Source organism: Georgenia sp. Z1344, from assembly GCF_057652375.1.
Window position 1 is genome coordinate 3,080,150 of sequence record NZ_CM172728.1, and the last position, 229,543, is coordinate 3,309,692.

Sequence of the window (229,543 nt, forward strand, 5' to 3'; positions counted from 1 at the left end):
CAGCGACGTGCCCTCGCCGGAGGGTCGCACGCCGTCGGCGACCGTCTTCTCCGGGTCGCGGAAGTAGATGCTGAGCAGGCCGGCCGAGAAGCCGGCGAGCGCGAGCCCGGCGAGCCGGTTGGGGACGAACGGAGCGAGCAGCGCGCCACCGACGCCGATCTCCCCGTAGCTGAGGAGCTTGCCGAACTGCTCGGGCTCCATCGACCCCAGCGGCGGGATCCCCTTCGCCGCCTCGGCCTGCACGTACCCGGCGGTCTGCTCGTCCATCCCGAGCTTCCCGATCCCCGAGTTGAGGATGAAGGCGCCGGGGATTGCGCGCAGGGCGATGTTCGCGAGTGCGTTGAATGCCATGGGTCTGCCGATCTCCCGTTCAGTGGATGTGCGGTCGCTTCACACTAACCGTCGCTCCCGCGTTCGTCGGCGCCGCTCAGTCCGGCGGCTCGAGCGGTGACAGCGTGGGCGAGTAGTTGAACAGCCGCAGCCGCGCGGTGCCGCAGCAGCTGGGTGAGCCCGCAGCGGGATCCAGGTCGATCGTCGTCAGGCTCGCCGGGAGGCTGTGCACCGTCCGGTCGGGGTCGAGCCCGACGGCGGCCCGCAGGTAGGCACGCATCGGCCCGCCGTGCGTGACGACGAGGACCGAGGTCGCGCCGCGCGCATGGGCTGCGCGTACGGCGTCGTCGACGCCGGCTACCACCCGCCCGGTGAGCGCCTCGAAGGCCTCGGCCCCCGGAGGCCGGTAGCTGCCCGCACGCCACCCGGCGTACCGGTCGGGGTCCGCCTCGCGGACGTCGGCCGACCGGCAGCCCTCCCACTCGCCCAGGTGCGCCTCGTTGAGGCGTTCGTCGACGGCGTCCGGCGTCGTCCCCAGCAGCTCGGCGGTCTCGCGCGCCCGCAGGAGCGCGGCCGAGACGACGTGCTCCGGTGCCATCCGCCGCACGGCGCCCGCGAGCGCGCGGGCCTGCTCGCGACCGGTGGGGGAGAGCCCGATGTCGCGCTGTCCCTGGAGGCGCCGCTCGAGGTTCCAGGCCGTCTCGCCGTGCCGGACGAGGAGCAGCCGCATCAGGCGTTCCCGGTCGTCGCGGGTGCGCCGACGACCACGCCGTCGGGGCTGAACACGGCGTCCGGCGAGTCGGGGAGGACGAGGCGCACGTCGTCGCCGGGGAGCATCGGTGCGGGCGCCGCGCGGACGACGCTCATCCGGCCAGCGCCCGGCACGTCGACACCCACGACCCACCGGTCGGCCAGCGGCGCCTGGTCGGCGAGGACGCCGGACAGGGAGAGCGACCGGGCGTGGGCGTCGTCGTCGGGCTCCGGGGTCTCCAGCGCCACCGAGGTCGCGCGGTACATCGCGTGAACGCGCTCGCCGTCGGCCGGCCCCGCCGGCGCCGGGCCGAGGTCGATGCCGCTCGCGCCGTGGACGATCCGCCCGGCGGAGACGCTGCAGGCGACGACGTTGGCCGGGGGAGTGCCGATGAAGGTCGAGGTGAAGGCGGTGCGCGGGGTGCGGAGCAGCTCGAGCGGCGTGCCGAACTGCTCGATCCGGCCGTCCTTCATGAGCACCACGTGGGTGGCCATCGTCATCGCCTCGACCTGGTCGTGGGTGACGTACACGCTCGTGGCGCCGGTCGCGCGGTGGATCCGCATGAGCTCGCTACGGGTGTCGACGCGCAGCCTGGCGTCGAGGTTGGACAGCGGCTCGTCGAAGAGGAGGATCTCCGGCTCGGGGGCGATCATCCGCGCGATCGCCACGCGCTGCTGCTGGCCGCCGCTGATCTCGCCGGGGTACCGGTCGGCGAGCTCGGTGATGCCGAGCAGGGCGAGGACCTCGGCGACCCGGGCGCGGCGCCGGTCGGCTCCCCACTTCGCCACCTTGAGCGGCCAGTCGACGTTGCCGCGGACCGTGCGGTGCGGCCACAGCGCGTAGGACTGGAAGACGAGCCCGGCCCCGCGGCGCGAGGCCGGGACGTCGACGGTCCCGTCGCCGCGGGCGACCACCCGTCCGCCGAACGCGATCTCGCCGCCGGTGGGGTCCTCGAGCCCGGCGAGCATCCGCAGGGTCGTCGTCTTGCCGCACCCGGACGGGCCGAGCAGCACGAGGAAGGAGCCGGCCGGCACCTCGAACGAGATGCCGTCGACGGCGGCGGTGGGCCCGAAGTCCTTGCGCAGCCCGGTGACGCTGAGCGTCCCCGAGCCGGGTGTCCCCGCGGCGCCCTCGCGGGAAGAGGTGCCGGTGGTCGGCGTCGTGCCCGTCGGCGCCCCCTCGGTGGAGGCTGCCTCGTCGGTGGCGGGTGAGTGGTCGGTGGCGGTGTCCGGCACGCGGGGTCCTTCGGTCGGTCGGGGGAGCGGTCGGCCCGGGGCGGGCGGCGGTGTCATGAGTCCGTGGTCCGGGCGGACCAGGGCTGGGTAGTTCCCTCGAGCCGGCGGGCGAGGAGGGTGGCCCCGACGGAGAGGGCGGCGATCACCACGGTCACGGCGTTCGCGAGCTGGGTGAAGTTCTCCGACGAGTACTGGTAGGTGAGCACGGCCAGCACCGGCAGTGCGGGGGTGGCGAGGAGCACGACGAGCGAGAGGTCGCGGACCATCTGGACGAACACCAGCACGCCGCCGGTGAACAGGCCGCGCGCCGTGAGCGGGGCGATGACGGAGCCGAGCCGACGGAACAGGCCGGCTCCCGCCATCGTCGCGGACTCCTCGATGTCGGTGGAGACCTGGCTCATCGCCGCGGTGCCCGAGCGGACGGCGAACGGGATCGTCGCCGCGATGCCCGCGAGCACGAGGAGCGCGAACGTGCCGTACAGGCTCGGCAGCGGCCCGATCGGCGCGCCGAACTGGGCGATGAACGCGGCCCCGAGGGCGATGCCGGGGATGAGGAACGGGAGGAAGGAGACGACGTCGAGGGAGCCGACGAGCCATCTCGGCCGGCTCGAGCGCGTGACGACGTAGCTGATCAGCAGGCCGAGGACGCCCGCGCCGATCGCCACGCACACCCCGAGCGCCACGGTGTTGCCCGTCGCGTCGATGATCTGGGGGTTGTTGAGGATCCCCGGCTGGCCCTGCGCCATCGACGGGTCCGACCCACCGACCCAGTAGTGCAGCGTGAAGCCGGACGTGAAGTCGTTGGTCCGCCGGGTCAGGGAGCTGAGCACGAGGACGAGTCCCGGAAGCACGGTCGTGCAGGCGACGACGAGCCAGGCGAGAGCGCCCACCGGGCCGGCGAACCGGCCGAGCACGACGCCCCGGCGCCGGGCGCCCTTGCCCGTGATGGTCGCGAAGCTGCGGCGGCGGGTCACCTGCGAGGAGGCGTACATGATCATCGCCGCGACGACGATGAGGACGAGCGCGAGCACGTAGCCGCGCGCGGTCTCGCCGGTCGTGATCGACCCGTACAGCCGGGTCGACAGCGTGTGGAAGCGGACGGGCAGCCCGAGCAGGGCGGGGGTGACGAAGTTCGAGACCCCCTCGGCGAACGCGAGCAGCGCGCCCGAGACCATGGCCGGGGCGACGGCGGGCAGGGCGATGTCCTTCGCGACCCGCAGAGTGGAGGCACCGGTCATCTCGGCGGCCTCGACGAGGTCCCCGCCCACGGACGCGAGGGCGGCGGCGATGAGCATGAAGGACAGCGAGAAGTAGTGGCCGGTCAGCGTGAGGGCGACGGGGACCGGGCCCCAGGCGAGCCAGTCGGGCACGGCGATCCCGAGGTTCCACAGCAGGCCCGTCGAGCCGCCGACGAGGTCGTTGCGGAACACCGACTCCCAGGCCAGGGCGAGCGCGAAGCTCGGGAGCGCGAACGGGATCGTGGCGAGCACTCCGAGGATCGAGCGCCCCGGCAGGCGCGTCATGACGACCACCCAGGCCAGGAACCCGCCGACGACGGTCGAGAGCACCGCCGTGGCGGCCCCCATGAGCAGCGAGTGCCCCAGGGGCCGCCACAGCAGATTCTCCGAGAGCGGGGAGGCGAGGACGTCGGTCCACGCCTCCCGGTTGCCGGGCATGAGCGTCGTGTTGACGAGCCCGACGAGCGGGGCCACCACGAGGACGACGAGGACGAGCAGCGTGCCCAGGCCGAGCACCACGGTGGGGCGGCGCAGCGCGAGCCGGAGCCGGGCGGTGGCCCGGCGGCCTCGGCCGTCCTGCGTCGTCCGCGGGTCGGTCCGGTCCGGGACGGGGTTCGCCGTCGTCATGGTGGTCCCCTCGAGGTCGATCGTCAGCCGAGGGTGATGAGGAAGTCGGCGACGTCGGAACGGATCTCGGCGGTGGCCTCCGGGTCGATGTCCCAGGCGGCGAGCTCCTCCATCGAGACCGCGCCCTCGGGTGCGTCCATGTCCTCGCGGACCGGGTAGTCGCCGGCCACGTAGAACGGCTCGTAGCCGGGGCCGCCGGTCGCGGAGTCGTCGCCCATGAGGAAGTCGATCGCGAGCCGCGCCGCCGCGGGGTTCTCCGCTTCCTCGACGACGCCGAGGTAGGCGGGGAACGTGATGCCGGTGGCGGGCTCGGTGCCGGTGGAGACCTGGAGCGCCCAGCCCTCCTCCTCGTTGTCGCGGCGGTCCGAGTAGGAGGTGAAACCGACGGGCGGGTCCTCCTGGCCGGTCGCCCCGACGGCGGCGTTGACGTTGTCCGTGTCGTCGACGAGGACGAGACCGTTGCCGTAGAGGTCGGAGATGAACTGCTGGCCGGCGTTCTCGATCCCGTCGTCGAGGGTGAGGGCCTCGCCGGTGTGGGCCTCGTAGGCCTCGGCCATCGCGTCGGACTGCGCGACGATCTCCGTCATGAGGTCGAGGTAGTCGCCGCGCACGGCCGGGTCGACCATGACGACGCGCCCGTTCCACTCCGGCTCGGTCAGCTGCCACAGGTTGGTGATCGGGCTGCCGTCCGGGAAGGCCTCCTCGTTGTACATGAGCACCTTCGTGGACAGCCGGTTGGCGAGCAGCGGGGCGGCGTACTCCTCGGGGACCGAGTCCGCCACGCGCTCGGGGACGTAGTTCGTGAGGATGCCGTCCTCGAGGAGCTCCGTGAGGACGACGGGCGCGTCGGAGATGTAGGCGACGTCGGCCGAGGGGGAGCCCGCCTGAGCCTCGGCCTGGAGGCGGGTGATCTGCTCGGTCGAGGAGATGTCGTGACCGACGAAGTCGATCTCGGGGTACTCGGCCTCGAACGCCTCCTCGACCTGGGCGATGCGGGACGTGAACGAGTAGACGGTGACCTCACCCTCCTCGATCGCCTGCTCGACGAGCTCGTCGTGGCTGAGCGAGTCGAGCTCGTCGGCGGCGGAGGTGTCGGCCTCGCCGGAGTCCTCGGCGGCCTCGGTGGTGCCCCCGCCGCAGGCGGCCAGGGTGAGCAGGACGGGCAGGGACAGGGCGATCGGGACCAGCTTCTTCGTGCGCATGAGGAGTCCTTCGGGGAGTTTTCGGGCAGGGCGGGGCAGGGACGGGTGCGGTGGGAGGTGCGTGGAGCCGGGCTTTGCCGGCGTCGAGGGCGTCGGCGCGGGCGTCGCCGGGGACGGGACGACGGCGGGGTGAGGCTCAGTCGAAGTCGGACATGAGCCCGTCGAGGGCGTCGAGGGTCGGGAGCAGGGCGGCGTCGTGGCGTCGGGCGATCGTGAGGACGAGCGCGTTGGCGATGGCCATCGGCACGCTGAGGGAGGCGAAGCCCTCCTGGTGGCCGCGGGGCGCGGACAGGACGGTCGATGGGGCCGGTGTCAGGGTGTGCAGGGTGTCGGTGACCAGCGCGGTGGTGGCACCGACCCGCTCGGCGTGGGCGAGGAGCTCGACCAGGTGCCGGGGCGGGCGACGGAAGGCGAAGGTCAGGACGGTGTCGTCGGCGCCCATGGTGAGGACCCGCTCGGCGACGTCGCGGCCGGTGCCCTCGACGACGACGGTGCGGATGCCGAACCGGCGCAGGCGCCGTTCCATGAGCTCGGCGAGGACGGAGGCGTTGCCGCGGGCGAAGAGGTAGGTGGTGCGCGAGCCGACGATCCGGTCGGCGAGCGCGTCCAGCTGGGGCTGCCGCACGTGCCGGCACAGCTGGGCCAACGTCTCCAGCTCCGTGGTGAGCAGCTGCTCGAGGACCGACTGCTCGCCGGTCTCCTGCAGCTCGATCCGGAAGCGGTCTCCCGCCCCGGCGTTCGCGGACGCGTGCGACTGCCGGAGGTCGTCCCGCAGCCGGAGGTAGCCGTCGTACCCGAGGCGCTGGGCGAGGCGGGTGGCGGCGGCGGGGTGGACGCCGGCCCGGCGGGCCAGCTCCTCGCCGCTCCACAGGGGTGCCTCGACCGGGTACGAGAGCAGCTCGTCGACGAGGATGCGGTCCGACGGGGTGAGGTCGTCCCGATGCGCGTCGACGTGGTCCTGGAAGCTCACGGATCCACCGTATCCGCAAGAAACATTGCTGAGAAGCGAATCTGTGCAAGTTCTCTTGCTGTTCGCCGGATGGTCATCCGGCGTTCCGTCCGGGACCGCATGCGTGAAGACTGGGGGTATGAGTACGCCTGCCAATCTTGTCATCGTCACGCTCGGAGTCGGCGACCTCGCGCGGAGCATCGACTTCTACCGCGCGCTCGGGTGGGAGCAGCGCGGAGATGCCGACGCGGGGATCACGTGGTTCCGCACGTCCGGGACGTGGGTCGGACTGTTCGGCCATGCGGACCTCGCCGCTGACGTCGGCCTGGTGCCGGACCCGCCGCCGGTGTTCCGGGGCGTCACGCTGGCGCTCAACGTGAACTCGCGCGAGGAGGTCGATTCCGCGCTCGCCCACGCCGTCGGGGTCGGTGCCCGCCTCGTCAAGGAGCCCGAGGTGATGGAGTGGGGCGGCTACTCGGGCTACTTCGCGGACCCGGACGGCCACCTGTGGGAGGTCGCGCACAACCCGTTCTTCCCCGTCGCCGAGGACGGGACGATCGACATCCCGGCGTGAGCGCTCGCGGGTGCGACGCGCGAGAGGTTCCGACTTGTGGTGGGTGCGGTCTGGGGCGGCCGTCTTCGATGGACGTTCAACGTCGTTGATTCGGATGCCGCCGCACGTCATTGACATGCACATGTGATGCGTTCATCGTATGTGCATGTCACTTATCCAGGTGCGCAATGTTCCCGAGGAGCTGCACCGCCGTCTCAAGGAACGTGCGGCGCGGGAGGGGGTCACCTTGTCCGACCTCGCTCTCGCCGAGCTGGCCCGTTCGGTGGAGCGTCCGACGCGACGGGAGCTCATCGAGCGACTGGAAACTGCCGCTCCCAGTGACTACCGGGGGGAGAGTGCCGCAGAGTCCGTGCGTGCGGAGCGGGACGCACGGTGATCGTGCTCGATGCCTCCGCGGCGGTGGAGCTGCTGCTCAACCTTCCGCTCGGGGCCGAGGTGCGGCGCCGACTCGACGATCCGGGCGTCCAGCTGCACGCGCCGCACCTCCTCGTCGTGGAGGTGCTGCAGGTCCTGCGGCGACGTGAGGCGGCCGGTACGTCGACGCACGAGGAAGTCGCCGACGCCGTCGATTTCCTCGAGATGCTGGACGTGACCTATCACGATCACCTGCTGTGTGCGCGCCGGGTGTGGGAGCTTCGTTCCAATCTCACTGCGTACGACGCGACGTACGTCGCCCTGGCTGAGCTGCTCGACGTTGCGCTTCTGACGTCCGACGCCCGACTCGCGCGCGCCCCGGGCCACCACGCGAGGATCGACCTCCTTCCGACGTGACCGGGCGCCCTCTCGTCACACGTGGTCGTCGGCGCCGAACGTCCTCGTGACGAGGTCGGTGTCCATGTACTCGCGGACCGTGCGGATCGCGCCTGCGCCGTCCAGGTCGAGGACCCAGCAGTAGTTGTTGTCGTACGCGCGACCGTCGGGCGTCCGGCTCGTTCCGGTGTGCTCGACGACGACATGGTCGCCGTCCGCCATGATCCGGTGCACGGTCGTGGCGGAGTCGACGTCAAGGGTCTCGTCGACCGCGCCGAAGAGCTCACCGACGACGGCGTCCTTCCCGACGAACTCGTGCGACCACCGCTCGACGCCCATCCATCGCCAGGTGACGTCGTCGCGCATCGCGTCGATCAACGGGCGGCGATCGCCTCGGGCGAGGGCGGCCATGATGTCGGCGACCTGCTCCCGGGTCCCCATGTCGCGTCCGTCCCTCGTCAGACGGGCCGAGCCGCGAAGACGCGGAACCGGTTGCCGTCCGGGTCGCGCATCTCGATCCAGCGGACGCCGTCCTCCTCGCGCTCGGCGACCCGCTCGGCACCGAGCTCCTCGGCGCGGTCGGCCACCTCGTGCCAGGCGGCGTCGTCCTCATTCCCGATGTCGAGCGCTACTGGCGCGGGGCCGGTGGCGACGTCGTCGGACCGTTCGATGATCCACGTGATCGGGCTGACCTCGTGGTCGAGGTCGAGCATGACGAGGTCGTCCGTGGCGCCGTCAGCGATGGGGAGCCCCATGAGCTCGGACCAGAAGGTGCCGAGCCGGCGTGGGTCGGGCGACAGCATCGACATCATGCCGATGACCGGAGTGGTGCGTGCGGCGTTCATGCGGACTCCGTCGGGGTCGGGCGGTGCGGCGGTGAGTGGTCGCGGGTGTAGGACGCGATGACGACGCCGCTCGCCGTGGTCGTCGTCGCTGCGAGGCGGAAGTGAGCGAGCGTGCTGCGGTCGCCGAACATGCGTCGGCCGGCCCCGAGAAGGACCGGGAAGACGAGGAGGTGATACTCGTCGACCAGGTCGAGCTCCGCGAGCGCCCGGACGAGCTGCCCGGACCCGAGCACCAGGAGGTGGCCCTCCGTCCGCGCTTTCGCCGCCTCGACGGCAGCCCCGAGCTCGCCGTCGATCAGCTCGGTGCCGGCCCATCGGAGCTCCGTACGGGCGGCGGTGCGCGAGACGACGTGCTTCGGCATGGCGTTCATCGCCGCCACTGCGGGAACGCTCTCGTCGGCGCCGGACCAGGCGGCGTGCAGGATCTCGTATGTTCGCCTGCCCAGCAACAGTCCGCCCGCCTCGGTCGTCGCGGCGCTCATGAACGCGTCGACGGTGTCGTCGCTGGACGGTGGCACCCAACCGCCGTGCACGAACCCGCCCGAGGGGTCCTCGTCGGCCGAGAGCGGCGACTGGATGACGCCGTCGATGCTGACGAAGTTGACGACCCTGAGGGTGCCTGTCACGACGCCGGCCGGTAGCGGGTGAGGACGACACCGGAGCGGAAGGACCGGGTCTCCAGCAGCTCGAGCCGGGGGACGACGTAGCCCTCGGGGAACAGGCGCCGCCCGCCGCCCTGCACCGCGGGGTAGGTGAACAGCCGGTACTCGTCGACCAGGCCCGCGGGGACGAGCGCGTGCACGAGGCTGATGCTGCCGGTGCAGACGATGTCCTGCCCCTCGGTCTCCTTGAGCGCGCGCACCTCCTCGACGGGGTCCCCGGCCAGCACGACCGACCGGTCCCAGCCGGGGTCGGTCATCGTCGAGCTGACGACGTACTTCGTCACCCGGTCGAGCGTCTCGGTCACCCCGGTGCGGTCGTCGGTCTGCTGCGGCCAGTAGCCGCGCATGTCCTCGAAGGTCTGCCGACCGAACACCACGGCGTCGCTCGTGGCGTCCTGCCGGGCCATCTCCTCGATGAGGTCGTTCTCGTCCTGCTCGGCCTCCGGCGAGAACCAGGGCCCGAGCATCTCGATCGAGCCGTCCAGCGTGACGTTCTGCGTGACGATGAACCTGCGCACGTGTCCTCCGATCGTCGCGGGCGGCGTCGTCGCCCCGGAGGCACGAGCCTGGTGCATGTCTGCTTGGATGACCAGGAGTGTTCGGGCAGGAGCGAACACGTCGGTAACGGGACGGTCGAGCGCGGCAAGGGGGCGAGCGCGATGCTGCGACTCCGGCTGCGCCCCGGGGAGCTCGCTCAGATGGAGGTCGGTGCCGCTCCGGCTGTCCTGCCCGAGCTCGCCGACGCGGTCCGTGCGCCGCGGCGTCGCGACCCGGGTCGCGACGCTGGTCCCGTACGACCGGAGGACGCCGCGCTGCTGACCGCGCTTCTCGCCGATCCGTGCACACCAGCATTCCTCCAGCCGACCGCCACGGACCCCGCGGAGGCGGTCGACGAGATCTGCTCCGTCCCGCGCGAGCAGGTCGCCCGCGACCTCGCCGACAACGTCGCGGCGGGCTTCCCGCCGCCGCCGTGGCTCGCGGAGCTGGGCGGGCGTGGCCCCGCGGGCACGCGCATGCGTCGTCGACTGGGGCACTTCCTCACGCGGGTCCTTCGGACGTTCGACGAGCACCTCGCCGCGGCCGCGGCGTCGCGCGCACCTCGGTGGGCCGCGGGGCTGGGGGCGGTGATCGACGAGGAGGGCCCGGCGTCCGCCGTCGAGCGCCTCGGGCCGTGGGTGAGGCTCCGGGACGGGGTGCTCGAGGTCGACCTCGTCTCCGGCTCGGAGGTCGACGCCGACTCCACGGGAGGCGGGATCCTCGTCATGCCCACGCTCGCCTCCTCGGCAAGCGTGACCGTCAGCAGCACCGGGGCGCGGACCGTGCTGTTCGTCCCGCTCCCGGAGTCGCCCGGACTGCCGGCGTCGGGTGGCTCGTCGGACGCCCTGGCCCGGCTGCTCGGGGAGACCCGAGCGGTCGTCCTCGCCGAGGTGGCCAACGGCCCGATCCGGGGTGTGCGCGCCCTCGCACGGGCGCTCGACCTCGCGCCGGCCACGGCCAGCACCCATCTGCGTGTGCTGCGCGACGCAGGGCTCGTCACGGTCCGAGCCGGCGCCCTCGGCGCGTCCGGCCACGTCGTCACTCCCCTCGGGCACCGCCTCCTGCGTGGCGGGTGAGTGACGGGCCGCCGGCCGGCCCGGTCGCCACGCGCAGCGCCTGCCGGATGAGCACGGCCTGCAGGGGGAGCCGTCCGTAGGCGATCGCGCGCGCGGGGGCCGACCGGTGCCGCCAGTCCCATGCCATCTGCAGGTTCGCGGGGAACACCGCGACGAACAGTGCCGCGGCGGCGGTGCCACCGAGCTGCCGCGTGCGCGGCGCGGCAAGAAGGGCGGCGACCGCGAGCTCGGCGACGCCGGAGGTGTAGGTGTACGCCCGGGCAGAGCCCGGTAGCTGCCTCGGCACGATCTGGTCGAACGGGCCGGGCGCGACCAGGTGCGTGGTGCCCGCTGCGGCGAGAAGTGCCGCGAGCAGGTGCGCGGAATGGGGGCCGCTCACCGGTACACGCCGGCGAGCCAGCTCTCCCACCGCGCCGACTCTGCCGCGGCGTCGACGTCGGCGAACAGGTAGTGGCCGAATGCGACCGGCATGCCCATCACCGTGTTGTTGTGGAAGCGGTAGAGCCCGTCATTCGCCCGCACCCCGACGAAGTCGTCGGTCGGGACCACCCAGTCCACGACGCCCTCGATCGGGTCGAAGCCCGCGGGGGTCAGCGTCACGCGGTCCCCGACGGCGAGCGGACCCGTCACGCCGAGCGCGGCGGCGACGGGCGCCCAGGACTCGGCCGACGTCTCCGACTGTGGGCCCTGCCCCGTGACGAACACGCCCTGCCGGTCGGCGAAGTGCGTGAGGTACTGGGTGAGGTTGACCATGTAGAGGTCCCAGCCGTAGCCGGTCATCGTCTCGAAGTCGTACTCGCCGCCCCAGTCCTCGCCGAGGAAGCCGCTGTGGACGAACGTCAGCACCGTCGTCGAGTCGTCGCGACCCTCGACCAGGTACTCGAAGGCGTGGAAGGCGCCGTCGGGACCCTCCGGGGTCCGGACGTACAGGCGCTCGCCCTCCTGCCGCTCGACCTGGGTCCCCGGTGCCTCCACGGCATCGGGGTCGGGCGACCATGCCCGCTGGCCCTCGCGGGTGGCCACGGCGTGCCACACCTGCTCCGGGGTCGCCGGCAGCACGACCTCCTTGCGGATCTCGAAACGGTCGGACATGGCGTGCTCCTCAGGTGGTGGGGACGTGGGGATGGACGGCGACGACGAGGCGGTGGGTGCGCGCCCCGTCGGCGTCGGGGGAGTGGTAGCGCCGCACCAGGTCGGTGACGGCACCCTCGAGCTCGCGGGCGAACGCCGCCCGGTCGGCTGCGGACGCGAACCGGACCTCGCCGTCGACGGCCCAGGTCGCCACCTGCGTCCCGGTCCGGCGGGCACCGGTGACGAGCGCCCCGACGTCGCGCACGAGACGGGCGGCGAGGGCGATCAGCCAGGCGGCCGAGACGCGGTCGGGGGAGCGGGTCGGGTCGGGCTCGACGGCGGCGAGGGCGGCCGGCGAGATGACGAAGGACGCGGACCGCGCGCGCAGCACCCGCTCGGTGAAGTTGCCCCGCCGGCGCTCCTCGACGAGCTCGACGAGCCCGTGCTGCTCGAGCACCTTGAGGTGGTAGTTGACCTTCTGTCGCGGGAGACCGAGCCGGGTGGCCAGGGTCGTCGCCGAGCCCGGCTCCGCGAGCGCGGCGAGGAGCCGGGTGCGGACAGGGTCGAGCGAGACCGCGGCTGCTGCCGGGTCATCGATGATCTCGACGTCGTGCATGGACCCAGGGTCGCCTTGACAGGAAAATCTGTCAAGACCTAGATCGGGTCCTCGACGTAGCTTCCGCCGGCCGACTCCACCAGGTCCGCGAGCGTGTCGAGCTCGGTGCGCAGCTGTCCCTCGGGCTCGTCGAACCACCGGCACGTCACCGCCGGCGTGCCCGCCGGTGATGCGTCGAACCGGCACCCCGAGCCCACCTCCGCCCCGGCGTCGACGAGGGCCGCCTCGACCGCGTGGGTCTGGTCGACGACCTCGGCCCAGGCCGGGTCGTCCATCGCCCCGTCGAGCGTCGTCGGCACAAGGACGGCGATCTCGTCGGGGTAGCGGACGAGGACGTTGCCGCCCGCGTCCTCCCCTTCGGGGTCGACCTCGGCGTCGAGCGCGGCCGTCGGCGGAAGGACCTCGAGGAGATCGCCGTGCCAGTCGGCGCCGGGTTCGACGCGCAGCTGCGTGGCCACCGAACCGCGATCCTCGACGATGTCGGCGACGACCCCGTCGGCGGCGCCGGCGAGCTCGACGAGCCGCTCCACGGTCGCGCGCCCGAGCGGCTCGGGAAACCCGCTGACGTACACCTGGGCGGCCGGGTCATCGCTGGTGAGCACGAGGATGGACCCCTCGCCGACGTCGTCGTGCGCGTGCCAGGTCTCGAGCGAGGCAAGGACCGGGTCGACGCCGAAGCCCGACATCGCGACGATCATCTGCGTCGAGTCCGGGCCCGCGGAGGAGTCCGGCGCCACCGCGGCGATGCCCGGGATGTCGCACAGCGCCTCGGCCGCGACGACCGCCGGGCGGGCGCCTTCGTCGGACCCGCTCTCCGACCCGCTCTCCGACGCCGACCCGGAGGAGCTCTCGCCCGTCGCGACTCGGCACGGCGCCTCTCCCTCCGCCGCGCCATCGGCAGTCGCGCCGTCGTCGGAGTCGTCCGAGCCGCACGCGGCCGCCGTGGCCGCGAGGAGGATCCCCGCGCAGGCGGTGGCGAGGGATCGGCGGGGCGTGCGCGACATGCGGGCTCCAGGACGGTCGGGAGGACGGAGCGCCCAGGGTGCCGCACCCAGGGGCCGGCGGGGGCGCGTGGGGGCGGGATGTGCTCCCCATGGTGGGCGGTGCGAATGTGGGGGTTTCGCCGTGAACGGCCGGGCGGGCGTCGGGACCTGGCCTCCTACACTGGCGGCTCGCCCACCCCGAGGAGTTGTCATGGTCGCGCCCGATCTCCTGCGCACCGTCCGAGCGGTCAGCCTCGACGTCGACGGCACCATCTCCGGCGACGACCACCAGGTCGCCCCCCGCACGATCGAGGCCGTCGGACGGATCGTCGAGCTCGGCGTGCCGGTCTTCCTGCTCACCGATCGGGCACGAGCGAACACGCTCGGCCTCGCCCGCGACCTCGGCCTGACCAACATCGTCACGAGCGACAACGGCGCGGTCCTCCTCGACCCGGTGACCGGCGAGGACGTCGCGGTGCGGCCGATGGATCCCGCCCACGTGCGCGCGCTCGTCGAGCTCGCCGCGGAGCTGGCCCTCGACATCACGTGGTGGACGACCGCGGCGATCTACGTCGAGCGCGAGGGGGCCGCCGCGGACCTGCTCCGGCAGCTCAACGGCGATCTCGTGCAGGTCGGCGACACGGCCGACCTCCCCGACGCGGTCACCAAGGTGATGTTCTTCGGGACCCGCGAGCAGCTCGACGCCGTGGACGGGGCCGTCCGCTCCCGGTTCCCCGACACCACGCGGTCGATGGACACGTTCTTCGAGTTCGTCGACTCGGCCGCGACCAAGTGGAACGCGCTGACGGAGATGCTCGCCCGGCACGAGATGGGAGCCGAGCACTGCCTCGGAATGGGCGACGGCGGGAACGACGTCGAGTGGCTGGGCCGCATCGGTGTTCCGATCGCCATGGGCAACGCGCGCGCCGAGGTCAAGGAGGTGGCGATCGACGTGACCGCCACGAACGCCGAGCACGGCGTCGCCCTCGTCCTCGAGGCGCTGGCCGACGAGCTGACGAACGCGCCCACGGCCGTCTCCGACGACTGAGCTGACCCGGGGCAGCCGGGTCGACCCGACGAACGGGTCGACCCCGGCCGACCGGCCGTCTCAGGCGGCGACCGGCTCCGGCGCCTCGACCGGCAGCTCGCCCGCCAGCCCGAGCCGCGCGAGTGCGTCCGGGCGGAATCCCTTGACCACGAGCCACACCCCGAGCGAGCCCTCCCACGCCGCGATCGGCAGCGCGGCTGCCGCGGCGAGCCAGGAGATCTGGTCGGAGAGCCCGAAGATCGTGGCGGTCGCCGACGCGAGCAGCAGCGGTGCGCCGATGAGGCCCATCGCCGGGATGATCCGCGGCACGAGCCCGGTGGCGTAGAGGATCGACCCCAGGCAGAGTCCGCTGATCGCGGGGATGATCCCGGGGCCCACGAGGAAGGTCCAGTCGTGCACGGCCACGAGCGCGGCGTGGACGGAGGTCAGCGCGTCGTCGTCGAGCCCGGAGACGTCACGCAGCGTGATGATCGAGAGGATCGTGAGGACGCCCACCGCGATGAGGGCGGCCTCCATCGTGCGGGCAGCGACGAACCCGAGCGCGAGGCCTTCGTTGCGCCGCCGGACCACCGGGTAGAGCGCGACGGCGGTGCCGATGCAGGCGGCGGCGAGCAGGATCTCGCTCAGCGCGCCCCACACCGGCAGGGGGCTCGACGCGTCGCCGAGGACGAATGCCGCGTCGAGGGCCGGCGCCTTGAGTGCGACGGCCGGGATCGAGGTGACGAAGGTGAGCAGGTAGAGCGCGCCGGCGACGATCGCGGTGCGACGGTGCGTGGGCATGGGGGCCTCCGGGGGCGGACGGTGGTGTACGGCGTACACCGCTCATGCGAAATCTAGGGTGTACGGTGTAGACCCGTCAAGCAGGAGGTGGCCGTGCGGACAGCACTGACCAGGGAGAGGGTGCTCGCGCGAGCCGTCGAGCGGGCCGACGCGGAGGGCGTCGACGCACTGAGCATGCGCACGCTCGCCGCCGAGCTCGGCGTCACCCCGATGGCCCTCTACAAGCACGTCGCGAACAAGGACGACCTCCTGGACGCGATGATCGACGACGTCGTCGCCACCTTCGCGGCCGCGCCGCACCCGGGACCGGCCGACGACGACTGGCGCGCCCGCGTGCGCGCCCGCGTGCTCGCCGCCCGAGCCGCGCTGCTCGACCACCCCTGGGCTCCGCAGGTCATCGAGTCGCGCACGACCGCCTCGCCGGTGGTGCTCGACCACATGAACGCGCTCATGGGCGACCTGCTCGGGGGCGGGCTCACCGCCGACCTCACCCACCACGCGATGCACGTGCTCGGCAGCCGCATGTGGGGCTTCACGCAGGAGGTGTTCCCGACCCCTCGGGTACCCGACGACCCCGGCGAGCGCGACGCGTTCCTTGCCGCGGCGGGCGAGCGGTACCCGCACATCATGACGATCTCGGCGGCCGCGTCCCACGACTCCGTCACCGCGATCGGTTGCGACGACCAGGCCGAGTTCGAGCTCGCCCTCGACCTCCTGGTCGACGGGATCGAGCGCCTGCACGCGTCCGGCTGGAGCTCGACCGCCGCCTAGGTGTCGTGCCGAGGTGCGGCCGACGGATCCCCGCCGGAGCGCGCGAGGAGCGCCGCGATCCCCGTCGTCACCGGGATCGCGAGGACGAGCCCGATCGAGGAGACGAGCGTGCGGACGACCTCCTCGGCGATCTCCCCGGCCATGAGGGTGTCGACCACGGGGCGCTCGACCAGTGACGCGAGCATGATGAGCGGAAGCGCGGTTCCGACGTAGGCGAACGCGAGCGTGTAGACGGTCGAGGCGATGTGGTCACGGCCGATGCGCATGCCCTGGACGAAGAGTCGCCGCCTCGGCGCACCGGGGCTCGCCGCGGCCAGCTCCCACACCGCGGAGGCCTGGGTGATCGTCACGTCGTTGAGCGCGCCGAGGCCGGCCACGACGATGCCGCACAGCAGGAGATCGCTGAGCGTGAGGCCCGCGAACTGCTGGTGGAGCATGATCGCGTCCTCGCTCGATCCGGTGAGGTTCGCGGCCCCCGTCGCCCACACGGCGAGGACCACAGTGATGGCGAGGCCCACGTAGGTGCCGAGCAGCGCCGTCGTCGTGCGGATCGATATCCCGTGGGCGAGGTAGACGGCGATGAACATCATCGCCGAGGAGCCCACGAGCGCCACGAGGATCGGCGAGGAGCCGGCCATGAGCGCCGGCAGCATGAACACCGCGACGACGCCGAGCGAGGCGAGCAGCCCGAGCACCGCGGCGAGGCCCCGCCAGCGGGCCACGGCGAGTACGGCCGCGAGGTAGAGGACGGCGAGCCAGCCGACCGGCGCCTCGCGGTCGAAGTCCCAGAACGAGTACAGGGTCCCGGTCCCGATGTTCTGTGGCATGTACAGCAGCAGGACGTCGTCCCCGGCGTCGATCTCCTCGGCGACCGACGGGTGCGGGGAGGCGACGGTCGCCTCGTAGCCGTCGTGGCCGCCGCCCGTGACCTCGACGCGGAACTCGGCGGCCTCCGGGCTCGCGGGCGGCGCGAGCACGGTGCCCGTGACGACCTCGGTGCCGTCCCCGGTCAGCGGGATCGAGCCCATCGGCGAGTCGCCGCTCGGCCACAGGGCGACGAGCCCGACGACCGTCGCCACGAGCAGGGGCAGGACGAGGGCGGAGAGCAGCGTCCGGACCCGCCGGACGCGACCCGCGGGCAGCTCCGGCGGGTCGGTGGAGTGGGAGTGCGACACGGGGACATGGTCGCCCGTGCCGGGTCGGACGGGAAATCTCGTGGAGGCGGCGACGGCCCGGCCATACGGTTCCCGCATGCCACTGCACGCGACGACGGCGTCGCCCGAACGGTTCGCCCGCCTCGACCGGGACCCCGACGAGGATCTTGCGCGCGTCCGGCGGGTGATCGCGGCGGGACGGGTCGCTCCGGACGACCTGGTCGTGGTCGCGGACGACTCCGGCGACGTGGGCCGGGCGTTCCTCATGACGCTCGAGGACGGCACGCGTGTCGCGCAGGCGTTCCGCCTCGTCGACACCCACCCCGAATCCATCGAGGTCGTCCGACTCCTCCTCGACGCGGTCGCCGCGCGGGCCGCAGCGGGCGGCGCCGACCGTGTGCACGCCGTCGTCACCGACGACGAGCCCGCACCGGCAGCGCGGCGGGCGGCGCTGGCGGCCGCCGGCTGGCTGCCCGACGGCGACCGGCTCGAGCTCTCCGCCCTGCCGGCACCGGGCGACCTGCCGCCCGGCGTGGTCGAGGTCGACCCGACGGACAATGCCGTGCTCGACGTGCTCGCCGCCGCGATGGCGGACAGCCTCGACGACTACGACCGCGACCAGGTCGCCGAGCTCGGCCCGGCCGCGGCGGCCCGCGCCTACCGCGACATGCTCGTCTCGTCCGGCAACGGCACGGCGCCGTGGCTCGGCCACGTCGCCGGGTCCGACCTGAAGGGCGTGGCCGCGCTCGAGGGCTTCGACACCGACTGGTGCCTCGGGTACCTCGGCGTCGTCCCGCCCGCCCGCCGCCGCGGCGTCGGGGCCGCGCTGACCGCGGCGATGCTCTCCCAGACGGCACGCGCCGAGGTCCCGCTGGCGACCGCGAGCGTCGCTGTCGGCAACACCCCCGTCCGAGCCACGCTCGAGCGACGTGGCTTCACCGTGCGCACACGTCGGACGGACTTCGTGCGGCACCTCGGCCCGTCGGCGCCGGGTGCCGCCCCGACCGCTCCGGTGACCGAGCGGTCCTAGGCTCACGGACATGCGCACGAACGGGTACGGCCGCCTCCAGGTCGTCGCCGGCCCGATGTTCTCCGGCAAGTCCGAGGAGCTGCTCCGCCGGGTCCGGCGCGCGCGGCTCGCCGGCCTGGAGGTCGTCCTCGTCAACCACGCGTGGGACGAGCGGTACGGCACGGGCGAGGTCAGCTCGCACACGGGGCTCTCGCTCGGATCGACGTCGGCCACCGACGTGCCCGGCCTGCTCGCGGCCGTCGGGGACCGCGCCCCCGACCTGCTCGCCGTCGACGAGGCCCAGTTCTTCGGCCCCGACGTCGTCCCCGCCCTCGAGGCGGTGCTGCGGCGCGGGACCACCGTCGTCGTCGCCGGGCTGTCCGTGACGTTCGACGGTCGCCCGTTCGAGCCGCTGCCCACCCTCATGGCGATCGCCGAGGACGTCACCCGGCTGACCGCGGTGTGCGGGGTATGCGGCGCCGACGCGGTGTTCCACCAGCGGATCCGGGCCGGCTCGGGCGGGGACCCGCTCGACGGCACCGCGGCGCACGTCGGCGGGACCGAGACCTACGCGGCGCGCTGCCGGCGCCACCACGAGCCCTGAGACCGCGGCCCGGTCCGACCGGCCGTCCCGAGTACCCTCGGCCCATGCCCACCCCGCTCGCCGACGTCGTCGACGCCGTCCACCGGCACTACCCGCCGGGTACCGCGGAGGAGTGGGACGCCGTCGGGCTCGTCGTCGGCGACACGGCCGCCCCGGTGACGCGCGTCCACCTCGCCGTCGACCCCACCGAGGAGGTCGTCGAGGAGGCGCTCGGGCTCCGCGCGGACCTCCTGTGGGTGCACCACCCGCTCTTCCTCAAGGGCACGACGACGGTCGCCACCTCGAGCGACAAGGGTCGCCTCGTCCACCGGCTCGTCTCGGGCGGGTGCGCGCTGCTCACCTCGCACACGAACGCGGACGTCGCGGTCGACGGCGTGTCCCACGCGCTCGCCGACCTGCTCGGCCTCACCGGCCAGCGCCCGCTCGTCCCGTCCGGCGGGGCGCCCGCGACCCTCGTGGTCCACGTCCCGCGTACGCACACGAGCGAGCTGCTCGACGCGCTCGCCGGCGCCGGGGCGGGCCGGCAGGGCAACTACGAGCGCGCGGCCTTCACCTCGCCCGGCACCGGCACGTTCCGCCCGCTCGACGGCGCGACGCCCGCGATCGGCGCCGTCGGCGAGACCGAGGTGGTCGAGGAGGACCGGCTCGAGATCCTCGTCCCCGCCGGTGCCGAGGGAGCTGTCCTCGCCGCGCTGCGCGCCGCCCACCCCTACGAGGAGCCCTCCTTCGCCCTCCTGCGACACGCGGGCGGTCCGGTCGGGGCGACGACCGGCCACGGCCGCGTCGGTGAGCTTCCCGCGCCGACGAGCCTCGACGCGTTCGCCGCGCTCGCCGCCGACCGCCTGCCGGCCACGCCCGCGGGGCTCACCGTGGGCGGCGACCTCGACGCCGAGGTCCGCACGGTCGCCGTCTCCGGCGGGTCCGGGGACGCGTTCCTCGCGGACGCACGCCGCGCGGGAGCCGACGTCTACCTCACCGCCGACCTGCGCCACCACCCGTCCTCCGAGCACCTCGCGGGCGGCCGGCCCTACCTCGTCTCCGCCACGCACTGGGCCACGGAACGCCCCTGGCTCGACGTGGCCGCCGGACTCCTGCGCGCGGAGGGCCTCGAGGTCACCGTCTCCGACCTCGTCACCGACCCGTGGACCGCGCGCCACCCCGCCCCCAGCCCCGAAGGGAACTGACGTGCCCACCGCACCGCTCGTCGACCAGCTCAAGCTGCTCGACCTCCAGGACATCGACACCGCGATCGCCAAGCTCGGCCACGAGCGCCGCTCGCTGCCCGTGCTCGAGCACATCACCCAGCTCACCGGCCGCGCCGGCGACCTGCACGACGAGCTCGTCCTCGCCACCTCCGCCGCCGGCGACGCGCGCCGGGCGCTGACCAAGGCCGAGGCCGACGTCGAGCAGGTCCGCAGCAGGGCCGCGCGCAACCAGACCCGCCTCGACTCCGGCGAGGGCCTGTCCCGCGAGCTCGTCGCCCTCCAGGAGGAGATCGCGCACCTCGCCGGGCGCCAGGCCGTCCTGGAGGAGGCCGAGCTCGAGGCGATGGAGACCTCCGAGGCGGCCGACGCCCGGGTCGCGGCTCTCCAGGAGCAGTCTGCCTCCGTGGCCACCGACCTCGAGTCCCTCGGCGCCGAGCGGGACGCCGCCTTCGCCCGGATCGACGCCGACGTCACCGCCCGCCAGGCCGAGCGCGACGCCGTCGCCGCCTCCCTGCCGACGGTGCTGATGGACGAGTACGAGGCCGCGCGCCGCCAGACCGGTGGGCTCGGTGCGGTCGCCGTCCGCGGGCACCGGGCCGAAGGCGTCAACGTCGACTTCACCCTCGCCGAGCAGTCGCTCATCGACGCCGCCGCCGAGGACGAGATCCTGATCAGCGAGGACCACGGGTTCCTCCTCGTGCGCGTGGGGGACCGGCGATGACCCGCAGGCTCCTCATCCACACCGACGGCGGCGCGCGCGGCAACCCCGGTCCCGCCGGCTACGGCTCGGTCGTGACGGACGCGGAGTCCGGTGAGCTCCTCGCCACGCGCAGCGGCTGGCTCGGCGAGACGACGAACAACGTGGCCGAGTACACCGCGCTCGTCGAGGGGCTGCGGGCCGCGGCCCGGATCGACGCCGACGCCGAGGTCGAGGTGCGCGCCGACTCCAAGCTCGTGGTCGAGCAGATGTCCGGCCGGTGGAAGATCAAGCACGAGGACATGCGCCGGCTCGCCCTCGAGGCCCGCGACGCGTTCCCCGCCCACCGCGTGCGCTACACGTGGATCCCGCGGGCGCAGAACTCCGCGGCCGACGCCCTGGCGAACAAGGCGATGGACGACCGCGCCGACGCCTCGACCGACGAGTGGCTGACGAGCCTCGCCCCGACGGCGGAGCTCGGCTCCGAGTCCGACGACGCCTGGCCGGGAACGCCCGACGCGGACGAGTCGACAACCGACGACGGCCACATGCCCGACGACGAACCACAGGCACTGTTCGACGTCGGGCTCACGGACCCCGGGGCCGACGGCGCGAGCCGGGCAACCGCCTCGGCCGCAGCAGTCGCCCCGGCGTCGGCGCCGACCGGCGGGGCGACGCGCGTGTACCTCATCCGGCACGGCGTCACCGAATGGACCGTGGCGGGGCGGCAGAGCGGCTCCGACACGCCCGGCCCGGACCTCACGGACCTCGGCCGCGAGCAGGCCCGCAACGCCGGCGCCCTGCTCGCGCGGCTCGCCGCGAACGACGGCGTCGACCTGTCCACCGCCGAGGTGCGGGTCTCGCCGATCGTGCGGACCCGGCAGACCGCAGAGGAGGTCGTCCGCGCCGCCGGGCTCCCGGAGCCGACGGTCGACGACCGCCTGCGCGAGGTGGCCTTCGGTGAATGGCACGGCCTGACGGAGTCGGAGATCGACGAACGGTGGCCCGGCGAGCTCGCCCGCTGGCGCTCCGACGCCGACGCGACCCCGCCGGGCGGGGAGTCCCACCGCCAGGTCGGCGCTCGGGCGGCCCGCGTCCTGTCGGAGGTCGCGGGCACCGGCTCGCGGGCCGTCGTCGTCGTCACCCACTCGGTCGTCACGCGCGCGTCGGTCGCTCTCGTCGCGAGCATCGCGAACGACGGCTGGGGCCGCGTCCGCGTCCGGCCGGGCTCGGTCACGCTCCTCGAGGTCGACGGCCTCGACGCGAACGGCCGCCTGACCGGTCAGGTCACCTACGTAGGCGCGCCCTCGGAGTCCGTCGCCTGAGCCTCACGGCCGCTGGGTGAGCACGAGCGTGAGCTCGGCGGCGCCCCCATTGCGGGCGGGCGGCTCGAGCTCGACGTCGGTGAGCGTCCAGGTGGTGCGTTCGACTCCCTTGCGCGGCGCGGCCGCCGCCTCGCGGACGGTCCCGACGAGCTCGCGGGCGGCGCCGGCCAGCTCCTCCGCGCTCGCCGGCTCGGGGGCCTCCCGCCGCAGGAGGTGCCCGACCAGCAGGCCCCGGAACCACTTGGCGTCGTGGGAGACCACGGAGCGCCGGCCGTCGCGCACGGTGACGGCGCCGACCTCGACGTCGTCGGCGGCGGGCGGCACCTTCCACATCGCCCGGTAGCCGCCGGAGCGGCAGTCGACGACGAGCTCGCCCTCGGCGCGGGCGTCGAGCTCCGCCGCCATCGGCCCGCGCCAGAACGCCCCGAGGCCGTCGAGGCCGGGCAGCGTCGCGGTCATCCCGAGGCGGTAGGCGGGGATCGGGTCGGCGGGGGAGAGCGCACCGAACGCGCCGGACATCACCAGCACGTCGCGGTCCGCCCGCGCGCGGGCCTCGCCAGTCAGGTCCGCGATGCCCGCGCGGTCGAACAGGACGCCGGTGAAGACCCGGTCGGCGCGCGCAGTCGGGAGCTCCGACAGCCGCTGCTGGGCCGCGACCTCGTCCCGGGCGCCTGCGGGCGCGCGCAGCACCTCGAGGGCGTCGGGGCGGCCGCTGACCTGCGCGAGGGTGGTGAGCACCTCCGTGCGCGCACCGGTGAGTCCCGGGAGCGAGAGGGCGGCGAGATCGAGCGGAGGTCCGTCGTCGGGGGCGGTCTTGCCCTCGGAGGGCGGAAGGAGCACGAGCACCACGGGAGCGTACTCGGGCACATCGCCGCGTCACCGCGCGGTCCGACGGGTAGACTCCCGCGTTGCGGAGGAGTCGGCCGGGCGGCCGCGTTGCCCCAGGGCACCGAGGAACGTCCGGGCTCCGAAGGGCAGGGTGGTGGGTAACGCCCACCCGGGGTGACCCGCGGGACAGTGCCACAGAAAGCAGACCGCCCCGCAAGGGGTAAGGGTGAAACGGTGGGGTAAGAGCCCACCAGCGCCACGGGCGACCGTGGCGGCTCGGCAAACCCCACCCGGAGCAAGACCAGACAGCAGGCGTTCGAGGGCGGCCCGTCCGATGCCTGCGGGTAGGTCGCTGGAGGCGCGCGGCAACGCGCGTCGTAGATGGATGGTCGCCACCGGCGGGTTCGCCCGCCGGGACAGAACCCGGCGTACAGGCCGACTCCTCCGCCCCTCAGGGCTCGAGCACGTACCCGTTGGACGAGTGGTTGACCGCGATCACCCAGTTGCCCTCCTCGACGAGGTGCTCGGGCAGGCACAGGACGAGGTTTCCTTCGACCTCCCCGCCGTCGGCGATGGGCTCGGCGTAGAAGAGGTCGTCCGGCGCGACCGCCGACGTGGCCCCGTAGACCTCGCCGGTCCGGCGAACCCAGTACACGAGCAGCGAGGCGAACGGCGTGAAAGCACTGCTGGTCTCCGCCGTCACGCGTACGCGCTGGGTGACGTAGACGTGCCCCTCAGGTGGCGGCGGGTTCCCGGCGTCGTGCGCGAGCACGTCCTCGGTGGCGTCCCAGTCCGTGGGGCCCACGAGCTGCGCGGTGATCTGCTCCTGGGTGAGGTCGATCGTCCACGACAGGACCGAGATCCGGCCGAACGGGTCGACGTTCGCCAGCGCGAGGTCGTCGAGCATCGCGATCGGCTCGGTGTTCGTCGGGATGCCGTCGGGCCCGGTGTGGGCGGCCTCGTCCTGGCCGGGCGGGAACGTGTCGGCGGGAATCAGCCCGGCCAGGCCGTCGTCGTCCTCGGGTGCGTCCGTCCCGGTCTCGTCGGGGACGTCGGACGGGTCGGGCGTCTCGTTCTCCTGCTCCGCGCCCGCCTGGCCACCGCCCTCGGGGTCCCCGCCGGGGACGGACGGCGGCTCGACGTCGAACTTTCCCGGTGCCTCCTCCTCGCGGGCCGCGGGCTCACGGAGCACGAACGCCCAGATCGCCACCGCGACGAGCGCGACGCAGGTCGAGGCCGCCACCGCGGCGGGGCCGGCGCGCGTGTACCAGGGGGACGACGGCACGGGCTCCGGCGGGGGTGCCGGTGCCGGGGGAGAGGAGGCCGCGGTGGGTGGCGACCCGGCGGCCGAGGTGCTCGATCCCGCCGAGCCGGCCGACGGCCCGTACTGCGCGCCCACGGCTCCGTGGGATGAGGGCGTGAACCGGGGTGTGCTCGGGAGCGGGGCCGGCTGCCGGTGGTCCTGAGCGGCCGCGAGTCCGTACGCCGCCGATGTCGCCGCGCCCGTGAGGACCGGTGCGCCGGGCCCGCCGCCGTGGCTCCGCGTCCGGTCCCGCTCGGGCGACCACGCCTGCGTCTGGAGGAGGCTGTCCTCCGTGTCTCCCACGGACGCCCTGACGGACCGCAGACGGGTCGCCTCGGGATCGCCGCCCGGTCCGCCGTCGGGCGGGTCCATCGTGCCCGAGCGACCCACGGGGTCGACGATCCACATCTGCCAGCCGTGCGGGGCGGGAGGCCAGCGCGGGTCCGGGCGCCAGCCGACGGGCGGCATGAAGTCCGGCGGCACGTGCCAGCCAGGGGGCGGGTTGAACCGCGGCACGTCGCCTCCTCGGCCTTGCGCTGGGTCGGACCGGCCGGGCGCGTGCCCGACCGATCACGAGGTTACGCGGGCAGGCCGCCGTCGTGGCCGATCCGGTCGGGGAGGGGTCCCCGACCCCGCGGGTGGGTCAGCGCGCGAGCTCGACCGCGCGATAGGCGGCGCCGACGATGCCCGCGTTGTTGCGGAGCTCGGCGGGCACCATCGGGGCGCGCGTCTCGATGAGCGGGAGGAACTTCTCGTGCTTCCGGCTCACGCCGCCGCCCACGACGATGAGGTCGGGGGAGAACAGCTTCTCGACCACCTCGTAGTAGCGCTGGAGTCGCTTTGCCCACTTCGGGTAGGACAGGCCCTCTCGCTCACGGACGGCGGAGGAGGCGTGGGACTCGGCGTCGCGCCCGTCGATCTCGAGGTGCCCGAGCTCGGTGTTGGGCACGAGGATGCCGTCGACCAGCAGCGCCGACCCGATTCCCGTGCCGAGCGTCGTCAGCAGGACGACTCCGTCGACGCCCTTGGCGGCGCCGTAGTGGGCCTCGGCGACCCCGGCGGCGTCGGCGTCGTTCATCGCGACGATCTCGCGGCCGAGCTCCCTGCGGACCTCGTCCTCGATGTTCATGCCGACCCAGCTCTGGTCGAGGTTCGCCACGAACGGGAACCCGCCGTGCAGCACGGGGGCGGGGAACGTGAGGCCGACCGGGACGTCGTCGTCCTCCTCGAACTCGGCCAGCAGGCGGCCGAGGACCTCGATGACGGCCGCCGGGGTCGAGGGCTGGGGGGTCGGGATCTTCACGCGGTCGGTCGTCAGCTGCCCCGTGGAGAGGTCGACCGGGGCGCCCTTGATCCCGGAGCCGCCGATGTCGATGCCGAACGCGAGCTGGTTCGTGGCCATATGGGTTCCTTCACCGTCGAAAAGAAGGGGGTCGTGCAGGACTCTAGGCGAGAGTAAGGATCTCCGGGCCGTCGCCCGTGATGAGGATGGTGTGCTCCCACTGCGCGGACCGCGAGCGGTCCTTCGTCACGACGGTCCAGCCGTCGTCCCACTGCTCGCCGTCCGGCTCGCCGAGGGTGAGCATGGGCTCGACGGTGAAGACCATCCCCTCGACGATCACGTCGTCGAACTGGGGCGCCGAGTCGTAGTGCGGGATGATGAGGCCCGAGTGGAACGCCTCGCCCACCCCGTGGCCCGTGAAGTCGCGGACCACGCCGTAGTCGAACCGCCTGGCGTAGGACTCGATGACGCGGCCGATGACGTTGACCTCCCGGCCGGCGCGCGCCGCCCTGATGCCGCGGTGCATGGCCTCCTTCGTCCGCTCGACGAGCAGGCGAGACTCCTCGTCGACGTCGCCGACCAGAGCCATGACCGACGCGTCCCCGTGGACGCCGCCGACGAAGGCCGTGATGTCGATGTTGACGATGTCCCCGTCCTCGAGGACCGTCGAGTCGGGGATGCCGTGGCAGATCGTCTCGTTGATCGACGTGCACAGCGACTTCGGGAAGCCCTGGTAGTGCAGCGAGGACGGGTAGGCGCCCTGTGCGAGAAGGAACTCGTGACCGATCCGGTCGATCTCGTCCGTGGTGATCCCCGGGCGCACGGCCTCGGCGGTCAGCTCGAGCGCCTGCGCGGCGATCCGGGACGCCGTGCGGATGCGCTCGATCGTCGCCGGGCTCTTGACCTCGCCGGCGGTCACCCGCTCGGGACCGGTGCGGCCGACGTACTCCGGGCGCTCGATCGAGGAGGGGACCTCGCGGACGGGGGAGACGGTTCCCTTGGTGAGGGTGCCCCGCGGGGCGCGATCGGCGAGCATGGTTCCCGAGTCTACGGACCGTGGACGAGCGAGCGAGACCGAGGAGTCGACATGAGCACCGGCGAGTACTGGTTCAACCTGCGCACGCACGCGGTCGAGGAGGGGCCGGAGTCGCCGGCGGCCGACCGGATGGGCCCCTACGCGACCCCGGAGGCGGCCGCCGCAGCCCTGCAGAGCGCGGCCGAGCGCAACGAGGAGGTCGACGCCGAGGAGGAGGAGTGGAACGCCTGGGACGACGACGCCGAGGAGGAGAACGAGGAGCGGCGCTGACCGGGCGACACCGGACAGCTCCGGGTCAGACGGCGGCGCCGACCGGCGTCGTCGTCGCGACCGGGAGCCACCGCCACGCCAGCCACCCGATGACGAGCACCCAGGCGATGCCGACGACGATGAGCAGGTTGTCGTACGCCCCGGGGTAGGGCAGGCCCAGCACGTTGAACAGCGCGAGACCCACGGCGACGACGACCGTCACCCACCTCAGCGGCCCGGCCGGGACGAGCAGCGAGACCATGACCATGACGATCGGCACGAGCATGATGAGCGCCGCGCCCACCCACGCACCGCCGCTCACGGTCTGGCCGCCCATCTGCCCGGGCTCGGCGTCCCCGGCGAAGATCCGCAGGACGTCGCCGAGCAGGTAGACGAGCATGAGGCAGACCCACGCGGCGGCGAGGACGACCCGCTCGCCCTCGACGATCACGATGCGGCCCCGTCCTCGGTCGCCGCAGGGCCGTGCGGCGTGACGACGAGGTTGCCGACCTTGTGGCCGGAGTCGATCCGCCGGTACGCCTCGACGACCGCCTCGAGCCCGCCCATGACCTCGACGACCGGGTCGAGCTCGCCGCGCGCGAGGAGGTCGAGGGTGTCGGTGACGATCCGGGCGTTCTCCGGCGTCGTGCCGCCGTGGACCTGCTTGGCGGGCAGGAGGGCGGCCAGGCTCCCGACGACGACGAGCAGGCGCCCGTCGCCGGTGAGCAGCCGCCGTCCCGCGCTGCGGGAGAGGTTGCCGACGGCGTCGAGGACGACGTCGAACCGCTCCGTCAGCTCGGTGACCGGCGTGGTCCGGTAGTCGACGACCGCCGCCGCCCCGAGACGTCGCACGAGGTCGGCGTTGCCGGCGCTGGTGACGGCCGTGACGCGGGCGCCCAGGTGGCGGGCGACCTGGACGGCGCTCGTGCCGACCGCGCCCGAGGCCCCGTTGACGAGGACGCTCTCGCCGGCCTGAACCTGGCCGAGGTCGCGCAGGAAGTGCAGGGCGGTCGTGCCGCCGAAGAGGACCGCCGCGGCGTCGACGTCGCTGACGCCCTCGGGCACGTGGGCGACGGCCTTTGTGCGTACCCGAACGTGCTCGGCGTGGGTGCCCATGCGGAAGCCGGACATCCCGGCGACCCGGTCGCCGGGCGAGAACCCGTCGACGTCGGCCCCGGTCTTCTCGACGACGCCGGCGAACGAGTTGCCGAGCACCTGGATGCGGGGGCCGCGGATCCCCATCGCCAGCCGTGCCGGCACGGTGAAGCCGGGTGGGAACGTGCCCGAGCGGAGGCGGGCGTCCCCGGCGGTGACCGCAGCGGCCTCGACGCGCACGAGGATCTCGTCCGCGCGCGGCTCGGGGAACGGGCGCCGGGTGACGACGGCGTGCGTGGGTGGTCCGTACCTGTCGACGACGACGGCTCTCATGGGAACCCCTTACGTGTGTAAGCCTGTGGTGGAAGAGTAGCCTTACGGGTGTAAGTGGACAAGAGGTGCCGCGTGGAGACTTCGACGCGGGGCCGGGAGGGGGAGGACCACCGATGCGGGAGCCGTTGAGCGTGGCCCGGATCGTCGGGGCGGCCGTCGAGGTGGCCGATCGCGACGGGCTCGCGGCGGTGAGCATGCGCAGCGTCGCGCGCGAGCTGGGGGTGGAGGCGATGTCGCTCTACCACCACGTCGCGGGCAAGGACTCGCTGCTCGACGCCCTCGCCGACCGCGTGTACGAGCAGGTCGAGCTGCCTGAGGCGGCATCCGGCTGGCGCGAGGGGACGGAGGCGCGGGCGCACTCGCTGCGCTCCGTCCTCGCAGCGCATCCGTGGGCGCTCGGCATGGTCGACACGCGCACGACCCCCGGGCCGGCGGTGCTGCGCTACTACGACGCGACCGTCGGGCACCTGCGGGGTGCCGGCCTGTCCGCCGTCCTCGCGAGCCGTGCCTTCTCGGCGGTCGACTCCTACGTGTTCGGGTTCGTGCTCACCGAGCAGAACCTGCCGTTCGACGCGGCCTCGGGCGCGGGGGAGTTCGCCGTCGGGATGGAGCCGGCACTGGCCGAGTACCCGCACCTCGGCGCTCTCGTGCGAGACCTCATCGCCGGTGGGTACCAGTTCTCGGACGAGTTCGAGCACGGCCTCGCGCTCGTGCTCGACTCGGTGGCCGCCCGGGTGGCGGCGGGGGAGTAGGGCGCGCGGTGGGGCGCACGCCGGCCCCCGGCGCGTGGCCGGCCGGCACGACGCGGCTCCCGTCCGGGCGACGTCGGCCGGGGACGGCACGCGCACCCGGTCACGAGTCGAACGTGTGCTCCGGCCCGGGGAAGCTGCGGTCCTTGACGGCGGCGACGTACTCGCCGGTGGCGCGGCCGAGGGCCTCGCCGAGCTCGGCGAAGCGGCGGGCGAAGCTCGGCGACCAGTCGGACATGCCGGCCATGTCGATCCACACGAGGACCTGCCCGTCCGTCCCGGCACCTGCGCCGATGCCGATCGTCGGCACGCCGACCGCCTGCGTCACCTGCTCCGCCACCGGGCCGGGCACCATCTCGAGCACGACGGCGACGGCGCCGGCCTCCTCGAGCGCGCGGACGTCCGCCACGAGGCGCTCGGCCGCGCCCTCGCCGCGGCCCTGGATCCGCTTGCCGCCGAGCAGGTGCTCGGACTGGGGCGTGAAGCCGACGTGTCCCACCACGGGGATCCCCGCCTCGGTGAGCAGCCGCACGTGCCCCGCCCGGTGCGCGCCGCCCTCGAGCTTGACCGCGTGCGCCTCGCCCTCCTTCATCAGCCGGACGCCGGTGGCGAGCGCCTGCTCGGGGTTGGCCTCGTAGCTGCCGAACGGCATGTCGGCCACGACGAGCACCCGGCTGACCGACCGCGCGACGGCGCGCGTCGCGACGATCATCTCGTCGACCGTCACGGGCAGCGTGGTCGGGTGCCCGAGCATGTTGTCGCCGATCGAGTCGCCCACCAGCAGCAGGTCGACCCCGGCGGCGTCGAGGACGCGAGCGGTCATCGCGTCGTAGGCGGTGAGCATCGTGATCGGCTCGCCGCGCTCCTTCATCTGGGCGAGGTGGTGGACGCGGACCCGCTTGGGGCGGCTCGGGGTGTCGGTCATCGCTCGTCTCCTTGTCGCTCGTCCTGCTCGTGCCACCGGGAGGTCACGGGGAGGCGCCGGTCGCGGCCGAACGCCAGCGCCGTCACCTTCGGCCCCAGCGGGTACTGCCGCCGCTTCCACTCGGCCCGGTCGACGAGCCCGAGGACCCGGTCGACGACCTCGGGCGCGTGGCCGGCGGCCAGGAGGTCGGCCCGGCCGAGGTTGCGCTCGACGTAGTCCTCGATGACGGGGTCGAGCTGGTCGTAGGGCGGCAGCGAGTCCGAGTCCTGCTGGCCCGGCCGCAGCTCCGCCGAGGGCGGCTTCTCGATCGAGCTCCAGGGGATCGGCACGGACTCGCCCCGGGCGGTCGCCAGCTCGTTCCGCCACCGCGCGAGCTCCCAGACCTTCGTCTTGGGTACGTCCTTGATCGGGGCGAAGCCGCCGACGGCGTCGCCGTAGATCGTCGAGTAGCCCACCGCCAGCTCGGACTTGTTCCCGGTGGCGAGCACGAGGTGGCCCTCCATGTTGGACAGCCCCATGAGGATGACCCCGCGCACGCGCGCCTGGAGGTTCTCCTCGGCGACCCCGGTCAGCTCGACGTTCGCGAGGAACGCCTCGACCATCGGCGCGATCGGCCGGACCCGGTAGTCGAGGCCGATCGCCTCGGCCGAGGCGGCGGCGTCGTCCTTCGAGTGCGCCGAGGAATAGCTCGACGGCATCGAGACGCCGACGACGTTGCCGCCGCCGAGCGCGTCCGCCGCCATCGCTGCCACGAGCGCGGAGTCGATCCCGCCCGACAGGCCGAGCACCACGGAGCCGAACCGGTTCTTCCGGGCGTAGTCACGCAGGCCGACGACGCAGGCGGTGTACATCTGCTCGACGTCGGAAGGCGCGTCCGGGACAGCGTCCTGCTCGGGGACGACGACGCCGGGCGCGTGCCTCGCCGCGTCGCCAGGTGCGTCCGTGCCCGTCGCCGCTGCCGCGTCCCCGGCCGGGTCGACCGGGTCGGCGAGGACGAGCGGGAGCACCGCACGACCGAACGCCCCGGCGCGCGCGACGACCGATCCCGCGGAGTCGACGACGAACGACTGCCCGTCGAAGACGAGGTCGTCCTGCGCGCCGGCGAGGTTGGCGTACACGAGCGGGCAACCGAGCCGGCCGGCCACGTCTCCCGCGAGCCGTTCCCGGACCGCGCCCTTGCCGAACTCGTACGGCGACCCGTTGAGCACGAGGAGGGCATCGAGGCCGGCCCCGGCGTACGCGGCCGACGCTCCGCCCTCGACCCAGATGTCCTCGCAGATCGCGATCCCCAGCCGGCGCCCGTCGACCTCGATCGTCAGCGCCTCGGCGCCGGGCTCGAAGATGCGGATCTCGTCGAACACGCCGTAGGTCGGCAGATGCCGCTTGACGTAAGTGTCCGTGACTGCGCCCCCGGTGACGACCGCCGCGCAGTTGGTCGGCCGGCCGTGCGCGGACGTGCCGAGGGTCCCGAGCACGACGACGACGTCGCCGAGCCCGTCGGACGCGAGATCGGCCGCGAGCGTCTCGAGCGTCTCCGCGGTCGCGGCCCGGAACGAGGACCGCAGCGCGAGGTCCTCGACCGGGTAGCCGGGCAGCACCATCTCGGGCAGCAGCACGACCCGGGCGCCCCCGCGTGCGGCCTCCGCCACCGCGTCGCGGATCATCGTCGAGTTCTCGAGCAGGTCTCCGGCGCAGGGATTCACCTGGGCGATCGCGATCGACAGCGGCATACCTGTCAGGGTAGTCGCGCTCCGTAGGTGACAATGTGGGGGCACTGATCCGAGCGGGAGGAGGCGGGATGGACCGCCAGCAGGAGTTCGTGCTGCGCACGGTCGAGGAACGCGACATCCGGTTCATCCGGCTGTGGTTCACCGACGTCCTCGGGACGCTGAAGTCCGTCGCCATCGCCCCCGCCGAGCTCGAGAGCGCCTTCGAGGAAGGCATCGGGTTCGACGGCTCCGCGATCGAGGGGCTGACCCGCGTGTTCGAGTCGGACATGCTCGTGCGCCCCGACCCCACGACCTTCCAGGTCCTGCCGTGGCGCAGCGAGCACCACGGCGTGGCGCGGATGTTCTGCGACGTGCTGACCCCGGGCGGCGAGCCCGCCCGCTCAGACCCGCGCAACGTCCTGGCCCGTGCCGTCGAGCACGCCGCGCAGGCCGGCTTCACGCCGTACGTGCACCCCGAGATCGAGTTCTACCTCTTCCACGAGATCAGCGACCCGAGGCAGCCGCTCGTCCCGGCGGACCGCGCCGGCTACTTCGACCACGTGGCCCGCGGCTCGAGCCACGACTTCCGGCGCGAGGCCATCACCACGCTCGAGGAGATGGGCATCCCGGTCGAGTTCTCCCACCACGAGGGCGGACCCGGCCAGAACGAGATCGACCTCCGGTTCGCGGACGCCCTGTCGATGGCCGACAACGTCATGACCTTCCGGACCGTCGTCAAGGAGGTCGCCATGCGGCAGGGCCTGACCGCGACCTTCATGCCCAAGCCGATGCCCGGGCACCCCGGGTCCGGGATGCACACCCACTTCTCCCTGTTCGAGGGCGACTCCAACGCGTTCCACGACCCGTCCGGCGAGTACCAGCTCTCCACGACGGGCCGGCGCTTCATCGCCGGGGTCCTCACGCACGCCCGGGAGTTCGCGGCGATCACCAACCAGTACGTCAACTCCTACAAGCGCCTGTGGGGCGGCGGCGAGGCCCCGAGCTACGTCAGCTGGGGTCACAACAACCGCTCCGCGCTCGTGCGCATCCCGGGCTACAAGCCGGGCAAGTCGCAGTCGAGCCGGGTGGAATTCCGGGCGCTCGACGCCGCGGCCAACCCCTACCTGGCCTTCGCGATCATCCTGCGCGCCGGCCTCAAGGGCATCGAGGAGGGCTACGACCTGCCCGACCCCGCGGACACCGACGTCTCGACGCTCACCCGCGGCGAGCGGCGCGCCCTCGGCATCGTCTCGCTCCCGGCCTCGCTGGCCGACGCGATCGACGCCATGGAGAGCTCCGAGCTGGTGGCGGAGACCCTGGGCGAGGAGACCTTCGACTTCGTCGTGCGCAACAAGCACGAGGAGTGGGAGGCCTACCGCGACCAGGTCACCGACTTCGAGCTCGCCCAGTTCATCCCCTCGCACTGACGATGTCCCGCGGGCGGGTCGTCTCCCGGACCAGCCGGCTCCGGCGCGCCGGGGTCCACGAGCCCAGGCGCGCCGAGCAGTTCCTCGACGACCCGGCGCTCGCCCCGTACCTGGTCTCCGACGAGGTGATGGACCGGCTGCTCGGCCACCTCGCGCGCGCCGGGAATCCCGACCACGCCCTGCTCACCCTCGTCCGCCTCGCCGAGAGCGCGCGAGAGGGCGGGGACGACGACGCCCTGCGCACCGCGTTCGAGCGCGATGACGTGGCGCTGCGGCGCTTGGTCGCCGTCGTCGGGGCCTCCCGTCCCCTCGGCGACTCCCTCGTCGCCCGCCCCGGCGACGTCGCCCACCTCCTCGACCGCCACGGCGAGGTCCCGGTGCTCCACCTCGCGCCGGCCGACGAGCGCGCGAAGGCCCTCGAGGCGGTCGGCGCCGACCCCGCCGACGCGAACCCCGTGGCCACGGTGACCGGTGAGGACGGCGTCGCCGCGCTGCGCCGGACCTACCGCCGCCGCCTGCTCGAGATCGTCGCCGCCGACCTCACGTGCGACCGGGACGGCATGGACTCCCTCGAGGTTTTCCCGCTGGTCGCCGCCTCGATCGCCGACATCGTCGCCGGCGCGCTCGATGCGGCCCTCGCCGTGGCCCGCGCGGACCTGCCCGACCACGGCGCCGGCGTGCGCATCGCGGTCCTCGGCATGGGCAAGACGGGCGGCCGGGAGATCAACTACATCTCCGACGTCGACGTGGTCTACGTGGCCGAGCCGGAGGTCGACGCCGACGGTGCGCCGGTGCGCGACGAGGACGACACGATCGCGGTGGCGACCCGCCTCGCGGGAACCCTCGCGGACGCGGTCGGCGGCGTCGGGCCCGAACCCGCCCTCTGGCCGCTCGACGCCAACCTGCGGCCCGAGGGCCAGGACGGCCCGCTCGTGCGCACGCTCGCGAGCCACGTCAGCTACTACGAGAGCTGGGCCAAGGGCTGGGAGTTCCAGGCCCTGCTCAAGGCCCGCCCCGTCGCCGGGGACCTCGCGCTCGGCGAGGAGTACTGCACGGCCCTCGCCCCCTTCGTCTGGAGCGCCGCCTCGCGCGAGAACTTCGTCGAGGAGACCCAGAAGATGCGCCGCCGGGTCGAGGCGCACGTCCCCGCGAAGCACGCCGACCGGCAGCTCAAGCTCGGCAAGGGCGGGCTGCGCGACGTCGAGTTCACCGTCCAGCTCCTCCAGCTCGTGCACGGTCGGACCGACGAGACGCTGCGTTCGCGCACCACCCTCGAGGCACTCGCCGCCCTCGCCGAGGGCGGGTACGTCGCGCGGACCGACGCCGCCGCGCTCGACCACCACTACCGGTTCCTCCGCGTGCTCGAGCACCGGATGCAGCTGTGGCGCCTCCACCGCATCCAGGTGGTGCCGAGCTCGGACGGCGACCTCGAGATCCTCGGCCGCGCGTTCGGCGCCGAGGAGATCACGAGCGGCGGTGCCCTGGAGAAGGCCTGGCGCACGGTCCGGCGCGACGTGCGCCGGCTGCACGAGGAGATCTACTACCGCCCCCTGCTCCCCGCGACCGCGCGGCTCTCGCCCGCCGAGGCCTCCCTCGCGCCCGAGGCCGCCGAGGCACGGATGGAGATCATCGGGTTCGCCGACCCCAAGGGGTCGCTCCGGCACATCGCCGCGCTGACGGAGGGCGTCTCGCGCCGTGCGACGATCCAGCGCCAGCTGCTGCCGGTGATGATCGGGTGGTTCGCCCACGCGCCCATGCCGGACGTCGGGCTGCTCGCCTTCCGCCGGCTCTCGGAGGAGATCGGCACGACCCACTGGTACCTCGCGCTCCTGCGCGACTCCTCCGCGGCGGCGGAGGCGCTGGCGACGGTGCTCGCCACGTCCCGCTACGTCGGCGACCTCCTCCTCCAGCTGCCCGAGGCGGTCAAGTGGCTGGACGGCGACGGGGGCCTGGCGCCGCGCCGGCGCGAGGACCTCGAGCGGGAGGTCGACGCGATGCTCAGCCGCCGCGACGACCCGGCCGACGCCGTCGGGCAGGCCCGCTACCTGCGCCGCCGCGAGACCACCCGCGCGGCGATGGCCCACGTCCTCGAGCGGGCGCCCCGCTCCCGTCGCAAGGAGCTCGCCGACGTCGCGGACCTCGCGCTCGAGGCGGCGGTGCGCGTCGCCTCCCGGGCGGCGACCGAGCGGGCGGGGCTCGCCGAACCGCCCGGCGAGATGCTCGTCGTCGCCATGGGCCGGCTCGGCGGACGCGAGGTCGGCTACTCCTCGGACGCCGACGTCCTGTTCGTCCACGAACCGGCGGACGGCGCTGCCGAGAAGATCGCCGCCGACTGGGCGCTCGACGTCGCGACCTCGGTCCAGGAGATGCTCGGCGCCACGAGCGACGAGCCGGCGCTGCCGGTCGACGCCGACCTGCGCCCCGAGGGTCGTTCCGGCCCGCTCGTCCGCACCCTCGCCTCCTACGCGGAGTACTACGAGCGGTGGATCGACGTCTGGGAACGGCAGGCGCTCCTGCGGGCACGCCCGGCCGCCGGCTCACGGGAGCTGGGTGAGCGGTTCACGGCCCTCGTCGACCCGGTGCGCTACGTGCCCGGCGGCATCGGCGCCGCCGCAGAGCGGGAGATCCGCCGGGTCAAGGGTCGGGTCGAGCAGGAGCGGATGCCGCGCGGGGTCCCGCCCAACCGTCATCTCAAGCTGGGGCCGGGCGCGCTCGCGGACGTCGAGTGGACCGTCCAGCTGTGGCAGCTCCGGCACGCCGGGGACGTCCCCTCGCTGCGGGTGACCTCCACCGAGGAGGCGCTCGCCGCGCTGGAGGACGAGGGGCTGATCGACGCGGCCGACGCGAGCACGCTCCTGCACGCCTGGACGCTGTCGGGGCAGATCCGGGACGCCGTCGTCCAGGTCGGGGGGCGGACGAGCGGGCCGAAGATCGACGTCCTCCCGCACGGGGTGGAGCGACTCGAGACGGTGGCCCGCATGCTGGGGTACGCCGCCGGGCACCGCCAGGACCTCGAGGAGGACTACCTGCGTGCCGCGCGCCGCTCGCGCGCCGTCGTCGAGCGGCTCTTCTGGGAGGAGGACCGGCGCCGGGGCCGCTGATCAGGAGTCGCTGATCAGGAGTCGAACGCCAGGTCGACGAGCCACACGACGACCGCGACGGCGATCGCGGCGAGGACGAGCGTGGCGACGAACCGCCAGCGGCTCGGCGGCCGGTCGCCCGTCCGTCGGCCCTGCGGGGTGTCGTGGTCGGTCATGGCGTGACGCTAGCAGCGCGCCCGCCGGGTGACTGGGACAATGGACGGCATGCGGCTCATTCTCGTCCGGCACGGCCAGACCGATTCCAACGTCATCCACGCCCTCGACACGGAGGCTCCGGGTGCGGACCTCACCGAGCTCGGGCGCCGGCAGGCCGAGGCGCTCGTCGCGGAGCTCGGCGAGGAGGACATCGAGTCGATGTGGGTCTCGAACCTCGTGCGCACGCACCAGACGGCGGCGCCGCTCGCCGGTGCGCTCGGGCTCACGCCGATCGAGCGCGAGGGGCTGCGGGAGATCCGGGCCGGCGACCTCGAGATGGCCAACGGCGACGCCGAGGTGCGCACCTACCTCGAGGGGATCATGGCCTGGACCGTCGACCCCGACTCCCGGATGCCCGGCGCCGAGACCGGGCGCGAGGTCAAGGAGCGCTACGACGCCGTCGTCGCGGAGATCGTCGCGACCGGGCAGGAGACGGCGATGATCGTCTCCCACGGGGCGGTCATCGTCTCCTGGGCGGCGAGCACGGTCGAGGTCCCGCGCGAGTTCCTCGGGCGCTCGATCTCGAACACCGGCGTCGTCATCATCGAGGGCGACCCCACGGACGGGTGGCAGCTCGTGCGGTGGGAGTCCCGCGCCCTGGGCGGGCCATCAGTCTCCGACGTCGAGCACGACGGCCCCGCCGGCTACCCGGACGAGCGCCACCCCGACTCGCTCGGGGTGGCCGGCCGGGCGGCCGAGGACTGAGCGGGACCTACCAGCGGTCGCTCGTGCCGCTCGGACCGGGGCAGTCCGACTCCCTGCTCCGGGCAGCGCGACGACGGCGGGACCCGGATGGGCCCCGCCGTCGTCGGGCATGGTGCGCGGGGACGGCCTACGGGACGAGGATGCCCCGCCCGACCAGCCGGCCGCCGTCGAGGTCGTCGATCGCCGTGGCGAAGTCGGCGAGGTCGTAGACCGAGGTGTGCAGCGAGATCCTGCCCTGCGCCGTGAGCACCATCAGCTGGTCGAGGTCCTCGTAGGTGCCGACGAGGTTGCCGATGATGTTGATCTCGCGGGAGATGATGCTGATCGTGTCGAGCTGGACGGTGCCGCCGTAGCCGATGACGTAGTAGTCGCCCTGGTTGCGGATGAGGTTCGGGCCGAGCAGCTCCATCCCCTGCTCCGCGACGAAGTCGAGGACGACGTGCGCGCCGCCCCCGGTGATGTCGTGGACCTGGCGGACCACGGCGTCCGTGTCGCCGGTGGAGACCACGGTGTGGTGGGCCCCGAGGCCCTTCGCGAGCTCGAGCGCCTGCTCGGAGCGGTCGACGACCGTGATCTCGGCCGGCGTGAGCGCGAGGAGGGACTGGATGCCGATGTGGCCGAGCCCGCCCGAGCCCACGACGACGACGTGCGTCCCGGGGTGCAGGCGCGGCGCCGCCTTCCGCGCGGCGTGGTAGGCGGTGAGGCCGGCGTCCGCCAGCGCCGCGATGTCCCTCGGCTGGAGCGAGGGGTCGAGCTTCACGACCGCCCGGGCGTTGGTCAGCATGTACTCGGCCATGCCGCCCTCGGCGTTGAGGCCGGGGAAGGAGGCGTTCTGGCAGTGGCTGTCGTTGCCGATGCGGCACTCGGGGCACAGCCCGCAGGTGACGAGGGGGTGCATGATGACGGTGTCACCGACGGCGACGTTGGTGACCGCCGAGCCGACGGCGTGGACCCAGCCCGAGTTCTCGTGGCCGAGGATGTAGGGCAGCGTGGGGTTCTGGATCGGGTCCCACTGGCCCTCGATGATGTGCAGGTCGGTACGGCAGAGGCCGGCGGCCCCCACCTTGACGACGACGTCCCAGGGCCCGGTGATCTCGGGCTCCGGGACGTCGTCGAGCGTAGGCATCTGGTTGTAGGCGTGGATCCGGACGGCCTTCATGGGTCGCGCACCTTTCGTCGACGGTGACGGGGAAGCGGGTCCGCTCACCGTAGGCCGACGTGACGAGGTGCACAAGCAGGCCGGCGCCGCCCGAGCGGCCTACAGGTCGTAGTACATCTCGAACTCGTGGGGGTGCGGGCGCAGGCGGATCGGGTCGATCTCGTGGGTGCGCTTGTAGTCGATCCACGTCTCGATGAGGCCGGGCGTGAAGACGTCGCCCTCGGTGAGGTAGTCGTTGTCGGCCTCCAGCGCGCGCAGGGCCTCGGACAGCGACTCCGGGACCTGCTCGATCTGCTCGTGCTCCTCGGGCGGGAGCTCGTAGAGGTCCTTGTCGATCGGCTCGGGCGGTTCGATCCGGTTCTTCACGCCGTCGATGCCGGCCATGAGCATGGCCGAGAACGCGAGGTAGGGGTTCGAGCTGGGGTCCGGGACGCGGAACTCGACGCGCTTGGCCTTGGCGGACGACCCGGTGACCGGGATGCGGATGCACGCCGACCGGTTGCGGGCCGAGTAGACGAGGTTGACGGGCGCCTCGTAGCCGGGGACGAGCCGGTGGTAGGAGTTGAGCGTCGGGTTCGTGAACGCGAGCAGCGACGGCGCGTGGTGGAGCAGGCCGCCGATGTACCAGCGGGCCATGTCGGAGAGGCCGCCGTAGCCCTGCTCGTCGTAGAACAGCGGCTCGCCGTCCTTCCACAGGGACTGGTGGCAGTGCATGCCCGAGCCGTTGTCGCCGAACAGCGGCTTCGGCATGAACGTGGCCGAGCGTCCGTGCTCCCAGGCCACGTTCTTGACGATGTACTTGAACTTCATGACGTCGTCGGCGGCGGCGCGCAGCGAGTCGAACCGGTAGTTGATCTCCTGCTGGCCGGCGGTGCCGACCTCGTGGTGGGAGCGCTCGACCTTGAGGCCCACCTCGGCCATCACGCGCACCATCTCGTCGCGCAGGTCGGCGAAGTGGTCGTTGGGGGAGACCGGGAAGTAGCCGCCCTTGAAGCGGGTCTTGTAGCCGAGGTTGCCGCCCTCCTCCACGCGCCCGGTGTTCCAGGCGGCCTCCTCGGAGTCGATGTGGTAGAAGCTCGACTGCGCCGACGTCCCGAACCGGACGTCGTCGAACAGGTAGAACTCGGCCTCGGCACCGAAGAAGACCGTGTCGGCGATACCGGTCGAGCGCAGGTAGGCCTCCGCCTTGGAGGCGACGGTGCGCGGGTCGCGGTCGTAGGCCTGCGAGGTGAACGGGTCGACGATCGAGAAGTTGACGACGAGCGTCTTCTGCGCGCGGAACGGGTCGATGTACGCGGACCCGACGTCCGGGACCAGCTTCATGTCGGACTCGTGGATCGCGGTGAAGCCACGGATCGAGGAACCGTCGAACATGAGGCCGTCCGTGAAGGCGTCCTCGTCGAACGTCTCGACGGGGATGTTGAAGTGCTGCATCACCCCTGGCAGGTCGCAGAACCGGACGTCGACGAACTTCACGTCCTCGTTGCGCGTGTAGGCGATCGCCTCTTCGGGGGTTGAGAACATCCGTGGCTCCTCGTTCGCGTGCACCGGCTGTGCCGGCTGGACGGGTTCGACGCTAGACCCGGGTCGTTTCCCAGCCGTCTCCCGAGCGTGTCGGCCATGTTACGGGGCCCACCGGCCCGTCCTCGCCCGCCCCGCCTAGACTGGACCGGTGCCCGACGCCGATCCCTCCTCCGCGAATGCCTCGCCCGCGCGCGGGGTCACCGCGAGAGGCGGCGCGGCGCGCGAGGGCGCGGCGGCCGCCGCGCCCGCCGGCTCGGGCCCGGTCCGGCCCGAGGAGCTCGCTCCGTTCGGCCGGCGCGTCGCCGCGCTGGTCATCGACTGGGCGATCGCCATGGCGATCGCCTACGGGTTCGCCGGCGGCGACGCGATGGCGATCCTCGGCATCTTCGCCGCGCAGCGGGTGCTGGTCGGTGGTCTGACGGGATCCTCCATCGGTCACCGGCTGCTCGGCCTGCGGATCGTCCACGCGACCCGGGGCCGCGTGCCGTTCCTCTCCGTCCTCGTGCGCACCGTGCTGCTGTGCCTCGTGCTGCCGCCGCTGTGGCGGACCGTCGAGGGCGTGCCGCTGCACGACGACCTGGCGCGCAGCCGGCTCGTGCGGGGGTAGGGCCTCGTCGAGGTCGGGCCCGGACGGAGCCGACTGCCCTCGAGGTCAGGTGCGGTCGCCGTCCGGGCTGAGCGTCCGTGCCGCCATCAGGTGCTCGCCGTTCGCCGGCAGGCCGTCGACAGGCTCCGCTGCGTCCCCGAGCGAGATCCCGGCGAACGCCATGGGGACGCCGGCCGCGGTCCACAGGGAGCGCCGGTCCATCAGCTGCGCGTGGACGTGGGGCTCGGAGCTGTTCCCGGAGTTGCCGCACCGGCCGATGACGTCGCCCGCGGACACGACGTCCCCTCGCCGGACGGTGGCCGACCCGCGCTGCAGGTGGGCGACGAGGGCGAAGGTCCCGTCGGCGGTCCGGATCGTCACGTGGTTCCCGACGATCCAGCCCGGCCCGCCGAGCTCGCGCACCATCCCCTCGATCGTCAGGTAGGCGAGCCCCCACCCGTTCGAGCGCGCCCGATGGTCCCGGCGCCAGCTGGATGAGTCGACGACGACGCCGCTCACCATCGCGTGCACCGGTTCGCCGAACGCGGGATAGTCCTCGTTCCGGCGGAACGCCCCGGCGGTGCCGAACGCCGGACGCTCGGCGTCGTCGGGCTCCGCCACGAGGTCGATCGCGTGGCTCTGGCCATACGCGCGCGTCCCGTGGCTCGGCACCGTCGACGCCGGGCTGTTGAGCGCCAGCCAACGCCCGACGACGGGGGAGCGGACGGTCCTTTCCTCGTGCTGCGGATGCCGTCCCCTGGTCGCCAGGACGACGACGAGCCACAACGCGATCGCGACGAGCCCCGCGCGTGCGAGCCACAGGAGAGGCACGTCCTGCGGGCCGTCGGGAAGGATCCGGCGCAGGAGGGTGGCCCCGCCGGCCAGGAGGGCACCGCCGAGGAAGAGTGGGAGTCGGAGCCGGTACACGGTCTCGCGGAGCGCGCTCATCGCTCGGCCCCCAGGAGAACGGCGAGCAGCGGGACGACCCGGGCGGCCGGGACCTCGTAGCGCCCGCGGCCGGACTGCCGCAACCAGCCGGCGGCGAGGAGCTGGCGCAGGTGGTGGTGGAGCTGGCCGGTCGTGCCCAGGCCGTCGGCCTCGGCGAGCTCGGCCGTGGAACCGGTGCCGCCGAGCACGAGACGGAGCAGCTCGAGGCGCACCGGGTGCCCGAGCGCGCCGAGCGTGGCGGCGCGGTCCGACCAGTCGGACTCGAGGATCCCGGCGGTCGCGCCGGCCTGCTGCCACTCCACCGGCCGGTCGCCGGGGAGCGTGAGGGAACCGACGAGCATGACGGCGCCGTCGGCGGTGGTCGGATCGTCGTCGAGCCGGTCGCGCAGTCCAGTCAGGGCCCAGAACGCATCGCCATCGGCCCCGCTCCCGCCGGTGCCCCGGCGGTCGGGTGGCGGCCCGGCCTCCTCGAGCGCGGCGACGCGATCCTCGAGTGCGGAGACGGCGGCGCGCAGGTCGTCGGTGTCGGTCATGCCGACGAGAGTACGGACAAACGTAGAAACGTACAACCTGATCTCGTAGCGCCGCCGGGGGTGCGTGCGCGCGGGTGCGGGAGGGGTGCCGGATGAGAAGCGGTCGTGGGCGAGGGAGCCCTCGCGTGCGAGACGGGCCTCTGCGTGCGTGACGGTCCTCCGGGTGCGGGACAGGGTCCCAACATGGCGATGGCCCCGTCGTGTCGACGGGGCCATCGGTCGTGCGTTCGTGGGTGGTCGGGGCTCAGCGGCCGCGCATCCCCTTGCGGTCGGGGCGCGCCTTGTTCGGGTCGATGCCCTTGGGCACGGACTGGCGGATGCCGCCGAGCGCCTTGAGCCGCTTGGTCACCGCGGCGATCTCGGCCGAGGTCAGCTTCGCGCCCCCCAGCTTCTTGATCGTCGGGACCAGGTTCGGCAGCGGGACCTGCCCCTCGTCGCGACCGGCCTGGACGAGGTGGACCTGGGCGCCGGGGGCGACCCGGGCGACCTTCTTGCGCTCGTCCTCGAGCATGCGCGTCACGCGGTGGGCCGGCCCCTCGGAGACGAGCACGATGCCCGACTTCCCGATCGCGCGGAACACGAGGTCCTGGTGCTTGGGGTTGAACGCCACCGGCTCGTCCTCGACGTACCAGCCGCGTCCGAGCTGCCCGAGCGCCGCGGAGGCGGCGCCCAGCTGTCCCTCGACGCGCGCGTAGGCGGCGACACGGGTGAGGCGGCCGAGCACGATGAGGACGGCGATGATCCCGAGCAGGACGCCGATGATCCCGAGGTAGACGGGGTGGTTGATCGCGAACCCGATGCCGATCGCGATGCCGAGCACGGCGACGAACACGCCGGCCAGGATCAGCGGGGTCGCCGGGCGGTGCTCGGCGGTGATCTTGTAGGCCTCGGCGAAGCTGTGGTACCACCGCTTCTTCTTGGGCTTCGGGGTCTTCTCTGCGCCGTCGTCGGCGGTCTTCGGGGTGCGGGCCATGATGCGGCCAGGGTACCGGGCCCGGCGTCAGTCCTGATCGTCCCGTTCCGTGGCGGAGACCATCTTGAGCAGGAGCGTGCGCAGCGCCGCGGTCTCGCCGGCGTCGAGCGCCCGCTCCCCGGCGGTCGCCTCGCGCAACCGGGGCACGACGTCGGTCATGGTCGCGCGGCCGTGCTCCGTCAGCTCGACCAGTCGGCGCCGCCCGTCCGTGGCGTCCGTGCTGCGTCGGACGTGCCCCTGTCTCTCGAGCGCGACGATGTGCCGCGAGAGCGTCTGCTCGGTGATGCCGATGAGGGCCGCGATCTGCCGCTGGCTGCGCGGCCACGGCAGGAGTGTCGCGAGGATCGGCATCGTCGCGTGCGAGAGACCGTGGCCGACGAGACGCGCATCGAGCTCGCGCTCGGCGCGCCGGGCGACGGCGGACACGAGGCGGCCTGTCGGCCAGCGGCTCGGGTCCTCGCCCACCCCGGGTCCCTGGCCGCTGCTCCCCAGCAGGTCGCCCGGATCGTCGTCGATGTGCACCGCTCGATGGTGCCAGAACCTGCCGGTCCGGATTGCGCGGCGGCCCGTCCGGGTGCATGCTTGCGGCATTGCTCAGCATACGAAGTATGTGCCGGTGGTCCGGCGGACGGGAGACGACATGGCAGGCCGCGGCAGCACCCGCGCACGCACGGGTCCGTGGCGGGGGCTCGTCGTCCTGGCCCTCGTCGTCGCGTGGGTGGCGATCGGTGGGATCGGCGGCCAGTACATGGGGCGGCTCAGCGAGGTCCAGGAGAACGACTCGGCGATGTTCCTCCCGACCTCGGCGGAGTCCGTGCGGGCGGCGGAGGCCGTCGAGGACTTCACCGACACGTCCACCCTCCCGGTGCTCCTCGTCGTCCGGTCGGCGGACGGCGGCCCGATGGACGAGGAGGACCTCGCCGCCGCCGACGAGCTCGCCGCGTCGGCCGGCGCCGCCACCCTCAGCGACGGCCGCGCCGTCGAGGAGGTCCTCACGGCACCGCCCGTCGTCGTCCCGTCCGAGGACGGCGAGGCGGCCATGGTGGTCCTCGGCATCGACACGGCCCTCACGGCCGAGCCCCTGCCCGACGGCGAGAACCTCGTCGGCTCCGTCGTCACCGAGGTGCGCGGCGCCGTCGCGGACGGCCTCGAGACCGCCGGGCTCGAGGGCTGGGTGACCGGCCCGGGCGGGTTCGCCGCCGACCTGTCCTCGGCGTTCGGGTCCGTCGACGCCGTCCTGCTGCTCACCGCCCTCGTCGTCGTGCTCGTCATCCTCCTCCTCGTCTACCGCTCGCCGATCCTGCCGTTCGCCGTGCTGCTCACGGCGGTGTTCGCCCTCGCGCTGGCCGGCCTGGTCGTCTACCACCTGGCGGACGCGGGCGTGGTCCAGCTCAACGGACAGACGCAGGGCATCATGTCGATCCTCGTCATCGGCGCGGCGACCGACTACTGCCTCCTGCTCGTCGCCCGGCACCGCGAGGAGCTTGTCCGGCACGAGGACCCGTTCGCCGCGATGCGCGTCGCCTGGCGGGCGTCGCTGCCACCGATCGCGGCATCGGCGGGCACCGTCGCGCTCGGGCTGCTGTGCCTGTTGCTCTCGGACCTCGGGTCGAACGCCTCGCTCGGTCCCGTCGCCGCCGTCGGCATCGCCGCCGCCTTCGTCGCGGCGCTCACCCTGCTCCCGACCCTGCTCCTCGTCGGCGGCCGGCGCTCCCGTGTCGTGTTCTGGCCGCGCATGCCGCGGGCCGCTACCGCGGGGGACGGTCGCGCGGACGGGGCAGACCGCGCCGGGGGAGGGGCCCACGCCCTCACCTCGACGGCCCCGGAGGACTCCCGTGGAGGCTGGGGCAGGATCGCCCGGCTCGTCGGCCGGCGCGACCGGCGCACGTGGATCGTCACGTCCCTCGCGCTGCTGGTGGCCGCCGCGTTCGTCGTCACCCTCGACGCCGACGGCACGAGCGACTCCGAGGTCTTCCTCGCGCAGTCCGACGCCGTCGACGGCGAGGAGGTGCTCGCCGAGCACTTCCCGGCCGGCGCCGTCCAGCCCCTCGACGTCGTCGCCGACGCCGACGTGGCCGACGAGATCGTCGCGGCCGCCGAGGGCACGGACGGGGTCGCCAGCGCGTCGGTCGTGACGGAGGGCGCGGCCCAGGGAGGCGGACCTGCCGGCGGTGGGCCTCCCGGCGGTGCGCCCGCCGAGGGCGGGGAGCCGCTCGAGGTCGACGGGCGCGTGCACGTCCAGGTCACCACCGAGGCGCCGGCCGACTCCGAGGAGGCGGTGTCGACCGTCGGCGCGCTGCGCACCGCCGTCCACGACGTCGACCCGGACGCCCTCGTCGGGGGCGCCGCGGCCGGGACCCTCGACACCCGGACGACGGCCGAGCGCGACCTGCGGGTGATCATCCCCGCGGTGCTGCTCGTCATCCTGCTCACGCTGGTCGTGCTGCTGCGGTCCGTCCTCGCGCCGGTCCTGCTGCTCGCCGCCAACGTGCTGAGCTTCGCGGCGGCGATGGGGATCGTGGCGGTGATCTTCAACCACGTCCTCGACCTGCCCGGGGCGGACCCGACCGTGCCGCTGTTCGGGTTCGTCTTCCTCGTCGCGCTGGGGATCGACTACACGATCTTCCTCATGACGCGCGCCCGCGAGGAGTCGCTGAACCTGGGCACCCGGCGGGGCGTGCGCCGCGCCCTGTCCGTCACGGGCGGCGTCATCACCTCCGCCGGCGTCGTCCTCGCCGCCACGTTCGCCGCGCTCGGGGTGGTCCCGCTGCTGTTCCTCCTCCAGCTCGCGATCATCGTGGCGCTCGGCGTGCTCATCGACACGCTCGTCGTCCGCACCCTGCTCGTCCCGGCACTCGTGCACGACATCGGACGGGGCGTCTGGTGGCCCCGGCAGGCGCGCTTCCCGCACGACGACGAGGACCGAGGTGAGGCCCCGCCCGCCCTCGATGCCGCACCTGTGGAGAACTCCACGGCGGGGTGAGCGCACCTGGTTCGCTCGGTGCATGGGGCAGGGACCGGGTGAGGCGAGGCGACGGACGGCCGCGCGGGAGCTGTCGGGAGACGTGGGTCGGGTGCCCGGGTACCGCATCTCCCGTTCGCTGGGGGGGCGGGTCTGGGCGGGTGTTCAGCGCGACGTCGGACGAGCGCGGGTCGCCCGTCATCGTCTCGGTCGTCGACCTGCCCGACGGGCGGGCCGGCGACGCGCTGCGCCGGCGTCTGACGGGTCTGCGGACACGGCCGCACCCGCACCTGCCGCGGGTGGTCGACGTCGTCGTCATGCCGGAGGGACGCGCGGCGCTCGTGACAGAGGTGGTGCCCGGGGCGTCGCTCGCGTCCGTGCGCGTGGCGCGCGGGTCGCTGTCGGTCCCCGAGGTCGCGGGCGTGCTGACGGACATCGGGTCGGCCCTCGCCCACCTCGCGGCCGAGGGGATCGTGCACGGTGACGTCTCGCCGGCGAACGTCGTCGTCGACACGGCCGGCGCGGTCGTCCTCGTCGACCTCGTGGGGGACGTGCGGCTCGAGGAGGGCACGCCCGGGCACGTCGCGCCCGAGCGGCTGGCCGGGGGACCGGCGTCGACGGCGGCGGACGTGTACGCGCTCGGCATGCTCGTCCGCGGGCTCGCCCCGGGGGACGCCGAGGTCGAGGCACTGACTGCTCAGGCGTGCGACGACGACCCCGACCGTCGGCCCACGGCCAGGGCGCTCGCGGCACGGGCCGCCGAGCTCGGCGGCCGCAGCGGGGTGCGGCTGCCTGCCGGAGCGGATCTCGCGGGCGCCCTGCTGCGGGAGGGCGCGTTGCGTGAGGCGACGGCGCACGCGCTGACGGGCAGGACGCGGGCCAGGGGCCGGCGCGCACGGCGACCTGACGGACCGGCGGGGGAGCGGCGGGGTGCGGCGCGGGGCCCAGGGAGGTCGGCCGGGTCGTCCCGCGACCGCGTCGCGGTGGCCGGACGGCGCGGTGACACGGGAGGAGTCGATCGGAGGGGTGTGCGATCGGTCGTCGCTCGCGTCGGTGTGCTCGCCGCCGCGGCCGTCGTCCTCGCCGTGGGCGGGTACGTGACGACCGAGGCGCTCCTCGCTCCGGACGGGAACGGGGGCGCGGTCGTGGAGGCTGATGCCGTCGCGGAGGCGAGTGCGGTGGGGGAGTCGGACGCGTCTGGGGAGTCGCAGTCCGTCGCGGGGGCGGACGTGGCGCCGGCGGCCCCGCTCGCAGGGGCCGGCCCCACCGAGCCGGCCCCGGACGCCGCCGAGAGCGACGACTCGAGCCAGGGGATCACGGATGCCACCGGCGTCGTGACCGCCGTCGTCGAGACCCGGGAGGCGGCGCTCCTCGCCGGCGACCCCGCAGCGCTGGCCGGTGCCACCGTGGAGGCGTCGCCCGCCCGGGCGGCCGACGCCGACCTGTCCGGTGCCCTCGCGACCACGACGATCGATGACCTGTCGACGTCCGTGACCTCGGTCGAGGTGCTCGAGGGCTCCGTCGCCGACGGGCGGTTCGTCGCCCGGGTGAACCTGCACCAGGAGGAGTGGCGGGCGCGGGACGGCACGGGGGAGAGCGTCTACCCCGCCACCGAGGCGTGCGGGGTCCTCGAGCTCGAACGGGTCGGGGACGGGTGGGCCGTCGCCGACTCCGCAGCGTGCGAGAGTGCTGCCGACCAGGGCGGATAGCCTGCACGGGTGACCCGCCGAGGACTGACGCCACCCAGGCCCGGCAGCGTCGTCGCCGTCCTCGAGCTCGCCGGGATGACGGCCTCGTTCATGCAGACCCTCCTCATCCCGATCCAGTCCGAGCTGCCCGAGCTCCTTGACGCCTCGCGGGACACGACGGCGTGGGCGGTGACGATCACGCTGCTCGTCTCCGCGGTCTGCACGCCGATCTCGGGGCGTCTCGGCGACATGTACGGCAAGCGCCGCGTCGCCCTCGTCCTCATGGGGGTGCTCGCCGCCGGGTCCGTGGTGGCCGCGATCTCGACCGCGGCGGGCCCGCTCATCGTCGGGCGCGGGCTGCAGGGCGTCGGGATGGGCGTCATCCCGCTCGGGATCTCCGTCCTGCGCGACGTCATGCACCCGGACCGCATGGGCGGCGCCATCGCCCTGGTCAGCGCCACCCTGGGGGTCGGCGGTGCGCTCGGCCTGCCGGTCAGCGCCTTCGTCACCGAGAGGGCCGACTGGCACGTCCTGTTCTGGGTGGCGGCGGCGCTCGCGCTCGTCGTCCTCGTCCTCATGGCCCGGTACGTCCCGCCCAGCACGCTGCGCAGCGGTGGGCGGATCGACCTCGTCGGCGTGATCGGGCTCGCCGCCGGCCTCACCGGCGTGCTCCTCGCGATCTCCCGCGGCGGCGACTGGGGCTGGACCTCGTCGAGCACCCTCGGGCTCGGGCTCGGCGGCGTCGTCGTCCTGCTGGCGTGGGGGGCGTTCGAGCTGCGCGTGCGCGACCCGCTCGTCGACCTGCGCGTGACCGCCCGCGGCCCGGTGCTCATGACCAACCTCGCGTCGGTGGCGATGGGCTTCGCCCTGTTCGCCGCCAACATCGTCTTCCCGCAGCTGCTCGAGCTGCCGGCCGAGGCGGGCGGCCTCGGCATGGGCCTCGTCCCCGCGAGCCTCGTCGTCATGCCCTCTGGCCTCGCGATGCTCGCCATGTCCCCAGTGGCGGGCCGCCTCCTCGGGCAGTGGGGCCCGAAGCCCCTGCTCGTCACGGGCGCCCTCGTCATCGCCGCGGGCTACGCGGTGGCGGTGATCGTGCCGCTCGAGGCCTGGGTCGTCCTCATCATCAACATCCTCGTGGGGCTCGGCATCGGGCTCGGCTTCGCCGCCATGCCCACCCTCGTCATGCGCGCCGTCCCGGCCTCGGAGACCGGTGCCGCCAACGGCTTCAACACCCTCATGCGGGGGCTCGGGACCACGTCGGCGGCCGCGGCGGTCGCGGCCGTGCTCTCGCTGTCCACGGTCGACGTCGGCGGCGTCCAGCTCCCCACCGCGGACGGATTCCGCACCGCGCTCCTGCTCGGGCTCGGGGCCGCGGTCGTCGCCGCCGTCCTCGCGTCGCTCATCCCGCCGGCTCGCGCGCACCCGGGGGAGCACACCTCGTTGCCGGCGGACGACCGGCCGGGCAACCGCTGATCGCCGAGGCGGTGACCTGTCGTCGGTGCGTCGTCTCGCGACGGCGTGGCCGTCGACCGGTGCACGGGCAGGCGGCGACCGAGGGGACCCAGGTGGTGAAGGACAGCAGGAGCGGCGCCCGGCTCAGCGACCCACGAGCGCCCGCGCTGCCGAGGCCACGTCCGGGTGCGCGAACTCGAACCCGTCACCGATCAGGGCGGCCGGACGCATCCGCTGCGAGGCGAGGACGTCGCCGGCGAACTCACCGAGGACCGCGCGCAGGGCGAGACCCGGCGCCGGGACGACGGACAGTCGGTGCAGCTCGCCCGCGAGGGCGGCGACGACCTCGCGCTGACGCGCCTCGCCCGGTGCGGCGAGGTTGACGGGGCCGGTCAGGTCGGAGTCGGCGAGGTGGAGCTGCGCGCCCACGTGGTCGGTCACGGTGATCCAGGACCACCACTGGCGTCCGCTGCCGAGGGGGCCGCCGAGACCGGCGCGCAGGAGCGGCATCATCCGGCCGAGCGCCCCTCCGCCGGTGGCGAGGACGATCCCGGTGCGCAGGTAGACGGTCGAGATCCCGGCGTCGAGCGCCGGACGCGTGGCGGCCTCCCACGAGGCTGCCAGGTCGCTCGTGAAGCCGGCCCCGCGGGAGGAGGACTCGGTGAGGACCTCCTCGCCGCGGTCGCCGTAGTAGCCCACGGCGCTGCCCTGGAGGTACCGGACGCCGGGGGAGACGCGGCCCTCGCGCACGCCGCGGGCGAGCGCGGTGGCCAGCAGCGCGGTCGAGGACGTGCGCGAGAGCAGCACCGTGGCCTTGTACGCATCGGTCCAGCGCCGGTCGCCGAGCCCGGCACCGGCGAGGTTGACCACGAGGTCCGCGCCGTCGAGCGCGGACGCATCGAGCACGCCGCCCGAGGGGTCCCACACGGCGTCGTCGGCGCCGGGCGCCCCGGACCCGTGGCGGAGCAGCCGGCGCACCCGCCACCTCCGGGCGTGGAGCGCCTCGACGAGGGCGCTCCCGATGAGCCCGGAAGAGCCCGCGACGACGGCGAGCCGTCCGTCGCCGTCGTACTCGCCCGTCGGCCGCGTGGTCATCTCAGCCCAACCGGGCCAGCAGCGAGGACGCCTCCTGGCGGGAGCTGCCCTCCTCGGTGAGGTGACGGAGCTGCTCGGGGATCTCCTCGCCGCGGCTCGTCATCGCCTGCGCCCACAGTCGCCCGGCGCGGTAGCTCGAGCGGACGAGCGGCCCGGCCATGACGCCGAGGTAGCCGAGCTCGGTCGCGATGTCGGAGAGCTCGACGAACTCCTGCGGCTTGACCCAGCGGTCGACCGGGTGGTGGCGCAACGAGGGCCGCATGTACTGGTTGATCGTGATGAGGTCGGTGCCGGCCTCGCGGATGAGGCCGAGGGCCTCGACGACCTCGTCGAACGTCTCGCCCATGCCGAGCATGATGTTCGACTTCGTGACGAAGCCGTCGTCGCGGGCGGCGCGCAGGACCGAGAGCGAACGGTCGTAGCGGAACCCGGGCCGGATGCGCCGGAAGATCCGGGGCACGGTCTCGACGTTGTGCGCGAGCACCTCGGGACGCGAGGAGAACACCTCGGCGAGCTGGTCCGGGTCCGCGTCGAAGTCGGGGATGAGCAGCTCGACGCCGGTGCCCGGGTTGAGCCGGTGGATCTGCCGGACGGTCTCGGCGTAGAGCCAGGCGCCGCCGTCGTCGAGGTCGTCCCGGGCCACGCCGGTGATCGTCGAGTACTTCAGCCCCATGCGCCGCACCGAGCTCGCCACCTTGAGCGGCTCCGCACGGTCGAACAGGGCGGGCTTTCCGGTGTCGATCTGACAGAAGTCGCAGCGCCGCGTGCACTGGGCCCCGCCGATGAGGAACGTGGCCTCGCGGTCCTCCCAGCACTCGTAGATGTTGGGGCAGCCGGCCTCCTCGCACACGGTGTTGAGGCCCTGGCCGTGGACGAGGTCCTTGAGCTCGTTGTACTCCGGGCCCATCGTCGCGCGGGTCTTGATCCACTCCGGCTTCTGGCCGATCGGGGTCTCGGCGTTGCGCTTCTCGACCCGCAGCATCTTGCGCTCGCCCGGCGCGGGCCGCCGCGCGGGGGTCGGCTGCGACTCCGTTGCGTCGACCTTCGCGTCGCCGTGCCCGCCGCAGCCGCACGACCCGCCGCCCCCGCACCCGCATGAGCCGCCGGTGGCGCCGAGGGAGGTGAGCCCGAGGTCGACCGAGACGTACGGGTCGGCCGACCGCGTGGGACCTGTCGCCGGCGCGGCCGTGACGGCGTCGGCCGCGACGTCCGGCAGGGCGTGGGCGGCCGTCATCGGGAGCAGGTGACGCACGAGGGCGCGCTCGACCACGTCGGCGACCTCGCCGAGGGTGAACGGGCGGCCGAGCGACCGCTCGAGGGAGGTGACGTCGGCGTCGGGGATCCCGCAGGGAACGATCCGGTCGTACGCGCCGAGGTCGGGGGAGACGTTGAGGGCGATGCCGTGCATCGTCGTCGCGCGCGCGACGCGGACGCCGATCGCACAGATCTTCGCGTCGGGCGCCCCACCGGTACCCGGGACCCAGACGCCGGTGCGCCCGGGGACCCGCACGGTCGTCAGCCCGAGCTCGGAGCACGCGTCGATCACCGCGTCCTCGAGGGCACGCACGTAGGCGACGACGTCGACCGGCTCGGCCAGCCGCACGATCGGGTACACGACGAGCTGGCCCGGACCGTGCCAGGTGATGCGCCCGCCGCGGTCGACGTCGACCACCGGGGTGCCGTCCGTCGGCCGGTCGGAGCGCGCGGTGCGCCGGCCGGCCGTGTAGACGGGGTCGTGCTCGAGGAGGAGGAGCGTGTCGCTCCGCGTGCCGTCGGCGACCTCCGTGTGGACCTCCCGCTGCAGGTCCCAGGCCTGCCGGTAGTCCGTACGGGCGGTGCCGAGATCGAGCCTGCGCAGATCCATGCCCTCGACTCTAACCGCGCGGCGGTCGGTCGGTGCCACGGGGCCGACAGGTGGCCCCGCCGGGTGCGCGTGCGGGCGCCGGGCCCTGTCGGGGTACGACTCGACGGGCTGTCGAGCCCGACGGGTGCGCGGTCGAGGTTCGACGCGGACGGGCCCCGCGGTCACCCTCGGTGACTGCGGGGCCCGTCCGTGGTCCCTGAGGTCGGGTCAGAGGCCGAGGTCGCCCTCGAAGGAGCCCTCCTCGAGCCGCGCCTTCATCGTCTGGAGGAACCGCGCGGCGTCCGCACCGTCGATGAGCTGGTGGTCGTAGCTGATCGCCAGGTACATCATCGAGCGGATGGCGATCGCCTCGTTGCCGTCGGCGTCCTTGACCACGACCGGGCGGCGCGTGATCGTCCCGGTGCCGAGGATCGCAACGCCGGGCTGGTTGACGATCGGCGTGTCGAACAGCGCGCCGCCGGAGCCGGTGTTGGTGACCGTGAAGGTCGCACCGCTCACGTCGTCCGGGGTGACCTTGCCGGTGCGGGCCCGCTCGGCCTGCTCGGCGATCCGCTTGGCGATGCCGCCGAGCGTGAGGTCGCCGGCGTCCTTGACGACCGTGACCATGAGGCCCTTCTCGGTGTCGACCGCGATGCCGATGTTCTCGGCGTCGTGGTAGACGATGTTCTCGCCGTCGATCTCGGCGTTGAGCTTCGGGTGCGCCTTGAGCGCCTCCGTGGCCGACTTGACGAGGAACGGCAGGTACGTGAGCTTGACGCCCTCGTTGGCCTGGAAGGTCGACTTCGCGCGGGCCCGCAGGTCGGCGATGCGGGTGAGGTCCACCTCGACGACCGTGGTCAGCTGCGCGGTCGTCTGCATCGACTGCATCATCCGCTTGGCGATGACCTTGCGGGTGCGGGACATCTTCTCGGTCGTGCCGCGCAGGGTGGAGGCCGCCGGGACGGTCGTCGGCGCCTTGGCGGCCGGAGCGCCGGCCGCCGGAGCGGCCGCGGGGGCCGCCGACGCCTGGGCAGCGGCCTCGGCCGCGGCCTCGACGTCCTGCTTGCGGATCCGACCGCCGACGCCGGAGCCCGTCACCGTGGACAGGTCCACCCCGCGGTCGCGGGCGAGCTTGCGCACGAGGGGCGTGACGTAGGACGCGGCGCCCTCGGCGTCCGCGGGCGGGGCAGCCTGGGCCTGCGCCGGAGCAGCAGGTGCCTGCGCCGGGGGCGCCGGAGCAGCAGGCTTCTCGGCGGCCGGAGCGGACGGAGCCGCCGGAGCGGGCGCCTCGGCCGGGGGAGCGGCCGGTGCGGGCTTCTCCTCGGCCTTCGGCTCCTCGGCCTTCGGCTCCTGGGTCTTCGGCTCCTCGGCCTGCGCCGGGGCCGGTGCGGCCTCCTCGGCGGGGGCCGCGGCCGACCCGCCGGCGTCGCCGCCGATGACGGCGAGCACGGCGCCGACGTCGACGGTCTCGTCCTCGTTCACCCGGATCTCGGTGAGCGTGCCCGCGAACGGGGAGGGCACCTCGGTATCGACCTTGTCGGTCGAGACCTCGAGGAGGGGCTCGTCCACGGCGACCTCGTCGCCGACGGCCTTGAGCCACTGCGTGACCGTGCCCTCGGTGACAGACTCGCCGAGCGCCGGCATGGTGACCTCCTGGCCGCCGCCACCACCGGTGGACGCGGTCGCCGGCGCCGCCTCCTGGGCGGGCTCCTCGGCCTGGGCGGGCTCCTCGGCCTGCGCCGGAGCCACGTCCGCCGGCTCCTCGGCGGGAGCCTCCTCTGCGGGGGCCGCGTCCGCCGGCTCCTCGGACGGCTCCTCGGCGGGAGCCTCCTCCTGCGCGGGAGCGTCGTCGGCGCCACCGCCGCCGGAGCCGTCGCCGATGACCACGAGGTCGGTACCGACCTCGACGGTCTCGTCCTCCTCGACGAGGATCTTCTCGATCGTTCCGGCGACCGGCGACGGGACCTCGGTGTCGACCTTGTCGGTGGAGACCTCGAGCAGGGGCTCGTCGACCTCGATGGTGTCGCCGACGGCCTTGAGCCACTGGGTGACGGTGCCCTCGGTGACGGACTCGCCCAGCGCGGGCATCTTCACGGATTCAGACATGGTGGGTGCTTTCTCCTAGGCGCGGGCTCAGTTGTGGGAGTGCAGGGGCTTGCCGGCGAGCGCGAGTGCCGCCTCTCCGACGGCCTCGTTCTGGGTCGGGTGCGCGTGGACGAGGGCGGCGACGTCCTCGGGGTAGGCCTCCCAGTTGACGATGAGCTGGCCCTCGCCGATCTGCTCACCGATGCGGGCGCCGACGCCGTGGAAGCCGACGATCGGCCCGTCCTTCTCACGGACGAGCTTGATGAAGCCGGTGGTGCCGAGGATGCCCGACTTCCCGTTGCCGGCAAGGTTGAAGTCGACGGTCTCGACGTTGTCCTTGCCGAACCGCTCCTCGGCCTGGGGCTGGGTGAGGCCCACGGAGGCGATCTCCGGGTCGCAGTAGGTGACGCGCGGGATGTTCGCCTCCTCGATGACGACCGGGTTGAGGCCGGCGATCTCCTCGGCCACGAAGATGCCCTGCTGGAAGCCCCGGTGCGCGAGCTGCAGGCCCGGCACGATGTCGCCGACCGCGTACACGCCCGGCACGCTGGTCGCCAGGCGCTCGTTCGTCAGGACGAACCCGCGGTCCATCGCGACACCCTGCTCCTCGTACCCGAGGTTCGCGGTGGCCGGGCCACGGCCGACGGCGACGAGCAGGTAGTCGGCGTCGATCGACTTGCCGTCCTCGGTGGTGACCGTGACGCCGGAGTCGCTCTGCGTGACGCCGGAGAAGCGGGCCTTGGTGTGGAAGGTGATCTTCCGCTTGCGGAAGGCCCGCTCGAGCGCCTTGGAGACGGCCGGGTCCTCGTTGGGGACGAGGTTGGGCAGGCCCTCGATGATCGTCACGTCCGCGCCGAACGACTTCCAGACCGACGCGAACTCGACGCCGATGACGCCGCCGCCGAGGACGACGACCGAGCTCGGCACGTGGTCGAGCTCGAGCGCCTGCTCGGAGGTGATGACCCGGCCGCCGATCTCGAGGCCGGGGATCGACTTCGAGTAGGACCCGGAAGCGAGGATCACGTTGCGACCGACGAGACGGCGACCGCCGACCTCGACGGTGTTGGGCGCCACGAGGGTGCCCCAGCCGGTGACGTACTCGATCGAGGCGGAGGACACGAGGCCCTGCAGCCCCTTGTACAGCTTGCCGACGACGCCGTCGCGGTAGCCGTTGACGGTGGGCATGTCGATGCCGTCGAGGGAGGCCTTGACCCCGAACGTCTCCGAGTGCGCGATCTCGTCGGCCACCTCGGCGGCGTGGAGGAGCGCCTTGGTGGGGATGCAGCCGCGGTGCAGGCAGGTCCCCCCGAGCTTGTCCGCCTCGACGAGCGCCACGCTCAGCCCGAGCTGCGCCCCACGCAGGGCCGCGGCGTAACCGCCGCTCCCCGCTCCGAGGATGACGATGTCGTACTCCTGGTCTGCCACGTGCCTCTCCTTGCCGCAGGCTCGGCGGTCCACCTCACGGGGCCGCCATGTCAACAGGTCCAACCGTAGCCGCCCGGGATGGCCCGTCCCGCCGATGGGCCGAGCGCCAGGGCGCTTCACGGTCGATCGTGTCACGGCGGGGGCTCCCGGCGCGCGCCGGGAGCCCCCGCCGCCCGGTCACGAGGCGGCGCGCGCCTCGAGGTAGCCGAGCATCGTGCGCACGCCGTACCCGGTGCCGCCGACCGGGGTGTAGCCGAACGGCTTCGCCGAGTTGTAGCTGGGCCCGGCGATGTCGATGTGCGCCCACGGGGCGTCCCCGACGAACTGCTGGAGGAAGACGCCCGCCGTCAGCATGCCGCCGGCGCGCTCGCCGGAGTTCTTGAGGTCGGCGACGGGGGACCTCAGCCCGTCGAGCAGCTCCGGCGGGAGCGGCATCGGCCAGGCGGCCTCCCCGGCGGCGTCCGCGGCGGCGACGACGTCGGCGCGCGCGTCGTCGGTGCCCATGATCCCGGCGGTGCGGTCGCCGAGGGCGACGACCTGGGCGCCGGTGAGCGTGGCGATGTCGAGCACCGCGTCCGGCTTCGCGGCGACGGCGTCGACGAGCGCGTCCGCGAGGACGAGCCGCCCCTCGGCGTCGGTGTTCGTCACCTCGACCGTCGTGCCGTCGCGCTGGGTGAGGACGTCGGACGGACGCTGCGCCGTGCCGCTGGGGAGGTTCTCCGCCAGCGGGAGGTAGCCGGTCACGGCGACGGGGAGACCCAGCTCGGCGGCGGCCAGCACGGTGTGCAGGACGGCGGCGGCACCGGCCATGTCGGACTTCATCGTCTCCATCGACTTCGGCGGCTTGAGCGAGAGGCCGCCCGAGTCGAAGGTGATGCCCTTGCCCACGAGCGCGTACCGCTTCTTCGCGCGCTTCGGCGCGTAGCTGACGGTGACGAGGCGCGGCCCGCGCGTCGACCCCTTCCCGACGCCGACGAGGCCGCCGTAGCCGCCCGCCTCGAGCGCGGCGACGTCGAGGACGTCGACGGTCACCTTGGTCTTCCGCGCCAGCTCCTTCGCCCGGTCGGCGAACGACTCGGGGTAGAGCTCGCCGGGGGAGGCGTTGACGAGGTCGCGGGTGGCGTTGACGTGGCCGGCGACGATCCGTGCGCGGTCGGCGGCGGCGTCGATCTCCTTGCCCTTGACGGTCGCGAGGGTGAGGCGCTCGACGGGCGTCTCGGGCTCGGAACGGTAGGTGCCGGCGGAGAACGCGCCGAGCAGGGCGCCCTCGGCGACGGCCCCGGCGTCCGCGGCGTCCCGCGCCGGCAGGGCGAGGACGGCGTGCCCGACGCCGGACAGCGAGCGCGTGGCGGCGCCGGCCGCGCGGCGCAGCGCCTCGGCGTCGACCTCCTCGACCGGTCCGACCCCGGTGAGGACGACGGCGGGTGCCTTCCAGGACTCCGGGGCGGCGACGCGCACGACCTGATCGGGCTTCCCCGTCACGCCGAGGGCCGCGAGGCGGTCGGTGAGCGCCCCGTGGTGCCTGCCGAGCGCGTCGCTCCCGACGAGCGCGGGCCCGTGGCCGGTGGTGCCGACCCCGACGACGACGACGTCGGCCGTGATCGTGGTCGCTGACTTCGTGCTGGTCTCAAGTGTGGTCACCGCTCCAGGGTAGGACGACCGTGCGACGCCCCGGGCGGCCCGCCTAGGCTGCGCCCGTGCCCCTGCCCGACCCGTACCCCGCGATCTACCGCCGCCTGCTCACGCGCGTCGACCCCGAGGAGGCCCACGTCGCCGCGCTGCGGGCCATCGCCGCGGCCGGCAGGGTCGAGCCCGTGCGGCGCCTGCTCAAGGCGACGGTCGGGCGGGCCCCCGCGGTCCCTCTCGCGCCCGCGCCCCACGGCCCGTTCGCCCGTCAGGTGCCGTCCGTCGTCGGTCTGGCCGCCGGGATGGACAAGGACGGGCGCGCGATCCTCGGTCTCGACGCCCTCGGCTTCGGGTTCGTCGAGGTCGGGACCGTCACCGCGCACCCCCAGCCCGGCAACCCTCGCCCGCGGATGTGGCGCCACCCCGAGCTCCACGGCCTGCGCAACGCGATGGGCTTCAACAACGCCGGCGCCGACGTGCTCGCGCAGCGGCTGCGCGAGATGCGCTCGACCCGGCAGGGTCGCGGCGTCGTCGTCGGGGTCAACATCGGCAAGTCCCGGGTCACCCCGGTCGAGGACTCCGTGGCCGACCATGAGCACTCGGCCCGCGTGCTCGCGCGGTGGGCGGACTACCTGGTCGTCAACGTCTCCTCGCCCAACACGCCGGGCCTGCGGGAGCTCCAGCACGTCGACGCGCTGCGCCCCATCCTCACCGCGGTCCAGCGGGCCGCCGACGACGCCGCGGACCGTCGCGTGCCGCTGCTGGTGAAGATCGCGCCCGACCTCGCGCCAGCCGACGTCGACGCGGTCGCCGACCTCGCGCTCGACCTCGACCTGGCGGGCGTCTCGGCGACGAACACGACCATCGACCACGACCTCGGCGCCGGAGGACTGTCCGGCTCCCCGCTCACCCTGCGCTCCCGGGAGATCGTCGCGCGGCTGCGCGGGCGGCTCGGGCCGGACCGGGTGATCATCGGTGTCGGCGGCATCGGCTCCGTCGACGACGCCCGGGCGATGCTGGGTGCCGGCGCCGACCTCGTGCAGATCTACTCGTCGTTCGTCGAGCAGGGCCCGTTCCTGCCGGGCAGGCTCGCGCGCCAGGCATGACCGGCGTCCTCGACGCCTTCGGAACGATCGGCGTCCTCATCGGCGCGGGCGCGCTGCTCGCCCACCTGGGGATCGTCGACCTCGGGGTGCAGCGCGCGCTGAGCACCGTGGTGTTCTGGGTCGCGGTCCCGGCCCTGCTCGTCGGGGTCGTCGGCGCGGCCGACCTGGGCGACATCGTCTCCGGCGCCGCCCTCGCCCAGCTCCTGGCGGTCGTCGTCGCCTCCCTCCTGGTCGCCGTTCCGGCGCGCCTGATCCTCCGGCGCGACCTGGTGAGCACGACGGTCGCCGCGTCGCTCGTCGGGTTCGTCAACGCCATCAACCTCGGGCTGCCGCTCGCGATCTTCGCGCTCGACGACCCCACCGTCGTGGTCCCGATGGTGCTGATCCAGCTCGTCCTCGTCCAGCCGCTGATGATCACGGTGCTCGAGGTCTCGCGGGCCCGGCGCGGCGGGGCGGGGGAGTCCCGCGAGCAGGGGCGGGGCGCGGACGCTGCGAAGGCTCGGGGCGCCGGGCCCGTCCGCGCCGCCCTGCAGACGCTGGCCAACCCGATGCTGCTCGGCACCGCCGTCGGTATCGTGCTCTCGGCGACGGGCTGGGAGCTGCCGACGACGATCGACACCCCGCTGTCGATGCTCGGGGACATGACGATCCCCGCGATCCTCGTCGCGTTCGGCATCTCGCTCCGGCTCGGCCCGCGGATCGGCGAGGGCGGCTGGGCCGAGGTCGCCTGGATCACCGTCGTCAAGCTCGTCCTCATGCCGGCCGTCGGGGTCGGGGTCGCCCTCGCGCTCGGGCTCGACCGGACAGCCACGCTCGGGGTCGCGGTCGTCTGCGCCCTCCCGGCCGCCCAGAACATCTTCGTCATCGCCGGCGAGTACGGCCGCGGCGAGCAGCTGGCCCGCGACGGCATCGTCGTCACCACGGTGCTCTCGTTCCCGGCGATCCTCGGTATCGCGGCGGTCCTGGGCTAGGGGCGCGAGGCCCCGCGGACCGCTACTGCTTCGGCCGCACCGGCTCCCCGCCGATGCGCACCTGCGGCTTGGGCTGGCGGAGGAAGCGGGGGTACATCGAGCGGATGAACGCGTACCAGACGGTGCCCTTCTGGTAGCGCGCGCCGTGCTCGGCGACCAGGCGGCGCTTCATGAGGAACACGGCAATGACCGACGTGACGATCGACAGGACGAGGAGCACGTACATCGACATGACGATGACGCCCTCGTAGCCCGGGAAGAACTGCCCGACGATCAGCATGCCGAGCATGATGACGAACGCCCCGGGCAGGAAGATCTGCGAGGGCAGGAACTTGGCGTCGATCCAGTCGCGCGCCGCACGCCGCGCGGGCCCGCGGTCGCGGGCGGGCAGGTAGCGTTCGTCGCCCGTCCGCATCGCCTCCTGCTGGAGGGCGAACGCCTTGTTGCGCTCCGCCTTCGCCCGCTGGCGCGCCGCCTTGCGGTCGTTGACGACCAGCGGCTGGCGGTTGCGGGCGGCGGCCTCGGCCTTCGTCGGCGTGGGGCGGCCCTTGCGCGGCGTGGTGCCGGCGGCCGGCCGCTCGTCCACGACCTCCGGGGCGGCGCCGTCGTCCTCGGGCGCTGCGGGGGACGCGTCTGTGCGGCGAATTCTCACCTCAGCAGGGTAGTCGACCCGTCCGGCGGCCCGGGAGGGTGGCGGCGTGGCTCCGGGCACACGGACCGCGCCGGTCGCGGGTGGCCGGTCGGGCGGGACGCGAGGACCGGAGGGACCGGCTCCCGAGGTCGTGGGGTGGGGCTGGGGGCGTCGGCGGGTGGACGCCGTGGGGAGCGGCCCGCGCCGCGTCGCCTAGCCTCGTGGCGTGACCATCGACGACCTCATCGCCCGTGCCGAGCAGGACTACCCCCGGGTCCTCGCCGAGCTCTCCGAGCTCGTGACCATCCCGTCCGTGTCGAACCCCGCGTTCGACCAGGCGGCCGTCCGCGTGAGCGCGGAGGCCGTCGCCGGGCTGCTGCGGGGCGCCGGGATGCAGGACGTCCGGATCGCGGAGGCCACCACCGACGACGGCGCCGTCTCCCGACCCGCTGTCCTCGGCCACAAGGCGGGCCCTCCCGGGGCGCCCACGGTGCTGCTCTACGCGCACCACGACGTCCAGCCCCCGGGCGAGTCCGCCGGCTGGTCCACGGACGACCCGTTCGTCCCCGAGCTGCGCGGCGACCGGCTCTACGGCCGGGGCGCGGCGGACGACAAGGCGGGGATCCTCGCGCACGTCGGCGCGCTGCGGATCCTCGGCGACGACCTGCCGGTCAACGTCACCGTGTTCGTCGAGGGCGAGGAGGAGATCGGGTCGCCGACGTTCCGCTCGTTCCTCACCCAGCACCGCGACGCGCTCGCCGCGGACGTCATCGTGGTCGCCGACTCCTCGAACTGGGACGTGGGCACGCCGGCGCTGACCACCTCCCTGCGGGGCGTCGTCCAGGTCGAGGTGGAGGTCCGGGTCGCCCACCACGCCGTCCACTCCGGCCTCTTCGGCGGCCCCTCGCTCGACGCCGTCACCTCCCTCGCCCGGCTCATCTCGACCTTGCACGACGAGGACGGGGAGGTCGCCGTCGACGGGCTGCACGTCTCCGACGCCGAGCTCGTCGACTACCCCGAGGAGAGTTTCCGGACGTCATCGGGGATGCTCGACGAGGTCCGGCTCGCCGGCTCCGGGCCGCTCGCGGCGCGCCTGTGGAACAAGCCCGCGATCGCCGTGATCGGCCTCGACGCCACGCCCGTCGCGACGTCGTCGAACACCCTCATCCCCGCGGCGCGTGCCGCGATCTCGCTCCGCGTGGCGCCCGGGCAGGACCCGGCGGAGGCCGCCCGCGCCCTCACCGACCACCTCGAGTCCCGCGCGTCGCTCGGCGCGCAGGTGACGACGACCGTCGTCGAGTCCGGCCCGGGCTTCGACGGCAGCGGTGGCGGCCCGGCCACCGAGGCGGCCGAGTGGGCCCTCGCCCACGCGTGGGGCCGGCGCCCCGTCCACCAGGGCATGGGCGGCTCGATCCCGTTCATCGCCGACCTCAAGGAGACGTTCCCGCACGCGCAGATCCTCGTCACCGGCGTCGAGGACCCGGACTCGCGGGCGCACTCCGAGGACGAGTCCCTGCACGTGGGCGAGCACGCCCGCGCGGTCCTCGCCGAGGCCCTGCTGCTCGCCCGGCTCGGCGGGACCCTGTAACCGTGCGGGTCCTGCTGGCCACCGACCGGGTCGGTGCTCTCCCGGCCCGCGAGGTCGCCGCCGCCCTCGCGCAGGGCTGGGGCGTCGAGCGGCCCGACGACGACGTCCGCGAGCTCCCGCTGTCCGACGGCTCGGCGGGCCTGCTCGACGTCCTGCCGACCGCCGGGCGCGAGGTCGTCGTGGTCCCCGGACCGCTCGGTGACGACATCCCCGCCGGGCTCGCCCGGACGGGTAGCACCTGGTGGATCGACGCCGACGACGTCCTCGGCGCCCGGCTCGTCGGCGGGCGCGTGGCGGAGTCGCTCGAGCGCGGCAGCAGCGCCGGGCTCGGGGTGCTGCTCCGGCACGCCGCCGCCGCGGGCGCGGGCCGGGTGGTCGTCGGCCTGGGACCGGCGGGCGTGCACGACGCCGGGTCCGGCCTCGTCCACGAGCTCGGCGTCCCCGGCCCCGACGAGGACGGCCACTGCACGATCGGCGGGCGCGGGCTCGACGCGGACGGGGCCGCGGGCGCGGGACCTGACTCGCCGACCGGTCCGGTGCCCGGCGACGCGTCGGCCATCGACGATCTCGCCGAACGGGTGCGCCGGGCGGCCGACCGGCTGGCGGGCCTCGACGTCGTGCTCGCTCTCGGCGTGGACGAGCCGCTCACGGGCCTGCACGGCACGGGGGCCCAGCTCGCCGAGCGGCACGGCCTGGACCCCGTGGCCGCCCAGGACCTCGACGGACGGACCGGCCGGGCCGCGGAGCAGATCCTGCGCGCGGCCGCCGACCTGCCGCGCCGGACCTCCCTCCCGCTCGCCGGACCGCCGGACGCCTCGGGTGCGGCGGCAGCGCACGCGGGCCACGCGCACGCCGCGCCCGCAGCCGACGCTCGCCTGACGACCCGCACCGACGGTGGCGGCGCCGGGGGAGGGGCGGGACTCGCCCTGCTGGCGCTCGGCGCCCGGGCGTTCGAGGGGGCGGACGTCGTCGCCGACGAGCTCGGTCTGGCCGACGCGCTCGACGAGCTGGAGGGCGTGGGACTGGTCGTCACGTCCGCCTCGGAGGTGGGCCCCGACGAGGCGCGCCGCTCGGTGCTCGCGACCGTCGGCCGGGCCGCGGCGGCCCGTGCGCTCCCCGTCGTCGCCGTGGGGCGCACCGTCTCGTCCTCGCGCCGAGAGCTCGCCCCGACGGGCGTCTCCGCCACCGCCGCGCTCGTGCCCGGCCGGCACCCGGACGAGGCGCCGGCGGCGGACGACCCGGTGGCCCTGCGCCGCGCGCTCGTCGACCGGGGCGCCCGGCTCGCCAGGACATGGTCCAGGCCCTGATTCTCTGACGTCGTCGGGTCGGCGTTGACGTGACGCATCCGCCTCTCCCGTTCCGGTGCACCGGAGACGTACCCTGTGAGCGCGGGAACAACGCGCGCCGAGCGGGCGTTGCACCCGGGACCGGCCCGGGCCGGAGACGAACTGCGAGGAAGGACGTCCCATGACGGACACGACGATCGACCAGGCGCACGGTGTCAACCTGAGCGACGGCGCCGCTGCCAAGGTCAAGAGCCTGCTCGACCAGGAGGGGCGCGACGACCTGCGCCTGCGCGTGGCGGTCCAGCCCGGCGGCTGCTCGGGCCTCATCTACCAGCTGCACTTCGACGAGCGCATGCTCGACGGCGACCTCGTGCGCGACTTCGACGGCGTCGAGGTGATCGTCGACCGCATGTCGGCCCCGTACCTCGACGGCGCGTCGATCGACTTCGCCGACAGCATCGAGCGCCAGGGCTTCACCATCGACAACCCGAACGCCGGCGGCTCCTGCGCCTGCGGCGACTCGTTCCACTGACCGGCCCCACGGCGCGCCGACGCACCCGTCGGCGCGCCGTTGTGCTGCCCGGACACCCCCAGACCCCGACCCAGACGGAGATCTTGTGCGCCGACCCATCCGACTCGTGACCGCCGCCCTGCTCGGCGCCTCCCTCGCCCTCGCCGGCTGCACCGGCTCGGACGAGGAGGAGAGCACCGACGGCTCCGAGCAGCCCAGCGACGGCGAGGCCGCCACGCCGGCCGGCGAGGACCTGCCGACCGTCAGCACCGAGGTCGGCGAGACCCCGGTCGTCGAGTTCCCCGGCAGCGGCGCGCCCGAGACCCTGCAGACCGAGGTCGTGGTCGAGGGCGACGGCGCCGAGGTCGGCGCGGACGACGTGGTTGTGGCCAACTACTCGGGTCAGATCTGGGACGGCGAGGTCTTCGACTCCTCGTTCGACCGCGGAGCGCCCACCGCCTTCTCCCTCAACCAGGTCATCCCGGGCTGGAAGGAGGGACTGACGGGCACCCACGTGGGCGACCGCGTGGTCATCTCCATCCCGCCGGAGGACGGCTACGGCGAGACCGGCCAGCCCGCGGCCGGGATCGGTCCGGAGGACACGCTGCTCTTCGTCGTCGACGTGGTCGACACGTTCGCGCCCGACGCGCAGGCGGAGGCCGACGCGACCCCGGTCGAGCCGGCCCCCGACCTGCCCGTCACCATCGAGGGGGACCTCGGCAGCGCCGCGACCATCGCGGTCGAGGAGGGCGCCGAGGAGCCCACCGAGATGACCACCCACGTCATCGCCGAGGGCTCGGGCGACCCGGTCCCGGAGACGCCGGGCAGCACGGTGGTCCTCCAGTACGCCGCCGCCTCGTGGGACGGCTCGACGACCGAGTCGACCTGGGAGCTCGGGTCGGTCATGGCTCAGCCCGTGGGCATGGGCAGCGTCGCCGACGCGCTGACGGGGGTCCCCGTCGGGTCCCGGGTCGTCGTCCTCGCCCCGGCGCTGGCCGAGCAGGGCGTCCCGTCGTCGGCCTTCGTCTTCGACGTCGTCGGCGCCGTCGAGGGCCCACCGGTCGAGGGCGGCGAGTCCCCGTCCGAGTCGGGCTCGGAGTCCGGCTCCGGCGCCGAGAGCCCGTCGGAGAGCGCCTCCTGACCCCATCCTCGGACCGACACCTCGGACGGCCCCCGGCAGCGCGCAGGACGCGCCGCCGGGGGCCGTCCCGTCGATACCCGGCCGACGCCGGGACGCCGCCCCACCGGGTGCAACACGCGGGATCCGATCGGGCGGGCGATGGCGACGCTGCGTCGTGACGGCGGGGTAAGGTGGCCCGGACGGGCCTACGTCCCGCTCCACCACGGCTGTGCGGCCGCTGCCCGGGGCGGACGGCCGGCCCAGCTGATCAAGACGTCGGGAAAGGTCCACCGTGCGGAGTACTCAGTCCCACAAGCGGCGAACGCCGCTCCTCGCCGCGGCCGTGACGGCGAGCCTGCTGCTCGCCGGCTGCGCGGGAGAGAACGGTCCCTCGGAGGAGGGGATGGGCCTCGACGTCGGCTTCCTGCCGTCGACGCGGGACATGACGGACAAGACCGACCAGCTCATCAGCTTCTGGAACGGGACCTGGCTCGCCGCCCTGGCGGTCGGCGCCGCCGTCTGGATCATGACGCTCGTGTGCATCGTCGTGTACCGCAAGCGGAAGAACGACGACCGCCTCCCGGTGCAGACCCGCTACCACGTGCCGCTCGAGATGATGTTCACGGTCGTCCCCGTGCTCCTCGTCGGCACGCTCTTCTACTTCTCGCAGTCCTCGACCGCGACGATGCAGGACACCTCCGCGGAGGAGGACCTGGTCATCGACATCTACGGCAAGCAGTGGAGCTGGGACTTCGTCTACACCACCGACGGCGTGTACTACTCCGGCGGCCGCATGGACCTCACCGGCGAGGAGGGCGTCGAGGAGACCCTCCCGACCCTGTACCTCCCGGTCGACCAGACGGTCGAGATCGTCGTGCACTCCCGCGACGTCAACCACGCGATCTGGATCCCGGCCTTCCTCTACAAGGTCGACATGATCCCGGGCCGGACGAACTCCTTCGAGCTCACTCCCACCCGCGAGGGCGTATACTCGGGCAAGTGCGCCGAGCTCTGCGGCGAGTTCCACAGCGAGATGCTGTTCAACGTCGCGGTCGTCCCGCAGGAGGAGTACGACGCGATGATGGAGGAGTACCGGGCGAACGGTTGGGTGGGCGATCTGCCCGCGGAGCTGGGGCGTGACTACGACCTGCCCCGCTACCCGGTCGAGAGCGCGAGCGAGGGCAACTGATGGCGACCACGATCGAGGAGTCGGCACACACGTCCGACGGCGGTGAGCTCGTCCCCGGGCTGCGACCGCGGAAGCAGTCGATGGGCAAGATCATCGTCGACTGGATCACCTCGACCGACCACAAGACGATCGGGTACATGTACCTGATCACCGCGTTCGTGTTCTTCGCGATCGGTGGTCTGCTCGCCCTGGTCATCCGGCTCGAGCTCTTCTCGCCCGGCCTCATGCTCCAGTCGGCGGAGCAGTACAACCAGTTCTTCACGATGCACGGCACGATCATGCTGTTCCTGTTCGCGACGCCGCTGTTCACGGCGTTCGGCAACATCATGGTCCCGTTGCAGATCGGCGCGGCGGACGTCGCGTTCCCCAAGCTCAACATGTTCGCCTACTGGCTCTACCTGTTCGGCGGCATCGTCGTCGTGGCCGGGTTCCTCACCCCGCAGGGCGCGGCGAGCTTCGGCTGGACCGCCTACACCCCGCTGTCGACCGAGGCGTTCTCGCCCGGACTGGGTGGTGACCTGTGGGTCGTCGGCCTCGCGATGACCGGTTTCGGCACGATCTTCGGGTCGGTCAACTTCATCGCCACGATCATCTGCTACCGCGCCCCGGGCATGACGATGATGCGCGTCCCGGTCTTCACGTGGACCACGCTCGTCACCTCGCTGCTCGTGCTCATGGCGTTCCCCGTGCTGGCGTCCGCGCTGTTCGGGCTCGGGTTCGACCGCGTGCTCGGCGGGCAGATCTTCAATCCGGAGGCCGGCGGGGCGCTGCTGTGGCAGCACCTGTTCTGGTTCTTCGGCCACCCCGAGGTCTACGTCATCGCGCTGCCGTTCTTCGGCATCATCTCCGAGGTCATCCCGGTCTTCTCCCGCAAGCCCGTGTTCGGCTACCAGACGCTCATCTACGCGACGATCGCCATCGCCGCCCTGTCGATGACCGTGTGGGCGCACCACATGTACACGACCGGCGGGGTGATGCTCGACTTCTTCTCGCTGATGACGATGCTCATCGCGGTCCCGACGGGCGTGAAGTTCGTCAACTGGATCGGCACGATGTGGCGCGGGAAGCTGACCTTCGAGACGCCGATGCTGTGGGCGCTCGGGTTCATGACCACCTTCGTCTTCGGCGGCGTCACCGGCGTCATCCTCGCGGCGCCCGCGCTGGACTTCATCCTTCACGACACGTACTTCGTGGTCGCGCACTTCCACTACACGGTGTTCGGCACGGTCGTGTTCTCGATGTACGCGGGCATCCACTTCTGGTTCCCCAAGTGGACCGGCAAGATGCTCAACGAGACGCTCGGCAAGATCACGTTCTGGCTGACGTTCATCGGCTTCCACACGACGTTCCTCGTCCAGCACTGGCTCGGTGCCCAGGGCATGCCGCGCCGCTACGCGGACTACATGGTCGAGGACGGGTACCAGCTCTACAACCAGATCTCGACGGTCGGCGCGTTCATCCTCGCCAGCTCGACGATCTTCTTCTTCATCAACGTCTACGTCACGATGCGCGGCCCGCGTACCGTGTTCGTCGACGACCCGTGGGGCTTCGGCAACTCGCTCGAGTGGGCCACGGCCTCCCCGGTCCCGCGGCACAACTTCACGTCGCTGCCCCGGATCCGTTCGGAGCGGCCGGCGTTCGACCTCCACCACCCGGAGGTCACCGCCATGGAGCACACGGCGCCCGACGAGTCGGTGCTCGCCGCGGCCGGCCACGGGCGACGATCGTCGACGAACGACCAGGAGGTCCAGCGATGACGGCGCAGCAGCCCGACGGGAGCAGCACGGACCCCATCGGTATCGAGGAGCAGCAGCGCGAGATCCGCCCCATGCGGGTCGAGATCGTCATGTTCACGGCGCTCACCGTCTTCTTCACGCTGTGCGGCGTCGCGTACGCGATCGTCGCGGACTTCGAGTCCGTCGGCACGGTCGGCTTCCTCCTGCTCGGCGGGATGAACGGCTTCGTCGCCGTCTACCTGTGGCTCACCGCGCGCACGACCGACGCGGCGACCCGCTGGGAGGACGACCCGTACGGCGAGATCGCCGACCGCGCCGGCGACATCGGCGACTTCGCCCCGCGGTCGTGGTGGCCGCTCGTGCTCGGCGTCGCAGCGACCTTCGGGTTCGTCGGCATCGCGGCCGGTTGGTGGCTCACCGGTATCGGTTTCGTCATCGCGATCGTCGGCGTCGCCGGCCAGATGTACGAGGCCAACCGCGGCATCCACGCGCACTGATCCATGGGCGCCACGGCGCCGCAGACGACAAACGCGCCCGGCCCTCCACGCAAGGAGGGGCCGGGCCCGTTCGTCGTACGGAAGGAGCGTCAGGCGACGACGAGGCCGCCGGCCGAGGCCTGGACCTTGGCGAGGCGCTCGGCCACGTTCTGCCAGTTCGCGATGTTCCAGAACGCCTTGACGTAGTCCGCCTTGACGTTGAGGTAGTCGAGGTAGAACGCGTGCTCCCACATGTCGAGCATGAGCAGCGGGAGCGTGCCGACGGGCACGTTGTTCTGCTGGTCGAAGAGCTGGAAGACGACGAGCTTGTTCGACACCGAGTCGAAGGCGAGCACGGCCCAGCCGGAGCCCTGGATCGACGTGGCGGCGGCGGTGAAGTGCGCCTGGAACTTGTCGAAGCTGCCGAACGAGTCCTTGATCGCCTCGGCGAGCTCGCCCTCGGGCTGGCCGCCGCCCTCCGGGGAGAGGTTCTTCCAGAAGATCGAGTGGTTGATGTGGCCGCCGAGGTTGAACGCGAGGTCCTTCTCGAGCTTCGGGGCCGCGGCCAGGTCACCGGACTCGCGGGCCTCGGCGAGCTTCTCGAGGGCGGTGTTGGCACCCGTCACGTAGGTGTTGTGGTGCTTGGAGTGGTGGAGCTCCATGATCTTGCCGCTGATGTGGGGCTCGAGCGCCGCGTAGTCGTAGGGGAGCTCGGGAAGCGTGTACGTCATGCATGTCCTCCATCGTCTCGCCGGCCGGGGCCGGGTGTGTCGTGCTCACGGGCTGCGGGCCCGCTCACCAGTTGCAACAGCACGTGCTCCCCATTGTTCCCGGTTCCGTGAGCCCGCGCACCTTCGGACCGGCGGGAGCGGGGAAGGCCCGCCCGGTCCGCGCTCCCGCCGCGAGATCGCGTCCGGGGCGAGGGCCCGCGTGCGTGGTTCGGCGCGCGAACGGCCGGACGACGACGAACGGCGCCACCCGCGTGGGGTGACGCCGTTCGTCGTCGTGCCGGTGGTCGAGGTGCCGGTCAGTCCCGGATGAGACGCGCGCTCGAGAGCGAGGCGGGCGGCTCCTCGTGGTGCTCCTCGGCGGGGTCCGTGCCCTCGACGAGGCCGTGGCGGTGCGTCTCGGCCTCGGCGAGCTCGGCGGGCGTCACCGGCTCGACGCGGTCCTCGTAGAACCACCTCGAGAAGGCCCGGCGCAGCTTGCCGGGGCCGCGCTGGCCCGCAGGCCGGTCGACACCGTTCTCGTCGACCTCGGGCTCCTCGAGCACCGGGCGACCGGCCTCGTAGCCGACGAGCGTCCAGCGCTCGTGCTCGTCGAGGGGGCGGTGCCAGCTGTGCATCGAGCCGTCGGGCAGCTGGACGAGCCGGCCGGTGTTGTGGCCCTCGAGGACCAGCTCGCGGTCCCGGCGCTGCAGCGCGAGGCAGATGCGCTTGACGAGCGGGAAGAGGATGAACGGGAGCGCGAAGAAGGCGACCCGGAACGCCCACGTGATCTGGTTGATCGACAGGTCGAAGTGGGTGGCGATGATGTCGTTCGAGCCGGCCGCGAACAGCAGCCCGAACTCGGCGATGATGATGACGCCGACGGCGGTGCGCACGGGCACGTTGCGCGGGCGGTCGAGGACGTGGTGCTCGCGGCGGTCGCCGGTCACCCACTGCTCGATGAACGGCCACATGGCCAGGAGCCCGAAGAGGATGCCGGGGATGACGACGCCGGGCACGAGCACGTTGAACGGGATCGTGAACCCGCCGATGACGACCTCGGTCTGCCCCGGCATGAGCCGGAGCGCGCCCTCGAGGAAGAGCATGTACCAGTCGGGCTGGGCGCCGGCGCCCACGGGGGAGGGGTCGTAGGGCCCGTAGTTCCACACGTTGTTGATCGACATCGTCGCGCCCATGAGCGCGAGGACACCGAACACGACGAAGAAGAAGCCGCCCGCCTTGGCCATGTAGACCGGGAACAGCGGGAACCCGACGACGTTCTTCTCGGTCCGGCCGGGGCCGGGGTACTGCGTGTGCTTGTAGACCACGACGAGCATGAGGTGGACGGCGACGAGCGCGAGGATGAGCCCCGGGATGATGAGGATGTGCACCGTGAACAGCCGCGGGATGATGTCGGTGCCCGGGAACTCCCCGCCGAACAGCCCGTAGCTGGCGTAGCTGCCGATGATCGGGATGCTCTTCGCCACGCCGTCGGCGATGCGCAGGCCGTTGCCCGAGAGGACGTCGTCCGGCAGCGAGTAGCCGGAGAAGCCGGCGAGCAGGCCGAGGATCATCAGGCCGAAGCCGACGAGCCAGTTGATCTCGCGCGGCTTGCGGAACGCACCGGTGAAGAAGATGCGGAACATGTGCGTGACGATCGACGCCATGAACAGCAGGGCGGCCCAGTGGTGGATCTGCCGCATGAGCAGACCGCCCTTGACCTCGAAGGACATGTAGACGGTCGAGCGGAACGCCTCGGACATCTCGACGCCCTGCATCGTCACCGGGAGGGCGTCCTCCGGGTAGACGGTGTGGCCCATCGAGGGGACGAAGAACATCGTGAGGAAGATGCCCGTGATGATGAGCGTGATGAAGCTGTAGAGCGCGATCTCGCCCAGCAGGAACGACCAGTGGTCGGGGAACAGCTTGCGGGCGAACTCCTTGACGAGCTTCGCTCCGCCGACACGCTCGTCGAGCATGACGCCGGCCTTGCCGGCCGCGGTCCGCGGCGCGGAGGCGGGCAGCGCGTTGGGGGTGGCGGTCGTGGTCACTTGAGACGCTCCCAGTAGCTCGCCCCGATGGGCTCGTCGAAGTCGGCGGTCGCGATGAGGTAGCCCTCGGTGTCGACGGCGATCGGCAGCTGCGGCAGCGGGCGCTTGGCCGGGCCGAAGACGACCTTCGCGCCGTCGGTCATGTCGAACGTCGACTGGTGGCACGGGCACAGCAGCTCGTGCGTCGTCTGCTCGTAGAGCGCGACGGGGCAACCCACGTGCGTGCAGATCTTCGAGTACGCGACGATGCCGTCGTAGCTCCAGTCCTGCCGCTCGGGTGCCTCGGTGATGATGCCGGGGTCCATCCGGACGAGGATGACGACGGCCTTGGCCTTCTCCTCGTAGTAGTGCTCCTCGGCGTCCATGCCCTGCGGGACGATGTGGAAGACCGAGCCGCGCGTGACCGCGGAGGCCTGCACCGGGTCGCCCGTCGGGTCGATCGCGAGGCGGCGGCCCACGCGGCCGTCGGCCGTCTCGCCGAAGAAGCTCGGGTCGGCGTCCTCGGGCGTGTCGCCCCAGATCGTGTGGCGGAACTTGTCGACGTCCCAGTCCCGGCCGAGGTTGCCGACCAGGGGCACGACGAAGGGGAGCGGGGCGAGGGCGAGGGCGCCGGCGAGCGCGCCCTTGAGCAGCGGTCGGCGGGCGATGTTCGAGTCGTCCGCGCCGCGCTGGAGGATCTGCTGCGCCTCGGCCCGCTCGGCGGCGCCGGACGCGACGGAGTGGCGCTCCTCGATCTGCTCCTCGTCGTTCATCAGCGACTTCGCCCAGTGGACGGCCGCGATCCCGATGCCCAGCGCGCCGATCCCGAGGCCCAGGCCGAGGGAGAGGTTGGAGAGCCGGACGCTCATCATCTCGGCGTTGAGCGGCAGGACGACGTAGAGGACGATGCCGGCGACCGACGCGACGATCGAGATCGTCAGCAGGGCCACGACGATGGCCTCGGACCGCTTGGCGGCGGCCGGGTCCGAGTCGCCCAGGCGGTGCTTGTGCGGGGCCAGGCCGGGGTTCTCGAACCGCTCCTGGACCGCGACCGCGGAGTCGCTCTCGCGGCCGGTCGCCACCTCGCGGTGGTGGTCGTTGTGGGGGGTGGTGCTCACGAGGACTTCGCTCCGATCCAGACCGAGGCGGCGACGAGGACGCCCATGCCGACGATCCACACCCACACGCCCTCGTTGACGGGGCCGACGGAGCCGAGCGAGAGCCCGCCCACGGACACGTCACGCTGCGCGACGAGGTAGGCGATGACGTCCCGCTTGCCCTCGGGGGTGATGTTGGCGTCGTTGAACACCGGCATCGACTGCGGGCCGGTGAGCATGGCCTCGTAGATCTCGGTCGGGGTGGAGCCGTCGAGGGCGGGCGCGTACCGGCCCTCCGAGAGGGCGCCGCCGGCGCCGACCGCGTTGTGGCACATCGCGCAGTTGGTGCGGAAGAGCTCCATGCCGTTGGCGGCGTCACCCATCTCCGGGTCGACCTGCTCGGCGGTGGGAACCGACGGGCCGGGGCCGAGGGCCGCGACGAACGCGGCGACCTGGTTGATCTCCTCGGGCGTGAAGCTCGGGTTGCCGGCGGGGGCCTGCGGGCCGTTCATGCGCATCGGCATCCGGCCGGTGGCCATCTGGAAGTCGACGCTCGCCGCGCCGACGCCGACGAGCGACGGGCCGATGTCCGTGCCCGTGGCGTCGAGGCCGTGGCAGGTGGCGCAGTTGGCCTGGAACAGCCGCTCGCCGGCCTCGGCGTCCTCCGAGGAGCTCTCGGCGGACGTCGCGTCCGCGGTGCCCGCGTCGACGAGGGCGAGGACCCCGCCCGTCATCAGCAGTGCGAGCAGGAGCAGGATGACCGGTGCGTACCGGCTCCTCCTGCGGGCGGCGAGTGCCTTCACGATTCTCGACCTCTCGGTGGTGAGTGCGGTGGTGGGGGTCGTGGGATGTCGGGGCTGGTCCGGACCTTTCCGTGCCGCGCCCCGGCGACGCTATCTGATGACGTAGATGATGATGAACAGGCCGATCCAGACGACGTCGACGAAGTGCCAGTAGTACGACACGACGACGGCGGAGCCGGCCTCGAGGTGGCCGAAGACCTTGGCCTGGTACGAGCGGCCGAGGACGTAGAGGAACGCGATGAGCCCGCCGATGACGTGCAGCGCGTGGAAGCCGGTCGTGATGTAGAAGACCGACGAGTACGAGCTCGCCTGGATCGTCACGCCGTGGTGCATGAGCTCGATGTACTCGGTCGTCTGACCGGCGACGAAGATCGCGCCGAGGACGAAGGAGAGCACGTACCACTCGTTCATGCCCCAGCGGCGGATGTCGAGCATCGAGCCGGTGCGGGACTGCTGGAACCGCTCGGCGGCCCACACGCCCATCTGGCAGGTGAAGGAGCTGGCGACGAGGATAATCGTGATGCTCAGCGCCCACGGGAAGTTGAGGACGGACGCCTCGTCCGACCACGCCTCCGGTCCGGCGACGGACCGGTGCGTGAAGTACATCGCGAACAGTCCCGCGAAGAACATCAGCTCCGAGCTGAGCCAGACGATGACGCCGACCGACAGCGGGTTCGGCCGGTTCACCGTTCCCGGGACGTGGGCGGGTGCAGAGGTAGACGACACCCGGTCATTATGACCCACCCGAGGAGGTGCGCGGACCTCTCCCGTCGGCGCGCCGACAGGTCGGGACGGCCGCGCGACGTGGTACCCGCGGGGGAGGCGGCCGGTCCCGGCGGTCTGTGGGTCGCGCCACGGCCGGGTGGCGCGGCGCGGCGGGCCTACGATGTGCGGGGCAGCCCGGCCGTGCCGGGCCGCCGGGCACCGGACTTGTGAGGAGCAGGACATGACCGTGACCAGGGCCGACCATGGGGCCGAGCCGGCGAAGGACGTCGACGAGGGACGCCTGAGAGTCCTCGTGTTCTCGGACGACTCCGCCACCCGCCGCGAGATCGTCTCCTCGGTCGGGCGGCGCCCCGCGCGCGACGTCCCCCTGGTCGACCTGGTCGAGACCGCCACGGCCGAGGCGGTCGTCGAGGCCGTCGAGGCCGGCGGGATCGCCGCTCTCGTCCTCGACGCGGAGGCGGCCAAGGAGGGCGGGATGTCGCTCACCCGCCGCCTGAAGACGAGCGTCTACAACTGCCCGCCCGTGCTGCTGATGATCGCCCGTCCCCAGGACCGGTGGCTCGCCACCTGGTCGGAGGCCGACGCCGTCGCCACCTACCCGGTCGACCCGCGGGAGCTCCAGGAGGCCCTGTCCGGCCTGCTCCGCGAGCGCCTGTCGTGAGGTCGGGGCGCGCCGCACGCTGGCCCGACCTCCTCGCCCGCGTGGTCGCGGGGGAGGACCTCTCCGCCCGGGACACCGCGTGGGCGATGAACGAGGTGATGACCGGCGCGACGGACGACGTGGTGCTCGGCGGCTTCCTCACCGCGCTCAGCACCAAGGGCGAGTCCGTCGAGGAGCTGCGCGGGCTCGCCGACGAGATGCTCGCGCACGCCCTGCCGGTCGACGTGCCCTCCGACGTGGTCGACATCGTCGGGACGGGGGGCGACCGCCTGCGGACCGTCAACATCTCGACGATGGCCTCGCTCGTCATCGCCGGGACCGGCGTGCGCGTGGTCAAGCACGGCAACCGGGCGTCGTCCTCCGCGTCCGGCTCGGCCGACGTCCTCGAGCGGCTCGGGGTGGATCTCGACCTCGACGTGCCCACGGTCGAGCGGGTGTTCCACGAGAACGGCCTGACGTTCTGCTTCGCCAACATGTTCCACCCGTCGATGCGGTACGCCGCCCCCACCCGGCGCGCGCTGGGGATCGGGACGGCGTTCAACCTGCTCGGGCCCCTGACGAACCCGGCCCGCCCCCGCGCGGGCGCCATCGGCGTCTCCCCGGTCCGCAGCGCCCCGCTGGTCGCCGGCGTGCTCGCGGCCCGCGGCACCTCTGCGCTCGTGTTCCGCGGACGCGACAACGGGCTCGACGAGCTGTCGTCGACCACCGTCAACCAGGTGTGGGAGGTCACGGACGGCGAGGTGCACGCCCGCGAGATCGACGCCGTCGCCCAGCTCGGCCTGGCCCCGACCACGGTCGAGGACCTGCGGGGCCAGGACGCCGGCTACAACGCCGGTGTGGCGGAGCGGCTCCTGGCCGGCGAGACCGGTCCCGTGCGCGAGGCGGTGCTGCTCAACGCGGCCGCCGCCCTCGTCGCCGACGGCACCCTGCCCGGGCTGGACCGTGCGGAGCAGCCGGACCTCGTCGCGCGGCTGCGGACGGGCATCGACCACGCCCGGGAGTCCGTCGACACCGGCGCCGCGCGCGCCCGGCTCGACCGCTGGATCGAGCTCACCGACAGCTGAGGGCCGGACCTCGCCCAGAATATCAAGCGGGAGAACTGGATTGTTCGATATCCAGTCCTCCCGCTTGATTCATTGGGCAGTCAGTCGAGGCCGATGTGGAACGCCTGCTCGAGGTCGTTGCGGGAGTAGGCCTGGAACGCGAGGTACGTCGTCGTCCCCGTGACGCCCTCGATCTTGCCGAGCCGGTCGGACACGACGACCGCGAGGTCCTCGTGCTGCGCCACCCGGGCGATCGCGACGAGGTCGAAGTCCCCCGTGACGGAGTAGACCTCGGCGATGCCGTCGAGGTCGGCCACGCCCTGGGCGACCTCGGGGATCCTGGCCACGTCGGCCTCGATCATGACGATGGCGGTGAGCATGTCTCCTCCTGGAGGTCGGTCGGTCGCCGGGCGGTGCCGGGGCTGGGACGGCGTCAGCGGCGCCGGCCCCCATCATCCCCGATGAGCGAGTCGGGTCCGGGCGGCAGGGGCAGGGAGGCGGCACCGCCGGTCGGCGAGCCGAGCGGCGCGTCGCCGGAGTGCTCGACGATCCGGGTGCCGCCCCGCCACAGCCAGTCGGCGAGGATCTCGGTCTCCTCCGCCGACGCCGCGCCCCACTCGCTGCTCGGCGGTTGCACGTGCTCGGCGGTCGCGACGAGGTCGGCCACGGTGTCCATCGGGTCGACGCCCCGCGGGGACACGGCGGTCCCGGCCAGCCGGCCGTGCCGCACCACGACGATCTCCCACCCGCCGGCGGCCAGGGCGCGGGCGGCGACGATCTGCGCGGTCGCGACCAGCGGACGCAGCAGCTCGGTGCGCCGGGCCGCGACGAGCAGCGCCCGCAGCCGGTCGCGCTCCGTCCCGGCCTCCTCGTACCGCTGCCGTGCGGCCAGCTCCCGGATCCGGGCACGCAGCCGGGCGTTCACCTCCGAGACGTCGCCCGCCAGCACCCGGCGCACCGCCGCGACCGCGTCCTCGTGCGGGAGCGGCTCCGACGTGCCGGCGGCACGCGTGCGGGGGCGGATCTCGAGCAGTGCGGGGGAGCCGACGCACGGCGCCGAGCACTGGCCGAGCTCGGCGAGCGCGCAGGCGCGGGCGTCGGCGCGCGGGGTGGCGGGCAGTCGCGTGGTGCAGCGACGCACGGGCACGGCGGCCTGGATCGCCTCGACCGCGCGCTGGGCCGCCCTGTGGGACGTGAACGGCCCGATCGCGGAGTCCAGGCCCCCGGCCGGCAGGGATCGGACGATCGTCACCCGCGGGTGCGCCTCGTCGGTCAGCCGGACCCAGGGCATCCGCGCCGGCCGCTTCGAGCGCCGGTTGTAGGGCGGGTCGAGCTCGGCGATGAGGCGCAGCTCGCGGACCTGGGCCTCGAGCACGGTGGCGCACGGGATCTCCTCGACCGACACGGCCAGGTCGACCATCTCGCCGATCCGCGCCCGGCGCTCGGCGCTCGTGAAGTAGGAGCGCACCCGCTGGCGCAGGTTCGTCGCCCGGCCGACGTACAGCACCTGCTGATCGGGGCCGACGAACCGGTAGACGCCCGGGCCGCGCGAGAGCCCGTCGGCGAGGGTCGACTTGCGTCGGCGGTGGGCGGGCACCTGCTCGGCCAGCGTCGGCAGGTCCTCGCGGTGCGTGATGCCGAGCGGGGTGAGTCGGCCGATGAGGGCGTGCAGGACGTCGACGGTCGCGCGCGCGTCGGACAGGGCCCGGTGGTCCGGCGTCGTCGTCGCCCCGAAGTACGCGGCGAGCGTGCCGAGCTTGCGGTTGGGCACCTCGTCGTTGGTGACGACGCGGCGGGCGAGCTGGACGGTGTCGACGATCATCGGCCGGGGCCACTCCCGCCCGGCGCGGCGGAACGCCTCCTTGAGGAAGCCGACGTCGAACCGCGCGTTGTGCGCGACCAGAACGGAGCCCGTCTCCAGGCCGGCCATCTCGAGGAAGGTGGGGAGCACCTCCTCGATCGGCGGCGCGGGCGTGACCATCGCCGTCGTGATGCCGGTGAGGACCGTGATCTGCGGCGGGATGGGGACGCCCGGGTTGACCAGCGTGCCGAGCTCGGCGAGCACCTCGCCGCCGCGGACCTTGACGGCACCGATCTCGGTGATCCGGTCCGACCTGGCCGCCCCGCCGGTGGTCTCCAGGTCGACGACGACGAACGTCACCTCGCTCAGCGGCGTCCCGAGCTCGTCGAGCCCGACCTGGTAGGGCCGGCCGCCCGGCCCGCCGTCCTCGGTCGCGAGGCGGCGACCGGGCGGCGGGGCGAGCATCGAGGTCATCCCGTGAGGCTACGGACGCGCGCCGACAACGCGCGCGAGCGGGACGGGTCCGGCGCGTCGGAGCGGCGTGGCCCCACGCGCCGTGGTCCGCGCCCGACGGCGTTCCCGTCGGCCGCGTGACATGGCTCCGCGGTCACGACGAGGTGCCGGCCCCGCCGTTGTCGCGTCGGGTCCGGGCGTCGGAGTAGAGCGAGTCGACGACGTCGGCGTGATCGGCGAGCACCGCGGACCGCTTCACCTTGAGCGACGGCGTGAGGTAGCCGTTGTCGACCGTGAGGTCCTCGGGGAGGATGACGAACTCCTTGATCTGCTCGGCGCGCGAGAACTTCGTGTTGACCCGGTCGATGCCCTGCTGGAGCCGCTCGCGGACGAACGGGTCGGTGCGCGCCTGCTCGGGCGTGAGCGGGTCCCGGCCGTGGTTCGCGAGCCAGCCGGGCAGCATCTCCTCGTCGAGCGTGAGCAGGGCCGCGATGAACGGCTGCTTGTCGCCCACCACCACGCACTGGGAGACGAGCGGGTGTCCGCGCAGCGGGTCCTCGAGCAGGGCGGGGACCACGTTCTTGCCGCCGGCCGTCACGATGATCTCCTTCTTGCGGCCGGTGATCCGCAGGTGCCCGTCGTCGAGCGAGCCGAGGTCGCCCGTGCGGAAGAAGCCGTCCTCGGTGAAGGCGTCCGCGCCGACCCCGCCGCGGTAGCCGCGGAACACGGGCAGGCCCCGCACCTCGATCTCGGAGTCCTCGGCGATGCGGATCTCGGTGCCGGGCATCGGCAGGCCCACCGTGCCGATGCGCAGGGAGTCGGGCCGGCAGACGGCGATCGGCGCCGTCGTCTCGGTGAGGCCGTAGCCCTCGAGGACGACCAGGCCGACGCCGCGGTAGAAGTGCCCGAGCCGCTCGCCGAGCGGCGCACCGCCCGAGACCGCGTACTTCAGGCGGCCGCCCATGACGTCCCTCAGCTTGCCGAGGACGAGGCGGTCGAGGACCCGGTAGCGGGCCTTGAGCAGGGCGGAGGGGCCCGAGGGGGTGTCGAGCGCCCGCGAGTACTGCTCGGCGGCCTGCGCCGCAGCGCGGAACAGCTTGAGCTTGATGCCGCTGCCCGCCTTCTGCTCGGCCGAGTTGTAGACCTTCTCCCAGATCCGGGGGACCGAGAGGAGGAGGGTGGGCCGGAAGACGGCGAGGTCCGCGACCGCCTCCTTCGGGTCGGGGGCGTGCCCGAGCGGGACGCCGGCGGCGAGGATGAGGACCTCGACGAAGCGGGCGAAGACGTGGGCCAGCGGGATGAACAGCAGCGTGCAGGAGCCGGGCTGCGCGACGACCTCGTGGAGGTCGTGCACCGACTCGACGGCGAGCACGGCGAAGTTCTCGTGGGTGAGCTCGGCGCCCTTGGGGCGGCCGGTCGTGCCCGAGGTGTAGATGATCGTCGCGAGGTCGGCGAGCCGGACGGCCCGCTGGCGCTCCCGGACCTGCTCGTCGGTCACGTCGGCGCCGCGGGTGGTCAGCTCCTCCAGGGCGCCGTCGTCGATGACGAGGACCTCGCGCAGCGTCGGGGTGCCACCCTCGAGCGTGCCCGCCTCGCGCAGGACCTCCGCGTTGGCCCCGGTCTCCGCGAACGCGACCGTGACCGCGGCGTCGTTGACGATCCACTGGGCCTGGTCGGACGCGGAGGACTCGTAGATCGGTACCGGCACCGCTCCGACGTACCAGGCGGCGAGGTCGAGGAGCGTCCACTCCAGCCGGGTGCGGCACATGATCGCGACCGAGTCGCCGGCTCCGACCCCGGAGGCGACGAGGCCCTTCGCGAGCGCCTCGACGCGGGCGAGGCTCCAGGCGGCGTCCCGGTCGACCCACTCGCCGTCGACCTTCTCCCGGAACAGCACGCGGCCCGGTGTCTCCCGGGCGTGGTCGACCAGCAGAGTGGTGATCGAGGAGTCGTCGGGCACGTCGATCACGCGGGGGAGCGAGGCGATCGGGCGGGGGGCGTGCTCGCTGGACATGGGGGCCTCCGTCGGCTCGTGGTCCTGCCGGGCGAACGCGGCCGCCCTGACGTCGTTGGTGGGGCAAGAGTAGGCGGCGGCGGGCGGTCCTGCGCGCGGCGCGACGACGCGGTCCGGCCGTGTCGGTGTCTGCGCCCGTCGCCGGTGCAGCCGTTCCCGGCGCGTCGCCGCGCACGGCCCGGCGCGCGGCGCGACCGGCCGCGGGGCGTCCCGGTCAGACGACGGCGCCGTCCGAGCCGTGGCCGCGCTCGCCGGGGAGACGACGGACGAGCAGGGTGATGCCCCCGATCGTGACGGCGAGCCCGAGCAGCATGATCAGCACCGACGGGGGACGACCGACCAGGCCGAGGACGATGCCGGCGACGATCGGGCCGATCGCGAGGAGCCACCCGACGACAGCGCCGGGGTCGGACAGGTCCGGTCCGGGCGGGTCGGGCTCGACGAAGCCGTCGATGCCCCACGCCGGGTCCTCCGGGTGCTCCTCGAGCAGCTCGTCGCGCGGCCCGAGCGGACGGGGCGTGCGCGCCGGCCGGTCGTCGGTGGCCGGGGGAGCCGGGGAACGGACGGGCGCGGCACCGAGCTGGTCGAGGATCGACGCGAACCGGCGGTCGACCTCTGCGTCGTCGAGCTCGCCCGCGCCGGAGGTGTTCGCGCCGTCGGGCCGCCCCGCGCCGGAGGGGGACCGGTCGTCGGAGGGGTTCTCGTCGTCGGGATCCTCGGGAGAGGTGCCGGGACCGGGCTCGCGCCCGTGGTCGTTCCCCGCGGACGGCGGGCCGACCGACGTCCGCTCGTCGTCGCCCGGCTCCTCGGGGTACGTGGTCACCCGGCCACGGTATCGCCGCGGGCGCCCGCGCGGGCCGCGGGGGCGGCGGCCCCGCTCCTAGGATGGAGGGGTCCACGATGACCTCGCCGTCGAAAGGCCACCCATGACTGTCCGCCGCGTCGCCCTGCTCACCGCGGGCGGGTTCGCCCCGTGCCTGTCCTCCGCCGTCGGCGGCCTGATCGAGCGCTACACCGAGATCGACCCCGAGGTCGAGATCATCGCCTACCAGCACGGCTACCACGGGCTGCTCACCGGCACCTCGATCGAGATCACCCCCGAGGCGCGCGCGCAGGCACCGATCCTCCACCGGTTCGGGGGCAGCCCGATCGGCAACTCGCGCGTCAAGCTGACGAACGTCAAGAACCTCTTCGAGCGCGGGCTCGTGGCGGAGGGGCAGAACCCGCTCCAGGTGGCCGCCGACCAGCTCGTGGCCGACCGGATCGACGTCCTGCACACCATCGGCGGCGACGACACCAACACCACGGCCGCCGACCTCGCGCAGTTCCTCGAGGAGAACGGCCACCACATGACGGTGGTCGGCCTCCCGAAGACGATCGACAACGACATCGTGCCCGTCCGGCAGTCGCTGGGGGCCTGGACCGCCGCCGGCGAGGCCGCCGAGTTCGCCGCCAACATCGTCGGCGAGCACCGGTCCAACCCCCGCATGCTCATCGTCCACGAGGTGATGGGGCGGCACTGCGGGTACCTCACGGCGGCCGCCGCCCGGCGCTACCGGACGTGGCTCGACGCCCAGGAGTGGGCGCCGGCGCTGGGTCTGACCCGCGAGCGGTGGGACGTGCACGCGGTCTTCCTGCCCGAGCTGCACCTCGACATCGACGCCGAGGCCGAGCGCCTGCGCGCGATCATGGACGCCCAGGGCAACGTCAACGTCTTCCTCTCCGAGGGCGCGGGCGTCCCCGAGATCGTCGCCGAGCTCGAGGCGAGCGGCGAGGAGGTCGAGCGCGACCCGTTCGGCCACGTCAAGCTCGACACGATCAACCCGGGCGCCTGGTTCGCCGAGCAGTTCGCCGAGAAGCTCGGCGCCGAGAAGGTCATGGTGCAGAAGTCGGGTTACTTCTCCCGCTCCGCGGCCGCGGACCCGGACGACCTGCGGCTCATCAAGTCGATGACCGACCTCGCCGTCCAGGTGGCGCTCGAGGGCGGCTCCGGCCTCATCGGGCACGACGAGGAGCGCGGCGGGCTCCTGCGCGCGATCGAGCACGAGCGGGTCGCCGGGGGCAAGGCGTTCGACATCTCCCAGGAGTGGTTCACCGACCTCATGGCCGCGACCGGCCAGGACGTGCGGGCCGCGGAGCAGACCGCGCACTGACGCGTCGCGGGCGCGGTGGCGGCGACGTCACCGCGCCCGCGCGTCGTAGGTCACGTCCGACGACCGGGCGGGACGTCCCCGGCCCGCGGCGCCCTGCCTACGATGGCGCGGTGAACGTCGAGCCCACCGCGGAGACCCTGGCCGGACTGCAGCAGTGGCGGAGCATGACCGCCGCCCAGCAGCCGACCTATCCCGACCCGGAGGCGCTGTCGGCCGTCGTCTCCGAGCTCGAGTCGAGCCCCCCGCTCATCTTCGCCGGCGAGGCGGACCGGCTCACCGGTCTCATGGCCGCCGCCGGACGCGGGGAGGCCTTCCTCCTCCAGGGCGGCGACTGCGCGGAGACCTTCGCCGAGTCGACCGCCGACCGCATCCGGAACAAGATCCGCACGATCCTGCAGATGGCGGTCGTCCTCACCTACGGCGCGAGCCTCCCGATCGTCAAGATGGGGCGGATGGCCGGCCAGTACGCCAAGCCGCGCTCGAGCGACCTCGAGACCCGGGACGGCGTCACGCTGCCCTCCTACCGCGGGGACGCCGTCAACGCGCACGGCTTCACCGAGGAGGACCGGGTGCCGGACCCCCAGCGGCTGCTCGGGATGTACCACCGCTCGGCGACGACGCTCAACCTCATCCGCGCCTTCACGGGCGGCGGTTTCGCCGACCTGCGCCTCGTCCACGAGTGGAACCGCGGGTTCATCGAGAACCCCGCCCACGGCCGCTACGAGTCGCTCGCCGGCGAGATCGGCCGCGCGCTGCGGTTCATGGCCGCCGCCGGGGTCGACTTCGACGCGCTGCGCACGGTCGACATGTACTCCTCGCACGAGGCGCTGCTGCTGGACTACGAGGCCGCGCTCACGCGGATCGACCACCGCACCGGGCAGCCCTACGGCACGTCGGCCCACTTCCTGTGGATCGGCGAGCGCACCCGTCAGCTCGACGGCGCCCACGTCGACCTCCTCTCGCGCGTGCGCAACCCGATCGGCGTCAAGCTCGGCCCGAAGGTCACGCCCGACGAGGTCCGCAGCCTCATCGACCGACTCAACCCCGACGGCCTCGCCGGCCGGCTCACCTTCATCTCGCGCATGGGCGCGGGCATGGTCCGCGACGCGCTGCCGGGCATCGTCGAGTCGGTCGTCGCGGACGGCCGGCCCGTGACCTGGGTGTGCGACCCGATGCACGGGAACACGATCACCTCCCCGTCCGGCTACAAGACGCGGGAGATGGACACGATCCTCGACGAGGTCCGCGGGTTCTTCGAGGTGCACCAGCAGATGGGCACCGTGCCCGGCGGCCTGCACGTCGAGCTGACCGGGGACGACGTCACCGAGATCATGGGCGGCGCCGACCCGATCGACGACGCGGGGCTCGCCCGCCGGTACGAGACGCTGGTGGACCCGCGTCTCAACCACCAGCAGTCGCTCCAGATGGCGTTCGAGGTCGCGGAGATGCTGCGCAGCTGAGGCCGCGCGGACCGCGGCGGGGAGCGGCGAGGTCCGGGCCGCCCCGCGCCCGGTCCCGGCCTGGACCCGGACGGTTCGCAATGGCCGGATGTGGCCCGGCTGGTTCTCGCCGACCGGGCGTCAGACCACGCGGAGCGTGACGACCGTGCCGGGCTCGACCATGGCCCCCGCCGCGGGCGTCTGCTCCCGCACCGTCCCGTAGAACGCGCCGAGCACGTCCTCTCGCTCCGGCTCGAGCCCGAGCTCCTCGAGGCGGGCGATCGCGTCGTCGACGTTCTCGTTGAGGAGGTCGGGGACCTCGACGAGCTCGGGGCCGAGCGAGATGACGATCTCGACCTGGTCGCCGACGTAGGCGTCGCCGTCCGCGGGGTCCTGCGAGATGACCAGGCCCTCGTCGACGGTGTCGGAGTGCTCCTCGACGACGTCGGGCTCGAGCCCCGCCTCCCGGAGGGCGTCGGCCGCGTCCGCGCGGGTCTCGCCCGTCACGTCCGGCACCTCGGCGGGCTCGCGCCCGTCGGACACGACGACGTCGACGGGGCGGTCGTGCGGGACGACCTCGCCCGCCGCCGGGTCGGTGGAGACGATCTCGCCCTCGGGGACGGTGTCGTCGTAGGCGGTCGTCACCTCGCCCAGGGTGAGCCGGGCCGTGGCCAGCACGGACTCCGCGTCCTCCAGGGGCGTGCCGACGACGTCGGGGACCGCGAGCGTCTCGACGCCGAGGGAGACGATGACGGTGACGGAGCCGTCGCGCGTGCGTTCGCCCGCCGCCGGCGTGGTGGCGACCACGTTGCCCTCGGAGACGTCGTCGGAGTAGGCCTGCTCGAGCTCGGTGCTCAGCCCGGCGTCCTCGAGGGCGGCGACCGCGGCGTCGCTCGTCCGGCCCGTGACGTCGGGGACCGTCGTGCCCGCGAGCGGGCCCGCCGTCAGCAGCCACCAGCCGCCCGCGAGGAGCGCCGCGAGGACGACGAGCAGGAGCGAGACGACGCCGGTGCGTCGCCGCCGGACGACCCGCGCACGGGTGGACGACGTGCGTGCGGCCCGGCCCCGGTGCGAGGGGCCGGAGCCGGTCGGTGACCCCGGGTGGTCGGACGACCGCCCGTCGTCGCCGGCGCCGCGCAGGGCGATCGGACGGGTGTCGTGGGAGTCGGCGGGGGTGGCCCTGACCGGTCGGGTGACCGGGTGGACCGGGGTGTCGTGGCGGGACGGTGCGTCGTGGTGGGACGCGGAGCCGGACGCGTCCCGCTCGCGCGGCGCCGGGGCGGTCGTCGGCGCGTCCGGCGATCCCGCGGCGGCCCGGGCGGGCGACCCGGTACGGGCCGCCGCGCCGTTCGCAGCGCGGGTGTGTGCCGTCCCGTCGGCGGTCTCCCGCGCGCCGGTGTCCACGTCCGACGTCGCGAGGCGCGCGCCCGATCCGGCCGGACCGCCCGATCCGGCCGGACCGGCGGATCCGAGCGGTCGCGAGCCGGCGGGCACGGGGCGCGTGGCGGAGGCGGCCGGGCGCGAGCCGGCGGGCGCGGGTCGTGACCCGGTGGCGGAGGCCTTCGCCCTGCGGGGTGCGGGTCGCCCGTCCGGACGGATCGAGCCGATCGGGATCGCGACCGACCGCGAGGCGGTGTCGACCGCGCCGGTGTCGGCCGAGGTGCCGGTCGGCTCGTCGTCGAACACGGCCGGCGGGCGGGGCTCGACGTCGGAGCGCATGTCGAGGACGTCGTCGGGCAGGACGGCGCGGGTGCGGCGCACGAGAGCGAGCGCCTCGCCGGCGTCGGCCGGCCGGTCGTCCGGGTCCTGGGCCGTGAGCGCGGCGACGAGGTCGTCGACCTCGCGCGGGATCCACGGCAGCTCCGACCCCGGGCCGGGCACGGCGCTGTTGACGTGCTGGAAGGCCACCTGCGCCGGGGTCGTCCCGGTGAAGGGCTGCCCGCCCGTGAGCAGCTCGTAGGCGACGATGCCGGCGCCGTAGACGTCGGCGGGCGGGTCGGCGACGCCCTCGAGGACGGTCTCGGGCGCGATGTAGGCGACGGTCCCGAGCACGGTCCCGGACGTGGCCGCCGTCGTCTCGCTGATCGCGCGGGCGAGGCCGAAGTCCGCGACCTTCACCCGGCCGTCCGCGGTGACGAGGATGTTCTCCGGCTTGATGTCCCGGTGGACGAGGCCCGCGCGGTGCGCGGCGGCGAGGGCGTCGAGCACCTGCTCGAGGACGTCGAGGGTCTGCCCGAGGGTGAGCGAGCCGCGGGCCCGCAGCTCGTCGCGGAGGTTGGGGCCGTCGACGAGCTCCATCGCGAGGTAGGAGGACTCGCCGGTCACGCCCTGGTCGTGGACGGCGACGACGCCGGGGTGGGACAGGCGGGCGGCGGCCCTCGCCTCGCGCCGGAACCGGCGCACGAAGTCCGGGGACTCGGCGAGGTGGGGGTGCATGATCTTCACCGCGACCACGCGCTCGAGCCGCAGGTCCTGCGCACGGTAGACGCTGGCCATGCCGCCTCGGGCGATGCGCTCGATGATCCGGTAGCGCTCGTCGACGAGGTGGCCGGCCAGCGGGTCGGCGCGGGTGTCCACGGGCGGATGCTATCCGGGCGCGGACGGCCTCAGGTGGACCCGCGCCGGGCCGGACACCCCTGGTGGCAGGGGCGGCCCGGTCCCGGCGCGGTCGTGACGTCCCTGGTCAGAACCGGTTCATCGCCGCACGGACGGTGTCGACGTAGTTCTCGGTGTCGGGGTACATGCCGTGGGCGCGGACGCCGCCGAGTCCCTGGTAGTAGGCGGCGATGCCCTGGTCGGAGTCGTCCGCCGAGCGCTGGAGCGCGCGGATGATGGCGACGCCGGCGACGACGTTGTCCTGCGGGTTCATGATGTTGAGCGGGCGGCCCACGAGGTCCGAGGCCCACTCGCCCGACGACGGGATGACCTGCATCGTGCCGATCGCGTTGGCGGGGGAGACCGCGGCGTGGTTGAAGCCGGACTCGACGAACGCGTGCGCGAGGGCGAGCCGGGGGTCGACGCCCATCGACACGGCCGTGCTGCGCACGAGCTCCTGCATCGAGGCCCGCGAGGGGACCCCGGACGCGACGAGCGCCGTGCGGTTGGCGTTCGCCGCGCCGACGACGGCCTCGGGGTACGTGCGTCCCGCGAAGGTCGAGCCGACCCCGCCGGAGGTGTTCCCGGGGTCGGAGGTGGCGGGGCCGGCGGCCGCGGCGCCGGGCATCGTCAGGGTCTGGCCCACGTAGATCCGGCCGTCGGAGCCGATCGAGTTGGCCTCGGCGATCTCCGCCACCGAGGTGCCCTGGGCGCGGGCGATCCCGGTGAGGGTGTCTCCCGCGCGCACCGTGTAGCTGCCGCCCGTGGACGAGGCCGACGACGACGGAGCCGCGGCGTCCGTGGCCTCCGCGCCGCCCGCGCCCGGGATCGTCAGGGTCTGCCCGGTGCGGATGACCGTCCCGGTGAGGGAGTTCGCCTGCTGGATCTCGCGCACCGACGTGCCGTGGGCACGGGCGATGCCGATGAGCGTGTCACCGGCGGAGACGAGGTAGCTGCCGCCGGTCGACGAGGTCTGCTCGGCGTTCGCGGGCGCGCTCGCGCCCGGGACGGTGAGGGTCTGGCCGGCCAGGATGAGCGAGCCCGACAGGGAGTTGGCCCGCTGGATCTCGCGCACCGTGGTGCCCAGCTCGCGGGCGATCCCGGTAAGCGTGTCCCCGCGGCGGACGGTGTAGCTCGTCTCCTCCGGCGAGAGGCGCACGGGTGTGGCGGGGGAGGTGCGGACCACGGCGACGGGTGCCGAGGTGACGGCCGGTGCGGGTGCGTGCGTGGTGACGGGCGCCTGGAGCGCCGCGTCCTGCACGGCGGGAGTCTGGGTGGCCGGCGCCGGGACGTCCGACGCGACGGCCGGGACGGCGAGGAGCGTCGGCGCACCGATCGCCGTGGTGGCGATCGCGGCGAGGGTGATCGGTCGGTGGGTGGTACGGCGATGCGCGCGTGCGACGGCGGGCATGTGTCCTCCGGGAAGTGGTACGCGACCCACCCCTGCGAGCATGCCCCCAGGCTGCGGGTGTGAACAGATTGACAGGTGTTACTGGTGTAACGATTGGGACACTAGTGGTTGTTGGGGCAGGAGTCGAACGTGTGGCGCGTCCTGGACGGCCGGGCGGGTCGGGAGCCGCCGGCGCGGCGGTCGGCGGGTGCGGGGTCGTGGACGGAGCGGGGAGGGACCGGGGTGTCGGCGTCGGACCCCGGCGTGACCGAGGGGCTTCCGCGACTACGCTGGCCGTCATGCCTGGACCGACCTGGATCTCCGTGCCCGAGGCCGCCGACCTGCTCGGCATCCGCGACCGCGACGTCCGTCAGCTCGTCCGGGACGGTCGCCTCGTGACGGTGCGGTCGTCGACCGGGGCGGCGGGGATCGCTCGCGAGATGCTCGACCTGGCCGCCGAGCCCCCGGCGGCCCTCGACGGCCTCGCCGGCACCCTCACGCTGCTGGGCGACGGTGGGATGTCACCCGAGACGGTCGTCGACTGGCTGTGGGAGCGGGACGACGAGCTTGAGGAGACGCCGATCGAGGCGCTCCGGTCCGGTCGGGTTCACGCGGTACGCCGCGTGGCGCTCGCGCAGGCGTTCTGAGGGCCGGGCCGCTCTCCTAGGCCGAGCGGGTGACGAGCGCGGCCGCGAGGGCCTCGAGCACCTGACGGGGTGCGTCGTCGAGCGCAAGGTCCGTCAGGGCCCGGCCGGCGGCCTGCTCGCGCTCGTCGATGAGGCGCTCGTGCGCCGCCCGGGCGCCGGTCGAGGTGATGACCTCCCGCAGCCTGTCCACCCCGGCGGCGTCGAGCGCGGGGTCGCCGACGAGCGCCTCGATCTCGTCCCGCTCGTCCGGGCCCGCGGCGCTCCACGTGAGCGCGAGCAGGGCGGTCCGCTTACCCTCCCGCAGGTCGTCGCCCGCGGGCTTCCCGGTGACCTCGGGATCTCCGAACACGCCGAGCTCGTCGTCGCGGAGCTGGAACGCCTCGCCGAGCGGCTCGCCGACCGCCCGGAGCCCGGTGACGAGCTCCGGCGCGCCGCCCGCGAGCGCCGCTCCGAGCGCGAGGGGGTGCTCGACCGAGTACCGCGCGGACTTGTGCCGCAGCACCGTGAGCGAGCGGGTGAGCGCGCCGTCCGGGTCGGTGCGCAGCGGGGTGGCCGCCGCCCGGACGTCGAGGTACTGCCCGGCGGCGACCTCCGCGCACATGTGGTCGTAGATCGCCCGGGCGGTCGCGCCCGGTCCCGCGTCGACGGCGGCGCGGGCGGCATCCATCGAGGCCGACGAGGCGGCCAGGAGGAGATCCCCGAGCAGGATCGCCCCGGCCACGCCGAACGACACCGCATCGCCGTCGAGCCGCTGCTCGCGGTGCGTCCCGGAGATGGCGACGTGCGCCGCCGGGAGCCCGCGGCGCACGTCGGCGCCGTCCATCACGTCGTCGTGGACGAGCGCCGCCAGCTGGAAGAGCTCGAGCGCCGCCCCGGCGCGCACGACCGGGTCCGGCGCGTCGACCTCCTGCGGGCCTCCGGCGGCGAGGTGCCCCGCGTAGGCGAGGAGGGCGCGCGACCGCTTCCCGCGGGCGAGCAGGGCGCGACCCGGGTCGACGAGGGCGTCGAGCCGGCCGGTCAGCCCCTCGAGCCGCGCGAGCGTGGCCTCGAGCTCGGTGCGCGTCGCCGCGTCGACCGCCGAGCGGACGGCGGGCAGGGGGGCGGGCAACGCGTCGGGGGCCATGGGGTCAGGGTACGGGCGCGGGTCGGCCACGAGGTCCCCGGGCGAGTCCACAGGTCGCCGTGCGGCGGTGCTGTGCACAGGGCCGCTCCGGGCGGTGGGAGCCGGCTGCCAGCGTGCTCGCATGACGCCAACGACGCTCCGACTGTCCTGCGACGCCGACCTGGTCGGCGCCGTCCCGCACCTCTTCGGGTTCGTGCCCGAGGAGTCCCTCTCGCTGCTCACGGTGCCGATGCCGCCGGGGCCTCCCGGGGTCGGACCGGCCGCGCGGCTCGAGCTGACCGAGGCGGGCGGCCCCGGCGGGCAGCCCTACGTCGCCGGTGTGATCTCCCGGTTCGCCCGCGACAGGTTCGGCATCTACGCCGCGGTCGTGCACACCGACCTCCCGCTGAGGGACGCGTGCGAGTCGCCGGTCGTGCTCACCGCGGTCCGGAGGGTCCGCGAGCTCGACGACCCTCGCGTCGGCGCGTGGGTCGTGGCGCGCGACGGGTGGCAGCGCCTCCCGGGGCACGCGCCGTTCGAGGACCGGTCGGGTCCGCGCCCGCTCGACGAGCTGGGGCACGCACGGGCCGTGACCGAGCTCGTGCTCACGGGCTCGGCGCCAGTCGCGGGTCGGGCTGACCTGGGGATCGCGCGCGAGCCGGACTCCGCGACCGGGAGCCTCCTGCTCGACGCGCTCGCGGACCGGATGCAGCGGCGTCTGCCGGGGGTGGTGCTGACCGTGCGCGCGTACGACGAGCTCGTGACCCGCAGGCTCCGTCCCGACCAGGGGCTGAGCGGGCGGGACCGGGAGCTGCTCGCCCGGCTCCTCCTCGGCCTCGAGCGGCCGGGCGTCCGTGACGCCGTGCTCACGCGCGTGCTCGTCGGGACGGGCATGCCGGTCGAGCTGCTGACGGAGCCCGAGCTCGTCGGGCAGCTGTGGACGGGTGGTCCCATCGAGGCCGCCGACCGTCGCCGACCGCTCGAGGTGCTGGCCAGGTTCGCCCCCTCGGGGGTCGTGGCGCCGACGTCGGCGCTCCTCGCCCTGCTGGCGTGGCGCCGCGGGGAGGGGGCGCGCGCGGCCGTGCTCGCCGAGCTCGCGCTCGAGGATCGGCCGGAGTACAGCCTCGCCCGCCTCGTGCTCGAGGTGCAGGCATCCGGGGCGATCCCGCCGGCAGCCCGGCAGGACGCGCTCGAGGATGACGCGGACGACTGGTTCGGTCCGTCGCCGTTCCTCGACGAGCCCGGCGGGCACCCCGACCTCGACGATCTCTCGGACATCGAGGAGGACGGCCCCGACGGGTCGTGGTGGCTCGGTGGTCCGCCGACCGACGACCGGTGCCTGCAGATGTACACGGAGGAGCTGATCGACGAGATCGAGCGGGGCGACGGGCGCTCGGGGACCACGTGAGGACGGCGCGGGCCGCGCCGAGCGCGCTGCGGTGGCAGGCGTCGCCCGGGACGTCCGGGTAGCGTCGTCCTGGCGCGCACCGCACGGGTGGCCGCGCGGAGGAGGACCCGATGCACGTCGTCGTCGCGTACCTGGCCACGCCCGAGGGCGAGGCCGCGCTCTCGGAGGCGATCGCCGCCGCCACGGAGCGGGACGAGCGGGTCGTCGTCGTCCTCACCCGTGCGCGGACCGAGGTGGACACGCAGACGGTCGTCGAGGTCGATGCGGACGCCGCCCGCGCCCGCCTCGACGAGGCGGACCTCGCCTACGAGATCCGGTACGTCGGGCTGGGGCGGGACGCCGGGCACGAGATCGTGCAGGCGGCCGTGGACACGCAGGCCCGGCTCGTCGTCCTCGGCCTGACGCGCCGCGCACCGACGGGCACCCTGAGCCTCGGCTCCGGCGCCCAGCACGTCCTGCTCGAGTCGCCGTGCCCCGTGCTGGTCGTCCATCCCTGATCCCGCCCGGCCGCGTCCCCGGCGCCGTACGCTGGAGGGCGCAGCCCACCCGCCGCACCGTCGCACCGGAGGACCGCCGTGACCGAGCAGGACGTCCAGCACACCCCCTTGCACGTCGCCCACCTGGACGCCGGCGCCTCGATGACCGACTTCGCCGGCTGGGACATGCCGTTGCGCTACAGCTCCGAGCTCGAGGAGCACCGGGCGGTCCGCACCGCGGCGGGCCTCTTCGACCTCTCCCACATGGGCCAGGTCGTCGTGGAGGGCCCGGGTGCCGGGGAGGCGCTCGACCGGGCGCTCGTCACCCGCCCCTCGACCGCCGAGGTCGGGCGGGCGAGGTACTCGGTCATGCTCGACCCCGACGGGGGCATCGTCGACGACCTCGTCGTGTACCGCCTCGGCGAGCACGAGTTCCTCGTCGTGGCGAACGCCGCCAACCGGCTCGTCGTCGTCGACGAGCTGACCCGTCGGGCCGAGGGCGTCGCCGACGTCTCGGTGGAGGACCGCACCACCGCCCGCGCCCTGATCGCGGTCCAGGGTCCGCAGGCGCCGGCGATCCTCGCGTCCGTCACGGACGACGATCTCGACACGCTGCGGTACTACCGGGCGCGGCGCGCGACGGTGGCCGGCGTCGACCTCCTCGTCGCGCGCACCGGCTACACCGGGGAGGTCGGCTACGAGCTCATGCTCGGTGCCGCCCACGCCCGCTCGGTGTGGGACGCCCTGCTCGTGGCCGGCGCCGAGGAGGGCCTCGTCCCGGCCGGGCTGGCCTCCCGCGACACGCTGCGCCTCGAGGCCGGCATGCCGCTCTACGGCAACGAGCTCTCCCGGTCGACGGGCCCGGACGAGGTCGGCCTCACCCGGCTCGTCGACCTGACCGAGGAGCACGCGTTCGTCGGCCGCGCGGCGGTGGAGGCCGCGCGTGAGCGCCCGACCGGACGGGCGCTCGTCGCGCTGTCCGGCGAGGGCCGTCGCGCCGCGCGCGCGGGGTCCGCAGTGCTCGTGGGGGACGTGGAGGTCGGGACGGTGACCTCCGGGGCGCTCTCCCCGACCCTCGGCCACCCGATCGCGCTCGCCCTCGTCGATCGCCCCCTCGAGCCCGGCACGGCCGCCGAGGCCGACGTGCGCGGGCGTCGGCAGGCGATGACCGTCGTCGAGACCCCGTTCTACAAGCGCCCGTCCTGACGTCGACCGGTCGCGCCGCACCCGCGACGTCCCCTCCTCACCCGCCTCCTCCCGTTCGCCCCACCTGTCCCCGTCAGACTCGTCCCGATCCGCCACGCACCCGAAGGAGACCGCTGTGAGCAGCTACCCCGAGGACCGGAAGTACACCGCAGAGCACGAGTGGATCGCCGTCGACGGCGCGACCGCCAGGGTCGGGCTGACCAGGTTCGCCGCGGAGTCGCTCGGCGAGGCCGTGTACGTCGACCTGCCCGAGGTCGGCGACACCGTGACGGCCGGCGAGGCCTGCGGAGAGGTCGAGTCGACGAAGTCGGTCTCCGACCTCGTCGCCCCCGCCACCGGCGAGGTCACCGCGGTCAACGACGCCGCGGACGCCGACCCGGCGCTCATCACGAACGACCCCCACGGCGAGGGGTGGCTCTACGAGATCACGGTCGGCGAGCTGCCGTCCGACCTGCTCGACGCCGCCGGGTACGCCGCGCTCGCCGACGAGGCCGCCAAGTGAGGCCCTTCGTCGACCGCCACCTCGGCGCGGGCGCCGCCGCGCGCGAGACGATGCTCGCCGCGGTGGGCGCCTCGTCGTCGGCCGACCTCATGGCGCGCGCCCTGCCCCCGAGCATCCGGGACGACGCCGAGACCCTCGCCGCCGAGCTGCCGATCCCGGCGGCGGCGAGCGAGGCCGAGGTCGCCGCCGAGCTCCGTGCGATGGCGGCGACCAACACCGTGCGGCGGTCGATGATCGGCCAGGGCTACTACGGCACCCACACCCCGGCGGTGATCCGGCGGAACGTGCTGGAGAACCCCTCCTGGTACACGGCCTACACGCCCTACCAGCCCGAGATCTCCCAGGGCAGGCTCGAGGCGCTGCTCAACTTCCAGACCCTCGTCTCGGACCTCACGGGCCTCACGGTCTCCGGCGCGTCGATGCTCGACGAGGCCACGGCCGTGGCCGAGGGGATGCTGCTCGCGCGCCGCGCCGTCAAGGGCGCCGGCCCGCGCATCGTCGTCGACACCGACCTGTTCGCGCAGACCGCGGCCGTGCTGGCCACCCGGGCCGAGCCCGTCGGCATCGAGCTGGTCCCCGCCGACCTCTCGGCCGGGGAGCTCCCGGACCTCGAGGGCGTCGCCGGGGTCGTCGTCCAGGTCCCCGGGGCCTCGGGACGCATCCCCGACGCCGAGGTGCTGCGCGGTGTCGTCGAGGCCACCCACGCCGCCGGGGCACTCGCGATCGCCGCCACCGACCTGCTCGCGTGCACGCTGATGACGGCGCCCGGCGACCTGGGGTTCGACGTCGCCGTCGGCTCCTCCCAGCGACTCGGCGTGCCGATGGGCTTCGGCGGTCCCCACGCGGGCTTCATGTCGGTGCGCGAGGGCCTCGAGCGACAGCTGCCGGGCAGGCTCGTCGGCGTCTCCGTCGACGCCGACGGACGGCCCGCCCACCGGCTCGCGCTCCAGACCCGCGAGCAGCACATCCGCCGCCAGAAGGCCACGAGCAACATCTGCACCGCTCAGGTGCTGCTCGCGGTCATGGCCTCGTCGTTCGCGGTCTACCACGGCCCCGAGGGACTCACCGAGATCGCCGCGCACGCCGCCCGGTCGGCGAACGAGCTCGCCTCCTGCCTCCGGGCGGGCGGCGCCGACGTCGCGGTCGGCGGCCGGTTCGACACCGTCGAGGTCCGCGTCCCCGGGCGGGCCGCCGAGCTCGCCGCCGCCGCGTCGGCGGACGGGGTGTGGCTGTGGGTCGAGGACGCCGACACCCTGCGCATCTCCACCGACGAGACGACGACGGCCGGCGACCTCGACACGGTGGTGCGCGTCGTCGTCGGGCAGGACCGGACGCCGGGGGAGGGCGCCGGCCGGGCCGCGCCTGCGGGTGGGTCCGAGCCCGCCGGCGGGGCCGGGCCGACCGCGCCGGGCGACCCGACCGACGGCACGGGCGTCCCCGCGTCGATGCGCCGGACGACCGAGTTCCTGACGCACCCGGTGTTCTCCGCGCACCGCTCCGAGACCGCGATGCTCCGCTACCTCACGCGGCTCGCGGCGAAGGACTACGCGCTCGACCGCGGCATGATCCCGCTGGGCTCGTGCACGATGAAGCTCAACGCCGCGATCGAGATGGAGTCGATCAGCTGGCCGGGCTTCGCCGCGGTCCACCCGTTCGCGCCCGCGGAGGACGTGACCGGCTACCTGCGCCTCGTCGAGGACCTCGAGGGCTGGCTCGCCGCCCTCACGGGGTACGAGGCGGTGTCGCTCCAGCCCAACGCCGGCTCCCAGGGCGAGCTCGCCGGGCTCCTTGCCATCCGCGGCTACCACCGCTCCCGCGGGGACGAGCGACGCACCGTCTGCCTCGTCCCGGCGTCCGCGCACGGGACGAACGCGGCCTCGGCGGTGCTCGCCGGGCTGTCGGTCGTGGTCGTCCCCTCCGCGTCGGACGGCTCGATCGACATCGACGCGCTCACCGAGCTCGCCGCGTCCCACGCCGACGACCTCGCGGCCATCATGCTCACCTACCCGTCCACGCACGGCGTCTACGAGGAGCACGTGCGGCAGGTGTGCGACGTCGTGCACGAGCACGGGGGCCAGGTCTACCTCGACGGCGCCAACCTCAATGCGCTGCTGGGCCATGCCAGGCCCGGCGAGTTCGGCGGCGACGTCAGCCACCTCAACCTGCACAAGACCTTCTGCATCCCGCACGGGGGCGGCGGACCCGGCGTGGGGCCGGTGGCCGCCAAGTCCCACCTGGCGCCGTTCCTGCCGGGGCACCCGCTCGCGCAGGGCGACCTGCGCGCGGACGGGGCGGTGTCGGCGGCTCCCTACGGCTCCCCGTCGATCCTGCCGATCACGTGGGCGTACATCCGGCTCATGGGTGCGGACGGGCTGCGGCGCGCCACCGAGGACGCCGTGCTCGCGGCGAACTACGTGGCGGCGCGGCTCGGCGACACGTTCCCGGTGCTCTACCGCGGCCCGGGGGACGCCGTCGCGCACGAGTGCATCCTCGACCTGCGCCCGCTCAAGTCCGCGACCGGCATCACGGTCGACGACGTCGCCAAGCGCCTCATCGACTTCGGCTTCCACGCGCCGACGATGAGCTTCCCGGTGCCCGGCACCCTCATGGTCGAGCCCACCGAGTCCGAGGACCTGCCGGAGATCGACCGGTTCGTCGACGCGATGCTCGCCATCGAGGCCGAGGCGCGGGCGGTGGCCGAGGGGCGGTGGCCGGCGGTCGACAACCCGCTCGTCAACGCCCCCCACCCCGCCGCACGTCTGGCAGGGGAGTGGACGCACCCCTACACGCGCGCCGAGGCCGCGTTCCCGGCCGGCGAGGAGGACAAGTACTGGCCGCCGGTGGCGCGCGTCGACGGCGCGTTCGGCGACCGGAACCTCGTCTGCTCGTGCCCGCCCCCGGAGGCGTTCGCCCAGGTCTGAGGGGCGCATCAGGGGACCGACGGACGCCCCGTCGGCGTCGGCGCGCAGCCGGACGTGCGCCGACGCCGACAAGGGTGTAATGTCTGTGTCGGCTATAATTGTAGGGACGGCGCGCGCCGCCCCGGGCTCGTTCTGCGGGTCGGCATGGAACATGCGGCGCGACGGGCGTGTTGAGACCACGACGCCCCCACCCCCGGCGAAAGGCCCCCTACCGATGAGTACCGACGTTACTGAGCCTGCGACGGGCACGAGCACGACCACCCCCGCGGCGAAGACACCTGCCAAGAAGACCACCGCGAAGAAGCCCGCGGCGAGGAAGACGACCTCGTCCACGACCGCCGCGAAGTCGACCGCGGCGAAGAAGACGTCCAGCGCGAAGTCGTCGACCACCGCCGCGAGGTCGGGCAGCACGGCGAAGTCGTCGACCGCCGCGAAGAAGACCACCACCGCGGCCGCTCCGAAGCGCGGCGCGAAGGCGGCGAAGCCGGCGGACGAGGTCGAGGAGACCGAGGAGACGACGACCACCCCCGAGGACGTCGACGAGTCGGAGCTCGTGGACGAGACCGGCACGGCGGACACCGACAGCGCCGACGAGGCCGACGACTCGGACGACGAGACCGACGGCGCCGACACGGACGATGCCTCTGACGAGGACCACGCCGAGGAGCCGGCCCCGGCGCAGTCCGCAACCCGTGGTTCGCGCCGCGGCAAGCTCGCCGTCGTCCCGGACGCGTCCTCCACGAAGGACGGGAAGTCCGGCAAGGAGGAGACGACCGCGAGCGGGTTCGTGGTCTCGGACTCCGACGACGACGACCAGCCCGTCCAGCAGGTCGTCACCGCCGGCGCGACCGCGGACCCGGTCAAGGACTACCTCAAGCAGATCGGCAAGGTGGCCCTCCTCAACGCCGAGCAGGAGGTCGAGCTCGCCAAGCGCATCGAGGCCGGCCTGTTCGCCGAGGAGCGCCTGGCTCAGGAGCCCGAGATGGAGCGCAAGCTCTCCCGGGAGCTGCAGTGGATCGCGAACGACGGCCGCCTCGCGAAGAACCACCTCCTCGAGGCGAACCTGCGACTCGTCGTGTCCCTGGCCAAGCGGTACACGGGTCGCGGGATGCTGTTCCTCGACCTCATCCAGGAGGGCAACCTCGGCCTCATCCGCGCGGTCGAGAAGTTCGACTACACCAAGGGCTACAAGTTCTCCACGTACGCGACCTGGTGGATCCGTCAGGCCATCACCCGCGCCATGGCCGACCAGGCCCGCACCATCCGCATCCCCGTGCACATGGTCGAGGTCATCAACAAGCTCGCCCGCGTCCAGCGGCAGATGCTCCAGGACCTGGGCCGCGAGCCCACGCCCGAGGAGCTCGCCAAAGAGCTCGACATGACCCCGGAGAAGGTCGTCGAGGTCCAGAAGTACGGCCGCGAGCCCATCTCCCTGCACACCCCGCTCGGCGAGGACGGCGACTCCGAGTTCGGTGACCTCATCGAGGACTCCGAGGCCGTCGTGCCCGCCGAGGCCGTGAGCTTCACGCTCCTGCAGGAGCAGCTCAACGCCGTGCTCGACACGCTCTCAGAGCGGGAGGCCGGCGTGGTCTCCATGCGGTTCGGCCTCCAGGACGGCCAGCCCAAGACCCTCGACGAGATCGGCAAGGTCTACGGGGTCACCCGCGAGCGCATCAGGCAGATAGAGAGCAAGACGATGTCGAAGCTCCGTCACCCGAGCCGCTCCCAGGTCCTGCGCGACTACCTGGACTGACCCCGACCGAACGACCGACCCGACGGGCCCGTGTCGCACCTCATCGTGCGGCCCGGGCCCGTCGGCGTCCCCGGCCGGTACAGATATCGGGCGTTCCGGCACGGACGCCGCGCGCCACGGAGGCCGACGACGGGCGGTCGAGCTCCGGCGCCGCCTAGAAGAGCGTCATCACGCCCCAGATGACGAGCAGGACGCCGAAGGCGATCGTCACGCCCCACAGCCCCTTGATGAGGAAGCTGGTCGTCCGCCGGGACTGCGGGTCGTCGTCGTACCGTCCGAAGGGGAGGCCCGCCATCGTCGGCCCGGGTTCCCGGCCCTCGTGGGCCGCGACGGCCCGCTCGGCATCGGAGATCCGCGAGGGCGGCGGCTCGGCGCCGTCGGCGCCGAACGCGTCGCCGTAGCCGCCTGACCCGTCGCCAGGGGCGCCGGAGGCGTCCGGCCCGTTCATGCCGTACGGGTCGGAGGCGGGCCGCTCGCCGGCCGGGGTGGGCGCGGCGGAGGCGCCGTACTGCTCGGGGCCCGCAGCCGGGTACTCGTCGGGGCCGGCCGTCCCGGGCTCCCGGACGTCGGCGGTCCATCGTGTGCCGTCCCATCGACGCTCGAGGCCCTCCTGCCACGGGTCCGGGTGCCAGCCTGGTTCGCGCTGCTCCATCTCGGGACTCCTCGTCTCGCTCGGTCGGGCGTAGTCCAGCGTGGCACAGCGGCGCGTGCGGCGCCGGTCAGGCACAGGGGTCAGGTACCTGGCGGTCGGGGTCGGTCGGGTCGCGCGCCGGGCCACGGCGGACCCCAGGGCCGCGCGGTGGTCGCGAACGCGACGACGAGCCGGCGTGCGGCCCCGGTGAGCACGAGCCCGAGCATGACGCGAAGCAGGGAGCCGTCGGCGAGGACGAGCTCGACCCGACCGGCCTGCAGCAGCCGGCCTCGGCGTCGGGCACCGCGGACCACGTCGCGCGGCAGGTCCCACAGGATCTCGGGTGCGCTCTCGAGGGGATTCGTCGTGAGGACCACCCGGTGGGACGTGACGAGGAGGTACGGGAACGTCTCGCAGCGGTCGATCGCGTCGCGCACCTCGGTGGCGAGACAGTCCGGCCAACCTATGAGGGACACGCCCGTGACCACCGAGTCCGCGAGATCGGCGGTGTAGTCGGTCGGCAGGCCGAGCAGCATGTCCAGCGGCGACCCGAGGTCGAACCTCGGCCGCGGACCGAAGCGCTCGGCGCCCGCCATGTAGGCCACACCCTCCCAGGCGTGCGGGCGCTCGTCGGGCGTGCGTAGCACGCGCGGCAGCGCGTCCCCGGCATGGCGGAGCATGTCCATGGCGTCATGCTGCCGTACCGCTGACCCGCCGCGACGCGCGCGAGCGAGGGGGATCAGGGGTAGGGCCACCCGTTGGGGACGCACCCCTGCATGCCGAGCGTCTGCTGCTGCATGACGGGAGCCGGCCGTCCCGGCGCGGGACAGCGCACGTGTCCGTGGCCCAGGAAGTGGCCCATCTCGTGGTTGACGACGTAGTCGCGGTAGCTCGTCAACGAGCCACCCGCGTTCGTGAACGGCGCGGCGCCGTACGCCCAGCGGTTCGCGTTGATGACCACCGACGTCCCCACGCGGCACGAGGTGTACCCGTTCGTGTTGAGCGGGTAGCACAGGCGGTCCACCGTGGCGGGCGAGGTCAGGCGGAGGACGACGTCGGCGGGCCCGTCCGTCCGGGCGAACGAGACCGCGCCGTGGCGCCCCCACCCGCGCGAGGCGTTGAGGGTGGTCATGACGAGGTCGGCGAACTCGGGGCGCACCACGGAGATGCCGCGCTCGGTCTCGATCCGCACGCGGACCGTCCGCGCGGAGTCGTTCGGGGCGGGCACGGAGCCCGGGACGACCGCGAAGGTGCCCGACCCGGACCACGGCGGTGCACCGACGAGCCCCCCGTTGGTGGGCGGCGTCGGAGGCGGTGGCGGGGGAGTCGGGGCGGCCGCGGGGCGCCGCAGGCCGAAGGTGTCGGCGCCGTTCCCGTCCCAGTCGCCGGCGAAGGCCGTGTCGTCCGTGCGGCCGAAGGAGATCGTGCGGTCCGCGTTCCCGCCGGCCAGCGTGGTGCTCACGTGCAGCTCGGTGCCGCGGCGCACGGCGAGCGTGTCCGTCCCGTCCCCGTCCCAGTCGCCGACGAGGACGGTGTCCCCGGCGCGACCGTAGTCGAGCTCGATCTCGGCGTTGCCGGAGGTGAGGGTGTTGGAGAGGAAGTACCGGTTCCCGCGCCGCACGGCGAGGGTGTCGGTGCCGTCCCCGTCCCAGTCGCCGACGAGGACGGTGTCCCCGGCGCGGCCGTAGTCGAGCTCGATCTCGGCGTTGCCGGAGGTGAGGGTGTTGGAGAGGAAGTACCGGTTCCCGCGCCGCACGGCGAGGGTGTCGGTGCCGTCCCCGTCCCAGTCGCCGACGTGGACGACGTCGGCCGCCCGGCCGTAGGCGATCTGCCGGTCGGCCGGCCCCGAGGTCAGCGTGTTGCGCAGGTGGTACACCTGGCCGCGGCGCACCGCGAGCGTGTCGGTGCCGTTCCCGTCCCAGTCGCCGGTCAGGACGTCGTCGTCGGCGCGGCCGTAGACGAGGTGCCGGTCGGTGACGCCGTCGAGGTCGTCGTCGAGGAAGAACTCGGTCCCTGATCCGCCGACCTCCCCGGTGGCCGCCGTGGGCGAGGCGGGGGCCGTGAGCGCTGCGAGGGTGGCGAGGGCGGACACGGCGGCGAGAGCGCCAAGCCGGCGCGGGGTCCTGGTGGGGAGCACGGCCCCCAGGCTAGGGGCTCGGGCGGCACCCGGACAGCGTTTCGGCAGGTCGGTCCGGCCCGCCCCCTCCGGTCGGGCCCGTCAGGACCTGTCGGTCCGGCTCAGTCCTTGACGACGTGCCGCGCGGCGAGCACGTGGAACACGCCGAAGAGCATGAGGCCCACCGCGATCGCGCCGACGAGCACCGGGCCCGCGGGCCAGCCGAGGATGGTGACGAGCGCGGTGTCGGTGCCACCGGCCTGGTCCGGGTCCGATCGCAGCGCCGCGAGCGCCACGAGGACGCCGAGGACGGTGAAGGCGAACCCGCGTGCCGCGTGCCCGACGCGGCCGGCGAGCAGCACCTTCCGGTCGACGCGCGGGTCGAGCTTCTTGGCGAACCGCTCCGTGGCGCCGGTCCAGATCCACCACAGCCCGACCGCCACGACGGCGCCGCCGACGCACGCGAGCAGGATCTGCCCGCCCGGCTGGGACAGGAGGGTCTGCGCACCCTGCTCCTCGGTGTTCCCCGACCCGGAGCTGCCGCGCATGAGGACGACGACGCCGGTCACCGCCAGCGCAGCGGCGACGACCCCCTTGGCGGCCGAACCGATCCGCCGCGCCAGGTCCGAGGACCCGTGCTCGTCCGGGTGCCCGACGACCGCGAGGACGAGCTGCCAGACGACGTAGCAGAGCAGGCCGAGCACCATGACGACGAGCAGGGCGGCGCCGAGCGGCGTGCTGCCGATCTCCTCGATCGCTCCCGAGGTGGTCGAGTCCTCGGAGGAGCCGGATCCGATCGCGAGGCCCATGGCGATCCAGCCGACGACGAACCACACGATGCCCTGGGCGGCGAAGCCGACCTGGCCGAGCCGGTGGAGCCACCCTCCACGCGCGGAGTCCTGAGCGTCCTGGGCCACCTCGTCGGCCTGGTCCTTGACCTGGTCGACCTGGTCCTTCATCGAGTCGCTGTCCACCGGGGCATCGAATCATCTGTGGCGGGCCGCTGCACCCGGGACGACGAACGGCTGCCGCCCCGCGCGGGGCGGCAGCCGTTCGGGGCGTGCCGGGTCAGGCGTCCGCGCTGAGCAGACGGTCGCTCTCGTCGTGGATCTCCGTGGCCACCTCGTCGAGCTTGTCGGCGTGGCGGCGGGCGTGGTGCGCGCAGAACAGGAGCGAGCCGGAGCGCAGGGTCACGCGGACGTAGGCCTGTGCGCCGCAGGCGTCGCAGCGGTCGGCGGCGGTGAGCTGGGGTTCGGTCGCTGTCGTGGTCACACCGGCATGTAATCATCCCGGACCCCGTTCTGTGCCGAGGTGGCGGGGGAGTTCGCCCCCGGCGTAGCCGCGTGTCGCCCCGGTCACCGGCCGTCGACCGCGCCTCCGCGCCCGTCGACCGCGCCTCCGCGCCCGTCGGCCACGCCTCCGCGCCCGTCGGGCGGCCCCGCCGTACGATCCTTCGGTGAATCCCACCTCCGCCGCCGAGTACTCGGCACGGCACCTGTCGGTCCTCGAGGGACTGGCCGCCGTGCGCAAGCGACCGGGCATGTACATCGGCTCGACCGACGGTCGGGGCCTCATGCACTGCCTGTGGGAGATCGTCGACAACTCTGTCGACGAGGGCCTCGGCGGGCACGCGACCCGCATCGAGATCGTCCTGCACCCGGACTCCTCGGTCGAGGTCCGCGACGACGGACGAGGCATCCCGGTCGACGAGGTCCCCGGCGTCGGGCTGTCCGGTGTCGAGGTCGTCTACACCAAGCTCCACGCGGGTGGGAAGTTCGACTCGGGGTCGTACGCGACCTCGGGCGGACTGCACGGCGTCGGAGCGTCGGTGGTCAACGCGCTCTCGGCGCGCCTCGACGTCGAGGTGGACCGCGGGGGCAGGACCCACCGGATGACGTTCCGCCGCGGTGAGCCCGGCACGTTCGACGACCCGGCCGCGGGCCCCTCGGCGGACGCCGACTTCCAGCCGTTCGAGAAGGCGTCGAGCCTGGAGGTCACCGGCAAGGTGCGCCGTGGCGTCACCGGGACGCGCGTGCGGTACTGGGCGGACCCACAGATCTTCCCGGCCACGGCCGAGTTCAGCCTCGAGGAGGTGCTCGGTCGCGCCCGGCAGACCTCCTTCCTCGTCCCGGGCCTGACGATCGTGGTCTCCGACCGCCGCGCGTCGGACCCCGAGGAGCACACGACCGAGGAGTTCCGGCACGACGGCGGTACGGCGGACTTCGTCGAGTACCTGTCTCCGGACACCGCGGTGACCGAGGTGTGGCGCCTGACCGGTCAGGGCGCGTTCACCGAGACGATCCAGCAGCTCGACGGCAAGGGCCACCTGCGGCCCGTCGAGGTCGAGCGGGTCTGCGAGGTCGACGTCGCGCTGCGCTGGGGCACGGGGTTCGAGACGACCGCCCGCAGCTTCGTCAACATCATCGCCACCCCCAAGGGCGGCACGCACGTGGCCGGCTTCGAGCAGGCCGTCCTCAAGGTGGCCCGCAAGCAGATCGAGGCGTCCGCGCGTCGGCTCAAGGTCACCGCCAAGGACCCCCGGATCGAGAAGGACGACGTCCTCGCCGGCCTCACCACCGTGGTCTCGGTCCGCGTGCCCGAGCCGCAGTTCGAGGGGCAGACCAAGGAGGTCCTCGGGACCGCGCAGGTCCGGCAGGTCGTGGCGAAGGTGGTGGAGGCTGAGCTCACGGACCTGCTCACCTCGACGAGGGCCGCGCAGCGGTCGCAGTCGAACGCCCTGCTGGAGAAGATCGTCGGCGAGATGCGTGCGCGGGTCGCCGCCCGCACGCAGAAGGACATCTCGCGCCGGAAGAACGCCCTCGAGAGCTCGTCGCTGCCGACCAAGCTCGTCGACTGCCGCTCCAAGGAGGTCGAGCGCTCCGAGCTGTTCATCGTCGAGGGGGACTCCGCGCTCGGCACCGCGCGCCGGGCGCGGAGCTCGGAGTTCCAGGCGCTGCTGCCGATCCGCGGAAAGATCCTCAACGTCCAGAAGGCCTCCGCCGCGGACATCCTCAACAACGTCGAGGTCGCGACGATCTTCCAGGTCATCGGGGCCGGGTCGGGGCGCACGTTCGACCTCGACCTCGCCCGCTACGGGAAGATCGTCCTCATGACGGACGCCGACGTCGACGGCGCCCACATCCGCACCCTTCTGCTCACCCTCTTCTTCCGGTACTGCCGGCCGCTGGTCGAGGCGGGTCGCGTCTTCGCCGCGGTCCCGCCGCTGCACCGGGTCGAGGTCGCCGGCTCCGGCGGGCGCAAGGGCGAGGTCCACTACACCTACTCCGACGCCGAGCTCGCCCGCCTGCTCGCCAAGCTGGACAAGGCCGGGAAGAACCTGCGGTCGACCCCGCAGCGGTACAAGGGCCTCGGTGAGATGGACGCCGACCAGCTGGCCGAGACCACGATGGACCCCGCGCGCCGCACGCTGCGACGCATCACGGGGGCCGACGAGGAGGCGGTGGCCCGCGCCGAGTCCGTCTTCGAGCTGCTCATGGGCAGCGAGGTCGCGCCGCGCAAGGACTTCATCGTGGCCGGTGCGGCCGCGGTCGACCGTGAGCGGATCGACGCCTGAGGCGGGGGAGTCCTCGGGCCCGGCGACACGGCGACGTAGACTTCCGGGCATGATCGTGTCCTCGGCCGGGTCCGCCGCGCAGCTCGCGCGCCGGTTCGACCCGCCGGCCTCCGCCGCGGTCCCGGGTCCCCACCTGGGCCTGCGCTGGCGCACCCTCGCCGCCGACGACGGGGCGGACGTCGCGGCGCTGTGGGACCGTTCCGACGCCGTCGACTCCCGCGGGACGCGCACGACCCGGGCCGACGTCGACCGGCTGCTCTCGGCCGCGGCCGACGCCGGCGACACCCTCGGCGGGTTCGACGCCGACGGGATCCTGCGCGCGGCGGCGGCGCTCGTCCTCACGCTCCAGGGCGACGGCGCGGAGGTCCGCCTGCGCGCGACGATCGACCCGGGCAGGCGCGGGCTGGGCATAGGCAAGGCCCTGCTCGGCTGGCAGGACGACCGAGCGCGTCAGCTCCTCGCCGACGCCGCACCCGCCGGGCCGGCTCGCATCGTCATCGAGGTCGACCCGCACCAGAGCGACCGCCGTCGCCTCTGTGCGGCTGCCGGCTTCGCCCCCGAACCCGGCGCGCCGGGTCGGACGTTCGCGGTGGTGCTGTGAGCCAGCCTCCCGGGCGCGGGCTGCGCGCCGCACTGACGGGCCTGCGCACCTCGACCCGGCGTCCCTCCGGCGAGACCGTGGCCATGCACGTCCTCGCCGAGCCCGACCCCTCGACCGGGTCGACCGACCGGCTCCTGCCGCGGGCGGTCGACGGGCTCACGTGGTCGGTGCTCGACGCGCCGCGCGCAGCCGAGCTCGCCGCCCTCGTCTCCCGCATCGAGTCGGCCGACGGCACCCCGCTGCGCACCTCTGCCGAGGAGGTCGAGAGCTACTTCGCCGCCCGCGAGGGCTACCGGGCGGTCGCCGGGGACGACGCCGAGGGCGTGATGCGGGCGTTCGGCCTGGTGCGACCCAAGGGCGAGGTCGTCGACGGCATGCCCTCGTTCACCTGCTCCGGCGGGGTCGACGACGCGCTGCGGCTCAAGGGCGCGGGCGCCGCGCTCGTCGGCTGGCAGGTGGCGACCTCGCAGGCGCTGCTCGCCGAGTCGGGGGCCGAGCGTGGCGCCGTCGTCGTCCACGTCGACGAGAGCGAGTCGGATCTCAGCGCGCTGCTCGAGGAGCACGGGTTCCGGCCCCGGCGCTGGTACGTCCAGATGCGCCGGAGCCTGTCGCTCGACATCCCGACGATCCCGCTGCCCCCGTACGTGTCGGTCGAGCCCTGGACGCCCGAGCTCGCCGACCAGGTGCGGCGTGCCCACGGCCGGGCGTTCGCCGACCAGCCGGAGGGCGCGATGGAGCGCGGCGCCGAGCTGTGGGGCCCGGAGGCGACGGCCTTCGAGCCGGGCTGGAGCTTCGTCGCCCTCGACCGGTCCTCGGACCGCGCGAAGGTCGCCGGCTACGTCGTGTCCAGCAGGTACGAGCAGGACTGGGAGGCGCTGGGCTGGACCGAGGGGTACACCGAGGTCCTCGGCGTGCTCTCGGAGTGGCGCGGCAAGCACGTGGGCAGCGCCCTGCTGAGCGCCGTCATGCGCGCGTACGCGGCCGACGGCATGGAGTACGCGGGGCTCGACGTCGACGTCGACTTCTCGCTCGACGTCGACCATCCGGAGCCGCACTCGATGATGGCGCTGTACACGAGCCTCGACTACGTCCCGACCAGCCGGTCCGCCCTGTACGTCCTCGAGCTCTGACGCGGATCCGTCGCCCTGGACGAGCACGCCGGACGACGACGCAGCGCGCGGCTGCACCGCCGTCGAGCGATGCTCAGCGGTGCAGGTGGGGCTCGACGAGCTCGGCGTAGCGCGCGGCCACCGTGGCCAGCGTGGAGTCGCCGGGTGCGTCCCAGATCTCCTGGTTGAAGATCTCGACCTCGACGTCGCCCGTGTACCCGGCGTCGGCGACCCAGCCCGTGATGGTGGCGAAGTCGACGAACCCGTCCCCGGGGAAACCGCGGGAGAGCAGCGGGTCGGCGGCGATCGGGAGGTTCCAGTCGCACACCTGGTAGGACGCGAGGCGTCCCTCGGCGCCGGCGCGGGCGACCTGCTCGCGCAGGTCCGGGTCCCACCACACGTGGTAGGTGTCGACGACGACGCCGACGGTCTCGGGTGCGAAGGGGGCCGCGAGGTCGAGGCACTGGCGCAGGGTGGAGAGCACCGCGCGGTCGGCCGCGAAGATCGGGTGCAAGGGCTCGAGCACGAGGCGTACGTCGCTCGCGGCCGCGTGCTCCGAGAGCTCGGCGATCCGGTCGGCCACCCGCGCGCGGGCGGCCACGAGGTCGCGGTCCCCGCCGGCCGACGGCGGGCCGTTGGGGCCGGTGGCCGCGGGCAGCCCGCCGACGACGAGGACGAGCTCGCGGGTGCCGAGGGCGGCCGCCTCGTCGATCGCGGCGCGGTTGTCGGCCAGGGCGGCGCGCCTCCCGTCGTCGTCGGCCGCGGTGAGGAACCCACCGCGGCACAGCGAGGAGACGCGCAGGCCCGCCTCGCGCACGATCCGGGCCGCGCGCTCGAGCCCGGCCTCGGCGACCCGGTCGCGCCACAGCCCGAGGGCGGGGATCCCCGCGGCCACCGCGCCCTCGACGGCCTCCTCGAGGGTCCAGCGCTTCGTCGTGGCGGTGTTGAGGGAGAGCCGGGACAGGTCCGGGGCGCTCATCGTCCGGCCCCGATCCCGGCGACGTCGAGGAAGCGGGTCATCCGTGTGGCGGCGAGGTCGGGGTCGGTGAGCAGCCCGGCGGCGTCGGCCAGGCGGACGAGCTCGACCAGGTGCGGGACCGACCGGCCCGACTGGAGGCCGCCGACCATCTGGAAGCCGGGCTGGTGGCCGTTGAGCCACGCGAGGAAGGCCACGCCCGTCTTGTAGTAGAAGGTCGGGGCGGCGAACACGTGTCGTCCGAGCGCCTGCGTCGAGGCCAGCGTGGCGTGCGCACCCGCGGTGTCCCCGGCGTCGAGGGCGCTCAGGGCGTGGGACGCCGCCGGCGCGATGGCGGCGAAGATCCCGAGGAGGGCGTCGGAGTGCCCGCGCTCGTCGCCGACCACGAGGTCGGGGTAGTTGTAGTCGTCGCCCGTGTACATCCGCACGCCCTCGGGCAGGCGCTCCCGGACCCAGATCTCCAGGTCCGCGTCGAGCAGCGAGATCTTCATGCCGTCGACCGCGCCCCGGTGCTCGCGCACGAGGTCGAGGAGGACCTCGGCGGCCGCGTAGGGGTCGTCGTGCCCCCAGTAGCCGGCGAGCTGCGGGTCGAACGCCTCGCCGAGCCAGTGGAGGATGACCGGCGCCGTCGAGCGGGACAGGAGGTCGGAGTAGACCGAGCGGTAGTCGTCGGCGTCGCGGGCGGCGGCGGCGAGCGCGCGGGACGCCATGAGGATCGGCCGGGCGCCGGCCTCGCCGACCACGTCGAGCTGGCCGCGGTAGGCGTCGGTCACCGTGCGCAGCGCGCCGGCCGGGTCCGCGCCGGCGACCTGGGCCGGCAGCACCTCGTCCGTGCCGGCGCCGCAGGCGATCGTGCCGCCCACGGAGGCGGCCTCGGCCGACGAGCGGCGGATGAGCTCGGCCGCGGCCGGCCAGTCCAGCCCCATGCCGCGCTGCGCCGTGTCCATGGCCTCGGCGACCCCGAGTCCGAGCGACCACAGGTGGTGCCGGAAACCCAGCGTCGAGTCCCAGTCGAGGACCGCGGGCGCGCCCGGGGCGGTCTCTGCGGTGACGACGGGAACGACGTGGGCGGCCGCGTAGGCCACCCGCGAGTTGAACGGGGCCGACGGGCGGTCCCAGCCCCGGGCCGGCGCGAGCCGGTGGTCCTCCAGGGTGCCGTCGGCGCCGGGCAGCGTGACTCTCGGCCCGGTGCCGGTGCCGGTGCCGGTGCCGGTCATCGGGCCGCGTCCGCGGGCGCGGCCGGCGCGGGGGCGGACCCGTGCGCCGTGTCGAACGAGACGACCGGGACGTCGAGGCGTCGGCCCTCGGCCGAGGAGCGCAGGCCGAGCTCGGCGAGCTGCACGCCGCGCGCGGCGGACAGCAGGTCGTAGCGGTGCGGACGACCGGCCACGACGTCGGCGAGGAACTCCTCCCACTGGGCCTTGAAGCCGTTGTCGAGCGGGGCGTTCGCGGGGACGTCGAGCCACTGGTCGCGGTAGGACTCGGTGACGGGCAGGTCCGGGTTCCACACGGCGGCGGGCGTGTGGGCGCGCTGCTGGGCCACGCACGAGTGCAGGCCCGCGACTGCCGAGCCGTGGGTGCCGTCGACCTGGAACTCGACGAGCTCGTCGCGGTGGACGCGGGTCGCCCACGAGGAGTTGATCTGGACCACCACGGGGTCGCCGCCGGGGGTGGTGACGTCGAAGATCCCGTAGGCGGCGTCGTCGGCGGTGGCGGTGTAGGTCGCCCCCTGCTCGTCCACGCGGGAGGGGATGTGGGTGACGGTCCGCGCCGTCACGGTGTCGACCGTGCCGACGATGCCCTCGAGGACATAGTTCCAGTGGCAGAACATGTCCGTGGTGATACCCCCGCCGTCCTCGCTGCGGTAGTTCCACGACGGCCGCTGACCGGGCTGGACGTCGCCCTCGAACACCCAGTAGCCGAACTCGCCGCGCATCGAGAGGATCCGGCCGAAGAAGCCCTCGTCGACCAGGCGGCGGAGCTTGACCAGGCCCGGGAGGTAGAGCTTGTCGTGGACCACGCCGATGGTCACGCCCGCCTCGTCGCCCCGGCGCGCGAGCTCGACCGCCTCGTCGAGGGTCTCCGCCGTCGGCTTCTCGGTGAAGACGTGCTTGCCCCGGCCGAGGGCGGCCGTGATCGCCTCGACCCGGCGGGAGGTGACCTGCGCGTCGAAGTACACGTCGATCGACGGGTCGTCGAGGACCGACTCGAGATCCGTCGTCCAGTGCTCGACCCCGTGCCGGCGCGCCAGCTCCGCGACCTTGTCGGCGTTCCGGCCCACGAGCACGGGCTCGACCTGGACGAGCGTCCCGTCGCTCAGCCGGACGCCCCCGGCGTCCCGGATCGGGAGGATCGAGCGGACGAGGTGCTGGCGGTAGCCCATACGTCCCGTGATGCCGTTCATGGCGATACGGAGGGTGCGAGTGGTCATGGTCTCTCCATCGAGTGCGGGGCGGAATGCGCTTTCCACATTATGGGGCGGCGCCGCGGGTGTCAACGAGGTCCACCCCGGCGCGGTGTCGAGAGTGCGGCTGAGGGTGCTTCGTGAGGTGTCGAGAGTGCGCGTGAGCGCGCCCCGCGTGTCGAGAGTGCGGCTGAGGGTGCCCCGCGTGTCGAGGGTGCGGGTGAGCGCGCCCTCGGGCTCCTCAGTCGATCCGCGGCGTGGACTCGCGCAGGACGACGGACGCGCCGACGGGCACCTCGCGGGGACCGTCGGCGGGGTCGAGCGCCAGGGGGACGGCGAGCCGCCCCATCTCGACCATGGGCAGGGCCACCGTCGTCAGGCCGGGCGCGACGTCCCGCAGGGTGGTGATGTCGTCGAAGCCCGCCACGGCGACGTCGCCGGGCACGTCGAGGCCCGCCTCGCGGACGGCGGACATCGCGCCGACCGCCATGACGTCGTTGACGGCGAAGACGAGGCGCGGTGTGCCCTCGCCGCGCAGCAGGGTGGTCATTGCGGCGTGCCCACCGTCGCGGGTGAAGTCACCGGGGACGACCCGGTCGGCCGGGACCTCGACGCCGAGCTCGGCCAGCGCGTCGCGGAAGGCGGCCTGCCGGTCGCGCGCCGTCGTGTGCCAGTCGGGGCCGGCCAGGATGCCGACGTCGCGGTAGCCCAGGCCGTGCAGCGCCCGGGCGAGATCGGCGCTGCCGTGCGCGTTGTCCGGGACCACGGTGCTGAGGCCGGGCAGGGGCTGACCGACCAGGGCCACGCGGCCACCGCGGTCCTGGTAGGTCGCGAGGACGTCCCGCAGGCGTTCGTTGACGGCGGCGTCCTCCACGCGGCCACCGGCGATGATGATCGCGCGCGCCCGCTGGTTCTGAAGGGTGGCGATGAACTCGAGCTCGCGCACCGGGTCGCGGTGCGTCGTCGCGAGGGTGACGACGCAGCCTGCCTCGTCGGCCGCGTTGATGACGCCGGCGGCGATCGCGGAGAAGTACGGGTCGGCGATGTCCTGGACGATGAGGCCGACGGTGTCGGTCCGGCCGCGGGCCATGGCCTGGGCGTTGGCGTCGGGGGAGTAGTCGAGCCGCTGCGCCGCGTCGAGCACGCGTTCCCGGAGGTCCTCCCGGACCCGGCGTTCGGAGCTGCCGTTGATGGCGCGCGAGGCGGTCGCGAGGGACACGCCCGCCTCCTGGGCCACCTGGGACAGGGTGACGCGGCCCCGTCCGCCCGCGCGTGGTGCCGCGGGTCGTCCAGCCCCCTGCTCGGCCATCGCCCCTCCTCGTGCTCTCGCGCGGACCCTCGCCGCGACCGGATCGCCGCGACGCTAACCCAGACCTCCCGTGAACGCCCGCCGGGACCGCACCGTGGGGCCGGTCCCGGCGGGCGGCGGAGCACCCGCGCCGGCAGGCGGAGAACCCACCTCGGCAGGCGGAGAACCCACCTCGCCGGGCGGACCTGCGGGGCCCCGTCCCGGCCTGCGGGGCCCGCGCATCAGGCGGCCGGCCGGCCGCCGAGGTAGAGGTCGCTGAGCTTGGGGTCGGCGAGCAGCTCGCGCGCGGGCCCCGTGGCGAACACGGTGCCCAGGTCGAGGACGCAGCCGATGTCCGCCATCTCGAGCGCGCGCCGTGCGTTCTGCTCGACGAGGAGCACGGCCACACCCGCGTCTCGCATCCGCGCGACCTCCTCGAACACGACGGTCGTGCGCTTGGGGTCCAGGCCCATCGACGGCTCGTCGAGCAGGACGACGTCGGGCCGCACCATGAGCGCACGGGCGAACTCGACCTGCTTCTGCTGACCGCCCGAGAGCACCCCGGCGACGGTCGACCACTTCTCGGCCACCACAGGGAAGATCTCGCGCACGAAGTCCGCGCGCTCGCTCAGGGAGCCCTGGTCCTTGACCGAGTACCCGCCGAGCATGACGTTCTCCTCGACCGTCATCTCCTTGAACACCGAGTGCCCCTGGAGCACATGGCTGAGCCCCTTGCGCAGCAGCGGCTGCGGACCCTTGCCGGTGACGTCCTCGCCGTTGAGGCGGATCGTGCCCGAGCGGGGCGTGAGCAGGCCGCTGGCCACCTTGAGCACGGTCGACTTGCCCGCGCCGTTCGGTCCGACCAGGCAGACCACCGTCCCGCGCGGGACCTGGATCGACAGGCCGCGCAGGACGAGCGCGGCCTTCCCGTAGCCGGCCTCGATGTGGTCGAGGTCGAGGATGATGTCGGACTCAGACGCCAAGGTAGGCCTCCAGGACTCGAGGGTCGGTCTTGACGACCGACGGAGGGCCGTCGGCGATCGGGGCACCCCGGTCGAACACGACGATGTGGTCGCACAGGCTCATGATGAGGTCCATGTTGTGCTCGACGATGAGGAAGGTCGTCCCCTCGTCGTTCAGCTCGCGCACGAGGGTGGCGATCCGCTCGATGAGCGAGGGGTTCACGCCGCCGGCCGGCTCGTCGAGCATGACGAACGGCGGGTCGGCCATGAGGGTGGAGCCCAGCTCGAGGAGCTTCTGCTGCCCGTAGGAGATGTCCCGCGCCTCCGAGCGCTCGAGGTGGTCGATACCCACGCGGGCGAGCATCGCGCGCGCCCGCTCGACCACGGCGGGCGAGGTGCTGCCGCCGAGGTACTGGCCGAGCGTGCGCGGTTGGACGGCGACGAGCATGTTCTCCAGCACGGTCATCCGGGGGAAGACCCGGCACAGCTGGAAGCTGCGGCCGAGCCCCGCCCGGGCGATGCGGTGGGGGGCCCACCGGGTGATCTCCTTCTCGTGCAGGAGCACCCGGCCGGAGTCCGGCTTGATCATGCCCGTCACGCAGTTGAAGAAGGTCGTCTTCCCGGACCCGTTGGGCCCGATGAGGCCGTTGATCTTCCCGTCGAGGAACGTCACGGACGCGTCGGCCACTGCGTGGACGCCGCCGAACGACTTCGACAGGCTCTCGGTGCGAAGGACCGCCGTTCCCTCGGCGGTGCGTGCCTGAGGCTCAGCCACGGTCATGGTTCCCTCCCTCGTCGTCCGCCGGGTCGGCGTCCGTTCGTTCGTCGTCGGCCACCACGCGGCCGTCAGCAGTGACGGTGTCGGGACCGACAGCCGGAGCTGCCGAACCGGCCGCAGGTGCCGAGCGGGACGAGCCGGAGGGCCCGGCCGAGGCCGTCTGGGTCGCGCGCAGCTCCTCGGCGCTCATCTCGCGGATCGAGGTCTCGCCCTGGTGCCGGAACCGCCGCCACAGGCTCTGCGCGCCGGTGAGGACGCCGTCGGGCAGGAAGAGCACGACGACGGCGAGCAGGATGCCGGTGGCGACGAGGTGGAACTGGCTCTGCCCGAACTCGAGGACGAAGTACTCGAGCGCGGAGCCGACGATGATCGCGCCGAGCAGCGGCCCGAACAGGAAGCGCGAGCCGCCGAGGAGGGCCATGAGGACCACCTGCGAGCTGAGGACCACGTCGAACTGGAAGATCGGGTCGAGGTCGCCGAACCACAGGCCGTACAGGCCCCCGGCGAGGCCGACGACGACCGCGGAGATCGCGAACGCCACGAGCTTGAGCCCCGCGGTGGGGATGCCGAGCGACTCGGCCTTGTCCTCGTCCTCCCGGACCCCCTTGAGCCCCGACCCGAACTGGGACAGGTCGATCATCGCCCAGACGAGCAGGGCCACGGCCAGCAGCCCCAGGAAGAGGAAGTAGAAGGTCTGGTGCATCTCCGGACGCAGCATGTCGAAGGGCCGCGGGACCACGAGCCCCTCGGAGCCGCCCGTGAACGAGCGCCAGGACTGGAAGACGAGCTGGAGCACGAGGACGAGCGCGATCGTCACGATGACGAACGACGCCCCGCGCACCCGCAGCGCCGCGTACCCGACCGGGATCGCGACGACGAGCACGATGAGGGCGGCGATGCCGAGCGCGACGAAGCTGTTCATGCCGGTGTCGCGGACGATCAGACCGGTCCCGTAGGCGCCGAGCCCGAAGAAGGCGATGTGCCCGAGCGAGATGTAGCCCGTGAACCCGCCCATGATGTTCCACCCGGTGGCAAGCACCGCGTAGTTGAGCACGATGACGCCGGCCGAGAGCATGTAGGCGTTCGGGGCCAGCAGGGGCCACAGGGCGAGCAGGGCCACGACGACGACGATCGCGCCGATGCTGCGGACGCGTCGTTGTCCGGAGGAGCGCTCGCTGGCGTGCGGGGCGCGCGTGACGCGGGCGGGTGCGGTGACGGTGTCAGAATCTTTGCGCAAGGCGGCCTCCGAACAGTCCCTGCGGTCGGAACATCAGCGTGAGGAACAGGGCGAGGTAGAAGATCGTCTGCGCCCAGGTCGAGCCGACGGGCAGCTCGAGGAGCAGACGCATGACGCCGAGGACGAGGGCGGCGATCGCCGCCCCGGGCACCGAGCCGAGACCGCCGACGACGATGATCGCCATGAGCGGCCCGACCCAGTGCCAGTGCAACGACGGGTAGATCGTCGCCTGGAGGGACAGCGCGGCACCTCCGACGGCAGCCGTGGCCAGCCCGAGCCCGAAACCGAACCCGGCGATCTTGTTCGTGTCGATGCCGACGAGCTGGGCCGCCTGCGGGTGCTGGATCGTGGCGCGCAGCGCACGCCCCAGCCGGGTCCGCTGGAGGACGAGCCACAGCGCCACGAGGGCGACGACGGCGAGCGCGAACGAGATGATCTGGACGACCGGGATCTGCGCGCCGAGCAGCTCGACGCTGTCCGAGCCGTAGCTGAGGTTGATCCTCCGCTGCGTGCCCGAGTACGCCATGCCGAGCCCGCCCTCGATCGCCAGGGCGATCGCGAAGGTGAGGAGCACCGACATCATCGTCATCGTCGCCGGCTTGAGCCGGCTGAGCAGGTAGCGCTGGATGACGAACCCGATGACGAAGAACAGCGGGACCGTGACGATCAGCGACAGGAGCGGGTCCCAGCCGGTGACCCCGTGCCAGCGCCAGGCGATGTAGGCCGAGAGCACGATGAACGCGGCGTGCGCGAGCATGACCACGCGCATGATGCCGAAGTACATCGTGAGGCCGGCCGCGAGGAGCGCGTAGAGGCCACCGAGCAGGATCCCCAGGATGAGGGTCTGGAAGAGCAGGGGTCCGGAGACCATCCGGTCACCACTCCGGCTTCGGGTAGACGAGCTCGGTCGTGGCGGTCTCCTCGGGCAGGACGATGGCGATCTCGCCGTCGACGTACTGCTGGATCAGGTGCGCGCCGTCGGGCCGGCCGGCCTCGTCCCAGGACAGGGTGCCGACGATCGTGTCGACCGAGTTCTCGTGCAGCCAGTCGATGAGCTCCTGCTGGCAGTCGCCCTGCTCGGCGCAGCCCACGGCCTCGACGGCGGCGGCGACGACCTGGCCGGTCGTGTACGCGTTGGCCTCGTCCTCGCCGGGCGCGTGGCCGTGGATCTCGGTGTAGGCCTCGACGAACTCCGCGTTGGAGGGGTACTCGGACTCGGGCGTGTAGCCGGTCGGGGCGATGATGCCCTCGACGTTGCCGCCGATGGCCTCGACGAACTCGGGGTTCGTGGGCGCGGTGGAGAAGGCGGCCAGGCGCGGCTGGTAGTCGAGCTGCTGCAGCGCGAGGATGAGGTTGACCGCGTCCTGGTACTGCGTGCCGCCGATGACGACGTCGGGGTCGGCGGACGCGATCTGGGCGGCGATGCCGGAGAAGTCGGTCGCGTTGGGCGGGTAGACCTCGTCGACGACGATCTCCAGCCCCATCTCCTCGAGCCCGTCCCGCAGGCCGTAGGCGGTCCCCTGCGCGAACGGGTCGTCCATGGCGGCGACGGCGACGGTCTGCGGGCGCTCCTCCTCCGGCATGGCCTCGATGGCCTCGAGGAGGTGGTTGTAGTGGTCGGGAGCGATCGCGGGGGCCGCGTAGAAGATGTTCTCGAAGCCCTGCTCGAAGACCTCGGCGGCCGCGGCCGCCGGCTCGACGAAGAGCATCCCGTACTCCGACGCCACGCGGGAGGCGGGCACGACGAGGCGGGTGGAGAACGGGCCGAAGACGAGGTCCACCTCCTCCTGGGCGATGAGCGACTCGTAGTCGGCGACCACGCGGGCGGCGTCCGAGGCGTCGTCGAGGATCTGCAGCTCGACCTGCCGGCCGAGCAGTCCGCCGTTGTCGTTGATGATCTCGGCCCATGCCTCGTAGCCCCGCTGCACGCCGAGCCCGGGCTCGGCGAAGTCGCCCGTCAGCGGCAGCGAGACGCCGATGACGATGGGGTCGTCGGTGTCCTCACCGCCGCCCGAGTCGTCCGAGCCGCCGCACGCGGCGAGGACGAGAGCGGCGCCTGCCGCGATCGTGGTGAGCCTGACGATCTTCGTCGACATCCGAGCCTCCTTGTTCGGAACGAGCATGCGCGAAAGCGCTTTCCGCAGAGTAGGGCCGTGGGGTTCGGGACACAACCCCCGGCGTGTCGACGGTGTCCTCGGGCCGGCCGGCGACCCTTCGGGACGACGAGTGAGCGGACTTCTGCTTCACGAGTGAGCGCGGTCCTGCCGGCCGAACGAGCGCACGGAGCACGGGTGCGGACGACGCGAGGCGGCCCCGCTCCCTGATCGGGAACGGGGACGCGGGCCAGGAGCGGCGAGACGTCGGTGCGGTGCGGGAGCTCTGCCCCGTCGGCGTCAGCCGATCGCCGCGACCGGGACGGGCAGCGCCTTGCCGGAGCCGTCGCGCCGCTCGTCGACCTCGGGCAGCTCGACGGCCTGGCCGCCGGCGCCCACCGCGCGGACCGGGGTCGGGCCGACCCAGGCGAGCTGGAGCTCGTCCTCGCCGCGGAGGAACCGCTGCGCGCGCACACCCCCGGTGGCGCGCCCCTTGGCGGGGTAGCGGTCGAGCGGGGTGACCTTGGCGCTGCCGGGCGTGGTGCCGGGCAGCGCGTTCGCGGGCCCGGCGATCGTCACGACACCGTACGAGCCGAGGTCCTCGGTGGGCGCGACGCCCATGTGGACGAGCCGGGCGCCGCCGGTGAGCTTGATCCCGGCCACGCCCTTGCCTGCGCGGCCGGTGGGCCGGACGAGCGAGGCGTCGAAGCGGAGCAGCTGGGCGTCGGACGAGACGAGCACGAGCTGGTCGTCGTCGCCGGCGTGCCGGGCGGAGACGAGGGTGTCGCCGTCGGCGAGGGTGATGACGTCCCACGACTCGCGGTTGCCGGGACGGTCGGCGGGGGAGACCCGCTTGACCACGCCGTTCGCGGTCGCGAGCGCGACCGGCGCCGCGTCGTCCCCGAGGGCGACGAGCCCGACGACGGACTCCTCCCGCTCGAGCGCCACGAGCTCCTCGACGGCGGTGCCGCCGGAGAGCCCGGGGGCCGTCGAGGTGCCGGGCAGCGCCGGGGCGTGGAGCGCCTCGAGGCGGACGACCCGGCCGGCCGAGGTGACGAGGCCGACGTCGGCGCGGGCGGTCGTCGCGACGGCGTGGGTGACGGCGTCGTGGGCCACGCGGCCGCCGGTCCGCGGCGGTGCCTCCTCGCCGGGCGTGCGGGCGATCCGGCCGGTGCCGCCGAGCAGGACCCAGCACGGGTCGTCGGGCTCGACGAGCGGCGCGGCCGGTGCGCCCTTGCGTCCGCGCGCAGGCGCCGCCTCCGCCTCGGCGCCGGACCTCGGGGCCCCGCCCGCGGACTCGAGCAGCACGGTCCGCCTCGGGGTGCCGTGGGCCTGGGCCACCTCCGCGAGCTCGGACGAGACGAGGGAACGGAGCGCCTGGTCGGACCCGAGGATCTCCTCGAGCTCGGCGGCGCGGCGCAGCAGCTCCTCGTGCTCGCCCTCGATCTCGAGGACGGAGTAGCGGGTGAGTCGGCGCAGCTGGAGGTCGAGGATGTAGGTGGCCTGCTCGGCGCTGAGGTCGAAGACCGTCATCAGCTGGGTGCGGGCGGCCTCGGCGCTCTCGGCGGACCGGATGAGCTGGACGACCTCGTCGATGTTGAGGACCGCGGTGAGCAGGCCCTCCAGCAGGTGCGCGCGCTCGCGCGCCTTGCGCAGGCGGTGCTCGGAGCGGCGCCGGGTGACGGTGAGCCGGTGGTCGACGTAGACCTCGAGCATCTCCTTGAGCCCGAGCGTGCGGGGCTGCCCGTCGACGAGGGCGACGTTGTTGATGCTGAACGACTCCTCGAGCGGGGTGTAGCGGTAGAGCTGCTCGAGCACGGCGTCCGGGTTGTAGCCGGTCTTCAGCTCGATGACGAGCCGCAGGCCCTGGTGCCGGTCGGTGAGGTCGACGACGTTGGAGATGCCCTCGATCCGGCGGGCGTCGACGCCCTCCTTGATCTTCCCGATCACCCGTTCGGTGCCGACCATGTAGGGCAGCTCGGTGACGACGATGCCCTTCTTGCGGGCCGTGACCTGCTCGACCCGCACGGTGGCCCGGGTGCGGAACGCGCCGCGCCCCCCGGCCTGGGCCTCGCGCACGCCCTCGAGCCCGACGATCCGCCCGCCGCCGGGCAGGTCGGGCCCGGGGACGAACCGCTGGAGCGCCTCGAGGCTCGCGTCCGGGTGGGCGACGAGGTGACGGGCGGCGGCGACGACCTCGACGAGGTTGTGCGGCGCCATGTTCGTGGCCATGCCGACGGCGATGCCCGAGGCCCCGTTGACGAGCAGGTTGGGGAGCGCGGAGGGCAGCACCTCGGGCTGCGTCGTGGACCCGTCGTAGTTCGGGACCATGTCGACGACGTCCTCGCCGAGGTCGGCGACCATCGCGAGCGCGGCCTTCGCCTGGCGGACCTCGGTGTATCGGGGCGCCGCGGGACCGTCGTCGAGCGAGCCGAAGTTCCCGTGCCCGTCGACCACGGGCAGCCGCATGGCGAAGTCCTGGGCGAGCCGGACCATCGCGTCGTAGATGGCGGTGTCGCCGTGCGGGTGGAGCTTGCCCATCACGTCGCCGACGACGCGGGAGGACTTGACGTGGGCCCTGTCGGGGCGCAGGCCCATCTCGTTCATCTGGAACAGGATCCGCCGCTGCACGGGCTTGAGACCGTCGCGCGCGTCCGGCAGGGCTCGCGCGTAGATCACCGAGTAGGCGTACTCGAGGAACGAGCCCTCCATCTCGGCGGCGACGTCGATGTCGACGATGTTCTCCTCGACGACGGGCGGCGGTGCTTTCGGCATGCCGACGATCGTCGCACCGCCCGAGGCCGACGGCCGGGCGCGGCACGCCGCCACTCCCGCGCCGCCGCGGGCCCGGGCGTGGGCCGCGTCACGTCCCGGACTAGATTGGGTCCATGGGAACGCCTGCGGCCGCCGAGGACGACGCGACCTCGCGGGACGAGCTCGCTCCGGACGCGGCGCCCGCGCAGTGGGAGGCGGACGTGGTCCTGCGCGACGGGGCGACCATGCACATCCGTCCGATCTCGCCCGACGACGCCGAGGCCCTCGCCGACTTCCACGCCGCCCAGTCCGAGCGGTCCCAGTACCTGCGGTTCTTCGCCCCGATGCCGCGGCTCTCGCCGTCGGACGTCCACCGGTTCACGAACGTCGACCACGACCGCCGGGTCGCCCTCGTGCTGACCGAGGGGCCGTCGATCCGCGGGGTGGGTCGGTACGACGTCGTCGAGGACGGGACGGCCGAGGTCGCGTTCGCGGTCGCGGACTCCGAGCAGGGCCGCGGGCTCGGGTCGATCCTCCTCGAGCACGTGGTGGCGGCGGCCCGGGAGCGCGGCGTCCACACGTTCGTCGCCGACGTCCTCCCGGACAACACGCAGATGATCCGGGTCTTCTCCGACGCCGGGTACGAGGTCCGGTCCCGGTACGACGACGGGGTCGTCGCCATCGAGATCCCGCTGCGGAGCACGGGCCGGTCCTGGGAGGTGCTCGCCGAGCGGGAGCGGCGCGCCGAGTCGCTCTCGATGCACACGCTCACCGCGGCCCGCGGCGCGGTCGTCGTGGCGCTCGACGAGTCGGGGCGGGCGATGGCGTCCCGCGTGCTCGCCCGGGCCCGCGCCGCCGCGGGGGAGGGCGGCACGATCCCGCTCGTGGCGGTCGGCGACCTCGATCCCGCGGGCGTCCCGCACGTCGCCGACGTCACCGCGATGGAGGAGGCGGTCCCCGACCTGGTCGAGGGCGCCGACCTCGACCTCGCGGTCGTCGCCGGGGAGCCGGCACGGGTCGTCGGCGTCGTCCCCCGGCTGCGCTCCCTCGGCGTCCGCTCGCTCGTCGTCCTCACCGGTGGTTTCGCGATCGGGCCGGGCCGCGAGCTGCAGCTCGACCTGCTCCGCGCCACCCGGCTCGCCGGGCTGCGCGTCCTCGGTCCCGCCTCGTACGGCGTGCTCGGGCGCGGTCCGGCCGGTTCCTACGACCTCACGCTCGCCGACCCTGCGCTCGGGGTCGACGGCGGCGCGCCGGCGCGCGAGGTCGGTGGCCGCGGGGTGGGCGTGTTCGCCCAGACCCGGGAGGCCGCCCTCGCGCTGCGCCGGGGCGCCGCGAACCGGCGGCTGCCGGAGGTCGCGGTCGTCGCCGCCGGGAACCGGATCGACGTCTCGGGCAACGACACGATGCAGGGCTGGTCCGCGGACGACCGCATCGGGGTCGGCATCGTCCACCTGCAGACGCTCGGCAACGCGCGGAAGTTCACGCGGGTGGCCCGGCGGCTCTCCGTCGACCGCGCGCTCGTGGTCCTCACCTCGGCGACGACCGCGGTCGCCACTCTGCCGGGCCACGCCGTCGCCACCTCGCCCCTGCCGCCCAGCGTCATCGACTCGGTGCTCGCCCAGGCCGGCGCCCTGCCGGCGCGGTCGGTCGCGGAGGCGCTCGACCTGGCGGCCGTCGCGCTCACGCAGCCGACCCCGGACGGGGTGCGGGTCGCGCTCGTCGCGACCTCCCACTCCCTCGCCGCGACCCTCTCGGCGACCGCCCGCGCGAGCGGTCTGACCCCGGTCGGTCCCGTCGTCGTGCTCGACTCGGGCCCGGTCGACGCCCGCGAACGGCTCCAGGGCGTCGTGCTCGACGAGGACGTGGACGCCGTGGTGGTCGCCGCCGCGGACGTGCTGGGCGGCGTCGACGCCGAGCTGGTCGAGGCGGTCGCCGCGGCCGCCGCCGCCGACGCGGACCGGCCCTGGGTCGCGTGGGTGTCGGGCGTGCACGGCCTCGACGACCGGCTGCGCCGGGGCGAGCACGTGCTGCCCGCGGTGGGCTCGCTCGACGTCGCGGCGCGGTCCGTCGCCCTGCGTGCCGCGGCCGCCGCGCGCCGGGACGACGACGTCGGCGCGCTGCTCGAGCCCGACGGCACCGACCCGCTCGCGGCACGCGCCACCCTCGCCGACGTGGCGCCCACGGCGACGAGCGGGGACAGCGTCGACCTCGACCCGGCGCGCGCGGCGGACCTCCTGGGCACCTACGGGATCGAGGTCCTCCTCCCACGGGCCGTCGACGTCCCCGTCGAGAGCTCCGACGACGACGTCGCCGAGGCGGCGGTCGCGCTCGCCCGGCAGGTCGGCCACCCCGTCGCGCTCAAGGCGGCCGACGACGTGCTGCGCCATCGCGCGGACCTCGGGGGCGTCCGGCTCGACCTGAGGGACGACGACGACGTGGCGGCGGCCGTCCACCAGGTCCGGGAGCGCTCCCGCGAGGTGCTCGGGCGCCAGTGCGCCCTCGAGGTGCAGGCGATGGCCGAGCCCGGCGTCGCCGTGGTCGTCCACGGCGGGGAGGACCCGGTCTACGGGCCGGTCGTCTCCCTCGGGGTCGGCGGCGACGCCTCGGAGATCCTCGGCGACCGCACCTACCGGGTCGCGCCCGTGACCGCCCGTGACGTCGCGACGATGATCACCGACCTGCGGGCCGCCGCGCGCCTGACCGGCGACCGGGGACTCACCCCGGTCGACACCGCGGCGCTGGCCGACCTGCTGGCCCGCGTGGCCGCGCTCGTCGACGACCTGCCGCAGATCGCCGCGCTCGAGCTCAACCCCGTCATCGTCGCGCGCGAGGGCCTCGCGGTGGCGGGCGCCCGCGTCACGCTGCGGGCGCCGAGCCGGCTCGACGCCGGGCGCCGCACCCTGCCGCGGCCCGGCGCGGAGGGCGCCGCGGGCGCTCCGTGACGGCGGACTCGCCCCCGCGCTCCGGGCAGGTGGACGGGAGTGGCAGGATGGCACGGTGCCTCGGACCAGCTCTCTGCGCCAAGACCTCGACGACGCGGGCTTCTACCCCCAGCTCGTCGCGGACGTGCTCGACGTCGCGCTGGCGGGCGAGGCCGTGACCGCCCACCTCGTGCACCCGGAGACCACCTTCGACCACGAGCTGCGGCGCCACCTCACCGTCCTCGCGCTGACCCCGAGCCGGTTCGTCGTCGTGCACGTCGACGACGTCGCCGACGAGGAGGCGGGCCCGGGCGCGCTGGCCACCTCGGAGACCGTCGCCCTGCACGAGATCCGCACCGTGGCGCTCACGCACGGCGTCCTGGACCCGGCGGGGACCGGCAGCACCTCCGAGCTCACGCTCTCGGTGGGCTGGGGCGCGATCCACCGGGTCGACCTCGAGCGGCAGACCTGCGGCGACCCGGACTGCGAGGCCGACCACGGGATGACCGGGACGCTCTCCCCGGAGGACGTCGTCATCCGCGTGGCGGCCCAGGCCGACGGACAGGACGCCCTCGACCGCGCCCTCGGGTTCGCCCGCGACCTCTCGCGCGCGACCGCCTCCACCACCTGAGGCGCGAGGAGATGCGGGCCCGCACCCCGGGAGCACCTGACCTCTCGCGGCACCTGCGTGCCGTCCTGCCGGCGGCGTTCGACGCCGTGGGCGTGCCCACCCGGTCCGCCGGGCGGGCGTCCGCGGAGGACCGCGGCGGCCTCGGCCTGCCGGACGCGCGCCGGGTCTGCGTGGTTCTCGTCGACGGGCTCGGGCTGGCCCAGCTCACCGAGCGAGGCGGGCACGCCCCGTTCCTCCGCTCGCTGCTGCCGGACGCGATCGCGCTCGACACGTGCCTGCCCTCGACCACGGCCTCGGCGCTGACGACCTTCGGCACCGGCGAGCTGCCCGGCGCGACCGGGATGCTCGGCTACACCGTCCGGCACCCGCCGACCGGTGACCTCGTCAACCTCGTGACCTGGGCCGAGGCGCCGATGACTGCCGAACGCTGGCAGCGTGTCCCCACGCTGTTCGAGCGGGCCGCGGAGGCGACCGGCGAGCCGCGCGGCGCCGTGACGATCGGGCCGGCGCGGTTCGTGGGCTCCGGCCTCACGCGCTCGGCCCTGCGCGGCGGCCGGGGCCTGACCGGTGAGTCGCTGGCCGCGCGGGTCGACGCCGCGGTCGGTGCCCTCAGGGCGGATGCGCGCCTCGCCTACCTCTACTGGGGCGACGTCGATCACGTGGGGCACGTGCACGGCTGGGGCTCGTGGGAGTGGGGCGAGGAGCTGATGGCCGCCGACGCCGAGCTGCGCCGGCTCGCCCGGGAGGTACCCCGCGACACCCTGGTGCTCGTCACGGCTGACCACGGCATGGTCGACGTCGCCGGGCGGATCGACCTCGCGTCGCACCCGGAGCTGCGCGAGGGGGTCGCCCTCGTCGCCGGCGAGCCTCGTGCGTGCCACCTCTTCCTCGACGACGACGCCGAACCGGCACGGGTCGCCGCGCGCTGGCGCGAGGTCCTCGGTCCGGAGTCCGCCGTGGTGACCCGCGAGGAGCTCGTGTCGTCGGGGGCCCTCGGCGCCGAGGTGCCCGACGACCGCGCGGCCGCCGTCGGCGAGGTCGTCGCGTTCCTCGGCGGTACGACGGTCGTGCTCGAGGAGGGCTCGGAGGCGATCGGCTCGACCAGGCTGGTCGGCGTCCACGGCTCGTCGACGCCGGCCGAGCAGGAGGTCCCCCTCCTCGTGGCGGCCGGCTGATGGGTCAGCTCGTCTTCTTCTCCGGGACGATGGACTCGGGGAAGTCCACGCTCGCGCTGCAGGTCGACCACAACCACGCGGCCCGGGGGCGCGACGGCCTGCGCTTCAGCCGGAGCGACCGCGCGGGTACGGGGGTCCTGTCGTCCCGGCTCGGCCTGCGCGCCGACGCCGTCGAGGTCTCCGACGCCACCGACTTCTGGGCCGAGGTCGTGCGCCGCCGGACGGCCGGCGGGCGCGTGGACTACCTCGTGTGCGACGAGGCCCAGTTCTACAGCCCCGAGCAGGTCGAGCAGCTGGCCCGGGTGGCGGACGAGATGGACGTCGACGTCTTCGCCTTCGGCATCACCACCGACTTCCGGACCCGGCTGTTCCCTGGGGCCGCGCGGCTCGTCGAGCTCGCCGACCGGGTCGAGCGGCTCCAGGTCGAGGCCCTGTGCTGGTGCGGGGCGCGTGCCACCCACAACGCCCGGACCGTCGGCGGGGTGATGGTGACCGAGGGTGAGCAGGTGGTCGTCGGGGACACGGCCGACGGAGGAGTCAGGGCCGACGTCGCGTACGAGGTGCTGTGCCGGCGCCACCACATGCGCGGGCTCACCGCCGCGCGCGCGGGCGCCGGGGAGCTGAGCCCGCCGACGCTCGACCTCGCGGGCGACTGACGCACGCCTCCCGGGTCAGTCCGAGTCGGAGCGGGACCCGAAGACGATCTCGTCCCACGACGGGACCGAGCGGCGCTGCTTGCGGCCCGAGGACCGGGCAGGGCGCGGCGCGGGAGCAGGGGAGTCCGCGTCGTCCGTCTCGGCGTCGGACCGGTCGGCCGCGTCGGCCTGCGTCGCGCCCGTCTCGGACGGGTCGGACGTGCCGCTCCCGTCGCCGGAGGGCGTGGCGTCGTCGTCGACGGTGGTCGTACCGGACCCGGTCGCGGGGCCGGCGGACGATCCCGTCGCGGCAGTCTCGTCGTCGGGCGCAGACTCCGACGCCGAGCTCGTCGTCTCCGTCGAGCCGGTCCCCGAAGGCTCGGCGTCGCGGTCCGGTCCGGAGCCGGATCCTGCCTCGGGACCGGAGCCCGAACCGGCGGCCTCGGCGGCGGTCCGTCCCGCACCGGGCTCACCGGCACCCTGCGGCCGGGCGTCCGTGGGGCCCGCGCCGGTCGGCGCCGTGCGGCCGCGCCCCGAGGGGTGCGTCCCGCGGGGGTCGAGCGCCGGCGCGTCCGGGTCCGGTCCGGCACCCGGGAGCGGGCGCGAGCGCCGGTGGGCGTCGAGCGAGAGGACCTGGGCGTCGCGCGCCTGGTCGGGACGGGACGCGGGCGGGTGTGCCGCAGGCACGTCGTCGACCGGGGTCGTGTCTGGCGCCGTGTCGTCGTCGAGGGAGTCGAGGTCGAGCTCGTCCTGGAGGTCGTCGAGATCGAGCCGCGTGCCCCGGTGCGCGGCGAGGTCGTCGAGGAGCGCCTCGGTCGTGTCCGACTCGGGCAGGTCGGCCGGGGACGTCACCTCGTCCTCGGCGTCGTCCGTTCCCTGCGGTGCTCCGACCTCGACGGCGGTCTCGCCGTCGGTGCCGGACCGGGCGCGGGAGGTCTCGTCGCGCGCCCACGGCGGCTCGGCACCGCCGCGCGGCCGGGTGGCACCCAGCGGGCCGTCGGCACGACCCGGGCGCCGCGTGGAACCGACCTCGGTCTCCGAGAGCCACCGCGCCTCGTCGTCGACCGCGACGAGGGTGCGCGACTGCAGGTCGACCGTCCACACCGCGCTGCGCTCCTTGCGGGCGGCGACGAACGTGACGCCGACCTGCCAGGACTCGCCGGCGCGCCGTCGGGCGTCCCACGCGAGGTCCTCGACCTCGACGCCCCGGGCCGCGAGGCGGTCCACCACGAGGTCGCCGAGGGTGGGGGAGTCGGAGTCGTGCCCCACGCGCTGCCGACGGGCCTGCTCGACCACGAAGTTCCGCTCGGCGGTGACCGGCGGCTCGAACGGGGCGACCCGCTCACGCGGGAGGCCGTGCTCGTCCGCGATCTCGTCGACGTCGTACCCGGAGCGCAGCAGGGCCTGGATCTCCCGGGGCGAGAGGTGCGTGGGCTCGGTCGACCGACGGGTGCTGGCCGCCGCCCTCCGCAGGGCGGCGCGCAGGTCCTCGTCGATCCGCAGGTGGTACTCGGCGCCGTCCGGTCCGGCGACGAGCAGGTGCTCGCCGGACTCGGACGTTCCGGTGACGGTCAGCTCGACCATGCGGTCCTCCATCGGCGACTGCCCGTGGTCCCGGGCGCACTCAGGATAGGTGGACGAGGTCCGGGGGAGCGGGAGGCCACGGCCCCGACGGCGACGCCCGTGCCCCGTACGGCAGTGGATCGCCTCACAGTTCGAGCGTCGTGCGACCCCGTCGGCGCGGGCCGTCCGCGCCCCGGTGGCGCGGTCTGTCGCGGCACAGGTGCAGGACCGTGGATATGGGTGGCCGCCGGACGATTTGTGGTGCACAATCCGTCCGACCAAGGTCGGGAACAATTTTCGCAGGCGTGCGTTGAACGCGATCCAGGGGCGCTTCCCACCCCATGAACCACGAGTAGAACCCGGAGCGTGACGCCAGCATGGCGACTGACTACGACGCACCCCGCAAGAGCGAAGAGGAGCTGGGCGAGGACTCGATCGAGGAGCTGAAGGCGCGCCGCGCCGAGCAGTCCTCGAGCTCGGTGGACGAGGACGAGACCGAGGCGGCCGAGGGCTTCGAGCTCCCCGGCGCCGACCTGTCCGGCGAGGAGCTGAGCGTGCGGGTCCTCCCGCGCCAGGCCGACGAGTTCACCTGTTCGCGCTGCTTCCTCGTCCACCACCGCAGCCAGCTGGCCTACGAGGAGAACGGCTCTCTCGTCTGCACCGAGTGCGCCGCCTGACCTGATCTCAGCGCGGCGGCCAGCTCGTCCGGCCGCCGCGTCGAGATCACCCACATCGGGGTCGGGTCCCGGTCGTCGTCGACGACGACCACGACCCCGTGCCCCACCCAGGAGCGGTGGACCACGAAGCTCCGGGCATCGGCGCGCGGACCGAGGATCGCCCGCATCCCCACCGGGTCGAGGACGTGCGCGTCCCCCAGGTGGTGCAGACCGATGACGGCCCCGCCCGCCCGCAGGCACGGCCCCTCCTCGCCCTCGTCCCCCTGCGCCCCCGGCCCGTCGGCCGTGACCTCGACGACGGGTGCGGACAGCCAGAGCGCGACCGCGACGAGGACGGCCGAGACCACCCCGACCGGTACGGCCACCGCCGCGCCGAACGGCAGCGTGGCCAGCGCGAGCGAGAGGCCCAGCCCGGCGGCGAGGACGAGCTGGATCGGGCCGGGCGTGAGTCGTTCGCGGAAGGCGGCGGGGGAGGAGGTCACCGCCACAGCCTGCCACCGCCTGCGGGCGGACGGCGGCTTCGCCCGGGGAGAAGCGGGCCCCGACCCGGTGACCGAGGCCCGGGGGCCGCGGGTAGGCTCGCACGCGGTGCCCGCCGGGCGCGCTGCGGCCGCGGCGACGGCGGGCAGGAGAGGAACGCATGGGACTGTTTTCACGCGGCCGGCACAAGGCGGACCAGACGCCGGAGCCGGACCAGGACGACACCTCGACGACCGAGCACGACGACGGCGCCACCGGGCCCTTCGACGTGGCCGACCGGCCCGACCTCGACGGGCGGCTCGACCTCGGCGCGCTGCGCATCCCGCGCGCGTCGGGGATGAAGGTGCGGCTCGAGCTCGAGAAGAAACGGCGCACCGTCATCGGGACGTCGGTGGCGCTCGAGGGCTCCGCCCTGCAGCTGCAGCTGTTCGCCGCGCCCCGCTCGGCCGGCCTGTGGGACGACGTGCGCACGGAGCTCGCCGCGTCCGTCGAGAAGCAGAAGGGGATGGTCGAGGAGGCGACCGGGCGCTGGGGCGACGAGCTCGTCGTCCACCTCCCGGTCACCCGGTCCGACGGCACGAGCGCGATGAACGTGCTGCGCTTCGTCGGGATCGACGGTCCGCGCTGGTTCCTGCGCGGCATGTTCTCCGGCCTGGCGGCGAAGGAGGAGGCCGCGGCCGAGCCGCTGCGGGACGTCCTCGCGGACGTCGTCGTCGTGCGCGGTCCCGAGGCGCGGGCACCGCGCGAGGTCGTGGCACTGACCGCGCCGGGGACCGGGGAGACCACCGACGAGGTCGACACGGGCGGTGCCCCCGCCCGCCGGACGCTCACGCTCAAGGACCTGCAGCGCGGACCCGAGATCCAGGAGACCCGGTGACCGTTCGGCGTCGCCTGCTCTCGACGGTGGCGGAGCTCGACGCCCTCGACGAGCGCGAGTCCTCCCGGGTCGAGGGCTGCCGTCCCATCGGCTCGGTCGCGCCCCGGGAGCGGGTGCGCGTGGCCGGGATCCTGCGGTCGGTGACGTACCCGCCCGTCGACGACGCGCCGGACCTGCGCGCCCACCTCTACGACGGGACCGGCGAGCTCGCGATCGTCCTGCGCGGACGGCGCGAGGTCCCCGGCATCGTCCCGGGACGGCGCCTCGTGGCCGAGGGGGTCGTCCTCGACGACGACGGACCCACCCTGGTGGACCCCGCGTACGAGCTGCGGCCCTCGCTGGCCGAGCTCGAGGAGATCGACCAGGTCGCCGGGCGGCACCGGTGAGCGCGCCCGACGATCGCGGTCCCGCCCACCACGACGAGCCCGCGACGCGCCCGGCGGTCGAGCCGGACACGGCGCTCGAGCCGGACGAGGTCATCGACCCCGGTACCGACGGCCGCTCCGACGACCCGGGCGGCCCCGGCGCGAACCCGCTGGGCGGGGCCGCGGGCGCCGCCGGGCGCCGGTCCGGCCTCGGCCAGGTCGTCGCCGAGGACTTCTCCCTGGCGGAGTCGATCGGTGGCGTCCGCGGCGTCGTCGAGGCGGTCGCGCCCGGCGCCGTCTTCGTCACCGCCTTCGTCATCACCCGCGAGCTGACGATCCCGCTCGTGGCCTCGCTCGCCGTCGCCGTCCTGCTCTGCGCGGTCCGGCTCGTCCAGCGCACCCCGCTCACCCAGGCGCTGTCGGGCCTTCTCGGGGTGGGCATCGGGGTGGTGTGGGCCTGGCGCTCCGGGCAGGCCGAGGACTTCTTCGCCTGGGGCCTGTACGTCAACGGCGCCTACGCTCTCGGCCTGCTGATCGCGATCCTCGTCCGGTGGGCGCCCATCGGCGTGCTCGTCGAGCTGCTCAAGGGGCGCGGCATGCAGTGGCGCACCGATCCCGAGCTGGCGCCGCTGCGCCGCCGGTACGTCGCCGCGTCGTGGCTGTGGGTCGGCGTGTTCGCCGCCCGGCTGGCCGTGCAGGTGCCGCTCTACCTCTCCGGCGAGGTCGCGGCCCTCGGCGTGGCCCGGCTCGTCATGGGGATCCCGCTGTTCGCGCTCGCCGCCTGGTTGACGTGGGCGCTCGTGCGGGAACGCCCGGCCGCGACCGCCGGCTGACCGGCCCCCGTCCGGCGTCGTCGGTCCCCGGGGTGACCCGGTCCCCGGGGCGCCCCTCGGCGAGGGCGACCTCCTGGTGAGGAGCCGCGCGCGGTCAGTGCGGCGCGAGCGCGTCCTGGAGCGCGCCGAGGTCGTCCTGGCCCTGCGCGGACAGGACGAGGAGCAGCTCGTCGCCGGCCTCGAGCGTGAGGTCCGGCTCGGCACCGTAGGCCGTCCCCGACCGGATGACGGCCGCGAGCACGGCGTGCGGCCCGAGGTCGACGCTGCCGACGCGCCGCCCGACCACGGGGGAGTCGTCCGGGAGCGTGAGCTCGTGGATCGACGCCCCGGAGCGGTGGAAGCGGAACAGCGGCACGAGGTCGCCGACGGAGACGGCCTCCTCGACGAGGCTCGTCATGATCCGCGGGGTCGACACGGGCACGTCCACGCCCCAGGTCTCGGTGAACATCCACTCGTTCTTCGGGTTGTTGATCCGCGCCACCACACGGGGCACGGCGAACTCCGACTTCGCGAGCAGGGAGATGACCAGGTTGGCCTTGTCGTCCCCGGTCGCGGCCACGACCACGTCGCTGCTCGCGGCCCCCGCGTCGGTCAGCGCGCTCGGCGAGCAGGCGTCGGCGAGGAGCCAATCTGCGCGGGCGACCGACGCGACGCGCATGGCCGAGGGCTCGTGGTCCACCAGCGTGACCTCGTGGCCGTGCCCCAGCAGCTCGAGCGCGATCGACCGGCCGACCGAGCCGGCTCCCGCGATGAGGACCTTCATCGCGCCTCCCGCGGCCGGTCCGCGAGCGTGCGGCGGACCGCACCGACCCGGTCGGTCGCCACCGCCATGTGGACGAGGTCCCCCTCCTGGAGGACCGAGGTCGAGTGTGGGACCGTGCCCTCGCCGCGGCGCGTGAGGAAGGCGACGCGCCCGCCGGTCGCCTCCTGGACGTCGACGACGGTGCGCCCCACCCAGGTCACGTGCGGCTCGAGCCGTACGAGCGAGACGAGCCCGGAGGCGTCGACGTGCTCGGCGGGGCTCGACGCGGGCAGGACGTGCGCGAGCACCTGCTCGGCGGTCCACCGCACGGTGGCCACCGTGGGGATGCCGAGCCGCTGGTAGACCTCCGCGCGCACCGGGTCGTAGATGCGGGCGACGACCCGCTCGACCCGGAACGTCTCCCGCGCCACGCGCGCCGCGATGATGTTCGAGTTGTCGCCGGAGGAGACGGCGGCGAACGCGTAGGCGTCCTCGATGCCCGCCTGCCGCAGGGTCTCGCGGTCGAACCCCACGCCCTTGACCTGGCGGCCCGAGAAGTCCTCGGACAGCCGACGGAACGCGTCAGGGTCCTGGTCGACGATCGCGACCGAGTGCCCGGTGGCGTCGAGCCGCTCCGCGAGCGAGGCCCCGACGCGGCCGCATCCCATGATCACCACGTGCACGCCGCGACGGTACCCCGGTCTAGCATCGACCGCGTGCCCGACCTCGTCTCGGCGCTCAAGCGGCTGGTCGTGGGTCGCCCGGTGCGCACCGAACGCCTCGGTGGGACGCTCCTGCCCAAGCGGCTCGCGCTCCCGCTGTTCTCCTCCGACGCCTTGTCGTCCGTGGCGTACGCGCCCGACGAGATCCTGCTGACACTCGCCCTCGCGGGGGTCGCCGCCACCGCGCTGTCGCCCGCCGTGGGCCTGGCGGTCGTCGTCGTCATGGTCGTGGTCGTCCTTTCCTACCGACAGACCGTGCGCGCCTACCCCTCGGGCGGGGGCGGCTACGAGGTCGTGACGACGAACCTCGGACCGCGCGCCGGCCGCGGTGTCGGCTCCGCGCTGCTCGTCGACTACGTCCTCACGGTCGCCGTGTCGATCTCCTCCGGCGTCCAGTACCTCGCCTCGGCCGTGCCCTGGCTGCAGCCGTACCGCGTCCCGCTCGCCGTCGCGCTCATCGCCCTGCTCGCCCTGCTCAACCTGCGCGGGGTGCGCGAGTCGGGGCGGGCGATCGCCGTGCCGTTCTACCTGTTCATGGCCTCGGTCGGCGGCCTCGCCGTCGTCGGCGCCGTCCGGGAGCTGGTCGGTGCGGGCCTGCCCGACGCCGCGACCGCGAGCCTCACGGTCGTCCCGGACCCCGCGCACGACCAGGCGATCGCCACGCTCGGCGGCGCGTTCCTCGTGCTGCGCGCCTTCACCTCCGGGTGCGCCGCGCTCACCGGGGTCGAGGCCGTCGCCAACGGCGTGCCGAACTTCCGCCGACCCCGCTCGGAGAACGCCGCGACGACCCTCCTGCTGCTGGGCGGCATCTCCTCGGCGATGCTCATGTCCATCATCTGGCTCGCCACGGCGATCGACGTCCGGGTGGTCGAGCGCCCCGCCGAGCAGCTCCTCCGCGACGGCGTGCCGGTGGGGCCGACCTACCACCAGGACCCCGCCATCGTGCAGATCGCCAACTCCGTGCTGGGCGGGTGGACGCCGCTCGTCGCGCTCGTCGCCGTCGTCGCGGGTGCGATCCTCCTTCTCGCCGCCAACACGGCGTTCAACGGCTTCCCCGTGCTCGCGTCCGTGCTCGCGCGCGACGGGCTGCTGCCGCGCCGCCTGCACACCCGCGGCGACCGGCTCACGTACTCCAACGGCATCCTCGCGCTGGCCGCCGCGGCCGCCGTCCTCGTCGTGGCCCTCCAGGCGGACGTCACCCGGCTCATCCAGCTCTACATCGTCGGCGTCTTCGTCTCCTTCACGCTCGCGCAGACGGGCATGGTCCGGCACTGGCGCGGGGTCCTGCGCACCGAGCAGGACCCCGGTCTGCGGGGGGCCGCCCGGCGCTCGAGGGCGATCAACGTGGTCGGTGCCGTGCTCACGGGGCTCGTCCTCGTCGTCGTGCTCGTCACGAAGTTCACGCGGGGCGCCTGGATCACGGTGCTGCTCATCGCGCTCGTGTTCCTGCTCATGGGGGCCGTGCGCAGGCACTACGACGACGTCGCGCGCCGGGTGGCCGTGCCTGCGGACACGGAGGCGCGTTCGCTCCCGGCCCGGGTGCACGCGATCGTCCTCGTCTCCACGCTCAACCAGCCGACGGCCCGGGCGCTGGCGTACGCACGGGCGACCCGCCCCTCGACCCTCGAGGCGGTGACGGTGCTCCTCGACGAGGCGTCGACCGTCGAGCTGCGCCGGCGGTGGGACGAGGTCCGGGTCCCCGTCCCGCTCACCGTCCTCGACGCGCCGTTCCGGGACGTCACGGAGCCGGTCCTCGAGCACGTCCGGGCCGTGCGCCGGGCGTCCCCGCGGGAGATCGTCGTCGTGTACCTCCCCGAGTACGTCGTGCGCCGCGCCTGGTACCGGCTGCTGCACAACGGCTCCGCGAAGCGGCTGCACGACCGGCTCCGGCTCGTGCCGGGCGTCGTGGTCGCGACCGTCCCCTTCCAGCTCTCGAGCGCCGACGAGATCGGCGACCAGGAGGTCCACCGTGGCTGACGACGAGGAGCGCGGCTCGCAGGGCGCCGGAGCCGGTGGTCGAGCCGGTGGCGGACGCGGCGGTGCGGGAGGTGGCCGTGGTGCCGGCCGGGGCAGGAGCGGCGGTCGCGGTGGTGGCCGCGGCGGCCGTCGCCCGGGTGGGGCGCGTCGGGGTCGTGCCGGCGGGTCGGGCTCGTCCGGGCGGGGTCGGGGAGCGCCGGCGCCCGATGCCGTGGCGGAGCTCCTCGACGACCCCGTCGCGGTGGGGAGCCCCGCGCACGGGGGGTTCGTCGTCGGGCGCGTGGGGTCCGTCGTCACCCTCGTGCGCCACGCGGTGCCGGGCGAGGTGGTGCGGGTCGCGGTGACGGCGCGCCGGTCCCGCGTGTGGTTCGCCGACGCCGTGGAGGTGATCGAGCCGGCCCGCACGCGCGTGCGGCACGTGTGGCCCGAGGCCGGGCCCGGGGGCGTCGGCGGGGGAGACCTCGGGCACGTGGCCCCGGCGGCCCAGCTCGACTGGAAGACCGCGGTCCTCGACGACTCGCTGCGAAGGATCGGCGGGGAGCAGGTGGCCGGCGACGTCGCGGCCGCCGAGGGCTCCACCGCGGTCCGCGCCGTCGCCGACCCCGCGCAGCCCGGGACCCGCACGCGGGTCGAGCTGACGGGCGCGGCGGACGGCCGCCTCGGGATGCACCGGTACCGCGGCGACGAGGTCCTCCCGCTCGCGCGCCTGCCGCTCGCGGACCCCAGGCTCGACGCCCCCGCGCTGCTGTCCGACCTGCGTGTGGATCCCGGCGCGCGGGTGCGCGCCGTCGTCGGATCAGGGACGGGGCCCGACGCCGAACCCCGCCTGCTCGTCGACGGGCGGGCCCTCCGGGGCGGACCCCGGGTCGCCGAGACCGTGCCGACCGTGCTCGGCCCGCTCGACCTCACGGTGGCGGCCGACGGGTTCTGGCAGGTGCACCACGCCGCCCCGGCCACGTTGGTCGAGGTGGTGCTGGCCCTGGCCGCCGGAGTCGCGCCCCGGCTGCCCGACCCGCCCGCATGGCTGCCGGACGAGGCCGGGACCGCGCACGGATCGGACCACGCCGCGGGGCAGCGCGCACCGGGTGAGCGTCCACCGGGGGAGCGTCCACCGGGGGAGCGGGACGCGGCGGCCGGACCGGCAGGAACCGACGAGGACGCCCGCGCCGACAAGGTTCGTGCGGACGCGGTTCGCGCCGGCCTCGACGGCACGCGCGTGCTCGAGCTGTACTCCGGCGCCGGCCTGCTGAGCGCCGCCCTCGCCCGAGCCGTCGGCCCGGACGGAGGCGTCCTCACGCTCGAGGGCGCGCCCGGCGCCGTCGACGACGCGCGCGCGAACCTCGTGGGTACCCCCTGGGCGCGACCTCTGAGCGGCGCGGTCGACGCGGGCTCGGTCGCCGCGCTCGGCCGTGAGCCGGAGTGGGCGGCGGGCGGGACCGTCGTCCTCGACCCGCCGCGTGCCGGGGCCCGGGCCGACGTGATGTCGGCGGTCGCCGACCTGGGACCGCGGCGGATCGTCCACGTCGCCTGCGACCCGGCGGCCTTGGCCCGGGACCTCGCGGCTGCGCGGTCGGCCGGGTACGTCGCTGAGCGGGTCGTCGCCCTCGACCTCTTCGCCCACACGCACCACCTCGAGGCCGTCGTCTCGCTCGTCCGGGCCTGATCTTTCCCGTCGCCCCGTGTCGAGAGGGCGGGTGAGGGGCGTGTGAACCGCATTCTCGACGGGTGCGGCTGTTCCTCGCCGGCCACCGACCGCACTCTCGTCGAGGACCCCGACCTGAACCGCACTCTCGCCGAGACCGCGCGCCGGTTGGACACGACGCGCCGCCGCGAAGTATCTTGACGTCGAGATAACTTCCGTCCCTGCGTGTCGACGTCTGACACCATGGGCGGGTCGGCGGTGAGGGCGCCGGACAGCTGACAACCCGAGGAGAGAACATGAGCCTGGACAGCTTTGGTTCCCGCGCGACGCTCGACGTCGGCGGCACGGAGTACGAGATCTTCCGCCTGGACGCCGTCGAGGGGCTCGAGAAGCTCCCGTACAGCCTCAAGGTGCTGGCTGAGAACCTCCTGCGCACCGAGGACGGCACAAACATCACCGCGGACCAGGTCCGCGCGCTCGCGAGCTGGGACGCCGCGGCGGACCCGAGCGTCGAGATCCAGTTCACGCCGGCCCGCGTGCTCATGCAGGACTTCACCGGCGTGCCCTGCGTCGTCGACCTCGCCACGATGCGCGAGGCCGTCGCCGAGCTCGGGGACGACCCCGACAAGATCAACCCGCTCGCACCCGCCGAGCTCGTCATCGACCACTCCGTCGTCATCGACGTGTTCGGCCGCTCCGACGCGTTCGAGCGCAACGTCGAGATCGAGTACGAGCGCAACGGCGAGCGCTACCAGTTCCTGCGCTGGGGCCAGTCGGCGTTCGACGACTTCAAGGTGGTCCCGCCGGGAACCGGCATCGTCCACCAGGTCAACATCGAGTACCTCGCCCGCGTCGTCATGCCGCGCGAGGTCGACGGCGTGCTGCGCGCCTACCCCGACACCTGCGTCGGCACCGACTCCCACACCACGATGGTCAACGGCCTCGGCGTCCTCGGCTGGGGCGTCGGCGGCATCGAGGCCGAGGCCGCGATGCTCGGCCAGCCCGTCTCGATGCTCATCCCGCGCGTGGTCGGCTTCAAGCTCTCCGGCTCGATCCCGTCCGGTGCGACCGCCACGGACGTCGTGCTGACGATCACCGAGATGCTGCGCAGCCACGGCGTGGTGGGCAAGTTCGTCGAGTTCTACGGCGACGGCGTGTCCCAGGTCCCGCTCGCCAACCGCGCCACCATCGGCAACATGTCCCCGGAGTTCGGCTCGACCGCCGCGATCTTCCCGATCGACGAGGTCACGCTCGACTACATGCGCCTGACCGGCCGCGACGAGCAGCAGGTCGCGCTCGCCGAGGCGTACGCCAAGGAGCAGGGGATGTGGCACGACCCCTCGCGCGAGGCGGTCTACTCCGAGTACCTCGAGCTCGACCTCTCGTCGGTCGTCCCGTCCATCGCCGGCCCGAAGCGTCCCCAGGACCGCATCGCGCTGACCGAGTCGAAGGGCCAGTTCGCCGGCGACCTCAAGAACTACGTGGTCAACGGCCACGACATCGAGAAGAGCCCGCAGGACAAGGAGCTCGCCGACACGTTCCCGGCCTCGGACGCGCCGTCGCACGACGCGCACGACTCGTCCTCGGACCTCGGGCACCCGCAGCACTCGGGCGCCGTCCCGGCGGGCTACCACCGCCCGCACGCCAACGTCGAGGTCACCCTCGCCGACGGCCGGACGACCGAGCTCGACCACGGCGCCGTCGTCATCTCCTCGATCACGTCGTGCACCAACACCTCGAACCCGTCCGTCATGATGGCGGCCGGCATCCTCGCCAAGAACGCCGTCGAGAAGGGCCTGCAGGTCAAGCCCTGGGTCAAGACCTCGATGGCGCCGGGCTCGAAGGTCGTCACCGGCTACTACGACAAGGCCGGCATGTGGCCCTACCTCGAGGAGCTCGGCTACCACCTCGTGGGCTACGGCTGCACCACCTGCATCGGCAACTCGGGCCCGCTGCCCGAGGAGATCTCCGCGGCGGTCAACGAGAACGACCTCGCGGTGGCGTCGGTGCTCTCGGGAAACCGCAACTTCGAGGGGCGCATCAACCCCGACGTCAAGATGAACTACCTGGCCTCCCCGCCGCTGGTCATCGCCTACGGCCTGGCCGGGACGATGGACTTCGACTTCGACTCCGAGCCGCTCGGCCAGGACCCGTCCGGCAACGACGTCTTCCTCGCCGACATCTGGCCCTCGCCGGAGGAGGTCGAGCGCACGATCACGGAGTCGGTCAGCTCGGACATGTTCACCGAGGACTACGCCGACGTCTTCACGGGTGACGAGCGCTGGCGCAGCCTCGAGACCCCGGACGGCTCGACGTTCGCGTGGGACCCCGAGTCCACCTACGTCCGCAAGCCCCCGTACTTCGAGGGCATGCCGGCCACCCCGGAGCCAGTCACCGACATCGCCGGCGCCCGCGTGCTGGCCAAGCTCGGCGACTCCGTGACGACCGACCACATCTCGCCGGCCGGGTCGATCAAGGCCGACTCGCCGGCCGGGAAGTACCTCGCGGAGCACGGCATCGACCGCAAGGACTTCAACTCCTACGGCTCGCGCCGCGGCAACCACGAGGTGATGATCCGCGGCACCTTCGCCAACATCCGCCTGAAGAACCAGCTGCTCGACGGCGTCGAGGGCGGGTTCACCAAGAACCTCCTCACCGGCGAGCAGGAGACGATCTTCGACGCCTCGCAGGCCTACCAGGACGCGGGCGTCCCGCTCGTCATCCTCGGCGGCAAGGAGTACGGCTCGGGCTCGTCGCGCGACTGGGCGGCCAAGGGCACGGCGCTCCTCGGCGTCCGCGCCGTCATCACCGAGAGCTTCGAGCGCATCCACCGCTCGAACCTCATCGGCATGGGCGTCCTCCCGCTCCAGTTCCCCGAGGGCGAGAGCGCCGAGTCGCTCGGGCTCGACGGGACCGAGACGTTCGACATCTCGGGCGTCACCGCCCTCAACGACGGCACGACGCCGAAGACGGTCCGCGTGAGCGCCGCCAAGGAGTCCGGCGAGGTCGTGGAGTTCGACGCGGTCGTCCGCATCGACACCCCCGGCGAGGCGGACTACTACCGCAACGGCGGCATTCTGCAGTACGTGCTGCGCTCGCTCGTCGCTGCCTGACGCAGCAGGTCCGGTCGCACGCGGCCCCGGCCCTCTCGGGTCGGGGCCGCGGTGCGTCCGGGCGGGATCGACGCGCCCAGGTCCGGGGCGCCGGCGCGGCCGACGACGGCCCACCTGCGCGGGGGAGGGCGGACCTCCCCGTCCGTGCGCCCGTGCGCATTGATCCGGCGCACCTACCGTCGGCCCATGCGATCCTCCCGCGCACTTCCGCCCGCCGTCCTGGTGACCGCCCTCGCGCTCGTCCTCGCCGCCTGCGCCGGCGGCGAGGACGAGGACGGCTCCGAGGAATCGACGTCGACGCAGGATGACGAGACTCCCTCCGACGACGAGAACCCCTCCGACGACGAGCCCGCGGACCCCGCCGCGCTCGACGCGCACGTGGCCGCCGTCTCCGACCTCGGTGCCGAGCTCGCCGCGACCGCCGAGGACGAGTCGCTCGTGGTCTCGCCGGCCTCCGCCGCGACCATGCTGGCGATCCTAGCCGCCGGGGCGGAGGGCGAGACGCTCGCCGAGCTCGAGACCCTGCTCGGCGGTGGTTCGTCGGACGTCCTCGCCTCGATCGGCGACCTGCGGGCGGTCCGGGCGGATCTCGAGGTCGACCCGGCCGCCGGCGACCTCGACCCGTGGCCGGACTCGCCCGTGCTCCACCTCGCCGACCAGGTCGCCGTCCGCGAGGGCGTGACTCCCGGCGACGCGTGGCTGACCTCTGTCGAGGGCCTCGGCGCGGAGGTCGTCGAGGCATCGCCGGACGAGCTACCGGGGCTGCTCGACGAGTGGGTGGCCCTGCACACCGGCGGGCTCGTCGAGGAGAGTGCGATCACCCCGGACGCGAGCACGGGCCTCGTCGTCCAGGACGCCGTCCTCCTGCACGCGTCCTTCGAGCCTCGGTTCTCCGGGTCGGCCACCGAGGACCTCCCGTTCACCCTCGCCGACGGCTCGGAGGTCACGGTGCCGACGATGCGGGCGGAGCGGCCCCTGCCGTGGGCGGAGACCGAGGTCGCGACGGCGACCAGCCTCGACCTCGAGGGCGGGCTCGACGTCCAGGTCGTCCTCCCGGCCGAGGGGACCGCGCCGAGCGAGCTGACGGCCGAGGACTGGAACGCCCTCGACGACGCGCTGACCTCGGGGGACGAGGCGCTCGTCGACCTCGGTCTCCCGCGCGCCGACCTCGCCACGACGACGAACCTCATGTCCGCCCTGCCCGGACTCGGTGCCGAGTCGTTCGCCGACGGCGGCGGTGAGCTCGGCGGCATCTTCGAGGGCGCGTTCGTCGACGAGGCCGTCCAGCAGGCCACCCTCGAGGTGACGGAGCAGGGCGTGGTGGCCGCGGCGGTCAGCGAGACCGACGCCGCCGGCGCGATCCCGCCCCCGCCCGAGACCCGGGAGCTGATCGTCGACCGGCCCTACGCGCTGCGCGTCGTCGACGGCGAGACCGGGTGGGTGCTCGTCCACGCCGTCGTCGCGGACCCACGCGGCGAGGGGTAGCCCGGGGGCGCCCGGCCCGCGCCCGGCCGATCGGCGCTCCGCGCGGACCGCATCCGGTGGGACGCCGCCCCGTGACCGGAAGGTGACCCCGGACGCGTACCGTCCGGGCCATGTCGACCCGTCGCCGCGCCGTCGCGGCCGCCGCCGCCCTCCCGCTCCTCGCCCTCGCCGCCTGCGGGTCGGGAGAACCGGGGACGGACGACGACGCCGGGTCCGGCGATGCCACCGGCTCCTCGACCGCGGGTCCCCCGGGCGCGCCCTCGGACGGTGCCGCGCCGTCGGACGGACCCGCGGGCGCCGGCGGCGCCACCGATCTCTCGCCGACGGGGGAGCCCGCGGGACAGCCTGCACCCGTCGCGCTCGCCGACGCGACCGCGCTCGACGCCCACCTCGCCGCGACGGCCGCGCTCGGCGCCGACGTCGTCGCGGAGGTCCTCGCCGACCCGGACCAGGACACCCTCGTCGTCTCGCCCTCGAGCCTGGCGACCGCTCTCGCGATGGTGGGTGCAGGGAGCGACGGGGAGACCCGCTCCGAGGTCGAGGAGCTGCTCGGGTCGGACGTCGACGGCGCTCTCGAGGCGATCCAGGCGCTGCGGGCAGAGCGGGCCGACCTCGACCAGGACCCCGCCACGATCGTGCTCGACCCGCTGCCCGACCACGCGATCCTTCACACGGCCAACCAGGTGGTCCTGCGCGACGACGTCGTCCCCGAGCAGGACTGGCTCGACACGGTCTCCCACCGACTCGGCGCGGGTGTGGTCGCGACGAGCAGCCCGGACGAGATGCAGGACGTCCTCGACGAGTGGGTCCGCCTCCACACGGCCGAGCTCGTCGAGGAGAGCGGGATCGACGCCAGGGCCGACACGGTGCTCGTCCTGCAGGACGCGATGCTCGTCGCGTCGGCGTGGCTCGACCGGTTCGACGAGGCGGCCACCACCGACGACGGCTTCACGCTCGCAGGCGGCGAGGTCGTCGAGGTGCCGACGATGCACGCCGAGGCCCCGCTGACGTACGCCGAGGTCGACGGTCACCAGGCGACGAGCCTCCCGCTGCTCGACGGGCTGCGCCTCGAGGTCGTGCTGCCGGGCGAAGGGACGGCGCCGGCGGAGCTCACGGCGCAGGACTGGGCGGCGATCGCCGACGGACTGGACGGGGCGGACCAGGTGGCCCTCGACCTCGCCCTTCCGCGGGCCGACGTCGAGACGAGCTTCGGGCTGGCCCCGGTGCTCACCGAGCTCGGCGCCGTCGAGCTGTTCGGTCCGACTCCCGACCTGTCCCGCATGCTGCCCGGCGACGGCTACGTCATCGATCAGGCCGTCCAGCAGGCCCGCCTGCAGATCGGCGAGGAGGGCGTCGTCGCGGCCGCCGTCACCGAGATCGCGGTCGCGGAGTCGGGCGTTGCGCAGCCCCCCGAGCGGGCCGAGATGATCGTCGACCGCCCCTACGCGGTGCGCATCGTCGACGGCGAGACCGGCTGGGTGCTCGTCCACGGCGTCATCGGCGACCCGCGGGGTGAGGACGGGTAGGTAGCGCCGCTGCCCGGCCCGGACGGCGCCACTCCCCGCGGCTCACGCCCCGTCGGACAGCCCCCACACGCGGTCGAGGAAGGCGATCTCGGCCTCGGCGGCGCGGACGATCGCCTCGGTCGAGCGGAACCCGTGCCCCTCGCCCTCGAGCACGACGAGCTCGACGTCGCGCCCCGCCGCCCGCAGCGCGTCGGCGACCGAGGTGGCCTGGTCGAGCGGGACCACCCGGTCCTCGTCGCCCTGGAGCAGGAGCACGGCGGCGGTGATCCGGTCCACGTGCCTGATCGGTGAGCGCTCGTCGTAGGTCGCCGCCGCCTCCGGGAGAGGGCCGACGAGGCGGTCGAGATAGCGCGACTCGAAGTCGTGGGTGCCCTCGGCGAGCATCCGCAGGTCGCCGATCCCGTAGCGGGAGATGCCGGCGCTGAACACGTCGGTGAAGGCGAGCGCGGCGAGGGTCGTGTAGCCGCCGGCCGAGGCCCCGCGCACCGCCATGCGGTCCGGGTCGACGATCCCGGACTCCGCGAGGTGCCGAGCACCCGACGCCACGTCGGCGACGTCGACGACCCCCCACTGCCCGTCCAGCCGGTCGGCGTACGCGCGGCCGCGACCGGTGGACCCGCGGTGGATGACGTCGAGGACGGCGATGCCCCGCGTGGTGAGCGACTGGACCGACCCGTTCCAGGTCGCGGTCGTCGACGCCGTCGGGCCGCCGTGGTTGACGACGACCAGCGGCGGCAGCTCGCCCTCGGGCCCCGTGTACCGCTCGGAGGTGGGCGGGTAGTAGAAGCCGTGGACCTCCTCGCCGTCGTCCCCGGTCCAGGCCACCGACCGCGCATGCGCGACGTCGCCCGGCGCCAGCGGACCGGTGGCGGCGCCGGCGACGAGCTCCCACCGACCGGCGCCGACCTGGAGCTCGTACAGCGCGGGCGGCCGGTCGGCGCCCGCGAGCACGGCGAGCACGCGGCCGAAGCCGGCGGCGACCGGACCGACGGCCTCGAGGCCGGTCACCCACTCCTCGGCCTCCCCGTTGGCGAGCCGCACGGTGCCCAGGTGCCACCGGTCGTCGGTCACCCACGTGCACACGAGGTGCTCGTCGTCGAGCTCGGCGATCGTGCGGGGGCCGAGGCCCCACTGCGGCGGGGCGAACTCCGAGTCGACGGGGTGGAGGTCGCGCTTCCGGCGCTCCTCGGTCGTCGGGGCCTCGGTGCGGTAGAGGTTCTGCCAGCCGGTGGAGTCGTCGGCGTGGACGAGCTCGCCCGTCGACGTCCACACCGGCTGGGAGGCCGCGACGCCGGCGCCGCCCGCGATCCGGGCGGAGGGTCCGGGGCGTCCGTCGTCGTCGAGGAGGCTGACGAGGACCTCGCCGCCGGTCCAGGGCATCTCGGGGTGGTCCCACGCCACGTGCGCGAGCGCGTCCCCGGCGGGGGACAGGCGCGGGGAGGTGAGGAAGTCACGGCCCTCGAGCAGGACGTCGAGCACGTCCGGGTCGTCGGCGGCGGATCCGTCGAGCGGGACGGCGACGATCTGGGCGCGGTGCCGGTCGCCGTCCGCGCCGGGCGCGGACCGGACGGCGAGCACCCGGTCGCGGGCGAGGTCGAGCTCGAGGTCGCCCCACGCGGACCCGTCGTCGGGCGTGAGCGGGGTGAGGACGTGCCCGTCGACGACCCCGTGCAGGCGCGAGTCGGAGCGGTCCGAGACGACGACGACACCCCCGCCGACGGCGTACGCGAGACCTCCGTAGCCGTGCACGTCGGACGCGACGTCCGGCAGGGAGCCGTCCGGACGGGTGACGACGCGGTCGGTGACCTCGCCCTCGAGGGGGCGGTGGACGAGCGTCGTGCGACCGCCGTCGGCGGGACGCTGCTCCGTCCACCAGGCGCCCCGGTCGTCGAGGCGGGGCTCGGCCACGCGCGTGCCGGCGGTGAGCCGGTTGACGGGAACGGGCCACGGCCAGGTGCCGTGGGGGCGGACGTGCGGGACGACCTCGTCGGCGCTCATCGGTCCAGGCTACGCGCCCGGTGCCGTACGCCACACGGCGGCTGTCGACAACTCCGCCGACGGCGTACGCGAGCCCCCCGTAGCCGTGCACGTCGGACGCGCCGTCGGGCAGGGAGCCGTCCGGATGGGTGACGACGCGTCCGCCGTCACGGTGCGCCGCGCGGCGGCTGGTGCGGCGCATCACGGCGCCCGGCCGTGGCGACGCGCCTAGAGTGGTCGGGCCCGGACATCCCCGCGACCGAGAAGGAGTGCGATGAGCCTGCTGGAGTCCATCCGTGAGCCCGCGGACCTCAGGCGCCTCGACCCCGCCGAGCTCGGCGTGCTCGCGAAGGAGATCCGCGAGTTCCTCGTCGAGAACGTCTCGCGCACCGGCGGCCATCTCGGTCCCAACCTCGGCGTCGTCGAGCTGACGATCGCCCTCCACCGGGTCTTCGAGTCCCCGCGCGAGACGATCGTGTTCGACACGGGGCACCAGTCCTACGTGCACAAGATGCTCACGGGCCGGCAGGACTTCGGCGCGCTGCGCACGAGCGGCGGGCTGTCCGGCTACCCGTCGCGGGCCGAGTCGGCGCACGACGTGGTGGAGAACTCGCACGCCTCGACCGCGCTCTCGTGGGCCGAGGGCATCTCGCGCGCCCGCTACGTCTCGGGCGACGACGCTCCGGTGGTCGCGGTCATCGGGGACGGCGCGCTGACCGGCGGCATGGCCTGGGAGGCCCTCAACAACATCGCCGACGGCCCCGAGCGTCCCCTCGTGGTCGTCCTCAACGACAACGGTCGCTCCTACGCGCCGACGATCGGCGGTATGGCCCGCCACCTCGACGGGCTGCGCACCGCGCCCGGCTACGAGAAGGTGCTGGGTTGGGGACGCCGGAGCCTCCAGCGCGCCGGCATCCCCGGACGGATGACCTACGACGCCCTGCACGCGATGAAGGCCGGGGTCAAGGACGTCGTGGCGCCGAGCGCCGGCGTGTTCGGCGCACTCGGCCTCAAGTACCTCGGCCCGGTCGACGGTCACGACCTCGAGGAGGTCGAGGCGGCGCTGGCGCGGGCGAAGGAGTTCGGCGGCCCCGTCGTCGTGCACGTGCAGACCGAGAAGGGGCGCGGCTACGAGCCGGCGGAGGCGGACATCGCCGATCGCTTCCACGCGGTCGGGAAGATCCACCCCGAGACCGGCCTGCCGGTGGCACCGTCGCGGTTCGGGTACACGGCCGTGTTCGCGGACGAGATCGTGCGGATCGCCCGGGAGCGGGACGACGTCGTGGCACTGACGGCGGCCATGCTCGCGCCGGTGGGGCTCGCGCCGCTCGCCGTCGAGATGCCGGAGCGGGTCATCGACGTCGGGATCGCGGAGCAGCACGCGCTGACGTCGGCGGCGGGGATGGCCTACGCCGGCCTCCATCCGGTGGTCGCCGTGTACGCGACCTTCCTCAACCGTGCGTACGACCAGCTGCTCATGGACGCCGCGCTCCACCGCGCGGGCGTCACGATCATGCTCGACCGCGCGGGGATCACCGGCGACGACGGCGCGTCGCACAACGGGATGTGGGACCTCGCGCTGCTCGGCACGGTCCCGGGGCTCCGGCTCGCGGCGCCTCGGGACGAGGCCACGCTGCGGCACGCGCTGCGCGAGGCCGTCGAGGTCGACGACGCCCCGACCGTCGTGCGCTACCCCAAGGGCAGCGTCGCGGACCCGATCCCCGCGTTGTCCGTCGTGGACGGCCTCGACGTGCTCGCCGAGGCCGGCGACTGCCCGCCGGACGTGCTCGTCGTCGGCGTCGGCTCGATGGCGGGGACGGCGGTCGAGGTGGCCGCGGCGCTCGACGCGCAGGGCATCGGCTCCCGCGTCGTCGACCCGCGCTGGGTGCTGCCGGTGCCGGACGCGCTCGTGGCCGCCGCCGCCGAGGTGTCGCTCGTCGTGACGATCGAGGACGGGCTCGCCGACGGTGGGGTCGGCTCCGCGCTGCGCGACGCCCTCGCCCGCGCGGACGTCTCCACCCCGGTGCGCAGCCACGGCCTGGCGCCCCGGTTCCTCGACCACGCGTCCCGCGCGGAGATCGTCGCCGCCGCCGGGCTGCGCGCCCAGGACGTCGCGCGCTCCGTGGCCGAGCACGTGGCGGCCGGGCGCGGCGGGGTCGACGCCCGCGAGGCCGGCGCCCACGAGTCGGAGGCGCGGGAGGCCGACGCGACCCGGGCCGGGGCACGCGAGTCCGGTGCCCCGGGCGACACGCGAGGCACGACGACACCCTGAGGGAGGCGGCGCGCCCGGTGAGGACCCGCCGCGCGCGGCATCGCCGACCGGATGCGGGGAAGGCCCGCCGGGCCCGACGGCCGAGCAGCTCGGGCGCGCGGGCTACCGCAGCTCGCCCGCGCTGCGCAGGTACGGCGTGAGCCCGCCGCGGTGCCGCGGGAAGCCCGCGCCGAGGATCATCGCCAGGTTGACGTCGTCCTCCGAGGCGACGACGCCGTCCGCGAGCAGGAGGCGGGTCTCCTCGCCGAGAGCCGCGACCACGCGGTCGAGCACCCCGGACTCCGTGACGGCGGCCGGGTCGCCGTCGTCGTCCCCGTCCGGCGCGTCGGTGCCGTCCTGGCCGAACCGGGCGGCGAGGTCGTCGGCCAGGCGGCCGTCGGGCGTCATCGCCCGCGCGCCGTCCGTGACCAGGGACCGCAGGCCGGGCGAGGCCGGGTAGCGGTCGCCGAGCCCCTCCCGCAGCGCCCCGATGGCGTGCTCGGCGACGGCGGCGCCGACGAGGTCGAGCAGGGCGAACGGCCGCATCGGCAGGCCCATCGGGTCCAGGGCCCGGTCGGCGACGGCCGGCGGGGTCCCGTCCTCGACCGCGCCGAGCAGCTCCGCGAGGAGCCGGAGGAGGAGCCGGTTGACCACGAACCCGGGCGCGTCGACGACGTCGACGGCGATCTTCCCGGCCGCCGCGGCGACCGCGCGCCCGGTCGCGTGCGTGACGTCGTCCGTCGCGGCGGTCCGCACCACCTCGACGAGCGGCATCCGGCCGACCGGGTTGAAGAAGTGCAGCCCGACGAGCCGCTCCGGGTGGTCGAGACCGGCGCCCATCTCCGTGACCGAGAGGGCGGAGGTGTTCGTCGCGAGCACGGCGTCGGCGGCGACGACGCCCTCGAGCTCGGCGAGGACGGCCTTCTTCACGTCGAGCCGCTCGGTGACGGCCTCGATGACGAGGTCGCAGCCGGCGAGGTCGCCGAGATCGGTGGTGGCGGAGACGAGGCCACGGACGGCGGCCGCGTCCTCGGCCGTGGCGCGGCCCGCCTCGACCTCCTTCGCCAGCGCGGCGTCGACGGCGGCGAGGCCGGCAGCGCACCGCTCGTCGTCGAGATCGCGCATGACGACCGGGACCTGCAGGCGCGAGGCGAGCAGGAGCGCGAGCTGGGCGGCCATGAGCCCCGCGCCGGCGAGGCCCGCGGAACGGATCCGGTGGACGTCGTCGCCGCCCGAGCGCGCGGCCCGTGCCTCGGACCGAGCCGTCGACCGGGCCTTGCGCAGCAGCCTGGCCGCGTACATCGAGGACCGGCCGGCCTCGCCCGTGGCGAGCTCGACGAGCGCCGCCTGCTCGGCGGCGAACGAGTCGGCGACGGAGGCGGTCACCGAGTCCTGGATGAGCTCCCAGGCCCGCTGGGGCGCGGGGTTGCCGGTGGAGGCCGCACGGGCGACGGCGGAGCGGCGGCGTCCCAGCGCCTCGGTGGTGCGCGAGAGGTCGGCGTCCGGACGACCGCCGGCGGGGGCCGCGGTCACGCGCCCGGAGGCGATCTCGGCGGCGAGGAGGTCGAGGGCGGCGGCGAGACCGAGGTCGTCGCCCGGTTCGACGACCGCGTCGACGAGGCCGGCCTCGAGCGCGCCCGCCGCGTCGAGCGTGCGGTCCTTCGCCGGCAGGTCGAGGATGACGCGCGCCGCGGTCTCGGGGCCGAGCAGGCGGGGGAGGAGCGTGCAGCCGCCCCAGCCCGGCACGATGCCGAGCGACGTCTCGGGCAGCCCGATCGCCCGGACCGCGCTCGAGGCGACCCGGTAGCCGCAGGCCAGCGCGATCTCGTAGCCGCCGCCCAGGGTGACCCCGGTGAGGTGGGCCATCGAGGGCACCGACAGGTCCCGGATCGTGTGCGCCAGCACGTGGCCCGCGGCGGCGATCGGGGTGAGCGTCTCGGGGCTGCCGGCTGACTCGAGCAGGTCGAGATCGGCGCCCGCCACGAAGCTGCGGTCGGTCCCGGTGAGGACGACCGCCTGCACGGTGCCGGCGCGGCCGTCCGCATCGACCTCGCGGACGGCCTCGGTGAGGCGGGCGAGCCCGAGGTCACCGATCGTGGCCGGGCGGGAGGGGTCGGCGGCGGCGATCGAGAGGACGGCGACGGTGCCGAGCTCGTGGCTCAGGTCGCTGCGGGTGACGGTGAGCGCGCGCTCGGCCGACTCGGTGTGCTGCACGTGGACCTCCGCTGGAAGAAGTAGGTGGGACGCACGGTACCGGGTTGTTCGGCCGGTGCGACAGCGGGGTGGTTCGGGCCAGGACGGGGCCGGTCCCGTGGCGGGTCCCGGCCGAGGACCGCCCGGGTTCGGGTCGTGCCCGGGCCTGCGGCGGCTCTCGGCCCGCGGCTGTCCTCAGCCCGTCGCGGCCTCGGCGAGCGCGGCGGCCACGACGGGTCCCGCCTGCTCGACCTGCCAGGGGCGGGCGCCGTGCGAGAGCAGGACGTCGTCGAGGTCCGCGGGGGCCGCGCCGTCCCAGGCCACGCGACGCTGGACGGCGGGCGCGAGGAGGTTCTCCTGGGGGATCCCGATCTCGTCGGCCCGGGCACGCAGCGCGGTGCGGACGGCGTCGAGCCGGGTCGCGGCGTCCGGGCGGGCGTCGCCCCAGGACCGCGGCTGCGGCAGGGCGTCCGGGTCGCGGGGAGGACGGCGGGCGGGCAGGGCGTCGTCGGGGACGGAGAGCCCCTCCTCGACGGCGGACCACCAGTAGTCGGCGCGTCGTCGGGTGCCCTTGCCGGAGAACTCCTGCAGCGAGGTGAGCGCGTGCCGGCTCTCCGGCAGCTCCCGGGCGGCCGCGACGACGGCGGCGGCCGGCAGCACGCGGCCCGGAGCCCGGTCGAGCTCCTGGGCGAGTCGTTCGCGGGCCTCCCACACGGCGCGGGCCACGGCGAGGCCGCGGGGGCGCCGGACCTCCTGCAGGCCCGAGGTCCGCCGCCACGGGTCGACCTTGGCCGGCGGGGGCGGAGCGGTGCGCTCGTGCTCGAACTCCTGCAGCGCCCACGCGAGGCGGCCCGTGCGGGCGAGGGCGACGAGCTGGGCCTCGCGCGCGGCGGCGAGCAGCTCGACGTCGAGGGCGGCGTACCGGCGCCAGTCCTCGGGCACCGGGCGGGTCGACCAGTCGGCGGCGGAGTGCTCCTTGGCGAGCGCGTACCCCAGCTCGTCGGCGACGACGGCGGCGAGCCCCACCCGGGCCCGCCCCAGGAGGCGCGCGGCGATCTCGGTGTCGAAGAGCGAGGCCGGGGTCAGGCCGAGGTCGCGCAGGCACGGCAGGTCCTGGTCCGCGGCGTGCAGGACCCACTCGAGCGGGTTGACCACCTCGGCCAGCGCGCCGAGGTCGGGCAGCGCGATCGGGTCGACGAGGTGGATCGCGCCGTCGGACCGGCGCAGCTGGACGAGGAACGCCCGCTGCCCGTAGCGAAAGCCGGAGGCCCGCTCCGCGTCGACCGCGACGACCCCGTCCTGCGCGGCGAGCTCCGCGACGGCGCGCTCGAGGGCCTCGGGGGTGTCGATGACCGGGGGGACGCCGCCGGAGGGTTCGGTCAGCGGCTCGGGCGGGGGTGGCGCGTCCGCGCGGTCGTCCGACGCGTCGTTCGACGTCGGGCCGGTCGAGGTCGGACCGCTCGTCGTCGTCCCGTTCCCCGACGGACCCCTCGTCGTCGGGACAGTGCCCTTCTGGTCGGCGCTCATCGGCGCCTGGCCAGGGAGGTGACGACGGCGGGGACCGGCTCGAGCCCCGCGACGGTGCAGGCGAGCTCCGCCCAGGCCGCGAGGTGCGGGCCGAGCTCGGGGGTGTGGGGGGTCCAGGACGCGCGGACCTCGACCTCGACGTCTCCGCCCGCGAGCTCGAGCCCGCCGAAGGTCTCGGACAGGACGCGGGTGACGGTGCCGGAGAGCTGGCTGAAGCCGGCGCCTTGGGAGACGAGCGACTCGCACAGCCACGACCAGGCGACCTCGCCGAGCAGCGCGTCGGCGCCCATCTCCTCCTCGAGCCGGGCCCGGGCGAGCACGACGACGCGGAAGGTGCCCTGCCACGCCTCCTGCCCGGCGGGGTCGTGGAGGACGACGAACCGGCCGTGTCCGAGGAAGGCATCGGGGTCGAGGTCGCCGGGCGAGGACGTGATCTCGGCGGTGAGCGCGGCGGTGAACGGGGCGAGGCGCGCGGGCGCGGGCACCTCCTCGAGGTGCACCTCCCGGCGGAGCCTCGGCTCACGCAGCGAGAGCAGCGCCCGCTCGAAGTCCGCGGGGATCTCCCCGCCCTGGCTGCTCACCCGGACAGGCTAGGCGGCCGCGCGCCGCGTGGTCGGCGGCGCGCCGGTCGTGGCACAGTTCCTTCGGTGCGCCACGCAGACCTTCGTCCCGTCGTCCTCGGGTCCGACCTCGGCACCTACTCGGTCGCCCGTTCCTTCCACGAGGCGTTCGGCGTCCGGTCGACGATCGTGCTCAACCAGCCCCGCGGTCCCGTCGACCACAGCGCGATCCTCGAGCAGCTCTACCTCGGGAAGGGCGGCACGCTCGACACCGACCTCGTCCTCGACCGGCTGATCGAGCACGCGGCCGCCCACCCGGAGCGCCGGCACGTGCTCATGCCGACGATGGACCAGGACGTCGACCTGATGCTCACCCACCGCGAGCGCCTCGAGGAGCACTACCTCGTCGGGCTCGCGCCGGCCGAGCTCGTGCGGGCCGCGTCCGACAAGGCGAACCTCGAGCGGGTCGCCGCCTCCGCGGCCGTGGCCACCCCGCGGGGGGTCGAGGTCCCGATCCCCGGCGACGACGACGAGTGGCGCCGTGCGCTGGCCGAGGTCCCGCTGCCGGCCATCCTCAAGCCGGCCGACGGCGGGACCACCTACGCCAACCTCTTCTTCGAGGGACGGAAGAAGGCGTACCCGGTGGCCGACCACGAGGAGTCGCTCGAGGTCCTCCAGCTCGTGCGCTCCGCCGGGTTCACCGGGACCTTCCTCGCGCAGGAGCTGATCCCGGGCGACGACACGACGACCTGGGTCGTCAACGGTTACGTCGACCAGGCGGGACGGATGACGATGGCGGCGACCGGGCAGGTGCTCCTCGGACTGCACCAGCCGGGGTTCATCGGCAACGCCGGGATCATCTACGTCCGTGAGCACCCCGAGCTGCTCGAGGACGCGCGGCGGGTGGTCGGGGAGCTCGGGCTGACCGGCCTGTTCAGCATCGACGTCAAGATCGACCCGCGGGACGGGCGGCGGGTGCTGCTCGACGTCAACCCCCGCGCGGGCCGCGGCGGGTACTTCGTCGACGTGGGCGGGCTCAACCTCATGGCCGCGCTCGTCGCCGACCGGGTCGAGGGGCGCGCGCTCCCGGAGCGGGTCGCCGAGCGACGGGGCGTCATGGGCTTCGTCCCGTCGGTGGTGCTCCCGCGGTACGTCCGCGACCGGGCGCTCCTGCGGGAGGTGCTGGGGGTCATCGCCCGGCGCGGTGTCGTCAACCCGCTGCTCTATCGCAAGGACCGCAACCTGCGCCGGGCGCTCTACGCGCGGCAGGCCGGGATCAACCAGCTGCGCGCGCTGGCGGCCCACTACCCGCGCCCGACCGACACCGGGTTCTAGGACAGCCCGGTCAGCGGCGACGGACGCGAGCGAGACCTCGGCGTGCCTTCTGCTTGAGGTCCCTCCCCGTGACGAGGGCGCGGTACACGGCGGTGCGCACGGGCAGGTCGCGCGCGGCGGCGGCGGGGACGACGTCGGGGTGGAACTTCGTCTTGAACAGCGTGAGCCCGGCGAGCGAGTCGAACTCCTCGGAGCCCACGCCGCCGAGGTCGTAGGAGGTCACGCCCTCGGCCTGGAGGCGCTGCATGATCTCCCACTGGAGCAGGTCCGGTGCGCCCGAGTGGCGGGCCGCCTCGCCGGAGGCGCCGATCGAGTAGGTCGCGTGCGAGCCGATGACGTTGACCTGGGCCCACGCGACCGGGACCCCGGCCTCGCGCACGACGAACATGCGCATGATCTCGGGTCCGACGAGCCGCATCATCTCGAAGTACCGGTCGGCCGGGTGCACGCCGAACGCCGCGCGCTCCCCGGTCTCCTCGAACAGGGCGTACAGCTCGTCGAACGCGGCGCGGTCGAGGCCGGTGTCCTCGGTGACGGTCAGCCCTTCCTCGCGCTCGGCCTTGCGGACGTCGCGCCGACCGCGCTTCTTCATCCGGGACATGACGTCCTCGGGCGTGCCGGTCAGGTCGACGACCACCGTCGAGTCGAACGTGATGCCCTGCATGACGGGGACGAGGTCCATGTCGTCGTACCGGGCGTGGAGGCGGACGAACGCGATCCCGGGGTCCACCCGGCGCAGCGACGCCGCGAGCTGGTCGCGCAGCGCGCGCTCCCGCTCCGGGGTGGGCTCGGCGAGCCACACGGGTCCGAACTTGGCCCAGAGCCACGAGACACCGGCGCCGACGGCGACCTTGCTGAAGGAGACGACGGCGACGGCGTCGCGCCCCTCCCAGGCCACGAGGCGTCCCCACGGGGCGCGCCCGGGCACGGTCGCGTCGTACGCGTCCCACTCGACGGTCTGCTCCACCGGCATCGCGGCGTCGGCGGTGAGCTGCCGGTACTCGACGTCGTCGCTGGGGCGAAGCTGAAGCGTCACGTGACCTCCGGTGGGTGGGTGCCCGCGGGGCTGCGGGCACGGGACAGGCTATCGCCGACGCGTATGGTGTGACCCGTCCGGCGCCCGTGAGCCGCCCACCGCCCCTGACGCACCCGGAGGTGCCGTGTCCCGCTCGCAGATCGTCCCGCTCACGCCAGGAGCGCTCGAGGACGCCGTCGCCGGTGTCGGCGGTGAGCTGCCGGTCGAGCAGTCGGAGGCGTGGGACGCCTACGACGAGGCGATGCCGGGCCGCGAGCCCGCGGGGCGCCTCGCGTGGCTCCTCGACGGCGAGCCGCAGGCGGTCCTCGCCCTCACGCGACTGCGCGGGCGCGGGTTCACCTACCTGTGGGCGAAGCACGGGCCGATCTGGCTCACGCCCGACACGCCCGAGGCGGAGCGGGCGTTCCGCCGGGCGCTCACCCGCTCGCTTCGCGCCGCGGAGCCGCGCGCGGCGTTCGTCCGCCTGCACGCGCGGCACCGCGCCGACGACCTGCACGAGCTGCTCCAGTCCGTGACCTTCGACCGGACCGTCGTCCTCGACCTCGCCGGCACCGCCGACGCCGACACGCTGCTCGCCTCGATGAAGAAGCGCGGCCGCCGCGACGTCCGGAAGGCCGGGCGCAACGAGGACCTCGTGCCCGGCGAGGAGACCGGGATCGACGCCGACGGCTTCGCCGAGCTCTACGCGCTCCTGGAGGAGACCGCCGAGCGCGACGAGTTCGGGATCGCCGCGGCGAGCCAGTACACGACCATGCTCGACTCGCTCGGGCCCGAGCACGGCCGGCTGTTCGTCGTGCGCGACCGGGAGGGGCGGCCCCTGTGCTGGGGCATCGTCACGGTCGGCGAGGGGCTGGCCACCTACTACTACGCGGCGTCGAGCCACGCGGGCCGCCGGGCGGGGGCGCCCGACCTGCTCGTCTGGCACATGGCCGCCACGCTCCAGGCCGAGGGCGTGCGGACCTTCGACCTCATGGGCATCGACTCCGACCGCGCGCCCCGCCTGACGGGTGTGCGCGACTTCAAGACCAAGTTCTCGAACGAGGTCACCGAGGTCCCCGGGGCGTGGGACGTCCCGCTGCGCCCCGTGCTCTACCGGACACTGACCGCGGCCCTGGCCGGCAAGCGCCGGGCGGTCGCTGCCGTGGGTGCCGCGCGTGCCCGGGTCTCGGGCGGAGCCTCGGAGGAGAAGGCGGACGAGCAGCCGGGGGAGTAGCGCGCCGGTCCTCAGCAGCGCCGCGACCGGGTGCGCGCACTCCTGGACGCGTCAACGCCTGGACGACACCCGTCCGTCGTGACGTGGATCTCGAGATCCGCACGCCCTTCGCCTATTCCAACCCTTCGGTCTTGCGTAATTGTCGATTAGGGTCGCCTTACCTCACTTGGTGGGGACCGCTTCGCTGAACGATGGAGACCTCATGACCACCCTGCGCCGCACCCTGATCGGCGGGACCGCCGCGTTCGCCCTGCTCGCGACCGCCGCCTGCTCGTCCTCCGACGACGAGACGAGCGAGTCCGCCGACGGCGACGCCACGACCGAGTCGGCCCCGGAGGAGGGCGGCGACGACGCGGAGTCCGAGGCCGGGTCCGACGACGCCGCCGGCTCCGACGAGTCGGGTTCCGCCGACTCCGGCTCGGACTCCGACTCCGACGACTCCGCCGCGGGCGGCGCCATCGAGTTCGAGGACAACAACGGCACGCACACCCTCGACGCCGCTCCCGAGTCGATCGTCGTCACGGACAACCGCAGCTTCGAGACGCTGGCCGACTGGGGCATCGAGCCCACCGCCGCCGCGGTCTCCCTCATGCCCGACACGGTGTCGTTCCCCAACCAGGACGACATCGTCGACCTCGGCAGCCACCGCGAGCCCGACCTCGAGTCCGTCGTCGTCGCCGACCCGGACATCATCATCAACGGCCAGCGGTTCACGCAGTACGCCGCGGACTTCGCCGAGCTCGCGCCCGATGCCCTCGTCACCGACCTCGACCCGCGGGACGGTGAGCCGTTCGACGAGGAGCTGATCCGCCAGGTCACCCAGCTCGGGGAGATCTTCGGACACCAGGACGAGGCCGCCACGCTCGTCGAGGAGTTCGAGGCCGCCGTCGAGCGCGTGACGGCGGCGTACGACCCGGAGCAGACGGTCATGGCCGTCAACACCTCCGGCGGCAACATCGGCTACCTCGCCCCGACGGTCGGCCGCACCCTCGGCCCGGTCTTCGACTTCGCGGGACTGACGCCGGCCCTCGAGATCGACGACGCGTCCGACGACCACCAGGGCGACGACATCTCGGTCGAGGCCATCGCCGACTCGAACCCCGACTGGATCCTCGTCATGGACCGCGACGCCGCCGTCGGCGCCGACGAGGAGGGCTACACCCCGGCCCAGGAGATGCTCACGAGCTCCGAGGCCCTCGCCGGCGTCACGGCCGTCGAGGAGGAGCAGATCGTCTACATGCCCGAGGACACCTACACGAACGAGGGCATCCAGACGTACACCGAGTTCCTCAACGACTTCGCGGACGCGCTCGAGGGCGCGGCCTGATCCCGCGTTGACCACCCCCGATGATCCCGCCGCGGTGGGCCGGCCCGTCCGACCGGCCCACCGCGGACCCGTGCCCGGCGCAGCCGCCGCCCGGCGCCGCACGTCCGTAGGAACGAGAGACGAGATGACCACCACCGCCACCGCGCCCCGAGCGCGCACGAGGGGGAGGCTCGTCGACCGCTCGCTCGTCGTCGGGATCGTCGTCGTCGCGCTCCTGCTCGTCGCCTCGCTGCTCACGGGGGAGTACGACCTCTTCGGCGACAACCCGACGGACGTCGACATGTTCGCCATCACCCGCGTGCCCCGGACGATCGCGCTCGTCCTCTCGGGCGCCGCGATGGCCATGTGCGGGCTCATCATGCAGCTGCTCACCCAGAACCGGTTCGTCGAGCCCACGACCACGGGAACCACGGAATGGGCCGGCCTCGGCCTGCTGACCGTGATGATCCTGTTCCCCGGCGCGAGCATCCTCGGCCGGATGACCGGGGCCGTCATCTTCGCGTTCGTCGGTACGATGATCTTCTTCCTCTTCCTGCGGCGCGTCTCGCTCACGACCTCCCTCATCGTCCCGATCGTCGGGATCATGCTCGGCGCGGTCATCGGTGCCGTCTCCACCTTCGTCGCGCTGACGACCGACATGCTGCAGAACCTCGGCGTCTGGTTCGCCGGGAGCTTCACCTCGGTGCTGCGCGGCCAGTACGAGCTGCTGTGGATCGTCGCGCTCGTCGGCGTCGCCGTGTTCGTCGTGGCCGACCGCTTCACTGTGGCCGGCCTCGGCGAGGAGATCTCGACGAGCGTCGGGCTCAACTACAACCGGATCATCCTGCTCGGCACCACCCTCGTCGCGATCGCCACCGGGGTGGTGACCGTCGTCGTCGGGAACCTGCCCTTCCTCGGGCTCATCGTCCCCAACATCGTCTCGATGATCCGGGGGGACGACCTGCGCTCCAACCTGCCGTGGGTGTGCCTGCTCGGCATCGGCGTGGTCACCGTGTGCGACCTCATCGGCCGGACGATCATCTCCCCGTTCGAGGTGCCGGTCTCGCTCGTGCTCGGTGTGGTCGGCTCGATCGCGTTCATCGCGCTCCTCCTGAGGCAGCGTCGCCGTGGCTGAGGCGGCGACGACCCCTGGCACCGCGACCGCCGGCGCGACCGCCCTCGCGACCGGGAAGGACGACGTGACGACCGACTCGACGGCGCACCGCACCGCACGCCCGACCGTGGACGCGTCAGCGCCGTCGGCCGCGCCCGGATCCGCGAGCAGCGCCGCCCGCACCACCCCGCGGAGGGCCGGCGCGTTCCAGACGGGCCGCCAGCGGCTGCGGTACTGGCTCGTGCTGTCGCTGATGATCGTCCTGTCCTTCGGCTTCGGCTTCGGCCTGCTGGCCTACGACAACCCGATCCCGATCTCCGACGACCGGTTCTGGATCATCGCGAAGATGCGCGCCACCGACGTCGTCGTCATGGCCCTCGTGGCCACGTGCCAGGCGGTCGCGACCGTCGCGTTCCAGACGGTGACGAACAACCGCATCATCACGCCGTCGATCATGGGTTTCGAGTCCCTCTACGTCGCCGTGCAGACCTCGGCGGTGTACTTCCTCGGCGTGGCCGGCGTCGTCGCGGTCCAGGGCGTTCCCCAGTTCGCCCTGCAGGTCGCCCTCATGGTGCTGTTCGCGATGTTCCTCTACGGCTGGCTGCTGTCGGGGAGGTACGCGAACCTGCAGGTCATGCTGCTCGTCGGCATCATCATCGGCGCCGGACTCGGCTCGGTGTCGACCTTCATGCAGCGCCTGCTGACCCCCAGCGAGTTCGACGTCCTCACCGCGCGGCTGTTCGGCTCCGTGACGAACGCCGACGAGAGCTACCTCCCGCTCGCGATCCCGCTCTGCCTGGTCGGTACGGTCGGCATCCTCCTGCGGTCCCGACGGCTCAACGTCGTCGCGCTCGGCCGCGACATCAGCATGGGACTCGGCGTCAACCACCGGGCCGAGATCATCAAGGTGCTCTTTCTCGTCTCGATCCTCATGGCCGTCTCCACCGCGATGATCGGCCGGATGACGTTCCTCGGCTTCCTCGTGGCGACGCTCGCCTACCAGTTCTCCGGCACCCACGACCACCGGTACACGCTGCCGATGGCGGGACTCACCGGTTTCGTCGTCCTCTCCGGCGCCTACTTCGTCATGCGCAACATCTTCTCGGCCGCGGGCGTCGTCTCGATCCTCATCGAGTTCGTCGGCGGCATCGTCTTCCTCGTCGTCATCCTGCGAAAGGGCCGCCTGTGATCACGCTCGACGACGTCCGCAAGGAGTACAGCTCCGAGGTGACGATCGGACCGGTCTCCCTGACGATCCCCGCCTGCGGCGTCACCGCTCTCGTCGGCCCCAACGGCGCCGGCAAGTCGACGACGCTGACGATGATCGGCCGTCTGCTCGGCATGGACTCCGGCGCCATCGAGATCGCCGGGTACGACGTGGCGAGCACGAAGTCCCGCGACCTCGCGAAGATCGTGTCGGTGCTGCGCCAGGAGAACCACTTCATCACCCGGCTCACGGTCCGCCAGCTCGTGGGGTTCGGCCGCTTCCCCTACACGCAGGGGCGCCTGACGACGAAGGACGAGGAACTCGTCAGCCAGGCCATCGACTTCCTCCAGCTCGGGGACCTCGAGGGCCGCTACCTCGACCAGCTCTCCGGCGGGCAGCGCCAGCGCGCCTACGTGGCGATGGTCCTCGCGCAGGACACGGAGTACGTGCTCCTCGACGAGCCGCTCAACAACCTCGACATGAAGCACTCGGTGCAGATGATGAAGCACCTGCGCCGGGCGGCGACCGAGCTGGGCCGCACGGTCGTCATCGTGCTGCACGACATCAACTTCGCCGGGAAGTACGCCGACCACATCTGCGCGATGAAGGACGGCGCTGTCTGCGACTTCGGCCCGTCCGAGGAGATCATGACCGACGAGGTCCTCACCCGCGTCTTCGACACCCCCGTGCGGGTCATCGACGGCCCGGACGGCAGGCTCGCCGTCTACTACTGACGACGACGAGGGTCGCCCGGAGAGGGGACGGGCCCGCCACTCCCGCCCGACGACGACGAACGGCCCGACCCGTGCGGGCCGCGTCGCCTCAGCGGACCCGCACGACAGCGACGCCTGGGCCCGCGATCGTCACGCCGCCGTCCGCCACGCTCGTCGAGTCCGGGTCCCACGCGAGCAGGAGCTCGGCGGCCGGGCTGTCGGCGCCGGTGGTCGCCGCGTCGTCGCTCGTGGCCCCGGAGTCGTCAGCGATGGTCGACGCCGTCCCGTCGAACGGCACCGTCACCTGCGCGTCGGCCGTGACCGCGACGACCGCGATGCGGCCGCGCGTCATGCGGAGCCAGCCGGCGTCGTCGTCGGTCTCGACGGCGGTCGCCGTGCGGTCGCCCGAGGCGAGGTCCGGCTCGGCGCGGCGCAGCGCGGCGGCGGCCGTGTAGAAGGCGCGCATGCGGCGGCCGCGCTCGGTGCCGGCCTCGGCGCGGTCGAGGACGGAGGCGTCCCTCGTGGCCGGGTCCTGCGGGTCCGGCACCTCGGGCTCGGAGCCGTCGGCGCCCCACCCGTGGCGGGCGAACTCGGCGCGGCGACCCTCGCTCACCGCGCGGCCGAGGTCCGGGTCCACGTGGTCGGTGAAGAACTGGAACGGGGCGCGCGAGCCCCACTCCTCACCCATGAACAGCATCGGCGTGTAGGGGGAGAGCAGGACGAGGGCCGCGGAGATCGCGAGAGCGCCGTCGGGCAGCGCCTCGCTCGGCCGGTCGCCGACGGCGCGGTTGCCGACCTGGTCGTGGTCCTGGGAGAAGACGACGAACCGGTGGCCGTCGACGTCGTCCGCCACCGGGCGGCCCCAGTCCTGCTCACGGAAGGTCGACCACCCGCCGTCGTGCACGAACACGCGCGTGAGCGCGTGGGCGAGCGTCGCCCCCTCGCCGAAGTCGACGTAGTAGCCGTCGCGCTCGCCGGTGAGCCACGCGTGGAGGGCGTGGTGGACGTCGTCCACCCACTGCGCGTCCATGCCGCGGCCGCCCTCGGCGGTCGGGGTGACCATCGAGTCGTCGTTGAGGTCGGACTCCGCCACGAGCGTGCGCGGCAGGCCGAGGTCCCGCCCGAGGGCGTGCGTCCGGTCGGCCAGCTCGGCGAGCAGGTGGTACCCGGAGGAGTCTGCGATCGCGTGGACGGCGTCGAGGCGCAGGGCGTCGACGTGGAAGTCGTCGAGCCAGCGCAGCGCGTTCTCGAGGAAGAAGGCGCGAACCTCGGCCGAGTGCTCGCCGTCGAGGTCGGGGCCCGAGCCCCAGGGCGTCTCGTGCCGGTCGGTCACGTAGTCGGCGAACACGCCGAGGTAGTTGCCGTCGGGACCGAGGTGGTTGTAGACGACGTCGAGGCACACGCCGAGACCGAGCCCGTGCGACGCGTCGACGAAGCGCTGGAGCGCCGCCGGCCCGCCGTAGGAGTCCTGGACGGCGTAGAGCCCGACCCCGTCGTAGCCCCAGCCGTGCGTGCCGGGGAAGGCCGCGAGGGGCATGAGCTCGACCATCGTCACGCCGAGGTCCACCAGCTCGGACAGGTGGGCGATCGCGGCGTCGAGCGTGCCCTCGTGGGTGAAGGTGCCGACGTGCAGCTCGTAGATCACCGACCCGGGCAGCGGGACCCCGGCGAACCCGGCGTCCGTCCACGTGAAGGCGGACGGGTCGAACAGGCGGGACGGGCCGTGCACGCCGTCCGGCTGGTGGGCGGAGCGGGGGTCGGGGACCGGGTCGCCGCCGTCGCGGGAGAACCGGTAGTCCGTGCCGGCCGGGAGCGGGGCGTCCGTGGTCCACCAGCCGCCGGAGCGGCGGGTGAGAGCGGTGCGCGCGGCGGTGTCGTCGTCGGAGGTCGTGGTCGCTCCGGGCTGGTGGTCGGCACCTCCACCCTCGACGACCAGCTCGATCGCACTCGCGCCCGGCGACCACACCGCCGGGACGAGCGGGTGGCGCACGAGGGCGTCGGTGGCGGCGTCGCGGTCCCCGAGCGGGGGGAGCGCGGCCGGAGCGGCGTCGGCGGTGGTGCCGGCGCCGGCGGAGCTGCCGGCGGAGCGGTGCGAGGAGCGGTCGGCGGTCACGCGGAGGCCTCCAGGACGGCGACGGGACGGTCGGCGAGAAGATCGGCGAGCAGGACGGAACCGCCCTCGTAGCGGGCCCCGGACAGGACGTCGGTCCATGTCCCGTCGGGCAGGACGACGGTGTGCTCGCGGAACCCGCCGAGCGCGCGCAGGCCCTCGGTCAGGCGGGTGGCCACCGTGACGGCCCGGGGTTCGCCGTCGAGCGTGCGGGTCAGCGCCACCGCGTGCTGCGTCGTGGTCGGCAGCGGGGCGTAGCCCGACCGCGGTCCGACGAACGCCTCGGGGACGCGACGGCGCAGCCGGAGCACCGCCGCCGTGAGGGAGAGCTTCTCCTCGCCGAGGCCCACCGGGGCGCGGCCCGCGTCGAGCTCGGCGAGTGTGGCCGCGATCGCGTCGTGGTCGACCGGCCGGCGGTTGTCGGGGTCCACGAGGGAGTCCATGAGGAGCTCGGAGCCCTGGTAGACGTCCGCCACGCCGAGGAGGGTGAGCTGGAGCGCCTTGGTCGCCAGCACCGACGTGCGCAGCGAGTGGGCGGTGGACTCGACCCACCCGGCGAACGCCTCGCGGACGGTGGAGTCGCCGGTCGCCGAGGTGACCCAGGCGACGAGCGCCTCCTCGCCCGCCGTGTCCTGGTCCGTCCACGTGGTCCACGTCTTCTGCTCGCGGACGGCCTTGAGGAGGTAGTCGGTGAGCCTCTCGTCCGCGATCGGTCCCTCGGGGCCCCACGTGCCGGCCAGCGTCTGCCACACGAGGTTCTCCGTGCGGCCGTCGAGGTTCGGCGGGCGGTGCTCGGCGGTGACCTCGCGCAGGTGGGTGACGAGCGTGCGCCACGCCTCGGCGTGCTCGGAGATCAGCCCGATGCGGGCGCGGACGTCCTCGCTCCGCTTCGTGTCGTGGGTCGAGCCGTTCGTCATCGTGGCGGGCCAGAACATCTGCGCGCGGCCGGCCCAGGCGTGCAGCTCGTCCACGGAGAGCGCGGGCCGGTGCGGGGCGCCGCCGACCTCGTTGAGGGAGAGGAGGTGCGTCCAGCGGTAGTAGGTCGTGTCCTCGACGCCCTTGGCCGTCACCGCGCCGCAGACCTGCTGGAACCGCACGACGATCTCGTCGCGGCGCGCCTCCCGGGTCCGGCCGGCGGACCCGACCTCGCGGCCGAGGACCAGGTCGACGACGACGTCGAGGGTCTCGTGACGATCCGCGTCCAGGCGCTCCCGGGCGGCCGCGGCGGCGTGCTCGACGAGCTCGACGGACTCCGGGGGCGCGACCTCGCCGGGGACGACGTAGGCGCGGTATCGGTGCAGCGCGACGACGAGCTCGCGCGCGCAGTCGAGCAGCGGTCGGAACGAGTGGTCACGCAGGCGTACGTCGTCGTCGCAGACGTCGGAGAGCAGGGTGGCGAGGCGGTGGACCTCGGCGTAGAGGGAGCCGTCGACGATCTGGTGCTTGGCCTCGTCACGGACGGCGTCGTAGTCGCCGGGGGAGTCGCCGGCGATCTGCTGCATGAGGGCGCCCGCGGTCGCCAGGCCCGACGGGTCGATCTGGATCCCGTGCAGGCGCCACGCCGCGTCGTAGCCGGTCGTGCCCGCCACCGGCCAGTCGCCGGGCAGCTCCTCGTCGTGCTCGAGGATCTTCTCGGCCACGACCCAGGCGCCGCCGGTGGCCTCGTGCAGCCGCCGGAAGTATCCGCGCGGGTCGGCGAGGCCGTCCGGGTGGTCGACCCGCAGGGCGTCGATCACCCCGCCGTGGAGGAGCTCGAGGAGGAGCGCGTGGGTCGCGTCGAACACGTCGTCGTCCTCGACCCGGATCGCGGCGAGCGACCCGACGTCGAAGAACCGCCGGTAGTTGAGCTCCTCGTCGGCGACCTTCCAGTAGGCGAGCCGGTAGAACTGCCGGTCGAGCAGGTCGGCGAGCGGGAGCTGCTCGGTGCCGGCTCGCACCGGGAGCACGTGGTCGTAGTAGGTGAGGACGTGCTGCTCGCCCGCCTCCTCCTGCCCCGGGACGACGGCGGTGGTCAGCTCGATCTCCCCGTCGGCGAGCGCCGCGCCGATCCGCCGGCCGAGCACGGGCATGAGGACGCCGTCCCCGCCCTCGGACAGGTCGACGTCGAACCACGACGCGTAGGGGGAGTCCGGACCGTGCGTGAGGACCGACCACAGCGCGCGGTTGTGCCAGACGGGGGTCGGCACCGCCATGTGGTTGGGCACGAGGTCGACGACGACGCCCATCCCGCGCTCGTGCGCCGCCGCCGCGAGGCGCTCGAGGCCGTCGCGACCGCCGAGGGTGGCGGAGATCGTCGTGTGGTCGACGACGTCGTACCCGTGGGTCGAGCCCGGTGCCGCCGTGAGGACGGGGGAGAGGTAGAGGTCGGTGACGCCGAGGGTGTCGAGGTTGCCCAGCTGCGCGGCGACGTCGTCGAACGTGAGGTCGGCGCCGAGCTGGAGCCGGTAGGTGCTCACCGGGGTGCGGCGGCCGGGCCCGGGAAGGTGCCCGATGCTCGCGGCCCGGGCGTCGTCGTCGGCCGTGGTGCTGACGGCCGTGCTGTCGGTGGACTCGATGTCCGGTCTCACGTGGGTCCTCCGGGTCGTCGACGGTCACCCCAGTCTGCCCGCTCGGGGGCGGACGTGCTGGCCGATCCGGGACGGACGTGCTGGCCGGCCCGGGGCGGACGTGCCCGCGGGTCACTCGGGGGTGTCGGCGGCCAGCTCCTCCGGGTCGGGCAGGGCGGCGTCGTCGGGCTCGTCGGCGGTGACCGCCGTCTGTCGGCGCCCGCCCGCCCAGGCCGGGGAGGTCGGGATGCGACCGGTGACGGTGCGTGCCACGCCGTCGGCCGGGGCCGCCTCGCGCGAGCCCTGCGGGCTGAGGAGCACGAGCGTCGACCGGGCGACGACGGTGATCTGGGACCCGGCCACGAGCTCGCCGAGCTGCGCGCGCTCCCCGGCGGAGTCGAGCGCGACCGTCCAGGTCGGCCCCCACTCCGCGAGCGGCAGCGTGACGAGGGCGTCCTCGTGAGAGGCGTTGAGGACGATGAGGAGCGAGTCGTCGACGATGCGCTCGCCGCGCGAGTCGGGCTCGGCGATGGCCTCGCCGTTGAAGAAGCAGACGATCGTCTTGTTGTCGCCGCCCCACTCGTGGTCCGCCATCGGCGCGCCGTCGGGGGCGAACCAGGCGAGGTCGGGCAGGCCGTCGGGCGACTCGGCGAGCGGCTCGCCGGTGAGGAAGCGGCGGCGGCGCAGCACCGGGTGCTCGAGGCGGAACTCGACGAGCTCGCGGGTGAACCCGAGGAGATGCTGTGCGTCGTCGTCGAGGTCCCAGTCCACCCAGGACGTCTCGTTGTCCTGGCAGTAGACGTTGTTGTTGCCGCCCTGGGTGCGGCCGATCTCGTCGCCGTGGGAGATCATGGGCACGCCCTGGCTGAGCAGCAGGGTCGTGAGCATGTTCCGCTGCTGGCGGGCGCGCAGGGCGTTGACGGCAGGGTCGTCGGTCGGTCCCTCGACCCCGCAGTTCCACGACCGGTTGTGCGACTCGCCGTCGCGGTTGTCCTCGCCGTTGGCCTCGTTGCGCTTCTCGTGGTAGCTGACGAGGTCGCGCATCGTGAAGCCGTCGTGCGCGGTGACGAAGTTGATCGACGCCACGGGGCGGCGGCCGGAGTGCTCGTAGAGGTCCGACGAGCCGGACAGCCGGTAGGCGAGGTCGCCGAGGGTGCCGGGCTCGCCGCGCCAGTAGTCGCGCACCGTGTCCCGGTACTTGCCGTTCCACTCGGTCCACAGGGGCGGGAAACCGCCGACCTGGTAGCCGCCCTCGCCCACGTCCCACGGCTCGGCGATGAGCTTGGCCTGGGAGATGATCGGGTCCTGCTGGATGATGTCGAAGAACGAGGAGAGCTTGTCGACCTCGTGAAGCTCGCGGGCCAGCGTCGAGGCGAGGTCGAACCGGAACCCGTCGACGTGCATCTCCTGGACCCAGTACCGCAGCGAGTCCATGATCAGCTGGAGCGTGTGCGGGCTGCGCATGTACAGCGAGTTACCCGTGCCGGTCGTGTCGAAGTAGTGCGCCTCGTCGCCGTGGACCAGCCGGTAGTACTGCGGGTTGTCGATGCCGCGGAAGCTGAGGGTCGGGCCCATGTGGTTGCCCTCGGCGGTGTGGTTGTAGACGACGTCGAGGATGACCTCGATGTTCGCCTCGTGCATCGCCTTGACGAGGGTCCGGAACTCGTCGACCTGCTCGCCCCGGCTGCCCTGCGAGGAGTAGGCGTTGTGCGGGGCGAAGAACCCGATCGTGTTGTAGCCCCAGTAGTTGGACAGCCCGCGCTCGACCAGGTGGGGGTCCTGGACGAACTGGTGGACCGGCATGAGCTCGACCGCCGTCACGCCGAGCGAGGTGAGGTGCTCGATGATCGAGGGGTGAGCGAGACCGGCGTAGGTGCCGCGCTGCTCCTCGGGGACGTCGGGGTGCAGGCGCGTGAGTCCCGCGACGTGCGTCTCGTAGATGACCGAGTCGTGGTACTCGTGGCCCGGCGGACGGTCGTTGCCCCAGTCGAAGAACGGGTTGACGACGACCGAGACCATCGTGTGGCCCAGCGAGTCCTGCGGGGCGAACCGGCTCGGGTCGGCGAAGTCGTAGGAGAAGAGCGACTGGTGGCCGTCGATCTGCCCGTCCACCGCCTTGGCGTAGGGGTCGAGGAGGAGCTTGGTCGGGTCGCAGCGCAGGCCGCGGGAGGGTTCCCAGGGGCCGTGCACGCGGAAGCCGTAGCGCTGACCGGGGCGGACGCCGGGGAAGTAACCGTGCCAGACGTGCGCGTCGACCTCCGTCAGGTCGACGCGGACCTCGGAGTTGTCGTCGTCGACGAGGCAGAGCTCGACCCGGTCGGCGACCGTCGAGAAGAGGGCGAAGTTGGTGCCGGCGCCGTCGAACGTGGCCCCGAGGGGATAAGGGTGGCCTGGCCAGTGCTGCATGGGCTCAAGAGTGGCATGCCCGGCGGTGGGGGTCGCGCGGACCCCCCGACGATGCGCGGATGCTCACAGGGGTGGGTCCGACGTGGAAAGCGGTGCCGGTGCCCCGGGTGGGGCTGACGGGGGAGGTGGTGGATGTGGGGCGTGTGGGTGGTTGCGTGGGCGTGTGGTCGCGTGCTCGTTCCGGTGGAGCCTCGCTCGCGCATCGCCGGCTAGTCGCGGCCCGACGCTTCCCCACGCGCGACGCAACACCTCTTGCGCTCGAACAGATGTTCGAGTATGTTGGGTGGTAGGTCAGGACGAGGGGGTGGGGGCAGTGCACGGAAGCACGACGACGATCGACGGCGCGGTGCCGGACTCTGCATCCTCCGTGCTCGAGCGTGTCCTGTCGGCGCAGATCGAGGCCTGGCTCGCCGAACGTGCCGCCGTGGCAGCGGGAGACCGCTCGGCGGATTGCGCTGCGCACCGAGGCCCGGCCGGTGGAGATCCCACTCACGGATACCCGGCAGTGGGGGAGCCTCTGTCGGCGTCCCCCGAGGACGAGCTCGGACCCGGCTCAAGAGCGGGCGTCGAGCGGACCGGTGGGCCCGGTCGCGTGGCACGACTCGACGAGCCTCCGACCTACGTGGCAGTGCCCGGCTCGGTCCCTTCCGACGACGAACGGCAGATGCACGAGGCGCCGGTCGCGGCCGATGCGCCGGACGGCGCAGCAGGGGGCGGGCCACGGGCGGTCCTCGAGGAGCTGGCCGCTCTGGTCGACGAGTTGGCGGGCGCCCGATGGCAGGACCTGAATCAGGCCGAGGCGATGTCGGCACTTGATCTGGTCGAACAGGTCGAGCGTGGAGTTGTCGCTGCCCGGGCGGCGGTGACCGCCAAGGTGGAGTCCGACGGGATGTGGGCGCTGGACGGGCAGCGCACGTTCAAGGTGTGGCTGCGGGACCGGACGGGGACGAACGCCGCGGAGTCCGGCCGGCGGGTGCGGCAGGCCCGGGTGCTCCGGGACCACCTTCCGCGTGCGCGGGCGTCGCTCGCGGCCGGGCGCATCAGTGCGGAGCACGCCGCGATCCTCGTCCGGGAGACCCAGTCGACCTCGACGCTGCGCCACCAGCTCACCTACGGCGAGCCGGGGGAGGAGTACCTCGTCGAGCAGGCTGAGCTCATGCATGCCCAGGACTTTGCGAAGCTCGTCGCCGCCTGGAAGGTGCGCGCCGATCCCGAAGGAGCGGGCAAGGCATGGCGGGACGCCGATGCGCGCGAGGAGCTGACGATCAGCCCCACCACTGACGGCTACCACGTGGCGGGGTGGTTGGACGAGCTCTCCGGACAGGTCGTGACGACCGCTCTCGCGGCGCACGCGGGCCGCAAGGGTGCGGACGACGACCGCACGTCCGCTCAGCGCCGCGCCGGTGCTCTTGTCGCACTCGCGCACCAGTCGCTCGATGCCGGGCTGCAGCAGGCGGGCGCGAAGGTGCGTCCGCACATCACCGTCACGGTGAGCCTGGAGACGATGCAGGCGCTGGCTGCGGCGACCGGCTCGGTGATCCCGCCGGAGGCGGCCACGGCGGGATGGGCCGCGAGGACCGGGCTCAACGGCAGCCGCGAGGTCGCTCGTCGGCTCCCGCCGAACCGGATCATCTCGGGCGTCGCCGCCGGCACGACCCTGACCGCGCCTGGTGGTCCCCGATGCGTCGACGATCGCCCGCTCGAACATGACAACCCGGATGCGGGCCCGAGCGCCGGCATGTCGGCCGGGCTCGATCCGGCCGGCGACTCTCCACCAGGCACCGATCCCGCCGGCGACTCTCCACCGGGCACCGATCCGCCCGGCGACTCTCCACCGGGCACCGATCCGCCCGGCGACTCTCCACCAGGCACCGATCCGCCCGGCGGTTGGCCTCCCGGAGCCGATCCGGTCCCGGGCGGCCGGGAGGGCGATGACGGCGCGCCCGTGCTCGACGATCCTCACGGCAATCTGGTCGATGCGTTCGGACTCCCCCTCGACCGGGGGCCGGGTGCGTCGTCGGAGCTCGACCTGTCCGATCGCGCACGCGAGTGGATGCAGGCGTGGGAGCCTGGGGACGATCACGTCATATCGACGGCGATCGATCACGACGTCCTCCAAGGGACGGAGCCGGCGAGGCTGGCCGACGGCACGCCGATCCCGCCGTCGATGCTTGCCCGCCTCGCGTGCGGATCGTCGTTCATGCGCGTGATCTTCGGACCGGAGTCCACCGTCCTCGACGTCGGACGGGAACAACGGATTCACCCTGCCCACATGACGCGGGCCATCCACGCCAGGGACGGACACTGCCAGTACCCGGGCTGCGACGAGCCCCCCGCGTTCGGGGAGGTCCACCACTCCCAGCAGTGGATGCGGGACAACGGACCGACCGACGTCGAGCATGGTGTCCTGCTGTGCTGGCACCACCACGACCTCGTGCACACCCGCGAGATCACGATCGTCCGCACCCGTGGTCAGTGGCGCTTCCACGACCGGTTCGGACAGGAGATCACGGCCTCGGGCGTCCGGCCCGGTTTCGGATACGGCATCGATGAGGCCGAGGGCATCGAGGGCGTCGAAGGCGCAGACGGCGCCTGACTGCACCTGCCGGCGCGGCGTCGTCACGGCCGGTGGTGCGACGCATGGTGAGCGAAACAGGCGCCACACCCGGCGCAGCGCCGTCACCATCGGCTGCGTGACCGCGGAGCTACCGACGCACGTGACGCACGAGCGTCCAGGCTCCCGGCAGCACGAGCGCGGCGGCCACTGGCCTACCGACGTACGCGACGCACGAGCGTCCAGGCTCCCGGCAGCACGAGCGCGGCGGCCGCGGCCTTGATGACGTCGCCGACGAGGAAGGGCACGACACCGAGGCTGAGTCCGGTGGCGAGGTCGACGTCGAGGAAGGTCATGAGCCACGGCACGCCGACGGCGTAGATGGTCACCGTCGAGGCGACGGCGAGGCCCGCTGTCCCGACGACCGAGCGGTCGGCCCGGCGCCGTGCGAGCGCGCCGACGAGCACCGCGGCCACGAGGTAGCCGAGCACGTAGCCGTACGACGCGGACGCCCAGCCCGACCCGAACTCGGCGAACATTGGAGCGCCCAGCGTCCCCGCGACCACGTACAGGACGATGCTCGCCGCAGCCCGCATCGGGCCCAGGGCGGCACCCGTGACCAGGACCGCGAACGTGGCGAGGGAGACCGGCACGGGCGTGAACGGGAGCGGTACGGCGATCCAGCCGGCCACCGTGACGAACGCGGTACCGGCGAGCACCAGTGCGACGTCCCGGACACGCGCACCCGGGAGCAGGTCGGCCAGCACGGGTGAGCGGCGTTCGAACGGTACGGCGGTCATCGCTTCTCCTTCATCGACCGGGCGGAGCGCCCGGTGGGCCCCGGCAGCATCGCAGGTCGGGGCGGATGACCGCACCCGTCGTCCCAGGTGCGGACGTGAGAGGACCGTCTGCGCGGATGACCGCTGTGACTTTCGCCGTTAAATGGCGGGGTTTCGTCGACGCTCGGTGGCGGCCAGCGATGGCTTCGGTTCCGCAAGCCGATCCCCAGCAAATCCGCCGTAAACTGAGATGATGACGGCCTGTGGCTCCCTCACCGAGGGACCGAAAGGGGAACTGCGATGGCCGACAAGAAGAACATTCACACGGTGCCGACCGACGATGGGTGGGCAAACCGTCGTGAGGGTGCAAAGCGCGCCTCAAGCACGCACGACACGAAGGCTGAGGCGCAGGCAGCGGGCCGCGCGACGGCGAAGAAGGATCACGTCGAGCACCTGGTTCACAAGAAGGACGGCACGATCGGAGAGCGCAACTCGTACGGCAACGACCCCCACCCCCCGAAGGGCTGAGCCACGCGGGCATCGCCGCAAGGCCTTCACCGGGACGAATTGCGGTGACAGCCGGCCTCAGTCCCCGCTTGGCCGGCGTCATCCCGTAAGACCCGCCCAAGAAAACGCCCGGTGAAGGGACGCTAACCGGTGACACTGGAGGGGTGAGTGAACTCTCAAGATCGGCTACGCCCGCGTCTCCACCAACGAACAGGGCCTCACGGCCCAGCGCACCGGCCTGGGAGCCCTCGGCGTGCCGGCCGATCGTATCTACGTCGACCATGGCCTGACCGGCACCACGCGAGCAAGGCCGGGTCTGCGTGAGGCCCTGGCTGCATGCCGGTCTGGCGACACCCTCGTGGTGACCAAGCTCGACCGGCTTGCCCGCTCCGTCCCTGACGCTCGTGACATCGTCGCCGAACTGACCGCCCGCGGTGTCCGCCTACAGCTCGGCGCCTCTGTGCACGACCCGACCGATCCCGTCGGTCGGCTGCTGTTCAACGTCTTGGCAATGGTGGCCGAGTTCGAGGCCGACTTGATCCGTGCCCGCACCCGCGAGGGCATGGCGGTGGCGAAGGCCAAGGGCCGGCTGCGAGGCAAGAAGCCCAAGCTCACAGCCCGTCAGGAAGCACACTTGGTCTCCTTGGCGCGTGCCGGCGAGTACACCACAAGCGAACTGGCCGAACTGTTTAACGTCGGCCGCTCCACCGTCTACCGGGCTATTCAGCGTGCCGGCGGTCTTCACCCCACTGCCGTCACCGAGGGCTGAACCCACCGCCCGGGACCCCACCGTCTCCGGGGGGCCGCTCAAGATGTGGCAGTCGTTTCCGGCCCCGCCGGCGTCTGCCGTGCACGCTGCTCCGCCAGCGTCCGTCGGAGGCGGGTCGTCCGGATGCCGAGGACGATCAGGTCATCGCGAATGCGTTGGAAGGTCGCCCCGCTGCGGGTCAGTGCGGTGAGGGTGGTCCACCGCGGCCACCGCTGGAGCGCCCCGGGATCAGATCGGAGACCACGCCTTGCCCCTCGCGCCACCGACGCAGCTAGACCTAGACCTGACGGCGCGAGATGCCCAGTTGCTCGGCAGCCGCCTCCACCGTCTCCTCACCGGCCGTCCCGGCCTCGGTTAACCGCCCGATCACCTCCGCCCGGCGCACCGCAACTGCCCACACCTCATCGGGGACGGTCAACAGACCACGCTCAGGAAGCCGGACCTCATCGACCGCTTCGTCGTCGTGCACAGGACTATGGAATAACCAACTCACCGTGCACACCGGTACGGACACGCCGGGCGATCAAACTCCTCTGCACACTACCCCGAACTCCTTGGGATGAGGTCTAGGCGCGATGGACATTCTTCCAGCGGCACTGCCCGGCACCACAGATCAGACTTCCCCCATCCGTGCAGAGGACCCCATTGACCGCAGTAACTGCTATCGGTACGGTGACATGACTACGTCATGAGATCGGCTTTCCGCAGCGTTGCGACCCGCCACTGTGGTCGGGTGCCGCATGGATGCGGTGAGCTTGGCCCGGTAGTCTTCATGACACGGCAGCGCCGAGGGGGACGAACATGCCGAACGATAGAGATCGCGGACTCACGAGAATTATCACGGAGTTGGACGGCAATCCCGCCGGGGATGTGTTTGCTCGGCCAGTTAGTGCGGGTCGAGCAAAGAAGCGTCGAGCATTTGGCCCTTTGCTGATCGTCCTTTTCGTGCTAGCAATGGCTGTCGCTCCGGTAGCACAGGCTGCGACTTACCAGTACTACGCCAACGCAATCGCGACGCCGCAGGATACCGTGCGAGTCTCGCCGGCTCGCCCCACTATTAGCGGTGGAACTGCCGAGACTGCCGTGTTTGACGTCGGCAGTCCAACGGTTACGCATATCACTACCTATTACGATCATCCCGGATACTCCGTGGTTGCTAGGAGCTCCGGTGACGGATACCCGCACCGGATGACGCACGCGTCGGTTGCGTATGCGCGACAGAATTGTTCCTGGACTTGGCCGTACGCCTCTGGGGATATTGGCAATCTGGCATTGACGTGCGCTACTAGGAACTAAGACTTGACCAAATGCACTTCGAAGAAGGGGACCGTCGTGAGACACAAGAATGGACTGGCTGTCGCTGGTGTCGTCGGGCTGGCTGCGACCGTCATTGCCGTACCAGCGTCTGGAGCGGACGACTCGGTACGCGTGATCGATGATGTTGCGGAAGCGTTGTCGCTGCCTCAGTCGGCAAGTGATGCTCCTCCGGAACCGGTTCGGTTGGATGAACTGGGCGACATCATTCCTGACTCGGTTCGGTTGGTGGAAAGTGATGAAATCGGGTCCTACTGGATTGGGCAGACTTCTAGCGATGACATCTGCCTTTTTGTGCATATTCCGGGTGGGGTTGAAGTCGCGGCATCAGCATGTGCATCCCTGCCGCAATTTTATCAGAGTGGCCTCGGTTTGACGGCTTCAGAGGGGGATGACGACCCGTATAGAGCGGTAGAGGCGTACCTCGTACCGGACAACGTAGATGTGCAGGAATTTAGCATCGGCGAGGAACCTCTGGGCCCAGCGGCGGAGAGTAGAATTGCAAATCTCATAATTGTTCCACCGGAGCACAGGGGGACGCTTGAGTCGACCGACCTGCCGTTGGATAGTGGTGAGTTGTTCTCATTCACACCGATCCCACGTGAAGGGTGAGCTAGGTGCGGGCTAATATGCAGGGACGTTCCTCAGCAGGAAGGGTTTCCGTAGCGGTTTTTGGAATATTCTCGTTCATACTAGGAACCTTCGCCGTAGGCATGCCGGTGGCAAATGCTGCGACTTTCCAATATGCGCATTCGATTGACACTCCGGCTGGTCTGAATCGCGATTCTGGGCAGCGACCGAGCATCACGGGCGGCATAGCCGAACTGGGCATCGGGGTCGGCAATATCCGTATCGAAACGTACTACCCGGCCCCAGGATTTACGTCAGTGGCCTCGGCGACCAGTGCCGGTGCGGTGCCCGCTAGGGTAAGCCACGACCGCGCTTATGATGCCCGTAGTCGTTGCCGCTGGACCATTGACAACACTGGCGGTTCGGCGGAGATATCGTGCTGGGTAGTCTATTAGTTCGGCGAAGAAGGCAGAGGTTGTTGTGACGGTACGTTACCGAGCTTTCTTGAAAACTGTTTTCAGCGCTGCTGCAGGAGGCGCAGTGGCTATCATCCTGGTGCTCGCTACTGGATTTTTCGAGATTCAGATCATGGGACTGTCCCAAGGGGGGGTATACGGGCTGGACAATACTCTCGTTGGCGTGAAGTCTCCCGAAACCCCGGTCCTGCAGATAAGCGCACTGGCGTCGATCAACGTGCTTGCGCTGGTCTCCGTGGTCGGCATCATCGCTCGTGGCTCGCAGGCCCTGCGCTGGTCGTTCGCTGTCGTGTTCTTGGTCGTCGTATCGACGCTGATCGTGTGGTCGTACCTCATCCCTAACGCGATCGAGCACGAGCTCAACCTGGGGGTGCAGCCCGGATGGTTGGGCTGGATCCAATGGGGTGGGTCAAGCCCGGCCGTGCACGTCACACTCCTGGCCGTCGTTGTTTTCTCCTGGCTGCTGTTTCGGATCCTTGCTGGGCAGGACAGCCTGGGCCGGGCGAAGAGCCAGGTGCCCGTTCATGATGGTGAGGGGTAGCCGGGACGGCGTAGATCGACGAGTAGTGCTCGGCTCGCTCGCGGGACTACTCCCTTTGGCACCCGGTAAGCCGTCAGGCGGACTTCATCAGTCCGCGCCGTTGCCACCTGCCCCAACACTGACGTGCTCGGCCAGGGAGGCGAGCCGACACGATGCCCCGGCCCTGCTGGGCACCGAGGTCGTCTGGATCCTGCAAACCGTCAGCCTGCTCCCTCGGCCAACCGTGATCGACAATGTCATGCTCCCCGCCCTCGCGCAGGGCTCGCCGGCGCCAGCCATAGCAGGTGTGCACGAGAATGCCAGTCAACTACCGGGAAGGATGCTGTCCATCAAACCCGGTACTTGACACCTGCCACCACACTGTTGCGCTGGGGTGTACCCCAGCAAGACCAATCCCGTGTAGGGGACTGCTGCACGGACAGGTGACATCTGATCTGTGGTGCCGAGGGGCACCGCTGGAAGGATGTGCACTGTGCCCAAGCCCTACCCGTCCGAGTTCCGCGACGACGTCGTGCGCGTCGCGAGGAACCGTGAGCCAGGTCAGCATCTGAAGCAGATCGCGGCCGACTTCGGGATCAGCGAGTCGTGCCTGACGAACTGGTTGAAGACCGCGGACGTCGAGGACGGTGTCAAGCCCGGTGCGACCGCGGCAGACACCGCCGAACTGCGAGAGGCCAAGAAGCGGATCCGGCTGCTGGAGCAGGAGAACGAGGTCCTGCGCCGGGCAGCCGCCTACCTCTCGCAGGCCAACCTGCCGGGAAAATGATGTACCCGCTCGTCCGCGAGCTGGCCGACGGCGGGATCCCCGTCACGGTGACGTGCCGGGTATTGAAGATCGCGCGTCAGCCCTACTACCGCTGGCGCACCACCCCAGTCACTGACACCGAGCTCAAGCAGGCCTACCGCGCCAACGCACTGTTCGCTGCTCACCGCGACGATCCGGAGTTCGGTTACCGGTTCCTGGTCGACGAAGCACGCGAAGCCGGGGAGCCCATGGCCGAGCGGACCGGGTGGCGGATCTGCTCGCAGCAGGGCTGGTGGAGCGCGTTTGGTAAGAAGCGTGGCAAGAACGGCAAGAGTCCCGGCCCGCCGGTCCACGACGACCTGTGCGCTGTGATCGACGACAAGGGCAGGATCCGGCACGAGTTCACCGCCGAGGGCCCCAACGAGCTGTGGCTCACCGACATCACCGAGCACTGGACACGCGAAGGCAAGCTCTACGTCTGCGCTCTCAAGGACGTCTACTCCAACCGAATCGTGGGCTACTCCATCGACTCCCGGATGAAGTCCCGCCTGGCGGTGGCGGCGCTCAACAACGCCGTCGCCCGTCGCGGTGACGTCACCGGCTGCATCGTGCACAGCGACAGAGGATCGCAATTCCGGAGCAGGAAATTCGTCCACGCTCTCAACCGACACGCCATGGTCGGATCGATGGGCCGCGTCGGTGCAGCCGGCGACAACGCCGCCATGGAGAGCTTCTTCAGCCTGCTGCAGAAGAACGTCCTCGACCGCCGTACCTGGGCCACTCGCGAGGCACTACGAATCGCCATCGTCACCTGGATCGAGAAGACCTACCACCGGCGCCGCCGACAAGACGCCCTCGGCCGATTGACCCCCATCGAGTACGAGGCCATCATGACCGCGCCAGCCACGCAGGCTGCGTGACCCAACCTGTCACCAATCCGTGCAGCAGTCCCTAGCACACATCCCTGTGGCTTGCGCCGTTCGATGGCGGGGTTCTGTGGGCGATATCTGGCGGCCAGTCAGCTGACACCGATGACGAGCGTGCTGGCGGCGGCTTCGATGACGTCGTTGGTGATGGTGTCGAGCTCGTTGATCTTCAGGACGCGCTCGATCTGGGGGAAGAGTCGTTCCAGGAGTCGGAAGTTCCCGCGGGTGATGCGGGCGATGGCGGCGATGGCTTGGGCGTCGGTGAAGTCCTCTGGGTCGAGGGTCTTACCGAGGGCGCGCCAGTGTCGCTGCAGGACGAAGAGCAGTTCGTCCTTGCCCAGGGGCCGGTACTGGTGGGCGAAGCCGACGCGGCTGTAGAACTGGGGGTAGTGGCTGAACTGCTTCTCCAGGCCGGGCATGCCGATCAGGATGAGGGCGATGTTGTCGCGATCGTAGCGATCGCGCAGCAGTTCCAGTGCGGTGGGGCGTAGGCGTTCGGACTCATCGACGATGATCAGCTCCACGTAGTTCCTGCCGTGGCGCCACCCCCGCGTCTCTGGCGTGACCTGCCCGGCCGGCGCGAGGTGCTGCTCGATGCAGATGTTGGTGCGGGCGATGGCCTGGTCGAGCTCGTCCTTCAAAGCCCGTGGCGTGGTCAGCACGCTGGGTGTGTAGAGCACGGTGCGGTTCTTGGCCAGCGCGGCGTAGATCTTCGCGTCGCTGTCGGAGCGCGGCCCCCAGTAGGTCAGTAGGTCGTGGGCCTTGTCCCAGCGGGCGTAGCGGCGCGCGGAGAGCGTCTTTCCCACGCCGGCTGGCCCGAAGCACAGGCCGATGGTGTGCCCGCGGCGCACGGCGTCGGCGAACTCGGTGAAGCGGCGGTGCTCTTTGGTCACGATGAAGCGCTGGCTCACCTCAGGTCCTCTCGGTAGACCTTCAACTTCCGACGCGGCGCCGGCGGCGGCGTCTCGGGCGCTGGTGGAGGTTCGGTGGTGTGCGTGGCCACGACGGCGATGCGCTCGTTGATGCCCTCACGCAGAGCCCTACGCCGGGCGTTGCGGGCGGCCTGGACCTCCTTGAGGCTGACCTTCTGGTCGTGGTGGTCCTGGTTGATGGCCTTGCAGATGAACTCCTCGTGGTCGAACACGCGGATCTCGGTGATGTCCCTGGGGTCGTAGCGGATCACGACCGACCGGCCGACATAGCCGGCCAGGGTCGGGGAGATGTAGCGCAGACCCTGGAAGTGAATGCCATCGCGGCGCACCACCCTGGTCTGGGCGACGGTGAGAAGGAGCCCGTCCAGGGCTTCCAGGCTCTCGGGCATGCGCGGCAGCCAGCCCTCGGCGATCCAGGCAGTGCGCGGGGAGGTGCCGAGCTCGCTGTGAGTGCGGTCGTAGTATGTGGCGACGAACCCTTCCAGGGCGGTGTCGAGCTCAGCCAGGGACAGGCTCGGCGTGGGCCATGGGTGGCCCTCGGCGATGTACCCGGGCAGGCCAGCGAGAAGCTCGGTGTTGACGGTCCCGAAAAACCTCTCGATCTTTCCGCGGCCCTGTGGGCGAGCGACGGCAGAGTGGATGAGCCGGATGTGCAGGTCCACGGCGGTGGCGGTGAGCTGTTTGCTGGTGAAGTCGCTGCCGTGATCGACGTAGAGCACATCGGGGAGGCCGCACATCGGCCAGGAGAGGTCGGCCTTGTGCCAGATCGCCTGGCGCAGTGCCAGGGCGGTGTTCATCGCGGAGGGCGCGCCGAGGAAGACGGTGTAGCCGCATATGGCTCGGTAACAGTCATCGATGATTGTGGTCAGCCAGGGGCGGGCTGGCTTACCGTCGGTGCCCACCACGAGGATATCGAGCAGGGTGTGGTCGGCTTGCCACATCGCGTTGGGGCGCTCGGCCTGCCGTCGCAGCGCGAGTTCGTACTTGTCCCGGTAGGACGACGGTCCCTCCAGGGCGAGGGTGACCATGCCCGGGTCCAACGCGTCGACGATGTCCCGCACGACTCCATAGGACGGCACCGGCCAGTCCTGCTGGTCGCAGATGCTGCTGATCTTGCGGTGGATCGTGACGATCGCCGGCCGAGGCTTGCTCAGCGCCAGGCCCTCGATCAACGCCACGAGCTCACCTGGCAGGCGGTGCCTGCCGGCATCAGAGCGCCGCCGTGTGTCCAGGCCGGCGTACCCGCTGGTGCGGTAGCGGGCGTGCCAGCGCTCCAAGGTGCGCAGTCCAATGCCGGAGTCCAGGGCGAGGGCGGCGAGCGGGACCTGGTCCTCGACGTGAAGCCTGAGGATCTGCCAGCGCCCGGCCGCGTCCATGACCTACACGGCGCTTCTCGACCGCCGTGGCACCGCTGGGGCGCTCTGGCGGTTCAGCGTTCGGTAGATGGTGGTGCGGCTGACTCCCAGCACGTCACCGATCTGAGCCACGGTCATCTCGTTCTGCTCATACATCCGCCGGGCCGTCTTGACCTGGGCGGGCGACAGCGCCGAGGGCCGTCCGCCGGTGCGGCCTCGTGCCCGGGCGGCCGCCAGTCCGGCGTTGGTGCGCTCACGGATGAGGTCGCGCTCGAACTCAGCCAGCGCGGCGAAGACATGGAACACCAGCCGGCCACCGGAGGAGGTGGTGTCGATCGTCTCCTGCAGGGAGCGGAACCCCACGCCGCGGTCGGACAGGGTCTGCAGCTGGTCAATGAGGTGACGGATCGAGCGCCCCAACCGGTCCAGTCGCCACACCACCAGCGTGTCACCCGGGCGGAGCTGGTCCATCAGCTTCTCCAGCTCGGGACGGTGATCAAGCGAGCCAGAGATGGTGTCAACGAAGACCCGGTAGCAGCCAGCCGCGTTCAACGCATCGATCTGCAGCGAGGCATCCTGGTCGGTGGTCGACACGCGCGCATAGCCAAGGAGGTCCCCCATGCCGATGACTGTAGCGATACTCATCCACCCCGGGAAGTATCGAACCATAGAATCCGGCACTGAGTTCCGCTACAAACGGCATGAGCCGGGAACCGCGAAGCGTCAACCATCCCGAACGGCGTGACGCACCCTCGTCGTCGCTGTAGCAGAATCGTTCGTTTACGGGTGGTACGCCGGGATGACGTGGCAGACGTTCGCCGGGTCACAAGAGAGGGGGTCGAGGCTCCCTGCCCGGTCGAGTAGTCGGTGTACCTCGTCCCGTAGGACCGTGAGCTCGGCGATCCGACGATCTAACTCCGTGGCGTGGGTGTGGAGCAGGTCAGTGACGGTCCGGCACGGAGGCCCGGTGTCGTCGCGAGCTGCGATGACCTCGCGAATTTCGGCGAGAGTGAGCCCGGCGGCCTGGGCGGCCTTCACGAACCGCAGCCGGGTCAGCGCATCGTCGTCATAGCTTCGGTAGCCGGAGGACTGGCGGTCGGGTTCGGGCAGCACGCCAGCCTGCTCGTAGAACCTGATCGTCTTTGTGGTCAGGCCGGTTCTGCCAGCAAGCTCCCCGATGCGCACACGAGCGAGCCTACGCCTTGACCTTCCACCGCACTGGAAGCCCTACGGTCACGAGCACGGTGGCGGCACGAAGAAGGAGCGGAGCATGGGCGAGTTCGACCTGGTGGTGATCGGGACCGGCGGTGCAGCGATGGCGGCCGGGATCGAGGCCCGTTCTCGTGGGAAGTCGGTGGTCCTCGTCGAGCAAGGGCCGCTTGGGGGCACATGCCTGAACATCGGTTGCGTGCCGAGCAAGAACCTGCTCGCGGCCGCCGGTCAGCGCCACCGGGCGCTGGCCAACCCGTTCCCGATGGTGCCGACTGGCACCGACGGTGTGGACATGCCGGCCCTGCTCGGACAGAAGCAGGAGTTGATCGACCGGCTGCGGCAGGCCAAGTACGCCGACGTCGCCGACGCCCACGGTTTCCCGATCCGGTACGGCCATGCGAGCTTCGTCGATGAGAACACCTTGCACGTCGATGACGAGCCGCTGCTCGCCTCGGCCTATATTGTCGCGACCGGGGTCGCCCCACACATCCCGAACCTGCCTGGTCTCGATGACGTGGACTACCTGACGTCGACGACGGCGATGGAGCAGCAGCAGCTTCCTGAATCGCTGGTAGTGCTCGGGGCGGGTTACGTCGGGCTGGAACAGGCTCAGCTGTTCGCCCGCCTGGGGGCGCGGGTCAGCATCGTTGGACAGTTCGGCCCGCATACCGAGCCCGAGATCGCGGACGTGCTGCGCGGGGTCTTCGCCGACGACGGCATCGAGGTCATCGAGGACCGCGGCGTGGCGGTCGCTGCTACCGGAGCCGGCGTGGTGGTGCGCACGGCGGGCGGGCGAGAGGTGCCCGGCGCGCGGCTGCTGGTGGCCACCGGCCGGTTCGCCGACACGGGCGACCTGGGTCTGGAACCTGCCGGGGTGAAGACCGATGAGCGTGGATTCATCGTTGTTGACGCCTACCAGCGCACCACCAACCCGCGAATCTTCGCCGCCGGGGACGTCTCCGGTGTACCGCAGTACGTCTACGTCGCCGCCCGCACCGGGCACGCTGCGGCCGCTGGTGCGCTGGGTGAGCCGACTTCCGTGGACTACCGCGGCCTACCCGGCGTCACCTTCACCACCCCGCAGCTCGGCAGTGCCGGGCTCACCGAGGAACAGGCGATCCAGCGCGGCCACCGCTGCGCGTGCCGAGTGCTCGGCGGGCAGGACATCCCCCGGGCGTTGGTGAACCGGGACACCCGGGGTGCGCTGAAACTTGTCGCCGACGCGGACACCGGCAAGGTCCTCGGCGTGCACGCCGCGCTCGATGGCGCCGGGGACGTCATGCTGGCCGCCACCTATGCGATCAAGTTCGGGCTCACCGTCGACGACCTGGCCGACACCTGGGCGCCCTACCTCACGATGAGCGAAGCGCTGCGCATCGCTGCGGGGCTGTTCCGCAACCAACTACCGACCTCCTGCTGCGCCTGAGCCAGGAGCCCCACCGGTGGCTGCCCTTGTAGAAGCCGCACAAAGACCGGTGCTGCTCCGCATTCGATCGTTTTCGGCACGGGGCTGCCGGTTCAGTCGACGCTGTACAGTTCAGCGCATGCTGACCATTGCTACTCGGCTGGACGTGATGAGCCGGTTAGGCCGGGCACTGGCCGACCCAACACGGTCACGGCTCCTCATGACGCTTCTCGAGGGGCCGAGCTACCCGGCTGTGCTCGCACGCGACCTCGGGCTGACGCGCTCGAACGTGTCGAACCATCTGGCGTGCCTACGCGACTGCGGCATCGTGATCGCCGAGCCCGAAGGCCGCCAAACGCGTTACGAGATCGCCGACCCGCACCTGGCACGTGCACTCAACGCACTGGTCGAGGTCACCCTCGCGGTGAACGAGAACGCTCCCTGCATCGATCTTGCCTGCCCGGTTCCCGGGTGCGCCAACGCCGAGGCTGACGCGTGATCCTGTCCTCGGTCCTGCAGGCCATCGGCCTGTTCATTGCCACCAACATCGACGACATCATCGTGCTCTCGCTGTTCTTCGCCCGCGGCGCAGGACAACGCGGAACAACAGCGCGGATCACCGCAGGCCAATACCTGGGATTCGGCGGCATCCTGGGCACCGCCGTGCTCGTGTCACTGGGCGCGGGAGCATTCCTGCCCCAGGAAGCCATCCCGTACTTCGGGCTCATCCCCCTGTCCCTAGGACTGTGGACCGCATGGCGGGCCTGGCGCGGAGGCGATGACGACGACGATGACGCCAAGGTTGAGGGCAAGAACGTCGGTGTCTGGACCATCGGCGCGGTCACCTTCGCCAACGGAGGAGACAACATCGGTGTCTACGTCCCAGTCTTCCTCAGCGTCGGGCCTGCGGCCGTGGTGGCCTACTGCGTCGTCTTCCTCCTGCTCGTCGCGGTCCTCGTCATGCTCGCCAAGTTCATCGCCACCCGCCGACCGATCGCCGAAGTCCTCGAACGCTGGGAACACGTCCTGTTCCCGATCGTCCTCATCGGCCTCGGGATCGTCATCCTCGTCAGCGGCGGAGCCTTCGGCTTCTGAGTTCCCGCCGCGGCCCCATTGCCCATCTCGGTTGAGAGACTGCACGCATGGACGAAGAGCTCCGAGGAGAGGCAGCGGTGGATAGCCGTGCCGGTGTTGTCATCGCGTGGCTGGAGCGCTGGCAGATCTCGCTGTACCTCCTAGCGCTGGTGGCCGGTGCGGCAATCGGTCTGGCAGCACCGTCCGTCGCACCGGCCCTGGAGCAGACGATCAACCCAGTGTTGATCGCACTCTTGTACGCCACGTTCCTGAGCGTGCCGCTGACCAAACTCGGGCAAGCCCTACGCAACGGGACCTTCCTGGCTGGTCTCCTCGTCCTGAACTTCGTGCTCGTTCCGGTCCTCGTCTACGGACTCTCACGGTTCGTCGCTCACGACCAAGCACTCTTGCTGGGCGTCCTACTCGTCCTCCTCACGCCCTGCATCGACTACGTCATCGTCTTCTCCGGACTCGCTGGCGCCGCACACGAACGCCTGCTCGCGGCCTCTCCTCTGCTGATGCTGCTACAGATGCTGCTACTGCCGGTCTATCTGCGCCTGTTCGTCGGACCAGGGCTGTTCGACGTCATCGATGTCGCGCCATTCGTTGAGGCGTTCCTACTCCTGATCGTCACGCCCCTGACTCTCGCCGCAATCACGCAATCCCTGGCTGCGCGCCTTCACGCCGCTCGACGACTCATGGACCTCATGCAGGCGCTGATGGTCCCGCTCATGATGGCCACCCTCGCGGTCGTAGTCGCCTCTCAGATTGACGCCGTTCGCACCGATGCTTCCTCGCTGCTCGCCGTGATCCCGATCTACATCACCTTCTTAATCGCCGTTATCCCTCTCGGCCTCATCACGGCCCGCGCCCTCAAACAGGACGTGCCAGCAACCCGGGCAATGGTCTTCTCGGGCGCTACCCGTAACTCCCTCGTCGTGCTGCCCCTAGCGCTGGCACTACCCGAAACTCTCGCCCTGGCCGCCGTTGTCGTTGTCACCCAAACCCTTGTCGAACTCGTCGGAATGGTCATCTACGTTCGGATCGTCCCTCGCCTCGTCCCACACCCCGCGGCGGCCACGCCATGACAGCACCACCGACGTCGTTCGAAGCCGCCGCGATCACTCTGGTCATCGGCACCAACTGACTACCGCCACATAGCACCGGCAGAACCCCGCCATCTAACGGCCAAGACCACACACGCATTTTGCGACAGATGTGTGCCAGGGTCTAGACATGATGCAACACCCGGGACATCGGATCGGCTACGCGCGCGTGTCGAGCAAGGACCAGAATCTCGCGCGACAACTCGAAGCTCTTGGGGAGGTCGACCGACTGTTCGAGGAGAAGCAATCCGCCGCCGGCCGGGCGGATCGCCCGGCGCTTGCCGATCTGATCCGCTACGCACGCTCGGGCGACCAGGTGGTCGTGTCGTCGATGGACCGGCTAGCGCGTTCGGTGGTCGATCTGAACCAGCTCGTCACCGAGCTCGTCGACAAGGGCGCGGCGGTCGCGTTCATTAACGAGCGGGTGAGCTTCGAGCCTGGGGCCAGCGACCCGTTTGCCGAGTTCCAGCTCAACGTCATGGGGTCCTTCGCCCAACTGGAGCGGGCCATCAGCAAGGAGCGCCAAACCGAGGGCATCCGTGCCGCAAGGGCCCGGGGAGTGTACAAGGGCCGGGCGCGAAAACTGACCGTCGAGCAGGTGGTCGAAGCGAGAAGCCTCATCAGCGATGGGATCCCGAAAGCGGAGATCGCTCGGCGGCTGGACGTTGACCGGTCGACTCTGTATCGCGCTCTCGCGCGGCAGCCGGACCGAACGTGAGGCGGTGTTCGCCACCCGCTGCGGCGGTAGGGCTCTAGGCGACGTAGGGAGCCGGCATTTCGGTGGCCTGTAGGTCCTCGGTCTTGGAACGCGCGAGGGGGAGTGGCTATCGCCGGGTCTTGTTCCGTCCGAGCGACGCCCGGCCTGGCCAGGCCGGGCGTCGCTCCTGGGCAGGTCACGCTGAGGTGGGCACCATCTCGACGGTTCGATCGCGCTGGCTGAGTTCGCGGAGGCCGGCGACGCCGATGGGCTCGGCTGGGAGGAGCGGTAGAACGGCGCACCGCTCGGCGGTGGCAAGGACCCGCTCGAGCTCTGCGCGTTCGTTGCCTGCGCGCTTGAGGAGCAGGGCGTTGGTGGTCTGTGCGGCGGTGAGGGAGTTGTTGATGACCCATCCCCAGGGCTCGATGCCTGCGCGCCTGAGGTCGTCCTGAAGGTGGGTCGCTTCGAGAACCGGTGTGGTCTCGGGCAGCGTGATCACGACGACCTTGGTGTGCTCGGGGTCCTGGAGGCGCATCATCGGGGTGGTGACGTTGTTGCTGTCGCCCATCTGTCGCACGACGTCGCGGTGGTAGGAGCCGGTCGCGTCGAGCAGGAGGAGGGTGTGCCCGGTGGGAGCGGTGTCCATGACGACGAAGCGCCGGCGCGCTTCGTTGACGGCCTGGGAGAAGGCCTGGAAGACGGCGATCTCTTCGGTGCACGGCGAACGCAGGTCCTCCTCGAGCGCGGCCCGGCCGGCCTCGTCGAGCGCCGCACCACGGTTCCGAAGCACCGTCTCGCGGTACGTGCGCGTGGCCTCGTCCGGGTCGATGCGCGAGACCTGGAGCCCGTCCACCGCCTCGTCGAGCGTGTCAGCCAGGTGCGCGGCCGGATCGGTCGTGGTGAGGTGGACGTCGTGCCCCCGTTCGGCGAGCGCGACGGCGACTGCCGAGGCGATGGTGGTCTTGCCGACCCCGCCCTTGCCCATGAACATGAGCAGGCCGTGGTCCTGCTGCGCGAGCTCGTCGACGAGGGCTTCGAGGTCGTCGGTGCCGGCGGGAAGTCCGGCCGGGACCTGCTCGATGGGTGCCTCTCGGCTGGTACTGGCCTCGTCGAAAAGCCCGGTGAGCGCGTCGAGGCCGACCATGTTGTCGGCCTTGAGCGGAAGTAGGTCGGTCGGGAGGCCGCGCAGCACCTCGGGCAGGTCGTTCAGCACGGCCTGCTCGCGGTCGTGGACGGCGCGTGCCAGCACGTCGCCGTCGTCCGGGAGCGGCAGCACGGCGTTGACGACTACGTGCTGCTGACGCAGACCGAGCTCGGCAAGCTCCCCGTGGGTTCTCGCGATCTCGGTGACGGCGCCGCGCTGCGGGCGGGCGACGAGCACGAGACGGGTGCGTGCCGGGTCGCCCAGGGCGTCGACGGCTTCGGCGTAGGTCGAGCGTTGGCGCTCAAGGCCGGAGAGCGGGCCCAGGCACGACGCATCCCCCTTGCCCTCGTCGAGGTAGTCGGTCCATGACCCGGGGAGCTGGAGCAGGCGGATCGTGTGGCCGGTCGGGGCGGTATCGAAGACGACGTGGTCGAACGCGGCGGTGGTCTGCGTGTCGGTGAGCAGCCCGGTGAACTCGTTGAACGAAGCGATCTCGGTGGTGCACACCCCCGAGAGCTGTTCCTCGATGAGATCGACCTCGGGCTCGGGCAAGATGCCCCTCACGGGCCCGACGATGCTCTCCCGGTAGGTGGTCGCGGCCTCCGCGGGGTCGATCTCGAGCGCGGACAGGCCGGGCACGGCGGCGATCTCGGTGATCGTGTTGCCGATCGCCGTGTCGAACACCTGACCCACGTTGGAGGCCGGGTCGGTGCTCACCAGGAGCACCGACCGTCCGGCCCGGGCGAGGTGCATCGCGCTGGCACAGGCGATCGACGTCTTGCCGACGCCGCCCTTGCCGGTGAGGAACAGGTAGCGGGGGGCGTCGGTGAGGAAGGTCGGGATCACTAGAAGCCTTTCAGGAGGTCTGGTCGAGTGTCGGGGCAGTGAGGGACGGCGGTTCAGCAGCCGGTGGATCCGCCGCCGCAGCAGCCGCCGCTGGCCGCGACCATCGACAGCTCGGGCCGCCCGCCGGGCGCCGGAGCGGTGGTCTCCTCGCCCTCGATGCCGGCCCAGCGTGCGAGCTCTGCGCGGGCGGGGTAGGTGCCCGTCCGTGCGACGGTGCCGTCCACGAGCACGAGCGGGAGGTGCTCGGAGCCGGAGACCTTGAGGAACTGCAGAACCTGGGGATTCTCGGCGAAGGCCTGCGCCTCGCTGCCGAGGTTGAAGCGGTTCACGGTGGCTCCCTGGTTCTTGAGCCAGTCCACATCGGCCGAGAAGCTCACCAGCTCCTGCGGGACGTCGGGACCGCACACGCCCGTGCTGCAGCACATGGCCGACTCGTAGACCTCGATGGTGCTCATGATGACTCCCTAGGTGGATCGAGATTGATCGATGCAAGGACGACCGTAGACCCTTAGATCGACCATTGTCGATTCACGGACCATACTGGGGGTATGACGAACCCGACGACGTTGGCCGCTCCGCACACCGCGGCCGACGACTGCTGTCCGGTAGTAGTGCGTGAGCACGTAGTGATCGAGGAAGTGGCCACGCTGAGCAGGGCGTTCAAGGCCCTCGGCGACCCGACCAGGTTGCGCCTCCTTGCCAGCATCGGCGGACACCCCGGGGACAGCGCCTGCGTCTGCGACCTGACCGAGCCGCTCGGACTGAGCCAGTCGACCGTCTCCCACCACTTGAAGGTCCTTCGCGAGGCCGGGCTGATCGAGGGGGAGCGCCGAGGCACCTGGGTGCACTACCGCCTTCTGCCCGGAGCGCTGCGAGAGCTCGGTGCCGCACTGAGCGACGCTGCCAACCACGCGCTGCCCGGCGAGCCCAGCGCCTGACGAGCAGCGCCTGCCCCGGTCGCGCACCACTTGACTACCCCCAACCCCCTCAGCCATCATTGACTCAATGAACACTGAGGCAATCACGCAGAGGGTGGAGCTCCACGCGGCTCTTGCCGACGCCGCCCGGTTACGGATCGTCGACACACTGAGCCTCGGGGATGCCGCGCCCTCCGAGCTCGCACGAAGCATCGACATGCCGTCCAACCTGATGGCGCACCACCTGGCGGTGCTCGAGCGCGCGGGCATCGTCGACCGGAAGAAGTCAGAGGGCGACCGCAGGAGGAGCTACGTCCAGCTCGTCCCCGGCGCGCTCGACGTCCTCGCCCTCCGGCCGGCCCGCGTGGTCCCACGCGTGCTGTTCGTCTGCACCCACAACTCCGCCCGTTCTCACCTCGCGGCCGCCCTGTGGCGCCGGGCCAGCGCGGTGTTGGCGGCTTCGGCCGGCACGCACCCGGCCGATCGGATCAACCCGTCCGCGGTCGCCACCGCCGAGCGGCACGGCTTGCACATGCCGTCGATCAGCCCGCAGCACATCGACGCGGTACATGCCCCGGATGACTTCATCGTCAGCGTCTGCGACCGCGCGCACGAGGAGCTCGACATCCCGATCGACATCCACTGGTCCGTCCCGGAGCCCGTCGGCACGGGATCGAACCAAGCCTTCGAGGCGGCCTATACCGATCTCGCTCGCCGGGTCACGACCCTGGCCCAGGTCCTCGATTCAGCCTGACTATCAGCACCTCCACCCACCCCAAGGAAGTCACCACATGAGCAAGCAGCCCAGCGTCATGTTCGTCTGCGTCCACAACGCCGGACGGTCCCAGATGGCCGCCGGATACATGAGCGCCCTGTCTGACGGACGGGTCGAGGTCCGGTCGGCCGGCACCATGCCGGCGGACCAGATCAACCCCGTCGCCGTGGAGGCGATGCGCGAGGACGGCATCGACATCACCACCGCGCGTCCGAAGGTCCTCAAGGCCGACGACGTCCAGGCCTCCGACGTAGTGATCACCATGGGCTGCGGGGATGAGTGCCCATTCTTCCCGGGCGTCCGCTACGAGGACTGGCCCCTGGCCGACCCGGCGGGCCAGGGCATCGACGCCGTGCGCCCGATCCGCGACGAGATCCGCGGCCGCGTCGAGGAGCTCCTCCACGAGCTCCTGCCCGTCAAGGCGTGATCCCCGTGAGCACAGCTCCCGCCACGGCGGACGTCCGCGACGTCATCATCATCGGCTCCGGCCCTGCCGGCTACACAGCAGCCATCTACGCGGCCCGCGCCCAGCTGCGCCCGCTGGTCATCGCCGGCGAGCTGGACGCCGGCGGTGCGCTGATGAACACCACCGAGGTCGAGAACTTCCCCGGATTCCCCGACGGAATCATGGGACCCGACCTCATGGACAAGATGCAGACCCAGGCCGAGAAGTTCGGAGCCGAGGTCGTGTACGCCACTGCCACATCGGTGGACCTCACCGGCCCGGTCAAGACCGTCACCACCGACGAGGCGACCTACCGCGCACGAGCAGTGATCCTCGCCAACGGCTCGGCCTACCGAAAGCTCGGGCTCGACGGCGAGGAGCGGCTGACCGGCCGCGGAGTGTCCTGGTGCGCGACCTGCGACGGGTTCTTCTTCCGCGGCCAGGAGATCGCCGTCGTGGGCGGGGGTGACAGCGCCGTGGAGGAGGCCACCTTCCTGACGAAGTTCGCCGACAAGGTCTACCTCGTCCACCGCCGCGACAGCCTGCGCGCATCGAAGATCATGGCGGACCGCGCCCTGGCGAACGAGAAGATCCAGCTGGTCTGGAACAGCGAGGTCACCGAGATCCACGGTCAGGACAAGGTCTCAGGACTCACCCTCCGCGACACGGTGACCGGCCAGACCCGCGACCTGCCCGTCACCGGCCTGTTCGTCGCCATCGGTCACGACCCCCGCACAGCCGTCCTCGACGGCCAGGTCGAGCTCGACGAGGACGGCTACATCCTCACAGCCGCGCCCACGACCACCACCAACCTCCCCGGCGTATTCGCGTGCGGCGACGCTGTCGACCACACCTACCGGCAGGCGATCACGGCCGCGGGCACCGGCTGCTCCGCAGCGCTGGACGCCGCGCGCTATCTCGCCAACCTTCCTGTGCTCACCCCCGAGCCCACTGCCTCCGAGCTCGCGCTCACCCACTGAGAGGACCGACATGAGCAACGTTCCCGACATCACCGACGCCACCTTCGACGCCACGGTCCTCGGCTCCGAGGGGCCGGTCCTGGTCGACATCTGGGCCACCTGGTGCGCCCCGTGCCGCCGCACGACCCCGATCATCGAGGAGCTCGCCGCCGAGCACGGCGAGAAGATCCAGTTCGTCAAGGTCGACGCCGACGCCAACACCGAGACGGTCACCAGGTACGGCGTCACCTCCATCCCCACCTTCAACCTGTTCGTGGGCGGCGAGCTCGTCAAGAGCCTCACGGGGGCGCGGACGAAGACCCAGTTCCTCGAGGAGCTCGCCGAGTACCTCTGACCCGGGGGCCGACACGCGGGCCCGACCGCGACCACCCCCGGCGACAGGGACGAGGAGATCGCCCGTATGATCGACCGTGATGAATCAGTCCACCGAGCAGGCGCCCCGCGGTCAGACACCGGCGCCCGCTCCCGCCCCGAGCAGCCCGGTCCAGGCCGTCCTCGGTCGCGAACAGGCCGAGGCCACGGCCAGCATGCTGCGCGTGGTCTCCGACCCGAGCCGGCTGCAGCTGCTCAGCCTCATCCAGAACGCACCGAACGGCCACGCACGGATCACCGACCTGACGGTGGCACTCGGGCTCAGGCAGCCAACCGTGACCTACCACGTCAAGGTGCTCGTCGAGGCCGGGGTGGTCCGCCGAGAGGCGCGCGGCCGCGAGGTGCTCCTCTCGATCGTTCCCGATCGTTTGACGACGATCTCCGACCTGCTGCGGTAGTTCCCGTTCCTCTGCCCCGGAGTCGAGATGGTCATTGAGCCGTCTCTGTCACGCCAGGTCGAGGCCATGGCGAAAGCGGTCCGGGTGCAGCTGCTCTCCCGCATCATCCGTGACGCCGACTGGGAGGTCGCCGCCGAGCGGCTGGTCGGCCCGGGCGGTGAGGTGGAGCAGATTGAGGAGCACCTGCTCGACATGTGCCGCACCGGTGTCCTCGACTGCCGGCCGGCTCCGGACGGTCAGTGGCTGTTCTCTCCCACGCATGACGGCCTCGTTCGGTTCGGAAGCGTCGCCCTGGAGGACGTGCAGGAGATCCCAGCACCGCCGACCCGCGCGCACGAGCGCCAGCTCGTGCGCACCTCGGTCGCACTGGCCGAGCAGTACCGCGGGGTCTTCGCTCCCGAGACCGTTGAGAAGTACGTGCGGGAGAGCTACGCGCTCCTGGCGTCGCGCGCCAGCATCCGCACCCACCTCCCCGTCCTCACGCAGCGGTTCGCCGCCGACCGGCTCGGTGCGCTCGCCCAGGCCGAAGGGCTCGTCCGACTACCGGGCCTGGACATCCTTTTCGTCTGCGTGCGCAACGCCGGACGGTCCCAGATCGCGGCGGCCGTCCTCCGCTCGCTCATCGGTGACCGCGCCCGCATCCGTACAGCCGGCTCAGCGCCGGCAGCACGCATCGACCCCACGGTCCGCACGGTCCTCGAGCGACGTGGGCTGCCCCTGGTGACAGAGTTTCCCCGGCCACTCACGGACGAGATCGTGCGTGCCTCCGACTACGTCGTCACGATGGGCTGCGGCGACGCGTGCCCGATTTACCCCGGCCGGCAGTACCTCGACTGGCCGGTCGCCGACCCGGCGAACCAGCCGATCCACGTCGTGGAGGTGATCGCCGACGACATCACGGCGCGGGTCACGGGGCTGGTCGAGAGTGCGGCGGTAGGTCGCTGAGAGCCGGCGAGCTCATGCGGTAGCCGACCCCGCGGATGGTCTGTATCGGGTGGCCGGCACCGGCCTCCGCCAGGCGCTGGCGCAGGCGCGCCACCGTGGTCATGAGCGTGGCGTCGGAGACGCTCAGGCCGGGCCAGCCGGCTCGCCGGAGCTCTTCTGTGGCCACGACCTCGTCCGCACGCTCGGCCAGCGCGAGGAGAAGGCTGAACTCTCGCGGCGCGACGTGCACGCGCTGGCCGCCAAGGACGAGCTCCATGCTGGTGGGCTCGAGGGTGAGCGCGCCGACATGCAGGACGGACAGGTCGGACTTCCTGGCGGGAAGCTCGCGGACAGCGTCAAGCAACGTGTCGAGCCGATAGGGCAGGTCCACGACCGGGCGTCCGCCGGCAGCGATGATCGGCGCCGCGTCGTCCACCGCTTCGGTGCGCAGTGCGACCAGCACGGGCATCGCGAACTCGGAGCGAAGTAGCGTCACCAGGCGCACCGCGTCGCCGATCGGGGTGGTGACCGACAGGACGACGGCGTCCGGCCGGTGCTCGGCGATGTGCACCAGTGCGTGCAGGACGTCGCCGTGGAGTGTGACCTCGAGGCCGCCGGCCGCGAGCTCGGACAGAATCGGGGAGGATGTGTCCAGGTCCGGGTCCACCAGCACGATCGACCGTGCGCTGGTCCGTGGCCAGTGCCTGCCCGCCGTGCGTCTCGTCGTTGAGCCCACGAGGATGGTCATGTCTCTCCTGTCAGCCGAAGCGCCCAGAGATGTAGTCGTCGGTGCGGGAGTCCCGCGGGTTCTCGAAGACCTGCACGGTGGGGCCGTATTCGACGAGCACGCCGGTCCTGTCGCCCCCGGTCTCGTCCGGGGACGAGGTGAAGAAGGCCGTGCGGTCCGAGACCCGGGCGGCCTGCTGCATGTTGTGGGTGACGATGATGATGGAGTACTTCTCCTTGAGCTCGGCCATGAGGTCCTCGATGGCGCCGGTGGCGATGGGGTCGAGTGCCGAGCACGGCTCATCCATGAGGATCACGTCGGGCGTGGTGGCGATGGCGCGGGCGATGCACAGACGCTGCTGCTGACCGCCCGACAGGCTGAGGCTGGATTCCTTGAGCTTGTCCTTCACCTCGTCCCACAGTGCCGCCTGCCGGAGGCACGATTCGACGTGGGCGTCCATGTCGTTGACCTTCATCCCGGTCACCCGGGGGCCGTAGGCGACGTTGTCGTAGATTGATTTCGGGAACGGGTTGGCCTTCTGGAACACCATTCCGATGCGTCGGCGCACCTCGATGGGATCGACCCCGGGGGCGTAGATGTCGGCTCCTCGGTAGGCGATGGTGCCGCTGAGGTGGGAGCTGGGGATGAGGTCGTTCATCCGGTTGAGCGCTCGCAGCAGCGTGCTCTTGCCGATCCCCGACGGGCCGATCAGGGCGGTGATCTCGTTGTGCCCGAAGTCGAGGTCGACCCCCATGACTGCACGGAAGCTGCCGTAGTAGATGTCAAGGTCGCGGGTGGTGATGATCGGTGCCGTGACGGTCTCGCTCACCTCACGCACGTCCGCGCCGTCGAGCGGCTCGTGTCCCTGGGCGTGCATCCGGACGTTGGGCATCTCGCCCTGGTCGTGCGCGGTCATCGTCACCACTCCTTCGTGAACTTGTTGCGGATCCAGATGGCGATCGAGTTCATGCTGAGCAGTACGACCATGAGGAGGATGATTCCGGCGAACGCGAGGATGCGGAACTCCTCCTGCGGACGCACCGCCCAGTTGAAGATCTGGACCGGCAGCACGGTGTAGCTGCCCTCGAAGAAGCCGTCGGGCGCGTATGTGACGAAGACGGTGGCGCCCACGAGGAGCAGCGGGGCCGTCTCTCCGATGGCGCGCGAGATGGCGAGAATCGTGCCGGTGACGATGCCCGGGACAGCGGCGGGCAGCACCTGGTGCCAGATCGTGCGCCACCTCGTGGCACCGAGACCCATCGACGCCTGTCGGATCGTGGAGGGGACCGATCTGATCGACTCGCGTGCCGCGAGAATGATGGTGGGCAGGACGAGCAGAGCGAGAGTGAGCGAGGCGGCGTAGGCGACGAAGCCGAGATTCAACGGCCCGCGCACGATGAATGCCAGACCCAGGATCCCGAAGACGATCGAGGGGACCGCCGCCAGGTTCTGGACGTTGAGCTCGATGAACCGGACGTACCACTTGGTCTTGTCCGCGAACTCCTCGAGGTAGATCGCCGCACTCACGCCGATCGGGACCACAGTGACGATGAGTCCGGCCATCACGTAGATCGTCCCCCACAGGGCGGAGTTCATGCCCGAGGCCGAGGTGTCCAGCGAGGAGGGCATGTTGCGTACGAGGTTCCAGTCCAGGCGGGGCCAGCCCTCGACGAGGGCCTGCAGAAGTACCGCCAGCAGCATGGTCACCGCGATGAGGATGCACAGGAGCAGCAGTCCCTGGAAGAGCGGCCCCTTCCATCGCCCGCCGCGGCTGTTGCCGGTAAGCAGCTGCTCGGTAGAAGCCGTGGCGGCATCGATGGCGATGCGGCTGCGTCGTGAGGATCTCATTCGTAGTGCTCCCGGAATCGCCGCACAAGAAGACTGCTGATGAGGTTCATCAGAAAGGTCATGACAAACAGAAGTGAACCGACGGCGAAGACCGTGTAGTAGGTGATCGTGCCGTGGGCGATGTCGCCCGTGGAGGACTGGCCGATGAAGGCCGTCATCGTGAGAATGGACTCGTTCGGCATGAAGGTGAGGTTCGGCGTCGCACCTGCTGCGATGAGCACGATCATCGTCTCGCCGATGGCGCGCGAGGCCCCAAGGATGAACGAGGCGACGATGCCCGAGAGCGCGGCGGGCACGATGACCCTGGTGGCGACCTGCATGCGCGTGCTGCCGAGGCCGTAGGCGGCCTGCCGGAGACCCGAGGGGACTGCCGACATGGCGTCCTGGGAGATCGACGCGACGGTCGGGATGATCATGACCCCCATGACAAGCCCCGCCGACGCGGCCGAGAAGATTCCCGGTGGGTTGCCGAAGTCGCCCGGGAGCCACGTCGGCCAGTACTCGCGCAGCAGCGGCGTCACGAAGGTGAGGGCGAAGAACCCGTACGCCACCGTGGGGACGCCCTCCAGTACCTCGAGGATCGGCTTGACGACCTTGCGGGCGCGGCGACCGGCGTACTCGCTGAGCCAGATCGCCGAACCGAGACCCGCGGGCAGGGCGATAAGCAACGCCCAGAAGGTGACGTTGAGCGTGCCGACCACGACATTCGCGACACCGAAACCGGGGGGGGCGAAGGTAGGGGCCCACTCCTCCGTCGAGAAGAAGCGGTCGAACGGCACCAGGCGGAAGAACTCGATCGTCGGCCCCGCAAGCGCAAAGACGATGCCGACCGTGACCAGGACCGAGAAGACCGCGCACAGGAAGAGCCAACCGACGATGGCCTTCTCCCCGAACCGTCCGCTCGACGGTGCCAGATCAACAGGTTCGACCTTGCGGTCGACCCCCGTCGAAGCCTGCGTGCTCATGAGGTCTCCCCGGTCCTGGTGTCGTGGCTCGCGTCAGATCACTCGCCGAGGAGCTCAGCGACGTCCGCCAGCTCCTGGTCCTTCTGCTCCTGCGTCAGCGGGATGAAGGTCGCGGCCTCGGCGATCGGGTCGCTGTTGGTGATGAAGAAGTCGACGAACGCACGGACCTCGGGACGCTCGAGCGCAGCGGCCGAGGGGTAGATGTACAGCTCGCGGCCGAGCGGGTTGTAGTCGCCCGCCTGGACGGTCTCCGCCGACGGAGCGACGCAGTCACCGGCCTCGTTCTCGACCTCGATGGCGCGCACCTGGTCGCCGGCCTCGACGACGAACGACAGCGGGATGAACCCCATGGCGCCCGTTCCACCGGCCACGCCCGTGATGGCGGCGTTGTCGTCCTCGCCGATGTTGTTGTAGTCGGTGCGGATGACGCCCTCCTCACCGTTGATCGCCTCGGTGAAGTAGTCGAACGTCCCGGAGTCGCTGCCCGCGCCGTAGAGATCGATCGCCTCGTCCGGGAACTCGGGGTTGACGTCGCTCCAGCTGTTGACCTCGGAGTCGCGGGTCCAGATCTGGGAGAGCTCGTCGACCGTGAGGCAGTCGACCCAGTCGTTCTCCGGGTTGACGACGACGGCGAGACCGTCGTTCGCGACGGTCAGCTCCGAGTACTCGACACCCGCCTCCTCGCACGCCGCGATCTCCTCCTCGGAGATCTGCCGCGAGGCCATGGAGATGTCGGTCTCCTCGTTGCAGAACTTCTCGAACCCGCCGCCGGTACCGGAGGTGGCGACCGAGACGCGCACGTCGGGGTTTTCCTGCATGAACAGCTCGGCAGCCGGCTCCGTCAGGGGAGTGACCGTCGACGAGCCGTCGATGGCGATGTCACCAGACAGGTCACCGCCACCGTCGGCCGAAGTGTCAGCAGCACCTTCGGACGAGGTGCCGCCATCGTCGGCCGAGGTCTCGGCCTCCGAGTCATCGCCACCGCAGGCAGCAAGTGTCACCATCAGGCTGACGGCGCCGATCGCCGTCAGGACCTTGCGGCGAGGAAGTGCAGACATGGACATCTCCGTTCACGTTCGGAAGCAGGATCGATGCCCGACCCCACGGCTGTCATAGAAGACGATCTATGTAAACTCTCGATGAACGCGGCGCGTCGGAGCGCTTAACATTGATGACGATCTATGCGTGCGTGATTGTCGCGTCACCGCAACGTGGTCGAGTTGCCTCCTGGCCGGGGTCCCTGGTCGGCCTGCTGACGAACACTCTGGGAGGCGTGGCAACAAGAGCGCGCTGACCGCCACCGCGATGAGTGCGGGTGTCGTGGGAGTGGCAACGACCAGGGGCGCTGAATGCGACGCGGTCGGCATCGTCCGTGCCAGGGGGAGCAGCCAGGGCGGCGCGGCGCACCGTCGAGGGGCCTACGCGTGGTTCCCATTGTTCGCGGGTCTGGTTGCTGCGGGCGCGTTGGACGGTCGTCGCGTGCGGCGCGAGCGCGTCGTGGGTGGCGTGGGAAGGCCCGCTTTGCGGAGTTCTCCGGTTGACCATCCGCCGGCCAGGGCGGCCTTGTGTGCTGCTGCGTAGTCGAGCTCGGTCTGGACCAGCGCTTCCTGTGCGGTCGCCTGCGCGGCTGCGGCTTCGAGTAGATTGAACCGTGGGTCAACCAGGTTCGCTCGAGTTGCTGACGCTCGCTTGGTCGTGGTGGTGCTGCTCGGTTGGGTGTACCCCAACAAGACGAGGGTAGGCGGCTGCGGTGGGGCTACTCGTTGTGCTGCTCGGGGACGTTGATCAATCGCGCGAAGGGCGGCTGGCTTCCGCACGCCGAGCGTCGGTGCTGGTTGTGGTGGTCCAGCCATGCCTCGAGGTCATCACGCCATTCATGCACCCGGCTGAGCGCCCTTCGCGTCCTACCCATGACTGCCTCCTCAGGACTTCACGAGGCGAGTGATGGCCGCGGAGGCTTCCTTGATCTTCTCGTCGGCTTCCGGACCGCCAGCCTTGGCGGCTCCGACGACGCAGTGCGTGAGGTGGTCGTCCAAGAGGGCGAGGGCGACGTTCTCCAAAGCGGAGGTGACGGCGCTGATCTGGGTGAGGATGTCGATGCAGTAGGTGTCCTCATCGATCATGCGGTGGATGCCGCGGGCTTGTCCCTCGATGCGCTTGAGCCGGGCAAGGTAGCGGTCCTTGTCACTGATATAGCCATGGTCAGCTTCGATTGCTGGCGTGGTGATGGTGTCCATCGTGTCTTCTCCTGATTCGTGCGGTATCCGCTGCGGCAGCAGATGGGTGCTCATTCGGACGTGGCCTGGTCAAGGATCTTGGCCGTGCTGGCCGCGGGAGTGAGGTCGAGACGGCGGAGCAGCTGGGCGTTGAGCGCGACGACGACGGTCGAGACCGACATCAGGATCGCGCCGATGCTCATCGGTAACACGAACCCGATCGGTGCGAGCATGCCGGCGGCCAGGGGCACCGAGATCAGGTTGTAACCGGCGGCCCACCACAGGTTCTGCTTCATCTTCCGGTAGCTGGCGCGGGAGAGTTCGATGACGGAGAGCACCGAGCGCGGGTCGGAGGAGGCCAGGATGACTCCGGCGGAGCCGATGGCGACGTCGGTGCCGGCACCGATGGCGATGCCGACGTCGGCCTGGGCGAGAGCAGGGGCGTCGTTGACGCCGTCGCCGACCATGGCGACCTTCCTGCCTTCGTCCTGGAGTTCGGCGACCTTGGCAGCCTTGTCCTCGGGCCGCACTCCGGCGAAGACCCGGTCGATGCCGAGTTCCTTCGCGACCGTGTCCGCGACGGCCTGGGCGTCACCGGTGATCATCACCACCTGAGCGCCCGCAGCGTGCAGGGCGTCTACAGCATCGCGGGATTCCGGGCGGATCTCATCGGCCAGCCGCAGCGCACCGATGACCTCACCGTCGGCCAGGACGTGGAGGATGATCGCGCCCTCCTCCCGCCACTGGTCAACGATGGCCAACTCGTTCAGCCCGTGCTGGTCGAGCAGGTAGGGGCCGCCGACCTCGACCACCGAGCTATCGATGGTCGCCTTTACCCCGACCGCCGGGGAGGAGGAGAAGTCGCGCGCCTTCGCGACTGGAAGCTCGCGGGCACCGGCTGCGCCGATGATGGCCTTGGCCAGGGGGTGCTCGCTGTCGGATTCCGCCGCTGCGGCCAATGCCAGCACATCGTCGGCACTGCGGCTACCGGCAGGTTCGATGGCGGTCACAGTGGGCTCACCCTTGGTCAGCGTGCCGGTCTTGTCGAACAGCACAGCATCCACGGTGCGCATCGATTCCAGGGCGAGCCGGTCCTTGATCAGCACGCCGCCGCGGGCCGCACGCTCGGTGGCGATGGACACCACGAGCGGGATCGCCAGACCCAGCGCGTGCGGGCAGGCGATCACGAGCACGGTGACGGTGCGCACGACCGCAGATTCCGGAAGCCCGATAAGACTCCAGACGACCGCGGTGATCAATGCGGCGCCGAGGGCAAACCAGAACAGCCAGCCGGCGGCGGTGTCGGCGATCCGCTGCGCGCGCGAGGACGACGCCTGGGCGTCGGCGACGAGCTTCTGGATGCCCGCCAAGGCGGTGTCGTCACCGATGGCGGTGACCTCGACGCGCAGCCCGGAGTCGGTTGCCACGGTGCCGGCGACAACCTGCTCACCGGACTCGCGCCGGACCGACTTGGACTCGCCGGTGACCATGGACTCGTCCATGCTCGCCGACCCGTCGACGATCCTCCCATCGGCGGGCACCGCGGCGCCCGGGCGGACGATGACCACGTCGCCGACGATGAGGTCGCCGGGAGCGACCTTCACGACCTGATCGCCGTCGACCTTCTCGGCCTCATCCGGAAGGAGCGCTGCTAGCGAGTCGAGGGCGGACGTGGTCTGGGCCAGGGACCGCATCTCGATCCAGTGGCCCAGCAGCATGATGACCACCAGCAGGGCCAGTTCCCACCAGAAGTTCAGCTCATGGTCCAAGATTCGCAGGCTCGCGCCCCAGGACGCGATGAACGCCACCGTGATGGCCAGGCCGATGAGCAGCATCATGCCGGGCTTGCGGGAGCGGATCTCGCTGACGGCACCGGTCAGGAACGGCCAGCCGCCCCAGAAGTACATGACCGTGCCCAGGATCGGCGAGACCCACCAGACCCATTCGGCCTCGGGCAGCTGGTAGCCGATGAGGTCGGCGAACATGTCGTTGAACCCAACGACGGGCACGGCGAGGACGAGCATGATCCAGAACAGGCGCCGGAACTGACCGACGTGGTCTCCGTGCCCGGCATGCCCGGCGTGACCCCCGGGGGCTTCGTGATCCGCGTGGTCGTGGTGACCTGCATGACTGTCATGCGTGCCCTGGTCGTGTGCATCGTGCGTGCTGTGGTCGTGCGCCTGGCCGTCGTGCGTCGCGGTCTGTGACGCTGTCGGGTGGTCCTGGCTCATGCTGGTTTCTCCTTCCTGCGCCCCTGACCGTTCCTGGTTCTCCGGGGCGGCGGTCCCGCTCACCCCAGACTGGGGTCGGGGCGAGCGGGACCGGTCGAATGTGCTTATGCGGCGACGTAGCGTTCGGGGGCGGCGTCGAAGAGCGGCCCGCAGGAGGCGCAGCACAGCCAGTACCGCTGCCCGTTGTAGTCGCGGGCGAGTCCGGCTTCCTCGGCCTCGGACTTGATCACCGCGGTGCCGACCATCACGGGGCACTCGGTGATCTCGTCGGCCCCGACGCTGGCCAGGCTCTCCGTCGTGGGCTGGTGGCTGTGGCACCCTCCGCCCTGCGGTGTTTCGTGGTGGTTGTGGTGCTCATGTGCGGTCATCGTGTGTTCCTTTCCTGTGGTGTTGATGCCGGTGTCAGACGTGGACGGGTTCACGCTCAGCCGGTGCTCGTGTGGGAGCTGGCGCACTGTCATCGGCCCGGGCGGTGAAGGTCCGCAGGCGCAGGCTGTTGCTGACGACGAACACGCTGGACAGGGCCATGGCCGCCCCGGCGAGCATCGGGTTGAGCAGACCGAAGGCCGCCAGCGGGATGGCAGCGGTGTTGTAGGCGAAGGCCCAGAACAGGTTGGTCTTGATCGTGCCCAGCGTGCGCCGGGAAAGGCGGATCGCGTCCGCCGCGGCTCGGAGGTCACCGCGGACGAGGGTGATGTCGGCGGCCTCGATCGCGACGTCGGTGCCGGTGCCCATCGCCAGGCCGAGGTCGGCCTGGGCCAGGGCGGGAGCGTCGTTGACGCCGTCGCCGACCATCGCGACGACCTTGCCCTCGTCTTGGAGGCGGGCCACGACATCGACCTTGTCCTTGGGCAGGACTTCGGCGATGACCGACTCGATGCCGACCTCCGAGGCGACCTGCTCGGCCACGCTCTGGTTGTCCCCGGTGAGCAGCACCGGCGTGAGACCGAGTTCTTTGAACTGGGCGATCGCTTCGGCACTGGTGGGCTTGACCTGATCGGCCACGACCAGCACGCCGCGTGCCCGACCATCCCAGCCGACCGCGATCGCGGTCTTGCCCTGCGCCTCGGCGGCCTGCTTGGCCGACCGCAGATTTTCGTCGAGGTGCTGTGACCAGTCGCGCAGCAAGACCTCGCGGCCGGCGAGGACGGTGTGCCCGTCGACGACACCCTGGACACCGAGGCCCTCGACGTTCTCGAAGGACTCCGGCGTGGGCAGGTCGCCGACCTCGGCGGTAGCTCCAGCGGCGATCGCCTGAGCGATGGGATGCTCGGAGGCATCCTCCAGGCCGCCGGCCAGTCGCAACAGCTCGGTACGATCCACTCCCTCGGCGACGATCACGTCGTCCAGGGTCATCTTGCCGGTGGTGACGGTGCCGGTCTTGTCCAGCACGATCGTGTCGACCCGGCGCGTGGACTCCAGAGTCTCGGGACCTTTGATCAGCACGCCCATCTGCGCCCCCCGCCCGGTGCCGACCAGCAGGGCGGTCGGGGTGGCCAGCCCCAGGGCGCAGGGGCAGGCGATGATCAGCACCGCCACCGCGGCGGTGAAGCCCGCACTGACGGGGAAACCGGCGCCGATCCAGGCTCCGAGCGTGGCGATGGCGATCGCGATCGCGATCGGGACGAACACGCCGGAGACCCGATCGGCCAGCCGCTGGATCTCGGCTTTGCCGGACTGGGCGTCCTCGACCATCTTGGCCATCTGCGCCAGCTGGGTATCGGAGCCGACACGGGTTGTCCGCACGACCAGTCGGCCCCCGGCGTTGACCGTCGCACCGGTGACCGGATCGCCCTCGGTCACTTCGACCGGTACGGATTCTCCGGTGAGCATGGAGGCATCGATGGCGCTGTTGCCCGAGGCGATGACCCCGTCGGTGGCGATCTTCTCCCCTGGGCGGACGATGAACTCGTCACCGACGGAGAGCTCCTCGATTGGCACCCGCTGTTCCCGGCCGTCGCGCAGGACCGAGACCTCCTTCGCGCCGAGTTCCAGCAGCGCCCGCAGGGCGGCACCGGCTCGGCGCTTGGAGCGCTTCTCGAAGTAGCGCCCCAGCAGGATGAAGGTGATCACCCCGGCTGCGACCTCCAGGTAGATGTGCCCGAGACCATCACCGCGGGAGATGGTGAACTCGAACGGGTGGACCACCCCGGGTTGGCCTGCGGTGCCGAAGAACAGCGCGATGATCGACCACACCAGGGCTGCGGTGGTGCCCACCGAGATCAGGGTGTCCATCGTCGCCGCACCATGGCGCAGGTTGGTCCAGGCTGCCTTGTGGAAGGGCCAGCCGGCCCACACCACCACCGGGGCGGCCAGCACGAGCGAGGCGAAGCCCCAGTAGTCGAACTGGAGTGCCGGGATCATCGCCATCGCGATCACCGGGACAGCCAGGACCGCCGAACCGATGAGCCGTTCGCGCAGCGAGCGCAGTTCGGCGTCCTCGGCCGATTCGGCCTCGCTGCCCGGTGCGTCACCGGCCCTTTTCGTGGGGGTGGGGAGGGCGGCGGTGTAGCCGGTCTTCTCCACCTCGGCGATCAGCGTCTGCGGGTCCAGGCCCTCCGGCCCGGTCACGCTGGCCTTCTCGGTGGCGTAGTTGACGCTGGCGGTGATCCCGTCGAGCTTGTTGAGTTTCTTCTCGATCCGGTTCGCACACGAGGCGCAGGTCATGCCACCGATCTGCAGTTCGACGCTGTTGGCGCCGGTGGTGTTCTCAGTCGTGGTCATGGCCGCCTCCCTCCTCGTGCTCATCGGTGTTGTCCGACTGTTCGGCCTCGCCGTGGTCTGTCCCGGCGTCGCGGGTGGTATCCAGCACCAGCGGTGCGGTGTGGACCTGTCCGGCGACCTGGAAGTCGAGGTAGAGCAGGTACCGTCCCGGGGTCGGTGCGGTGGCCTCGAACACGATCTCCGGTCCCGATGTCTGGCCCGGCTGGGGCTCATCGCCGTGCGGGTGGACGTGCAGGTAGGCCAGATCGCCCTCACGCAGCGCCACCAGGTGCCCGAAGGCCCCCAGGTACGGCTCCAGCTCGGTGACCGGCTGCCCGTCACGGGTGATGGTCATCGTCAGCTCGGTCGATGTGCCTGCCACCAGGTCGCCGGTCACGCTGACCTCGTAGCCATCCACCGTGGTCGTGGTGGCAGGCTCGGCCGGTGCTGGGGCGTAGTTGCCGGCGACCTGGACCGAGGTCGACAGGGTGATGCCCTCGCCGGCCTCGGCGGGCACGAAGTCGGCAAACACGCGGTAGGAGCCGGCTGCATCCCACTGCCAGGGGATCGACCAGGTGCCATCCGCGTTCATCTCGGGGTGGACGTGGTGGAAGTGCTGCCCATCAGCGCGGACCGCGATCAGGTGCAACTCCCTCTCGTGCTCCAGCTCGAAGTCGGTGACCGGGTCCCCGGCGGGTCCCGTGACGATCAGTGACAGGTCGCCGTCGGTGCCGGTCTCCGCGGGAGCGGTGACCCCGGTGAGCCGGTAGCCGTCCTGCGCGACGCCGAGACCCAGTGAGGACGCATCGTCGGTGTGTGTCTCGTGGCCGCCGGTGCCCATGTCTTGTTCCCCTGCGTGATCGGTTTGTTCCGTCTCTTCTGTCCAGCTCTGCACGGTCTGCTCGGGGATGACCGCGCCCGCCGTGACGAATGCCACGGCGAACACGGACACGAGGAGCAGCCCGTACAAACCGAGCCGTGCCGGGGCTCGCATATCAGCTGGGGGTGGCCTGGTAGCCGGCCTCGTCGACCGCGGCGATCACTGCGGCATCGTCCGCCGGGTCGTTCGTTGTGACGGCTAAGCGGCCCGTGGCCGCGCTGACCTCGATGTCCTGGACTCCGGCGATCTGCGATACCTCGGCGCGGATCGCGCCCTCGCAGTGGCCGCAGCTCATGCCGGTCACGGTGTATGTGGACGTAGTGGTCATGTCCTTCTCCTTCAGAGATACCTCAGGGGGGGTATCACTACTTATACCGGGTAGGGGTATCTGATGCAAGTGGTGAGCCCACAGACAGGGGCGAGGCTCGCGGCTTAGGTTCGAGCGGGTTGTCGCGGAATCGCGATCGTTGAGATCACGGCGGCAACCACTGCGGCGATGGCGGCGGCCGTGAAGGCCTGTTGGAAGCCTGCGGTGCCACCGTCGGTGGCGAGGCTGAGGGCTGCGATGCTGGAGACTGTGGCGACGCCGACCGAGGCGCCGAATTCGTGGAAGGTGCTCAGCAGGCCCGAGGCGATGCCGGCCTCCTCCGGGCCGATCTGTCCCAGCGCCGTGGCCGCGGCGACGACGAACAGTGCGCCGATACCGAAGGCTCCGAAGCTGATGCCGATCGTGGTCGCCACGGTTGTGGGCCACAAGGCGGGCACCATCAGGCCGATGGCTGCGATGAGCATGCCGACAGCTCCCAGGGAGCGCGCTCCCAGGCGGGCGATAAGGCGTCCGCCGAGATTGGCACCTGTCATCGTGGCCAGTGCGATCGGCAGGAACAGCAAGCCGGTTGTGAGAGGGCCATGTCCGGCGAACTGCTGGAAGTAGAAGGTGCCCAGGAAGAACACCGCGACCATCAGCGCGGTGGCGATCAGGATCACGAAAACCCCGGCACCCACAGATCGTCGGCCCAGCAGGCTGAGATTCATCAGCGGGGATGCAGCGGTCTTCTGTCGCCACCCGAACAGCAGATAGAGCACAACGGCCGCCCCCGCAGCGATAAGAGTCTGTGGACTGGTCCAACCGAGCTCACCAGCCACGGTCAGGGCGTAGATCGCCGATCCGGTGGCGGCGGTGACCAGTAGCGCGCCGAGTATGTCGAGTGATGGCCGCGGGCCGGCGCCAGGTGGCAGTGGTGGGAGCACCCACAGCAGGCCTGCCAGCACGATGAGGCCGACGGGGATGTTGATGAAGAACACCCATGGCCAGCCCGGCCCCGCGGTGATCAGGCCGCCGAGCAACACGCCGACCGCCGCGCCGCCACCGCCGAGGGCGGACCAGATGCCCAGGGCGCGGTTGCGCTCGTCGCCGGTGAACAGCCGCACCACCACGGACAGGGCGGCGGGTGAGAGCAGCGCTGCACCCAGGCCCTGCGCGACTCGGCCGCCGAGCAGGACGCCGCCGCTCTCGGACAGTCCGGCCAGCAGCGACCCGGCGGTGAAGATGAACAGCCCGGTATAGACGATCGGTTTGGAGCCGAACAGATCGGCGCTGCGCCCACCCAGGAGCATCAGACTGCCGAAGGTCACTGTGTACGCGGCCACCACCCAGGTCATCGCCTCGCGTGACAGGTTCAGGTCCAGTCCCATCTGCGGCAGGGCGATCGCCACGACCGTGACGTCGAGGATCAACATGAATTGGGCCGTGCCCAACAGGCCCAGCGCCAGCCAGCGCTTGGGGTGGGCCCCTTCGCCTACTTGCTCGTGTTGTGTCGCAGTCATCATCGATCTCCTTCTACTCGACGGTGCCCATGGGTTCTGCGCTTCGCCCACGCAACTCAATCATGTGTGTACGAGATGCAGCGGTTAGACTATCTCATACATTCCCGTACGAGTACTGAGGTGGAGCATGGCGGCCAAGAAGCCCCTGACGAACGACGGGCCCCAGCAAGCGCCCGCAGCAGGTGACCGCCGCGCGGCCAACCAGCGGGCCGACGCGCAACGCAACCGAGCGAAGATCCTGGCGGCGGTCGTCACTGCGATCCGCGAGCACCCCGACGCCTCGGTGGCCGACATCGCTGCCGAGGCGGGGGTGGGCCGCATGACGCTGTACGGGCACTTCGCGACCCGTACCGAACTCATCGAGGCTGCACTCATCGACAGCCTCGAACGCGGTGAGGAGGTCCTGCGCGCGGTGTCACTGGACGGTGACGCCCGTAAGGCGTTCCAGCGGCTCGTCGCCTCCAGCTGGGTGCTCGTGGACCAGGCGAGGGCCGTGCTGGCTGCGGCGCAGAAGGAACTGCCTGCAGCCCGCATCCGCGAACACCACGAGAAGGCCGAAGCCCGCATGCGCGACCTGCTCGAGCGTGGTCAGCACGAAGGCGCCTTTCGCGCTGACCTTCCGGTCAGCTGGCTCCTGGCCACTACCCACGTCGTGATCAACGGGGCGGCCGAGGAAGTGCGAGCCGGGCGGCTCAACGCCGAGGACGCCCCCTGGTTCATCGACGCCATCCTGCTGCCGGCTTTTGCGAACGCTGCGCAGCCCGGAAGCACATGATGAACGCTCACGGGTGGGCATCATCGGCGCGGGCGCGGGCGCGGGCTTCTCGACGAAGTCACTGAGCAGCACCGCTGATCCCAGCGAACGAAGATCAACGTCCCACAGTCGTACGTATCCGGCCCGACCGGACGATGAGTTGCCCTCTGTACCGCTCAGTGCCGCGCACTGTCGAGCCGTCTGAACGTTTCCCACTGTGCCCTACGCGGGCTGAGGGTGGTTCATAGGCAGGTCGATGGTGAACAGGGCGCCCGGGCCGGGGTTGGTCGCGGTCACGGTGCCGCTGTGGGCTTCGACGATGGATCGGACGATGGCGAGCCCGATCCCTGATCCGCCGTGTGCGCGGTCGCGGGCGGCGTCGGCCCGGTAGAAGCGTTCGAAGATGTGCGGCAGGTGCTCAGCGGTGATTCCGTCGCCGTTGTCCTTGACCCACAACCGGAGGACGGGCACGTCGCGTTGGACGCCCAGCTCCACCCGCCCGTGACCGGGTGTGTGTCGTAACGCGTTGTCGAGGAGGTTCGTCAGCACCTGTCCGAGCCGGTCACGGTCGGCCACGATGGTGGTGCGTCGGTCGCTGTCGGTGCCGCTGAGGTGCAGGTGGACACCCTTGTCCGCGTACCTCGCCTGGGTCTGCGCGCGGACGTCGTCGAGGAGGTCTCCGACGACAAGTGGTTCTAGCCGCATGCTCAACCGTCCCTCGCCAGCCATGGTGACCAGGGTGATGTCATGTGCCAGGCGGGAGAGCCGACCGGCCTGCTCGCGCAGCATGCCCAAGGTTGGTTCGTCCGCCTGGACAACGCCGTCGATCATGCCCTCGAGGTAGCCGTCCAGGGTTGCCACAGGGGTGCGCATCTCGTGGGCCAGGTCCCCGAGCATCCGCGTGCGTGTCTGCTCGATCTGCCCCAGATCGGTGGCCATGGTGTTGAACGCCGCCGCGAGATCGTCGAACTCGGACCCCATGTGCACCGCGGGGACACGGGCCGCGTAGTCTCCGTTCGCTACCTTCGCCGCCGCGTGCCGCACCCGGTCCAGCGACCTGGCGATCCGCCGGGTGACGAGCACGCTCACCACGACCGATGTCAGGAGGCCGGCGAGCAGAGCGAGGGAAAGGGCCAGCGTCGACGCAGTGGTGAAGGCCTGCTCGGCGTGGGTGACGACATCTGCCTCTGCCGGCTCGGCCATGAGCATGTGGTCGTGGAAGATCACCGGCCCGATGGCTGAGGCGACCACCCACGCGGTGCCCGCCGCCACGAGGATGACCGCCACGCTCGCCGCAAGCAGGCGAGCACCCAAGCCCCATGGCCCCGGCCGGGCGTTGCTCACGAGCCCGGCCCCATGCGGTAACCGATCCCACGAACTGTCCGGATGAACTTCGGCGCGGATGCCTTGTCACCGAGCTTCTGCCGGAGATGTCCGATGTGCACGTCGACGAGGTGCTCGTCGCCGCCCCAACCTGCGCCCCATACCGCCTCGATCAGCTCGCGCCGGGAAAAAGCCATGTGTGGGCGGGTCGCGAGCGCGGACAGGACGTCGAACTCCGTGCGGGTCAGTTCCACCGGATGCTCGGCGAGGAACACCTCCCGGCCTACGACGTCCACCGTCAGCGGCCCGAACGACGCCGAGCGACGGGTGTCGCCCGAGTCCTGGCGCGGGCGGCGCAGCATCGCCCGCACCCGGGCGACGAGCTCTCGCGGGCTGAACGGCTTGGTCATGTAGTCATCGGCCCCCACCGACAGACCGAGGAGCTTGTCGATCTCTTCGACGCGGGCGGTGAGCATAATGATGTAACAGTCGGAGAAGGTGCGCACGATCCCGCAGATCTCGATGCCGTCGATGCCCGGGAGGCCCAGGTCGAGGACGATCACGCCGGGGTGCCATCGCCGCGCGAGCTCGATCGCGTCGTTCCCGTCACCGGTGACCTCGACCTCGAAGCCGTCACGTTCCAGGTAGCTCGCTACCAGTCGCGCCAATGGCGCCTCGTCGTCCACGACGAGAACTCGCGGCAGATTCGCGTCAGGGGAAGCGTGCGGAGCCATGGCCTCATCGTGAAGCACGAGCATCGCCTCCCGGTGGCTCACCCGTTCGCGATCGTGCGAATCTCCGGGTCGCACCCGTCGATCAGATCGACCGACGTCGTTCGCGCGGCTGGCTGGTCCGGGCCGGGCGGCGACGGGGTCACCGGTCCAGGGTGGGACCGGTGACCCCGTCGGGTCGTGCTGATGCAGCCGGGGGGCCGGGTCAGCGGGTCTGCTCGATGCGGACGACGCCGAGGCTGTCCGAACCGTCGCCGTCGAAGTCGCCGAAGACGGCGGTGTCGCCGTCGTGGCCGTACCGGGTCTCCTCGACCTCGGCGCCGTCCGCGTTCTCGTTGCTGACGAAGAAGTCGGCGCCGCGCTGGAGGGCGAGGCTGTCCGCGCCGTCGCCGTCCCAGTCGCCCACGAGGACGAGGTCGGTCGCCTCGCCGAGGGAGAACTCGCCGTCGACGCTCGCGCCGGTCGGGTCGTTCGTGTAGACGACGTCGGTGCCGCGGCGGACGCCGAACGTGTCGGTGCCGTCGCCGTCCCAGTCGCCGACGAGGAGCGTGTCGCCGTCGGCGCCGAAGGCCGCGAGCTCGATCTCGCCGGGGTTCTCGAGGTCGTTGATGATGTGCAGGACGTTGCCGTGGCGCACCGCGAACGTGTCGGTGCCGTCGCCGTCGAAATCGCCCTGAACGATCTCGTGGCCGTCGCCAGCCCCGAGCTCGACGACGCGCTCCGCCGGGCCGGTACCCAGGGTGTCGGTGATGTGCAGCTCGTTGCCGCGGCGCACCGTGATCGTGTCGGTGCCGTCGCCGTCGTAGTCGCCGACGAAGATCTCGTCGCCCTCGACGCCGTAGAGGAAGTTGTGCACGGCGTCGCCGGCGAGCTCGTCCGACAGCAGGAAGCGCGGGGTCCCGGGCGGGCGGACCGGCTCGGGCTCCGGCTCCGTGCGGGCGGTGTCGCGCGAGGCTGCGTCGTCGGTCCGTGCGGCCTGGGCCTCGGCCTGCGCCTGGGCCTCGGCCTGTGCATCCGGCTGCGGCTCGGCCTGCGGCTCCGGCTCCGGCTCGGGAGCAGGCTCCGCCGGCGCGGGCTCGGCGGGAGCGGGCGTGGAGCCGCCCGGGCCGCCGCCCGGGTAGGTCGCGAAGTTCTGCGTCGCGAAGACGCGACCGTCGGCCGAGACGGCCACGCCGACGCCGAAGTGCGTGTACGAACCGGTGAGCAGGATGTTGTTGTGCACCGGGGAGTTGCGCCACTGGCTCATGAAGTAGTCCGCCCCGTGGTCGGGGTACATGCCCCAGGACAGGATCTCCATGGTGCCGGTGGAGCCGCCGGGGACGGCCGAGGCTCCGTAGTCGCCGCGGTGGACCATCGAGCCGATGCTCGCCTGGTGGTTGGACCACGACTGGGCGACCGAGTCGATCGAGCCGCTGCGCGTGAGCTGGGACAGCCCGTTGGCCGCGCGGTAGGCGTTGGTCTGGGCGGCGATCGCGTTGGCCACCTGGTTCTGCCAGCCGACGTCGGTGCGGATGCTCGGGGTGACGGTGCGGACTCCACCGGTGGTGTCGGTGGCCTGGGCACTCGTGGCGACCGACGTCGCCGCGGCGACCGTCAGGAGCGCGGTGGCGACCCGGGGGGCAAGGGTGCGGTGCCGTGCGTGGCGGCCGCGCGGGGGTGCAAACACGTCGGGAGGACTCCTCGTTATCGGAACGTAACCTGAGCGATAGTAAAGCGTGACCTTCTAGGGGTCGAGGACATGTGCGCAGGCTCACGTCCCGCGGTTGACATCCGGCGCACTGCAGAACTTCCCCTGACGCCGCGAGGCGGCCCCCGTACCGGGTGGGGGAATCGTGTGGCGGGGCTCTCGGCGCGTGGCCGTGCGGCTGGGTCTCAGCCTCGAGCGAGCCCTCATGAGTGCTGCCCCGGGTCCGTTGGGCATCAACGACTCTCGAGCATGTCTTCCATCTCGGTGATCTCCGCTTGCTGGTCGTCGATCATCGTCTGGGCGAGGGCGAGCGCTTCGGGGTTCTCTCCGTCGTCCAGTTCGGTCTCGGCCATGTCCACCGCGCCGCGATGGTGCGCGATCATCAGTTCCAGGAAGCGGAGTTCGAACTCGGCGTCCGGCACCGACTCCAGCTCGACCATGGCTTCCTCCTGGGTCAGCCCTTCCATCTCCATGCCGCCGTGGTCCATGCCGCCGTCACCGGCCGGAGAGGTCTCCTGTCCCCAGGCCTCCAGCCAGGAGGTCATCTGTGTGATTTCGGGCCCCTGGGCTGCGGCGATCCCTTCAGCGAGCGTGCGCACCTCCTCACTGGCGGCACGTTCCACCGCTACGTCAGCCATCTCGATAGCACCCTCGTGATGGACGATCATCATCTGGGCAAAGTTCACGTCTGCGTCGTTGTGCATCTCGGATACCTCCGGCTGCAGCGTGCTCTCTGTGGTTGTCTCCGAGCTATCGTCCCCGGCCGGGGCTGAAGTCGTTGCATCTTGGTCACCGCTGCCGCATGCGGCAAGCGTCAATGCCAGAACGGTTCCGCCCGCAACTGCCGTAAACCGAGTCCTCAATTTCATGGTTTCTTTCTCCAGATCAGTTCGAGTCGGGCGCCGGGTCAGCAGGACGGGCCGGCAAGAAGAGCACCTTCGGCCGGCCGGCTCATTAGATTTGCTGGCAGAGTTGCCCACCGCGTGCTCGACGCCGCGTCGACGTTAGCCGGGGACGAGCAGAGGTGAGGGTTGGATGCCAGTGTTTGCGGTGAATCTTCATCGATTCTTCATGGAGTCTCACCGGACGGGCGTCGTAGGTCGCCAACGTTCGGGCCAGGCCTATGGTGTGGCGTTGGAAGCGCGGGTCGAATTGACAACTTTCGCGCAGACCAGATGGGATCCAGCTCATCGGTAGCGATGCGCGAAAAAGACTTCTGAACAACACGCGTAGGAGAAGTTGTAGGACTATGAGGTCGGACGGTTCGATGACCCGCCTCGTGCAGGCAGTGGCACGTGAGCCCCAAAGGGCCCTTGAAAGGGTGAAAGGCGTGAATTCCAACAACAGGCGTCGAGGTCCGGTGGACCGGTGGTTTGTTGCGGCCCGCTTGGCATCGGTGATGGCACTGGCAGGCTGCGCCTCGGCACCCGGTGCCAACTCAGACCTCAGCATTGATACGGGTTACGTCTCGGGTGACGGTTCGCTGGAGCTGTGGGAACCCGAGCAGCGTGACGCTCCCATCGACCTGGTCGGGGTGACCTATGACGGTGCGGAGGTCGACGTGAACGACACGCGCGGTGAGGTGGTGGTGGTGAATTTCTGGTATGCCGCCTGCCCGCCGTGCCGGGCGGAAGCCGACGATCTGGGCGCGATCTACGAGGACTATGCCCCCCAGGGTGTAGAGATGCTGGGGATCAATCCGCGCGACGACGTCGCGACCGCTCAAGCCTTCGAGCGGACCTTCGAGGTTCCTTACCCCTCGGTGCACGACAGCGGAGCTGCCGCCGTCGCCGCCTTCCAGGGACTCGTGCCGCTCCAGGCCATGCCCACCACAGTGGTCCTGGACCAGCAGGGGCGCGTGGCCGCACGCGTCATGGGACAGATCGATCCGACCGTTCTGCGCGGCCTCATTGACGACACGCTCGCTGAGGAGGCGTGACAGCCATGGTCTGGGACCAACTCGGGGCCGCCTTCGCCGACACGGTTCTCACCGGGCCGATGCTCGCCGCACTCCCGGTCGCCTTGATCGCCGGCTTCATCTCCTTCGCCTCCCCCTGCGTGCTGCCCCTCCTGCCTGGCTACGTCGGCTACCTCAGCGGAATGGCCGGAGCGACGACACATGGCGGGCACGGCGGAGGGACGCAACGTACGAAGGTGCGCGACGGGCGACTGCTCACCGGTGCACTGCTCTTCGTCGCCGGTTTCACCGCTGTGTTCGTGCTGCTCGGCGTGGTGTTCGCCTGGCTCGGGATCCTGCTGGCCCCGTGGGTGGAGACGATCACGCGAATCCTTGGCGCGCTGGTCGTGCTCATGGGGCTGGCATTCATGGGGTACATCCCCATGCTGCAAAGCGACCGACGCCTACGCCTGGCCCCGCGTCAAGGCGTCTGGGGAGCCCCGCTGCTCGGCGTCGTCTTCGGGTTGGGCTGGGCGCCGTGCATGGGACCGACCTTGGCCGCCGTCCTGAGCTTGGCGTTCAGCGAAGCCGACCCCACCCGCGGCGGAATCCTCGTGCTGGCCTACAGCCTCGGCCTTGGCATCCCGTTTGTCGCTGGGGCGATGCTGCTGTCCCGCTCGCGCCGAGCGCTGGACGTCCTGCGCCGCCACCGCCGCCTCTTCCAACGGCTCGGCGGCGGCTTGCTCGTGCTCCTCGGGCTCGCCATGGTCACCGGGGTGTGGAGTTGGCTCTCGGGATACCTACAGGGCCTGGTCGCCAACTTTCAAACCCTGGTATGACCGGGCATCTCTTGTGCCGACACAGACTCTTCAGCACCCCCTGATGAAACATGACCGAGCCCGGGACGAAGTACCTAGATCCACCTGCGCAACGGTTGCCTACCGTGTGCCGGGCACCCGCCAGGTCATGGAGCCGTCCGGTCCGATCAGCCAGCACCGTCAGACAGGAGAAACAACGTGAAAAGACTTGCCGCAACGATCCCGGCGTTGGTACTGATACTGGCTGGCTGCTCGACCGCAGACACCAGCGACGAGCAGTCCGTGGAGGGCGCTGAAGGAGAGTTTCTCGCCGCCCACGGCCTGGACGGGATGGAAGTCCCGGAAATGATCGACCATCTCGACCGACTGGGCGGTCAAGAACGCCCCACCAGCTACATGGCATCCATCCGGTCCGAGGAACTGCTGTTCTCCGACGGCGAGCAGGACCTCGCCCTGGACATGCCTGACGACCTGTTTTACCTCTCCGTGGCCCCATACGTGAACCAGACGCACGACTGCTACTACCACAGTCTCACCACCTGCCAGGGGGAACTCACCGGCCAGGACATCCAGGTGCGGATCCTGGACCAAGCAAGCGGTGAAGAGCTCGTCAACGACGAGGTGACCACCTTCGACAACGGCTTCGCAGGCTTCTGGTTGCCGCGCGACGTCGAAGGAACCATCGAGATCACCTATGACGGCTTGACGGGTACGTCGGACTTCTCCACCGCCGACGACGGGGCCACGTGCCTCACAGACCTTCGGCTCGCCTGACCCTGAACCGCCCTGGATCTTCCGGAGGGTGGTTGGTTACGCGACCTCCGGTTCGGGGGTCACGGTCGTAGCCTGCCGGTGAGCGTGTTCGAACTCAACGGGTGGCAGCTGCCCGATTGAGGAGTGGAGGCGGTCGTGGTTGTACCAGTGGACCCAGCGGGCGACTTGCCACTCGACCTCGGCGTGGTTCTTCCAGGTCGGGCCGCCGTCGTTGATCGCCTCGGTCTTGAACAGTCCGATCGTCGACTCGCACAGCGCGTTGTCCAGTGCGTCGCCGACGGTGCCGATGGATCCGGCGATGCCGGCCTGGGCCAACTCGGCGGTCAGCGCCAGCGATACGTATTGCGACCCGGCATCGGAGTGGTGGACGAGCCGGCCGTGTTCCCAGTGGGCTCCGGCGCGGTGACGCACGTCGATCGCCTGACGTAGGGCGTCGGTGACCAGGAAGGTCCGCATGCTCGTTGCGACTCGCCAGCCCAGGATCCGGCGGGAGTAGACGTCCACGACGAAGGCGACGTAGACGAACCCGGTCAGCGTCCACACGTAGGAGAAGTCGGCCACCCACAGCTGGTCGGTCGCAGTAGGCACGTGCCAGCCGCGCTTGACCAGGTCGGGGTGACGTGGCGCCTGGGCCGACCGCCGAGTCGTGGTGGTGCGGTGTCGTCCCCGCACTGCGCCGGTGATCCCGGCGATGGCCATGAGCCGGGCGACCTGGTCGCGCCCAACATCGAAGCCGGCGCGGCGGGCGGCATGCCAGAGCTTGCGCACCCCGTACACGCCCCAGTTCTCCCGGTGCAGCGTCACCAGCGCGTTGACGAGGTAGGCCTCCTCCAACAGCGCCTGGCTCACAGGACGGGCTTTGTGGGCGTAGTAGGTGGACGGCGCGATCTTTATCCCGTGCACGGACAGCACGGCGCAGATCGGCTCGACGCCGAACCGGTCCCTGTAGGTGTCGATGTAGGCCACGATCACTTGAGTCGGCGGTCGAGCTCCGCCTGAGCGAAAAACGCTGACGCGGTCTTGAGGATCTCGTTCGCCCGCTCGAGTTCGGCCACGCGCTTCTTCAACGCGCGGACCTCCTCGGACTCACTCGAGCGAGTGGTCGCGGGCCGGGCGCCGCTGGCGTGCTCGGCCTCCTCGATCCAGTTCCGCAGCGTTGCGGGGTTCACGTCCAGGAGCGAGCCGACGTGCTTGCGGGCTCCCAGCTTCGACTCGGTGCCCTCGCCGAGCTTCTCGCGGTACATCCGCACCGCCCGCTCCCGGAACTCACCGTCGTATCTCCTCGGTGCTGACATGGGGATCAGTCTCCCTTGCTAGATCAGCACCCTCCAGGAGATCCAGGGCGGTTCAGATAGAGGACACACACCTCGGTCACAACCGGGAACTGACGGATCGTCTTGCCATTGACGTTCCCCGCGATGTGCGAAAGTCCCTTGTCCCAAATGATCGTTTGCACATAGTCCCAGCCTTGCCTGTCAAGCTCGGCGTGTACGGTCGCCCAACCGACCTCGGTGCCCCAGAACCAAAGCGTCGTGCCTGGCGTGGCTGCGTTCGACCACTCCTTGATGTGCTCTCGATACCAGTCCACCAGATCCGTGGCATCCACGGTGTCACCGTGGAATCCACGTACGCCGTACGCTCCATCGCTGATGATCGTGGTCGGCGTTGGCCACTGTGAGTATGCGTGCCTGACGTCGCCCTCGAAGAGGGAGAACGCGTCCGGGACCGGCGTTAACGCACCGCCGGTTGCGTCCTTGGTTGTGTCCGCGACCAACGCCAATGCGCCACGGGTCGTCGAGCCTTCGGACCTGCGGCGTCCTGACGGCATGCTCCCGCCCCTTCTCCATGAGGTGTTGTTCTCCTGCCTCGCATGCTATGGGCCACGCGGCAGGCGCGCGGGCAGGGTCCAGCCCGTGTCATACCCCTCGTCACCCCGCACTCCGGCGGTCCTCACGTCGTGCACTCAAGCGCTGTGCCTGGACGAGCTGCTTGACCCGACCCAAGTGTGAGGCGTGGTCGTGTGCCTCCCACTGTCGGCTTCACCATGAAAGTAGCCTCAGGATGTGATGGACAACTCCCTGCTGGACAGTGCTCGCCAGCATCGCCTATCAGTTCGGCCCTGATTCGTGCCCGCCCGCAAGACACGCCAGTACGTCGCCGCCGCTGTCGAGTCACTGACGCTCGCCATCGAACTCTTCAATCGACCGAGCCCTGCGGGCAGGGAGCACGCGACCGTGATGATGACAGCGCACGCTTTCGAGATGCTCTTGAAAGCTGCAATCTATGATGAGCGTCGAAAGGTCAGGTTCTCCGGGAGCGACCGCTCATTCGACCTCGGCAAGTGCGTGACCGTGGCCGAGACCTCCCTCGGCATCATCGACGCGGGAGATCGCGTGGTGCTGCTCGCCCTGAAGGAAGATCGGGACGCCGCCACCCATGACGTCATCTCCATGAGCGATGACGTGCTGTGGCTCCATCTTCGATCAGCGGTAACGATCTTCCGGAAGGTGCTCCTCGGTCTAACGGGTCAGGACCTCACCGATGTGATGCCCGGGCGAGTCCTCCCAGTCTCGGCGAGCCCTCCTACGGAGGTGGGCCTCGTTGTAGGGAAAGAATTCGAGCACATCGCAGAGCTCCTTCGTCCGGGCCGGCGGCGGACTGCAGATGCGCGGGCTCGGCTGCTCCCGCTGATGGCACTGGATCGAGCTGTTCGCGGGGAGACGGAGCCACCGACCGAGGCCGACGTCAGTCTAACTCTCCGTGCGGTCAAGGACCAAGAAAACTGGGAGGCCGTCTTTCCCGGTGTCGTCGGGCTGCGGCTCGTGGGAGGACCGCGTCCGTCAGACCAGGTCCAGGAAATTAGCTTGAAGATCGACCCCAAACGGGGCGATCTAGCCGCCCGCCCCGCGCAGGACGGAGAGGAGGCCATCGCTTACCGGGAGGTGGACACGTTCGACCGCTACTCACTCAAGTTGAGCAAGCTTGGAGAGAAACTGGGACTGACTCGGCACCAGGGGCTAGCGGTGATTCATGCTCTTGGCCTCCGGGCGGACGCCAAGTGCTACAGAGAGAAGCGGACTGCCAACGGTCATGTTCAGTTCCAAGGACTGAGCAACATCGCGCTAGAGCGTGCAAAGAAGGCGTTGGCCGACGGGCTGGACGTGGACCAGGCCGTGACTGATTACAACGCGCACATCGCCAGCAAGGCCAAGCCCGGCACGAATCGAAGATGAACGGGCCCGAGCCGGGGAATGTGCTCGGCGCGCCCTGCGAGGAGATTGTGGCTACGAACCACAGTGCGCTCCTGACGGGCGCTCACGGTCTGCCTAGAAAAGCTCGTTTACGGCACAGGGCTGCTGGTTCAGTCGATGCTGTATAGTTCAGCGCATGCTGACCATTGCTACTCGTCTGGACGCGATGAACCGGTTGGGCCGGGCACTGGCCGACCCAACACGGTCACGGCTCCTCATGACGTTGCTGGAACGGCCGGCCTATCCGGCAGAGCTGGCACGCGACCTCGGGCTGACGCGCTCGAACGTGTCGAACCATCTGGCGTGCCTGCGCGACTGCGGCATCGTGGTCGCCGAGCCCGAGGGCCGCCAGACACGTTACGAGATCGTCGACCCGCACCTGACGCGGGCACTCCGCGCGCTGGTCGAGGTCACCCTCGCGGTGAACGAGAACGCTCCCTGCATCGATCCTGCCTGCCCGGTTCCCGGGTGCGCCAACGCCGGGACTGACGCGTGATCCTGTCCTCGGTCCTGCAGGCGATCGGCCTGTTCATTGCCACCAACATCGACGACATCATCGTGCTCTCGCTGTTCTTCGCCCGTGGTGCGGGGCAACGCGGGACAACGGCCCGGATCACCGCAGGCCAGTACCTGGGCTTCGCGGGCATCCTGGGCGCCGCCGTACTCGTGTCGCTGGGCGCGGGAGCGTTTCTTCCCCGGGAAGCCATCCCGTACTTCGGGCTCATACCCCTGGCCCTGGGACTGTGGGCCGCGTGGCGGGCATGGCGCGGGGGCGATGACGACGACGACGATGCCAAGGTCGAGGGCAAGAACGTCGGTGTCTGGACCGTCGCCGCGGTCACCTTCGCCAACGGAGGAGACAACATCGGCGTCTACGTCCCGGTCTTCCTCAACGTGGGACCCGCGGCCGTGGTCGCCTACTGCGTCGTCTTCCTCCTGCTCGTCGCGGTCCTCGTGATGCTGGCCAAGTTCATCGCCACCCGCCGACCGATCGCCGAAGTCCTCGAACGCTGGGAACACGTCCTGTTCCCGATCGTCCTGATCGGCCTTGGCGTCGTCATCCTCGTCAGTGGAGGAGCCTTCGGTCTCTAAACGCGTCCTCCGGGACAGTGGCGTGATGGCCCCTTGCTTGATCGCACCGTCACCCAGCACCGACAGAACCCCGCCATATAAGTACCAAGACCACAGATGACCGCACCGGTCGACCCAGGTGTGGACGTGAGAGGACCTTCTGCGACGATTCCGTCATGGCCCAGCCCCTCGGCCCGACGCCGCTCGCCGAGCGGTCCCTCGCCCCGGACCTCGCTCGTGGCGCGATGCTCCTGCTCATCGCCCTCGCCAACGTCCGGGCGTTCGTCGACGTCCCGACCCAGGGCCTGAGGGGCTACCCGGACCCCGACGGGACCTCCGCTCTTGACGACGCCGTGGCACTGGTCCAGCTTCTCCTCGTCGACGGACGCGCCTACCCTCTGTTCGGCCTGCTCTTCGGGTACGGCGTCTGGCAGCTGGCCTCTCGCCGTCTCGACCGGGGCTGGAGCGCCGACGCCGTCGTCTCGATCCTTCGGCGTCGGTCCGTCCTGCTCCTGGCCGTCGGCGCCGTGCACGGGATCCTCTTCTTCCCCGGGGAGATCATCGCGGCGTACGGCGTCCTCCTGCTCCTGTTGCCAGGAGCGATGGTGCGTGGCCGCGACCAGGCGCTCGTGGCGTGGTCGGCGATCGGCGGCATCGTCATCCTTCTGCTCCTTGCGGGTGCCGGGACGTTCGTCGGCCAGGTCGCGCCGATGACGACGAGCTGGGGGACCGCTGTCACCGAGCACCTCACCGCCTGGCCGCCGGGGGGCGTCCTGTCCAACGCTCTCGGCGTGAGCGTGACCGTGCCGCTCGGTGTCCTCGCCGCCCGGCACGGACTGCTCGACCGCCCGGACGAGCACCGCGGCCCCCTGGCCCGGTGCGCCGTCGTCGGCCTCGGTGCCGCGATCGTGCTGGGCGCCTGGTACGCCCTCGTCGCGGCCGGTGCACTCCCGGCTCCGTCGCCGGCCGTGGCGCCGGTGATGGCCCTGCTCCACGGCGTCGGTGGCTACGCGGGCGGCATCGGGTACGCGGCGCTGTTCGGTCTCCTCGCGGCGGGTCGGTCCGAACGCGCGCGAGACGGTCACGCACGAGCCAGTCACACGCGCGACGACCACACGCGCGTCGCCCGCGCACGAGACGACCACACGCGAGCGAGCCACGCGCGAGCGAGCCACGCGCGACACGACCGCCGACGCGACGGGCACGCGTCCGGCATGATCAGGTCGCTGGGCCGGATGTCGATGAGCGGGTACCTGCTGCAGACGGCGGTGTTCGTCGTCGTGCTCGTCCCGTGGGGTCCGATCGCACTCGGACGTGACATCTCCACGATGTCTGCCGCGCTGGTGGCCGTGGGCGCGTGGGTGCTCGGCCTCGTCGTCGCGGTGGCGCTCGGACCGACCGGCCGGCGCGGACCGTTCGAGGCGGTCGTGCGGTGGTGGACCTACCGGGGCGCGGGCGGGCGCGCGTCGAGGCGGCGGGTGACAGGCGAGGGACCTGGTGGCCTGGGTTCGAGCGGTCGTCGGTCGAGCGACGACGGATCCGGTAGCCAGCGGTCGACCGATCGCAGATCGGGCTAGCGCCGCTCGACCGAACGTGGGTCGGGCTAGCGCGGATCGACCTCGACGCTCGGCACGTCGATCACCTCGGGTCCACCCGCGGGGTCGGCAGATCGGCGGGCACGACGGCGTCGGCCGTAGCGCCGCACGGCCAGCACCCCGAGCACCAGCACGACGACGACGAGCACCCCCACCGCGACAGGCAGGAGGATCGCCGAGGCCACGAGAGCGAGCGAGGTGGCGTCCTCGGCCGTCGACGCCACCGGTGCCGCCGCCCCGGCGGTGCCGACGTTGAGCAGTGGCCGGGACAGCGACTTGCCGCCGTGCACGATCAGCGCGAGAAGGACTCCGGCGGCGATCGGCACCCACGCACCGCCCTCCGCGAGCCGGGCCGGGTCCTCGATCGCGGGCGTCACGCTCCCGACGCCCGCGCTGAACGCGATCCCGCCGGAGGTCGGTCGGACGACGGTCTGCAGCACGTCGTTGACCGAGTCGACGGCAGGGATCTTGTCGGCGACCTCCTCGATGACGAGGAGCGCGCCGAGGACGAGGAGCGCCGGCCAGCTCTCGAGCCACGCCCATCCGTCGGGCAGCGTGAGCAGGTCGGTGAACCGGCCGAGGACGCCGAGGGCGACGAGCGGGATGTAGGCGTTGAGGCCCGCGGCGAGCGCGAGCCCCGACGCCGCGAGGAGCTCCATCCGCCAAGGGTGCCAGCGGCACGGCCCGGTGGCGCGGCGACACGGCGGCGCGGTGCGGCGGCCCTGGAGACCTGCACACCTACAGTGACCGCATGGCGAAGGGGAACGAGGGTCGTCGGCAGGAGCCGCGCCCCAGGTCGTGGGAGTCCCCTCTCCGGGCGCTCATCGATCACCCGCTCGACGCCGGGTACGCCGCCGCGTCGGAACGCCGCGAGCGGGAGGGCACCGGCCGGCCGCCCGCGCTCCGTGCAGCCACCTGGGGAACGGTGCTGGCGCTCGGCGTCGGGCTCGTCGTCGCCGGACGCGAGCTCGCCGTGCCGGAGGAGGGGCGGGACCCCGTGCGCGCCGAGCTCGCCGCGCAGATCCAGGGTGCCGAGGAGGCGGCGGACGCCCTGGCGCGGGGCAACGAGGAGCTCGCGTCCGAGGTCGAGCTGCTGCGCGAGGACGTGGTGGCCGACGCCCCGTCCGAGCTGGGGGAGGCCGCGCGGGCGGCGCTCGATGGCTCGGCCCAGTACGCCCTCGAAGGACCTGCGCTGCAGATCGTGCTGTCCGACTCCGAGGACTCGGCCTCCGGTGTCCCTGGGGCCGACGACGGGCGAGTGCGCGACACCGACATCCAGGCCGTGGTCAACGGGTTGTGGGCAGCCGGTGCGGAGGGGGTCGGCGTCGACGGACGCAGGCTCGCCTCGACGACCGCCGTGCGCGCCGCCGGTCGCGCGATCCTCGTCAACCTCGAGGCGACGAGCTCGCCGTACGAGATCGTCGCGCTCGGGGACCCGGGCGAGCTGCGCGAGGCCCTGGACGCGGGAACCGCCGGTAGCCACCTGAACGAGCTGGCCGACCGCTACGACATCGGCGTCAGCTACGCGGAACTCGAGTCGGCGACCCTGCCGGCGGTCGCCCCGCGGTCCACGAGCTTCGCGGTCCCGATCGGGGCGGCGGACATCACGTCGGACGAGGGGGACCGGTAGTGCTCGCCATCGTCGGACTCGCGATCGGCATCGTGATCGGCCTCGTCCTCGACCCCACGGTCCCCACCTGGCTCGTGCCCTACCTGCCGATCGCAGTCGTCGCAGCGATGGACGCGCTCCTCGGCGGTCTGCGGGCCCGCCTCCAGGGCGTCTTCGACGACCAGGTCTTCATCACCTCGTTCCTGTTCAACACCGTCGTGGCCGCGTTCCTCGTGTACGTCGGCGACCAGCTCGGCGTCGGGGGACAGATGACGACCGCGATCGTCGTCGTCCTCGGGATCCGGATCTTCTCCAACGTGGCGGCGATCAGACGCCACATCTTCAAGGCGTGACCGGCGTGCGGGACGACGACCCGGCGGGCCGCGCGGAGGACGTGGCGCCCGACGACGCCGCCGTCCCCGAGGACGACCGGATCCCCGACGACGGGTCAGACGACGCCGCCGTCCCCGAGGACGACCGGCTCCCCGAGGACGGGTCCGACGACGACGAACGTCCCGACTCCCGTGCCCGACCGTGGTGGCAGGGCCGGGCGTCGGACCTGCTCGTGGTGGTCCTGTGCGCGCTGCTCGGCGTCGCGCTCGTGGCACAGGTCCGGCACACGCAGGAGGACCCGCTCGCCGCCCTGCGTCAGGACGACCTCGTCCGTCTGCTCGACGATCTCGACCGGCGGAACATCGACCTCGTGGAGGAGCAGGACCGGCTGCAGGAGGAGCTGGACGGGCTGCGGTCGGCGGCGGACTCGTCCCAGGCGGCCGCCGACGCCGCGGCGGAGCTCGCCGGGACGCAGGGGGTGCTCGCCGGAACTGTCCCTGCGGCGGGACCGGGTGTCGAGATCACGGTGACGGACCCGGGCGACGCGATGCGCGGGCAGACGATGGTGACGATGATCCAGGAGCTGCGGAACGCGGGCGCGGAGGCGATCGAGATCGGCGGGGTGCGGCTGACGGCCACCTCGTACGTGATCCGGTCGACCGGCGGTCTTGTCGTCGACGGGACGACGATCTCCTCGCCGTACGTGCTACGTGCGATCGGCGATCCCCAGACGATGCAGGTCGCGCTCGAGATCCCGGGCGGCGCGCTCTCGACGGTCCGCGGGCGCGGTGCCACGGTCTCGCTGATCGAGCAGGCCCACGTCGAGATCCGGTCCGTTGCCGAGCCGCGTGACCTCGAGCACTCTCGGGTCGTCGAGGACTGACCGTTGCCGCTCCGGCGCGGCCGCCGTCGCCGTAGCCCCTGATCAGGCCTTGTGACCACTGTGACACGGAAGGTCACGATCGGACTACGATGGTGGGACGGCCCCGCGACCTGCGGGCCGCACGCACCCCGCCGAAGGAGGCACCGCGATGTCTACCCCTCCGCCTCCCGCACCCGAGCCGTGGGACGACCCCAGGCTGCGCACGGAGGAGGACGGCGCGAGCGCCGACTCCACCGCGCGGTTCGGCGTCATCGACGAGCAGGCGAGCAGCCACTCGCTCCCCGGCCTGTCGCCCGAGGAGTCCAAGGCGGTCGCTGCACTCCCCGCCGGCAGCGCCCTGATGATCGTCCAGCACGGCCCGAACTCCGGCGCGCGGTTCCTGCTCGACGCCGCCAGCACGACGGTCGGGCGTCACCCGCGGTCGGACATCTTCCTCGACGACGTCACCGTGTCCCGGCACCACTGCGAGTTCCTCAGTCGTGACGGCGGGTTCGACGTCCGCGACATCGGCTCGCTCAACGGCACCTACGTCAACCGGACCCGGATCGACGCGGTGCGGCTGCGCGCGGGCGACGAGGTGCAGGTCGGCAAGTACCGGCTGACGTACCACCCGAGCCAGGTCCGCGGCGAGGAGGCCCGCGAGGCGTGAGCGCCGCGCGATCCCGCTCCTCCCGGTTCGAGCCGGCGGACCTCTCCGACGACCCCGCCCGCCCGGACGGGGCGACCGGTGCCGACGGCGCGGGCTCCGGGACGACCGGCTCGGCGGGGGAGTCGTGGCCCCCGGGCGTGAGCCGGACCCCGGTCATGGCGATCGGGCAGGTCGTGGCGATCCTCCAGGACGAGTTCCCCGCGATGACGCTGTCGAAGCTGCGCTACCTCGAGGAGCAGGACCTCGTCCGGCCGCACCGCGCTCCGTCGGGCTACCGCAAGTACTCCCGCGCCGACGTCGAGCGGCTCCGGTTCGCGCTTGCCGCGCAGCGGGACGCGTTCCTTCCGCTGCGCGTGATCCGCGACCAGCTCGACGACCTGGACGCCGGTCGCGGTGTCCAGGACCCCGTCCTCGCACGGATCGTCGCCCGCGACGGGCAGGTCGTCGCGCCCGCCGCCACCTCGCGGCTGACCTCGACGGAGCTGGCGGACGCGACGGGGGCGAGCGTGGCCGACGTCGAGGGCCTCGCGGAGGCGGGCCTCGTCCCGGTGGACGCGCGGGGCCGGCACCCCGGCGCCGCGGTGCCGGTCGTCGTCGCGGCGGCCGCGCTCGGCAGGCTCGGGGTCGACCCCCGTCACCTGCGCACGGTCCGGCAGGCGGCCGAGCGTGAGGCCGGGACGATCGCCGCGGCACTGGCGCCGCTGCGGGCGGGACGGTCCGGGGCCGACCTCGAACGGGCGAACGCGCGTGCCCGCGAGATGGGTGAGCTCTACGCGCAGCTGCACACCGAGCTGCTCAGGAGAGCGATCTCCGAGCTCTGACGCCCCGCGGACGTGCAGTCCGACGGGAACCCGATACTGCGGGTCCCGGTCCAATAGGCTCGGCACGTGCACGAGATGGAGGTCCAGGGCGTCGAGGTGACGCTCGACGGTGCCCGCGTGGTGCTCCTGCTCAAGGATCCGTCGAGCGGCCGGGTGCTCCCCATCGTCGTCGGGGCCCGTGAGGGTGCGGCCATCGCATCGGTCCAGGCGGGGCTCGTGCCGCCGCGCCCCCTCACGCACGACCTCATGCTCTCGGCGATCCGCACGCTCGGTTCGGAGGTCGTCGCGGTCGTCATCACGGCCCAGCTCGACGGCGTGTTCTACGCCGAGCTCGTGCTGTCGACGGGCGAGACGATCGACTGCCGTCCCTCCGACGGCGTCGCGCTCGCGCTGCGCGCGGGTGCTCCCATCAGGTGCGTGCCGGAGCTCCTGCCCGACCTGGGTGCCGTCCAGGTCGGCCCCGGTGCCGGTGCGGGTACGGCGTCGGGCATCGGTGGTCGCGACAAGGTGGGTCGGGGGACCGACGGCGCCGCGATCGAGGACGCGGTCGCCGAGCTGCGCCGCGAGCTCGAGGGGCTGGGGCCCGACGACTTCGGCGCGCCCGATCCGTCCGCCTGAGCGCCGACCCGTCCGACGTGTGGGCGCGCGCCCGACCGGACGGACGTGCCGTTGACCGGGTGGGCCCACCCCCGACCGGGTGGGCGCTCCCCGGACGGATGGACGTGCCCCTGGCCGGTGAGGGAGCACCTGGGCGGCGACCGCGATGTCGACGACATGCACGACGTCGACACACCACCAGTCACAGCAGTCACATCCGACGCCGACGCTAAACTGGTGTGCGACCCGCCGACAGGCGTCGTTGACCCGGGTCGGCCCGCGTCCTAGCGTGACGGTGTCACCGGGACCCCGCCCCGGTCCCGCCACGAGAAACGGAGCCCACCGTGAGCCCCACGGAAGCCACCGGCGCGCACGCGCGCGGACCGCAGCTTGCCCAGGGCATGTTGTTCGGTGAGACCCTCCCGGACATCGACCAGGACACGGGCTACCGCGGCCCGACCGCCTCCCGCGCGGCCGGCATCACCTACCGGCAGCTCGACTACTGGGCGCGGACGGGGCTCGTCGAGCCGTCGGTGCGTGGGGCGCAGGGCTCGGGCAGCCAGCGGCTGTACAGCTTCCGGGACATCCTCGTGCTCAAGGTGGTCAAGCGCCTCCTCGACTCGGGCGTCTCCCTCCCGCAGATCCGCGTGGCGATCGGGCACCTCAAGGAGCGCGGCGTCGAGGACCTCGCGGGCATCACGCTCATGTCCGACGGTGCGTCGGTCTACGAGTGCACCTCCGACGACGAGGTGATCGACCTCGTTCAGGGTGGGCAGGGAGTCTTCGGGATTGCCGTGAGTCGCGTGTGGCGCGAGGTCGAGGGAAGCCTCGCCGAGCTGCCGACCGAGCGCGCGGAGGCCGAGGACGCGCCGGACGAGCTCGCGCGGCGTCGCGCGGCCCGTGCCCGGCAGGTCGGCTGACTCCTCTCCGACTCGTCTGCTGAGCAGGTGACCCGCAGGGCGGAACCCGTTCCCCGGACGACCGGACGCGCGGGGCACGGTTCGTGGACCAGGACCGACGGCGGGGGAGACCTCCCCGGACGGCATCCCCGGGAGTGACCGAAACGTGATCATTGCACCACTACAGTGCCCTTCATGAGCGTTGCCCCCGGGTGGTACACCGACCCCCACGACGAAGCCAGGATCAGGTACTGGGACGGTTCCATCTGGACCGAGCAGTCGGCCGGGCGAGGTGCGCGACCCGACGACGGGTCCGTGCCCTCCGGCTCCGAGGCCGCGACCGGCGTACTTCCCGCTCAGGGCGGAGGCGAGGCCGGCGTACCGGACGGACACGCACAGGCGGGCGCCTTCGGTGGCCAGCAGGCGGGCGCCGGGTACGGGGCCGGCAGTCCGACGGCCGGTTCGCCCGGTGCCGCTGCCGGATACGGACCGGCGGGTGCGTACGGCGGTCAGCAGGCGGGCGCCGGGTACGGCGCGGGTAGTCCGACGGCGGGCTCGCCCGGTGCCGCTGCCGGATACGGACCGGCGGGTGCGTACGGCGGTCAGCAGGCGGGCGCCGGGTACGGCGCGGGTAGTCCGACGGCGGGCTCGCCCGGTGCTGCTCCCGGATACGGACCGGCGGGTGCGTACGGCGGCCAGCAGGCGGCCGCAGGGTACGGGGCCGGAGCGCCTGGTGGCCTGGGTGGGCCCGGCGGCTACGGCCCGGGTGGCCCCGGCGAACCTGGTGGACCGGGTGGCCCGGCGAACGGTGGGTCCGACGGCAACCGGCGCAGCCCGGCGCTCATCGCCCTGCTCGCGATCCTCGGCGTCGCGATCGTCGGCGTCGGCGGGTACTTCGTGTGGGACGCCGTCGCGGGCGAGGACGACACCGCGTCCGAGACCACCGCGCCTCCCTCCGACGCCCAGCCGAGCACCCCGGGGCCGACGACGGAGCCGGCGAGCAGCGAGGCCCCGACCACGGAGGAGCCCACCACCGAGGAGCCCACGACCGAGGAGCCCACCACCGAGGAGCCCACCACCGAGGAGCCGACGACCGAGGAGCCCTCGGTCGCGCCCGGTGAGTTCGTCGGCAACGACGAGAGCGGAGCAGCCGTCTTCGTCGACCCTGACGGCGAGGGGCTCGGTACCCGCTTCGAGTCGGCGATCGACGCCGACGGGGCCGCCACCGTCACGCTCCGCGTCGACGAGCGCGCCGCCGTCATCATCGGCGGGCACTCTCCGGACGGAGAGGACCTCCGCTTCCAGATCACGGGCGAGGGTGTCGACGAGACGCTCGACGACTCGCAGTCCCTCATGCCCGTCTTCGGTTTCCGCCAGGAGCATCTCGACCCGGCAGACGCCCGCGTCCTCGACCCTGGTGACTACCAGATCACGATCGACGAGTACGGCGGCGACCCGTCGCAGATCATCATGGAGGCGCACTCCGGCACGCTCGTCGTCGGTGTCCCGTCCGACACGCCCGTGACGATCGAGGACGGTCGTCCGTCGGTCTTCATCCTCCACGTGGGCGCGGAGACCCCGCTGCGGGCGGGCGTCCACGGCGACGAGGACACGATGATCCACGTCGTCGACCCCGAGCTGTTCGTCCATGAGAACGACGACGCGCCCCCGGAGCACGAGCCTAGGAACCCGCTGGACGCGTCCGTGGACATCGAGTCGGTCCCGGTGGGTGACAGCGTCATCGTCGCCAGCACGTTCTGGGGCGACGCGACCGACGCCGTCGTGCACATCGAGCCGCGCTGAGCGCGGCCGGGACGGCAGGATGGAGACGCGTTCGGGAGGGCTCTCGGCGGACGGCGACCCACGTGGGGCACGCGGGTCGGAAGACCCTGCGCACGAGGAGCTCGGCGACACGGTGCGTCGGCCGGCTCCCGGCCGTTCCGAGCGGCCACCGGGCGCCACGACGACGCCGCGATACACCGCGTCCGGCGAGCTGGGCTACGGCGGCGACGACGGGACGAGCTACCCCGGATCCTCCAGCCCCGTCCCCACCGGCGAGCACGTCGTCTCCGGCAGCTGGGGCGCGAGCCAGGTCGACGACGAGCCGGTCGAGACGACGACGGGCACCTACGCGGTCCAGGAGCCGGACGGCGGCTACGACGGGTACGCCGCAGTCGGTGCGGGCGCCTATCGCTCCGGCGGCGTCGACCCGTACGGCGGGCAGGCGGCGGACCCCCGGGCACCGATGTGGCAGCAGCCGCCCGCAGGGGGCGCGCCGAACGCGCCCGGTGAGCCGACCACCGACCCGTACGCCGGGCTCACGCCCTCCGGAAGCTTCGGTCACTCGGCCCACGCCGGACAGTCCGGGTACGGCCGGCCCGGGCAGGCGGGACACGGACCCCCCGGCGGTCCGGCGGGCCCAGGAGGTTACGGCGCACCGATCGGACCTGGTGGTCCGAGCGGTTACACAGGGCCCGGTGGTCCGGCCGGCGCAGGCGGTCCGGTCGGCCCCGGTGGACCCGGCCACTCCGGTCGCGCGTACGCCGGCTACCCGCCGGGCGGCTCGGGCGGCAGCAGAGGACCGCTCATCGCCGTCGTGGCGGTCGTCGCGGTCGTCGTCCTCGCGCTCGCCGTCTTCGGGATCTCGCGGATCATGGACGGCGACGATACGGCGTCACCCGAGTCCGACAGTCCGTCCGTGGCCACGGGACCGTCGACGCCCGGTCCGAGCACCCCTGGACCGACCACGCCCGCCCCGACCACCCCGCCGCCCCCGGGCACCGAGGGCTCGGCCGGGGGTGACGGGGACGTCTCCGGGCTCGCCTACGTCGTCGACACCGCGGGCAACGACCTCGGTGCATCCCTGGACGGGGCGTTCCCCCAGGACGGGCTCTACACGTCCACGCTCCGGATCACCGAGCGGACCCCGGTGGTCGTGGCCGCCTACTCGCCGGACATGGCCGACCTCGTCGTCACGATCGAGGGCAACGGCGTGAGCCACGAGCTGACCGACTCGACCGAGCCCATCACGTTCCTCGACTTCAGCGGGTATCCGTCGACGTCCGATCCCAGCGGGGCGTTCGTCCTCGAGCCCGGCGACTACGAGATGGTGGTGACGACCGAGGACGGCGACCCGGCGGCGTTCGAGCTCGGTGTCGCCTCGGGCGACGGGACCTCGCTCGGCAACGGCGACGAGGTCGACGTCTCGGTGGAGGCCGGCGACGCGGTGCTCTACGCCGTCACGCTCGAGGAGGGGCAGGAGCTGACCGCCACCCTCGTGGGAGACAGCACGGACCCGATGCTGCTCGTGGTCGAGCCCGACGGCGACGTCCGGCGCAACGACGACTGGGACAGCTCGTCGGGCTACACCGGTGAGGATCTCCCGAACTGGCTCGACTCGGCCCTCACCGTGTCCGGCGGGGCGGGGGAGTACGTCCTCATCGTCACCACCTACGCCGGCCTGGGCGGCGACATGGTCGCCCAGGTCACGATCGAGTAGCCCACCGCGCCGCCCGTGTGTGAGTCTCACCGCCGTGGGGCGGTCTACCCGCCCGGAATGCCGGGGGAACGCGCCGGTCGTGGCTACCCTCGACGAGTCCGGACGTCGCGGGAGGCCGCGTCGTCTCTTGCTCGTACCCGGAGGAATCGTTGAGCACCGTCGAGGCAGGTTGGTACTCGGACCCCTGGGAGGACGGCAAGATCCGCTTCTGGGACGGCGTGACCTGGACCGACGAGCAGTACGACGCCGAGGACTCCGAGTACGACGTGCACGGCGACGAGGATCCGACACCGCCGGTCGACCACACGGTCGCCCCGTCCTCGGTCCTGCGGTCCGGTCAGGCCTTCGGGTCCGTCCCGCCCGCTCAGGACACACCGGCCGCCGACCAGGGCGTCCCACCGTCGGCGCCCTCCGCGCCGGGGTACGGGCAGATGCCGCCGTCCGCGCCCTCGGCGCCCGGCTACGGGCAGATGCCCCCGTCGGCCGCCTCGGCGCCCGGCTACGGGCAGATGCCGCCGTCGGCCGCCTCGGCGCCCGGCTACGGGCAGATGCCGCCGTCGGCCGCCTCGGCGCCCGGCTACGGGCAGATGCCCCCGTCCGCGCCCTCGGCGCCGGGTTACGGCGCGCCGGGATACGGCGCGCCGGGCCAGCCGACGGGCGGCACCCCCGGCTCCGTCAGCGGCTGGTCCGCGGGCTCCTCGGCCGAGGCCGGCTGGGCAGGTCAGACCGGCCCGGGCTTCTACGGACTGCCGGGCGCGGGCTCCCCGTCGTCGACCGGACCGGTCGCCGCCTCCGGGAACACCGCACCGTTCGGTGACGGGTACGGCGGCTACGCCGCGACCGGCGCGGGCTCCTACGCCTCCGGCGGGACCGCGGCGTACCCCCAGGGTCCCGGCCAGCCGTGGGCCGGATCTCCCGAGAGTGCGGGCGGCTTCCCGCCCCAGGCCCCGGGCTTCGGCGGGTCGCCCCAGGCCGGTGGTTACGGAGGCCCACCGCAGGGAGGTGGGGGGTACGGGTCGGGCGCCAAGCGATCGGGCCTGTCGCCGCTCCTGGCGGGTGGCCTCGTCCTCGCGATCGTCGCGGTGCTCGGCGTCGGCGCCTACTTCATCTTCTTGTCCGGCGACGACGATCCGTCCGCCGGCGGTGGCGGGGGCGGCGGCTCGTCGCAGCCCGCACCTGGGCCCGCGCCCGCGGACGCTCTCACGCTCACCGACTCGTCCGGCGCCGAGGTGCCCGAGTCCGGCACCGTCACCGTGCCGGCCGACGGCGCGTGGACGGGAACCATCACGGTCACCGAGCGGACCGGCTTCCTCGCGCTCGCCGCGTACGGCGAGGCCGACCCGCAGATCGCGGTCTCGGGCGAAGGTGTCTCGGTGGAGGTCGACGATGTCGGGTCCGCCTCGCGCGACCTCGCACCCCTCGGCGGCGACTCCGGTCTCGACGCCGCCGTCGGTCTCGTGCTCGAGCCGGGGACCTACACGATCGAGGTCACCGACTGGCTCGGGAGGGACGCCGAGGTCCCGTTCCAGTTCCGCTCCGGGCTCCAGGGCACGCTCTCGAACGGCGCGCCGGTCGATGCGACCGTGGCGGCGAACGACGTCGTCCTCATGGCCACCGAGCCCGCGTCCTCCTCCGGGTCGGTCCACACCCTGCTGCAGGAGGGTTCCGACCCGCAGCTCGTCGCCTTCCCGGCCGGTACCGGTGAGGCGCTCTACAACGACGACGGGCGGTCCCTCGCGCCCGCGGACATCGCCGACCAGATGTCGAGCCTGGACTCCTACATCGACATCTCCGCGAGCGAGCCGACCCTCGTCGTGCTGACGATGTGGCAGGAGCGGGCCGGCAGCGCGTCGGTGACCTACACCGACCAGTAGCAGCCCCAGACGTCCGACCACCCCCACCGCGCGGTCACGGGGCGCAACGACCGCTCGGTCAGCCCGTGAGCTCACCGAGCCGGTAGGCCGTCCGGTGCCCCGAGTCCTCGCGGGTGATCTCCACCTCGACGAGCCCGTGCGCGTCGACGCGGTACTCCTCCGTCACCGTCGGCCCGTCGTCGATCCGCCGGACCGGTCGGGCGGCAAGGTCCCCGACGTCGAACAGCTCCGCCGAGTACGGCACGCGCACCTCGGCGAACGGCACGATGTCGCCGCGGGGGTGCCCGTCGTCGTCGATCGCGGAGTACTCGACGAACCGGAAGAACCCGATGTCGTGGGCGGCCCGGTAGGTCCGGCGTGCCACGACGCCGCCACCCGAGGGCAGGACGTCGTCCGGCGCGAGCACGGGGTCGAGCAGCGTGCCGCGCCCGTGGTCGGCCTCCCGGAAGACGCCGAAGCCACGGGAGAGCCGGTCGGTGAGCGAGTACCCCGAGTCGGGGTCCGCCGCGACGGCGAGCCCGATCGCCGTCGACGCCGACGGGTACGGGGAGCGGTGCACACGCCGTCCGTAGTGGCGCCGCAACAGCCGTGGCACGAGGGGGAGCGACGTGGCGCCGCCGACGAGGTAGATGCCGGCGACGTCCGCGAGACCGGGTGCCGACTCGTCGTCGCCCCCGAGCAGCGGGGCCATCGCAGCGACCGTGCGTTCGACGAGCGGGGCCGCCGCCGCGTAGAGGTCGTCGACCGTGACGGAGACGGGGCGACCCTCGACGTCGAGAGCGAGGCGGCGCGACTGCGGGTGCACCGCCTCCTTCGCGACGCGTGCCTGCTCGAGGAGGTCGTCCGCGGCATCGGTGGAGCGTCCCTCGAGCTCGGCGGCGTCGGTCCCCGCGGCGCGCGCGGCGAGCTGGGCGAGCACGACGTCGACGTCGTCCCCGCCGACGTCGTTGAGACCGGCCGAGGCGAGCACGTCGTGGCTCGTCCCGTCCACGCTGACCAGCGAGGCGTCGAAGGTGCCCCCGCCGAGGTCGTACACGAGGACCCGGGTGCGCCGGCTGGAGATGGTGCGGGTCTGCCGGTGCGTGTACTCGAACCCGGCGGCGGACGGCTCGTTGAGCACGGCCACGACGTCGAAGCCCGCCAGCCGGAACGCCTCCAGAGTGAGGTAGCGCTGGGCGGTGTGCGCGTGGGCGGGGACGCCGACGGCGACGCCGAGCGCGTCATCGAGGTCAGGGTCGGCGACGGACGAGCGGGTGCGGATCTCGGTGCGCAGCGCGTCGAGGAACGAGGTGAGGACGTCGAGGATCGGGACGGTGCGCCGGCCGACGCGAACCTCGGAGCGGGCGCTGACGTCAGGCCGGGCGAGCACGCGCTTGACGGACCGCAGCAGAGGGGCGCCCGCGCGGTGCGCCTCCTCGGCCGCGAACCCGTGGACGAGACTCCCGTCGACGTACGCGCTGACCGACGGGACGTGGTCGTGCCAGTCGCCGTTCTGGTCCACGAAGGAGACAACCGGGTAGTTGCCCCGGTCGGCTGCGGCGACGATCGTGCGGGTGGTTCCGAGGTCGACCCCGAGGCGCATGCCTCGAGGCTAGCGGCACGGCCGCGGGGGCACGCCGAGCGTCCGGCGGGACCTGTGGTCGGGTGGCTCGTGGCTCGTGGCTCGTGGCTCGTGGCTCGTGGCTCGTGGCTCGCGCCGGCGAGTGGAGCCGTGAGTGTGCGCGGGGGTCGGGACCGCCCGTGAGCCCGACCGAACGATGCCGGGGTGCGGGGTCGATGGTTCCCAGGTCTATCCTCGTCCGGTGCCTCCTGCGTCGTCGTCCCCGACCGGCACAGGACCCGTCCGCCCACGCCCCGAGCACCTGCAGCCCGGCCTCGTCGCGCTCGTGGTGCTGGGCGGCACGCTCGGCACGGCGGCCCGCGCCGGCATCGACGCGGTGCTCGGCGGCGCTCCCGGTGAGATGCCGTGGGCGACCGGTGCAGTCAACGTCGTCGGCGCCGCGATCCTCGGGGCGCTGCTCGCCCTGCTCACCACGGTCCCGGCCGGACCGGCGAGGCGCGCGCGGCTCCTCGTGGGGACCGGACTGCTGGGCGGATTCACGACCTACTCTGCGCTGTCCCTCCAGACGGTCCAGCTGGCGCAGGCCGGTCGCGGCGTGGCGGCCCTGTTCTACGCGCTCGGGTCGGTCGCCCTCGGTGTCCTCGCCGCGTACCTCGCCCACGCCGGGGCGTTCCGGGCCGTACGGGCACGGCGGCGCGGTGCCTGCGGGGGAGCCGCATGAGCCCAGCGACCTCTGGGGGAGCGGCATGAGACCGGCGACCTCTGGGGGAGCGGCATGAGCCCGCTGACCTGGCTGCTCGTCTCGGTGGCCGGCGGGCTGGGGGCCGGGTCGCGGTTCATGCTCGACGGCGCGCTCACCACCGCGCTACGCCCGTCCGTCCCCGTCGGGACCGTTGTCGTCAACCTCATCGGGTCGTTGCTGCTCGGCGTCGTCGTCGGCGTCGGAGCGGGCGGTTCCGGCGGAGGAAGCGGGTGGTCGCCGGAGCTGACGACAGTCGCCGGCACAGGCTTCCTCGGCGGGTTCACCACGTTCAGCACGGCGAGCGTCGACATCGTGCGCATGCTTTCCGCGCGCCGTCCGGTCACGGGCGCGGTGGTCTGCCTCGGCATGCTCGTCGGCGGCGTGGCGGCCGCGTGGTGCGGGTGGGAGCTCGCGCGCTGAGTGGGCCGCCGCGTGGTGCGGGGTCGGTGCTCGCGTACTGGACAGATGGATGCTCGTGCACCGAGCGAACACCCCGGCCCGATCCGACGGAGCCGGCGTCAGTAGTCGCCGACGAGCCGGGAGAGAGCCTCCGCCCGGTGCGGCTGGACCCAGGCGGCGTGGTTCGGGAGGTGCACGGTGGCGCGGTCCGGCGGGGTGAGCGCCTCGCAGAGACGGGCGACGGCGACGAGGTCGAGCAGGGCGCCCCACACGTCCGCCTCGACCCGGGTCCGACGGCCCTTCAGCGTGAGGTCGATGCCGGCGGGAATCTCCCCGGACGCCTCGTACACGACCTGAGCGTCGGTCAGCCGGTCCCAGGTGCCGGCGGTGCGGGCGATCTCCCCGACCACCGCGATCCAGTCCTCCGAGGAGTCCGCCATCGTGTCCTCCGGCGGGAATCGGAACACGTTCGACCAGACCGGGATGTCACCGCGGACCGGGTGGTGGACGACGGCGTCGAGGAACGGGTCCCAGTCGGCAGGGTCGGCCACGGGGACGACGGCGTCCGCCACCTGATCGACGCTCAGCCTCGGGTCGAGCCGCAGGCCCGCCTCGACCAGGGCACTCACCCGTCGGCGCACGTCTCGACCTGCCTCGGGGTCGGAGCTCGCGGTGGCGCCGGGGATGTCGCCGTCGGGCGTGGTGGTCGGTCCGAGACCGTCGAGCGTGCTGGGTGTGGTCCCTGCCGCCGAGTCGTCCGCCGAGGCGTCCGACGTGGCACCCCGCGCGGCATCGCTCGTCGCCAGGTCGAGCGCCGGGGCCCGTGACAGCCGGACGGCGATGGCTCGTGCCTCGCGCGCGTGCTCCTTGGGGACGAGCAGGCGCCGGTAGTCCGATCCGTGGCCGGCTCCGGAGCCCGAGCTGGATCCGGGCCCCGAGGTCGGGCCGGAGCTGTCGTCGTCCCGGTCGCCCGCTCCGGCGTCGTCCGGCGTCGACCGGAGGAGCGGGACGGCGACCAGGCGCGGCGGCACGAGCTGGGCGAGGAGCGCGTCGAGCACCGGCGCGAGCTCGCTGCCCTCGAGCGGGACGGTGAGCGGCGTGCCACCGAGCGCGACCGTCACCGAACCCTGGTCGCCGTCGAGGGTGGCCTCGACCTCGCCGACGTGTCCCGTCGCCCCGAGAGCTTCCTCGGCGCTGGCAAGCGTGCGGCGGACCGACGCCGCGGCGTCGTCGTCAGTGGCACCCGCTGGGAGGTGGGCGTCGCCGACGACGAGCTCGCGCACCGGCCGCTCCAGGGAGCGCCCCGCGCCGAGGAGAAGGAGCTGGAGGGGGAGCGGGGTAGGTCCCGTCGACGGGACCCGACGCCGAAGCTCGTCGACGTCGACCCCGTCGCGCAGGTGCAGGCCCAGCCCGGTCAGGGCGGCGAGCTGTCTGGTCAGCGGGGCGTCGTCGGGCAGGTCCACGGGCGAGGGGCCGGTCGACGCGGGAGAGCTGCGCGACTCGTGCCCGGGTCGGGCAGATCGGGCAGGTCTGGCAGGTCGGCCGGGCCGGCCCTGCTGCCCGGACGTGGCGCTGCGCCGGTCGTCGCCCGATCGGCGGCTGAACGGCCACATGTGGGTCCTCCTCGTGTCGGTCCGCCCGCGGCGCAGGACGCGTCCCCTCCACGGTAGGTCACACCGTCGGGGTCGTCCCGCACAAAGCGCGAGTTCCTCGCGGCGAGTGCGGGGACTTCTCCTGACGAGTGCGGGGAGCCCTTGGCGAGTGAGCAGCTTTCCGCCTCACCATCACCCCCGTCGACGACGAAGCGGGCCCCGCACCCATCAGGATGCGGGGCCCGCTCACTGGTCGAACCGACAACCGCTCACTCGTCGATCAGCATGAGTGCGGGGATCCGGTCACGAGTGCGGGGATCCGCTCACCGACTGGTGGACGGATCCCCTCACTCGCCGATGGGGTCAGCGGCGGATGCCGAGGGTGTCCGCGCCGTCGCCGTTCCAGTCGCCGACGAACACCTCGTCGCCCGAGCGGCCGTAGCGGACCTCGCGGTCCGCCCAACCACCGGTGAGGGTGTTCGACATCAGGTACAGGTTCCCGCGACGCGAGGCGAACGTGTCGCTCCCGTCCCCGTCCCAGTCACCCACGAGCACCTGGTCGCCCGCGCGGCCGTAGTCGAACTCCGCGTCCGCCCAGCCCGAGCTGAGCGAGTTGGACACGAAGTACCGGGCCCCACGACGCACCGCGAACGTGTCAGACCCGTTGCCGTCGTAGTCACCGACCAGGACCTGGTCGTTCGCGCGGCCGTAGTCCAGCTCGGTCTCCGCGTCCCCACCGACGAGCTCGTTGGTGAGGAAGTACGAGTTGCCCCGACGCACGGCGAAGGAGTCCACGCCGTCACCGTCCCAGTCACCCACGAGGACCGTGTCCCCGGAGCGGCCGAACGTCAGCTCCACGTCCGCGCTGCCCCCGTAGAGGGAGCTGGACAGGAAATAGGCGTTCCCACGGCGGACCGCGAGCGTGTCGCTGCCGTTGCCGTCCCAGTCACCCACGAGCACCTGGTCGCCGGGGCGACCGAAGGAGAACTCGTGGTCCGCCCAGGCGTCCCAGCCGTCGTTGAGGTAGAACCCACGACCCGGGGTCGGGGGAACAGGCTCACCCGGCTCCTCCGGCTCCTCGTCGTCGGACTGCGTCGAGACGACGAGGTCACGCATGCTGCCCGTGTTGTCGAACGAACCGAACCCGACCCGACCGGAGTCGAACGTCGTGTCGGTCGCCGTCATGAGCGGATGCTCGAGACCGTCCACCCAGACGGCGATCTCGCC

At 72.4% G+C, this 229,543-nt stretch carries 207 protein-coding genes, 1 other RNA gene, 1 pseudogene and 1 other annotated feature (2 of these 210 cut by a window edge); of the genes and pseudogenes, 102 read left to right on the forward strand and 107 right to left on the reverse strand.

The annotated features are described in order from the left end of the window. The 6 genes from AC24FB_RS13990 to AC24FB_RS14015 form a co-directional block, all read right to left on the reverse strand. On the reverse strand, positions 1–351 hold the 5' portion of the coding sequence (locus AC24FB_RS13990; RefSeq protein WP_425713248.1) for a hypothetical protein. It extends 69 nt beyond the left edge of the window; the window shows 351 of its 420 coding nt (coding positions 1–351); its start codon is at positions 349–351; its stop codon lies beyond the left edge, outside the window. 76 nt (positions 352–427) lie between these two features. Continuing rightward, a complete protein-coding gene (locus AC24FB_RS13995) occupies positions 428–1,060 on the reverse strand; it encodes a histidine phosphatase family protein (protein ID WP_425713249.1) in 633 nt (210 codons plus the stop codon). After that, positions 1,060–2,166, reverse strand: coding sequence for an ABC transporter ATP-binding protein (locus tag AC24FB_RS14000; RefSeq protein ID WP_463653453.1), 1,107 nt, complete (start codon positions 2,164–2,166; stop codon positions 1,060–1,062). Before AC24FB_RS14000 ends, AC24FB_RS13995 begins: the two co-directional genes overlap by 1 nt. Before the next feature lie 203 nt (positions 2,167–2,369). Beyond that, positions 2,370–4,181 (reverse strand): ABC transporter permease, encoded by a 1,812-nt coding sequence (locus AC24FB_RS14005; RefSeq protein ID WP_425713251.1) that lies wholly within the window; start codon positions 4,179–4,181, stop codon positions 2,370–2,372. Between the two features lie 23 nt (positions 4,182–4,204). Beyond that, the gene (locus AC24FB_RS14010; protein WP_425713252.1) at positions 4,205–5,383 is read right to left on the reverse strand and encodes an ABC transporter substrate-binding protein; all 1,179 of its coding nucleotides are present in this window, start codon (positions 5,381–5,383) and stop codon (positions 4,205–4,207) included. 136 nt (positions 5,384–5,519) lie between these two features. Further along, the gene (locus tag AC24FB_RS14015; protein WP_425713253.1) at positions 5,520–6,353 is read right to left on the reverse strand and encodes a MurR/RpiR family transcriptional regulator; all 834 of its coding nucleotides are present in this window, start codon (positions 6,351–6,353) and stop codon (positions 5,520–5,522) included. A 118-nt stretch (positions 6,354–6,471) separates the two neighbouring features. On the opposite strand from AC24FB_RS14015, the gene AC24FB_RS14020 reads away from it, so the two are divergent. The 3 genes from AC24FB_RS14020 (at position 6,472) to AC24FB_RS14030 (ending at position 7,677) form a co-directional block, all read left to right on the forward strand. Then, a complete protein-coding gene (locus AC24FB_RS14020) occupies positions 6,472–6,906 on the forward strand; it encodes a VOC family protein (protein ID WP_425713254.1) in 435 nt (144 codons plus the stop codon). Positions 6,907–7,051: 145 nt separating this feature from the next. Then, positions 7,052–7,282, forward strand: coding sequence for a FitA-like ribbon-helix-helix domain-containing protein (locus AC24FB_RS14025; protein WP_425713255.1), 231 nt, complete (start codon positions 7,052–7,054; stop codon positions 7,280–7,282). Further along, the gene (locus AC24FB_RS14030; protein ID WP_425713256.1) at positions 7,279–7,677 is read left to right on the forward strand and encodes a type II toxin-antitoxin system VapC family toxin; all 399 of its coding nucleotides are present in this window, start codon (positions 7,279–7,281) and stop codon (positions 7,675–7,677) included. Before AC24FB_RS14025 ends, AC24FB_RS14030 begins: the two co-directional genes overlap by 4 nt. Positions 7,678–7,692: 15 nt before the next feature. Here AC24FB_RS14030 and AC24FB_RS14035 read toward each other — a convergent pair whose 3' ends face one another. Genes AC24FB_RS14035 through AC24FB_RS14050 form a run of 4 tightly spaced genes read right to left on the reverse strand, consistent with a single transcriptional unit; the run spans position 7,693 to position 9,681 of the window. Then, positions 7,693–8,097: a nuclear transport factor 2 family protein gene (locus AC24FB_RS14035; RefSeq protein ID WP_425713257.1), complete on the reverse strand. Its 405-nt coding sequence runs from the start codon at positions 8,095–8,097 to the stop codon at positions 7,693–7,695. 17 nt (positions 8,098–8,114) lie between these two features. Beyond that, complete coding sequence (locus AC24FB_RS14040) at positions 8,115–8,501, reverse strand: VOC family protein (RefSeq protein ID WP_425713258.1); 387 nt, start codon at positions 8,499–8,501, stop codon at positions 8,115–8,117. Continuing rightward, positions 8,498–9,127: a dihydrofolate reductase family protein gene (locus AC24FB_RS14045; RefSeq protein ID WP_425713259.1), complete on the reverse strand. Its 630-nt coding sequence runs from the start codon at positions 9,125–9,127 to the stop codon at positions 8,498–8,500. Before AC24FB_RS14045 ends, AC24FB_RS14040 begins: the two co-directional genes overlap by 4 nt. Further along, a complete protein-coding gene (locus AC24FB_RS14050) occupies positions 9,124–9,681 on the reverse strand; it encodes a dihydrofolate reductase family protein (protein ID WP_425713260.1) in 558 nt (185 codons plus the stop codon). Before AC24FB_RS14050 ends, AC24FB_RS14045 begins: the two co-directional genes overlap by 4 nt. A gap of 141 nt (positions 9,682–9,822) precedes the next feature. Between AC24FB_RS14050 and AC24FB_RS14055 the strand changes: the two genes are divergently transcribed. Then, entirely contained in the window at positions 9,823–10,776 is a 954-nt protein-coding gene (locus tag AC24FB_RS14055) for an ArsR/SmtB family transcription factor (RefSeq protein ID WP_487560300.1), read from the forward strand. On the opposite strand, the gene AC24FB_RS14060 is transcribed toward AC24FB_RS14055, so the two are convergent. Genes AC24FB_RS14060 through AC24FB_RS14075 form a run of 4 tightly spaced genes read right to left on the reverse strand, consistent with a single transcriptional unit; the run spans position 10,739 to position 13,467 of the window. Continuing rightward, positions 10,739–11,155, reverse strand: coding sequence for a MauE/DoxX family redox-associated membrane protein (locus AC24FB_RS14060; protein WP_425713262.1), 417 nt, complete (start codon positions 11,153–11,155; stop codon positions 10,739–10,741). The two genes, AC24FB_RS14055 and AC24FB_RS14060, sit on opposite strands and share 38 nt — an antisense overlap. Continuing rightward, entirely contained in the window at positions 11,152–11,868 is a 717-nt protein-coding gene (locus AC24FB_RS14065; protein ID WP_425713263.1) for an SRPBCC family protein, read from the reverse strand. The genes AC24FB_RS14060 and AC24FB_RS14065 overlap by 4 nt, the downstream gene beginning before the upstream one ends. 10 nt (positions 11,869–11,878) lie before the next feature. After that, a complete protein-coding gene (locus tag AC24FB_RS14070; protein ID WP_425713264.1) occupies positions 11,879–12,463 on the reverse strand; it encodes an ArsR/SmtB family transcription factor in 585 nt (194 codons plus the stop codon). 38 nt (positions 12,464–12,501) lie between these two features. Further along, complete coding sequence (locus AC24FB_RS14075) at positions 12,502–13,467, reverse strand: hypothetical protein (protein WP_425713265.1); 966 nt, start codon at positions 13,465–13,467, stop codon at positions 12,502–12,504. Positions 13,468–13,657: 190 nt separating this feature from the next. Between AC24FB_RS14075 and AC24FB_RS14080 the strand changes: the two genes are divergently transcribed. After that, positions 13,658–14,494, forward strand: a complete 837-nt coding sequence (locus AC24FB_RS14080) for an HAD hydrolase family protein (protein ID WP_425713266.1) — start codon at positions 13,658–13,660, stop codon at positions 14,492–14,494. Positions 14,495–14,554: 60 nt separating this feature from the next. Here AC24FB_RS14080 and AC24FB_RS14085 read toward each other — a convergent pair whose 3' ends face one another. Continuing rightward, positions 14,555–15,274 (reverse strand): DUF4386 domain-containing protein, encoded by a 720-nt coding sequence (locus AC24FB_RS14085; protein WP_425713267.1) that lies wholly within the window; start codon positions 15,272–15,274, stop codon positions 14,555–14,557. A 93-nt stretch (positions 15,275–15,367) separates the two neighbouring features. On the opposite strand from AC24FB_RS14085, the gene AC24FB_RS14090 reads away from it, so the two are divergent. Next, positions 15,368–16,045 carry a TetR/AcrR family transcriptional regulator gene (locus AC24FB_RS14090; protein WP_425713268.1) on the forward strand — a complete coding sequence of 226 codons (678 nt, stop codon included), beginning with the start codon at positions 15,368–15,370 and terminating at the stop codon, positions 16,043–16,045. On the opposite strand, the gene AC24FB_RS14095 is transcribed toward AC24FB_RS14090, so the two are convergent. After that, entirely contained in the window at positions 16,042–17,220 is a 1,179-nt protein-coding gene (locus tag AC24FB_RS14095) for a YibE/F family protein (protein WP_425713269.1), read from the reverse strand. The genes AC24FB_RS14090 and AC24FB_RS14095 overlap by 4 nt on opposite strands. Before the next feature lie 76 nt (positions 17,221–17,296). Here AC24FB_RS14095 and AC24FB_RS14100 point away from each other — a divergent pair, with 76 nt between their 5' ends. The 5 genes from AC24FB_RS14100 to AC24FB_RS14120 are packed head-to-tail and all read left to right on the forward strand — an operon-like array spanning position 17,297 to position 22,039. Then, complete coding sequence (locus AC24FB_RS14100; protein ID WP_425713270.1) at positions 17,297–18,229, forward strand: GNAT family N-acetyltransferase; 933 nt, start codon at positions 17,297–17,299, stop codon at positions 18,227–18,229. Between the two features lie 10 nt (positions 18,230–18,239). Beyond that, positions 18,240–18,812: a thymidine kinase gene (locus tag AC24FB_RS14105; protein WP_425713271.1), complete on the forward strand. Its 573-nt coding sequence runs from the start codon at positions 18,240–18,242 to the stop codon at positions 18,810–18,812. A gap of 44 nt (positions 18,813–18,856) precedes the next feature. Further along, positions 18,857–19,996: a Nif3-like dinuclear metal center hexameric protein gene (locus AC24FB_RS14110; protein ID WP_425713272.1), complete on the forward strand. Its 1,140-nt coding sequence runs from the start codon at positions 18,857–18,859 to the stop codon at positions 19,994–19,996. A gap of 1 nt (position 19,997) precedes the next feature. After that, the gene (locus AC24FB_RS14115; RefSeq protein WP_425713273.1) at positions 19,998–20,738 is read left to right on the forward strand and encodes a zinc ribbon domain-containing protein; all 741 of its coding nucleotides are present in this window, start codon (positions 19,998–20,000) and stop codon (positions 20,736–20,738) included. Next, positions 20,735–22,039 carry a bifunctional RNase H/acid phosphatase gene (locus AC24FB_RS14120; protein ID WP_425713274.1) on the forward strand — a complete coding sequence of 435 codons (1,305 nt, stop codon included), beginning with the start codon at positions 20,735–20,737 and terminating at the stop codon, positions 22,037–22,039. The genes AC24FB_RS14115 and AC24FB_RS14120 overlap by 4 nt, the downstream gene beginning before the upstream one ends. 3 nt (positions 22,040–22,042) lie before the next feature. Here AC24FB_RS14120 and AC24FB_RS14125 read toward each other — a convergent pair whose 3' ends face one another. After that, positions 22,043–22,885, reverse strand: coding sequence for a YaaA family protein (locus tag AC24FB_RS14125; protein ID WP_425713275.1), 843 nt, complete (start codon positions 22,883–22,885; stop codon positions 22,043–22,045). A 69-nt stretch (positions 22,886–22,954) separates the two neighbouring features. Here AC24FB_RS14125 and rnpB point away from each other — a divergent pair. Then, positions 22,955–23,314, forward strand: an RNA gene (gene rnpB / locus AC24FB_RS14130) — RNase P RNA component class A. 4 nt (positions 23,315–23,318) lie between these two features. Here rnpB and AC24FB_RS14135 read toward each other — a convergent pair. The 3 genes from AC24FB_RS14135 to map all read right to left on the reverse strand — a co-directional run bounded on the left by AC24FB_RS14135 (position 23,319) and on the right by map (position 26,488). Then, entirely contained in the window at positions 23,319–24,686 is a 1,368-nt protein-coding gene (locus tag AC24FB_RS14135) for a hypothetical protein (protein ID WP_425713276.1), read from the reverse strand. A 127-nt stretch (positions 24,687–24,813) separates the two neighbouring features. After that, positions 24,814–25,572 carry a polyphosphate--glucose phosphotransferase gene (gene ppgK, locus AC24FB_RS14140; protein ID WP_425713277.1) on the reverse strand — a complete coding sequence of 253 codons (759 nt, stop codon included), beginning with the start codon at positions 25,570–25,572 and terminating at the stop codon, positions 24,814–24,816. A gap of 43 nt (positions 25,573–25,615) precedes the next feature. Beyond that, entirely contained in the window at positions 25,616–26,488 is an 873-nt protein-coding gene (gene map, locus AC24FB_RS14145; RefSeq protein WP_425713278.1) for a type I methionyl aminopeptidase, read from the reverse strand. Between the two features lie 51 nt (positions 26,489–26,539). On the opposite strand from map, the gene AC24FB_RS14150 reads away from it, so the two are divergent. Beyond that, positions 26,540–26,758, forward strand: a complete 219-nt coding sequence (locus AC24FB_RS14150; protein ID WP_425713279.1) for an SPOR domain-containing protein — start codon at positions 26,540–26,542, stop codon at positions 26,756–26,758. 25 nt (positions 26,759–26,783) lie between these two features. Here AC24FB_RS14150 and AC24FB_RS14155 read toward each other — a convergent pair whose 3' ends face one another. Both AC24FB_RS14155 and AC24FB_RS14160 read right to left on the reverse strand, forming a co-directional pair. Then, positions 26,784–27,188, reverse strand: a complete 405-nt coding sequence (locus AC24FB_RS14155; RefSeq protein WP_425713280.1) for a hypothetical protein — start codon at positions 27,186–27,188, stop codon at positions 26,784–26,786. Beyond that, positions 27,185–28,165 (reverse strand): NAD(P)-dependent alcohol dehydrogenase, encoded by a 981-nt coding sequence (locus tag AC24FB_RS14160; RefSeq protein WP_425713281.1) that lies wholly within the window; start codon positions 28,163–28,165, stop codon positions 27,185–27,187. The genes AC24FB_RS14155 and AC24FB_RS14160 overlap by 4 nt, the downstream gene beginning before the upstream one ends. 113 nt (positions 28,166–28,278) lie before the next feature. Between AC24FB_RS14160 and AC24FB_RS14165 the strand changes: the two genes are divergently transcribed. Further along, positions 28,279–28,917: a TetR/AcrR family transcriptional regulator C-terminal domain-containing protein gene (locus tag AC24FB_RS14165; protein ID WP_425713282.1), complete on the forward strand. Its 639-nt coding sequence runs from the start codon at positions 28,279–28,281 to the stop codon at positions 28,915–28,917. 100 nt (positions 28,918–29,017) lie between these two features. Here the strand turns inward: AC24FB_RS14165 and panB are convergent, their stop codons facing one another. Together panB and AC24FB_RS14175 are read right to left on the reverse strand one after the other, a co-directional pair. After that, positions 29,018–29,839, reverse strand: coding sequence for a 3-methyl-2-oxobutanoate hydroxymethyltransferase (gene panB / locus AC24FB_RS14170; protein WP_425713283.1), 822 nt, complete (start codon positions 29,837–29,839; stop codon positions 29,018–29,020). After that, positions 29,836–31,569: an NAD+ synthase gene (locus AC24FB_RS14175; protein ID WP_425713284.1), complete on the reverse strand. Its 1,734-nt coding sequence runs from the start codon at positions 31,567–31,569 to the stop codon at positions 29,836–29,838. Before AC24FB_RS14175 ends, panB begins: the two co-directional genes overlap by 4 nt. Positions 31,570–31,637: 68 nt before the next feature. Here AC24FB_RS14175 and AC24FB_RS14180 point away from each other — a divergent pair, with 68 nt between their 5' ends. After that, positions 31,638–32,975: a glutamine synthetase family protein gene (locus AC24FB_RS14180; protein WP_425713285.1), complete on the forward strand. Its 1,338-nt coding sequence runs from the start codon at positions 31,638–31,640 to the stop codon at positions 32,973–32,975. Between the two features lie 2 nt (positions 32,976–32,977). Next, positions 32,978–36,076 (forward strand): bifunctional [glutamine synthetase] adenylyltransferase/[glutamine synthetase]-adenylyl-L-tyrosine phosphorylase, encoded by a 3,099-nt coding sequence (locus AC24FB_RS14185; protein ID WP_425713286.1) that lies wholly within the window; start codon positions 32,978–32,980, stop codon positions 36,074–36,076. Positions 36,077–36,090: 14 nt separating this feature from the next. On the opposite strand, the gene AC24FB_RS14190 is transcribed toward AC24FB_RS14185, so the two are convergent. After that, complete coding sequence (locus tag AC24FB_RS14190; RefSeq protein ID WP_425713287.1) at positions 36,091–36,231, reverse strand: hypothetical protein; 141 nt, start codon at positions 36,229–36,231, stop codon at positions 36,091–36,093. A 49-nt stretch (positions 36,232–36,280) separates the two neighbouring features. Between AC24FB_RS14190 and AC24FB_RS14195 the strand changes: the two genes are divergently transcribed. Continuing rightward, positions 36,281–36,976 (forward strand): histidine phosphatase family protein, encoded by a 696-nt coding sequence (locus AC24FB_RS14195; protein ID WP_425713288.1) that lies wholly within the window; start codon positions 36,281–36,283, stop codon positions 36,974–36,976. Between the two features lie 127 nt (positions 36,977–37,103). Here AC24FB_RS14195 and AC24FB_RS14200 read toward each other — a convergent pair whose 3' ends face one another. Together AC24FB_RS14200 and glnA are read right to left on the reverse strand one after the other, a co-directional pair. Beyond that, complete coding sequence (locus AC24FB_RS14200; protein WP_425713289.1) at positions 37,104–38,135, reverse strand: NAD(P)-dependent alcohol dehydrogenase; 1,032 nt, start codon at positions 38,133–38,135, stop codon at positions 37,104–37,106. Between the two features lie 99 nt (positions 38,136–38,234). Next, a complete protein-coding gene (gene glnA / locus AC24FB_RS14205) occupies positions 38,235–39,659 on the reverse strand; it encodes a type I glutamate--ammonia ligase (RefSeq protein ID WP_425713290.1) in 1,425 nt (474 codons plus the stop codon). A 148-nt stretch (positions 39,660–39,807) separates the two neighbouring features. On the opposite strand from glnA, the gene AC24FB_RS14210 reads away from it, so the two are divergent. Then, on the forward strand, positions 39,808–40,266 hold the full coding sequence (locus AC24FB_RS14210) for an RDD family protein (RefSeq protein ID WP_425713291.1): 459 nt from the start codon (positions 39,808–39,810) through the stop codon (positions 40,264–40,266). 45 nt (positions 40,267–40,311) lie between these two features. Here AC24FB_RS14210 and AC24FB_RS14215 read toward each other — a convergent pair whose 3' ends face one another. The 4 genes from AC24FB_RS14215 to AC24FB_RS14230 form a co-directional block, all read right to left on the reverse strand. Beyond that, the gene (locus tag AC24FB_RS14215; RefSeq protein ID WP_425713292.1) at positions 40,312–41,193 is read right to left on the reverse strand and encodes a M23 family metallopeptidase; all 882 of its coding nucleotides are present in this window, start codon (positions 41,191–41,193) and stop codon (positions 40,312–40,314) included. Then, a complete protein-coding gene (locus AC24FB_RS14220; RefSeq protein ID WP_425713293.1) occupies positions 41,190–41,726 on the reverse strand; it encodes an ArsR family transcriptional regulator in 537 nt (178 codons plus the stop codon). The genes AC24FB_RS14215 and AC24FB_RS14220 overlap by 4 nt, the downstream gene beginning before the upstream one ends. A gap of 244 nt (positions 41,727–41,970) precedes the next feature. Then, positions 41,971–42,699 carry a DUF4191 domain-containing protein gene (locus AC24FB_RS14225; RefSeq protein WP_425713294.1) on the reverse strand — a complete coding sequence of 243 codons (729 nt, stop codon included), beginning with the start codon at positions 42,697–42,699 and terminating at the stop codon, positions 41,971–41,973. 27 nt (positions 42,700–42,726) lie between these two features. Beyond that, complete coding sequence (locus AC24FB_RS14230) at positions 42,727–43,221, reverse strand: MarR family winged helix-turn-helix transcriptional regulator (RefSeq protein ID WP_425713295.1); 495 nt, start codon at positions 43,219–43,221, stop codon at positions 42,727–42,729. A 118-nt stretch (positions 43,222–43,339) separates the two neighbouring features. Between AC24FB_RS14230 and AC24FB_RS14235 the strand changes: the two genes are divergently transcribed. From AC24FB_RS14235 to AC24FB_RS14245, 3 genes are all read left to right on the forward strand, one after another. Continuing rightward, positions 43,340–45,682 carry an MMPL family transporter gene (locus AC24FB_RS14235; protein ID WP_425713296.1) on the forward strand — a complete coding sequence of 781 codons (2,343 nt, stop codon included), beginning with the start codon at positions 43,340–43,342 and terminating at the stop codon, positions 45,680–45,682. Positions 45,683–45,822: 140 nt separating this feature from the next. Beyond that, positions 45,823–47,370 (forward strand): protein kinase domain-containing protein, encoded by a 1,548-nt coding sequence (locus AC24FB_RS14240; RefSeq protein WP_487560314.1) that lies wholly within the window; start codon positions 45,823–45,825, stop codon positions 47,368–47,370. 75 nt (positions 47,371–47,445) lie between these two features. Then, a complete protein-coding gene (locus AC24FB_RS14245; protein ID WP_425713492.1) occupies positions 47,446–48,822 on the forward strand; it encodes an MFS transporter in 1,377 nt (458 codons plus the stop codon). A gap of 123 nt (positions 48,823–48,945) precedes the next feature. On the opposite strand, the gene AC24FB_RS14250 is transcribed toward AC24FB_RS14245, so the two are convergent. The 6 genes and pseudogenes from AC24FB_RS14250 to AC24FB_RS14275 all read right to left on the reverse strand — a co-directional run bounded on the left by AC24FB_RS14250 (position 48,946) and on the right by AC24FB_RS14275 (position 56,890). After that, complete coding sequence (locus AC24FB_RS14250) at positions 48,946–49,896, reverse strand: TIGR01777 family oxidoreductase (RefSeq protein ID WP_425713298.1); 951 nt, start codon at positions 49,894–49,896, stop codon at positions 48,946–48,948. Position 49,897: 1 nt separating this feature from the next. After that, the gene (locus tag AC24FB_RS14255) at positions 49,898–50,878 is read right to left on the reverse strand and encodes a lipoyl synthase (protein ID WP_425713493.1); all 981 of its coding nucleotides are present in this window, start codon (positions 50,876–50,878) and stop codon (positions 49,898–49,900) included. Between the two features lie 309 nt (positions 50,879–51,187). Then, a pseudogene (lipB, locus tag AC24FB_RS14260) lies at positions 51,188–51,760 on the reverse strand (lipoyl(octanoyl) transferase LipB); the annotation flags it as partial. A 207-nt stretch (positions 51,761–51,967) separates the two neighbouring features. Continuing rightward, positions 51,968–53,845, reverse strand: a complete 1,878-nt coding sequence (gene sucB / locus AC24FB_RS14265) for a 2-oxoglutarate dehydrogenase, E2 component, dihydrolipoamide succinyltransferase (RefSeq protein ID WP_425713299.1) — start codon at positions 53,843–53,845, stop codon at positions 51,968–51,970. A gap of 27 nt (positions 53,846–53,872) precedes the next feature. Next, complete coding sequence (gene lpdA, locus AC24FB_RS14270) at positions 53,873–55,249, reverse strand: dihydrolipoyl dehydrogenase (protein ID WP_425713300.1); 1,377 nt, start codon at positions 55,247–55,249, stop codon at positions 53,873–53,875. A gap of 177 nt (positions 55,250–55,426) precedes the next feature. Next, positions 55,427–56,890, reverse strand: a complete 1,464-nt coding sequence (locus tag AC24FB_RS14275) for a leucyl aminopeptidase (RefSeq protein WP_425713301.1) — start codon at positions 56,888–56,890, stop codon at positions 55,427–55,429. A 56-nt stretch (positions 56,891–56,946) separates the two neighbouring features. On the opposite strand from AC24FB_RS14275, the gene AC24FB_RS14280 reads away from it, so the two are divergent. Both AC24FB_RS14280 and AC24FB_RS14285 read left to right on the forward strand, forming a co-directional pair. After that, the gene (locus AC24FB_RS14280) at positions 56,947–57,981 is read left to right on the forward strand and encodes a quinone-dependent dihydroorotate dehydrogenase (protein ID WP_425713302.1); all 1,035 of its coding nucleotides are present in this window, start codon (positions 56,947–56,949) and stop codon (positions 57,979–57,981) included. Continuing rightward, a complete protein-coding gene (locus AC24FB_RS14285) occupies positions 57,978–58,952 on the forward strand; it encodes an AEC family transporter (RefSeq protein WP_425713303.1) in 975 nt (324 codons plus the stop codon). The genes AC24FB_RS14280 and AC24FB_RS14285 overlap by 4 nt, the downstream gene beginning before the upstream one ends. A 22-nt stretch (positions 58,953–58,974) precedes the next feature. On the opposite strand, the gene AC24FB_RS14290 is transcribed toward AC24FB_RS14285, so the two are convergent. After that, a complete protein-coding gene (locus AC24FB_RS14290; protein ID WP_425713304.1) occupies positions 58,975–59,604 on the reverse strand; it encodes a DUF3043 domain-containing protein in 630 nt (209 codons plus the stop codon). 205 nt (positions 59,605–59,809) lie between these two features. Here AC24FB_RS14290 and AC24FB_RS14295 point away from each other — a divergent pair, with 205 nt between their 5' ends. The 7 genes from AC24FB_RS14295 (at position 59,810) to AC24FB_RS14325 (ending at position 67,510) form a co-directional block, all read left to right on the forward strand. Next, entirely contained in the window at positions 59,810–61,171 is a 1,362-nt protein-coding gene (locus AC24FB_RS14295) for a dipeptidase (RefSeq protein WP_425713305.1), read from the forward strand. A 2-nt stretch (positions 61,172–61,173) separates the two neighbouring features. Beyond that, positions 61,174–62,478, forward strand: coding sequence for a glycerate kinase (locus AC24FB_RS14300; protein WP_425713306.1), 1,305 nt, complete (start codon positions 61,174–61,176; stop codon positions 62,476–62,478). 160 nt (positions 62,479–62,638) lie between these two features. Continuing rightward, the gene (locus tag AC24FB_RS14305; protein ID WP_425713307.1) at positions 62,639–62,989 is read left to right on the forward strand and encodes a HesB/IscA family protein; all 351 of its coding nucleotides are present in this window, start codon (positions 62,639–62,641) and stop codon (positions 62,987–62,989) included. An 85-nt stretch (positions 62,990–63,074) separates the two neighbouring features. Continuing rightward, positions 63,075–64,109 (forward strand): FKBP-type peptidyl-prolyl cis-trans isomerase, encoded by a 1,035-nt coding sequence (locus AC24FB_RS14310; RefSeq protein WP_425713308.1) that lies wholly within the window; start codon positions 63,075–63,077, stop codon positions 64,107–64,109. A 271-nt stretch (positions 64,110–64,380) separates the two neighbouring features. Beyond that, complete coding sequence (ctaC, locus tag AC24FB_RS14315; RefSeq protein WP_425713309.1) at positions 64,381–65,277, forward strand: aa3-type cytochrome oxidase subunit II; 897 nt, start codon at positions 64,381–64,383, stop codon at positions 65,275–65,277. Then, positions 65,277–67,034 carry an aa3-type cytochrome oxidase subunit I gene (gene ctaD / locus AC24FB_RS14320; RefSeq protein WP_425713310.1) on the forward strand — a complete coding sequence of 586 codons (1,758 nt, stop codon included), beginning with the start codon at positions 65,277–65,279 and terminating at the stop codon, positions 67,032–67,034. The genes ctaC and ctaD overlap by 1 nt, the downstream gene beginning before the upstream one ends. Beyond that, a complete protein-coding gene (locus tag AC24FB_RS14325) occupies positions 67,031–67,510 on the forward strand; it encodes a cytochrome c oxidase subunit 4 (protein WP_425713311.1) in 480 nt (159 codons plus the stop codon). Before ctaD ends, AC24FB_RS14325 begins: the two co-directional genes overlap by 4 nt. An 89-nt stretch (positions 67,511–67,599) precedes the next feature. Here AC24FB_RS14325 and AC24FB_RS14330 read toward each other — a convergent pair whose 3' ends face one another. From AC24FB_RS14330 to ctaE, 5 genes are all read right to left on the reverse strand, one after another. Continuing rightward, on the reverse strand, positions 67,600–68,220 hold the full coding sequence (locus AC24FB_RS14330) for a superoxide dismutase (RefSeq protein ID WP_425713312.1): 621 nt from the start codon (positions 68,218–68,220) through the stop codon (positions 67,600–67,602). 296 nt (positions 68,221–68,516) lie between these two features. Next, positions 68,517–70,247 carry a cytochrome bc1 complex cytochrome b subunit gene (gene qcrB, locus AC24FB_RS14335; RefSeq protein ID WP_425713313.1) on the reverse strand — a complete coding sequence of 577 codons (1,731 nt, stop codon included), beginning with the start codon at positions 70,245–70,247 and terminating at the stop codon, positions 68,517–68,519. Continuing rightward, positions 70,244–71,344 carry a cytochrome bc1 complex Rieske iron-sulfur subunit gene (gene qcrA, locus AC24FB_RS14340; RefSeq protein WP_425713314.1) on the reverse strand — a complete coding sequence of 367 codons (1,101 nt, stop codon included), beginning with the start codon at positions 71,342–71,344 and terminating at the stop codon, positions 70,244–70,246. The genes qcrB and qcrA overlap by 4 nt, the downstream gene beginning before the upstream one ends. Continuing rightward, positions 71,341–72,126, reverse strand: a complete 786-nt coding sequence (gene qcrC / locus AC24FB_RS14345; RefSeq protein ID WP_425713315.1) for a cytochrome bc1 complex diheme cytochrome c subunit — start codon at positions 72,124–72,126, stop codon at positions 71,341–71,343. Before qcrC ends, qcrA begins: the two co-directional genes overlap by 4 nt. Before the next feature lie 90 nt (positions 72,127–72,216). Further along, positions 72,217–72,852 carry an aa3-type cytochrome oxidase subunit III gene (gene ctaE, locus AC24FB_RS14350; protein WP_425713316.1) on the reverse strand — a complete coding sequence of 212 codons (636 nt, stop codon included), beginning with the start codon at positions 72,850–72,852 and terminating at the stop codon, positions 72,217–72,219. A gap of 220 nt (positions 72,853–73,072) precedes the next feature. Here ctaE and AC24FB_RS14355 point away from each other — a divergent pair, with 220 nt between their 5' ends. Together AC24FB_RS14355 and trpD are read left to right on the forward strand one after the other, a co-directional pair. Further along, positions 73,073–73,513, forward strand: coding sequence for a hypothetical protein (locus AC24FB_RS14355; RefSeq protein WP_425713317.1), 441 nt, complete (start codon positions 73,073–73,075; stop codon positions 73,511–73,513). Next, complete coding sequence (gene trpD, locus AC24FB_RS14360) at positions 73,510–74,577, forward strand: anthranilate phosphoribosyltransferase (RefSeq protein ID WP_425713318.1); 1,068 nt, start codon at positions 73,510–73,512, stop codon at positions 74,575–74,577. Before AC24FB_RS14355 ends, trpD begins: the two co-directional genes overlap by 4 nt. Before the next feature lie 80 nt (positions 74,578–74,657). On the opposite strand, the gene AC24FB_RS14365 is transcribed toward trpD, so the two are convergent. The 4 genes from AC24FB_RS14365 to AC24FB_RS14380 all read right to left on the reverse strand — a co-directional run bounded on the left by AC24FB_RS14365 (position 74,658) and on the right by AC24FB_RS14380 (position 79,647). Then, positions 74,658–74,936, reverse strand: a complete 279-nt coding sequence (locus tag AC24FB_RS14365; protein ID WP_425713319.1) for an Lrp/AsnC family transcriptional regulator — start codon at positions 74,934–74,936, stop codon at positions 74,658–74,660. Positions 74,937–74,989: 53 nt separating this feature from the next. Then, on the reverse strand, positions 74,990–76,831 hold the full coding sequence (locus tag AC24FB_RS14370) for a DEDD exonuclease domain-containing protein (protein ID WP_425713320.1): 1,842 nt from the start codon (positions 76,829–76,831) through the stop codon (positions 74,990–74,992). Between the two features lie 133 nt (positions 76,832–76,964). After that, a complete protein-coding gene (locus AC24FB_RS14375; protein WP_425713321.1) occupies positions 76,965–78,824 on the reverse strand; it encodes an AMP-dependent synthetase/ligase in 1,860 nt (619 codons plus the stop codon). 214 nt (positions 78,825–79,038) lie between these two features. After that, positions 79,039–79,647, reverse strand: a complete 609-nt coding sequence (locus AC24FB_RS14380; protein ID WP_425713322.1) for a hypothetical protein — start codon at positions 79,645–79,647, stop codon at positions 79,039–79,041. A 103-nt stretch (positions 79,648–79,750) separates the two neighbouring features. Here AC24FB_RS14380 and AC24FB_RS14385 point away from each other — a divergent pair, with 103 nt between their 5' ends. Both AC24FB_RS14385 and AC24FB_RS14390 read left to right on the forward strand, forming a co-directional pair. Next, positions 79,751–80,977, forward strand: a complete 1,227-nt coding sequence (locus AC24FB_RS14385; protein ID WP_425713323.1) for a pyrophosphate--fructose-6-phosphate 1-phosphotransferase — start codon at positions 79,751–79,753, stop codon at positions 80,975–80,977. A gap of 110 nt (positions 80,978–81,087) precedes the next feature. Continuing rightward, complete coding sequence (locus tag AC24FB_RS14390) at positions 81,088–82,437, forward strand: class II 3-deoxy-7-phosphoheptulonate synthase (protein ID WP_425713324.1); 1,350 nt, start codon at positions 81,088–81,090, stop codon at positions 82,435–82,437. Positions 82,438–82,557: 120 nt separating this feature from the next. Here AC24FB_RS14390 and AC24FB_RS14395 read toward each other — a convergent pair whose 3' ends face one another. Both AC24FB_RS14395 and AC24FB_RS14400 read right to left on the reverse strand, forming a co-directional pair. Beyond that, positions 82,558–84,993 carry a PASTA domain-containing protein gene (locus tag AC24FB_RS14395; protein WP_425713325.1) on the reverse strand — a complete coding sequence of 812 codons (2,436 nt, stop codon included), beginning with the start codon at positions 84,991–84,993 and terminating at the stop codon, positions 82,558–82,560. Between the two features lie 106 nt (positions 84,994–85,099). Continuing rightward, the gene (locus AC24FB_RS14400; RefSeq protein WP_425713326.1) at positions 85,100–86,422 is read right to left on the reverse strand and encodes a lytic transglycosylase; all 1,323 of its coding nucleotides are present in this window, start codon (positions 86,420–86,422) and stop codon (positions 85,100–85,102) included. Positions 86,423–86,700: 278 nt separating this feature from the next. On the opposite strand from AC24FB_RS14400, the gene AC24FB_RS14405 reads away from it, so the two are divergent. Continuing rightward, positions 86,701–87,048 carry an Rv2175c family DNA-binding protein gene (locus AC24FB_RS14405; protein ID WP_425713327.1) on the forward strand — a complete coding sequence of 116 codons (348 nt, stop codon included), beginning with the start codon at positions 86,701–86,703 and terminating at the stop codon, positions 87,046–87,048. 16 nt (positions 87,049–87,064) lie between these two features. On the opposite strand, the gene AC24FB_RS14410 is transcribed toward AC24FB_RS14405, so the two are convergent. Next, positions 87,065–88,171, reverse strand: coding sequence for a polyprenyl synthetase family protein (locus AC24FB_RS14410; RefSeq protein WP_425713328.1), 1,107 nt, complete (start codon positions 88,169–88,171; stop codon positions 87,065–87,067). Positions 88,172–88,292: 121 nt separating this feature from the next. Between AC24FB_RS14410 and AC24FB_RS14415 the strand changes: the two genes are divergently transcribed. The 6 genes from AC24FB_RS14415 (at position 88,293) to AC24FB_RS14440 (ending at position 96,416) form a co-directional block, all read left to right on the forward strand. Then, positions 88,293–89,558, forward strand: coding sequence for a DUF4192 family protein (locus AC24FB_RS14415; RefSeq protein ID WP_425713329.1), 1,266 nt, complete (start codon positions 88,293–88,295; stop codon positions 89,556–89,558). A 110-nt stretch (positions 89,559–89,668) separates the two neighbouring features. After that, on the forward strand, positions 89,669–90,055 hold the full coding sequence (locus tag AC24FB_RS14420) for a universal stress protein (RefSeq protein WP_425713330.1): 387 nt from the start codon (positions 89,669–89,671) through the stop codon (positions 90,053–90,055). A 78-nt stretch (positions 90,056–90,133) separates the two neighbouring features. Further along, a complete protein-coding gene (gcvT, locus tag AC24FB_RS14425) occupies positions 90,134–91,240 on the forward strand; it encodes a glycine cleavage system aminomethyltransferase GcvT (protein ID WP_425713331.1) in 1,107 nt (368 codons plus the stop codon). A gap of 115 nt (positions 91,241–91,355) precedes the next feature. Beyond that, positions 91,356–91,742, forward strand: coding sequence for a glycine cleavage system protein GcvH (gene gcvH / locus AC24FB_RS14430; protein WP_425713332.1), 387 nt, complete (start codon positions 91,356–91,358; stop codon positions 91,740–91,742). Between the two features lie 50 nt (positions 91,743–91,792). Further along, complete coding sequence (gene gcvP, locus AC24FB_RS14435) at positions 91,793–94,663, forward strand: aminomethyl-transferring glycine dehydrogenase (RefSeq protein WP_487561491.1); 2,871 nt, start codon at positions 91,793–91,795, stop codon at positions 94,661–94,663. Positions 94,664–94,877: 214 nt separating this feature from the next. Further along, complete coding sequence (locus AC24FB_RS14440) at positions 94,878–96,416, forward strand: RNA polymerase sigma factor (protein WP_425713334.1); 1,539 nt, start codon at positions 94,878–94,880, stop codon at positions 96,414–96,416. 154 nt (positions 96,417–96,570) lie between these two features. On the opposite strand, the gene AC24FB_RS14445 is transcribed toward AC24FB_RS14440, so the two are convergent. From AC24FB_RS14445 to AC24FB_RS14465, 5 genes are all read right to left on the reverse strand, one after another. Then, positions 96,571–97,068: a DUF2510 domain-containing protein gene (locus AC24FB_RS14445; protein ID WP_425713335.1), complete on the reverse strand. Its 498-nt coding sequence runs from the start codon at positions 97,066–97,068 to the stop codon at positions 96,571–96,573. A gap of 80 nt (positions 97,069–97,148) precedes the next feature. Continuing rightward, a complete protein-coding gene (locus tag AC24FB_RS14450; protein ID WP_425713336.1) occupies positions 97,149–97,733 on the reverse strand; it encodes a hypothetical protein in 585 nt (194 codons plus the stop codon). Between the two features lie 53 nt (positions 97,734–97,786). Further along, a complete protein-coding gene (locus AC24FB_RS14455; RefSeq protein WP_425713337.1) occupies positions 97,787–99,184 on the reverse strand; it encodes a DUF3152 domain-containing protein in 1,398 nt (465 codons plus the stop codon). 101 nt (positions 99,185–99,285) lie between these two features. Beyond that, positions 99,286–100,137, reverse strand: coding sequence for a DUF1206 domain-containing protein (locus tag AC24FB_RS14460; protein WP_425713338.1), 852 nt, complete (start codon positions 100,135–100,137; stop codon positions 99,286–99,288). A 94-nt stretch (positions 100,138–100,231) separates the two neighbouring features. Continuing rightward, complete coding sequence (locus AC24FB_RS14465; RefSeq protein WP_425713339.1) at positions 100,232–100,435, reverse strand: DUF7455 domain-containing protein; 204 nt, start codon at positions 100,433–100,435, stop codon at positions 100,232–100,234. A 184-nt stretch (positions 100,436–100,619) separates the two neighbouring features. On the opposite strand from AC24FB_RS14465, the gene AC24FB_RS14470 reads away from it, so the two are divergent. From AC24FB_RS14470 to AC24FB_RS14480, 3 genes are read left to right on the forward strand one after another with little or no spacing between them, the layout of a single operon-like run. After that, complete coding sequence (locus tag AC24FB_RS14470; protein ID WP_425713340.1) at positions 100,620–102,737, forward strand: DNA gyrase/topoisomerase IV subunit B; 2,118 nt, start codon at positions 100,620–100,622, stop codon at positions 102,735–102,737. Between the two features lie 49 nt (positions 102,738–102,786). Then, on the forward strand, positions 102,787–103,338 hold the full coding sequence (locus AC24FB_RS14475) for an N-acetyltransferase (protein ID WP_425713341.1): 552 nt from the start codon (positions 102,787–102,789) through the stop codon (positions 103,336–103,338). Further along, a complete protein-coding gene (locus tag AC24FB_RS14480) occupies positions 103,335–104,468 on the forward strand; it encodes a GNAT family N-acetyltransferase (RefSeq protein WP_425713342.1) in 1,134 nt (377 codons plus the stop codon). The genes AC24FB_RS14475 and AC24FB_RS14480 overlap by 4 nt, the downstream gene beginning before the upstream one ends. Before the next feature lie 73 nt (positions 104,469–104,541). On the opposite strand, the gene AC24FB_RS14485 is transcribed toward AC24FB_RS14480, so the two are convergent. The 10 genes from AC24FB_RS14485 to AC24FB_RS14530 all read right to left on the reverse strand — a co-directional run bounded on the left by AC24FB_RS14485 (position 104,542) and on the right by AC24FB_RS14530 (position 116,960). Continuing rightward, positions 104,542–105,426, reverse strand: a complete 885-nt coding sequence (locus AC24FB_RS14485) for a sugar phosphate isomerase/epimerase family protein (protein WP_425713343.1) — start codon at positions 105,424–105,426, stop codon at positions 104,542–104,544. Continuing rightward, the gene (locus AC24FB_RS14490) at positions 105,423–106,640 is read right to left on the reverse strand and encodes a dihydrodipicolinate synthase family protein (protein ID WP_425713344.1); all 1,218 of its coding nucleotides are present in this window, start codon (positions 106,638–106,640) and stop codon (positions 105,423–105,425) included. The genes AC24FB_RS14485 and AC24FB_RS14490 overlap by 4 nt, the downstream gene beginning before the upstream one ends. After that, a complete protein-coding gene (locus AC24FB_RS14495; RefSeq protein ID WP_425713345.1) occupies positions 106,637–107,854 on the reverse strand; it encodes a Gfo/Idh/MocA family protein in 1,218 nt (405 codons plus the stop codon). Before AC24FB_RS14495 ends, AC24FB_RS14490 begins: the two co-directional genes overlap by 4 nt. A gap of 214 nt (positions 107,855–108,068) precedes the next feature. Next, complete coding sequence (locus tag AC24FB_RS14500; protein ID WP_425713346.1) at positions 108,069–109,136, reverse strand: LacI family DNA-binding transcriptional regulator; 1,068 nt, start codon at positions 109,134–109,136, stop codon at positions 108,069–108,071. A 221-nt stretch (positions 109,137–109,357) separates the two neighbouring features. Continuing rightward, positions 109,358–110,098, reverse strand: coding sequence for an ABC transporter ATP-binding protein (locus tag AC24FB_RS14505; RefSeq protein ID WP_425713347.1), 741 nt, complete (start codon positions 110,096–110,098; stop codon positions 109,358–109,360). Continuing rightward, a complete protein-coding gene (locus AC24FB_RS14510) occupies positions 110,088–110,858 on the reverse strand; it encodes an ABC transporter ATP-binding protein (protein WP_425713348.1) in 771 nt (256 codons plus the stop codon). Before AC24FB_RS14510 ends, AC24FB_RS14505 begins: the two co-directional genes overlap by 11 nt. Continuing rightward, a complete protein-coding gene (locus AC24FB_RS14515; RefSeq protein ID WP_425713349.1) occupies positions 110,845–112,092 on the reverse strand; it encodes a branched-chain amino acid ABC transporter permease in 1,248 nt (415 codons plus the stop codon). The genes AC24FB_RS14510 and AC24FB_RS14515 overlap by 14 nt, the downstream gene beginning before the upstream one ends. Beyond that, complete coding sequence (locus AC24FB_RS14520) at positions 112,076–112,963, reverse strand: branched-chain amino acid ABC transporter permease (protein ID WP_425713350.1); 888 nt, start codon at positions 112,961–112,963, stop codon at positions 112,076–112,078. The genes AC24FB_RS14515 and AC24FB_RS14520 overlap by 17 nt, the downstream gene beginning before the upstream one ends. 4 nt (positions 112,964–112,967) lie before the next feature. Next, the gene (locus AC24FB_RS14525; RefSeq protein WP_425713351.1) at positions 112,968–114,188 is read right to left on the reverse strand and encodes an amino acid ABC transporter substrate-binding protein; all 1,221 of its coding nucleotides are present in this window, start codon (positions 114,186–114,188) and stop codon (positions 112,968–112,970) included. A gap of 297 nt (positions 114,189–114,485) precedes the next feature. Beyond that, a complete protein-coding gene (locus AC24FB_RS14530) occupies positions 114,486–116,960 on the reverse strand; it encodes a DNA gyrase/topoisomerase IV subunit A (protein ID WP_425713352.1) in 2,475 nt (824 codons plus the stop codon). Between the two features lie 113 nt (positions 116,961–117,073). On the opposite strand from AC24FB_RS14530, the gene AC24FB_RS14535 reads away from it, so the two are divergent. Genes AC24FB_RS14535 through AC24FB_RS14550 form a run of 4 tightly spaced genes read left to right on the forward strand, consistent with a single transcriptional unit; the run spans position 117,074 to position 122,322 of the window. Continuing rightward, the gene (locus AC24FB_RS14535; protein ID WP_425713353.1) at positions 117,074–119,881 is read left to right on the forward strand and encodes a GNAT family N-acetyltransferase; all 2,808 of its coding nucleotides are present in this window, start codon (positions 117,074–117,076) and stop codon (positions 119,879–119,881) included. Between the two features lie 55 nt (positions 119,882–119,936). Beyond that, positions 119,937–120,491 (forward strand): DUF5998 family protein, encoded by a 555-nt coding sequence (locus tag AC24FB_RS14540; RefSeq protein ID WP_425713354.1) that lies wholly within the window; start codon positions 119,937–119,939, stop codon positions 120,489–120,491. Positions 120,492–120,502: 11 nt separating this feature from the next. Continuing rightward, on the forward strand, positions 120,503–121,666 hold the full coding sequence (locus AC24FB_RS14545; protein WP_425713355.1) for an alkaline phosphatase family protein: 1,164 nt from the start codon (positions 120,503–120,505) through the stop codon (positions 121,664–121,666). After that, positions 121,666–122,322 (forward strand): thymidine kinase, encoded by a 657-nt coding sequence (locus AC24FB_RS14550; protein WP_425713356.1) that lies wholly within the window; start codon positions 121,666–121,668, stop codon positions 122,320–122,322. The genes AC24FB_RS14545 and AC24FB_RS14550 overlap by 1 nt, the downstream gene beginning before the upstream one ends. A 15-nt stretch (positions 122,323–122,337) precedes the next feature. On the opposite strand, the gene sepH is transcribed toward AC24FB_RS14550, so the two are convergent. Then, complete coding sequence (gene sepH, locus AC24FB_RS14555; protein WP_425713357.1) at positions 122,338–123,885, reverse strand: septation protein SepH; 1,548 nt, start codon at positions 123,883–123,885, stop codon at positions 122,338–122,340. 356 nt (positions 123,886–124,241) lie between these two features. On the opposite strand from sepH, the gene AC24FB_RS14560 reads away from it, so the two are divergent. Next, the gene (locus tag AC24FB_RS14560; protein ID WP_425713358.1) at positions 124,242–124,541 is read left to right on the forward strand and encodes a DUF4193 domain-containing protein; all 300 of its coding nucleotides are present in this window, start codon (positions 124,242–124,244) and stop codon (positions 124,539–124,541) included. Here AC24FB_RS14560 and AC24FB_RS14565 read toward each other — a convergent pair. Then, positions 124,496–125,023, reverse strand: a complete 528-nt coding sequence (locus AC24FB_RS14565; protein ID WP_425713359.1) for a DUF3093 domain-containing protein — start codon at positions 125,021–125,023, stop codon at positions 124,496–124,498. The genes AC24FB_RS14560 and AC24FB_RS14565 overlap by 46 nt on opposite strands. 158 nt (positions 125,024–125,181) lie before the next feature. On the opposite strand from AC24FB_RS14565, the gene AC24FB_RS14570 reads away from it, so the two are divergent. From AC24FB_RS14570 to AC24FB_RS14580, 3 genes are read left to right on the forward strand one after another with little or no spacing between them, the layout of a single operon-like run. Next, positions 125,182–125,898 (forward strand): DUF3710 domain-containing protein, encoded by a 717-nt coding sequence (locus AC24FB_RS14570; protein WP_425713360.1) that lies wholly within the window; start codon positions 125,182–125,184, stop codon positions 125,896–125,898. Further along, on the forward strand, positions 125,895–126,284 hold the full coding sequence (locus tag AC24FB_RS14575; protein ID WP_425713361.1) for an OB-fold nucleic acid binding domain-containing protein: 390 nt from the start codon (positions 125,895–125,897) through the stop codon (positions 126,282–126,284). The genes AC24FB_RS14570 and AC24FB_RS14575 overlap by 4 nt, the downstream gene beginning before the upstream one ends. Continuing rightward, positions 126,281–127,096 (forward strand): DUF3159 domain-containing protein, encoded by an 816-nt coding sequence (locus AC24FB_RS14580; RefSeq protein ID WP_425713362.1) that lies wholly within the window; start codon positions 126,281–126,283, stop codon positions 127,094–127,096. Before AC24FB_RS14575 ends, AC24FB_RS14580 begins: the two co-directional genes overlap by 4 nt. Before the next feature lie 94 nt (positions 127,097–127,190). On the opposite strand, the gene AC24FB_RS14585 is transcribed toward AC24FB_RS14580, so the two are convergent. Both AC24FB_RS14585 and AC24FB_RS14590 read right to left on the reverse strand, forming a co-directional pair. After that, entirely contained in the window at positions 127,191–127,859 is a 669-nt protein-coding gene (locus AC24FB_RS14585; protein ID WP_425713363.1) for a potassium channel family protein, read from the reverse strand. Then, positions 127,856–128,521, reverse strand: coding sequence for a potassium channel family protein (locus AC24FB_RS14590; protein WP_425713364.1), 666 nt, complete (start codon positions 128,519–128,521; stop codon positions 127,856–127,858). Before AC24FB_RS14590 ends, AC24FB_RS14585 begins: the two co-directional genes overlap by 4 nt. 33 nt (positions 128,522–128,554) lie before the next feature. On the opposite strand from AC24FB_RS14590, the gene AC24FB_RS14595 reads away from it, so the two are divergent. The 5 genes from AC24FB_RS14595 to AC24FB_RS14615 all read left to right on the forward strand — a co-directional run bounded on the left by AC24FB_RS14595 (position 128,555) and on the right by AC24FB_RS14615 (position 138,303). Continuing rightward, entirely contained in the window at positions 128,555–130,537 is a 1,983-nt protein-coding gene (locus AC24FB_RS14595) for an APC family permease (protein ID WP_425713365.1), read from the forward strand. Positions 130,538–130,748: 211 nt separating this feature from the next. Further along, the gene (locus tag AC24FB_RS14600; protein WP_425713366.1) at positions 130,749–132,200 is read left to right on the forward strand and encodes a class I SAM-dependent RNA methyltransferase; all 1,452 of its coding nucleotides are present in this window, start codon (positions 130,749–130,751) and stop codon (positions 132,198–132,200) included. Positions 132,201–132,475: 275 nt separating this feature from the next. After that, positions 132,476–135,292: an aconitate hydratase gene (locus AC24FB_RS14605; protein ID WP_425713367.1), complete on the forward strand. Its 2,817-nt coding sequence runs from the start codon at positions 132,476–132,478 to the stop codon at positions 135,290–135,292. A 186-nt stretch (positions 135,293–135,478) separates the two neighbouring features. Further along, positions 135,479–136,777 (forward strand): serpin family protein, encoded by a 1,299-nt coding sequence (locus AC24FB_RS14610; RefSeq protein ID WP_425713368.1) that lies wholly within the window; start codon positions 135,479–135,481, stop codon positions 136,775–136,777. Positions 136,778–136,887: 110 nt separating this feature from the next. Continuing rightward, a complete protein-coding gene (locus AC24FB_RS14615) occupies positions 136,888–138,303 on the forward strand; it encodes a serpin family protein (protein ID WP_425713369.1) in 1,416 nt (471 codons plus the stop codon). A gap of 42 nt (positions 138,304–138,345) precedes the next feature. Here the strand turns inward: AC24FB_RS14615 and AC24FB_RS14620 are convergent, their stop codons facing one another. Further along, positions 138,346–140,301 (reverse strand): alpha/beta hydrolase family protein, encoded by a 1,956-nt coding sequence (locus tag AC24FB_RS14620; RefSeq protein ID WP_425713370.1) that lies wholly within the window; start codon positions 140,299–140,301, stop codon positions 138,346–138,348. Between the two features lie 253 nt (positions 140,302–140,554). Here AC24FB_RS14620 and dxs point away from each other — a divergent pair, with 253 nt between their 5' ends. Next, complete coding sequence (gene dxs, locus AC24FB_RS14625; protein WP_425713371.1) at positions 140,555–142,552, forward strand: 1-deoxy-D-xylulose-5-phosphate synthase; 1,998 nt, start codon at positions 140,555–140,557, stop codon at positions 142,550–142,552. A gap of 102 nt (positions 142,553–142,654) precedes the next feature. On the opposite strand, the gene AC24FB_RS14630 is transcribed toward dxs, so the two are convergent. From AC24FB_RS14630 to AC24FB_RS14640, 3 genes are all read right to left on the reverse strand, one after another. Then, complete coding sequence (locus AC24FB_RS14630; RefSeq protein WP_425713372.1) at positions 142,655–144,745, reverse strand: 3-hydroxyacyl-CoA dehydrogenase NAD-binding domain-containing protein; 2,091 nt, start codon at positions 144,743–144,745, stop codon at positions 142,655–142,657. A gap of 174 nt (positions 144,746–144,919) precedes the next feature. Continuing rightward, positions 144,920–146,251: a ribonuclease D gene (locus AC24FB_RS14635; protein WP_425713373.1), complete on the reverse strand. Its 1,332-nt coding sequence runs from the start codon at positions 146,249–146,251 to the stop codon at positions 144,920–144,922. Then, complete coding sequence (locus AC24FB_RS14640; RefSeq protein WP_425713374.1) at positions 146,248–146,832, reverse strand: DUF3000 domain-containing protein; 585 nt, start codon at positions 146,830–146,832, stop codon at positions 146,248–146,250. Before AC24FB_RS14640 ends, AC24FB_RS14635 begins: the two co-directional genes overlap by 4 nt. A 66-nt stretch (positions 146,833–146,898) precedes the next feature. On the opposite strand from AC24FB_RS14640, the gene AC24FB_RS14645 reads away from it, so the two are divergent. Next, the gene (locus AC24FB_RS14645) at positions 146,899–148,146 is read left to right on the forward strand and encodes a carboxylate--amine ligase (protein WP_425713375.1); all 1,248 of its coding nucleotides are present in this window, start codon (positions 146,899–146,901) and stop codon (positions 148,144–148,146) included. Positions 148,147–148,156: 10 nt separating this feature from the next. Here AC24FB_RS14645 and AC24FB_RS14650 read toward each other — a convergent pair whose 3' ends face one another. Beyond that, positions 148,157–149,182 carry a lipid II:glycine glycyltransferase FemX gene (locus tag AC24FB_RS14650; RefSeq protein ID WP_425713376.1) on the reverse strand — a complete coding sequence of 342 codons (1,026 nt, stop codon included), beginning with the start codon at positions 149,180–149,182 and terminating at the stop codon, positions 148,157–148,159. 124 nt (positions 149,183–149,306) lie between these two features. On the opposite strand from AC24FB_RS14650, the gene AC24FB_RS14655 reads away from it, so the two are divergent. The 5 genes from AC24FB_RS14655 (at position 149,307) to AC24FB_RS14675 (ending at position 154,756) form a co-directional block, all read left to right on the forward strand. Continuing rightward, positions 149,307–150,395, forward strand: coding sequence for a lipid II:glycine glycyltransferase FemX (locus AC24FB_RS14655; RefSeq protein ID WP_425713377.1), 1,089 nt, complete (start codon positions 149,307–149,309; stop codon positions 150,393–150,395). Positions 150,396–150,597: 202 nt separating this feature from the next. Beyond that, the gene (locus AC24FB_RS14660; RefSeq protein WP_425713378.1) at positions 150,598–151,722 is read left to right on the forward strand and encodes a siderophore ABC transporter substrate-binding protein; all 1,125 of its coding nucleotides are present in this window, start codon (positions 150,598–150,600) and stop codon (positions 151,720–151,722) included. A 124-nt stretch (positions 151,723–151,846) separates the two neighbouring features. Beyond that, positions 151,847–152,836, forward strand: a complete 990-nt coding sequence (locus tag AC24FB_RS14665) for an ABC transporter permease (protein WP_425713379.1) — start codon at positions 151,847–151,849, stop codon at positions 152,834–152,836. A 106-nt stretch (positions 152,837–152,942) separates the two neighbouring features. Further along, positions 152,943–154,004 carry an iron chelate uptake ABC transporter family permease subunit gene (locus AC24FB_RS14670; RefSeq protein ID WP_425713494.1) on the forward strand — a complete coding sequence of 354 codons (1,062 nt, stop codon included), beginning with the start codon at positions 152,943–152,945 and terminating at the stop codon, positions 154,002–154,004. After that, positions 154,001–154,756 carry an iron ABC transporter ATP-binding protein gene (locus AC24FB_RS14675; protein ID WP_425713380.1) on the forward strand — a complete coding sequence of 252 codons (756 nt, stop codon included), beginning with the start codon at positions 154,001–154,003 and terminating at the stop codon, positions 154,754–154,756. The genes AC24FB_RS14670 and AC24FB_RS14675 overlap by 4 nt, the downstream gene beginning before the upstream one ends. Positions 154,757–154,844: 88 nt before the next feature. Here AC24FB_RS14675 and treZ read toward each other — a convergent pair whose 3' ends face one another. The 3 genes from treZ to glgX form a co-directional block, all read right to left on the reverse strand. Next, complete coding sequence (gene treZ, locus AC24FB_RS14680) at positions 154,845–156,725, reverse strand: malto-oligosyltrehalose trehalohydrolase (protein WP_425713495.1); 1,881 nt, start codon at positions 156,723–156,725, stop codon at positions 154,845–154,847. Positions 156,726–156,844: 119 nt separating this feature from the next. After that, entirely contained in the window at positions 156,845–159,412 is a 2,568-nt protein-coding gene (gene treY / locus AC24FB_RS14685) for a malto-oligosyltrehalose synthase (protein WP_425713381.1), read from the reverse strand. 111 nt (positions 159,413–159,523) lie between these two features. After that, on the reverse strand, positions 159,524–161,797 hold the full coding sequence (glgX, locus tag AC24FB_RS14690) for a glycogen debranching protein GlgX (protein WP_425713382.1): 2,274 nt from the start codon (positions 161,795–161,797) through the stop codon (positions 159,524–159,526). Positions 161,798–162,110: 313 nt separating this feature from the next. Here glgX and AC24FB_RS14695 point away from each other — a divergent pair, with 313 nt between their 5' ends. Further along, positions 162,111–164,393, forward strand: a complete 2,283-nt coding sequence (locus tag AC24FB_RS14695; RefSeq protein ID WP_487560349.1) for an HNH endonuclease signature motif containing protein — start codon at positions 162,111–162,113, stop codon at positions 164,391–164,393. A 173-nt stretch (positions 164,394–164,566) separates the two neighbouring features. Here the strand turns inward: AC24FB_RS14695 and AC24FB_RS14700 are convergent, their stop codons facing one another. Beyond that, positions 164,567–165,151: a biotin transporter BioY gene (locus AC24FB_RS14700; protein WP_425713384.1), complete on the reverse strand. Its 585-nt coding sequence runs from the start codon at positions 165,149–165,151 to the stop codon at positions 164,567–164,569. 279 nt (positions 165,152–165,430) lie between these two features. On the opposite strand from AC24FB_RS14700, the gene AC24FB_RS14705 reads away from it, so the two are divergent. Together AC24FB_RS14705 and AC24FB_RS14710 are read left to right on the forward strand one after the other, a co-directional pair. Further along, on the forward strand, positions 165,431–165,658 hold the full coding sequence (locus AC24FB_RS14705) for a DUF2188 domain-containing protein (protein ID WP_425713385.1): 228 nt from the start codon (positions 165,431–165,433) through the stop codon (positions 165,656–165,658). A 160-nt stretch (positions 165,659–165,818) separates the two neighbouring features. Further along, on the forward strand, positions 165,819–166,406 hold the full coding sequence (locus tag AC24FB_RS14710) for a recombinase family protein (RefSeq protein ID WP_425713496.1): 588 nt from the start codon (positions 165,819–165,821) through the stop codon (positions 166,404–166,406). A 277-nt stretch (positions 166,407–166,683) separates the two neighbouring features. Here the strand turns inward: AC24FB_RS14710 and AC24FB_RS14715 are convergent, their stop codons facing one another. Next, the gene (locus tag AC24FB_RS14715) at positions 166,684–166,875 is read right to left on the reverse strand and encodes a hypothetical protein (RefSeq protein ID WP_425713386.1); all 192 of its coding nucleotides are present in this window, start codon (positions 166,873–166,875) and stop codon (positions 166,684–166,686) included. Between the two features lie 863 nt (positions 166,876–167,738). Here AC24FB_RS14715 and AC24FB_RS14720 point away from each other — a divergent pair. The 3 genes from AC24FB_RS14720 (at position 167,739) to AC24FB_RS14730 (ending at position 170,972) form a co-directional block, all read left to right on the forward strand. Beyond that, positions 167,739–168,332, forward strand: coding sequence for a hypothetical protein (locus tag AC24FB_RS14720; protein ID WP_425713387.1), 594 nt, complete (start codon positions 167,739–167,741; stop codon positions 168,330–168,332). Positions 168,333–168,830: 498 nt separating this feature from the next. Beyond that, the gene (locus AC24FB_RS14725) at positions 168,831–169,307 is read left to right on the forward strand and encodes a hypothetical protein (RefSeq protein ID WP_425713388.1); all 477 of its coding nucleotides are present in this window, start codon (positions 168,831–168,833) and stop codon (positions 169,305–169,307) included. A 472-nt stretch (positions 169,308–169,779) separates the two neighbouring features. After that, a protein-coding gene (locus AC24FB_RS14730) for an IS3 family transposase (protein WP_425713389.1) occupies positions 169,780–170,972 on the forward strand; the annotation gives its coding sequence in 2 pieces (ribosomal slippage) (positions 169,780–170,064 and positions 170,067–170,972; 1,191 coding nt in all). 98 nt (positions 170,973–171,070) lie between these two features. On the opposite strand, the gene AC24FB_RS14735 is transcribed toward AC24FB_RS14730, so the two are convergent. The 4 genes from AC24FB_RS14735 to AC24FB_RS14750 form a co-directional block, all read right to left on the reverse strand. Beyond that, positions 171,071–171,889: an AAA family ATPase gene (locus AC24FB_RS14735; RefSeq protein WP_425713390.1), complete on the reverse strand. Its 819-nt coding sequence runs from the start codon at positions 171,887–171,889 to the stop codon at positions 171,071–171,073. After that, complete coding sequence (locus tag AC24FB_RS14740; protein ID WP_425713391.1) at positions 171,886–173,286, reverse strand: Mu transposase C-terminal domain-containing protein; 1,401 nt, start codon at positions 173,284–173,286, stop codon at positions 171,886–171,888. Before AC24FB_RS14740 ends, AC24FB_RS14735 begins: the two co-directional genes overlap by 4 nt. Before the next feature lie 3 nt (positions 173,287–173,289). Next, positions 173,290–173,886 carry a recombinase family protein gene (locus tag AC24FB_RS14745; protein WP_425713392.1) on the reverse strand — a complete coding sequence of 199 codons (597 nt, stop codon included), beginning with the start codon at positions 173,884–173,886 and terminating at the stop codon, positions 173,290–173,292. Positions 173,887–174,045: 159 nt separating this feature from the next. Then, the gene (locus AC24FB_RS14750) at positions 174,046–174,450 is read right to left on the reverse strand and encodes a heavy metal-responsive transcriptional regulator (protein ID WP_425713393.1); all 405 of its coding nucleotides are present in this window, start codon (positions 174,448–174,450) and stop codon (positions 174,046–174,048) included. Between the two features lie 85 nt (positions 174,451–174,535). Between AC24FB_RS14750 and merA the strand changes: the two genes are divergently transcribed. The 5 genes from merA to AC24FB_RS14775 all read left to right on the forward strand — a co-directional run bounded on the left by merA (position 174,536) and on the right by AC24FB_RS14775 (position 178,780). Next, positions 174,536–175,903 carry a mercury(II) reductase gene (gene merA / locus AC24FB_RS14755; RefSeq protein ID WP_425713394.1) on the forward strand — a complete coding sequence of 456 codons (1,368 nt, stop codon included), beginning with the start codon at positions 174,536–174,538 and terminating at the stop codon, positions 175,901–175,903. Between the two features lie 118 nt (positions 175,904–176,021). Beyond that, positions 176,022–176,381: a Cd(II)/Pb(II)-sensing metalloregulatory transcriptional regulator CmtR gene (gene cmtR, locus AC24FB_RS14760; protein ID WP_425713395.1), complete on the forward strand. Its 360-nt coding sequence runs from the start codon at positions 176,022–176,024 to the stop codon at positions 176,379–176,381. Then, entirely contained in the window at positions 176,378–176,977 is a 600-nt protein-coding gene (locus AC24FB_RS14765; RefSeq protein ID WP_425713396.1) for a cadmium resistance transporter, read from the forward strand. Before cmtR (AC24FB_RS14760) ends, AC24FB_RS14765 begins: the two co-directional genes overlap by 4 nt. Positions 176,978–177,024: 47 nt before the next feature. After that, on the forward strand, positions 177,025–178,044 hold the full coding sequence (locus tag AC24FB_RS14770; protein ID WP_425713397.1) for an arsenic resistance protein: 1,020 nt from the start codon (positions 177,025–177,027) through the stop codon (positions 178,042–178,044). A gap of 148 nt (positions 178,045–178,192) precedes the next feature. Continuing rightward, a complete protein-coding gene (locus AC24FB_RS14775) occupies positions 178,193–178,780 on the forward strand; it encodes a recombinase family protein (protein ID WP_425713398.1) in 588 nt (195 codons plus the stop codon). A 175-nt stretch (positions 178,781–178,955) separates the two neighbouring features. On the opposite strand, the gene arsA is transcribed toward AC24FB_RS14775, so the two are convergent. Further along, on the reverse strand, positions 178,956–180,749 hold the full coding sequence (gene arsA, locus AC24FB_RS14780; RefSeq protein ID WP_425713399.1) for an arsenical pump-driving ATPase: 1,794 nt from the start codon (positions 180,747–180,749) through the stop codon (positions 178,956–178,958). Between the two features lie 53 nt (positions 180,750–180,802). Further along, positions 180,803–181,204 carry an arsenite efflux transporter metallochaperone ArsD gene (arsD, locus tag AC24FB_RS14785; RefSeq protein WP_425713400.1) on the reverse strand — a complete coding sequence of 134 codons (402 nt, stop codon included), beginning with the start codon at positions 181,202–181,204 and terminating at the stop codon, positions 180,803–180,805. Positions 181,205–181,297: 93 nt separating this feature from the next. Between arsD and AC24FB_RS14790 the strand changes: the two genes are divergently transcribed. The 7 genes from AC24FB_RS14790 (at position 181,298) to AC24FB_RS14820 (ending at position 185,581) form a co-directional block, all read left to right on the forward strand. After that, positions 181,298–181,687, forward strand: a complete 390-nt coding sequence (locus AC24FB_RS14790) for an ArsR/SmtB family transcription factor (RefSeq protein ID WP_425713401.1) — start codon at positions 181,298–181,300, stop codon at positions 181,685–181,687. A gap of 67 nt (positions 181,688–181,754) precedes the next feature. Next, the gene (locus AC24FB_RS14795) at positions 181,755–182,420 is read left to right on the forward strand and encodes an arsenate reductase/protein-tyrosine-phosphatase family protein (RefSeq protein ID WP_425713402.1); all 666 of its coding nucleotides are present in this window, start codon (positions 181,755–181,757) and stop codon (positions 182,418–182,420) included. Between the two features lie 37 nt (positions 182,421–182,457). Next, the gene (locus AC24FB_RS14800; RefSeq protein WP_425713403.1) at positions 182,458–182,868 is read left to right on the forward strand and encodes an arsenate reductase ArsC; all 411 of its coding nucleotides are present in this window, start codon (positions 182,458–182,460) and stop codon (positions 182,866–182,868) included. Positions 182,869–182,873: 5 nt separating this feature from the next. Continuing rightward, a complete protein-coding gene (trxB, locus tag AC24FB_RS14805) occupies positions 182,874–183,866 on the forward strand; it encodes a thioredoxin-disulfide reductase (RefSeq protein ID WP_425713404.1) in 993 nt (330 codons plus the stop codon). Positions 183,867–183,876: 10 nt separating this feature from the next. Next, the gene (gene trxA / locus AC24FB_RS14810) at positions 183,877–184,200 is read left to right on the forward strand and encodes a thioredoxin (protein WP_425713405.1); all 324 of its coding nucleotides are present in this window, start codon (positions 183,877–183,879) and stop codon (positions 184,198–184,200) included. A gap of 79 nt (positions 184,201–184,279) precedes the next feature. Beyond that, positions 184,280–184,636: an ArsR/SmtB family transcription factor gene (locus AC24FB_RS14815; RefSeq protein ID WP_425713406.1), complete on the forward strand. Its 357-nt coding sequence runs from the start codon at positions 184,280–184,282 to the stop codon at positions 184,634–184,636. Positions 184,637–184,702: 66 nt separating this feature from the next. After that, complete coding sequence (locus AC24FB_RS14820) at positions 184,703–185,581, forward strand: arsenate-mycothiol transferase ArsC (protein ID WP_425713407.1); 879 nt, start codon at positions 184,703–184,705, stop codon at positions 185,579–185,581. Here AC24FB_RS14820 and AC24FB_RS14825 read toward each other — a convergent pair. The 12 genes from AC24FB_RS14825 to AC24FB_RS14880 all read right to left on the reverse strand — a co-directional run bounded on the left by AC24FB_RS14825 (position 185,544) and on the right by AC24FB_RS14880 (position 198,957). Next, positions 185,544–186,308, reverse strand: a complete 765-nt coding sequence (locus AC24FB_RS14825) for a winged helix-turn-helix domain-containing protein (RefSeq protein WP_425713408.1) — start codon at positions 186,306–186,308, stop codon at positions 185,544–185,546. The genes AC24FB_RS14820 and AC24FB_RS14825 overlap by 38 nt on opposite strands. A 10-nt stretch (positions 186,309–186,318) precedes the next feature. Next, positions 186,319–187,203 carry a phosphate ABC transporter ATP-binding protein PstB gene (pstB, locus tag AC24FB_RS14830; RefSeq protein WP_425713409.1) on the reverse strand — a complete coding sequence of 295 codons (885 nt, stop codon included), beginning with the start codon at positions 187,201–187,203 and terminating at the stop codon, positions 186,319–186,321. Positions 187,204–187,205: 2 nt separating this feature from the next. Beyond that, a complete protein-coding gene (pstA, locus tag AC24FB_RS14835) occupies positions 187,206–188,135 on the reverse strand; it encodes a phosphate ABC transporter permease PstA (protein WP_425713410.1) in 930 nt (309 codons plus the stop codon). Further along, positions 188,132–189,100 (reverse strand): phosphate ABC transporter permease subunit PstC, encoded by a 969-nt coding sequence (pstC, locus tag AC24FB_RS14840; RefSeq protein WP_425713411.1) that lies wholly within the window; start codon positions 189,098–189,100, stop codon positions 188,132–188,134. The genes pstA and pstC overlap by 4 nt, the downstream gene beginning before the upstream one ends. Positions 189,101–189,138: 38 nt before the next feature. Continuing rightward, complete coding sequence (locus AC24FB_RS14845; protein ID WP_425713412.1) at positions 189,139–190,158, reverse strand: PstS family phosphate ABC transporter substrate-binding protein; 1,020 nt, start codon at positions 190,156–190,158, stop codon at positions 189,139–189,141. Positions 190,159–191,022: 864 nt separating this feature from the next. Beyond that, positions 191,023–191,337 carry a metal-sensitive transcriptional regulator gene (locus AC24FB_RS14850; protein WP_425713413.1) on the reverse strand — a complete coding sequence of 105 codons (315 nt, stop codon included), beginning with the start codon at positions 191,335–191,337 and terminating at the stop codon, positions 191,023–191,025. Positions 191,338–191,387: 50 nt separating this feature from the next. Then, the gene (locus tag AC24FB_RS14855) at positions 191,388–193,547 is read right to left on the reverse strand and encodes a heavy metal translocating P-type ATPase (protein WP_425713414.1); all 2,160 of its coding nucleotides are present in this window, start codon (positions 193,545–193,547) and stop codon (positions 191,388–191,390) included. 104 nt (positions 193,548–193,651) lie between these two features. Next, entirely contained in the window at positions 193,652–193,915 is a 264-nt protein-coding gene (locus AC24FB_RS14860) for a hypothetical protein (protein ID WP_425713415.1), read from the reverse strand. Between the two features lie 34 nt (positions 193,916–193,949). Continuing rightward, a complete protein-coding gene (locus tag AC24FB_RS14865; protein WP_425713416.1) occupies positions 193,950–196,271 on the reverse strand; it encodes a heavy metal translocating P-type ATPase in 2,322 nt (773 codons plus the stop codon). Continuing rightward, positions 196,258–197,244 (reverse strand): heavy-metal-associated domain-containing protein, encoded by a 987-nt coding sequence (locus tag AC24FB_RS14870; RefSeq protein WP_463654374.1) that lies wholly within the window; start codon positions 197,242–197,244, stop codon positions 196,258–196,260. Before AC24FB_RS14870 ends, AC24FB_RS14865 begins: the two co-directional genes overlap by 14 nt. Before the next feature lies 1 nt (position 197,245). Beyond that, entirely contained in the window at positions 197,246–197,458 is a 213-nt protein-coding gene (locus AC24FB_RS14875) for a heavy-metal-associated domain-containing protein (RefSeq protein ID WP_425710216.1), read from the reverse strand. Between the two features lie 104 nt (positions 197,459–197,562). Beyond that, a complete protein-coding gene (locus AC24FB_RS14880; RefSeq protein WP_487561494.1) occupies positions 197,563–198,957 on the reverse strand; it encodes an MFS transporter in 1,395 nt (464 codons plus the stop codon). 127 nt (positions 198,958–199,084) lie between these two features. Between AC24FB_RS14880 and AC24FB_RS14885 the strand changes: the two genes are divergently transcribed. Next, a complete protein-coding gene (locus AC24FB_RS14885; protein ID WP_425713419.1) occupies positions 199,085–199,732 on the forward strand; it encodes a TetR/AcrR family transcriptional regulator in 648 nt (215 codons plus the stop codon). A 201-nt stretch (positions 199,733–199,933) separates the two neighbouring features. On the opposite strand, the gene AC24FB_RS14890 is transcribed toward AC24FB_RS14885, so the two are convergent. The 4 genes from AC24FB_RS14890 to AC24FB_RS14905 form a co-directional block, all read right to left on the reverse strand. Then, the gene (locus AC24FB_RS14890; protein WP_425713420.1) at positions 199,934–201,055 is read right to left on the reverse strand and encodes a HAMP domain-containing sensor histidine kinase; all 1,122 of its coding nucleotides are present in this window, start codon (positions 201,053–201,055) and stop codon (positions 199,934–199,936) included. Beyond that, on the reverse strand, positions 201,052–201,768 hold the full coding sequence (locus AC24FB_RS14895; protein WP_425713497.1) for a response regulator: 717 nt from the start codon (positions 201,766–201,768) through the stop codon (positions 201,052–201,054). Before AC24FB_RS14895 ends, AC24FB_RS14890 begins: the two co-directional genes overlap by 4 nt. 202 nt (positions 201,769–201,970) lie before the next feature. Next, the gene (locus tag AC24FB_RS14900; RefSeq protein WP_425713421.1) at positions 201,971–203,431 is read right to left on the reverse strand and encodes a CAP domain-containing protein; all 1,461 of its coding nucleotides are present in this window, start codon (positions 203,429–203,431) and stop codon (positions 201,971–201,973) included. Between the two features lie 254 nt (positions 203,432–203,685). Beyond that, complete coding sequence (locus AC24FB_RS14905; protein ID WP_425713422.1) at positions 203,686–204,156, reverse strand: DUF305 domain-containing protein; 471 nt, start codon at positions 204,154–204,156, stop codon at positions 203,686–203,688. Positions 204,157–204,782: 626 nt separating this feature from the next. Between AC24FB_RS14905 and AC24FB_RS14910 the strand changes: the two genes are divergently transcribed. The 3 genes from AC24FB_RS14910 (at position 204,783) to AC24FB_RS14920 (ending at position 206,941) form a co-directional block, all read left to right on the forward strand. Further along, on the forward strand, positions 204,783–205,391 hold the full coding sequence (locus AC24FB_RS14910) for a TlpA family protein disulfide reductase (RefSeq protein WP_425713423.1): 609 nt from the start codon (positions 204,783–204,785) through the stop codon (positions 205,389–205,391). Between the two features lie 5 nt (positions 205,392–205,396). After that, a complete protein-coding gene (locus AC24FB_RS14915; protein WP_425713498.1) occupies positions 205,397–206,188 on the forward strand; it encodes a cytochrome c biogenesis CcdA family protein in 792 nt (263 codons plus the stop codon). A 177-nt stretch (positions 206,189–206,365) separates the two neighbouring features. Next, positions 206,366–206,941, forward strand: coding sequence for a CueP family metal-binding protein (locus AC24FB_RS14920; protein WP_425713424.1), 576 nt, complete (start codon positions 206,366–206,368; stop codon positions 206,939–206,941). 36 nt (positions 206,942–206,977) lie between these two features. Here the strand turns inward: AC24FB_RS14920 and AC24FB_RS14925 are convergent. Further along, a protein-coding gene (locus AC24FB_RS14925; RefSeq protein WP_425713425.1) for an IS3 family transposase occupies positions 206,978–208,236 on the reverse strand; the annotation gives its coding sequence in 2 pieces (ribosomal slippage) (positions 206,978–207,942 and positions 207,942–208,236; 1,260 coding nt in all). After that, positions 207,821–207,952: a sequence feature (AL1L pseudoknot), on the reverse strand. Its footprint overlaps the gene before it by 132 nt. A gap of 23 nt (positions 208,237–208,259) precedes the next feature. Then, a complete protein-coding gene (locus tag AC24FB_RS14930; protein WP_425713426.1) occupies positions 208,260–208,769 on the reverse strand; it encodes a hypothetical protein in 510 nt (169 codons plus the stop codon). A 298-nt stretch (positions 208,770–209,067) separates the two neighbouring features. Here AC24FB_RS14930 and AC24FB_RS14935 point away from each other — a divergent pair, with 298 nt between their 5' ends. From AC24FB_RS14935 to AC24FB_RS14950, 4 genes are all read left to right on the forward strand, one after another. Further along, positions 209,068–210,174, forward strand: a complete 1,107-nt coding sequence (locus tag AC24FB_RS14935) for a DUF3644 domain-containing protein (protein ID WP_425713427.1) — start codon at positions 209,068–209,070, stop codon at positions 210,172–210,174. A 154-nt stretch (positions 210,175–210,328) separates the two neighbouring features. After that, a complete protein-coding gene (gene cmtR / locus AC24FB_RS14940; protein WP_425713428.1) occupies positions 210,329–210,688 on the forward strand; it encodes a Cd(II)/Pb(II)-sensing metalloregulatory transcriptional regulator CmtR in 360 nt (119 codons plus the stop codon). Continuing rightward, entirely contained in the window at positions 210,685–211,284 is a 600-nt protein-coding gene (locus tag AC24FB_RS14945; RefSeq protein WP_425713429.1) for a cadmium resistance transporter, read from the forward strand. Before cmtR (AC24FB_RS14940) ends, AC24FB_RS14945 begins: the two co-directional genes overlap by 4 nt. A 155-nt stretch (positions 211,285–211,439) precedes the next feature. Further along, entirely contained in the window at positions 211,440–212,840 is a 1,401-nt protein-coding gene (locus AC24FB_RS14950) for a DUF418 domain-containing protein (protein ID WP_425713430.1), read from the forward strand. 26 nt (positions 212,841–212,866) lie between these two features. Here AC24FB_RS14950 and AC24FB_RS14955 read toward each other — a convergent pair whose 3' ends face one another. After that, a complete protein-coding gene (locus tag AC24FB_RS14955) occupies positions 212,867–213,517 on the reverse strand; it encodes a DUF4126 domain-containing protein (protein WP_425713431.1) in 651 nt (216 codons plus the stop codon). 92 nt (positions 213,518–213,609) lie between these two features. On the opposite strand from AC24FB_RS14955, the gene AC24FB_RS14960 reads away from it, so the two are divergent. From AC24FB_RS14960 to AC24FB_RS15005, 10 genes are all read left to right on the forward strand, one after another. After that, complete coding sequence (locus AC24FB_RS14960) at positions 213,610–214,488, forward strand: DUF881 domain-containing protein (protein ID WP_425713432.1); 879 nt, start codon at positions 213,610–213,612, stop codon at positions 214,486–214,488. Beyond that, on the forward strand, positions 214,488–214,820 hold the full coding sequence (locus AC24FB_RS14965) for a small basic family protein (protein WP_425713433.1): 333 nt from the start codon (positions 214,488–214,490) through the stop codon (positions 214,818–214,820). Before AC24FB_RS14960 ends, AC24FB_RS14965 begins: the two co-directional genes overlap by 1 nt. Further along, positions 214,817–215,683: a DUF881 domain-containing protein gene (locus tag AC24FB_RS14970; protein WP_425713434.1), complete on the forward strand. Its 867-nt coding sequence runs from the start codon at positions 214,817–214,819 to the stop codon at positions 215,681–215,683. Before AC24FB_RS14965 ends, AC24FB_RS14970 begins: the two co-directional genes overlap by 4 nt. Before the next feature lie 148 nt (positions 215,684–215,831). Further along, positions 215,832–216,332 carry an FHA domain-containing protein gene (locus AC24FB_RS14975; protein ID WP_425713435.1) on the forward strand — a complete coding sequence of 167 codons (501 nt, stop codon included), beginning with the start codon at positions 215,832–215,834 and terminating at the stop codon, positions 216,330–216,332. After that, positions 216,329–217,153, forward strand: a complete 825-nt coding sequence (ftsR, locus tag AC24FB_RS14980; protein ID WP_425713436.1) for a transcriptional regulator FtsR — start codon at positions 216,329–216,331, stop codon at positions 217,151–217,153. Before AC24FB_RS14975 ends, ftsR begins: the two co-directional genes overlap by 4 nt. A gap of 75 nt (positions 217,154–217,228) precedes the next feature. Next, positions 217,229–217,771 carry a bifunctional nuclease family protein gene (locus AC24FB_RS14985; protein WP_425713499.1) on the forward strand — a complete coding sequence of 181 codons (543 nt, stop codon included), beginning with the start codon at positions 217,229–217,231 and terminating at the stop codon, positions 217,769–217,771. Positions 217,772–218,151: 380 nt separating this feature from the next. Beyond that, positions 218,152–218,670 (forward strand): MerR family transcriptional regulator, encoded by a 519-nt coding sequence (locus tag AC24FB_RS14990; protein WP_425713500.1) that lies wholly within the window; start codon positions 218,152–218,154, stop codon positions 218,668–218,670. A 174-nt stretch (positions 218,671–218,844) separates the two neighbouring features. After that, positions 218,845–220,452 (forward strand): DUF2510 domain-containing protein, encoded by a 1,608-nt coding sequence (locus AC24FB_RS14995; RefSeq protein ID WP_425713437.1) that lies wholly within the window; start codon positions 218,845–218,847, stop codon positions 220,450–220,452. Between the two features lie 19 nt (positions 220,453–220,471). Continuing rightward, positions 220,472–222,148 carry a hypothetical protein gene (locus AC24FB_RS15000; RefSeq protein WP_425713438.1) on the forward strand — a complete coding sequence of 559 codons (1,677 nt, stop codon included), beginning with the start codon at positions 220,472–220,474 and terminating at the stop codon, positions 222,146–222,148. A gap of 149 nt (positions 222,149–222,297) precedes the next feature. Then, positions 222,298–224,022 carry a DUF2510 domain-containing protein gene (locus tag AC24FB_RS15005; RefSeq protein WP_425713439.1) on the forward strand — a complete coding sequence of 575 codons (1,725 nt, stop codon included), beginning with the start codon at positions 222,298–222,300 and terminating at the stop codon, positions 224,020–224,022. A 58-nt stretch (positions 224,023–224,080) separates the two neighbouring features. Here the strand turns inward: AC24FB_RS15005 and AC24FB_RS15010 are convergent, their stop codons facing one another. Beyond that, positions 224,081–225,604 (reverse strand): Hsp70 family protein, encoded by a 1,524-nt coding sequence (locus AC24FB_RS15010; protein WP_425713440.1) that lies wholly within the window; start codon positions 225,602–225,604, stop codon positions 224,081–224,083. Positions 225,605–225,824: 220 nt separating this feature from the next. Between AC24FB_RS15010 and AC24FB_RS15015 the strand changes: the two genes are divergently transcribed. Continuing rightward, entirely contained in the window at positions 225,825–226,304 is a 480-nt protein-coding gene (locus AC24FB_RS15015; protein WP_425713441.1) for a fluoride efflux transporter FluC, read from the forward strand. Between the two features lie 54 nt (positions 226,305–226,358). Beyond that, a complete protein-coding gene (locus tag AC24FB_RS15020; RefSeq protein ID WP_425713442.1) occupies positions 226,359–226,745 on the forward strand; it encodes a fluoride efflux transporter FluC in 387 nt (128 codons plus the stop codon). Positions 226,746–226,843: 98 nt separating this feature from the next. Here AC24FB_RS15020 and AC24FB_RS15025 read toward each other — a convergent pair whose 3' ends face one another. Together AC24FB_RS15025 and AC24FB_RS15030 are read right to left on the reverse strand one after the other, a co-directional pair. Then, complete coding sequence (locus tag AC24FB_RS15025; RefSeq protein WP_425713443.1) at positions 226,844–228,337, reverse strand: hypothetical protein; 1,494 nt, start codon at positions 228,335–228,337, stop codon at positions 226,844–226,846. Positions 228,338–228,679: 342 nt separating this feature from the next. Next, positions 228,680–229,543 carry the 3' portion of a PQQ-dependent sugar dehydrogenase gene (locus tag AC24FB_RS15030; protein ID WP_425713444.1) on the reverse strand. 2,823 nt of this gene lie beyond the right edge of the window, so the window shows 864 of its 3,687 coding nt (coding positions 2,824–3,687); the start codon falls outside the window, past its right edge — the gene reads right to left on this strand; the stop codon is at positions 228,680–228,682.

Coding starts and splice junctions, on each gene's coding strand:
- AC24FB_RS14915 (WP_425713498.1), top strand. CDS start 205,397: ATGGTCTGGGACCAACTCGGGGCCGCCTTCGCCGACACGGTTCTCACC.
- map (WP_425713278.1), bottom strand. CDS start 26,488: ATGCTCGCCGATCGCGCCCCGCGGGGCACCCTCACCAAGGGAACCGTC.
- AC24FB_RS14790 (WP_425713401.1), top strand. CDS start 181,298: ATGACGAACCCGACGACGTTGGCCGCTCCGCACACCGCGGCCGACGAC.
- AC24FB_RS14085 (WP_425713267.1), bottom strand. CDS start 15,274: ATGCCCACGCACCGTCGCACCGCGATCGTCGCCGGCGCGCTCTACCTG.
- AC24FB_RS14880 (WP_487561494.1), bottom strand. CDS start 198,957: ATGACTGCGACACAACACGAGCAAGTAGGCGAAGGGGCCCACCCCAAG.
- panB (WP_425713283.1), bottom strand. CDS start 29,839: ATGACCGACACCCCGAGCCGCCCCAAGCGGGTCCGCGTCCACCACCTC.
- AC24FB_RS14385 (WP_425713323.1), top strand. CDS start 79,751: ATGACTGTCCGCCGCGTCGCCCTGCTCACCGCGGGCGGGTTCGCCCCG.
- AC24FB_RS14535 (WP_425713353.1), top strand. CDS start 117,074: ATGGGAACGCCTGCGGCCGCCGAGGACGACGCGACCTCGCGGGACGAG.
- AC24FB_RS14055 (WP_487560300.1), top strand. CDS start 9,823: ATGCTGCGACTCCGGCTGCGCCCCGGGGAGCTCGCTCAGATGGAGGTC.
- AC24FB_RS14485 (WP_425713343.1), bottom strand. CDS start 105,426: ATGAGCGCCCCGGACCTGTCCCGGCTCTCCCTCAACACCGCCACGACG.
- AC24FB_RS14975 (WP_425713435.1), top strand. CDS start 215,832: ATGTCTACCCCTCCGCCTCCCGCACCCGAGCCGTGGGACGACCCCAGG.
- AC24FB_RS14200 (WP_425713289.1), bottom strand. CDS start 38,135: ATGAAGGCCGTCCGGATCCACGCCTACAACCAGATGCCTACGCTCGAC.
- AC24FB_RS14355 (WP_425713317.1), top strand. CDS start 73,073: ATGACCGTGACCAGGGCCGACCATGGGGCCGAGCCGGCGAAGGACGTC.
- AC24FB_RS14215 (WP_425713292.1), bottom strand. CDS start 41,193: ATGAGCGCGCTCCGCGAGACCGTGTACCGGCTCCGACTCCCACTCTTC.
- AC24FB_RS14180 (WP_425713285.1), top strand. CDS start 31,638: ATGGACCGCCAGCAGGAGTTCGTGCTGCGCACGGTCGAGGAACGCGAC.
- gcvP (WP_487561491.1), top strand. CDS start 91,793: ATGCTCGCCGCGGTGGGCGCCTCGTCGTCGGCCGACCTCATGGCGCGC.
- AC24FB_RS14985 (WP_425713499.1), top strand. CDS start 217,229: ATGGAGGTCCAGGGCGTCGAGGTGACGCTCGACGGTGCCCGCGTGGTG.
- AC24FB_RS14870 (WP_463654374.1), bottom strand. CDS start 197,244: ATGCGAGCCCCGGCACGGCTCGGTTTGTACGGGCTGCTCCTCGTGTCC.
- AC24FB_RS14895 (WP_425713497.1), bottom strand. CDS start 201,768: ATGGCTCCGCACGCTTCCCCTGACGCGAATCTGCCGCGAGTTCTCGTC.
- AC24FB_RS14775 (WP_425713398.1), top strand. CDS start 178,193: ATGATGCAACACCCGGGACATCGGATCGGCTACGCGCGCGTGTCGAGC.
- ctaD (WP_425713310.1), top strand. CDS start 65,277: ATGGCGACCACGATCGAGGAGTCGGCACACACGTCCGACGGCGGTGAG.
- AC24FB_RS14850 (WP_425713413.1), bottom strand. CDS start 191,337: ATGGACACCATCACCACGCCAGCAATCGAAGCTGACCATGGCTATATC.
- AC24FB_RS14220 (WP_425713293.1), bottom strand. CDS start 41,726: ATGACCGACACCGACGACCTGCGCGCCGCCGTCTCCGCACTCGAGGAT.
- AC24FB_RS14065 (WP_425713263.1), bottom strand. CDS start 11,868: ATGTCCGACCGTTTCGAGATCCGCAAGGAGGTCGTGCTGCCGGCGACC.
- AC24FB_RS14415 (WP_425713329.1), top strand. CDS start 88,293: ATGACGCCAACGACGCTCCGACTGTCCTGCGACGCCGACCTGGTCGGC.
- AC24FB_RS14195 (WP_425713288.1), top strand. CDS start 36,281: ATGCGGCTCATTCTCGTCCGGCACGGCCAGACCGATTCCAACGTCATC.
- dxs (WP_425713371.1), top strand. CDS start 140,555: ATGAGCCTGCTGGAGTCCATCCGTGAGCCCGCGGACCTCAGGCGCCTC.
- AC24FB_RS15020 (WP_425713442.1), top strand. CDS start 226,359: ATGAGCCCGCTGACCTGGCTGCTCGTCTCGGTGGCCGGCGGGCTGGGG.
- AC24FB_RS14610 (WP_425713368.1), top strand. CDS start 135,479: ATGCGATCCTCCCGCGCACTTCCGCCCGCCGTCCTGGTGACCGCCCTC.
- ppgK (WP_425713277.1), bottom strand. CDS start 25,572: ATGGCCACGAACCAGCTCGCGTTCGGCATCGACATCGGCGGCTCCGGG.
- AC24FB_RS14905 (WP_425713422.1), bottom strand. CDS start 204,156: ATGCACAACGACGCAGACGTGAACTTTGCCCAGATGATGATCGTCCAT.
- AC24FB_RS14825 (WP_425713408.1), bottom strand. CDS start 186,308: ATGACCATCCTCGTGGGCTCAACGACGAGACGCACGGCGGGCAGGCAC.
- AC24FB_RS14570 (WP_425713360.1), top strand. CDS start 125,182: ATGGGACTGTTTTCACGCGGCCGGCACAAGGCGGACCAGACGCCGGAG.
- AC24FB_RS14070 (WP_425713264.1), bottom strand. CDS start 12,463: ATGCACGACGTCGAGATCATCGATGACCCGGCAGCAGCCGCGGTCTCG.
- AC24FB_RS14245 (WP_425713492.1), top strand. CDS start 47,446: ATGACGGCCTCGTTCATGCAGACCCTCCTCATCCCGATCCAGTCCGAG.
- AC24FB_RS14075 (WP_425713265.1), bottom strand. CDS start 13,467: ATGTCGCGCACGCCCCGCCGATCCCTCGCCACCGCCTGCGCGGGGATC.
- AC24FB_RS14475 (WP_425713341.1), top strand. CDS start 102,787: ATGATCGTGTCCTCGGCCGGGTCCGCCGCGCAGCTCGCGCGCCGGTTC.
- AC24FB_RS14990 (WP_425713500.1), top strand. CDS start 218,152: ATGTTGTTCGGTGAGACCCTCCCGGACATCGACCAGGACACGGGCTAC.
- AC24FB_RS14410 (WP_425713328.1), bottom strand. CDS start 88,171: ATGGCCCCCGACGCGTTGCCCGCCCCCCTGCCCGCCGTCCGCTCGGCG.
- pstB (WP_425713409.1), bottom strand. CDS start 187,203: ATGACCGCGCACGACCAGGGCGAGATGCCCAACGTCCGGATGCACGCC.
- AC24FB_RS14010 (WP_425713252.1), bottom strand. CDS start 5,383: ATGCGCACGAAGAAGCTGGTCCCGATCGCCCTGTCCCTGCCCGTCCTG.
- AC24FB_RS14375 (WP_425713321.1), bottom strand. CDS start 78,824: ATGTCCAGCGAGCACGCCCCCCGCCCGATCGCCTCGCTCCCCCGCGTG.
- AC24FB_RS14635 (WP_425713373.1), bottom strand. CDS start 146,251: ATGAGCGCCGACCAGAAGGGCACTGTCCCGACGACGAGGGGTCCGTCG.
- AC24FB_RS14500 (WP_425713346.1), bottom strand. CDS start 109,136: ATGGCCGAGCAGGGGGCTGGACGACCCGCGGCACCACGCGCGGGCGGA.
- AC24FB_RS14930 (WP_425713426.1), bottom strand. CDS start 208,769: ATGCCGTCAGGACGCCGCAGGTCCGAAGGCTCGACGACCCGTGGCGCA.
- AC24FB_RS14330 (WP_425713312.1), bottom strand. CDS start 68,220: ATGACGTACACGCTTCCCGAGCTCCCCTACGACTACGCGGCGCTCGAG.
- sucB (WP_425713299.1), bottom strand. CDS start 53,845: ATGTCTGAATCCGTGAAGATGCCCGCGCTGGGCGAGTCCGTCACCGAG.
- AC24FB_RS14420 (WP_425713330.1), top strand. CDS start 89,669: ATGCACGTCGTCGTCGCGTACCTGGCCACGCCCGAGGGCGAGGCCGCG.
- AC24FB_RS14040 (WP_425713258.1), bottom strand. CDS start 8,501: ATGAACGCCGCACGCACCACTCCGGTCATCGGCATGATGTCGATGCTG.
- AC24FB_RS14845 (WP_425713412.1), bottom strand. CDS start 190,158: ATGTCTGCACTTCCTCGCCGCAAGGTCCTGACGGCGATCGGCGCCGTC.
- AC24FB_RS14255 (WP_425713493.1), bottom strand. CDS start 50,878: ATGCTGCGGGTCGAGAAGCGCAACGCCGAGACCCCGATCGGCCAGAAG.
- AC24FB_RS14250 (WP_425713298.1), bottom strand. CDS start 49,896: ATGACCACGCGGCCGACGGGCGAGTACGACGGCGACGGACGGCTCGCC.
- AC24FB_RS14950 (WP_425713430.1), top strand. CDS start 211,440: ATGGCCCAGCCCCTCGGCCCGACGCCGCTCGCCGAGCGGTCCCTCGCC.
- AC24FB_RS14105 (WP_425713271.1), top strand. CDS start 18,240: ATGCGCACGAACGGGTACGGCCGCCTCCAGGTCGTCGCCGGCCCGATG.
- AC24FB_RS14285 (WP_425713303.1), top strand. CDS start 57,978: ATGACCGGCGTCCTCGACGCCTTCGGAACGATCGGCGTCCTCATCGGC.
- AC24FB_RS14510 (WP_425713348.1), bottom strand. CDS start 110,858: ATGACCGTGGCTGAGCCTCAGGCACGCACCGCCGAGGGAACGGCGGTC.
- AC24FB_RS14820 (WP_425713407.1), top strand. CDS start 184,703: ATGGCGAAAGCGGTCCGGGTGCAGCTGCTCTCCCGCATCATCCGTGAC.
- AC24FB_RS14745 (WP_425713392.1), bottom strand. CDS start 173,886: ATGGGGGACCTCCTTGGCTATGCGCGCGTGTCGACCACCGACCAGGAT.
- AC24FB_RS14035 (WP_425713257.1), bottom strand. CDS start 8,097: ATGGGGACCCGGGAGCAGGTCGCCGACATCATGGCCGCCCTCGCCCGA.
- AC24FB_RS14770 (WP_425713397.1), top strand. CDS start 177,025: ATGGACGAAGAGCTCCGAGGAGAGGCAGCGGTGGATAGCCGTGCCGGT.
- AC24FB_RS14740 (WP_425713391.1), bottom strand. CDS start 173,286: ATGGACGCGGCCGGGCGCTGGCAGATCCTCAGGCTTCACGTCGAGGAC.
- AC24FB_RS14700 (WP_425713384.1), bottom strand. CDS start 165,151: ATGACCGCCGTACCGTTCGAACGCCGCTCACCCGTGCTGGCCGACCTG.
- AC24FB_RS14405 (WP_425713327.1), top strand. CDS start 86,701: ATGCCTGGACCGACCTGGATCTCCGTGCCCGAGGCCGCCGACCTGCTC.
- AC24FB_RS14175 (WP_425713284.1), bottom strand. CDS start 31,569: ATGCCGCTGTCGATCGCGATCGCCCAGGTGAATCCCTGCGCCGGAGAC.
- AC24FB_RS14660 (WP_425713378.1), top strand. CDS start 150,598: ATGACCACCCTGCGCCGCACCCTGATCGGCGGGACCGCCGCGTTCGCC.
- AC24FB_RS14400 (WP_425713326.1), bottom strand. CDS start 86,422: ATGCCCGCCGTCGCACGCGCGCATCGCCGTACCACCCACCGACCGATC.
- AC24FB_RS14490 (WP_425713344.1), bottom strand. CDS start 106,640: ATGACCGGCACCGGCACCGGCACCGGCACCGGGCCGAGAGTCACGCTG.
- AC24FB_RS14185 (WP_425713286.1), top strand. CDS start 32,978: ATGTCCCGCGGGCGGGTCGTCTCCCGGACCAGCCGGCTCCGGCGCGCC.
- AC24FB_RS14545 (WP_425713355.1), top strand. CDS start 120,503: ATGCGGGCCCGCACCCCGGGAGCACCTGACCTCTCGCGGCACCTGCGT.
- AC24FB_RS14995 (WP_425713437.1), top strand. CDS start 218,845: ATGAGCGTTGCCCCCGGGTGGTACACCGACCCCCACGACGAAGCCAGG.
- pstA (WP_425713410.1), bottom strand. CDS start 188,135: ATGAGATCCTCACGACGCAGCCGCATCGCCATCGATGCCGCCACGGCT.
- AC24FB_RS14550 (WP_425713356.1), top strand. CDS start 121,666: ATGGGTCAGCTCGTCTTCTTCTCCGGGACGATGGACTCGGGGAAGTCC.
- AC24FB_RS14520 (WP_425713350.1), bottom strand. CDS start 112,963: ATGGTCTCCGGACCCCTGCTCTTCCAGACCCTCATCCTGGGGATCCTG.
- AC24FB_RS14025 (WP_425713255.1), top strand. CDS start 7,052: ATGTCACTTATCCAGGTGCGCAATGTTCCCGAGGAGCTGCACCGCCGT.
- AC24FB_RS14875 (WP_425710216.1), bottom strand. CDS start 197,458: ATGACCACTACGTCCACATACACCGTGACCGGCATGAGCTGCGGCCAC.
- AC24FB_RS14795 (WP_425713402.1), top strand. CDS start 181,755: ATGAACACTGAGGCAATCACGCAGAGGGTGGAGCTCCACGCGGCTCTT.
- AC24FB_RS14705 (WP_425713385.1), top strand. CDS start 165,431: ATGGCCGACAAGAAGAACATTCACACGGTGCCGACCGACGATGGGTGG.
- AC24FB_RS14440 (WP_425713334.1), top strand. CDS start 94,878: ATGAGTACCGACGTTACTGAGCCTGCGACGGGCACGAGCACGACCACC.
- AC24FB_RS14860 (WP_425713415.1), bottom strand. CDS start 193,915: ATGACCGCACATGAGCACCACAACCACCACGAAACACCGCAGGGCGGA.
- AC24FB_RS14450 (WP_425713336.1), bottom strand. CDS start 97,733: ATGGACATGCTCCGCCATGCCGGGGACGCGCTGCCGCGCGTGCTACGC.
- AC24FB_RS14120 (WP_425713274.1), top strand. CDS start 20,735: ATGACCCGCAGGCTCCTCATCCACACCGACGGCGGCGCGCGCGGCAAC.
- AC24FB_RS14370 (WP_425713320.1), bottom strand. CDS start 76,831: ATGACCTCGATGCTCGCCCCGCCGCCCGGTCGCCGCCTCGCGACCGAG.
- AC24FB_RS14160 (WP_425713281.1), bottom strand. CDS start 28,165: ATGAGAGCCGTCGTCGTCGACAGGTACGGACCACCCACGCACGCCGTC.
- AC24FB_RS14855 (WP_425713414.1), bottom strand. CDS start 193,547: ATGAGCCAGGACCACCCGACAGCGTCACAGACCGCGACGCACGACGGC.
- AC24FB_RS14100 (WP_425713270.1), top strand. CDS start 17,297: ATGCCACTGCACGCGACGACGGCGTCGCCCGAACGGTTCGCCCGCCTC.
- AC24FB_RS14620 (WP_425713370.1), bottom strand. CDS start 140,301: ATGAGCGCCGACGAGGTCGTCCCGCACGTCCGCCCCCACGGCACCTGG.
- AC24FB_RS13995 (WP_425713249.1), bottom strand. CDS start 1,060: ATGCGGCTGCTCCTCGTCCGGCACGGCGAGACGGCCTGGAACCTCGAG.
- AC24FB_RS14110 (WP_425713272.1), top strand. CDS start 18,857: ATGCCCACCCCGCTCGCCGACGTCGTCGACGCCGTCCACCGGCACTAC.
- AC24FB_RS14960 (WP_425713432.1), top strand. CDS start 213,610: ATGGCGAAGGGGAACGAGGGTCGTCGGCAGGAGCCGCGCCCCAGGTCG.
- AC24FB_RS14165 (WP_425713282.1), top strand. CDS start 28,279: ATGCGGGAGCCGTTGAGCGTGGCCCGGATCGTCGGGGCGGCCGTCGAG.
- AC24FB_RS14525 (WP_425713351.1), bottom strand. CDS start 114,188: ATGTCGACGAAGATCGTCAGGCTCACCACGATCGCGGCAGGCGCCGCT.
- AC24FB_RS15000 (WP_425713438.1), top strand. CDS start 220,472: ATGGAGACGCGTTCGGGAGGGCTCTCGGCGGACGGCGACCCACGTGGG.
- AC24FB_RS14365 (WP_425713319.1), bottom strand. CDS start 74,936: ATGCTCACCGCCATCGTCATGATCGAGGCCGACGTGGCCAGGATCCCC.
- AC24FB_RS14325 (WP_425713311.1), top strand. CDS start 67,031: ATGACGGCGCAGCAGCCCGACGGGAGCAGCACGGACCCCATCGGTATC.
- cmtR (WP_425713395.1), top strand. CDS start 176,022: ATGCTGACCATTGCTACTCGGCTGGACGTGATGAGCCGGTTAGGCCGG.
- AC24FB_RS14815 (WP_425713406.1), top strand. CDS start 184,280: ATGAATCAGTCCACCGAGCAGGCGCCCCGCGGTCAGACACCGGCGCCC.
- AC24FB_RS14615 (WP_425713369.1), top strand. CDS start 136,888: ATGTCGACCCGTCGCCGCGCCGTCGCGGCCGCCGCCGCCCTCCCGCTC.
- AC24FB_RS14445 (WP_425713335.1), bottom strand. CDS start 97,068: ATGGAGCAGCGCGAACCAGGCTGGCACCCGGACCCGTGGCAGGAGGGC.
- AC24FB_RS14955 (WP_425713431.1), bottom strand. CDS start 213,517: ATGGAGCTCCTCGCGGCGTCGGGGCTCGCGCTCGCCGCGGGCCTCAAC.
- AC24FB_RS14800 (WP_425713403.1), top strand. CDS start 182,458: ATGAGCAAGCAGCCCAGCGTCATGTTCGTCTGCGTCCACAACGCCGGA.
- glgX (WP_425713382.1), bottom strand. CDS start 161,797: ATGCAGCACTGGCCAGGCCACCCTTATCCCCTCGGGGCCACGTTCGAC.
- AC24FB_RS14865 (WP_425713416.1), bottom strand. CDS start 196,271: ATGACCACGACTGAGAACACCACCGGCGCCAACAGCGTCGAACTGCAG.
- cmtR (WP_425713428.1), top strand. CDS start 210,329: ATGCTGACCATTGCTACTCGTCTGGACGCGATGAACCGGTTGGGCCGG.
- AC24FB_RS14495 (WP_425713345.1), bottom strand. CDS start 107,854: ATGACCACTCGCACCCTCCGTATCGCCATGAACGGCATCACGGGACGT.
- AC24FB_RS14225 (WP_425713294.1), bottom strand. CDS start 42,699: ATGGCCCGCACCCCGAAGACCGCCGACGACGGCGCAGAGAAGACCCCG.
- AC24FB_RS14560 (WP_425713358.1), top strand. CDS start 124,242: ATGGCGACTGACTACGACGCACCCCGCAAGAGCGAAGAGGAGCTGGGC.
- AC24FB_RS14020 (WP_425713254.1), top strand. CDS start 6,472: ATGAGTACGCCTGCCAATCTTGTCATCGTCACGCTCGGAGTCGGCGAC.
- AC24FB_RS14585 (WP_425713363.1), bottom strand. CDS start 127,859: ATGAAGGTCCTCATCGCGGGAGCCGGCTCGGTCGGCCGGTCGATCGCG.
- AC24FB_RS14080 (WP_425713266.1), top strand. CDS start 13,658: ATGGTCGCGCCCGATCTCCTGCGCACCGTCCGAGCGGTCAGCCTCGAC.
- AC24FB_RS15025 (WP_425713443.1), bottom strand. CDS start 228,337: ATGTGGCCGTTCAGCCGCCGATCGGGCGACGACCGGCGCAGCGCCACG.
- pstC (WP_425713411.1), bottom strand. CDS start 189,100: ATGAGCACGCAGGCTTCGACGGGGGTCGACCGCAAGGTCGAACCTGTT.
- AC24FB_RS14665 (WP_425713379.1), top strand. CDS start 151,847: ATGACCACCACCGCCACCGCGCCCCGAGCGCGCACGAGGGGGAGGCTC.
- trxA (WP_425713405.1), top strand. CDS start 183,877: ATGAGCAACGTTCCCGACATCACCGACGCCACCTTCGACGCCACGGTC.
- arsD (WP_425713400.1), bottom strand. CDS start 181,204: ATGAGCACCATCGAGGTCTACGAGTCGGCCATGTGCTGCAGCACGGGC.
- AC24FB_RS14605 (WP_425713367.1), top strand. CDS start 132,476: ATGAGCCTGGACAGCTTTGGTTCCCGCGCGACGCTCGACGTCGGCGGC.
- sepH (WP_425713357.1), bottom strand. CDS start 123,885: ATGGTCGAGCTGACCGTCACCGGAACGTCCGAGTCCGGCGAGCACCTG.
- AC24FB_RS14005 (WP_425713251.1), bottom strand. CDS start 4,181: ATGACGACGGCGAACCCCGTCCCGGACCGGACCGACCCGCGGACGACG.
- AC24FB_RS14305 (WP_425713307.1), top strand. CDS start 62,639: ATGACGGACACGACGATCGACCAGGCGCACGGTGTCAACCTGAGCGAC.
- AC24FB_RS14885 (WP_425713419.1), top strand. CDS start 199,085: ATGGCGGCCAAGAAGCCCCTGACGAACGACGGGCCCCAGCAAGCGCCC.
- AC24FB_RS14150 (WP_425713279.1), top strand. CDS start 26,540: ATGAGCACCGGCGAGTACTGGTTCAACCTGCGCACGCACGCGGTCGAG.
- AC24FB_RS14190 (WP_425713287.1), bottom strand. CDS start 36,231: ATGACCGACCACGACACCCCGCAGGGCCGACGGACGGGCGACCGGCCG.
- AC24FB_RS14530 (WP_425713352.1), bottom strand. CDS start 116,960: ATGCCGAAAGCACCGCCGCCCGTCGTCGAGGAGAACATCGTCGACATC.
- glnA (WP_425713290.1), bottom strand. CDS start 39,659: ATGTTCTCAACCCCCGAAGAGGCGATCGCCTACACGCGCAACGAGGAC.
- merA (WP_425713394.1), top strand. CDS start 174,536: ATGGGCGAGTTCGACCTGGTGGTGATCGGGACCGGCGGTGCAGCGATG.
- AC24FB_RS14235 (WP_425713296.1), top strand. CDS start 43,340: ATGGCAGGCCGCGGCAGCACCCGCGCACGCACGGGTCCGTGGCGGGGG.
- AC24FB_RS15010 (WP_425713440.1), bottom strand. CDS start 225,604: ATGCGCCTCGGGGTCGACCTCGGAACCACCCGCACGATCGTCGCCGCA.